Raw genomic sequence first — 228,851 nt, 5'->3', positions numbered from 1 at the left:
GAATCCGCAAAGCCGGAGCATGGCAACCGCCTCAACCGCCGCGACCTGACGACCACAAGCTCCCCAGATTGCGGTATCAAGGTCTGTTGAAGAACTCACAATCCGCCGAAACAGCAACAGGAAAAAGACCGAAAAACCGTCGCGGCAGCAGGCACCTTCCTCATCCGAATGTGCAAAGTACCTCAGAGCAGACCCATCCGCAATGAGTGACCAACCGCACCGGCATTGCCGTCCGCATCCGACGACGGGGTGCAGTGAAGTCGGAAGGCCTCGTCATGGGATGGCCAAAGACAAGACGAGCGGCAATTCCATTCCGAGCTGCCGGCTGCGCCAGATTGTCGAGGAAAACTCTCAAGCCATGCCGGCAGGCAGCGAGTGATACGGGATTCTAATATCAATCCATCGCTGCTGGTTCACCCGCCTAGTTGCACGTCATTGTACGCCAAAGCGCGACACGATTCTAAGGGCGCTTTACATCAATGCCTAGCACGTTCAGCGTTCAGCTTTACCGCCATCTTTTGGGAAGGCGCCTGATACTGGAGGAATGGGTAAAAGCGCAGGCTACAATGCCCAACACGCACTATCGCCGCTGTTCCCCTACTCGCACTCGATTGTTTCTAGCCCAACAATCTCATTGATCTAGTTGGGTTTTTCTTGCCTCGCGGCTTCCACCATCAGCTCCTCGTCATCAAGAACGATAGGGCCGTCAGCGTCAATCGCGAGTTCCTGGCCGGCGCGTTCGAACTCCCATCGGTAAAGCTTGCCGCTAGGCATCCGGTGGCCAATGCAACGATGGCGCTGCAATTCCTCCGGGGTTTCCGGCTTGCCCAAGCGATCGAAATAGGCGGGCGAGGCTACGCATGTGAACGTCAGCGGGCGTGCGAGCGGCACCGCGATCATGTCCTTGGGGACCGAGCCGAAGAGACGGACGCCGGCATCAAACCCGCCGGACACGATGTCAATTACGACCCTCGACGACGATGTCCACGGTCACGCTTGGATGGCGCTGCGCCATTTGGGGAAGAACCCAGCGAACGAGAAGCCCAGCCACCACTCGAGGTGCGTTGATCCGGAGCATTCCCGCAACATTGCCCCGGAACCGCGCGATGCTGTCGAGCGCGTCGTCAAGTGATGCGAGTGCCGGCTGAAGGCGGCCAAGCAGTTGGAAATCGGCCTCCGTCGGCGAGACGCTGCGTGTGGTTCGATGCAGCAGGCGCACGCCCACACGATCCTCGAGCGCTCGTATCGCATGACTCAACGAGGAAGGCGCCATGCCGATCTCGTCCGCTGCGCGGCGGAAGCTACGGTGGGTGGCAACGGCCACGAAGGCGGTCAGATCGTTGAGCGACGGGCGGGACATTGCTGGGGATTTTGCAGCATCCCACGCCGATTTCAATGGCTAATACGCGTAATGCGATTGCCCTATCTCCGCTCGTATCACTGAGATCCTACGGTTCCGGCGCGCCGCCGGTCCGCTCTCATCACCAACACAGAAAGGAACACGAATGCCTGCACGTGACGCCATATTTCCGGCCAAACGCCACGCGTTATACGATATTCATCAATACTCAGCGGCCATTCCGGCGATCTTCTCTTCGTATCGGGTCAGGTCGGCAGCCGCGAGGACGGGTCTCCTGAGCCCTCATTCGAGGATCAGGTTCGGCGGGCCTTTGCCAATCTGCGCTCCCGTGTTAGCGGCCGCCGGGTGTAGCTTCGATGACGTTGTCGACGTCACCACCTTCCACACTAAACCGGACGAACAGATCGAGATGGTGCTGGCCGTCCGGGCCGAAGAGATCGGCGCACCACCCTATCCGAACTGGACGGCCGTAGGTGTCAACTGGCTTGCCGGCTTTGATTTCGAGATCAAGGTCGTCGCCCGCATCCCTTTGGCGACCAGCGGCCGGTCATCGGATGATCTCTGATCCTTCGCCCAGCTTTTCTGTCAATCGCGATCGTTCCCAATCACGCCGGAGCCGCAGGTGAGCAGAAGGTGAGTGAAACACTCTTTAGCACCAGCACGTGGTCAGTTCGGCCGATCAGGTCCCGGGGACATGCGGCGCACAGACCCCATCTCCCCTTCGAGCCGAGCGGATAGTCCTCCGTCAGGAGTTCGAAAAGTTCACGAAACAGGCGCATTCTGTTGGGATTCCTCGTACGAAAGCGCCGTCACGAGCTTGATGGCTTCGTTCCAGTGTCGCGCCACGTCAGCACGGGTGATGGTGCGGTCCGGTCGGTAGGCTGCCAGATCGCCCGCAAATGCCTTCAGGTCGCGCAACACAGACGCAATGTGCGGCCATGGGAAATCCGTCGGATCGCCGATGTCCCGGTCGGCGCCAACAATCATCTCCAGCTTTGCGATGATCCCAGCGAGCGACAGAGCTGCAACGCTGGGGATAGCATCCTGAAATTTGAGTGCCTCGGTCATGGCAAACACCTCTGCCTCGCGAGCCACCGGATATTCGGCGCTCGCATCCGGCGCGGCCACCGACATCCGCCAAGACACGAATTTGCCTGAGGTCAATACCGGAATTCCGGTATTGGCCATCATTCGTTTCTCTAAACGTTGCTGCACCCGACACAACAGCAATGAGGCATATCGAGCTTGGCGCCACTCGCTCCAGAGACCTAGAGCCGGGTCTACTGCTTGCCGTTCGGGACCCTTCGGCTTATCACCTTGCCGGTCGATGACGAAAGGCAAAGTCGTGGTATTGTCGGAATCAGCCATGATCCGAGCTCCAGACAGCTTTGGCGTGGTCAGGCTAGGCACGGTGCGTCAACACTGCGTCTAGCCGCACCCCCGACAACCGGCCAAGGGTATCCACTGATACCTTTGGACCATAGCGCAATGATCTAAAGGGATCAATAGAAATTGGTGACAGCAGCACAAATGCGGGCGGCCCGAGCTTTGATTGGCCTATCACAATCGGGGCTTGCCAAGCGGGCCGGCGTTTCAATTCCTACTGTAAAACGCTGTGAGAGCGACAGTGAGCGCGTCGCCGCAGTCTCTGCTGAAACCCAAGACAAAATCCGTCTCGTTCTTGAGGCAGAGGGTGTGGAATTCACTAACGGCAATCATCCGGGCGTCCGATTGCGGCGGCCCTGACCGACGAAGCAGCGGGAATAGAGTTCATCCCAGAGAACAGCGGCGACCCAGGTGTTCGTCTGTCTCGCAATCAGAACTGACGCTCTTTTCGCCATGAGACAGGATCAGCGACCCACCGATTGATATCGGATTCCCGCCAGCCCGCCCCGTTGAGGCTTATCTTGAACTGGGCAGGGAACGTGCCTTCGGCGATCTTGCGATAGATGGTTGAACGGGACAGGCCGGTCCGGGCAAGGACGGTTTTGAGGCGTATGATACGATCCGGCTCGGACATTGCCTGCACCTCACTTGTTCTTGCTGATTTCTGCAGGGACAGACAGGACGAACCCATGCCGCAAGCAATCAGGGTTGTCGCTTCCGCCGGCTGCGGAGTGGAAACGGCGGCAAATCGGATGCCTTAGATTCCAATGCCCCGGCCCTTACCGATGCCATGGCTGAAGGCCAGTTCCGCGCCCAAGCGACGACCCGAATCCACGTTGATGCCAAGCTCGTGTTTGCGGTTTGCCAGCAGGGATTCAAGTTGCGGGTCGCGTTCGAGGCTCTTGGCCATATCGGACATGGCCAAGCGGGTCGACTTGTACCCGGACATGTCGCCGGCCTGATATTGCTCCCGTCCCGTCCGGTCGAGCTTTTGCCAGCGTTCCACGAAACGGTCGGCGCGGCGGCCGGGATCGGTGTCCATCCCGGTGCGGATTTCGGTTTCAAGCTGGAGAGCAAGCACGATGCGGTTGACGCGGCCGGCCCCCGCTTCGCGAACCAGCTCGGGATTTTTCACATAAGCCGCTTCGGCATCGCGCCAGCCATGCGGCCGCACCTTCTCGAAAGCGCTACGGGCTTCTTTTAGTTCGCGCATCTGGTCGGGACTGCCCTGCCCGTCCGCGTTTGCGTTGTGCAACATCGCGTCGAGCGCGCGCGCGTGACGCACAAGCGCTTTCGTGCGAGCGCTGCGCACCGCCGCTTCCGCGACCACCGGCAGATTCGCGTCGCGCGGCACTCCCCTGGCAGAAGGATCTTTTTCGGGCGCCCGGACTGCATCTCCGATCCGCGCCCCAACATATTCCCTTCCCGGACTACGCCGACTGTCCTGGCCAAGATCGGAAGAGCACACGNCGCCATGTCCTTGGCACGGTCCCGTGACAGCGTCCGGACGAGGCGTTCTCTAGTGGCAAAGTCATCGCCGCCGTAATGCAGCTCCATGCTGTCTCGATGTCGCGACAGGGCGACGTAGCTGCCATGCGCATCCATTCCCGGCGTTGCGAGCACGTGGGACCGCTCGACGGTCATGCCCTGAGCCTTGTGAATGGTCGCGGCGTAGCCGTGGTCGATGTGCGCGTAGTCTTTCAGGTCGAAGCGAACCGATCTGTCCTCATCGGTGCGAACCGTCATGCTCTGTGTGCTGACCTCCTCCACGATGCCCAGCGTGCCGTTCTTGACGCCGAGCCCGCGCTCGTTGCGCAAGAACATGACCCGGTCGCCGCTGGCGAAAGCCCTTGCACCGCGCTCCACATTCACCTGAACCTCGTCGCCCAGATCGCCGACAGCGCGCATGCGCTCGCGCGCTGCCTGATTGAGCGCGCGAACCTCGTCGTTTGTATGAGTGAGAATGATCCGGCTTGCTTCTGGCTCAGCCTGTCTGTCGCGATCCCAGCGATCGACCAGATTACTGCGCGCCTCGTCGCGCGTCGCGGCCTGGTGCACCATGCCTTGCACGTCATAGGCGCTGATCGCGGCGCCGATCCTGCCGGTTGCCAGATCGCGCGTGGCAGCGCGTTGCCAGTCCTCGCGCTGCCGACGCACCTGGCCGATTTCGACGCCGCCATGTCGCTCGTGGATAGAGCGGAATGCAGCGCCGGCTTCGATCGCCTGCAACTGCTGCGGATCGCCGACGAGGACGACTTTCGCGCCAACGCCGGCCGCATGGGAAAGCACGCGCTCCAACTGGCGCGTGCCGACCATGCCGGCCTCATCGATNTTTCGCGCCAACGCCGGCCGCATGGGAAAGCACGCGCTCCAACTGGCGCGTGCCGACCATGCCGGCCTCATCGATCACCAGCACATCGCGGGCGGTGAGAAGATCCCTGCCGTGTCCCCAGCTATGCTCCATACTGGCGATGGTGCGTGACGGGATGCCTGATCCGCCTTCCAGATTCTCGGCCGCAATGCCGGAGAGTGCGGCGCCTCGAACCTCGTAGCCGGCCGCTGCCCATGCCTGGCGCGCAACGCCCAGCATGGCGCTCTTGCCCGTTCCGGCAAAGCCAACGACGATACCAAGACCGCCACCATCGGTGATATGCGCAAGCGCATCGGTCTGCTCGCCTGAAAGGACAAGCCCGTGTTGCGCAGCCCGCGCCAGTGCTGCCTCGCGATGTACATCACTCACCGCGTGGCGCTCGTCCAAATCGATACGCTCTGCCGCGCGGTGAAGGCGCTGTTCGGTCTCGATCATCTGCCTTGTGGTGAAACGGTCTTCGCCGCGTCCGTCCTTGCCGAGTTCGACCAGATCGGGCGCGTTGCCGATGGCTGCCACGACCTCGTTGAACTGCTCCACTCCGTCGCTGTGGCGATGCGCAAACTTCGCAATGTCCTTTCGGGTGAAGGTCGACTGCTGATGGGTGATGGCATCGAGCGCCACGGATGGATCGGCAATGATGCGCGCGCCATTGTTGCGTGCGATCTCGCGATGCAGTTCGGCGCGATCGGCTTCACTGTCGCCAGCAGCAAGGCCGCTGCCCTCGATGCGCTGGGCCGGTGCACCAATCTGCGTCTGCGGTTCCAATGAAATGCCCTGCGCTTCCAGACTGCGATGATCGATGCGGGCGTCGATGTCGAGTTCGGCCAGGCGTTCATTGGCCAGTTCCGCCCACCGCTCGCGCCAGCGTTCGACCAGTTCGGTGCGGTTCCAGTCGCGGACCTTGGCACCAAAACCATTCTCGTCCACGGACCGCATGGTGAGCATGACATGAGCGTGCGGCTTGGGGCTGCCATCCTCCGCCCTGTCCCAGTGCACATTGAGATCGGCGACCATGCCCTTGCTGACAAACTCGGTCTGAACNCTGCCATCCTCCGCCCTGTCCCAGTGCACATTGAGATCGGCGACCATGCCCTTGCTGACAAACTCGGTCTGAACAAAGTCGCGCGCCAGTTCGATGCCCTGCGCCTGGCTGAGTTCGCGCGGCAGAGCAAACTCCACCTCGCGGGCAAGCTGGGCATCCTTGCGCACCTCGAACGCCTCGACNATAGATCGCCATCGCGACCAGATCATTTGCACGGTCTATGCCACGTCGGCACGACGTATAAGCGCGCCCTCCCTCGAAAAAATCTCGGGATGGACCAGCCCGTCCCGGGCTGTCTCGGCAACCCTGAAGCCTTCCGGCAGGCGCTCCCCTATCATCCTCCGATCGACAACCGATGGAGACAGCCATGCGGAAACCACGGGACTTCGACGCCGAACTGAAGGCGCTGGAAGACAAGGCGCGAGAACTCAAAACGCGAAAGGTGCAGCAGCTTGGCGAATTGGTCATCGCCACCGGCGCTGACCAACTCAGCAGCGAGGAACTGGCCGGTGCGCTGGTCGCAATCACTGAGACGAAAGATGCCGCAAAGCGTGAGGCATGGGCTAAGCGTGGGGTGATGTTTTTCGAAAACACGTCCCGGCGAACTGCTCCGGCATCTCAGCACGACCTGCGCGGCGCTCCAGCGCAACAGGGCGGCCCACAATCGCCGGCAGGCGGTACAGGCTCGCAATGACATGCGCACCTGGCAGGTCGACCGCCGCAAGCGCACCCGGCATCTGATCGAACTCGGCGGTCTCATCGTCAAGGCAGGCATTGTCGAGCTCACCAATGACGATCGCGCTACCATCTACGGCGCGCTGCTTTGGATCGCCGACAAGCTGCAAAGGGATGAAGGCGGTCATGCGCGGCACTTATGGGCCGCGAAGGGAAAGGCGGCGTTCAATGCGGAACGGCATGAAGAGCGGATGGGACGGCGAACTTAGCCACAGTTGGCGCGAGCAGCGGCCGGCACGAAGCCCTAACAGCAGACTTCCGCCGGTGCGCCATCGCCGACGCCGCAGTCAAGAGCTTGCGCAGGAAGCTTTCGCGGTCTTCGTCGCTACCGGCGACAATCTTCTCTCGCGAGCCGTGCCAATGTCGGCTGTCCTGAACCAGCGTTGAAAAATCTTCCGCGAACGGGTTACGTGGATCTTTCAAAGCAATATTTATTATGACCGCAAGATCAGCAGTTGAGTTTGCCATTGAAGTGCCGTCTGGCGACTATGGCTACCACAATCCGCGATCAATATCTGGATTCCCCTGTTCCTAGCGAATTCGAGGTGAAAGATTCCCAGCTGATGTCACATTCGCCGATCCTGAATCGTCATGTCATTGGGAAACGAAGGAAGGACCCCAACATGACTGTCAGACTCGATCCTATTGCCGCTGCACCCTCCCTCATCAGGGAATGGCAACGCAGTTCAGTTGTCCTTATGTCAGGCTTTGATTCAAGTATAGCGGAGCTCGTAAAGATCCGAGCATCGCAGCTCAACGGTTGCGCGAACTGCATCAATATCCACACCTATATGGCTCGTCAAAATGGAGAATCTGAGGAGCGGATCAACCTGATCGCAGCATGGCGGGACGCGCCTTGTTACAGCGATCGAGAGCGCGCTGCGTTGAGCTGGACAGAGTCTTTGACTCGGCTCTCCGAGGATCACACGCATGTGAACGCTTACGAAGAGCTCAAAGCTCACTTTACGGAGGAAGAGCAGGTCGCGCTCACCATGACGATAATCGTTATCAACGGCTATAACCGCATTGCTGTCGGGTTCGGCGGCTGGGTCGATCCGGCCACAATCAAGGCACAGGCGGCCGCAGCAGCTTGAGCGGGAATCAGGACATGGCGGATGCGGCAGCGACATTCAAGCTGCTGCATCCGAAACTCATACGCGTCGCTTACCGCATGCTCGGTTCTGTCCATGATGCTCAGGACATCGTTCAAGAGGCCTTTGTCCGATGGATGACAAGCGACCGCCGCGAGGTGCGTGAGCCTGAGGCGTTCATGCGTCGGACAGTGATACGTCTGTGTCTGGACGTGCTTAAATCAGCGCGTCACCGGCGCGAAACATACCTCGGACCGTGGCTCCCCGATCCAATTGTCGATGAGCGCGAAGAAGATGATGTGACATTGCCGCTCATGTTGGCCCTCGAGCGCCTGACGCCTCTCGAGCGCGCGGCCTTCTTGCTGCACGACGTGTTCGGCCTTGGCTTTGATGAGATCGCCTTGACCATCGAGCGGGACGCTGCGGCCTGTCGTCAGCTCGCGGCCCGTGCTCGTGCCCACGTCCGCGGAGCGACACCACGATTTCAAATCGAAAAACAGCGCGGCCTCGATATTGCGCAAGCATTTTACGCCGCGTCGCGCAGCGGCGATTTGACAGCGCTGGGTGAAATGCTCGCTGCAGATGTTAGTGTTCATGCCGACGGTGGCGGCAAGCGCCCGGCGGCAATCGCGCCCGTCGTCGGGTTTGAGGCCGTTATGAGACTTCAGGCTCAGCTTGCCAGCATGTTCGGCCCGGACGAATCCCGACTTATTCGCCTCGCATTCATTAGTGGACTACCTGGATTCATCACCCAAGAAGCCGATGGCGAATTCTCGACGACCGCGCTCGATATCGAAGACGGAAAGATCTCCGCGATTTACGTCATTCGTAACCCAGACAAGCTCAAACACCTGCATTGAGCCACTCTGACGGAACGTTTGGTGAGACCGGTCCTGAGGTTGCAGCTGCTGGTGCCATGAATCAAACAGTGATCATAAGGCCGAGCGATCAAGCGCACCAGCAAAGGCCAAAGTCGCAATTCAACTCGGTCCGCGAGTCCGATTCAAATCCTGAATATTTTGCGCGGCCGCATCTGCACCGCCAGCTCGGCTATGTTAGAGAACTTTGGAGCAAGCCCTGAGAACAGAGGTCGTCATTCGAGACGGTCAATTCTGCGACGCCGAACTCCTCTGGGACTTTCTCGCGATCGCTGCCGACGAGGCGAATGCGGTGGCGGCCAAGAATGTCCCCGTAGTCGCCTGCCATCTTGAGGAATGGCTACGGCCAGGCGACTTCGGAGTCATCGCCGAGCACGAAGGCGTACCTATCGGCGCCGCATGGGCTCGGCAATTCTCACTTTCCGAGAACCCAGTCTGCTATGCCAGCGATCGCACGCCTGAGGTTTCCATTGGCGTGATCTCCGAATTGAGAGGCCTCGGTGTCGGCCTCAAGCTTTTACAATGCCTGGAAGTAAAGGCGCGTCGGCTTCGTCTCGACGGCCTCTGCCTTAACGTTCGCGACACAAACCCGGCGCTTAAATTGTATGAACGGGCCGGCTACCGGCGGATCGATGGCGCACGCTTCGCAAATCGCATTGGAGGACTGTCAATTTGGATGCTGCTCCAGTTACGGTGAGGCTTATCGGGACGGCTTCACCCACAATGCTGATCCGTAGCCAAGCGGGGCAACTCAATTGCTACTTGGGCCGATCATGCAGCGGCCAAAAAAGAGGGTCCGGCAATGCTTAAACCAAGATATGGCCGGCACAGACGAACGTGTTGCGAGCCTCCTCCAAATCGCTTGACTTCACCAGCCCACGCAAACTCGCAGAAAGCGTCATCCCGACACGATCAGCGCTGAAAGATAAAGCCCGACACCGAATGAGGCATGCGCTGCAAAACTGCGAAACCGCGATGTCCAGGGCCTGGGCGTGCGTGACCCGGCGATTCCAACGCCCATGCCTGGCTGCATAATGTAGAACGGGGCGACGATGCTGCCGATGCCGACGACTAGCGCCGGACCCAGTGTCGGATGCCGCAGCCATCCGGTGCCCCAAATCGCGGCCAGACAGGCCGCAAAAACGACGCCGATGGCGTAGTGTGCGACCCAACCCAAGGGCGCTTCTCCCGGGACTGGCTCCGCCTTTCCAATGCTCTCATGGGAAAAGCGACCCTTGGGGAAATGGCCGATCCAGCGCCCGACAAGGCGATAGTCAAGCGACGAAACGCCGAACAAGCGCTTCTGGACAAAAGACCAAATATCCATGACCGCCGTCGCGCCAAAACCGACTACGACGACAGCGGTGAGAGTCCGAATAAGCTCGCCTTGCATGCGGCCTCCAGAAAGTTGAGCGGTGGTATCACGTCAATCAATAATTTGCTTGAATGATTGCGTGATGATAGAGTTACGTCAATGCCAAATCCTGCGATCACCCTTCATCTGTTCACCGAGCTGGCCGAGATCTCTCGCACGCTGGGTCATGCTCATCGCCTCATGCTGCTCGAGCACATTGCGCAAGGCGAACGACCTGTGGAACGGCTGGCGGAGTTAACGGGACTTACCGTCGCCAACACCTCGCAGCACCTCCAGCACTTGCGGCGCACCGGCTTCGTCGAGAGCCGCAGGGATGGAAAGAAGGTTCTCTACCGGCTGGGGGCTGGCCCCTTGGAGGCCGTTCTGGCGTCGCTACACGGCTATGCAGAGCACCAACGGAACGAGGTGCGCGAACTTGTCGCCGACCCGATGAACCTGAGCGGTCGTCTTGAGTCCATCTCCAATGAAGATCTGCTCGAACGCCTTGCGTCAGGCAGCGTGACCTTGCTCGATGTACGGACCGGCGAAGAGTATGCCTTTGGCCATCTTCCCGGCGCCCTCAATATTCCGACCGAGGAGCTGGAGCGCCGGTTGTCCGAGCTGCCATCCGATCGGGAAATCGTCGCCTATTGCCGAGGACCCTATTGCGTGCTCTCGACAACGGCTGCGGAACTGCTCACCGCGAAAGGCTACCGGGTCCGCCGGCTTGCCGCCGGCTATCCCGAGTGGAAAGCCGCAGGGCTGGGCGTCGAGGTCTAAGCCCCGACGCCCTCCGATCTCAGGCCCGGCTCAGACCTCTGTCGAGAAGCGCCGTCCCGAAAGCGGCCGCCGCGATAATGGCGCCGACCCAACCTATCGACGGCAGGCCGTAGCCCGCGCCAATAGCCATCCCAGCGAGGAGCGGTGCAAGCGTCAGCCCGAACTGGAAGGCGGATGAGTTGGTCGCACCGACCAGCGTAGGCGCGTCTGGCGCTATCATATAGACCCGCCCCCAGACGGCAGGGTTGAGCAGGAAACCCGCGACGCCAAGCAGGAAGACGAGCGCGATGATTGGCCAGAGATGCGCGGCTCCAAAGACGATGGCGATCGAGACCACGACCAGTCCCAGGATTCCAGCCGCAAGCGTGGCAAACGGATGACGGTCGGCAGTTTGTCCTCCTATTGTGAGGCCGACGAGAGCGCCAACACCGAACAGCGACAAAACGAACGGTAGCCATTCGATTGGCAGGCGGCTCACATCGAGCAGTAGCGCACCGAGATATCCGAAAGTGCCCATATAGGCCGCCGTCGTCAGCGCCGTCGTTGCGTAAGCTGCCCATAGCGCTGGTCGCATCATCGCGCGCAGTTCCGCTCTCGCGACGGGTGCGGGACCCTCGCCCGCCTTTGCCTCGGGCACGGTGAACGACACAGCAATCGCTGCGATCACTGTTGCGGCCACCACCGCCCAGAAGCCGATGCGCCATCCGGCCAGGTCGCTCAAGAATGTGCCGATCGGGCCCCCCACGATCATCGCGACCGTTAGGCCGCTGACGACGATCGACAGGGCTTTTGCCTGTCGGCCCGCCGGAGCAAGTTGAACCGCGGTCGCGGCGGCCATGGCCCAGAAGCAGGCATAAGCCAGCCCCATGATGACGCGCGTGATGAGCAGCGGCCAGTAACCGTCGAGCAACAAACCCGCGCTCGTCGCAAGGACGAATACCAACTGGCTGGCAAACAGCGTGCGGCGCCGCGACCAGTGCAACGTCATGAGTGCCAGGGGCGGCGCGCCAACCAGCGCACCGATCGCAAAAGCAGAAATGAGAGTGCCTGCTGTGGGGAGAGAAATCCGCAGGTCGGCGGCAATCCTCGAAAGGATTCCACCCATCAGGAACTCGGCACTTCCCATCGCAAACAGGCTGAGGGCCAGAAAGTAGACTCCCGCCGGGATATGCCTCACCGTCGACGAAGCAGATACTTCCTTATCCAAAGCGGGGTTGTCGACTGCTTGTGCCATGCGAGGTCTCCGAATGTGCAGGATCGAAAGACCGTAGGCTGGCACAAATCATTCAATAGATCAATTGAATGATTTGTGCCATATGCACCCAGCGCTCCCCTGTGTTGGCGCAAGGGCGACGCGGCCGGTTACGGGGCTGCTCGGCGACCAGCCCGCGTCCATGGACAAGTGAAGCCCCAAAAGCCTTGCGCAGTGCACCGCAAGCGTCGGCCAGCGCCTTCTTGCTCGTGTCAAACGGCCAGCGTAGGTGCGCGCGTGGTCCATCCAGCCAACTAACGACTGTTGGCCGTCAACACGCCCACGCCATGTCGATAAACGACCTCGCCACCCTTCCACCCGGTGGTGCCAAGTGGCAGGAGCGCCAGCACGACCACCAAGGCGAACACGACTTTGAATTGTGCGGGCCTGCGGCTCCGCCAAATCTCCCAGATCGCGATCAGCCACCAAATAACGGCTGTGATAATGGCCCAGTTGCGGTGGTCAGCGATCGCTGCAGCCTGAGACGCATGTTTCGAAACGGTCAAGAACGCTTCGATTCCAGCTGCGACCGTGAGCACAGAGATAGCGGCGCGATATCAGGGCGCAAAAGTCGATAAGACGCATGACCGTGCCTCCGACCACTCGCAAAGCCTACCTGGTGTCGCGGCTAGCGAACGCTCCTGGCCCTCGCAGTAAAATCGCCTGCCAGTGTGTTCTTGATGATCCGGTTAATCCTTTCGAGCTGGCCGCCCGTCCATGGATGTTTAGCCTTTGTCGTGCGATGCGCCGCGACTGGAAGCGTTCACGGTTGGCGATACCCTCCTCTGATAAGCGGGACGGCCGAACCGCCAGCACTTGGCGTCACTCATGCCGCTGTTGGTGCACAGTGTGGATCTTGTGGGGGGACAGCTTCGATCAGGCGCAACACATATTTTTTTGGGACATGTCACATTCGATGTGGCTGACTCGTCATGGACAGGAGAGTTTGCATGTAACGGTGCAACGGCCCTCGGACGCGCCCGACGAACGAATACGGGATCACTTGGAACAGCGATTGCGCTCAGTGCCAAACGGTAGCTTTCTCAATCGTATAACTCTGGAGGACCAGCATATGGTCGGCTGGACTACATTGCTTACCTACATAGCAATCGTTCTCGGCTTTGTTTTCATTCCTGGCCCTGCAACCCTGCTCACCGTCGCGCGGGCGAGCAGTTCAGGCACTAAGGTCGGAATCGCGACCGGAGCGGGGATTGCCGCCGGAGACGTCATTCATACCTTCATGGCCATCGTCGGCGTTTCCGCCATCATCGGTGCCTCGGCCACCCTGTTTAACATCGTGAAGTATTTCGGCGGCGCCTATCTGATCTATCTCGGTATACAGGCAATTCTGGCCAAAACACCTTCTGAACCGATGGATGCCCGAACGCTCCCTATCACGGCGTTAAAGGCATTCCAGCAGGCTATTGTAGCCGAGGTGCTCAATCCAAAGACCGCGCTTTTCTTCCTCGCCTTCCTGCCTCAGTTCGTCCGCCGTGAGAATGGCTCGATCGCGCTACAACTGGCGGGCCTGGGAATAATCTTTGTTTTGCTCGGCTTGCTGAGTACCGTGGTCTTTGCAGTCTCTGCAGGGAGCCTCGGCAAATTCCTTCGCCGCAAGCCGACCGTGCTGAAATGGCAAGGCAAGGTCGTCGGCAGCATCTATTGTGCAATCGGGGTGCGGCTGGCTTTCCAGGCAAGATGATAATCAAGCAAAAACTCCCACGTTTTTATGGAGAAATTCACGCATGCGGGGGGTCAAATAATAGGAGGCCGCTATGGCACGCGTTCTTGTCATGGGTGCGACTGGCTATCTCGGGTCGCACATGGTTAGTGAGCTTAAGAAGGCGGGCCACTGGGTACGTGCTCTTTCGCGCCGCAAGGGCGCCTTCGCCAAGGCGGCGTACACTCCTGACGATATCTTTGTGGGCGAAGCCACTCGCCCTGAGACGCTAGAAGGGCTCTGCGAGGGAATCGACTACGTCTTCTCAGCGCTTGGCCGGACCCGACAGAAGGACAAGGCGAGCTTCTGGGACGTGGACTACGGCGCGAACAGGACCGTACTTGACCTCGCCGTCAAGGCCCGCGTTCGGCAGTTCCTGTTCATTTCCGTCGTGCGGCCCGATCTGACAGCCGACCTCGATATCGTGGCCGCGCGGGAGGCGCTGGTGCGTGACATGGCGGCCTCGGGCATCGCAAACACCGTGGTGCGGGCGACCGGCTTCTTTTCCGACATGGATGGATTCCTCGATATGGCGGAGGCTGGGCGCGTCTGGCTGCTGGGGGTGGGAGATAGCCGTATCAACCCCGTTCACGGCGCGGATGTGGCTGAGGCTGCGATCGCCGCCTTCGGCAAGGAGATCAATGAAATCGAGGTCGGCGGCCCCGAGGTTTTGTCTTACGAGGAAATTGGAAAACTCGCCTTCGAAGTGCTCGGCAGCAAGCCTCGGACGACCCACATTCCCCTTTGGATCGTCAATGTCGCCCTGGCGGTGCTGCGGAGACTGAACCGCCGCCAATACGCCACGGTGGCCTTCCTCGCCCGCATGATGCAGCACGATATTCTCGGCCCGCAAGTCGGAAAACGGCATCTGCGCGACGACTTCTGGGCGCGGATCAGCTCTTGACCGAGCTGCCGGATATCCGCGCTGGTCGGCCGCACAGGCCGCCAACGCGGAAAGCTGGATCAAAGCTTTCGGCACCGCCGCAGTCCCAGAAGCATCGACGTTCATTGCCCGTCTATCAATTCCGCTTGCGCTGCTTCCCTGGTGCTCAACGGAGATAGATCGGCGAGCTAGTCGGCAAGATCCACCCACCGGTTGGCATTCGAAGAGGCCTTGGCGGTGAACGGAACGTCGGCACCGGATCAATTCGATCCATCACTGAACCTAAAGCCAGATAGTCGCAAATTCAGCGAAATCGGAAAGGAAAAACATGCCGAAAATCAACATTGTCATCCCGTATCTGAATGTTAGCGATGGCTGGAAAGCCATCGACTTCTACAAGCGCGCTTTTGGCGCACAGGTGAGCAATACCATCGAGAGAGAAGGAGGAAAGCTGGCGCATGCGGATGTCGTTGTAGCTGGTGCACGCTTCATGATGCGGGAGGAATATCCGGCTTTCAACTTTCGCAGCCCCACTGCGATAGGCGGTACCGCGGTCAATCTCTTCGTCTATGTCGATGACGTCGTCAGCTTTACAGATCGGGCCATTGCCGAGGGCGCAACCGTTATCCGTCCAGTCCAAGAACAGTTTCATGGAGACCTTATGGCCGAGCTTGAAGATCCGTTCGGCCACTCATGGTTCTTTGCCATGCACATCTCCGACATGACTGAGGAGGAGCTCACTAATCGCGCAAGGGAAGCCGGTTTGTAATCAGCAACAAACACCCGCGGTCCTGCTATTCGCTTGCTTGCTCGGGCTACGCCTCGTCCGCTGCGCGGCAACCAAGATCCTCGCCCCCATCGCTTCGACGGCTCCTGAGGCGACGAGATTTGCTGCATGGATCGGCCATGAGCCTCGTAAAGCTCGGCGCCAGCACGATGGGGCGCGGACGCCGAAGATGCATTGGCTCGTACTATGGTCCCTTCACCGAGGAGTTTTGGACCGGCAACCTCCTGCAGGCCCGCGCCATCATGAGGTCAGAGGCGGCAGAATGATCTGCGGTTCCAGAAACCGGCGCTGACCTACCTGCCTATCGCTCTCAACCCTTTGCGTGCCGAAGGCCAGATCACGACAAAGGAAAGCAGTGCCGCGCCCAGGCTCACTGTCGCCATGGCCGGTTGCATGTTCGCCTCGCCGCCGAAGACATGTTCGGCCACCAATGGCACCAGTGTCGGCCCGAGCCCGATGCCGAGCAGCGCCGTGATGGTGAGAGACAGCGCAATCGTTGTGGCGCGCATCTCGTTCGGCACGTTTTCCTGCATCACGACGTGCCCAATCACATAGCCACTTATCGAACCAAAGGCCCAGATGGCGAAGGAGAGCGTCATCTGCTGCCCAGTAGCGGCGAAGAACGTCGTTGAGGCTCCTGACATAGACAACAGGCAGCATCCAAGAAGCGGGACGATGCGGGTAGCCACGCCCCAGCGCTGCACCATCCAGTCCGAGAGCGCGCCGCCGGCAAGCGATGCAAGGACCCCGCTGGTCGTGATCGACAACGCGATAAGGCCGCCCGCCTCAAGTGGTGTCATACCATGCGCCCTCTGCAGGAGTGTCGGCAACCAGGAGAGGAAAGCGTAGTTGCCAATCCCGAGGGCCCCCTTGCTCAGGCACAGCCTGAGCACTGCGCCGTTGTCGGCACCAAGTCGGCGGAGTACCCCCGCGAGTGGCAGCAGACCCGAATTGTGCCGCCGCTGCGGCTCGCGGATGAGCAGAAGCAGCGGCAGCAGCAACAGACCCGGCATCCCCACCAGCATGAACATCTGTCGCCACGGCGCCAGCGGCCCGATCAACGCCATCGGCTCCAGCGAGGCGAAAGCCAGGACTACACCCCCAACTAACATTGCGACGCCAGTGCCGAACGTCGCGCCGAGCGAAAATATGCCGAGTGCAATGCCGCGCCGTCGGGAAGAAAAGCTGTCGAAAATCAGGGCCGAAGCTGCCGGGATCAGCGCCGCCTCGCCGAGGCCCACCGCGACCCTCGCTGCAAGAAAGCTCCAGAAGTCGCCAGCCACCCCGCAGGCAATCGTCGCTACAGACCACAGCGCGATGCCGATCATGATGACATTGCGGCGGTTAGCCCAATCGGCGAGCCGGCCGCACGGTAAACCTGCCAGGGCGAAAATCACGGCAAATCCGGCGCCCTGCAGCAGGCTAACCTGAAAGTCCGTCAGAACCAGATCTGCGCGGATGGGATCGACCACGAGATTGATGACGAGTCGGTCGGTGAAGGAAATCAGCAAGGCAAGGCATAGAACGATGACCGTGTACCAACTGGCAGCGGTAGAAATATTCTGTTCCGCATTGGGCCTGTCATCGTCCAATAGAGTGTTCCCCGCGGCACCGTCGCCCATCCTCAAACCCTCGCGCAAAAAGCAACCGGTGGCAAATGGATCGCAAGCCGCGAACGGATCGGCACAAATCAGCTCGGCGACTTCAACGCCTTCAACCTCCGTCACGTGGGCGCAGCCCTCGTACTTGGATTCCTGGTGCGATTTCGAGCAACCGTGCAGCTTGCTCCACGTTCAGCACATCGGGCAGCTTGCGCTGATAGCTCATGGTCACCAGCCCACGCGGGCGGGCACCCAAGGAACACAACGAGCGCTGCGGAAGCGGACAGATTGGTGCATCCGTTGGTGTAGCCATGGCGAGTTCCTCTCGCTCGATATCTCGACGCGCTCCTTCGGAGCGGCAGGATAATCCAGTTCTAGGACTTCTAAATTAGCCCTGTCCGGAGAATGCTGTATCATGAGGATGTTTGCCGATCTGCCGGACCGGACAGCATGCTTTTGTTACTCAACAAAGCCGGGTCTGATAACAAGGGTCACCAGACGCGATATTGCCCTCTCCTGGTGGAAGAGGCTCATCCGTAGGGTGATGGCAGAGCATGGCAGAAAATCGTCACTTGCAGGGTGGAGAGGGAGACAAGAAATGGAAATATCTGCAAGGATAATGATGGCGGCGGCCGTTATCGGCGCATCGGCTTTGACAGCACAAGCGGAGCAGGTGAAGGTCGGAATCTCAGCGGAGCCCTACCCTCCTTTCTCGTCCCCGGACGCATCCGGGAAATGGGTAGGTTGGGAGATCGACTTCATTGATGCGATCTGTGCCGAGGCAAAACTCGACTGTGTCATCACTCCGGTTTCTTGGGACGGGATCATTCCATCGCTGTTGACCGGGAAGATCGATGTCATCATGAGTTCGATGGCGATTACCGACGAGCGCAAGAAAAGAATCGATTTCTCGGACAAGTACGAAGGGGATAGCGGGTATGCGATTGCCGGTCCCAAAGGCGTTTCCATGGATCCGACCCCTGAGGGCCTCAGGGCCAAGGTCCTCGGCGTTCAAGTCGCGACGATCGGGGTGAACTATGCCAGCAAGCACTTCAAAGACAGCTTGGCCGAGATCAAAACGTACCAGACACAAGATGAGGTCAACCAAGACCTGGTCGGCGGCCGGATCGACGCGTTTCTGGCCAATTCGATCGCCGTCGGAGAATTCTTGAAAACTGAGCAGGGCAAAGCCTGCTGCTCGTTCAAGGGCAAGGTGGCCAATGATCCCGATGTCATGGCGCCGGGCGTGGGCGCAGGCTTGCGCAAGGGAGACGTCGAACTCAAGAAGAAAATCAACGCCGCTATCAACGCAATTCGTGCGAATGGCAAATACGTCGATATAACCAGGAAGTATTTCGACTTCGACATTTACGGAGACTGAAGGCACGTTTTGCCTTGATTGGCTCTCCTGCCTGCGCGAGGCGCCATCCGTTGTGACATCCGCGTCCAGCGAGCACAAAGCACTCTTGAGACCGGTTGTTCGTGCCGGCGGTTGCCAGCCGCCAGCAATGCGATCCAGAAATTCAGATAGAAGCAGTCAATCGCCGTCTAGACGCGCGATCGCATGGAGAGGCCAAAGGCGATAAACCCGCCGCCTTGGAATAGAAGGTCAAACGTCAGGATCGCGCCAAGCAGGGAGAGACTTATTGCCGGCCATGCCGCGACCACGACACCGCCGACGATCACGGTGACGAGACCGCTCGCGACCATCCAGCCCCAGCCGTGATGACGAGAGGCCTGTATGCCTGTCACGATTCGCACCGCGCCCGTTGCTATGAGCAAAATCCCTACGACGAGTGAAACACTCACTGCCGACAACAGCGGATTAAGAACCGCGATAGCGCCTGCGGCCGCGTAGAGCAGGCCTGCCAGCAGATAGACGATCCTGTTTCGCCAACCATGGGTCGTGAATGCATGAACAATTTGCATCACGCCGCCGGCCAACATGGTGGCAGCGATGTAGAACACCGAGACGAGGGTCGCAACATACAGGTTCAAACCGGCAATGATGCCACCGATCAGCAAGCCGATACCAAGGACAACAAACCAGCCCCAATTGCGGCGAAGCGTCTTGATGGATGCTCCAAGGGAGCGGTCAGCAGTGACGCCAGACATCCTAATGGTCTCCTTTCCGGCAGAAATCCGATGGGCCTTATGGTTCCATTTTGATTGGGAGATGTATTTCGGCATCGCACGATGCATGCCAATCCCGCACGATCGCGCTTATTCCGCGCCAGCGATAAACGGATCTATTGGACAGCGCTCTCCACCGTGGTCTTGATCCACTGCTCGACGGTCAAGCCCTTCTTCTTCGCAGCGTCAGCTGCCAGCTGTGCGACGGTCGGGTCGAGTGGCACGTTGTAGATGATGTCTTGGACATTGTCGGAGGCGAATACCTGCCGTCTGGCGTTCTGGGCGAACGCCTGAACACGCTCTACCATCTGATCATGGCTTAAGCCGGCATCGGCGGAAACAGCGGGACAGTAGTAGGCGAGGAGATGATTGATCGTGTCACCGATGGACATGCCATGCTCGCGGAGCAGCCAGATTGCTGATTGCAGCTGACTGGGGTGCTCCAGCGAATACCCCTTGGGCACCAGGTGCTCGACGTCGGCCTCCAATGGCGATGTGCCAAGATCGCCCGGGTTCGGGCATTGAAGCCCCTGAGCATGAACTTTATCGACGGCTGCGGTATTTGCGAGAAAGCCAAGAGCACACACACATGCGAGAATATTTCTTCTCATGATCGTCTCTCCATGAAGGGAATCCGGTCGGCCTGCGCGGCTGATCGAAGTCCGAACTGCAGCCCCTCGCCTCGTGCAGGTGCAAGACGACCTCATCCGCGGAGCGTCAACTTCCCGAGCCAGCATAATAAGCACTGACGAGGGCTGCGAGTACAACTAGGAAATGATCTGAAAATACTTACATTTTCCGTTTTTTTCGATTCTTTACTACTGATGCTTGCAGCACTCGCCTATGTTGGCGGAGCAACCCGCTGGAAATGAGTCCAGCGGTCGCGAACGCAGGAGCCGATGATGCAACCCCAAAGGAAAATTGCGCTCGTAACGGGCGGAAGCCGCGGCCTCGGCCGCAACACTGTTGTCAGTCTTGCGCATCGCGGTGTGGACACGATCTTCACTTACAATTCGGCGCGCCGGGAAGCCGAAGCTGTCGCGGCGGAAGTTGCCACGACGGGTTGCAAGGCCATCGCTCTCCAACTGGATGTCGGACAGGCCTCGACCTTTCCAGTATTCGTGCAAAATGTTCGCGACAAGCTTGCCGAATTGGATGCCGAGCGCTTCGACTTTCTTGTCAACAACGCCGGCATCTCGCATCACAATTCGTTCGAGAAAACGACGCAAGACGAACTCGACACGCTCTATCGGGTCAACTTCAAAGGCGTGTTTTTTCTCACGCAACAACTGTTGCCGCTGATAAACGACGGCGGTCGGATCATTAACCTGTCGAGCGGCCTGGCGCGCATAATCGTCCCCGGCAGCGCCCCCTATGGCGCGCTGAAAGGGGCGATCGAGGTCCTCACCCGTTATCAGGCCAAGGAGCTGGGTTCGCGACGGATCACCGTGAACGCGGTCGCTCCGGGAGCTATTCAAACGGATTTCAGCGGAGGCATGGTCCGGGACAATCCGGAACTCAACAAGCAGGTTTCGGAGATGACCGCGCTCGGGCGAGCTGGTGTCCCCGATGACATCGGGCCGATGATAGCATCGCTCCTGTCGGAAGACAGCCGCTGGGTCAATGCGCAGCGCATCGAGGTCTCGGGCGGCATGGCGATCTAATGACAGGCGTGAACGCGCGGCATTTCAGGGACGCAAAGAGGCCGATATGGAACTTCACCTCAAAGGCAGGACGGCGCTGGTTACGGGCGCAACGGCAGGGATCGGACTTGCTGCCGCCAGCATACTGGCTCGTGAGGGAGCCAAGGTGATCATTGCCGGGCGCGACCGCGCCAGGCTCGATGCTGCCGTCAGCGAAATCCGCTCGGGCGCCAGTGGCGAGGTGATCGGGATCGTCGCGAATGCCGCCACCAAGGAAGGCGCGGATACGATTACCTCCCGGGTTCGGGAAATCGACATCCTCATCAACAATCTCGGCTTCCATGAGCTTAAAGCGTTTACGGCCATTGCCGATGAAGACTGGCTTCGTTTGTTCGAGACCAACGTGCTCTCGGGCATCCGTTTGGCGCGCTGTTTTCTCCCGCTCATGCTGGAGAGGAATTGGGGGCGGATCATATTTGTCTCCAGCACCACGGGTATCACGACCCCAGGCATGATGGTTCACTACGGCATGACAAAGACCGCGGAGCTTGCGGTCTCGCGCGGCCTTGCCGAACAGACGAAGGGCACAGCCGTCACCGTCAACGCCGTCCTGCCAGGTCCGATACGCGGCATGTTGAGCGACATCCGAACAATGCTTGGAGGTTCGGAAGCGTCCGATGCGGACGTGGAGAAATCATTCTTCAAGACCCACTACACGACGTCGCTCCTACAACGATTGATCGAGCCTGCCGAAGTGGCCGACCTGATCGCATTCCTGGTCAGCCCGAGAGCCGCGGCGATCAATGGTGCCGCCCTGCGCATCGATGGTGGTGCAACACCCACCGTCCTGTGACGAAAGCGATATTGAAGATTGGATCTGCTGCTGACGGGATTATCGACCTTGCACAAGACAGGACCGATCGCGCTTTTTCCCGACCACCCTTTTTTATGACGCCACACAGGAGGGCGCCACGAGATCGGATCTCGCTGATCGGAACGGGATTTTCTATTTCAGGGATGCCAGAATGCGCCCGGCATCCTCGAGATCCCGGGTACCAGTTCTCTCCGAATATGTCTCGAGGATTGGTTGCAGCGTCTCGAACGCCTCCGCGCTCCGTCCGCTGCCTATCAACAACCGGGCCAAAGGAACGGCAGCTTTCAACTGCCAACCGATGGCTGCCTGGGCTGCCGCAAGTTCGATGGATCTTCGGAAGGCCGACTCCGCCGCATCGATATCGGGAAAGTGCACTTTGAGGATAATTTCTCCTTGCGTTCGATGAAGAGAAGGTAGCCACAGTTTCTGACCCATGCCCTCGGCCGAAGAAATTGCTTCGTCTATCGTCGTGCGAGCTTCGTCATGCTCGCCACAATAGACAAGTGCCTCAGCCAACGCCCGGGATACGGCGGGAATGGTAAGACCAAACCGCTCTCGATGAAGTATGTCGAGCGCCGGTCGCAGCACCTCCACCGCAGCCGAAGCCTCTCCCGTCAACAGGAGCCACTCCCCCTTCAGCGACCACGCCACGGCCACGGCGCCCCTGAGCGAATGTCTTTCGGTGTGTGCAATCACGCGTTCAATGTGTTCTCGTGAATTTTCCGTGTGACCACCCCACAGCAGGATGGGAATGGAGGCAGCGGCGGCAAGGCTGTAATTGCCAGGAAGACTTGACCGCTCTGCTTCATTCATCAATCTCAGTGCCATTCCGTTGGCACTCTCGGGAAACCCTCTGAGCCAGAGGCCGCGTGCCAGCGCGATTTCGGCACGCAAATGTTGGTCGTATCCAAAGATATTCACGTCGATACCCCCGACGGTGGCTTCGAGTTCGAACCCACGCTGGCAGTGATCAACAGCCGCGGCCTGGTGACCTGCAAGATGAGAGGCGGCACCAACCATCCATTCAGAGATCACCCTTTCGGCAAGCGATCCACTGCGCTCTGCAACAACCTTGCATCTTCTGGCGGCGTCCAGACTGCCTTCGAAATCGCCGAGCCTCGTCAGGAAGACGCTGAGAGCGGCCAGAAGACGAACTTGCGGCACCCCGCTTTCATCCGTCTCGGAAAGATCCAGTCCGCGTTCTATGGCGTTACGGACTTCCTGGGGATAGCCCCGGGTGTGCATCGAGGACATCGCCAAAGCTTCCTGCAGGCGCAATTCCTGCCAGGATCCCTGGCCATGACCTTCGATTATGCCCAACGCCAGACGGGACCAATGCCGGCATTCCGCGAGCAGCCAGAGACCAATAAACAAGGGAGACGACTCGGCGGCAAGTTCAATGCCGATTGCATGAGAATCCTTGTCGGATAGGCTCCACTCAAGCGCCTTTCGCACATTGCCGATATGCAACGCATGACGCCCCATATCCGTGTAAGAACCTGGCTTGAGGGCAATCGCCTTGAACAGATCCGCAAAATAGCGGGCGTGGCGCCGGGCAATCTGCTGGGGGTCGCCAGTCTCGGCTAGCTTGGTCGCCGCATAGGCCTGCGTCGTGTGAGGAAGCCGATAGAAGACAGTCTTGTCCACCGGATGAACCCAAACCAGGCTCTTGTCGACCAGGCTCGCCACTGTCGCTGGCACACCTGCCCTGTCGCCGTCATCCGCGACCGAGCGCGCCGCGTCCATCGTAAACAAACCCACGAAAGCGGAAAGACGAGACAGAACGCGCTGTTCGTCATCGGTGAGCAGATTGAAGCTCCAGTCGAGCATCGCCTCGAGCGTTTGATGCCGCGCAGGGACGTTGCGCCGACCAGGCAAATGCATCGCAGCGCTGCTCGCCAGCAGATCGGCCACGCCACGGATGCCGTAGGTGCCGACACGGCTGCCGGCCATTTCGATCGCCAGCGCAATGCCGTCGGTGCGCCGGCATATCTCGGCCACGACCGGTGCGTCGATGTCTGTCAGGCCGCCTTCAAATCCACTCGCGATTGCCCGATCCATGAAGAGTTGCACGGCCGCCGTCGATAACGCCTCCGCCGCGGTCGGGACCTCGTTGTCGGGAACCAAAAGGGGGCTTAGCAGGTGAACCGTCTCTCCCTCCGCGCGCAACGATTCGCGCGAGGTCGCCAGCAGATGAAGACCCGCGGCACGGCGAACGAGTTGGCCCGCCAAAAGCGCCGTTGCATCGATAAGGTGCTCGCAATTGTCCAGGACAATCAGCATGCGCTTGTCGGAGACGAAGGACAGAAGCTCCTCGACGAGGTCGGGACCTTCAAGCTTACAGCCCAGCGCCGAGATGACGGCTCCCGGCACCACGCCGGCTTCAGAGACCGCCCCAAGATCGACAAAAGCAATGTTCTCGTCGCCGAATTCTGACCGCATGCGCAGCGCGATCGCTGCTGCTACCGTTGTTTTGCCGATGCCCGCGGATCCAACAATGCTGACAAAACGGCGGCCCAGAAGGAGTTCGCTCAGACTGTCGATCACAGCCTCGCGGCCAATGAGCGAACGAGGCAGCGGTGGCGCTCGGCCAAGGGATCTGGACTCTTGAACTAGAGCAGTGACAGCCCCGGCTTGCCCATCGTCTTGCATGACCGGAGCGACAAAGCTGTAACCCCGCCCGGCGACATTGACGATATAGCGCGCCCCATCACGACCATCGTCCAGGACGCGGCGCAGCGACGCCATTTGCACCCTCACCCCCGCCTCGTCGACAACAACGCCTTGCCATACCAGATCAAGCAATTCGTACCGGCTGACGATGTCACCGGCACGCTCGACCAAGACGATCAGCAGATCCAGCGCACGAGATCCGATCCGCACAGGCTCGCCGTTTCGCAACAACAGCCGGCGAGCAATATCCAGGCGGAAGCTGCCGAACGACACAATGGCGCCCGATGAACGCGAACCAGACCCGCGGTTGAGGTTTCGTGAGGTGGGCGTCATATCGTTTGACATAGGTCACACGTTTTCTGGCAGCAAGCGTTCCTCCCTCACTGTGTTTTCCAGCTATATTATTATGCGAGATTGCCAATAAGCAATGCCATAAAAAGCATCCAGGCTCAACAAGGATAAGACTAGAACCAAATAGATATTTCTCATATATATATTTTGAAAATACACCGTATAGTCGCCAAATTTAGGGAAAAATACTTAAATTGCCTCAATTGCATCGCAAATATTTGGGAACACACTATACGAAAATCTCATTTTCACATAAATGCATTGTTCATTTATAAATGAGAACGCCGACATCGCAAAGCATGGCATTGTTCTGAACAGCGGGTGCCGAGTGGAATTGGGGACGCTCTTCGTCTGCGTGGAAAAGCCAGTGAATTGGCGAGCAAATTTATACTTGCCATCCGATAACTAGTGAGGCGAAACTCGACGTCTTTTTGAAGCAATTTACGGAAGACTTGGGCCCATCCGACATGAGGCAGCGAGACTGTCTTCAAGACCTGCACAACGCGCGGCAGCGGCCGGCGCCAAGCCAACCGTAGCTACAGGTAAAGCCCTTATACCGCGTTCTCGCTGGCAGGCGTGTTCCGTCGGTCATGCCGCGACGAAATGGTCGAATAGAAACTTCTATTTCAGGGAAGCCATAATTCGCTGGGCCTCCGCGAGATCCGCGGAGCCCGATCTTTCGGAATGCGCCTCATAGAGGGGGGCGACAAGCGTCAGAGCATTGGCAAGGCGCCCGCGTTTCATCATCAAATGCGCCAGCGGGATGGCAGCCTTCAACTCCCAAGCCGTGGCCGACTGTTCCCTGGCGTGCTCGATCGACCTTCGCAACGCAACCTCAGCGGCATCAATACCCGGAGAAGGTCCTCTCAAATTTATCTCGCCTTGCGTGCGATACAGATCGGGAAGCCAAAATTTTTGGTTCGTCTCCAGAGCGGCCGAAATCGCCCCGTCTATGGCCGTGCTTGCTTCGCTGTGCCTGCCGCACAGGCTAAGTCCGTTGGCAAGCGCCCTTGAGGCAGATGACGTAACGATCCGGTGGTTCTCAAGATGGAGAACCTTGAGTGCGTGACGTAGGGTGTCCACGCCGGCCGACAGTTCTCCGGCCATTATGAGCCAGTCTCCCTTCAACGCCAGGATCAATCCCGTGTAAGCGAGGGAGTAGCGTTCAGCACAGGCGAGCGCGCGCTCGATATGCTCGTACGACGCTTCAAAATCGCCACTCCAGTGCAGGATTGGAACGCAATAACTTACGGCGACGCAATAGTTGGCCGGGAAACGCCCGCGCGCGCCTTCGTCCATCGCCTCGAAAGCAAGCTTGCGCCCCTTTTGAGGTGCACCTGTGAGCCAAGCGACGCGTGCCAGGGAGAGTGTAGCCCGCAGCCTGTGGTTGTGGCCGAAATGATCCACATCCAAACCCTCAGTCTCGGCCGAAAGCTGGAAGCCCCGTTCTAGATGGCCTGCCGCCGCCGCTTGATCCGCCGCCAGATGATAACCTGCACCCAGCATCCATTCTGCAAGCACGTGGTCATGTCTTGAGTCGCCACGCTCTGCAACAGCGGCAAATCTCCTGGCGGCGTCTAACGCGCCTTCAAAGTCGCCGCGTCTGGTCAGGACGATATTCATCCCGGCGATAAGACGAAGTTGCCGCCATGCGTTCCCTTCGGCATCGGAGAGTGACAGCGCGCGCGCACAAGCATCCCACACCTCTTGTGTCGGCCCTTGTACGTACATCGAGGACAGCGCAAGCGCTTCCTGCAAGCGCACTTCCTGCTCCGGACCGTTGCTTCTGGGCTTCTTCACGCCCAGTGCTAAAATTGACCAGTTGCGGCATTCATCAAACAGCCAAAGGCCGAGGAACAACGGTGCGGCGACCGCCATCAGTTCGACGCCGATCGCATGGCGATCCTCGCAGGAAAAGCTCCACTCGAGAGCTTTGCGGACATCGCCAAGATGCAATGCGTGATGGGCAATGTCAGCATATGCACCGTGCTCGATCGCAGCAGCTTTGAACCGTGTCACGAAATAACGGGCGTGCCGCTCCGCCATTGGTCCGGTCTCTTCGATTTCCGTTAGCTTGGCAAATGCATAAGCGCGCGTTGTATCGGGAAGGCGATACAACGCGGCATCCCCGGCCGGATGGACCCATACGAGCGACTTGTCGACCAGACTTGACATCGTTACTGCAACCATCCAGGCGTCGTGTTCTCCTTCGGCCGCGATTGAGCACGCACCTTCAAGCGTGAAAGGACCGGCAAACACAGACAGGCGTGCCAATACGCGCCTTTCGTGGTCGGCAAGCAGATTGAAGCTCCAGTCGAGCATGGCTTCGAGCGTCTGGTGCCGTGGGGCAACGTTGCGCCTGCCAGTCAAACCGAGCTCCATGTTGCCCGCGAGCAGGTCGGCGACACCGCAGATGCCATACTTTCCCGCGCGGCTGGCTGCCAACTCGATCGCCAAGGCGATGCCGTCCGTACGGCGACATATTTCAGAGACCAATGGTGCATCGATATCGCTCAGTTCCTCATGAAACCCGCCGGCGGCCGCCCGGTCCATGAAGAGCCGCACCGCCGGCGTCGCCAGTGCCTCCAATGCGGTAGGAAGTTCTTCGTCCGGACAAGCGAGCGGGCTCAGCGGATGGACGGTCTCTCCGTCGATACGCAGCGCTTCACGCGAGGTGACCAGCAAACGAACATCTGGCGCTAGCTGAAAGAGCTGGCCGGCCAACACAGATATCGGGTCAACCAGGTGCTCGCAACCGTCGAAGACGATCAGCATGCGTCTGTCGGCGAGGAAGCTCAACAATTCGAGTGCTGGATCGGTACCCCCGATTGTACAGCCAACCGCCGAAACAACGGCCCCCGGCACTAGACCGCCTTCCAAAACAGCACCGAAATCGACGAAAGCAATGTTCTCTTCGTTGAACTCAGTTCGCAACCTCTGGACAATGGCGACCGCTACCGTCGTCTTGCCGATGCCTCCAGATCCGACAATACTGACGAACCGGCGCGCCAGGATAAGTTCGCTCAGGCTGTCGACGACAGCCTCCCGTCCGATCAGCGAACGCGGTGGCGGCACTCGTCCTCTGGATCGGGCTGAGTGAAACACAGCCGGCGGAGGCGGCGGCCGGGGCTGCGAGGTGGCCTCGCGCGTTATGGGAGCGACAAAACTGTAACCTCGGCCGGCAATATTGATGATGTATCGCGCTCCATCGAGATCATCTCCCAAGGTCCGGCGCAGCGCAGCCATGTGCACCCGCACACCTGCTTCGTCGACGACGGTGTCTCGCCATACGAGCTTCAACAGCTCATACTTGCTGATGACGTCGCCGGCATGGTCGACGAGCACGATCAACAGATCCAGGGCTCGAGATCCGATCCGCACAGGCTCGCCATCCCGCAGCAGTAGCCGCTGTGCCCGATCCAGGCGAAAGCTGCCGAACGATATCGGAGCTTGCGCGCCAGCTTCGACATGCGGTGGGGCAAGCAAGACCTCGTCCGTCCGAGCCATCGCTTGATCTGTCATAGCTTCCCGCCCCTGCGGCTGCAGGTTGACGAGAATGTTGGAGGGAATGACAGACCTGTCTTCCGAAAACTCAATGCAGATTGTGAAAATATGTCACTGCTGACACCTGCAGGAGAGCTTGTTGCCGCCGCTGATTGAAGCGGCAATGCGGCCAGCGCCACCGCCGCGGCTGTTGCCTGAAGCGCTTCCCGACGCGAAATTATTGGACCAGTCGAATACATTTCCGACGAATTTCTCGGCCATGAAGGAACACCCTCTTCAACTCGGATGATCGCGAAGAGGATAGTTCCTGTGCCGCCGCGCCACTGTCGCGATATTTCGGGAATTGTCTGAATCTTGCGGCCATCGACGGACAGCGAGACGGCTCAGCGCAAATGCTTAGTGCGGACCCCGTTCAGCGCATTCGATGGCAGGACGCTCGCCCTGTTCGACGGCTGGGATCTGGGGTGACACGCAATTTCATAGTCGGCGCCGGAACTCCCTCGGCGTGAGGCCAACCACCTTGTGGAAATTCGCCGAGAAAGATGAGGGTGTTTGGTACCCTACCACGAGAGCGATGTCGGTGATGCGCAACGTCCGGTCTTTCAGGAGCTTCTTCGCATAGGCGATCCGCTGCCGGGTCAGCCATTCATGAGGCGTACACCCGGTCGCCACGCGGAAGGCCGTGCAAAAATGGAAGCGGCTCAAATTGACCAGATCGGCTAATTCCTGGACCCGGATATCCTGCGCAAAATTTGCCCGCACATAGGCGGTGACGCGCTTGACCTGCCAGCCCGCCAGCCCGCGCCGCGGCCCAGACGAGATCGGCATTGAAGTTGCCGAGTGGGCTCTGAGGAGCTGAAGGCACACAAGATCGAGGAGTTGCTCAACGAACAGGTGCGACATCGCGTCTCCCGAACTGATCTCGTCGTTGATCAACGACATGATCGTGAAAAGTTTGGGATCGCTAAAATTTACGCGGTCGAGCAGCTCGGGCTCGCGGCCATTGCCTACCTGATCGGCACACGACAGCAGGCGACTATGTCCCAAGAAGATATTCGAGACCTCGACGGCACCGTCCGCCCGCCACCGACCATCATGCCCTCTCGGTGCGAATGTTATCGTCCCGGCCACCGCGGGAGCGCGAATAACCTGGCGGCCGATCTTCACCGAGGCCATACCATGCCCGGCGTACTTCGCAGCGATGACATGATCTTTCAGGGGCGGTAAATTGTATTCGAACGGCTCATTCCGCCATCGGCCAACTAGCCGGGTATCGCCTGAAAATGCCTCTGGAAACACGGGTGCCGTAATGCGCCGTTGCAAACGACTTATATGAACCGTCGTGTCCGCAAGCGCTTGTTGTCGCCCCATCTGGGATTTCTCGTGTCGAGCTACAAGAGCCTAGGCCATTGCGAAACACTAGCATTCGTCGTTTCGCCCGAAAACATCATTCAAACAGCTAAACCTACTGTCTTGCGCGAATTGGAGCTTCGAATCGTGGCTGCTTTTCTGCCTGTCGGCAGGTCCTCGGCGTGCCTTACACCGCTTGGTTGAACGTCCTGGGCGGGCCCCGGACGCGCTCTGTTAGCTATGATCGCCATAGGCGCGGCTCTCCTGCTTTTCATTGGACGGCATGTCTCCCATTGCGACATCTCCAACTCGCACCGGCCAGTTAGTACTAAATGAGCAAATCATAAAACAAGGCCCCATTCAACGGGGACTCGCGGACCAAAATATCGCGGAACGGAGCTTCCTGGAGCTCTCTTAGGGTTGCCTGTTGGAAGCTGATGCGCAGAGGCCTGCGATCAGCCTCTCACCAAGCCGCCGTCCACATAGACAGTCTGGCCGGTGAACACATCAGACTCCTCGCTGGCCAGATAAGACAGCATGCCAACCAGATCCCGAGGCACCAAAGTCCGCCTGATCGCCTGGGCCTGCGCCAATTGCTGGAACTCTTCGTCTTGCGATCGACCATTGCTGCCCACGCCGCGCGCAAGCACGCCCGGGGTTCTGGTCAGTCCAGGCGCAAGCGCATTGACGGTAATGCCATGGATTCCCAGGTCGCTTGCGAGCCCGCGCGTGAAGCCGATGATGCCGCCCTTACTGGCGATGTAGTGCGACAGTCCGCTGACGCTCAGGCCGAACGTGTTGGAGGCAAGGTTGACGATGCGACCCCAGCCATTGGCGACCATGGTGGGAACAAATGCCTTGGACATCAAAAATGGGGCATCTAGGTTCAACGCCAGAAGCGTGCGCCAGTCTTCCCAACTGATGTCGGAGAAGTCCTTTATCGGATAGATGCCAGCATTGTTGATCAAGATGTCGACCTTGCCGAACTCGGCTAGCGCCTTGAGCCGGATCATTTCCACCTGCACGGGGTCGGTGACGTCGCCGGTAAGAGCGAGGGCCCGTTGCCCCTGCGCCTCGACCAGGCGCCGCGTTTCGTCGCCGACCTTCAGATCGACGGCCACGATGTCGGCGCCGTCTTTCGCCAACCGTTCGGCAAACGCCTGTCCGATCCCTCCCGCGGCTCCGGTGATCACCGCTACGCGAGGCTTGCTCATTTTGGTCATGACGCAATCTTCCTTTCGTCATCATTGAGATGGTCAAGGGTTGGCCGATGGTGCCGAGGGCGCTCAAAGCAGATCGAACTCCGAAACGGTCGAACTATTCAAAGGACTCGACGATCAGCTTGTATTCAATGAAATCTTCGACACCGGCGAGCCCGTTCAACCGCCCGACGCCGCTCTGTTTGTATCCGCCAATCTCCAGTTGATTGGGCAGCTGTGCCCAGTCATTGATCCAGACCATGCCGCTTTGCACCTTTCTGGACACTCGATCGGCGCGCGCTGAATCGCGCGTCCAGATGCTGGCACCAAGGCCGAATTCGGTATCGTTTGCGAGCCGGATCGCCTCGTCCTCGGAGCGAAAGGTCTCGATGGTCTGCACGGGACCAAAGGTCTCCTCGTGCACGATCGCCATCGCACTGTCGGAAATCTCCAGCAAAGTCGGACGGTAAAAGGCGCCCTTTGCGTGCCGGCCTTCGGTGATCGGACCGCCTCGGACCAAAGGGATGGCGTTCTTGGCTATGGCGTCCTCGACGATTGCATTCACCCGCCGCACGCTTTGGTTATCAATCAGCGCACCCATGTCATTGCCGCGATCCAGGGCCGGGCCGACCCTCAGGTTTCGATAACGCTCCGCCAACCCCGCTTTGAGCCTTTTGGCAATCGCCTCGTGCACCAGGATACGGCCCGCCGTGATACAGAACTGGCCGGTGAAAGACGGTCAGCGATTTCTCGATCACCGGCAAAGCCCTGGAGAGGTCGACGTCGTCGAAGACGATGTGCGGCGTCTTGCCGCCGAGTTCGAGACCGACGCGCTTTATCGTCTTGGCCGCGGCGGCGCCTATAATCCGCCCAACCGGCGTGCTGCCGGTAAAGCTCACGACAGCAACATCGGAGCTCTCGGTGATCCATCGGGCGCCATCGCTGCCGCTCTCGGTAAAGATGTTGATCACGCCCGGAGGAATTTCCTCGACTTTAGCAATGAGCCTCGAGAGCAAGTAATTTACTTGCGCTGTCTGCGCCGGCATCTTCACCACCACGGTGGTCCCGGCTGCAAGCGCCGGACCCAAGGCCCGCACCAGCAAGGCGGTTGGCGAATTCCACGGAACAATGATCGCGGTGACGCCGGCGGCTTCGCGCACCACCATCGCGCGCTTGCCCGGTATGTCAAAGACCCGACCATAGCTTGTCTGCGTAAGTGCCGCGGAATAGCGCAGGCCGCCGGGCGTGACGCCGACCTCGAACTCGGCCTCGGCGATCGCCTTCCCGTTCTCTCGGCTGGTCATCTCCGCCAGTTCGGCGGTTCGGGTCTCCAGCAGATCGGCAAGCTTCAGGAGCGCTCGCATGCGTAGGTCGGTATCCCTGGACCAGCGTATATTGATAAAAGCCCGGCGAGCGGCCAGGACGGATTTCTTGGCGTCCTCCAAGCCTGCATCGGCATAGTGTCCGATCACGTCGCCCGACGCAGGATCGATGCTGTCCCTGACTGATGCCGAGCCGACCCACACGCCACCGATCCAGTTCTTGGCAATCGACATGACAGCTCCTTCGCGCTCGCTGAAGCGGGTGAAAACTCGGTCAAGGATTGTCCGCCTGAAAGCCGACGAAGACTGCAGCAGCGAACGGGCTAGCTGGCAAGTGATCGCCCTTGCCAATGCATCCATACGCGTCAGACCGGGACGGCGGGGTACGCCGGGAATGCCATGTTGATCCACCCGTCGTCGGCGTAATAATGGGACGCCTTCGTCTCGGGGATGGCGGGCAGTCAGCCACGCCATCTCCACCTTTGCGTAACCGTCCGATCCTAGTTATGGCCGCCAAGGGTATTCACGTTGGCGCAGAAGGCCGTGAATGGCTGCTGGACCTGACGGGCACACGCATCCTTCATTGCCCCCTGCTTTTCAGCCGGGAGCGAAAAGAATGCGGCCTTGAATTCCTCCATCGGCTTGAGGGTCGTCATGCTCGCATCCGTGTAGAGCGGCTCCATGCTCCTGCGCTCATGCAGAACTTCCTCATTCGCCAGACAGCTGAAAGCCGTAAGGACGAAGGCTGCGCCGAGATAGATGACCTTGCGATTCATGATGTAGTCCTTCTCTGTTAGCGGTTGTCCCAGTGAGAACCGCTTAGCGACAAAGAAATAGCCCCCGCGCGAACTTCTGGATTTCTCAAAGCACTGGTTTTTGTCTATCCGGATAAGCGTCGAGCGCCTTTAACTTCACCGTCAGCGCCAACGTGATCCTGCGATTGGGATTGCCAGAAAGCTCATTTCGCCACGGGGGAGGAGCAGTGGATCGGGCTTGCAACGCCTACGGACACTCTTGTCGCCGGTGCGAGCCGATCCCCCTGGAGATCAATCGCCCGCGTGGTGTTCCAGCCACGAACAGACGCCCGAAATCGTCTTGAATTCATCGAGCGACCGTGCCGAGACGTCGGGATAAGTGCTAGCCACCATCCGGCTCAACGCTGAACCCGGGCCTAGCTCCAGATAGGCTGTTGCTCCGCCCTCGATGCAGCCTTGAAGACAGTCACCCCACTGCACGGTTCGCGATATCTGCATTGCCAGCTTTTCGAAGCCTTCTGCAGTGTTCTCAACGGGAGTGCCGTCAATCCCGCTAAGCAGCCGCACGCCCCGAGACAGAGAGTTCACCATTGGAGCTTGGCGCAGGCTCTGTCGAAAGGCTACCGTCGCCTGACTGAGACGCTTGGTGTGCGAGGCGACTTGTACCGGGATCTCGACCAACCTCGTGGCACCCATCGCTTTTGCGTCGCCGGCGAGAGCTCCAAGTGCAGTACGGCTTCCTCCTAGAACGAAAGAGTCACCTGGGTTGACGATGGCAACGGCGACGCCGCGCAGTTCGCACAATCGGTTGATTTGGTCACGGGGAAGTCCGCGCACGAAAAGCAATCCATCACCTACGCGGGACGCGGTGTCCATGGCCTTCGCCCGACAGGCAACGAGATCCAGTGTTTCCGTGATGCTGAACACACCGGCGACGCCCCAGGCCGCCACCTCGCCGACACTGTAGCCGGCAACGATCACCCGATCAGGCAGTGCGTCGCGCAGCACTGCTCCCGCGGCCAGCGCTTGCAGGGAGCACAGAATCTGGCCGATGAGATTCTGGTGCAGGAAGTCGCTGGCTCCCGTGCGCACAATCTGGCGGGGATCGTGTCCGCCGAGCAATGTCGCGGCATGCTTGAACAAACCTTCGGTCTGCGATGCATGGCCGGTCAAGGCGAACATATCGGCATGCTGGCGTCCTTGTCCCGAGCAGAGAATTGCGAGGGACATGGTGGTCGTCTCACTTGGGAAAGAGCATGGCAATTGCGACTGCCAGCGTCACGATGCTGACCACCGTGCTTGCGGCCACCATCGATCCTATGGTTGCAGAGTCGAGCCGATAGTTCACGGCGAAAAGAATACCAAAGAACCCCGACGGCACCGCTGCCAGCAGGATGATGATGTTGGCTGTTTCCGCAGGCACGGGCACGACGGAGACAACGGCGACCGCGAGCGAGGGCCGAACGATGTCGGCCGCGCCGGTTGCGCAAACAACTGTCCAGTTCAGCCGGAATGGTTGGGCCGACAGAACCAGTCCGGTCAGGAAGAGCGCGACGCCGGGAGCGGCATGCCCGATCAGCAGCAGGCACGCGTCTGTGATGGCGTCCGTCTTGAGACCGCTTAGTGAAAAGACGATGCCGAATGCTGGAGCTAGCACGACGGGTTTCGTCAACGCGCGCCACAGCGAACCAACTATCCGCGTCGTGAACGCGCTGGCAACTCCATCCTGCTGTCGGCTGAGTTCGACAATGATGAGCGAGACGGGGCTGACAATGATGGAGCCGCTCGCCAATGCAACTGCCAAAGGGACGGTTCCAGCGGAGCCGAGCACGTCGGCTAGAATGGGCAGTCCGACGCCTGCAAGATTTGGAAATGCGATCGTCAGACCTTGCAGAGATGCGTCTGCCTTGGTGGCATTGCCGAGCCTGACCTGAACAAAGAACCAGGCCAAAAAAACCAACAGCATGACCGCGCCGAGGATTATGAACAGTGGAGCCTGGGCGACCAGCTCCAAGCGCGGGGCCGAAGCGGTGGCGGCGAACAATGATGCCGGCAATGCAATTTCCATGACAAGCGCATTGAAGCTGTCAACGTGACCATTATCGACGATGCGCAGTCGGCCTGCTCCATAGCCGAGCGCCAACACAAAGAAGATGGGCGTCAACGCGACGATGAGCGTGTTGGCCATCACCGCGATGCCCTTTCCATGGCTGCAACGAAAAGCGTCATGGCGAGAAGGTCGGCGGAACCGCCCGGGCTGAGCCGGCGGGCGACGAAGCTATTGTGCACCGACCGGGCACGCTGCCGCCAGTCGGACCTTCCTACCCCGCCTGACTGGAGGAACCCCAGCGCCGCGCTGCGCGCAAAATCAAGGCCCTCATATCCGCCACGGTGCAGCAGATTGGTGTCCTCCACGGTTGCTATCAGGGCAAAGCATGTTTCGACCCGCTGGGCCTCTGCCTCGTCGGGCGCCTTGAGTCTTGCCCTTTCGAGGGCAGGCAGGCCACAATTGTAAATGCTGGGAAATCCCAGGGCGGCTTCCATGCGAGCGCCGCCTGCGCCAAATCGACGACGCACACGGCCACCATGGCTGTTTGGTGGAATTGCCCCCTCGACGATGCCGCGCCCCCAAAGACGGACCACTCTCGTCCCCAGCGACAGTTCGTGATCGCCCCGGTCTCCCGATTTGGCACCAGCGGCCGCACAAAGCAAACCCAGGCCGAATATGGCCCCACGATGGGTGTTGATTCCCGATGTCGCCGCAAGCATCGCCGCTTCGGCATCAAGACCAATCGTTCTCAGCACGGACATGTTGCGGCCGCTGGCGCCGGCCTCGGCCAGATCCTGGAAATATGGTTCGATGGCATTGACGCTGGCACGGAACATGTCGGCGTCCATGTCCTCGTGACTGCCGCGATCGACGTGACTTACAAGGCCAGGCTTGGGCCAGGTCTCCAATTCCTCCAGCAAGCAATCGCCTGCGATGGTCGCGATAAGCTGCGCTTCGATCGGGACCGGCGCAACCTGGCACGCCCATCTTTCTCTGCGGGTTAGAACATCCGTCATGACGCTGAACCGCTGTTGAAGAAAAGCATCCTGTCCAGCAGGGTGACGTCTGCCATTGTCTTGACCAGGATCTGACGTGAGCCGGAGTGGAATTCCCGCCAGCTGGTTGCAACGCCATCGCTGCGAATGAGCTCCCCGTCCACCCGCATCGGCGCCGCATCGTCAATGGATGCGAGTTCGGCGGTCAGCCCAACGAGGTCTGTGTCGCGCTGAACAGGAAGCAGAAGGTCAAGATCCGAACTCTCGGTCAGATAGTCCAATCCCGTAACGGCGGCCCATGCAAGGCTGCCGAACACCCTTGCTTCGAGAGCGTACCGCGTTGCGAAATCGGTCAGGGCATTCAGGGTGGGTCGCCATGCATATGGAGCAACCCGAACGGCATGCTTCAGCACAGGCGGTGAACAGGTGGAGACAATATCTTGGCGCCGGACGAGAAACGAATGTCGATGTTTGCCCGCGAAGGGCGGCAACGGCAGGCCCACAGGCACACCCTGCCCTTCCCCATGGACCGCACGTCGGCCGATCAGTGGCCACCCCCGGTCTACCCAGCGCGCCACCAGCGGATTGGCGCCCAGGTCCGAGCGTCCCTCAAGCAGGGAGCGCCAGGCCAACGGGCTCACGAAGATCATATCGTGACGGTGCATCGGATGCTCACCGGACCAGGAGCGCAAGGCTGCGGACACGCTCGGCGATGTCCTCGGCCTTGAGCCGGCCGTGTCTCTCCTTGCCGAGGAGACCTCTTCGATCATGCGTATCGGGGATGTCCCGAAGAAGCACTTCCATCTGTTTGGCCAGCGGCACCGCGTCGTCCCAGATAAGGTGTACCGCTCCGGTTTGCGCTAGGTTCTGCAGTCCAGGAGCAAACACTGGCGTGGACGTTGCCTTTTCCTTCAGCACTTCGACGGGCAGCTTCGTCACCTTGGACATTGACGGCAAATCCATCACCGCCGGGCTGGCGCCCGGCAGGCCAATCAGCACTCGGGTCGCCAGTGCGGTCGCCAGGAAAGCCCCGGCGGCCGAGTGGCCGTAGAGAAGGCTTATGGTGGCTCGACCATGAATGTCGGCGTAGATGAGGCACTTGGCGAGGTGTGCCAAAAATTCGTTCAGCCCCAGCAATTCGTCGCGCTTGCTCATGCGCTGGCTGTCGCTGTCGACAAGAACAAGGACTGGACCAATTCCATTCTCAAGGGTGCTCAGGACATAGCTTGAAAGGCGAATGGCCTCGTCGACGCCAAGTGCCGTGCGGTCCGCGACTCCGATGACGAGAGCTTGCCCACCGGACCGAAATTTGCCCCAGCCGGACAGCACGCCATTGTCGTTCTCCACATGATGGCCATTGGGAAACAATGAGGATAAAAGCTCATCGAGCGTCACGACTGGTCCCTCCGATCGTTTCGGCCAGGGAAATGAACCGGTCGGCTGGCAAAGCCGGAACGGAATTGGGGTCGGAAATGCCCTGGGCTTTCCAAATCTCGGTAGCATCTAGGCACGCGCCAAAATGCTTCAGCCGATCTTCCAGGCGATTTTGCTCGGCCTTCAAAGTGTCAATGCCAAAATCCGCGACCGAGCCAAGCAGGTCGAGCGTGGCGCGGCGGAAATCGTCTGCGGTGTCGTCGCAGAAGATTTCGGCGCCGCCGAGAAGCCGTCGGCTCTTGCCGCCCATCGTGCGCCAGACCAAGGCACGGTCGCGCGAATCGAACTCGTCTACACCACGATTGGTCTCGATCACCTCGGGGCCGGATACCGCAATGCGGCCCTGTTCGGATACCGCCAGCGCTGAACAGCAGCCGGCGATCAATCCACCGCCGCCATAGCATCCGGCGCGGCCGCCGATCAGCCCAATGACCTTCACGCGAGCGGTTCGAGCCTCGATGACGGCGCGCATGATCTCAGCGACGGCCAGTTCACCAGCATTGGCTTCCTGCAGGCGCACGCCACCTGTATCGAACAGGATCAGCACGGGAATGGACTTCATGTCGCGTGCAGCGCGCAGCAGGCCCGTGAGCTTGGCGCCATGGACCTCTCCAAAGGCACCGCCCATGAAGCGGCCTTCCTGTGCGGCGACAAATACCGGCGAACCAGCCAGATTTGCCTGCCCGACGACGATCCCGTCATCGAACTGCTCGGGCAAGTCGAAAACTTTCAGATGCGGACTGACTTCGCGCATCTCAGGCCCGATGAATTCGATGAAGCTTCCGGCATCGACCAGCAGTTGGATACGAGTCCGCGCCGACGCTTCATACCAACTCGCTTTTGCCTCTGGATTCGCGGTCGCCCTGGCAGCGTCTGTGCGAGATGCGTTCATTGGTCGTCCTCCATCAGTCGTGCCGCCTGTGCCAGCCGAAGCGATACGGTGTCTGGTCGCGCGCCGCCGTCGTTGATGGAGAATTTGAGCCCGCCAGGCGAATAGCGTTCGACAAAATCGGCGATCACCCTGTCCCAGACTTCACCGAAGCCTTCGGCCGGGGTCTTGATCTCGACCACACACTCGATTTCGGCCAGAACACGCTCCGCCAACACTTCGAGGTTGCCGGAGGCCACCACGCCGATGATGGCCATTGTCTTGTTTCCGGTTGCGCGTCGCGGAGTGTGGTGTCGAAAGGTCAGGTCTTCCATCGTGGTTGCCTCCTTCACCAGTTCCGGAATTTTGAAGGCGGCACATAGAGCCCGCCGGACCATCGAACGAGATCCTTGATCGATCGCGCCGCCAGCATGTTTCGATCGGCATCAAGCGGATCAATGCCGAGGTCTTCTGGCCGGCGGATCACCCCACGCCCGCGCAGCCTCTCGACGATTTTTGCATCCCGGCCGCGACCGACTTCGGTGTAGCCGGCCACGCCGCGGATCGCCTGCTCACGCTCGCCCGCGTCGCGGCAGAGCAGCAGATTGGCGATACCCTCCTCGGTGACAATGTGGGTGACGTCGTCACCGTAGATCATCACTGGCGCCAGCTCGAGGTTCAGCTTCTCGGCAAGCTCCAGGGCTTCGAGCTTTTCCACGAATAAAGGCACATTCTTGTCGCCGAAGGTCTCACCGATCTGCACAACCAGCTTGCGGCCGCGACGCATCAGCGCCGACCCGTCGGGGTCGGCCTCGCGACCGGCCTGCAACCACGGCTGGCTCGGATGGCGTCGCCCGCGAGCATCGGCGCCCATATTCGGCGCTCCGCCAAAGCCGGCGACGCGCGAAGTGGTGATCGTCGATGAATTCCCCTGCAGGTCGATCTGGAGGGTAGAGCCTATGAACATGTCGCAGGCATAGAGACCGGCTGTTTGGCAGAGCGCCCGGTTTGAACGCAGCGAGCCATCGGGCCCGGTGAAATAAACGTCCGGCCGCGCACGGATGTAGTCCTCCATTCCCACTTCGGAGCCGAAGGAATGGATCTGCTCTACCCAGCCGGATTCGATGGCCGGGATGAGTGCAGGATGTGGGTTGAGCGCGAAATGCGTTGCGACCTTGCCCTTCAAGCCCAGTTTCTCGCCATAGGTCGGCAGCAGAAGCTCTATCGCCGCGGTGCTGAAGCCGATGCCGTGGTTCAGTCGCCGCACCCCATAGGGGGCATAAACCCCCTTGATCGCCAACATGGCCGTCAGGATCTGAGCCTCGGTGATCAGGGCCGGATCGCGCGTGAACAACGGCTCGACGAAGAACGGCTTGTCTGCCGCGACGATGAAATGCACACAGTCTGCGGGAACATCGACGCGCGGCACCTTGTCGAGGATCTCGTTCACCTGGGCGATGACGATGCCGTCCTTGAAAGCCGTGGCTTCCACAATGGTTGGCGTGTCCTCGGTGTTGGGACCGGTGTAAAGGTTGCCGTCTCGGTCGGCGCTGACAGCCGCGATCAGCGCCACATTTGGCGTGAGATCGATAAAGTAGCGGGCGAACAGCTCAAGATAGGTGTGGATCGCCCCGAGCTCGATCTTGCCGCCGAACAACATCCTGGCGATGCGGGCGGATTGGGGGCCGGAATAGGCGAAGTCCAGCCGCTTCGCCACGCCGCGGTCGAACAGGTCCAGATGCTCAGGCAGTACGACCCCGGATTGCACCATGTGCAGGTCTTTGACCTTGGCGAAATCAACCGAGAGAAGTGCCGTGCTGAGCAAGTTCGCCTGCTTCTGGTTGTCGCCCTCCAGGCAAACGCGGTCGCCTGGACGAATAACGGCTTCTAGCAGTGCGGTCGCATCACTCGCGGCAACGATCTTGCCCTTGGCCAGCTTGGCTCCCGCTTCAAGGCGGGCATCTTTCGACTGCCGGCCCTTCCGCCAATCGGTCATGTCGAAGCTCCTTGCATGGCGGGAAGCATGGTTTTGCATGCCGACGGCGAATGAGGACATACCGTCGACGCCGTTGGCTCAAACGGGCATGAAACGGGGGTCAAAAAGAAGCGCTTGCGGATGCCGGCTCACTTCGTTGAACCGGCACCAGGATTTTGCCGTCCTATTTCTGCGTGACTTCCCGGCTCTCGGCGGTACGCGCCGCCTCGGCGATCACCGCCGCCACTTCCTTGGGATGGGATTCATAAACAGAGTGGCTGGCGCCGGGAATGACCGTGATCGGCGCCTTGGCGCGCTCGTAATACCACCGCTCGAGGTTAGGATTGATGATCTGATCATCGCCTGCCACGATGCCCCAGCTTGGCTTCGTCGTCCAAGCCGCTGCCGTCAACGGCGTGTTGAAGACCTTGCTTGCGGCAAGCACCTGCGCGCGCGATGCGAATTCCGTCACCTCACGCGGTAGATCAGGCGCGAACAATTTCAGAAAATCGGGCTGGTAGAGATAGGTGAATTCATCCGGCGTCACCTTGATCGCGCCTTCGGTCTTGGCCAGCACGCTTGGCATCTTTTTGCCGAGCGTTCCTTCATCTTCTCCGACGTCAGGGGCATGCGCTGCGACGTATACCAGGCCGACGACGTTGGGATGCACACCTGCCTCGGTTATGATTGAACCGCCGTAGCTGTGGCCGACCAGAATTGTCGGACCATCCTGAAGATCGAGAATCCGCTTGGTTGCGGCAACATCGTCCGGGAACGAGGTTTCTGGCTCCTGGACGATGCTGACGTGGAACCCATCCTTGGCGAGGATCTCGTAGACGGGCTTCCAGCCCGATCCATCTACCCACGCACCGTGGACCAGGACGATATTCTTGATGGACTCGGCGCTCGCCGGAATGGCGGTCGAGGCGAGGAAAAGGCCGGCCGCGATGGCCAGGTTGGATTTGATGTTGTTCATTTGAATGGCTCCTGATTGCCCCTTCAAAATAATCAGGGAGTTCCTCGGCGTATTTTCTCAAAACAGCATCGCTTTCGACTTCGCACTTCACCCAAAGCCACGGGAAAAGGACGCCGTGAATGTCTGTGCCCAACCGCGCCGAGAGCCATATCGGTCGCGGCTGCTCGTTGGGACAGATGAATTCGGCTGGGGTGGGCCTGCCCAATCAGCAAGTATGGCCTTTGCTCATCGCGTGACGGATCCAGAGCTCTCGTCTCGATCAGTCGCCGTGAATGCCAAGGCTTGCCGCCATGCGAACCAAATGCGCTAGCGACGTGGCGCCCATTTTGCGCATCAGATTGCCGCGATGTATCTTAACCGTGATCTCTGCGAGACTCATCTCGGCCGCGATCTGTTTGTTGAGCAGCCCTTTGCTGACATGTGTCATCACCTCCGCTTCGCGCGGGGTCAACGCATTGTAGCGATCGCGCAGCAAAGCGACGGTCTTTTGCAGGACCCTCCGCTCGCGATCCCGTTCGATTGCAAGCGCGACCGCATCCAACATGTCCTGGTCGCGGAACGGCTTGCCCAGGAAGTCGACAGCGCCCGCCTTCATGGCGCGCACCGACATCGGGATATCGCCGTGCCCGGTCATGAACACGATCGGAAGATCTATTCCGGCCTTGAGGAGTTGGTTTTGGAAATCGAGACCACTCATGCCCGGCAGCCGGATATCAAGCACAAGACAGCATGGTACCTCCGGGAGCTTCGCCTGAAGAAATTCCGACCCTGAGCCGAACAGCAACACCTCCAACCCAACAGACCGGAAGAGATTGGCGAGCGCGTCCCGCAGTTGCACATCGTCGTCTATGACGATCACGCACGGCTCGACAGGCCTGGTGGCCTTCAGGGCGCGCTGGGATCCAACCATCAGGCAACTCCTGCCACGCACGACAGCCGCATCCTGAAGGTCGCACTGGCTCTCTTCTTGTCAGACAAGGAGAGCTGCCTTTCCGACATCTCAAGGGCGGTGGGGACCTTGATGCGTCGCAGCAGCGCGTCGGCAAGGACTAGACCCTGGATCGACATGTACGTTGTCCCGCGGGTTGCATTCATCCGGACGCAAGTATCGTCAGATTGTGCAGCGTTGCCAAGCCTTCGAGCGCATCCGTGAAATCTATCGCGATCGCGTCCTCGTCCGTGGCCCGGCGGTTCGGTCAAGCGTCACCCAACGCACCTGTGCTCCATACGAACGTATGGGCTGGCCAGCACTACAGGATATTCGGCGATCCGCCCGTATAATTGAGAGATTCCTGCCCGGAAATACTCTGGCACGGCAAATCATTTGATGGGGTTCAGAAGATAGGTGCCGATAGCGAGAGCCAGATTCTCTTGCTTTTCACGCTTGGGCATGACCTGCCGCGGGCCGACCTTAGTCTTCAAAGGCCCTTGAAAACAGGGATCCATCACGATGTCCGTCCACACTCTCGCTCGTCCTGTTGCAGGCGTCGTATCGTCTGCGCCCTTTGGCCTGCTTGCAGCAAAAGCCGCGCACGTGTTGCACGCGGGTGCGGGTGCTCCAGTCCGCGTGGTTAGACCCCCGCCACCGGCGATCGCGGAATCGACCTTCATGATAGGTCTGCCGCACATGGGTGTGGTGCTGTCACTGTCCGCGGAAGTTGCCGCTAGAGCTCCGGCCGACGCCGGTCTGCCGTTTTCAACGGCCTGCGATGCTGTGGCAGCCGACCCGGTGATGCAGCGGCTGCTTAGCCAGCTCGACATGTCGAAGTGCGACGAGAGTGACCATGGGGTCTATTGCGACGCCATCCGGCTCGCATTGGTCGCGCGATGGCTCAGGCTGCGGTCGAATGACCAGGAAGAGCCGACAGATGCGCTTCAGAAATGGCGGTTGAACCGGGTGACAGCCTGGATAGAGGAGCACCTCGACGAACCGATCTCGCTCGCTGACATGGCGAAGGCCGCCGGCCTTAGCCGCATGTATTTCGCAGCTCGGTTTCGGATTGCAACCGGCCTTCGTCCACACGATTACATTCTTCGGCGACGTGTTGAGCGGTCGAAGGAGCTGCTGATGCAGACCAGAAACAGCCTTGTCGATATCGCCTTTGATGTCGGGTTCCAGACACAGGCTCATTTCACCACTGTGTTCAAGAGATTTGCCGGCACGACCCCGGGTCGCTGGCGCGCGATCAATAAACACTTCGCATGAAGAACAACGAGCTTCGGTGACGGGCTACGCTCGCCACCGCGCGGGCTCAGGTGGCCCGCATTTCAGACAGAGTCAGGCCATGCGAGGCGTCTGGCTCTCCTCCTCTCCCATGGCGGCATGCCCCTTGATCATCCACCCGCCCGGTTCTGCAATCTGCCAGGCCGGGCTGGAACCGTTCACGCCGTCTTCGGTGATCACGCTGAATGGACCTGGCAAGGCTCTGGTGACACATTCGAACGTCCTCGACGAACGACACCTTCGCGAGCCTTCGGCTTTCTCATTGCCGACAGCGAAGCCGAAGAAACTGGAAGACGTTCCTCGTTGTCCGGGGTTCAGTTGGCATGATTGCCGCTGATTGTCCGACCTTGTGGATCCCGCCCCTGACTACAGCTGCTGGCCAGCCAAATCCTTCTGGCACAATTTTGTCGGCAAACATCGGATGTGGCGCAAAAATAAGAGCGATTACCAAGGAGCTGACAGACGGGCGGTCGCTTTGAGCAGGCATCGCCAGCAACGTGCAATGCCATACCTCCCCATCCAGGACCCACGTCGCCCGATTCAATGCCGGCGAACGGGAAGACAACGCTCGCACGCATACGCGTCGAAGATGGCTGCGGCTTGGCTGCGAAAGTGTCGACAGCCGATCACCGCAACGGTCACCGCCGCAGAGCAAGCTCATCGCTTGGCCCCATCGCACGAAAAGGAAATCATCGCCATTTTCGAGCACGGCGGCCTTGGCGAGATAGGGCGAGAGCAAACCGAAGCGCTCCGGTTCAAGATTCTCAGCCGGTCCAACGCAGTTCGATCTCGTGAACCAATCCGTGACCAAGCAACGCGTTGCGGCCTGGATATCACTGTCGCGAAGACAGATGGCCGCTGCCTGGTGCTGAACCGCATTCAAGTCATCCATCTTGTTTTCTCCTGCAGGTGCCAGATCCCATCCTGCCTAGACTGTGGAATACGAGGCGTATTCCACTCAGGAGAATGGATTTTCGAGAAAGCACCGGCCGGATGGCTGCTGCGAACTTCTCGCTAGCCACCGGGTTACGATCCACAGCTTTTGGATGGATATGCCGCACTGAATTTGCCCGGCCGTGGCCGGCGATGTCGCCGCCCTGGCTGAATGCACCGCAGCGCCCTCCCGACAGGCGCAGTAAGCGATGGGCGTGTGCTTTGAAAAAAGCACACGGGATTTCTGAAAGATCGCTGCGCGACGCTGAAGCATTATCCGCACAAACAGACCTTGCGTCGGGAGCATTCATGAGCGCTGTCAGCCACGCCGCATCGACGATGGAAAATTCGTCGCCAGCGCCGGAAACGCCGAAGCCGCGACGACTTCCCAGGCTGATTTTGCTCAGCACGGTCGGGATACTCGCGCTCGGCGGTGCCGCCTATGTAGGCTGGCAATACTGGACCGTATGGCGGTTCGAACAATCGACCGACGACGCTTACGTACAGGCAAACGTGGTGACAATCGCGCCTCAGGTCGCCGGTCATTTGGCGACGATCCGAGTGCGTGACAATCAGCATGTGAAGGCAGGCGACGTGCTGGCGACGATCGACCAGCGCGAGTACCAGGCGGCTGTGGATCAGGCAACGGCGGATGTGGCCGAGGCACAGGCCACGATCGCCACCATCAAGGCAGAATTGATCGAGCAGCAGGCACTTATCGATGAAGCGAACGCTGCCGTCAGGGCGGATCAGGCCGCCCAGCTCTATGCGGACCAGAACAAAACGCGCTTCGGTACCTTGGCAAAGTCAGGGTTCGGGACGGTACAGGATGCACAAGAGGCCACGTCGCAAAGCGGGTCGGCGGATGCGGTCGTGGCCAAGGACAAGGCAGCTTTAGAGGCGGCACAGAAGCAGGTCGGCACGCTCAATGCGCAGCAGGCGGAAGCCAATGCGACCTTGCTGCACAATCAGGCCGTCCTCGAGCAGGCCAGGGTCAACCTTGGTTATACGGTCATAACCGCTCCGGTCGATGGCGTCGTCGGGATGCGCGAGATCAGGCTTGGGCTCTACGTTCAACCGGGCATGCAACTCCTTGCGATCGTGCCGACGGCAAAGGCCTACATCATCGCCAACTATGAGGAGACGCAGCTTGCCGACGTCAGACCTGGCCAGCCGGTGAGAATCGACGTCGATGCGTTTGCGGGCCAGCCGGTGCGTGGAACCGTCAACAGCATCGCTCCGGCCAGCGGCCAGGAATTCGCACTGCTGCCGCCAGACAACGCCACCGGCAACTTCACCAAGATCGTCCAGCGCATTCCGGTGAAAATCTCGATCGACAACACGGACCCTCTAGCAGGATCACTGCTCCCCGGCATGTCCGTTACGACAACGATCGACATCCGCGAGGCCACCGCCACCACGACCGAGAATTAGCGGCGGACGCCACGATGGTTTTGCAAGATCGAAATACTTTCGCCGGCGATCAGCAGGCTGCCAGCCTGCGTGCATGGATCTCGGTGTTCGGGTGCATGGTAGGCGCCCTCATGGCCGTATTGGACATCCAGATCACCAACTCCTCGCTCCCTCAGATAGAGGGCGGAATCGGCACCGGCGTCGACAACGGGACGTGGATCTCGACTTCCTACCTGATCGGCGAGATCATCATGATCCCGCTGACGGACTTCCTGAGCCGTGTCTTTTCCTTTCGCCGGTTCCTGCTCGGCTGCACGTGCCTGTTCCTGGTGTTCTCGGTCGGCTGCGCGTTTGCCGGCAATCTCGATCAAATGATCATCCTGCGCGGGTTCCAGGGCCTCACAGGCGGCGTAATGATACCGATGGCATTTACGCGCGCCCTCACAACACTGCCCCCACGACAACAGCCGGCCGGACTGGCCGCATTCGCGATGACGGCAACTTTCGGACCGGCCATAGGGCCAACGATCGGCGGCTATCTCACCGACAACTTCGGATGGCAGTACATCTTCTTCGTAAACGTCATTCCGGGCGGGCTGATGATTTGCCTGCTATATCCCACGCTCGAACGGCAGAAAATGAACCTGAGCCTGCTTCGGGAGGGCGATTGGTGGGGCATAGGCTTCATGGCCGTCGGGCTTGCTTGTCTCCAGACTGTGCTTGACGAAGGCAACCAGCGTGGCTGGTTCGATGCGCCGTCGATCGTGCATCTGTCGGTCGTCGCTGTGGTGGCCGTGGCGATTTTCGTGGCGATCGAACTGACCGTCGAGAAACCGGCCGTGCAGCTTCGCATCCTTGCCAATCGCAACTTCGCGCTCGGCACGCTGGCCAATATCGGTGTCGGCGCCGCGCTGTTCGGCTCACTCTATGTCCTCCCGAGCTTTCTGCAGGAAGTGCAGGGGTACGATGCCGGCCAGGTTGGTCTGGTCCTTGCTTGGGCTGGCCTCCCCCAACTTCTGATCATCCCGTTTGTACCCTTGCTGCAAAAGCATTTTGATTCGCGCCTCATCGTCGGCATTGGGCTCGCGATCTTTGCCGCCAGCTGTTTCCTGAACTCACATCTCAGCTTCAATGACAGCGGCCATCAATTGATGAACGCCAACATCATTCGCGCCATAGGCCAGGCCGTCGTGATTGCACCGCTGGTCGGCATTGCAATGATGGGCATTCCAAGGGAACTGTCGAGCGCCGCTTCAGGTGTCTTCAATATGATGCGCAGTCTTGGCGGAGCTGTCGGAACCGCTGCCCTGGCTACGGTCATCAGCAAGCGCGAGCAGTTCCATTCCAACATAATCGGGCAATCGGTGACACCGTATGGCACCAGCACTCAGCAGTTCCTGTCCGGAATGCAGCAATACTTTCTGGCTCACGATACCTCCGACAGCGATCTTGCGCGTCATCAGGCCGAGGTCGTGCTGGGAGAGCTCGTGGCGCGGCAATCATTGATCCTCGCCTTTTCCGACGCCTTCTATGTCATCGGCTGCATCCTTCTGGCGTGCGCATTGGCGGTTGCGCTGACCAGCAAGAAGTCGGCCTCCTAGAGGTGGGACTGACACCTGGGGCACCTTCCGTCATGGGCGGCGTGCCGGGATAGGCATCTTGCCGGATCAGCGGTGCGCGACGGGCGATCCTGAAATCGCCGCGGCATTTGGAAAAGAATATCTTGTTCGCATCGGCAACATTGATGATGGCCCAGGCATCCGGGCGTCGCGCCGGAAAAGCCATAACCTCCGCCGTCGTCCCCCACGGCATGAGGATTTCTGCTCGCGAGCTCGCATCGCCCTCCCGTGCGAGATCCGTTCCGAGCGGCGACACCGATGCCTGGGCCACTTGCTTTTAGATCGCGATGGAATTGGCTTCCGGGCGCGTTCCCACGCCTGGCAACGACAGCTCCCGGCGGCTGCGGCGATCTCCGCCAATCGACCCCGTGTCCAGAACCCCAAAGGCGACAGCCAGCCACTGCCGTGATCCTGCGAACCCGGTCGAACGATGATGCCCCGACGGTCTTTCTCGATATGCTAGGCGTTTCTTGCAAGTTCGGGGAATTACACGTCCGGCAACCGAAGCATCCCGCCTGACGGACCACCCGACCAGGCAATCGGGACGAGCGCACCAGCACTTCAGCGCACCGCCAAGCTGAATGACGAATAAGGCCGTCAGAGACTTGACGGCCGTTTGGCGCCCGGTGAACCGGTGTCAGTCTCTTTTAGGGCGGCGGGCTCCTGGGAGTTTATGGTCGAATCTCCGGTACCGTGCGCGCCGGCGCCTGCCAGTTTTCTGCCATCGACGATCTGATATTCCGCACGGATGGGTCGGCCTTTGGACCAACACTCCAGGATCTCCCGAACGCCAGCTGCATAGGGAGCTTGCGCAGAAGGTCCGCCGATCGAGTCTCCTAGGTGAATGACCGCTGACCAGTCGAAGGGATCATCACAGTTTCCTGTCGACACAAGCGCTGCGAGCCGTTACGAGCGCCGCGCCAAGAATGATCGCGATCGCTAGCCCCAGGCCGCCCAGGCCCACGGCTCTGAACACCACGGCACCGGTCGCCACGCCGAGCAGGAAGCCTAGCATGATAGCCGCCGTCTGCAGCAGTCTCGGGGGAACACGGCCGGTGAGCAGACTGTCCGCCAGATCGATCGACAGTTGGGTCGTGTTGGAAGTCATCACGTTGGTCGATCCGTAACCGGAGAGCAGGAGGCGCGCGGCGGCGCTCTGTATCCCCATGGCCGCCAGACCCAACAAAGCCGGTGCAACCCCCAAGTTTTTCGGGTCTCCGAATAGAGCGGTAGCTGCCAAGCCCGTCAGCAACAACGCCTCCAGGACGAGTGCCACAACCAGAGCCCAATGCCCCTCGCCCGCAACCTTCCTGACGACACCGGTCACTATCATCCCGGCAAGAACGAACACCGGTATTGCCAATGTCTTCAGACCAACGCCAGCGCTGGGGTCGACCAGCTCGGAACCGGCGACGACGAAGCTGCCGGTCGCCTGGGCGACGAAGAATCCCGCGAAAGCCAGGAAGGTAAAAGCATCGACATAACCGGCGACGAATGCCAGCGTAACGGGAAGCCCTGGGCCGGGGGTGAAGGCATGGGTGGTTTTCACGGAGCCAGCCCTGTTTGCTGCGGTTACACGGTACTCCGACGCTAAGGGGTTGGGATCTGGCGAGAAATAATCCGTCTGGAGCACGGCTTAGCCAAACCGTATTGGTTGCCACATATGGATGTATGAGCCGACCAAACCAGCATCCGATATTGCCGGAGCAACGTTCGTTCTAGCTTCCTGTCGATCGACTTACCGATGATGGGAAGCACAATGGCTAGCACCGATTCCAGATCCCGCCACGTTGTATCGCTCGCAAAGCGACCGCCAAGATCCAGTGGTTCCCATGGCTTCATCACACATATGGACGGAGCCGATTTGCCCATGCTTCGCGGCCTTTCAATGCGCCACCTGCTGTTGCGCCCGCAAGGCTTGCGAGAGCCTCATTGGCACGCCAATGCGCACGAGCTTGGATATTGCCTCCGCGGCAAGGCGCTGATCACGATCGCTGGCAATCACGCGGAGCGGGAATGCTTCACAGTCGCACCCGGCGAAATGTTTTTCGTGCCGTCAGGTGCCATGCACAGCATCGAAAACATCGGCGACGGCAACGCCGAGTTCGTGCTTGCCTTCTCGCACGAGAAACCCGAGGATTTCGGCATCAAGGCGGCGTTCGGCGCCATGACCGATGCTGTGCTTGGCAACACCTACGATCTGCCGGCATCGGCCTTTGCACGGCTCGAGCGGTTGACGCCAAGCGGCAACATTGTTGCGGTTGCACGTCAGCCGATCGTCGAAGAGCAGGCACGTCACGTCAATCGGTATAAATACAGCGTGGAAGCAACGCCGCCCCAGATCGATTTCCCGGCGGGCACCGCGCACACCACCAAAGCCGCGCTCTGGCCAGTCCTGCAAGACATCGCAATGTTCTCCGTGACCATAAGCCAGAAGGGAATGCGCGAGCCGCATTGGCACCCGCGAACCGCCGAGATGGGTTATGTGGCCGCCGGCCACGCGCGTATGACCATCCTGGATCCCGACGGACGAGCCGACACCTATCTCATCGGTCCCGGCGACGCATACTTCATCCCGCGGGCTTATCCTCACCATATCGAGAATGTCGGCGAGGGAATGCTCCATCTCTTGATCTTTTTTGATCAGGTCTCCCCCGGAGACGTCGGCTTTCGCTCGCTGATCAATGCTTATCCGCGCGATGTCCTCACGGCCGCTTTCGGCGTCGCCGAGTCCGACTTGCCTCCCTTCCCCTTCACTGAAATCGATCCCTTGCTGGTGTCGCGCATCAACACCATCGATCCTGTTCAATAGCTGACATCAACCCGACCAACCTGGAAGAGGTCATGACCATGACTATGCGCACAGCACCACTTCGAACACCCACCGATCTCGGCGCGAATGCCACCAAGGATATCGCAGCAGCGCTCACCACCCTGCTTGCCGATACTTTCGCGCTTTATCTGAAGACCAAGAATTTCCACTGGCATATGTCGGGCCCGCATTTCCGTGATTACCACCTTCTGCTGGACGAACAGGGCGCCGAGATCTTCGCGATGACCGACACCATCGCCGAACGCGCCCGCAAGCTGGGAGGAACCACGCTCAGATCTGTCGGCCATATCGGCCGCGTTCAGCGGATTCCGGACAACGACGCCGAGTTCGTCACACCTGCAGACATGATGGCCGAGCTGGCAAGCGACAACCGGCAACTGGTCGCGTTTCTGCGCTCGGCCCATGCGACGGCGGAAGAACACAGTGATGTCGCCACGACCAGTCTTATCGAGGTGTGGATTGACGAGGCCGAGCGCAGGATCTGGTTCCTCTTCGAGACAGGCCGTACGGCCCACGGCACGTGAACTCTCAATGGCTGAGGAAGTGCCTTAGGCTAATACTCAGCCATCCCGTCAAACACGTCAGGGGCGAAAACCCGGCCACAGGCCGCCGCTATGTGCGAGATCATTGCCGCGGCCCAATTGGGTGATCTTGCAGCCCGCGAATACGGCCATCGCGTCGAGAACATCTTCGGGTCGCGCCCGACGCTGCCGGCGCTGGGGTCCGACGGCGGATCAGATCGTGTTTGAACCGCTGCCCAAAGCCTGTAATCGGCGCCAATGCCCTGGGCTGACGCCGGCATTTTGTCTGAAGGCGGTCGAAAAATGACTTTGGCTCGAGAACCCGCACGCGAGTGCGATCTCGGCGATCGAATGAACTGAATCGGCGAGCAGTGTCTTGGCGCGCCTCGTACGGCGCTCAAGCTGCCATTGATGCGGCGCCATTCCGGTTGATCGCTTGAAAGCTCGACCGAAATGCTCCACCGACAGCCCGCACTCCTGCGCCAGCTGCGCCAAGGAGACATCCAGGCACGTGTCGATCAATTCCTTTGCACGACGCTCCTGCCACGGCGCCAAACCACATGACCGTGGGCGAGTGGCCCTCCTTGAAGTGCCATATCTGCCCATGACACTGAAGCAGGCAGCGTCAAGTATGGTGTCGATGAGCAGGTCTCCTGTCATCGCCGGGCGATCGAATGCAGCGACGGCCGCCGCGCCCAGGTGACGTATCACTGGGTCATCGAAGCCGACTGTTGGGGAATGCGTAAGCTCCACGAATGCCGGCATGTCGTTGCGTTCCGCGTATGCCTTCATGCTTGAAATCGGCATATGGAAATGCACGGTATGGCCGGCATCGTTTTGAACGACGCGAGGATCCTGCCTCAGATCGATGACATAGGTATTGCCCGCCTCGGCAGGATTGCCCGATGCAAATCGATCGTTGAGCCAGAACTCTTGCCGAACGTGCTGCAGATGAAGCACGATCTGGTACGCCTCGTCGCAGCCAAGTGAAGCACTGAGGCCGGATGGGGCCGTGACGGACTGGATTTCCGAGACGGAGAGAAACCCGCTCTTCAGTCTGCTGTGAAAATGGCTACGGGCCGCCGACGAGCCAACGAATTCAGTCAGTTTCCGGCTATAGTCGCCGCCCGGTTCTTTTTCCAACGTTTCCATGAGGACGGACCCGCTCGGTGAAATCCACGTAACCTATCCTGATGAGATACAAAGTGACATCAACGGAGTAAAATTCAATAGAAAAATTTGAGACGACGCATAACCGGCAAATAGGCTAGAAATTTAGCATTGGTATCCGAAATATATAACAATATACAACTTTATAGCCACCGTATCCGTGAAAATGTCAGTTCTGATTTTGCCAATAACCGTCACAAATATTTAATTGTTTTCTTTATCTATTCCGCAAGTTATCGGTTTTTCCAAAGAGCTAGACCCGAAATGAGTATCCGCATATCGCAGATGTGCCAAATTCATTCACGTGCGATTGCCTACGCGTGAATGGGGAGCCGGATCGTGAAAGTGGAACCGCATTTGTTACCGGCCGAGGCCGTGATCTCACCGTTGTGCGCCTCGACGATCGAGCGACAGATCGAAAGCCCCATGCCCATGCCTTCGGTCTTGGTGCTGTAGAAGGCGTTGAAGAGCTTCAAGGAATTAGCAGGGGCGAAGCCTTGCCCATTGTCCATAACTTCTATGACGACGCGGCCCTCCGCACTTTGGCTGGCGATCTGGAGCACACGGCCGTCGACAGCGTCCATGGCCTGAATTGCATTAATAACCAGATTGATGATCACCTGTTGCAATTGGACCCGGTCACCAAGCACCCGCGGTAAAATCGGATCTAGCGACAGGCTGACCTCGATCCGATGCTCGACAAGTTCGCGCTGCAGGAGAAGCAGTGTCTCGTCGATAATATCATTGACGCTGAGCGGAAAATGCTCGGCATCGGCGTTTCGCGCCAGCGCGCGCAAACGGTCGATGACGTCACTTGCCCGCCTCGCATTGCTCACGACCCTTTCGAGTGAGGTACGGGCTGCCTCAATGTTCGGTAGGCCGCGACCTAGCCAACGGATGCCGGCTTCGCCGTTGGTGATAACCGCGGCAAGCGGCTGGTTGGTCTCGTGTGCCACGGAAGCGGCAAATTCCACGAGTGAGGTAACGTGAGATGGACGGGAGAAATCTCCCAGCTTCTCGTGCCCAGCATTCTCAGTGTCACGACGGCCAATAGTCCCGGTGTTGAATTCCATGGTTTCCTCCGACTTACAAATCCTGGCCAGCACCGAGTCATTGCCGGCGCGTCAACGAAGCTATTCAGCCAAAGCGCCTGATGGCGTTATCGATGGTGAAGTCCACCTAGCCTGCGGCATGGTTTCAATGCGGTTGCCGCTCCACCCTCGAGCTCGCGAATGCACCGGGGTGAAGACAAGTCGGCCACCTCCCAGCGCGACGTTGGAAAAACTGCGCTTGCATTGCTGCCTCACGCTGGTCCGCCGCCGCTGACCAACAGATGCTGGCCGCTAACGAACCCAGCCAGATCGCCGGCGAGATATTCGGCAGCGTCGGCAACGTCCTCTACCGATCCCATCCTTTGCATCGGTCTGAACGATTTCACGAACTCGCGTACTTCCGAACGCACACCATCAGTGAATATCCCCGCCCCCTCGATGGCGGTGGGCAGTATCGAATTTACGGCAACTCCACGGTGGCCGATCTCCTTGGCCAGAACCTGGACCAGAAACTGAGCGGCAATCTTGCTCCCTCCGTAGAGCCCCCGACCAGGCAGCGGAAAAGCCGTATTGCTCGTACCGACATAGATGATCCTCCCATTGTCAGCCACGCAGCGAGCAGCTTGCTGGAGGGTAAAGAAGGTGCCTTTGGCGTTGACCGCGAACAGTCGGTCAAAATCCGGCTCCGTGAAATCATCCACGGGTTTGGCGACCAGTTCTATGCCCGCGTTGGCGACTACGATGTCGAGCCGACCGTACGTTTGAAGCGCTGTATCAAACAGTCGCCTAATGTCGCTTACGCGGGCGATGTCCGCCTGGATCGCAGTCGCGTGACCGCCGCTGCGAACGATATCCGCCGCGGCCTGTTCGGCCAGAGCACTGTTGCTTGCATAGTTCAGGACAACCTTGGCGCCTCGGGCAGCGTAACGCTCCGCGATTGCACGGCCTATCCCTCGACTGGAGCCAGTTACCAGCGCCACTTTTCCATCAAAACCCATGATTCATCCCTAGATAAAATACGGTTTCACCGCATCAACACTAGGAGATACCAGGCGCACCTACGAGTATATCTTGGAAAATATGTGAAATACCGAATTTTTCGGATATTTTCAGCTCTTTACCCATCACTGATCGCTCCGAACAAGCGGCGCAGTGCGATCGAGGGCCCCTTCCGCGAGAAACTGCATTGCAAACTCTTGTTGGATCATTGATGCGGCGGTTTGCCGGGAGGCGTGGCACCATTGCGCAAGAAATGCTGCCTGAACCTCGCGCCGAAGGCACGGGTGTAGAAGCTCGCCGGCACCGCAGATGCGGCTGCCTCCTCTGAGGAAGAAACGGCGTATAAACCGCAGTCCTGCGCGCGTCCGCAACAGGGACGTTGTCGCGCGCAGGACGGAGGAAATTCGCCCCCGCCGCGGGCGGTTAACGGGACAGCCGTAAAAGCGTCAGCATAGCGCCGGCCGCAGGACGCGACGCGGGGACCGACTGTCCCCGTCCGCTAGGCGGCGAGGCGGTCGGCTAGTCCGGCCTGCGAGCATAGCCAGACGAGCAGGCTGGTTAGCTCTGGCCGCGTCTCACCTTCGTGCAGCAGCGCGAAATGCCAATGTGGATCGCCGATCACATGGTCGAACGGGGCAACGAGGCGTCCCTCGTTAAGCATGGGCTTGAATAGTTGGCGCGGAAGCAGCGCCACGCCATTGCCGGCAACCGCGGCGTCCGCGTTTAGGTCGTGGCTTGGATACTCGATACCGGTATACTGAAACCGAACGTCCTCAGCAGCACCTGCCTCCCGCAACCATCGCGCCCAGTCGGGGTGCGGCAGCAGCACGCAGTTGGCCAAATCCGAGACGTGTCGAAGGCAGTGACGACTTGCCAAATCCGCAGACAGCATCGGCGTAAGGTCGACCGGAAAAAGAGCATGTGCCTGCCACCCCGGCCAGCGGCCAGTCTTTCCAGTGCGAATCGCGATGTCGAAGCTGTCCTTCGATCGGAGGTCAGCCGAGACATCCAGTTCAATGGCTCCATCGGGATTATCCCTTTGATATCGCTCGACCCGGGAAGCAAGCCAGCGCGACACAAAGGTGGGTGGGGCTGTAATTCGGATGATCGGGCGCGCGCAACGAAATTCCTCAAGCGCGAGATCAATCTCACCCAAAGCTCCGTCCACGCGTCTCGCCAGAGCCATCGCATCCGGCGTCGGCACGACCCGCGGCCCCCGTCGCACGAACAGCGTTTTTCCGAGCTCCTGTTCGAGCGTGCGTATGCGCAGACTGACGGCGGCAGGCGTCAGGAAGAGTGTCTCTGCGGCCGCAGCAAAGCTCCCCGACCTTACGCATTCGCCGAGAACCCGCAGTGACTCCACGGACGGACGCTTCATAAGTTTTCCTTGTTTTGATCGAAAGGAACGAGCGTTTTGTCAGTGCAGGCGAAGGTGTCAAGAGAGTTCTCCGGAATAGGAGTTGCCAAATGTCGCTGCAATCGCGCCTGTTGTTCGATCTGTCCATCACCCTTCACCCGATGATCGATCTTGGCCGGACGCCAGCAGGCAGCCGTCGCATTTACCCCGTATCCGGCGGCTCGTTTGCAGGCGATCGGCTGAATGGCAGCGTCTCGCCCCTCATCGGATCGGATCTGCTTCTTGTCAGAGCCGACGGCGCGTTTCAGCAAGACGTGCGCCTTCTGCTTGTCACCAACGATGATGCCCACATCCTGATGACTTACCGCGGCATTCGCAGGGCTTCCGCCGAAGTCGACCACCGACTTTCTCGCGGGGATATTGTCGGTCGATCGGAATACTATCTGCGAACGACCCCCTATTTTGAGACCTCCTCGGAAAAGTATGGGTGGCTAAACAGCATCGTCGCCGTTGCACAGGGCGGTCGTATCCCGGGGGGCGTAAGTTACGAAATACACGAAATCCTTTGACCTTCGCGACGAACACCAAGGAGAACGCAATGGCCGCGACCTACACCTTCGATATCTACTCCACCCTTGATGGCTATGGTGCGTTCGGCCCAGATGCAGACTGGGGTGGCTATTGGGGAAAGCAAGGACCCGAATTTCTCGACAATCGCCGCGCCATCTACAGCCAAAAGCAGCGGATGGTCCTTGGGGCCAACACATTTCGGCAATGGGTGCGGTTCATGGGCCCGAGCACCGGGACCATGAAGGTGCTTGATCCTTTAAACGCACAACTGCGCGCACTGCCGACAACAGTAGTGTCGAGCACCGTTGAGGGCTCCCTCGACTGGCCGGACGCAACGGTCGTCCGCGGCAACGCCGTCGACGTCGTCGCGCGGCTGAAGGCAGAATCGCCGGTGCCCTTGCGCTCGCATGGCAGTCTGTCGCTGAACCGCGCACTGATGGCCTCGGGTCTCGTCGATCGCATTCAGGTGACCATCTTTCCTGTGATCACCGGGAAGACTGGAACTGACCCGGTCCTTGTCGTCGGAGCCGACTTTGACCTAGAACTGATCGAGAGCCGGACGTTTGACGGCCTTACCCAAGAGCTGATCTATCGGCCTACGCTGCACGGTTGAGGTCGTTCCGCGCTGTCGGAGATCGATGCGTGCATTCCGCCGTCCGATCGTTTTGCGTCAGATATACACGAGTGGAACATTACAACCCAAGTGAGGACGGGTCTCCTTGTGGCGCAAAGCCGCCGTTCAAAGGTAGCACGCGCGGAACTTCGTGCTGACGCGCAATCTGGCGCATTGTGCAAGAAGTCGATGCCTTCAAAGCTATCCAAAAACCGAATCTAGTGTCCCACTTTGTCCAAAAGCAACCGCAATTCGGACTGAGGCGCCACCCAGAAAGTTCGAAAAGCTTCCATGAACCCCAGGCGAATTGGACGCGCTCTGTGGCCTGGGTCTCGGTAACCATCTAATATTATCCGATGGTGGAATTTCTCTCGGCATCGCTCACAATTTCGGTATAGGACAGACGCGTGGGGCGAGCTTGATCCCTATCGTAGGAGCTGATACTTGAGCGATCAAAACGAAGCCCAGACGGCCGATCTCGTGGAGCTAACTGCAGACATTGTCTCTGCCTATGTAAGCCAAAATCCACTACCCGTTGCTGGGTTGCCAGATCTGATCGCGGCGATTCATTCGTCACTGACAGGTCTTGGCCAGCCGAATGTGGCCGAGCTGCCTAAACAGGAGCCAGCCATCAATCCAAAACGGTCGGTAGCGCCGGACTACATCATCTGCCTCGAAGACGGGAAGAAATTCAAATCGCTAAAGCGCCATCTCTCGGTACACTACGGACTCGCTCCGGACGAATATCGCGAGAAATGGGGATTGAAGCCGGATTACCCGATGGTTGCGCCGAACTACGCGGCTCAAAGATCAACGCTTGCGAAGGCGGCGGGGCTAGGACGCAAACCGCAGCCGGTCTCTGCTAAAAAAGTTCCTGCCAAGCGCAAGCCCAAGGCCTAGTACAGACAAGATTCTGGAGCGTCCCACCTCGGGCGCTCTGGTTTCGAGCAAAACGACCCACCGGCCACGTGCCGGGGCGCACTCCAGAAGGCGGACACTATTGCGAGCAAGCTGCAACGTGGTCAGAAGCTGGATAGGAAGGACCGCTATATCACCATCCTGTCGCGCGAGGATTCGCAACACTCGCGCTACGAGTGGTTTATATTATGGGTAGCCTAGGCGGAAAAAATCAGCCCTATCGTCAGTGCCCCCGCGGCGTAAACAGCCGGTAAAATCTGACGATTCACACCAATCCGAAGCAAGGTGTGACCAAGGTGGTCCGTGCCGCCCATCCAAGGCCTTCGCCCCTGTAGCAAGCGGCGAGAGGTTACGAATATGGCATCAATCAGCGGGACAGCAATCCACGCTAGCGAGGCGTCAAAACCTCTTTTCGAAGCAAGAAGCACGATTGCTGCGCCGAGGAGAAGACTGCCGCTATCGCCCATAAAAACGCGGGCGGGCGGATAGTTGAAGCAAAGAAACCCGACACACGCGCCCGCACCGGCCATCCCGATATCGCCGCCCAGCCCCAGGAAGGCAGCCGCGACCGCGCTCGCGGCAAGACCATCGGCATGATCGAGCATGTTGACCGCGTTGCAAGCTATCCAAATGACGATCGGAACCCACCACACGCCTGTGATGATCCCAGCTGATACAGCCGCAGCGGCCAATGCCGCTGCCTTGGCACCGGCGGAAAGGGATCGGACGTCATCCAGCGCGCCGATCAAGCAGAAAACAGCCAGCAGAAGAATATGCTCTACCGGAAGCCACGGAGATATCGCGATCAGCATGGCGGGGCCTGCCAGTCGAGGGATCTCCCCCGATGTGTGCCATCGATCGCTCTTGACCTTTGAGACCGCTCCGATGCGGGTCGCCAGACGCGCAAACAGCCACACACCAATAACCGCTAAGAGCAGGGCCCCGATGAACGGTACAAATGGGCCAAGCGTCAAGCCATCACTCGTTGGGTGCGCATGTGCTCGATGCTGTCGGTGATTGTCTGGTTTGTGCTTCGCAGCGGGCGCCACCCTGTCATGGTGGTCAAAAGACTGGTGTCCGGTACGCGATCATACGTTACGGCAAACCTCTCGCCATACACCGCGGTGGAAGGCTTCGTGACGATCGGGGCGCCGGACTTGGCGGCCTCAACCACCATCTTTGCAAGATTGCCGATCTGCACCGCCTCGCTGCCGCCCAGATTGACTGGTCGTCCCCGCAAGGATCGACATTGGATGATCAGGAGTAACCCTTCGGCGGCGTCGGCAACGTGAAGAAATGCCCGCCTCTGTTCGCCGTCGTCGTGAACAACGAGCGGCTCGCCTCGCAAGGCTGCGTTGACAAAAACCGGCAAGACCAAGCCGGTCACCGGTCGCTGCCGTGGACCAGCCATGTTGAATGGCCTGACGATCCAGGTGGGGATACCGAAATCGAAAAACAGTCCGGCAACCAGATGCTCGACCGCCGCCTTGGCGGCAGCATAGCCCCACCGCGGCCGGAGATCCGTCATCACGGGATCGGACTCTGTGATTGGCCGGTCCCGGCCGGAGCCATAGACTTCGGAGCTTGAGGTATAAAGAAGCGGGCGCTGGTGCAGTCGGCATGCCTCGACAATCGCACAGCCTGACTCGAGAATGCCGCTGGTAACGGCAAAGCGTTCCTTATGGGCCAGTTGAACCCCGATCGGGCTCGCCAGATGGAACACGGCGTCCGCCTGGCGAACCTCATCGTGAACCGCCGCACTGTATGCTGGATCACCAACCCTGAAGGTCCGGATCGTTAGGCGGGGATCACTGGCAGGAAGATTGTGAAGCGAGCCGTTCGAAAGGTCATCGATAACGGTCACGCTGCAATTGCGCGCCAGCAACAGATCAACCAGTGCCGACCCAACGAAGCCTGCGCCACCGGTAACCAGTAGGTGAGTTCGCGGGCCGAATTCAACCATGTCCGCGCTATGGTTGTCCACAGTTGCCACCCTCCAGAACGACCCGTGGCCTCGCAACGCACGGGACAGTCTTTCTATACAATCATAGACAGGGCAAACAATCCCGTTTTTTCACCAAGGCGATCGAGTTTTCGCCATCTTGATATCGCCAATGAACGAGTACCCATCCGAAATGTTGCCAGTAGTCCGACGCCGTGGCTCACGAGAGCAGAACTGATTCTGGCACATGCCTACCAATGTGTAGGTTTTCGTCGCTCCAGCGTGAAACAAATTGTGAGGGTATCCCCACGTTTCTCGCAATGCGGCTTGTAAATCGAACCGCGAGTGCCCCACTGCGGATGTCCCGTCATCGACTCATGTGGCGCAACCAGGCTATGAAACTGGTCGGCACTGCGGGAGGCGCTTTGAAACCCGACTATCGGCCAGATATCGACGGCTTGCGCGCAATCGCAGTGATCGCCGTCATTCTTTTCCATTTTGAGGTGCCCGGTTTCCCGGGCGGGTTCGTCGGCGTCGATATCTTCTTTGTCATTTCTGGTTACTTGATCACGCGCCTTCTGGTGGCGGAAGGCGGTGGACCATCCCTTGTCGAATTCTACGGCAGGCGGATGCGCCGAATACTGCCGGCGATGCTGGTAATGATCAGCCTCTCACTCGTCGCAGGGTGGTTTCTGTTGCTCCCGGGGGATTATGCCGCTCTAGGACGTAGCGCGGCGTATTCCACGTTCGGGCTGGGTAATTACTACTTTCTCTGGAACACAGGCTACTTCGACCGCGAGTCGACGCTTCTGCCGTTGCTCCATCTCTGGTCGCTCGGCGTCGAAGAGCAGTTCTATCTCGTATGGCCGGTGCTGCTTCTGATTGCCAACCGGCTGGCACGCGGCCGCCACCTACCGGTTGTCGTGCTGATCTGCATCGTCACGCTAGCCAGCTTCTCGATCTCCCTCCATCTGGTAGCGGTCGATCCGAAACAGGCGTTCTATGTTGCTTTCAGCCGAGCCTGGGAATTGGCCCTCGGCGGCCTACTCGTCTTTGCACCGCCGATCGGCCGCCGGCGTACATCCGAAGCGTTCGGGCTGATCGGCCTTGGCGCGGTAGCCGCCAGCACCCTCTGGCTATCGCCGAGCCAGCCGTTTCCGGGCCTTGGCGCGCTCGTTCCGGTGATCGGCGCTGTCCTGCTCGTTTGGCCGCGGTCGCAGTCAACGATCTCGGCGCTGCTTGCGAGCGCGCCTTTGCGATCGACGGGCAAGATTTCCTATAGTCTCTACCTCTGGCATTGGCCGATGCTAGTCTTCTTCCGTCACTACGCCGGCACCGCATTGCCGTCAGCGGTCGAATCGTCCGTGCTTATAGCGATGGCCTGGTTGGCGGCGTATCTATCCTGGCGGTTCGTCGAGGAACCCGTTCGCCGCTTGCGGGCTCCGCCGTCGAGGGCACTTATCGCTGGTACCACCGCCCTGGCGATGGTTTGCCTGAGCGCCAATGCGATCTTCGAAGCCGGCGGGTTCAGCAGCAGGATTTCGAAGGAAGCCGAGGCAATGCGCAGCCTTGATGTGATGTGGGATTGGTCATGCCCGCAAATGGTCAGCATTCCTGAGCTGGGCAGCACCTTTTGCGCGTTCGGTACGCCTTGGGAAAAAGCGGCGCGGCACGCTGTGCTGTGGGGCGACAGCCATGCCGAACATCTCGCCCCGCTATTCGACAGCGCAGGCAAAGGAGAAAATACGGCTTTCTTTCTTTATCGCCCCTGCCCCGCCGCCTTCGGGGAGGGTGTCCACCGCGACTTTCCCGATTTCCCCGGCTATCGGGAAAGTTGCTCATTGTCACGAAAGGCTGCGGTCGGCATGCTGAGACAGCGGACAGACATCGACCTCGTGGTGTTGTCCTCCGCCTGGACAAGTCTTGCCACCACCGATGTCGTTGCTGATGATGGACAGCGGACGGATAAAGTCCTGTTGTTGCGTGATGGCCTGCGCAGCCTTGTCGAGGAAATCAGCAACCCGGATCGACGCATCGCAATCATTGGCCAAGTGCCCGGTCCAGGCATTGACCTGACTTCGTGCGCGGCGATGCGCGAAAGCGGTATGCTTAGGCGTTGTTCGACCGAGATGAACAGCGAGCAAGTCTTCCGTACCTGGTCGCCGATGGTGACCGCGCTCGGATCGCTCGTTCAGGATAATGCCGTGGTCTTTATCAATCCGGTCAAAGGCATGTGTCTGGACAGACATTGCCCGACCTACATCAATGGCGAGTTCATCTATCGCGATGGCTCGCATATACGCAGAAACCTGAGGCCCGAGACCGACGATGCCATTGCTCGAATGATGGGTCTCTATTCGGCCTTGCCGGACCAGGAGCAGACCCGGATATCGGCTGCGAATGCCGCGCCGTCTCCAACAGCCGGCAAAAGCAATTGAGTGAGATGCGAAGCGGCGAAGCTCTACCTTCGACGGCGACTGGAGCGGCCTGCCGCGAAAGCAGCAACGCGCTGCCCGATGGAGGGCAGGCCGGCTCCCTGTCATCTACGGCTTCTGCCGCAATTGGCCGTCATCGCACAGACATAGACGGGCTTAGAGCTGTCGCCGTTCTGGCGGCAGTATTTTTTCATTTGAGAATTTCAGGTTTCTCCGGCGGCTTTGTCGGCGTCGATGTGTTTTTCGTAATTAGTGGTTTTTTGATCACCCGCATTGTGGCGACCGATATCGACGCAGGGCGTTTCAGTCTGGCGCAGTTCTATTCGCGTCGGGCGCGCCGCCTCTTGCCGGCTTTCTTCACGACGCTGTCGCTTTCATGCGTCGCTGCGTTTCTGTTGTTTACGCCTCAGCATCTTGAGACCTTCGGGAAATCTCTGGCAGCAGCGGTTTTAGGCGTATCCAACATTTTTTTCTGGCGCGAGTCCGGTTATTTTGATCTCGCCGCGCGGATGAAGCCGCTCCTTCATACGTGGTCGCTGGGCGTGGAGTGGCAGTTCTACCTCGTTTGGCCATTGCTGCTTTCAGTTTTGCTGGCCCTATTCCCACGGCGAATGGTTTGGCCGATCATGGCCATTGCCATTTTTAGCTACTGTCTCATTTTTGAATTCCAGGACGGATCAGTTTGGCTGCTTTCTCGAACGGGGGCCGCCGAGTGGATCGCCGACGGACGTGCCACCGTCTTCTACAACACGCCTTTTCGCGTGTTCGAGTTCGCTTGCGGCGCTGCGCTGGTATGGCTTCCGGGACCGCGGTCCATCATTGTCCACGAGTTGCTCGCCCTGCTCGGGCTGACACTCATCTTGAGCGCCATCTTCGTTCTCGGAAGTGGTTCGGGCAATCCCGCCTGGAACGTCCTTCCGCCTGCAATCGGCGCCGCGATGGTGCTGCATGCTGACCGTTCGCGATGGACAGGCCTTATCTTGCGCAACGGTCCTGTCTCTTATGTCGGACGCATCAGTTACTCGCTCTACCTCGTCCATTGGCCGCTGATCGTGTTCTGCGAATATGGGCTCCTTCGGCCACTGCTGCCGGCAGAAGCCATTGTCGTCGGGCTGCTGTCCTTCGCCCTGGCCATCTTGATGTTTCATTTCATCGAACAGCCTTATCGCAGCCGCCGTGGCCTAGCCGGACTTTCAAGACTTGCCTTGATAGGTGTGGTCACATTCTCGGTGGTCAGCTACGCGATGTCGGGCGGAATGTCCTGGCGACTTCAGTTATCGGTTGCGGGAACCGAACTGGCTGATAGCACAGCGTTGAAGGCAATCAGCGGCTCGCTGGGGTGCGAGGATTTCTGTGAGTTCGGAAATCTTAGCAGCCCAAACAAGATCCTGGTGGTTGGCGACTCCCATGTCGACCATTACACGCGTGCTCTCGAGGAGCTTGGGGGTAAGGAGTTCCATTTCCTGCTGGCGCAGGCTGGCAACTGCTATTTCGGTGCGGATCTCCAGACCCGGACAACCGGCGCCGTCACACAGCACTGCCGGAAAGCGAACGACCAGGCCGCGCGTTGGCTAACGGCCGGCGGCATCGTGGCCATCGTCCAGGCGCAGCGCTGGCCCGGATATCGCAACATGCTTGAGAGCAAGGCCGACGTCACGCCTGTCGACATGCCAGACGTTGCAAGGTTGTTTCCGACCATGCTCGGAGATATCGCGAAGCTCTATGCCGGGTTTCACGGCCCGGTCATTCTGGTCGGGCATGCTCCCAACACCAATCTGATATGCAATACAAGACCGGCCTATTTCTCCCTGCCTTGCCCTGTTCCATCGCGCGCCGAGCATGTCGCCTTCGAGGCGGCGTTTGCAATTTTCGCACCTGCGCATCCCGGCTTCGAACTGGTTGATCCCATCGCAACGATCTGCTCGTCAACAGCGTGCCAGGCGACCGACGAAGCCGGACATAGCCTCTACGTGGATGACCATCATTTCTCGATATTCGGGGCAAGGCTGATCGTGCCGATGATCATCTACCGACTTCGGAGCGATCTGTCGGTGGCATCGCGATAGACGAATAGGCACTGGGCGACAGCGGACCCCTACCGGTGATCAAGTCGACGGGACCGGCGCAGCGAAGCCAGCATCGCGAGAGACCACGCTACCGTCATACATAGGAGAAGATTACAGAGCGGATTGATCGAGAGCGGGATACCGACTTCGTAGTCGCGTCCATTCTGGCGGGGGTCGCTGCCATCCGAGGCAGCGAACAGCAACGTGTCGCGCCGGCGGAACGTGTATTCGCTGGGCCGGACCGCCGGCCTTGCCTGTGGAGACCATTCGACCCGTTGGAGCGATGCCGTGTCCTCGCGCATATAGGAAGCTGCTGAAGAAGACAACCCGGGGCCAAGGTCGCTGAACCGGAACAGGCCGGGAAATTGCGGCGGCGCAAGAAGGGTCTCGTATCCACCCCTGGCAGCGTAGATGGTGTCGGCCTGCAGGCGTTTCACAGCGAATGGCGGCGTTAGCAACAGGATCGCGATGCAGCCGGCGACGAAGAACGCAACGCCACCCACCGTTCCGAAGGCAAAGCTCCGGCGTGTTTCATCGTTGTCCACTGGCGCCATCCGCCCGGCAATCATGCCGCCGACGCCGAGAGCTACAGGCAGGAAAAGGCTCGGCGTGAGCAGAAGGTCATGCGATGTCAGCATGACGCCGACCAATGCGACACCCAAAGGAAGATCGCCCGCATCCCGCACGAACCAGAAGGTGAAGGCGACGACCCCGAGCGGGATCAGCCAGCCGAAATGGCCAAAGGCGATGGCGAACAGGACGAAGGTGTTGTGGGGGGCAAGCGGCTGGGCCACCTCAAGCCCGCGGCCAAAGAACCCGCCCTCTCGATAGGCGAGCAGGCCACGCTCGAGAAAGAGAGCCCGGGCCGAGATCGAATTTCTGCCGCCTTCGCCTGTCAGGCGCTCACCGAGTGCCTCGATCTTGGCGACATTGCCGGTCGGGCTGGCTTTGGGCGATGTCGGCGGGACCGCAGCGGCCGGTGCGGAGGACAATGGAGAGGGCGCGGCTGTAAAGCTGGGGCTGGTTTTGGGCGTGGGCGACGAGAGCGCGGAAGTTGGTGCTCCCGACGATGGGGGGGGCGCTGGGACTGATGACGGCGTAGCAATAGCAGGCGCCTGATCAACCGATGCGTCGACGGCCCTCGCCGCCGCATCAAGTGCATCGGCCAGGGACACTATTCCGGTAACCGACCCATCGATGGCGGCGCGGAAATAAGCGTTCACGGTTAGAGCGGCGCCGATCGTCCCGAGTAGCACAAGACCGACGGCACAGGCACGCGCCCTGCCCTTCGGGTCAAGCTGGAAGCGCCGGCCGTCGCGGTATCGCGGCCAGATGCGGACGGCAATCGGCACCGCGACCGTGGCGACGGCTGCAAGAATGGTCGAGCGCGAGAGAGTGACCAACAATGCTGTACCGACAAGGATGAGGTAACTCGCGCGCCATGTTTTCGATACGGCGCGGTAGCTCGCCGCGGCGCCGAGCAGCAGCCCCGCTGCGGCGACGTTCGGGTTGATCGCCAGACCCGCGGCCCGGCCGGGGGTACTGGTAAAGCCGTCGGCAAAAAACAGGTCAATGAGGCAAATCACGGCGTTAAGAGCTGTGACCGACGCCGACAGCCGTAACGCCACCAGAGGTGCCGAGGCAAGCATGAGAACGATCGCGGTGCCGCCGAGAAAGAGCGTGACCAGATAGCTCTTGGCAACGATCCCGATGGAATGCAGCGCCGTCGCGGCAACCGCAATCGCGGCGGCGATCGCAAGCGGCAGGATCCTGGCGCGCACGTCCCGGCGCGTAGCAAGAATGGCGATTGCAGCGATGAGGACGCCGCCGTAGATCGCGTAAATGACAGACCTTGCGAGGTCGTCCCTGCCCATGAAGAATGGCAGAAAGAACGGCATGAACCAGGATTGGTAGACGACGACCACGAACGCGCAGAGCCCTGCGGCAGGCTTCACGAAGAACGACCGCGGCGGAGCCGTCGCCTTCGAGGGATTAGCAAGGGCGTCAGCGTTCCCGCTCATTCATCTGCCCGCGAGGTAGAGGCGTTCATAAGCGTCGACCATTGTCCCGATCGAGTAGCGCAGCCGCATCCTCCGCTGTCGGAATTCGCGGTCAGCTGCCGGCTCCGGCAACCGGCCGACAACGGCAAGCAATCCACGCGCCAGATCGACAGGAGCCCCGGGCTCCACCAACTCACATCCGGGCAGGCCGGAGATCGCCTCCGGATTGCCACCGACATTTGTGGCGACGACCGGAAGACCGGCAGCCAGCTTCTCCATCAAGGCGTTGCAAAAGCCCTCTTCGTGAGAAGCGATCACCCCGACATCCATGCCGGCAAGCAGACCGGGGATATCGTTCTGCGCGCCCAAGACATGCACCTTCGATCCAACGCCGAGCCGCTGGGCCTGCTCCGCCAGAGCCGGTCCGATGCCCCGGTCCTGCCCGACCACGAACAGTTTCAGATTCGACCGCTTCTGGCATGCAAGAGCGAAGCCCTCGATCAGATCGCGATGCCCCTTATAGGGGATCAGATTGGCGACTATGACGATGCCGAGCTCTTCCGGATCGAGGCCGAATCGGCGCCGAGTTTCCTCCCGGCGATTGCCGATATCATCGAAGCGACCCAGATCCAGCCCGTTCGGGATCACGCGGATGCGGTCGATGTCGTAGTCGTCGCGGGCCGCCATGTCGGCCGCGACCGCATGGGAATTGGCGATCACGACATGAGAAAGCCGGTTGGCGATCCGATCCATCCGTTTTAGCCGGGGCCAACGATCCTGATGGTAGCCCAGGCCGCGTCGCGAGGTGATGATGAGCGGCGCAGACGCGATCCTACCGGTCACCGCGCCGATGAAGTTGGTTAGGGGCAGAAAGGCATGAACGACGCTTGGCCGTGTCAGGGCAACGCGCCCAGCGAGCCACACGGCAGCCGCCGCGAGAACCGTTATCGACTTCAAGGTTGGCCGCTTGTTCGGAGCGACGCGCTTTTTGACGTCCATCTCGACTGATGATAGCGACGCGGGCGTCGGGTTCTGCCGATTAAGGCCACTGAATACCGGGATGCCGGCCCGACTCAGGGCCTCAGCCAGCACGCCCCCCCCGGAAAGCGCAAAGACCTCAACCCTCCAGCCGCGCTGCTTCAGTCCCTTGGCGAGCAACACGAGTTGGCTCTCCGTCCCACCGAGATCGAGTGTCCCGATGACAAAAAGAACGCCGCGGCGACGCTTTCGGGCGATCGCTACAGAGGGTACAACAACGTACCCCTCTTCCTGGGCGTCATCCATGGGAACTTCTTCTCGCAGCGCCATCAGCCCGCCGCCGAGCATATCGCTTGGCCTTCGCTTGCCACAGACCTATGCCGCACGCAAGCGCATGGCACGTCCTTAGCGACCGGAATTGGACTGGTTATCACGAGCGAACAATATCGAAAAAAGAACATATCGACGGGCCGTCGCGATCGCTCGTTTTGTGAACCGGGTGACTCTTTCGCGGCGATTGAGGAGCGCGCCACCAGCAGCGAACAGCACCCCCATGGCCAACAACATCAGCGGCGGAAACCACTTCAAATTTTCGAACTTCGCCTCATATGCACGCACCTCACGAAAGCCTTCAGCGGTTCCGAGCGGTTGCCAGGATTGGCCATACGCGTCGCGCAGCACAGGAAGCATCGGCTCGAAACCCGCATAATAGGAATCGATTATTGACGGATTCTGCTCGATCGACGCGAGAGAATAGGGGACGAAGACGCCGTAATCCGAATCGAGAATGTTGCCATTCGATTCGACGACAGTGTGGTGGGGCACGCTGTATATCGTTGCTTCGATCGCTTGATCGGCAAGAATGGAATAGACAATTTTCGAGACTTGGGAGCAGAAGCCATAGCCGCGATCGATCGCCTTCTGCGGCGTCACGAATTCATAGTTCTGAAGGTTTTCTCCATATTGGGGAAGAAAACTCTGCATCCAGAGCAGGTAGTTGTCGAAGATGCTGATCCGTGTATAGCGGGCATCGGATGCCGTCCAGATATCGCCTTCCGTCCAATGGTGCACCATTCCGCCCGCCACGGTCCTTGTCAGGCGCCCGAGATAGGCTTGCATCGGCTCATCCGCCCTGCGGGAGAGAGCGGCGAGGTGTTCAATCTTCCGCTCGAACCCGAGCGGACCTTTGATTGCCGCAGCGGGAGGCGCCGGATAGGCACTGACCAAACCGAGCGGATAGGCGGCGACAAAAAGCAGGAAAACCGCTCCAACTCCGGCCAGAAAGAATCCCAGCGATTGCAGCCGCCGCCCGGGGGAGGAATTCGCATGTGGCCTCAACCCTGGAACCGCTTCGTCATCGTTCATGAATACAGCATATCTCAAAGCCGTGTTGGCGGACTGTACTTAATAGCCGTAATGGCCAGAATTGTGAATCGCCGCCAAGCCGATCTTATGTGAGAAATTGTCGGTAGGCACCAGTAGCGCCTTGTCGCCGGGCACTGAACGTGCGCATTGGGCGTTCCTTTAATGTGGACATCGATTTGGCATTGAACGGAAATCGGACCCCGGACAGCACGGTCGACGCACTTCGACGCTTGTGGCGACAGCTGTCGACGCGCCGGCAGCACCAGTTTTTCGGCCTTCTGGTGCTGATGCTCTTCGGCGCGATCGCCGAGGCCGCGACGCTGGGTGCCCTGCTGCCATTTCTCGCCCTGATTGCTAATCCCGATGCGATCGGCGATCAGTCCTTCGTCGCACGTCAACTGACAGGTTTAGGTCTTGCCGGTCTCAACAAAAGCCTTCTCACTTTGACGGTCCTCTTTTCGGCGGTGGCCGTCTTTGCCGGAGCCGTGCGCATTCTTCTCACCTGGGCCACCAATTCCTATGTCTTCTCGCTCGGGCACGAACTGGGCATAAGGGTCTACGAGCGCGTACTCTATCAGCCTTACAGCTATCACGTATCACGCAACTCCAGCTCCGTGCTGGCCGCGCTACATCAGGTCCAGACGATCACCGCGGGCATACTTCTTCCCCTGCTGCAGTCGATTGGCGGCGTGATCATCGGCGTTTTCATCGTCGCTGCTTTATTTGCTCTCAGTTCCTTCATGACTTTCGTGATCTTCACTGGTCTAGGGGCGATCTATCTCGTGATGTCGCTCGTCATCCGCAGGCATCTCAAGAGGAATGCCCGGATCATCGCGCGCGTGCAGTCAGAAGGCATCCGTTCAGTGCAAGAGGGTCTGGGTGGTATTCGCGACGTGATCATCAACGACACCCAGCCTTATTTTCTATCACGCTTCGGCGAACTCGATAGGCACTTCCAGCGCGCCAATGCCACGAACGCGCTAGCGGCCGGAACGCCTCGCTTCGCCATTGAAGCCGCTGGCATGGTCATCATCGCGGCGCTCGCCTATTTCCTGATTACCCGGACCAACAATGCCGGTCTGGTGATGCCGATGCTTGGGACCTTCGTACTTGGCGCGCAACGCCTGCTGCCATCCATGCAACTGGTTTACGGAAACTGGGCGCTTATGCTCAGCAATCTTGCCGGCGTGGAACTTGTGCTCACTACGCTGGAGACACCGCTTCCTCTGGACTGGGGTCAGTACTCCCGCACTCGGGTGCCATTCGATCGGACGATTGTGCTGAAAGATGTGTCATACCGCTACGCCCCCGATCAGCAGCCGATACTTGAACGGTTCAATCTCACCATCCACAAGGGAGCCAAGGTCGGCTTTGTCGGCAAGACCGGAAGCGGGAAAAGCACGACGGTCGATCTGGTGATGGGCCTGCTCGAACCGACCGGCGGAGCGATCGAGATCGACGGACATCGCCTGGACGGCACCACGCGGCGTGCCTGGCAGAGGCAGATTGCGCATGTGCCGCAGAGTATCTTCCTTGCCGACGCCTCGATAGCCGAGAACATCGCTTTTGGCATTGAGCCGGCGAGGATCGATCGCGATCGCGTGCGCGGCGCAGCGCGGCAGGCCGCCCTCGCGGACTTCATCGAGAGCTTGCCGCAGGGCTACGAGACGCGGGTCGGTGAGCGCGGCGTCCGGCTGTCGGGCGGCCAGCGTCAGCGAATCGGCATTGCCCGGGCGCTCTACAAACAGGCAACCGTGCTCGTCTTCGACGAAGCCACGAGCGCGCTCGATATGGAGACCGAGGCGGCCGTCATGGAGGCGATCCGGGAGTTGCCGGCCGACTTGACGGTGCTGATCATTGCCCATCGCCTGACGACGGTCGAATATTGCGACGAGATCATCACGATCGAGAACGGCCGGCCGGCGATCTGGACGAGGGCCGGAGGGCAGATTGCTTAGGGCAGTTTAGGGCGCGGCCTATCGGCCCTTCGGATTGCGGAAGAGAAATTCCGTGCAAGCTTCACCGGTGGATATCCTGACGAGCTCGAAATCGAACCGTTCCTTCAGGAAATCGATCACGGCGTTGTCGTCGGCAAACTCCATCGGCCAGCCGCCCAGCCAATCGCGGACGTCGGTCATGTAGCTCATGCCCCGCCCTTTTTTCTTCTCGTAGATTTGCTTTAAAAGATGCGGCAGTCGAAGTGGATTGCGGCCAAGGCCGAAGCGCCAGATGTACCAGTATTCCATCCTCCACCTTTGCCGAGGGTTGGCGGCATTGTATTGCCGCTTCACGTCGAGCCAGAATTGCGCGGAAGGCTTCACGACATTCGACGAATAGAGAGAGATGAAGAATAGGCCGCCGGGCGCTACCTTGCCCGCCGCATTCTCGATCGCTTCCCACATGGCGCCGGTGTGGTGGAGCACCCCCCACGAATAGACAAGGCTCCAGGTGCCGAGGGTCTCCAGATAGTCGGCGTCGAGTACGTCGCCTCTTTCGACGACCCAGTTTGGCGGATTCCCGGCCAACTTGCGCAGCTTGCCGGTTGTATCTACCGAAAGCGAATCAAAATCGAAGGAATGTATCCGATCCGCTTTCGCGTCGAAGGCGGCAAGCGAGTGCAACCCGCTGCCGCTTCCGATATCGAGAAAATCCATCCCTTCGAGGCTCTGTTTGCCCAAGAAGGACAAAAGCTTGTCGGCAGCTAGCTGCCGGCGTTCAGCCGAGTAGTGCTTGTCGACGAACGACGCCCAATTGGCTCCGAACTCGTACCGGTTCGACGATGGATTCCCTGCAAATGTCATTCTGCGGCTCGGTGCCCGATTTCGATGATTTCCATCATGTGAGCAGTAACTTTCTGAACATCGTAGCGCTGTTCGGCAATCGACCGGCTGTTCTTGGCCATGGATTCGGTTTCATCTGGGTTGTCAATCAGGCGGATCATGGCTTCAGCCAAGGGGGTAGTGCCGCCAACCGGCACCAGCAGGCCGTTAAACCCGGGTACGATCGGCGCGCGGCAACCCGGCGCATCCGTTGTGATCACCGGGCGCCCCATCGCCATGGCCTCCAAGACCGAGCGCGACGTCCCCTCGCGATAGGATGGAAGCACGAATATGCGCGAATCGGCGATCACTCGACGGACGTCTTCGACCGGCCCGTGATATCGGATGGTTCCGTCGGCGACCGCTGCCTCAACCTCCGACACTGGAAAGCCCGAAGGATTCGGATCTCTATCTCCGACCAAGTCGAAGCGAGCGTCAGGTCTGACTGCCTTAACCTGCTTTGCCGCACCAAGATACTCCGCGAGGCCTTTGTCACGAAGCAGGCGTGCAATCATAAGAAATCGTGGCTGCTCGGGTAATGGCGCGACTTTGAATCGGTCTAGATCGACTCCCGAACCGTTGACGACATTGGCTGGTGTGCGCCCGAGCAGGCCCTGGCGACGAAAGTCATCCCGGTCGTCGTCGTTCTGGAAGGTGACCGAGGTCGCAACCCGCAGGCTCGCGCCATAAAGAAGCCGAGCCACGGCATTGATCATCCTCCATCGGAGCGATTTGTGCCGGTCGGTGAACGCATAGCCGAGCCCGGTAATTAGCGCGTGCCGGCGGGGTATCCCCGCAATCAGGGCCGCGGGTATGCCATAGACGATCGGCTTGATCGCACAGCTCAGCACGATCCGAGGTTTGATTTGTCGCAGTTTGTTGTAAAGACGAAAGGCCAACAGCGTGTCGCCGAATGGAGCAATCGCGGCACGCTCCATCGGCAGCGGATGAAAACGGATGCCATTTTCGGTCAACCACCGAACGGTCATCGCGTCGACCGGCGCCAAGGCATGAACTTCGTATCCGGCATCGCGCAGCGCAACAAGAAAATGCCCCCGAGTGGTTGCCAGGGACTTGGGTTCGCTCACGACGACGACGATACGATTCATGCGGTCGATTTCTCGGGCCGATTGCTTCAAGCCAGTCGCCTGTTGTAAGTTTTTGAAGCTCGAAACCCAATCCTGCCGGATGTTATCCACAACATCGATCGTCATCGGCGGATGGAACACGAAATTGGTCTTGGGCATTTTTGAGTGGACACTTCTCTCTCCGCGGGCCCCTATCGTTGAATTGGCCCATGGCCTGCCATACAAGCACGTGGACTCGTAATCGATCTGAGGAATCCGCGGATGTCCGAGCGCGTTGCTGTTATCGGCTTGGGATATGTCGGGCTGCCCGTAGCCGTCGCGTTTGGCGAGGTTTTCCCCGACACGATAGCTTTCGACATCAGCGAACGGCGGATCCAGGAACTGCGTGGCGGCGTCGACCGCACTGGCGAGGTCGACCCGTTTGCGCTGAAGGAATCGTCGATCGTGCTTACGACCGACCGGGAGACGTTGAAAGGCGCGACGTTCTTCATCATTGCCGTGCCGACACCTATCGATGTCAACCGCGCTCCCGATCTTGCTGCTCTGAAACTGGCATCGGAGCTTGTCGGTGAAGTGGTGAGCAAAGGCGCGGTCATCGTGTTCGAATCGACGGTCTATCCAGGCGTGACCGAGGATTTCTGCGGGCCGATCATCGAGCGTGTTTCCGGCCTGCGTCATCCTCACGACTTCGCGCTCGGCTATTCGCCTGAACGGGCCAATCCCGGCGATCGGGAGCACTCGCTGCGACGGATCGTCAAAGTCGTATCCGGCGAGAACCCCGAAACGCTGGAGCGCGTGGCAAGCGTCTATGGCAGCATCATTGATGCAGGCGTCTACCGCGCCCCGTCGATAAAGGTCGCTGAAGCTGCGAAGGTGATCGAGAACACCCAGCGTGATCTGAACATCGCGCTGATGAATGAACTGGCCATGATCTTCGAGCGCCTTGATATCCGCACGCAGGACGTTCTTGATGCAGCAGCGACCAAATGGAACTTTCTCCCCTTCAAGCCAGGCTTCGTCGGCGGCCACTGCATCAGCGTCGATCCGTATTATCTGACCGCCAAGGCCGAAGCCGAGGGCTACCACCCGCAGATCATCCTCGCTGGCCGTCGCATCAATGATGGCATGGGGGCCTTTGTTGCCCAGCAGGTCGTCAAGCAGCTGATCCGCTCAGACATACCGGTCAAAGGAGCGTCTGTCGGCGTTCTCGGACTGACGTTTAAGGAGGACGTGCCGGATCTGCGCAACAGCCGCGTTTTCGACATGGTCAAGGAACTGAGGCAGTTCGGAATTGTCCCCAAAGTCCACGATCCTCTAGCCGATGCCGAAGCCGCCCGACGCGATCATGGCGAAACTATCCTGCCGCTCGCCGAAATAAGTGATTTGCAGGCGCTTGTTCTGGCGGTACCTCACAAGCATTATCTCGCTAGCGAAAGAGCGGATCTTTTTCAGATGATCAGGCCTGGTGGAACGTTGTTCGACATCAAGTCTGCCATCAAACCGAATGAAATTCCTGGCAACATAAAATATTGGAGCCTGTAAGGCTCCGCCTGAATTGACGCTAGGATATGCCGTGACATCAAGCAGGCCTGTTCTGATCACCGGCGCGGCCGGTTTCATCGGATTTCACTTTAGCCAGAGGCTGCTTGCCGAAGGCCGGCGGGTTATTGGCCTCGATTCCATGAATGAGTACTATGACGTCACCTTTGAAGCAGGCGAGACTTGAGCGGCTGAAAGGGTTCCCGGATTTTCATTTCGAGCATGTCGATCTCACCGACGGCAACCGCATCTCGACGCTGTTTGCGTCAACCGCTCCGGAGATCGTCGTTAATCTCTCGGCGCAAGCGGGTGTGCGCTATTCTCTCACCAATCCGCATGCGTATGTGGAAAGTAACCTCAGTGGCTTTCTCAACATCCTGGAGGGATGCCGGCACGCCTCGGTCGAGCATCTCGTCTACGCGTCATCGAGTTCGATCTATGGCGGCAGCACGCGCATGCCGTTTTCCGTGCATGATTCGGCTGACCATCCGCTCAGCCTCTATGCGGCCAGTAAGCCTCTATGCGGCCAGTAAGAAGGCAAACGAGCTGATGGCCCATACCTACAGCCATCTGTTTGCCCTGCCGACGACAGGATTGCGCTTCTTCACCGTCTATGGTCCGTGGGGACGGCCCGACATGGCCTTGTTCATTTTCGCCAAGGACATCCTCGCCGGCGAACCGATCGACGTCTTCAACCATAGCAACATGCAGCGGGACTTCACTTATATCGACGACATTGTCGAAGGCATTGCCCGCGTTATGCGCCTGCCCGCGACAGCCAATCCGGAGTGGAAAAGCGCCGCGCCGGATCCGGCGACCAGCAACGCGCCGTTCAGGATCTACAACATCGGCGGCAATTCGCCGGTTCAACTGATCCGGTTGATCGAGGTGCTGGAGGACGCGCTTGGCCGCAAGGCAAAACGCAACCTCATGCCGCTGCAGCCGGGCGAGGTGCCTGCAACTTTCGCCGATGTCAGCTCGCTTGAGGAGGCGACCGGTTTCAGGCCGGAGATTCCCATCGAGATCGGGGTTCCGCGCTTTGTCGAATGGTATCGGCAGTTCTATCGGGTATGATCCGCAGAGTCGACGCCTCGCAAAAAGGACGACAGGGGGAGGCTCATGAACGCACGCTATGATTTCGGCCGCAACTGGTCCGAGCTTGCCGCGCGTTTCGAGAACGAACACCTCAACCGGGCTTGCGAGGATCTTCGCCGCCTGCTGGGTGATCTTGAGGGCAAGACATTTCTCGACATTGGCTGCGGATCGGGGCTGCATTCAGCGGCAGCGTTCCGACTGGGCGCGGCGAAAGTCACGGCCCTCGACTATGACGCGGACTGCGTCGAAACGACCAAGGCCGTCCTGTCCCGGTTCGCGCCGGAAGCCGATTGGAGTGTCAAGCGGGCCGATGTCCTTGACAGGACCTCGCTTCCAGCCGGGACGTTCGACGTCGTCTATTCATGGGGCGTCCTGCACCATACCGGAGACATGTGGACAGCGATCGGCAACGCCGCCGGCTTTGTCGGCCGCGGTGGGCGATTGGGCATTGCGATCTACCTGAAGACACCGCTGTGCGGATTGTGGGCGGTCGAAAAGAGACTCTATGCCTCGCATAGATGGCTGAGGCCCCCGGTCAAGGCGCTGTTTGTCTCGGCCTACATGGCGGCAAGGACGCTGCGCCACCGTGACCCGTTCTCGTTTGTAAAGAACTACCGCGCGCGCCGAGGCATGGAATTCCTGGCGGACGTCGACGACTGGCTTGGCGGCTATCCCTATCAATCCACCTCGTCCAGCGAGTTGGAGATGACCGTGGAGAACCTTGGGTTTCGCACGAAACGACGTTTTAATGTAATGCCTGGAATTGGCCTGTTCGGCACCGGCTGTGGTGAATGGTGTTTCGAGCGAGCGGATTTATAGCAACGGGGTTCTTCTCACTTCGAGTTCGCGCCATAGAGGGGAAGAAACCTGAGCAAGCCAAATATGGAGCAGTAAGCGCCAGATGTGCGGTATCGTCGGTATTGTGGGTGGAGCGGCCGCGACGAGCAGCGGCAGCCTCACCGTGCGTCGCATGGCGGACAGGATCCGGCATCGCGGACCGGACGGCGACGGCGTCTGGACCGACGCGGAGGCCGGTATCGCCCTAAGCCAGCGCCGGCTGGCTATCATCGACCTATCGTCGGCTGGCGCGCAGCCGATGATCTCCCACAGTGGCCGCTACGTCATCGTCTTCAACGGGGAGATCTACAATCAGGGCGAGATGCGGGCGCATCTCGACCAGCAATTTGGCGTCCATGCCTGGCGCGGGCATTCGGACACTGAGGTCTTCCTGGCCGCTATCGAAGAGCTTGGAACCAACAAAGCGCTTGAATTGGCAGTCGGCATGTTTGCGTTTGGCGTTTGGGACCGGCGCGAGAGAACGCTGGTTCTCGGGCGCGATCGCCTGGGGGAGAAGCCGCTCTATTACGGCCGGGTCGGCAAGGCCTTCGCGTTTGCCTCGGAACTCAAGGCCTTTCAGCCGCTGCCGGACTGGTGCCCGGAGATAGACCGCAATGCGCTGGCGCTGATGATGCGCCACAACTACATCCCCGCGCCCTACAGCATTTACCAAGGCATCCGAAAGTTGAGGCCCGGCCATTTTCTCGTCCTTTCCGGTCCTATGCATGAGCCGCACGTCGAGAATTATTGGAGTACCCGCGATGTCGCAGAGCAAGGTCGGCGCGACCCTTTCGAGGGCAGCCCCGAAGAGGCGGTCGACGAGGTCGAGCGTCATCTTCGCCGCGCGCTCGAAGGACAGATGATCGCCGACGTGCCGCTCGGCGCCTTCCTGTCGGGCGGCATCGATTCTTCCGCAGTCGTTTCGGTCATGCAGTCGATCAGCGCGCGGCCGGTGCGCACCTTTACGATCGGCTTCAATGAAGCGGGCTACAACGAGGCGGACCATGCCAAGCAGGTGGCGCACCACCTCGGCACCGATCATACCGAGCTCTATGTCAGCCAGCGCGACGCGCTTGATGTCGTACCGCAACTGCCCGGCATATATTGCGAGCCGTTCTCCGACTCCTCGCAAATCCCGACTTTCCTCGTCTCGAAACTGGCACGTGGCAGCGTTACCGTGGCGTTGTCGGGCGACGGCGGCGACGAGCTGTTCTCCGGCTACACCCGCTACGCGCTCGCCGATGCATTCTGGAACAAGCTGTCGCGCATCCCGGTCGGCCTGCGCCGCGCGTCGGCCAGCCTGGCGACGCTGCCGTCACCCGAGCTCTACAACAACGTCGCGGGCGGCATCATGCCGATCTTGCCGCAACGCCTGCGCCGCGAACGCGTCGGCGACAAGATCCATAAGGCCGCGTCCGTGTTTTCGCTGGCAAGCATGGACGATGTCTACCGTCGCCTCTGCTCGCACTGGGAACCGACCCAGATCATCCCGGGTGCCGTCGAGCCGCCGACCATGCTGACGGGTCTGGAAGCGCTTCCGGACTTGCCGGGCAATGTCGAGCGGATGATGTACCTCGATATCATGAGCTATCTGCCGGATGACATCCTGGTGAAAGTCGACCGCGCCGCCATGGCCGTCAGCCTCGAGGCCCGCGTGCCGCTGCTCGACCACCGCCTCATAAGCTTCGCACTGTCGCTGCCGCTTTCCATTCTGCGCGCCGGCGGCCAGACGAAGTGGCCGCTCAGGCAGCTGCTTTACCGGCATGTTCCCAAAGCCCTTGTCGAACGTCCCAAGATGGGCTTTGGCGTGCCTATCGACGCCTGGCTGCGCGGCGCGCTGCGCGAATGGGCCGAGGCGTTGCTCGACGAGCGCCGGTTGCGCGAAGACGGGTTCTTCCGGCCCGAAGCGATCCGGCGCGCCTGGTCCGAACACCTCTCCGGACACCGCAACAACCAGTACCTGCTTTGGGACGTGCTAATGTTCCAGTCCTGGCGGGAGGTAACCCAGGGCGCTTCGGCGGCGGTGGCGGCCTGAGCAAGCGTCGCGGCCGGGCCGGTTTGGTTTTGCCGCATCCGCTCACGCAACCGGGTAAAAGAAGCGACAGTTCCACACTACCGAACCCCAAAGCGAGCAGCTATACGAAGGTGGGGCAGTGGGGCGAGGTAAGCGAGGATCGTTCGGAAGATTCTCGCGCGACCTCGATGATCGCGAAGCAAAGGCATTGAACCTGTTTACATCGCTCCGGCTCCGGCGCCCGCTCACGGCGGCACAGGTCAACCGCTACTTCTCGATCGCCTGCTTCTTTTCGCCACCGGTGCTCGGATCCGTAGTGGCCTTTGTCTTTCATGGCGGCGCGTTCTGGTCGCTGGTGCTGCTCTTTTCCGGGCGCCGCCGCTTGAACATCGACCGGCCAATGCTTGCCATGACCATCGCGATCTATGCCTATTGTGCGGCGCAGGTGCTGGCGTCGACCGTCAACGGCACGCTGCGCGCCGACGTCACACATTTCCTGCCTCTGGTCACCTTGTTGTTGTTTCCGGTCTCGTATTCGACCTGGAGCATTACCGACAAGGCGATCTTGGCGCGCATCGCTGTGCGCGCCAGCGCGGCGGCATGCGTCGGAGCGCTGGTGTTGGCAATCGTCCAATATCACTGGTTCGGAATGCCGAGGGTAGAAGGAGGAGCCGGAAATCCGATCGTGTTTGCGACGGTCACCTGCCTTGCCGTGATGATGTGCCTTGCGGGCGTCCTGTCAGGCCTTGAGAAAGCCTGGAAGCCGCTCACCGCCGCAGCGCTCGCCGGCATCGTGGCGACCATCTACTCGGGCTCGCGAATGATTTGGGTGGCCTTGCTCATCGCGGTTGTAGCCGTCCTTGTGATCAATCGCCAAAGGGTCTGCCGATCAGATATGAGACAGTTGCTCGTGATTGCCGGCGCCTCGACGCTGCTCATCGCGGCAATTATGTCTCCAATCATCGTCGATCGCACACATGTCCTGTACGATAACTGGAATGCCCTCGCCACCAAAGGCGACTATACCACCCCGCTCGGGTTGAGGGTTGGGTTGTGGGACATCGGGCTCGACGCCTTTCGCCAAGCGCCTGTTTTTGGTCATGGAATGGCCGCCAGCCGGGTGCTTTCAAGGCAGGGATTCAAACAGCACTTTGGGGCGAACGAAGGCTTCAACCACTTTCACAATGGCTTTCTGACGGCGTTGGTGCAGGCCGGGCTCGCAGGTGCGCTAACACTGGCTGCAATCTTCGCCGTGGCGGTATGGAATGCGACAAGGGTCCTGCGTATCAATCCCGATCCGTTGGAGCGCTTCGGCGCCACCATGATTGTGGTCACCGTCATAATATACATTGGTGGTGGCCTGACAGGCATCCTTGTCGGCCACGATATTCTTGACACGACGCTGATGGTCTTGCTGGTTTCCGGAACATACCTGGCTTGCGGGCAGACAATTTCGCCGATCCGCAAGAGTCGGCCAACGAATCAACCGTCTGCTTTTAGGAGGCACCAAGATGGGAGCGAATGACCTACTTGCTGAAGGGTTTCGGGTGCCGTCAGGCGTACGAAAGCCTCTCATGCAGGAACCCGCGATCAGTAGGCGGTGAGCTATGGGGATTTGTGTTTCGAGGTGTGGCGGCGTCTGTCGTGAACGTCCGCGCGCGGTGCTGTCAGGGCGGCATCGCCTCGGGACCGGCGAAGGGCGGCTTGGCATAGACCACCCAGCGCTTCTTCTTGAAGGGGGCCAGGTGGCGTAGGAAGGCCCGTCGCTCGGCGAGGTGCGCCATCGATCCGAAGAAAGCGAGCCGTCCGGCATCGTGCAGTGCGATCAGCCGGGCGAGGAACAGGCGGCGGAACAGCTTGCCGAGCACGCGTACCGGAAGGAGCAAGGCCGGGCGCGAGGAGACCCAGCGGGTCCCGTCGAGCGCGATGCCACCGCCCGGCACGATCATGTGCACGTGCGGATGGTGCGTCATTGCCGAGCCCCATGTGTGGAGCACGGCGGTGATGCCGATGCGCGCGCCGAGATGCTTGGGATCAGCCGCGATCGTCACCATCGTCTCCGACGCCGCGCGGAACAGCAGGTCGTAGACCATCGCCTTGTTGTGGAAGGCGATGTCGGTGACTTCGGCCGGCAGCGTGAACACGACATGGAAGCAGCCGACCGGCAGCAGGTCGGCTTCGCGCTCGGCGAGCCATGTCCGCGCGGCCGCGCCCTGGCACTTGGGACAGTGCCGGTTGCGGCAGCTGTTGTAGGCGATCCGCCATTGGCCGCAGTCCTCGCAGGCCTCGACGTGACCGCCAAGGGCTGAGGCGCAAGGCAGAAAATTTTGAAATGCTTCCAAGAACCCGGGGGAATTGGAGGCCAGATCGGATGTTGCGGCCAATGGATATCGTCGCGAACGTCCGCAATGAAGCGGCAATTCTCGGCGGCGAAAGAGGGTCCGAATCGGACTGTCAGCGGCTCTGTCGTGGGAACGAAAAAGGAAGAGAAGCAGAACTTTCGTGTGCGATTTTTGCACACGGTATCCCGCAACTATTTGATATTACTTACCTATCCGCCCCATCCATCATCGGGGCAATGGCAAGCTCTTGATTGTTCAGCATTTGAAAACTTTTGGCCAACTCATGGACCTTCATATCGACGACATGTGCGATGTAGGCAAGTCCCCTTGCCGCTCCAAGGCCGCAGCCTTCGATGTGCTCCAAAGACATCTTGGAAATGCAATATCGCGGCCCTCGATCGTCGAGCCTGTTGATCTCGCGCGTATCGCCTAAGAGGCTTGGCCTTGTGTTGGCAAAGATTCGGGCCACCCTGGTGTGGTTGGACGGATCGGCCGGCATGAGTGGATTCCTGCGCCTCGCCGCCGCATGTTTCGGCAGAGCGCAAAATGGGCCGGAACAACCGGCCCATCCTCAATCATTCCTCCTCAACGGGTGCCGGGATCTCATCCGGTAGGTTTTGCGGTCCGACCCGGTCGGCGACGAGCATCGAAAGCATCATCTCCACAAGGCCATTGGCAGACCCCTTATCGCCACCGGTAGCGCCCATCTGGATCTGCGGCACCAGCGGGATCCTGCCATTCTCGATCGCCTCGGCGAAGCGCATGAGAACCTGCGAGTTGAGCTGATAGTCCGGGCCGCCGAAGGCTGCGACCTTCTTCTCGGTGGCCTCGGCCTCCGCCAGACCGATGGCACGCACCCTCTCGGCGTCCGCGAAACCGGTCGCCTTGATGCGTTCGGCATCTGCAAGCGCGATGGCCTTGATCATGTCGGCCTCGCCTTGGCCGCCGAGGCGCACCTTCTCGGCCTCTGCCTTGGCGGTGACCTGAATGGTTTCCGCCTGCTGGCGGGTGCGGGCGAGTTGCGCCTTGCCCTCGTTCTCACTGATCTCGATGGTAAGTGCCGACGTCGTGATCTTGGCTTGCTGTTCGGCGAGCGCCTCCTTCTCGCGCAACGTGCGTTCCTGGATGGCCGCCGCCTCCTGCAATTTATAAGTCTCGACCTTTTCGACCGCGATCTGGCGCTCGCGGAGCTGGATCAGTATCTGCTCTATGCTGTTCTGGCCATTGGCGGCACGGGGCGTACCAATCAACACTTCTTGCAGCTCGAGACTGTAGGAATTGAATTTTTCGCGCATCTCCTCGCCCGATTTGCGCTGGATATCGCTACGCTCCTGCAAAAGCTGGATCAGCGTCTTTGTCTGGGCGATATTCTTGAAGTAAGCAGAAACCATCGGATCGAGCGTTTGTTCGACCAGCCGCTTGATATCACCGAAACGCTGCACCACCAGTGGCGCCTTCATATAGTCGATATGCACGACGACGGAGAGCGGCAGCACAGGCTCGAACGCATCCTTGGTGATCAATGACACTTCGGACAGGTTCTCGTCCAGCCTGTGTTCGCCAAACTGCTCCTTCGTCCATTTGAGCACGAAGTTGGTGGTCGGCACGATGATGATATTGCCGGCATAGGTATTGAACGCATATTTGCCTGGCAGTAGCGGCGTTGACCAGACACCGCGTGAGCCGATTTCGACCAGCTCGCCGTGACGGTATGCCTGCCCTGAAATATCCGTGCCATGGCGGCCGTTATAGGAGACGACGACACCAACCGTGCCAACATCAATGATCGTCTTCTCGACCAGTTCGACGGTCGCGAAAATGCGATTGAGGAAGTAGCTGCCGTCGGCCAGCACCTGCAACTGCCGGCCACGGTAGCCACCGGCATTGAGAAACTTCTCAGGGTCCTGAAAATTGTTGTGGAAGTTCGGGTCGTTCGGATCATTGGCAACGGTCGGTGCGATGATCTCGCCGTCCGGTAGGGCCGGACCGTCATGGATGGTGACGATGCCGATCATGTCCTCGGCATTGTGGATGACGACTGGCTCAAAGCCGCCCCGCTCCGAGATCATGCTGGACATATTGGTAAAAAGGTTTTGTTCCGACGAACTCAGATTAACAGAATAGATCGACTGGGCGGTCAGCACGATGAATTGTGCGAGATTGATAGCATAGGTGCCTTCACGCAAGATCTTGCGTTGCGGTCCTTTCTGTCCGCCTTTTTCGAGAAAGCCGCGCACATCCTGGAAATCATCGGCTTCGGTATTGGAAGCAAGTGTCTGCGTCGGAGGCAGCGGCTTGCCATCACGGGCAAAGACATAGCCGATCTGACCCTGCGGAATGGTGACAAGGTTGGCGCGATGCATCGAATATTGGAACGGCATGAAGAAATGCAGGCCACCGCGCACGACCTCCGGCTGGTAGCCGGCCTCACGGTTGAGCGCGATGAAGCCATTACTTACGGAGCCCCGGAAACTCCATAGTTTTTCCAAGATGCCGAGCCTGTCGTTTGAGATGTAGCGGACCACGCCGCTGCACCAGAACAGGATTGCCAGCACGATGGCCAGCACGGCTATCTCGATCGCCATCCATTCCATCGGGCCGACATATTGTAGGGCTTCCATCTGCTGTCTCCTATGGGCGCGCGGGTTCGTTCACCCGCCGGCCACCCGGTTGGTGTTGATTGATGAAGCGGGGAGATTGCGCAGCGACATGCTCGGCGCACTAAGGGCGTCGAATGTTTGGGCTGCTCTTTGGATGAGAAAATAACCGCGCATCCCGAGTCCCCAGTGAGGGGAAGCGCGTGGTCGTGAGCTATGTCACATCGGTGTTGCCTTGACAGACATTACAGCAAATGACGTAGGGATCGCGACAACAGGTTTAAAGATGCTCCGCGTAGAAATCGTATAAGTATTTCCAAACGTTTTTATTTCGAAAGCGTGGTGATTGGCTTCTATAAATTGGCAAGAGCGCGAAATGGCGCTCTCGACGTCTTAGAACCGTCGGCCCTCCGATCCGACCGCCTGGGAAGATGGCACGCTCAGCCGGGCCGCCTTCAGCGCCCGATGAATCTGTGTCGGGCTTCGTGGCGCTTGGCAACTCCAGATCGCTATTCCGCGACGTGGGGAACATGGCCGCCGCGCGCCAACGCATCCCCGCGCGCTATCACGACGCGAAGGCTACGCCTGTGAAGCCATGGCTCCTAACGCCGCAGCGCGTATATGTCCGCCCTGTTTTCGCCGGCTACGGGCAACGCCATGTCATCGTCCAGAAGCCGCGTGATCCGGGCAAAGCCGGTGAACGCCTTCCTTGCTTCTTCGGCTGACATCTGGCCCGACAACGCGGCCGCGCAGCAATTCAACGCGCACTGATACACAGGCCCGCGCCGGCCCGTCGGCCATTTGCGCAAGAAAACCATCGCCTCGGCGACATTATCCACTTCTTCTACAGGATGCCCCTGCCCGCGCGAAATCCGCACGGGCGAAAAGAAATGCAGGTAGTCCATTGGTTCCTCCCGGTCGATCGCAATGCGTGCGATCGAACCGATTGAAACGCGCGGCTTGGCGGTTGGTTCCACGCAGAAGATGGAATTTTCGGAAATCTGTCGGCCATCGTGCGCCGATGGGCTGCGGGCTATACCGTCGGAAAGTGGCAGGCCACCTTGCGGCCCGGTCGATATTCCCTCAACTCCGGCCGCTCGGTGCGGCAGCGCTCCGCCGCGATCGGGCATCGTGGGTGGAAACGGCACCCGGATGGCGGCTTGAGCGGGCTCGGCACGTCGCCGGTCAGGATGATGCGCTTGCGCGTCCCGCTGGGCGTCGTCTCCACGACGGGAACCGCCGAGATCAGCGCCTGGCTGTAGGGATGGGCAGGCGTTGCGAACACCTCTTCCGCCGGACCTTCCTCGACGATCGAGCCGAGATACATGACCGCGATGCGGGTCGACACCTGGCGCACCACCGACAGGTCATGGGCGATGAAGATATAGGTGAGGTTGAGCTTTTCCTGCAGGTCGGCAAGCAGGTTGACGATCTGCGCCTGCACCGACACGTCGAGCGCGGAGACGGGTTCGTCCAGCACGACCAGATCGGGGTTGAGGGCAATCGCCCGTGCAATGCCGACACGCTGGCGCTGCCCGCCGGAAAATTCGTGCGGGAACCGCATGACGTGATCCGGCAACAGCCCGACGAGGTCGAACAGTTCGGCAACACGCGCGGTGATCTCGCGAGACGAAAGCTTGCCGTGGATGCGCAGCGGCTCGGCCACCAGGTCGCCGACACGACGGCGCGGATTGAGCGAGGCCGACGGGTCCTGGAAGACCATTTGCAGGCGCCGCCGCAGCGGCCTGAGTTCGGAGAGCGACTTCGAGGTGATGTCGTCACCTTCGAACAGAAGCGTGCCGTCCGTGATGTCGTAGAGCCTTACCAGGCAGCGCGCCAGCGTGGACTTTCCGCATCCGGATTCGCCGACCAGCCCGACAGTCTCGCCGCGCCGAACCGTCAGCGAAACATTGTCGACCGCATGGACGGTTCGCCTGCCTTCCGCCGAAAACCGGGTGCCGATCGAGAAGCGCTTTCCCAGCGAACGCGTCTCGAGGATTGGCTGATCCCTGTCGGTCATCGGTTCCTTGTCGGCCATCGATTCTTTGTCGATCATCGATCCGCTCATGCCTGCACCGCCCGGAAGCATGCGGCGGCGTGGGCTCCAGCCCCGAGGTCGGGCTTGCCGGTCACGCAGGGTTCGTAGTGGACCGGGCAACGCGGACCGAAAGCGCAGCCCTGCGGCAAGCGCAGCAGCGACGGCGGCGAGCCGGGAATGGCCGGCAGGCGGCGCGGTTTTTCACCGGTCAGCGGCGGGATCGAACCGAGCAGCGCACGCGTATAGGGATGTCGCGGGTCGGAAAACAGTTCCATGCGGCTGCCGCGTTCCACCACGCGGCCCGCATACATGACCATGACGCGGTCGGCGAGTTCGGAGACCACGCCCATGTCATGGGTGATGAAGACGACCGCCGACTTGTGCGTTGCGCGCAGCTTGCGCACGAGATCGAGAATGCCGGCCTGCACCGTCACGTCGAGCGCGGTGGTCGGCTCGTCCGCCACCAGCAGGGCCGGATTGCACGACAGCGCCATTGCGATCACCGCCCGCTGGCGCATGCCGCCGGAAAGCTGGTGCGGGTAGCGCGACATCGCCTCGTGCGGGTTGGGAAAGTTCACCTCGGCCAGCAGTTCCTCGACGCGCTCCATTGCTTTGGATTTGCTGATATTTCGATGTGCGCGGATCTGCTCGGCGATCTGCCAGCCGATCGTGTAGACCGGCGTCAGTGCCGTCATCGGGTCCTGGAAGATCATCGCGATCTCGTTGCCGCGCAGGCGCCGGAGTTCACGCGCCGGCAGTCCCACCAACTCGCGGCCCTTGTAACGGATCGAGCCCTCGATGACGGCATTGGGGTCGGTGATGAGGCCCATCACGGCCAGCAGCGATACGGTCTTGCCGGAACCGGATTCGCCGACGACGCCGAGAATCTCGCTTTCCCCAAGATCGAAGGAAACGCCGTCGATGGCCCGTACCAGGCCGTCATCGGTCCGGAAGGATACTCTGAGGTCACGCACCGACAGTATCATGACGTCCTCAGGCGGGGATCGAGGAGGATGTAGACGAAATCGACCACCGCATTGGCGATGACCACGAACATGGAAGCATACATCACCGTTGCCATGATCATCGGCAGATCGAGATTCTGCAGCGCGTCATAGGTGAGCTTGCCGATGCCGTGCAGCCCGAACACCACCTCCGTCAGTAAGGCGGAGCCACCCACCAGCGCGCCGAAATCGAGACCGAACAGCGTGACGAATGCGATGAGCGACGTGCGCAGCGCGTGGCGCAGCAGGATGCGGGTTTCCGACAGGCCCTTGGCGCGGGCCGTGCGGATATAGTCTTCCTGCAGGGATTCGATGATCGCCGCGCGCAGCACGCGCCCATAGATGCCGATGTAGAGAATGGCCAGCGTGATCCACGGAATGACCAGCGTCAGGAACCAGCCCTTGGGATCGTCCGAGAAATTCTTGTAGCCGAGCGGCGGTACCCAGGAGAACAGCCAACTGTCGTGGTAACGGCTCTGGGTGATCAGGTTCATCACCTCGCCCAGCCAATAGACCGGCATGGAAATGCCGAGCAGTCCAACCGCCATCAGAACCTTGTCCAGCCAGCTGTCGCGCGTGGCCGCGGCGATGATGCCGATGATGATGGACACCACCACCCACAAGATCGCCGCGCCGAACACCAGCGACAGCGTGACCGGGATCGAATCCAGCACGGCCGGCACCACCTTCCAGCCGCGGTTGACGAAGGAGGTCAGATCGCCGGTGACGAAGATCTTCTCCATCATCGTCACGTACTGGACGTAGAGCGGCCGGTCGAAGCCGAAGCTGTGGCGCACCGCCTCCAGCACTTCGGGCGACGCGTTGCGGCCGGCGATGCGCGCCGCCGGATCGGCGCCCGGCGTCGCGAAGAAGATCAGGAAGACGATGACCGAGATGCCGAACATCACGAACAGCATCTGACCGAAGCGGCGCAGGATCGCGTAGATCATCAGTCGCGCCCCAGCCGAACCTTGGAGCGTGGGTCGAGCGCGTCGCGCAGGCCGTCACCGAAGACGTTGAGCGCCATGACGGACACGGCGATCGCCAGGCCCGGCGCCAGCGCCACCAGTGGCCGCGTATAGAGCAATGCCTGTCCGTCCTGGATGATGGTGCCCCAGCTCGCCGCCGGCGGCTGCACGCCGATCGACAGGAAGGAGAGCGCCGATTCCGTCAGCATGTTCAGCGCCATCATCAGCGGCACGAAGACGATGAGCGTGGTGGTGATGTTGGGCAGGATATCGCGCCACAGGATGCGCCATCCCGGCACGCCCAGATTGACCGCGGCGTGCACGAATTCGCTGTGGCGCAGCGACAGGACCTGCCCGCGTATCGGACGCGCCACATAAGGCACGTAGACGATGCCGATGATGATGACCGGCAGCCACAGGCTGCCGGACTCGATCTCGATCGGCCCGATCGAAATACCCTGCGCGATGGTGACGATGGAAAGCGAAATCGCCAGAAGATAGATCGGAAAGGCCCACAGCACATCCAGCAAGCGCGACAGCACCGTATCGGTGATGCCGCCGAAATAGCCGGCGATCAGTCCCGCCGACGTGCCGAGGATCAAGGTGAAGATGGTCGCGGCGCCGGAAATCAGCAACGAGATCAGTCCGCCATAGAGCATTCTTGCCATGACGTCGCGTCCCTGGCTGTCGGCGCCGAGGAAGTAGTTGCCGAGCCGCCAGGTCGGGCCGAGCGGCGTGTAGCCAAGCCCGAGCCCCTCCGTCGACGGCTCCATCACCGCGACGTCGGCGCCGTCGATCTGGATGACGGCGTCGAGCGTCGAGGCGAAAGGGTCGACTTGCGCCCAGTGCGCATAGAGAGGCGCACTGACGCAAGCCAGGACAATGAGAAGGAACACGGCCAAGGACGCCATGGCAGCCCTGTTCCTTGCCAACTTCGCAAACGCGACGGCCCAGGGCCCTCGCGTTTTGCGCGGCATGGCAGCGACTTGGTTCGACACGGACGCGCCCCTCCGCGGTTCGTTACTGCACCCAGGCCATCACTGCACCCAGGATTGGGTGATCATCCAGTTGAACTGCCGGTTGAACTTGAAATTGCCCACGCGCTTGCTGACGAAGTCAAGCCGCTTCGGCGTGAACAGGCCCACCGCCGGCGCCTTGTCCGTGACCTGCCTGTCGATCTCGGCCCACATCTTGTCTGCGGCTTTCTGGTCGGTCACGCCGAGATCGAGCGCCTTCTGCATCTTGGCGTCGATATCCTTGTCGCAGAAGCCGGCGATGTTGATCGAAGCGTCCGACCCTTCACGGAAGGAAGCGCAGGAGAACAGGATGTTGAGGAAGTCGGAAGCCGCAGGATAGTCCTTGTACCACTGGGTGATGGACATCTGCACTTTGTTGTTGGTGTTCTGGATGTAGGTGAACTGGATATTGGACGAGATCGGCTTGACGTCGGCGACATAGCCGATGCTGGTCAGCACGCTCTGCAGATAGACGCCGATGGAGCGTGAAATGGCAGTGTCCTCGGCGATGATGGTCACCTTCTGGCCCTTGGTGCCGGATTCCTCGACGAGCTGCTTTGCCTTGTCGAGATCGGGCGCCGACCATTTGGCGCCAGGGTTCTTGGTGAAGGGGCAGTAATCTTCATGGCCGGGGAAGTCCGGCGGCAGGACCTGGCAGACCGGCGAGGCCAGCACCTTGCCGCCGAACAGCTTGACCAGCGTGTTGCGGTCGATCGCATAGGCAACGGCTTGGCGCGCCTTTTCGTTGTCGAACGGAGCGAGACGGTTGTTCAGCGGCGCATACCACCACGCTGAAAGCGGCGAGATGTGAAGCTGGTCCATGGACTTGCTGCCAAGTTCGCCCAGACGATCGCTCGGCAGCGCATCGAACATCCAGTCCGCTTCGCCGTTCTGGATCGCCGAGACGGCCGCTTCCTCGGACAGGCCGAAATCATATTGGACGACATCCGGATAGCCGTCCGGCTGCGCGTCCTCGCTCCACTGCTTGAAATTGGGGTTGCGCGACACCGTCATGCCCTTGTTGGGGTCGAAGGCGGAGATCATGTAAGCGCCGGTGCTGGGAATCGGCTTGGAGCCCATGTCTTCTGCGGGGGTGTCCGCCGGCAGCACCACGGCGTGCGGCAAGGCGAGCTTGTAGAGGATCTCGGCGTCAGGCTTGGTGAGGTTGAGGGTGACTGTGCCGGCGGCCTCATCCCCGACAACGCCGCCTTCCAGCGTGCAGCTCTTGGTGTCGGCCAGGCATTTGTCGGCGCCGACGATGCCGGCATAGAAAGTACCGGAGGTCGGCCCGGAAACCTTGAAGATGCGCTGGAAGGAGGCGACGACGTCCTTGACGCTGAGATCATGGCCGTCGGAGAACTTGATGCCCTTGCGCAGCTTGAAGGTGAAGGTCTTGCCGTCATTGCTGACCTGCGGCAGCGCCTCGGCGAGGTCAGGCACGATGGTGAAGCCGTCCATGCCCTCGGCTTTGCGGAAAGCGACCAGTCCGTCATAGATCGGCTGGTACATCTGCCAGCCCTGGTCGGTGTAGTTGATGTGCGGATCGAGCGTTCCCGCCGCTGAGCGGGCTAGAAGGCGAATGGTGCCGCCTCGGTGCTCTTTGAGATATTCGGCCTGCGCCGGGGCCAGCCAGGTGCCGGCCAGCAATGCCACGGCTGACGCCGCCAGAAGCAGTTTCTTCATGCTTAGTTCCCCTTTTCTCTGTTGTCGTTGTCGTCCAGGAAGTCTCCCACCACCCGCATGCACAGGTCCTGCTCTTCGACATGCGGCATATGGCTGGAATGCTCGAATATCTCCCAGCGCGATCCCTTGATGCCGTCCTTGTAGGGCTGCACGGTCGCGGGCGTGGCCTCGTCATGGCGTCCGGAGATGATCAGCGTCGGAACATCGACGGCTGGCAGGCGATCGATGATGCTCCAGTTCTTCAGCGTTCCGATGACATGGAACTCGTTGGGCCCGTTCATCACATGATAGACCGTCGGATTGCGCTCGACCTGGGCGAAGGTCTCGGTTACCTCGGGCGGAAAAGGCACCACGCGGCAGACATGCCGTTCGTAGAAAACCATCGTCGCCGCCTGATAGGCCGGATCGTCCGTCGTGCCGGCCTGCTCGTGGCGGGTCAGTGTTTCCTGGACATCCCCAGGCAGGTCGGCGCGCAACCGGTTGGCCTCTTCAACCCACAGCTTCATGGAAGCCGGCGAGTTGGCGATGGTCAGCGACTTCAGACCCTTCGGCCGCGTCACCGCATATTCGGCGCCCAGCATGCCGCCCCAGCTCTGGCCAAGGACATGGAAGCCGGCGCGAATGCCGAGATGGTCGACCAGGTTTTCAAGCTCGTCGATGAAAAGCCGGGGCGTCCAGAAGTCGGCGCCCTTCTCGGGCAGCAAAGTCGAATTGCCGCAACCCAATTGGTCGTAGTGGATGACGGCGCGATCTCTTCGGGCAAGAAGCTTGTAGGCATCGACATAATTGTGGGCGACACCCGGACCGCCGTGCAGGACCACGATTGGGGCCTTGTCGGCATCCAGTTCGCCGGAGATTCGATACCAGGTTTCGTAGCTGCCGAAGGCGGCCCGCCCTTCCCTACTACTGATCTCAGACGACATCCCGGCTCCTTGCACGTTTGAAGGCATCTTGTCGTTGTCCGTGGGCGCCTAGTTCACCTTGCGGTTGGCCTGGACCCATTCTTCCAGCATCTGCACGCCGAACGCCGTGGCGCCTTCCCGGCCGAGCGGTTGATCCTTGTCGGCCATTTCCTTGCCGGCTATGTCGAGATGCACCCAGGGCCGATCCTCGGTGAAGTGGCGCAGGAACGCCGCCGCATAGGGCGCGTCGCCATCTTCCATGTCCTTGGCGTGGTGCCGGAGATCGGCGAATGGCGACTGCAGGCCCTCATCGTAGGCCCGGTCGAGCGGCAACCGCCAGAAGCGCTCGCCGACCGATTCTCCGGCCGCGATCATCTGCGTCGCGATGGCATTGTCGGTGCTGAACAGACCGGCGAATATCGATCCGAGGCCGCGCATCACCGAATAGGTCAGCGTCGCCAGATCGACGATCACCGAGGGGTTGAAGCGCGAAGCCGCATAGTAAAGGCAGTCGGCCAGGATCAGGCGCCCTTCCGCATCCGTGTCGAACACTTCCACGGTCTGTCCTGAAGCCGTCGTGATGATGTCGCGCGGCTTCAGCGCGGTGCCGGACGGCATGTTCTCGGCAATGCCCAGAATGCCGACAGCATGCACAGGGCTGCCTTGCCGGGCCAGCGCTATCAGCAGGCCGACAACGGCGGCCGCGCCACCCATATCGGCCTTCATGTCGAACATCTGCTCGCCGCGCTTGATGCAGAGCCCGCCGGAGTCGAAGCATACGCCCTTGCCGACGAAAGCCATGGGCTGCGCAGGAGCACCCTTGCCGCGATAGCGCAGGACAGCAACGCGCGGCGGCCGTACCGACCCTGACCCGACAGCCAGGATCGCATTCATGCCGAGTTCCCCGAGCTTTGTCGTATCGAGGATCTCGACGTCGATGCCGGCTTCGCGCAGCGGCTCCAGGTGATCGTGGAAATTGTCGGGATGGAGATGGTTCGGCGGCAGATTGACCAGCGTGCGCGCATATTCGACGCCGTCGGCAATGGCGTTGATCCGTGCCAGCGCCGGGGCTAGCTCGGCGCCACTTGCGCCGACCAATTGCACACGCAGGGTTCTATCCGCGCCGGCACCCTGGCGTTGGTTGCGCATGTCGAAGCGATAGCGCCGCAGCCGCATGCCGAGCGCCACGCGCGCCAGGATGTCCGTGCCCGGCAGGTCGACACCGGCGATCGGGTCCAGGAGCAAGGTAGCCGCGCACTCGCTCTTGCCTTCGAGATGCGCGGCCAGCAAACCGCCGGCACGCGCCAGTGACAGCGCGGTTAAAGCCTCAGCCTTGCCCAAAGCGAGAACGATGACGCGCCGGGCCGATACAGTCTGGGGAGCGATCACATCGATGCAGGTGCCAGACTCGGCCAAAGCGTCCGGGTCGGAGCAGGCACGGGACAAAATCCCGCTTAACTCGACATCCAGCGCCGCTGCCCGTGGACCAAAGCCTGTCTTGGCCGTTTGCAGGATCACGACGACAGCGGCTTCAGCCGAAATCTCGTCGGCCGCTTCAAAGACCGGCACTGGCGATTGAGGCATAAGCAGTCATTCTCCCATTTTGGCCCGGCCTCCGCGCCCCTTTGCGCAAAGCTTCGCCTGCCAGCGGTGGAAACCGATCAGGCCGGTCTCTGCCACTGGTGGAATGGTGCCGGAGGCCCCAAATAATCGTTTTCTGATGGCGACTTGGTCGCTCTTGCCTTCTGGGTATCCCCGAAGGACCCTGGTGATCAAACGCCAATTTTGTCCATGTCGATTGACAAAAACTCAACTGACAATTCATGATCGGGCAATGGCCTTACCTTCACTCAATGGCATGCGCGCCTTCGAGGCCGCCGCACGTCTCGGCAGCGTCAAGGACGCAGCCGAAGAACTGCACCTGACGCCCTCTGCCGTCAGCCGCCACATCCGTGCACTTGAAAGGAATCTTGGCCAGGATCTGTTCGAACGCGGCTTTCGCCAGATCACGCCGACCATCAGGGGCTCCTACTATGCGCGCAGCCTCTCGGAAGCATTCGAGGCCATCTGGCGCGCCACCGACGATGTCAGCTTCTCCGATGGCCCGAGCCACGGCCGGACCCAGCGTGTCCGGGTCTTGTGCGTGCCGGCTGTTCTCAATCTTTGGCTGGCGGACCGGCTGCCGAATTTTCGCCGGCTGCATCCGTCCGTCGATCTGGAGATTTCGAGTTCGGGCAAGCGGGCCAACTTCGATTTGGCCATCGTCGACGAATTCGTCTACAAGGCCGGCCCGGCCTTGACGCTGCTGATCCCGCTGCTGCTGACGCCGGTCTGCGCGCCCTCGCTGCTCGAAGGGCCGGTGCCGCTGCGATCACCCGCCGACCTGGTCAATCACCATCTGATCCATGAATGCGAGACCATGAGGTGGAAGCGTTGGCTGGAGCAGGAAGGCGTTTTGGAGACATCACCGAAATCCAGCACGACCCTGGATGATTGCACGCTGATCATGCGCGAGGCGGTCAACGGCGCTGGCATCGCGCTTGCCGACACGATGATGGCGCAGGATTTTCTGCAGCAAGGCAAGCTTGTCGCCCCGTTTCGCGCCCGTCACACCTATCCGGCCGGCATCTACCTGCACCAACGTCGCAGCATCGGCAACAAGCCGGGCACCGGCCTGTTTCAGGATTGGCTGCTTTCCGAAGTCGAGGACCACAAGCGCGCGATGGCCATCACCTAAGCGCGTCGCGCATGCATGTCGTTCTCCCAAAGCCGGCGACATGCATTGGACAGTCGAATCACCCATCGTTAGGGTTCAACAGCGACCCACCTTTACGATCCCTCGATAATCGCGGTTCGCATTGAATATCTTTAAGGCCAAAGCCGGCAAATTGGTTGCTTGTCGGTTCCCCTGCGTCAGGCGTAACCTCTGCGGTCAACGCGTGAGGGCGCGTTTTTGCAAAAGGGGAACATTGCAATGACGATACAGGGCGCATCGCCTGACCTATACAATGAGGACCTCGCTCCGGCCACGGTTCGAAACTGGGGACCATTCTCGATCTTCAACGTCTGGACGTCGGACGTTCACAGCCTGTGGGGTTATTATCTCGCCGCCAGCCTGTTTTTGTTCTGCGGCGGCTTCGTCAACTTCATCATCGCCATCGGCATCGGGTCGTTGATCATCTACGTGCTGATGAACATGGTCGGCTATGCCGGCGTCAAGACTGGCGTGCCCTACCCCGTGCTGGCCCGCGCCTCCTTCGGCATCTGGGGCGCCAACATACCGGCACTTGTGCGCGCCATCGTCGCCTGCTTCTGGTACGGCGCGCAAACGGCCGCCGCCTCCGGCGCGATCGTGGCGCTGCTGATCCGCTCGCAATGGTTCGCCGATTTCAATGCCAACACGCATTTCCTCGGCCATTCCGGCCTGGAAGTGATCTGCTTCGTCGTCATCTGGGCGCTGCAGCTGCTGATCATCCAGCGCGGCATGGAGACGGTGCGCCGTTTCCAGGATTGGGCGGGGCCTGCGGTCTGGGTGATGATGCTGATCCTGGCGATCTATCTCTGCGTCAAATCCGGAACCTTCGCCTTCACCAGCGACATCCCGATGGATGTGCTGAAGGAGAAGACCAAGGACGCCGGCGTGCCCGGTGAGCCGGGCTCGTGGACCTCGCTGTTCGCGGTCGCCGCGATCTGGGTGACCTACTTCTCGGCGCTCTATCTCAACTTCTGCGATTTCGCACGCTACGCGCCGGACAAGGCTGCACTGCGCAAGGGCAACATCTGGGGCCTGCCGGTCAATCTCATCCTGTTCTCGCTGGTCGCCGGCGTTACCACCATTGCCGCCTACGACGTCTATCACGAGGTGCTGCTGCACCCCGACCAGATCTCGGCCAAGTTCGATAGCTGGTTCCTGGCTGCTCTCGCCGCTCTGACTTTCGCGGTGGCGACGCTCGGCATCAATGTCGTGGCCAACTTCGTCTCGCCGGCCTTCGACTTCTCCAACGTCTTTCCCAGGCAGATCGACTTCAAGAAGGGCGGCTATATCGCAGCACTGATCGCGCTTGTGCTCTACCCCTTCGCGCCGTGGGAAGGCAGTGCCGCCTCCTTCGTCAACGTCATCGGCGCGACGATGGGGCCGATCTTCGGCGTCATGATGGTCGACTATTACCTGATCCGCAAAGGCGAGGTCGATGTCGAGGCGCTCTATCGCGAAGATGGCGAGTTCCGCTTCCAGGGCGGCTGGCACGTCAACGCCTTCATCGCCGCCGGCATCGGCGCGTTCTTCTCGTCGATCCTGCCCAACTTCACCAACTGGCTGCCGTCCTGGTGGGGTGTCTATGGCTGGTTCTTCGGCGTGGCGATCGCCGGCGTCATCTACTACGTGCTGCGCACCGCAGCCGTGAGTGCCGGCGCCAAGATGGCGAAGGCTTGAAATTAGGCAGTAGGCAGTAGGGGCTAGGGAAGACAGACCGCTTCCCTACTGCCTACTGCCTACTGCCTACTGCCTACCGCCTACTGCCTACCGCCTACTGCCTACCGCCTACTGCCAACCATCTCGGCCAGCTTGCGCACCGTGTTCCAGTTGCGCGACGTGCCGATGCCCATGCGCTTGTGACTGGCGGCGGCAAGCAGCCGCGAGCTTGGCCGCTCCCGCGAGAACACCAGCCATATGTCGCCGCCGACCAGGAGCACCTTCTCGTCCTCCCCGGCATGGGCTTGAAGCCCCGATAGGGCATCTTCGGCCACGGGCTTGCGCATCACGCGCACCGCGACCTGATCGCCGGCTTCCACCGATTCTCTCGGGAATGGATTGCGGCTTGCCAGTTTCAGCCAATCTCCAGCGCGGCGGACAATGATGTCGACGTGGCGGCCGAAGGCCTGTTCGAACGCCGCCTCCAACCGCTTTTCAAGTGCGGAGATCGAAGTCTTTTCGCACTCGAAGACAAGGTTGCCGGTCGCCACCAAAGTCCGAACGTTCTTCAGGCCAAGGTTTTCCGCCATTGCCTTGAGGTCCGACATGACGACACGGCGCCCCTCGCCCAGAATGATGCTGTAGAGGAGCGCGACATAGGTCTGCATCAGGCGCGTCTCGCTTGACGGCGCCTACACGAGGCGCGACTGCTCGACCGCCGCCTCGATGAAGCTGGCGAACAGCGGATGCGGATCGAGCGGCCGGCTCTTCAGCTCGGGGTGATACTGGACGCCGATGAACCAGGGATGGTCGGGATACTCGACCGTTTCCGGCAGCACGCCGTCCGGCGACATGCCGGCAAACACCAGGCCGCAATCCTCGAGCCGTTCCTTGTAGTCGACATTGACCTCGTAGCGATGGCGGTGGCGCTCGGAAATCTGGGTATCGCCATAGATGTCGGCGATCTTCGAGCCCTTGGCGAGTTCGGCCTGATAGGCGCCGAGCCGCATCGTGCCGCCGAGATCGCCGGTCTCCCGGCGCTTCTCCAGCATGTTGCCTTTCAGCCATTCGGTCATCAGGCCGACGACCGGTTCCTCGGTCGGGCCAAACTCGGTCGAGGATGCATGTTCGACGCCGGCCAGCGAACGCGCCGCCTCTATGCAGGCCATCTGCATGCCGAAGCAGATGCCGAAATACGGCACCTTGCGCTCGCGCGCGAACTTCGCCGCCAGGATCTTGCCTTCCGAACCGCGCTCGCCAAAACCGCCGGGAACCAGGATGCCATGCACCTTTTCCAGCCACGGCGTCGGATCTTCCTTTTCGAAGATCTCGCTCTCGATCCAGTCGAGCTTGACCTTGACATGGTTGGCCAGGCCGCCATGCGAGAGTGCCTCGATCAGCGATTTGTAGGCGTCCTTGAGGCCGGTGTATTTGCCGACGATGGCGATGGTCACCTCGCCTTCCGGATTGTGGATGCGGTCGGACACCTTCTGCCAGGGTTCCATGCGCGGCTTCGGCGCCGGATCGATGCCGAAAGCGGCTAGGACTTCCGAATCGAGCCCTTCCTTGTGATAGGCCATCGGCACGTCGTAGATATGCGGCACGTCGAGTGCCTGGATGACGGCGCTTTCCCTGACATTGCAGAACAGCGACAGCTTGCGGCGCTCTTCCTTGGGAATGGCGCGGTCGGCGCGCACCAGCAGGATGTCGGGCGCGATGCCGATGCCGCGCAGTTCCTTGACCGAATGCTGGGTCGGCTTTGTCTTCAGCTCGCCGGCCGTCGGAATATAGGGCATCAAGGTCAGGTGCACGTAGACGGCATTGTTGCGCGGCAGGTCGTTGCCGAGCTGGCGGATCGCCTCAAGGAACGGCATCGCCTCGATGTCGCCGACCGTGCCGCCGATCTCGCACAGCACGAAATCATAGTCGTCATTGCCGTTGAGGACGAAATTCTTGATCTCATCGGTCACATGCGGAATGACCTGCACGGTTGCGCCGAGATAATCGCCGCGCCGCTCGCGCTCGATGATGTTCTTGTAGATGCGGCCGGTGGTGATGTTGTCCTGCTGGTTGGCCGAGCGGCCGGTGAAGCGTTCGTAGTGGCCAAGATCGAGATCGGTCTCGGCACCGTCATCGGTGACGAACACCTCGCCATGCTGGTACGGCGACATCGTGCCGGGATCGACATTGAGGTATGGGTCGAGTTTTTTGATGCGTGCGCGATAGCCTCGCGCCTGCAGGAGAGCCCCAAGGGCCGCTGCGGCTATGCCTTTTCCAAGTGAGGAAACCACGCCGCCTGTGATGAATACATATCGCGCCATGGGAGTCATCGCTTAACGCGGCCGGATTGATTCCGCCAGAGAAAAAACCGCCGCGAAGGCTTTTTCCCAAAAAGGCGCTCGGACCATGATCCCGAAAAGTGGAATCCGGTTTTCTCGGACAAACGGGTTTCGGTTTGTCCGGACAAACGGTTTCGGTTTGTCCAGGGATCACGACCGAACAGGCTTGGTCGTGAGCAAGGCAAAACAAAAGGGCCGGCTGAGCCGGCCCTTTCGCCATGATGGTGGAAACGTCAGATGATGACGACTCTGGTACCGACCCTGACGCGGCTGTAAAGGTCCATGACGTGCTCGTTCATCATGCGGAAGCAGCCATTGGAGGCGCTGGTTCCGATCGACTGCGGCGCGATGGTGCCGTGGATACGCAGATGCGTGTCCTTCTTGCCGTCATAGAGATAGATGGCGCGTGCGCCGAGCGGGTTCTGGCCGCCGCCGGGCATGCCGTCCTTGTACTGGGCGTAGTGCTTCGGCTCGCGCTTCTGCATGTCCAGCGTCGGGATCCAGCGCGGCCACTCCTGCTTGTCGCCGACGGCGACCGTGCCCTTGAACTGCAGGCCTTCACGGCCGACCGCGATGGCGTAGCGACGCGCGGTGCTCGATGATTCGACGAGATAGAGCCGGCGCGCACTGGTGTCGATGACGATGGTGCCGGCATCGTAGCCCGTGAATTCGACGTCCTGAGGCACGAATTCCGGCTTCACCTTGAACGGCTTCTTGGCGTTCTTCTGGGCAAGCGCCGAGTCGAGCGCGCGCGTCTCGGGCAGATAGCTGATCGAGGAGCCGGATGACGAGATCCCGCCGAACAGGCCGGCGAACAGACCACCGCTCGGCTGCTTCTGGCCGCCGAGGACCTCGCTGCGCAACTCGCCATTGTTGCCGGTCAATGCGACGTTCATGGCCTCGGCCGGGAGCGGCTCGGCCGACTGGATCGGCGCGATCGGTTCCATCGGCTCGATGACCTTGACGGTCTTCTTGGCCGGATTGGCTTCGGCCACTTCAGTGGCAGAGGCACTTTGGCCCCTTTTTGCCAGGAAGTCCTGGCGTGCGGCCTCGGCCCGGGCCTTGGCCGCTTCGCGCATCGCCAGTTTCCTGGCTTCAAGCGCCTTGGCCTTGGCGTCTTCCTTGTCGGCAACGATCTTGGCTTCGATCTTCTTGATCTGGGCGAGATCGTCCGGCGTCGGGTTTTTCTTCTTCTTGAGAAGCCTCAACTGCGCCGCATCGCTCTTGACTGCGATGTTGATGGCGTCGGTCCTGTCGACCGACTGATTGGCGGCCATATTGGCCGGCATGCCGGCGAAAGCCGGGGAACTGAGGCCGAGTGCGGCGCAAAGTCCCAGGAAAATGAAGCTGCGAAGCTGCATGGCGAAGATCCGATCGTTTAATGCTTGTTGCCCACGGCGTCGCCCGGCGTCCCCCAAGGACACCGAAAATGCCGCATGCAATCTATAGTCGAATAAATGCGGATGCCTCAAGCGCGAGGCAGCACCACTACCCGTCGAATCTTCGTGATGGCGCAGCATTTGCCGCGACTGTGTTCAAACGATCACAGATCGCGGTTTGGAGCGAGCGGAAGCTACTGGTTCGGGACCTGGGGGGCGGCCGGCGCGGTGTTGGTAGTGCCGTTGCTTGCAGGCGGCGTCGAACCGGCGGCCGGCGCGGTGGCCGGAGCCTTTGCCGGAGGCGTCGTCGCGGCATCGTTGCCGGATGGCGGCGTCGGCGTGGCGTTGCCGGCGGGTGCCGGGGNGGTCGTGCCGGGCAATTGGTTGAGCACGCCCTTGCCGGCTTCACCCGATGTCGCGGGAACGCGGTCGAGGATGTCGATCGGCTTCTCGCCGTAGCGGGCAATGATCGACAAGGTCAGCGATGTGACAAAGAACGCGGCCGCCAGGATCGCCGTCGCGCGGGTCAGCGCGTTGGCAGCGCCACGCGCGGTCATGAAGCCCGATCCGCCACCAATGCCAAGGCCGCCGCCTTCGGAGCGCTGCAGCAGCACCACCCCGACAAGGGCGAGCACGACCATGAGATGGATGACGATCAGTACGGTTTGCATAGTTTATCCTGGCAAGGCCTTGCCCGGCCGCGAACACGACCGGTGAATTGGAGGCGGCTCAATACAATGCTTTCACGGCATTTCCAAGCCCGTGGCCGGAATATGGGAAGCAACGCCACCTTTGCAACGAATTTGGACGCGCCGCGACGCGTCCATCATCGCAAATCTCATCCGGAAATGCTGCGATAGGCTTCCGCGATAGCAAGGAAATCCGCTGCTTTCAGACTGGCGCCACCGACCAGTGCGCCATCGACATTCCTGACACCCAGCAATTCAACGGCGTTGGACGGCTTGACCGAGCCGCCATAGAGAATGCGCATTTTGGCGGCTACGGCGCCGAGCTTTTCCGCCAGTTTTTCGCGGATATGCGCATGCGCTTCGGCAACGTCGGCCGCGGTCGGCGTCAGGCCGGTGCCGATCGCCCATACTGGCTCATAGGCAATGACGGTGTTGGACGCGGTGGCGCTTGGCGGCACCGAGCCGGCGACCTGGCGCGACAGCACCTCCAGCGTGGCTCCAGCCTCGCGTTCCTGCTGTGTCTCGCCGATGCAAACGATGGCCACGAGCCCGGCGCGCCATGCGGCGGTCGCCTTGGCCTGGACCGTCGCATCGTCCTCGCCGCGTTGTTCACGGCATTCGGAATGGCCGACGATGACATGGCTCGCCCCGGCATCCTTCAGCATCTCCGCCGAGATGCAGCCGGTATAGGCGCCGCTTTCCTTGGCGTGGCAGTCCTCGCCGCCGGCGTGGACCGGCGTGCGCGACAGAATCTCCGCGGCATGGGAAAGCAGCGTCGCGGGAACGCAGACCAGGGCTTCGGTTTCCGCGTCGAGCCCGCTCATGAACCCGTTGCCGATCATCCTCAGTTCGTTCAGCGATGCACTGGTGCCGTTCATTTTCCAGTTGCCGGCGACGAGCGGGCGAATTCCTGGCGTCATGGTCTGCTTCTCCGGGCAATATCTGGCTCTGGCCCTCACTACCAAAATCAGGCCACAAAGCAATCGACAGTGGACCGGAAGGGCGCTATTGCGCTTGTTTCAGACTCGGCGCATGCGAAAATGCGCATAAATCGGAAGTAACCATGCTTGGTACATTGAGAAGCGCGGCGGGCACCTGGGTCGCGAAGACACTGCTTTCGCTCCTGGTGGTCAGTTTCGCCGCCTGGGGCATTTCTGGGCGCCTGATGGGCGGCTTTGCCGGCCACGATTCGGTGATAACCGCCGGCGGCACCAAGGTGTCGATCAACGAATATCGCCTCGCCTACGATCGCCAGCTGGCCGTCATGTCGCAGCAGTTCGGACAGCGCCTGACCCACGAACAGGCCAAGGGGCTCGGCATCGACAACCAGATCCTGGCTCAGCTCGTTTCCGGCGCCGTTCTCGACGAACAAGCAAGGAAACTGGGACTGGGCTTGTCCAAGGACAGGCTGGCGGAACTGACACGCGAGGATCCGGCCTTCAAAGGCCCAGGCGGCCAGTTCGACAGAAGGACGTTCGAATACATGCTGCACGAGGTCGGCATGCGGCCCGAGGATTATCTGAAGAACCGCGCCCAGGTGGCGGTGCGCCAGCAGATCGTCGAGGCGGTTTCGGACGGTCTCAAGGCGCCGGACACTTTCTTCAAGGCGGTCGCGCTCTATCGCGGCGAGGACCGCACGGTCGACTATCTGACATTGCCAAAGGCGCTCGTCGAGCCGGTCGAGGCGCCGAGTGACAGCGTGCTTCAGGCCTATTTCGAGGCCAACAAGAAAACCTACGCCGCGCCTGAATACCGCAAATTCTCCTATGTCCGCCTGGAGCCGGTGGACATCATGGATACGACCGCGGTCACCGACCAACAGGTCAGCGACGACTACAACAAGAACAAGGCGCGCTACACGACGCCCGAAATGCGCACCATCGAGCAACTCGTGTTCAAGACGCCGGACGCGGCCAAGGCCGCGCTTGATTCGCTCAAGGCGGGCGCCACCTTCGACAAGCTCGTCGCGGCCGAAGGCAAGACGCCGGCCGACACGTTGCTCGGCACGCTCGCCAAGGACAAGATCGCCGACAAGGCGGTCGCCGACGCGGCCTTTGCGCTCAACGCGAACGAGGTCAGCCCGGTCGTCCAGGGCGCCTTCGGTCCGGTGCTGCTGCGCGTCACCGAGATCAAGCCCGAAGTGGTGAAGCCGCTGGCCGAAGTGTCGGACCAGATCCGCAAGGACCTGGCGCTGGGTGAGGCAAGCCGCATCCTTTTGGATGTGCACGACAATTACGAGGACACTCGCGCCTCCGGCAGTTCGCTGGCCGACGCGGCGGCCAAGCTGAAGCTCAAGGACATCACGATCGACGCCATCGATCGCTCAGGCCTCAGGCCGGACGGTTCGATCGTCAAGGACCTGCCGGAATCGCCGGAGCTGATCAAGGCCGTCTTCGATGCCGAACCCAACACTGAAAACGACGGGCTGACCACGGCGGACAATGGCTTCGTCTTCTATGAGGTCAGTTCGGTCACGCCGGCTCGCGACCGGACGCTGGATGAGGTCCGCAAGAAAGTCGTCGCCGACTGGACGGCCGCCGAGACCACCAAGCGCCTCGCCGCCAAGGCGGACGAACTCGAAAAGCGGCTCAAGGCCGGCGCCACGCTGGACGTCATCGCAGGTGAGCTCAAGCTGGAGAAGCAGACCAAGCGCGGTCTGAAGCGTGAAGCCGACGATGCGGACTTCGGCAAGGAAGGCGCTGCCGTGATGTTCGGCGTCGGCGAAGGCGGCACCGGCTTGATCCCCTCGCCCACCGGCGACGGACAGATCCTGTTCAAGGTCGCCGAAGTGTTCGAACCAGCGGGGGCCGATGCCAGCTCGGTACCGGAAGACGCGCAGAAATCCTTCACCTCCGGCATGTCGGACGATCTGCTCGACCAATTGGTGGCGCAGTTGCAGACGCAGTACGACGTCCGCGTGGACCAGGCGGCCGTCGCCCAAGCCTCGACAAGATGAGCGCGCTGAAAACCCATATCGCCAAGGTCGCGACCGGCAGCGCGCTTTCCTTCGAGGAAGCGCGCGAGGCCTTCGACATCATCATGTCGGGCGACGCGACCCCGGGGCAGATCGGCGGGTTCCTGATGGCGCTGCGCGTGCGCGGCGAGACGGTGAGTGAGATCTCCGGTGCCGTCGCCACCATGCGCGCCAAGATGCTTCGCGTCGAGGCGCCGCCAGGCGCGATCGATATCGTCGGCACCGGCGGCGACAATTCCCATAGCGTCAACATTTCGACAGCCTCGGCCTTCGTCATTGCCGCCAGCGGCGTCCCAGTCGCCAAGCACGGCAATCGCGGCCTGTCCTCGCTGACCGGCGCCGCCGATGTCCTGGTCGCGCTCGGCGTCAAGATCGACCTCTCGCCGGAGCTCATCGGCCGTTGCATCCATGAGGCGGGCGTCGGCTTCATGTTCGCCCCCGCGCACCATCCGGCGATGAAGCATGTCGGCCCGACCCGCGTCGAGCTCGGCACCCGCACCATCTTCAACCTGCTCGGGCCCCTCTCCAATCCGGCCAGCGTCAAGCGGCAGATGGTCGGCGTGTTCCTGCCGGAATGGATCGTGCCGGTGGCCGAGACGCTGAAGGCGCTGGGTACCGAACATGCCTGGGTCGCCCATGGCGATGGCTATGACGAGATCACCACCACCGGTGAGACGCAGGTTGCCGAACTGATTGGCGGCGAAATCCGCAGCTTCACGCTGACCCCCGAAGAGGTCGGGCTGAAGCGCCATACCAAGGACGATCTCCGGGGCGGCGACGCCGCCTACAACGCCAGCGCGTTGCGCGATATGCTGGGTGGCGCTGCCGGCGCCTATCGCGACACCGTGCTGATGAATGCCGGCGCCGGGCTGGTGATTGCGGGCAAGGCGACGACGCTTGGCGACGGCATCGCGCTCGCCGCGCAGGCCATCGACAGCGGCCGCGCTTTGCAGGTGCTTGATCGGCTGGTCGAAATCTCGAACGGGTGAACCGTGTCTGACATACTGCGCAAGATCGAAGCCTACAAGCGCGACGAGATCGCCGCCGCCAAGGCGCGCGCACCACTGGCGGAGATCAAGGCACGAGCCAAGGATGCCGACGCACCGCGTGGTTTTCTCGCCGCACTCGAGGCGAAGCGCAGATCCGGCAACTTCGCCCTGATCGCCGAGATCAAGAAAGCGAGCCCGTCCAAGGGGCTGATCCGGGCCGACTTCGATCCACCGGCATTGGCACAGGCTTATGAAAAAGGCGGCGCTGCCTGCCTTTCCGTGCTGACCGATGCACCATCCTTCCAGGGCGCGCCGGAATTCCTCACCCGGGCACGGGCAGCCACCGCCCTGCCCGCGCTGCGCAAGGATTTCCTGTTCGATCCCTACCAGGTCTATGAGGCCCGCGCCTGGGGCGCGGACGCCATCCTGATCATCATGGCCAGCGTCGACGATGCCTTGGCGAGCGAATTGGAAGCGACCGCATCCGAACTCGGCATGGATGCTTTGATCGAGGTGCATGATGAGGCCGAGACGCAGCGTGCGGTAAAACTGTCATCGCGGCTGATCGGCATCAACAACCGCAATCTGAGAACATTCGAAACCAGCCTTAAGACCTCGGAGCGGCTGGCGCCGATGGTGCCGGGCGACCGGCTGCTGGTCAGCGAGAGCGGTATCTTCACGCATGACGATTGCCTCAGGATGCAAAAGACCGGCATCGGCACCTTCCTCGTCGGCGAAAGCCTGATGCGACGAGAGGATGTCACCGCGGCGACGCGCCTGCTTTTGACGGGCAAGGCGTTGACTGAGGCAGTCTGACGATGGCGGCCGCCCTCACCCATCTCGGCGCGCAAGGCGAGGCCAACATGGTCGATGTCGGCGACAAGCAAGAGACGACCCGCACCGCGATCGCCGAGGGTTTCGTCTCGATGCAGCCCGAAACGCTGAAGACCATCCTCGCCGGCAACGCCAAGAAGGGTGACGTGCTCGGCACAGCGCGTATCGCCGGCATCATGGCGGCGAAGAGGACGCATGAGCTTGTCCCGCTCTGCCATCCGCTGCTCTTGACCAAGGTTTCCGTCGACATCGAGCCGGACCATGCCCTGCCTGGGCTGAAAGTCACCGCTCTGGCGCGCGTCACCGGCAAGACAGGCGTCGAGATGGAAGCGCTGACCGCCGCTTCCGTGGCCTGCCTGACCATTTACGACATGGCGAAAGCTGTCGACCGCGCCATGGTCATTTCCGGCATCAGGCTGGTCGAAAAGACCGGCGGCAAGTCCGGCGACTACAAGGCGGGCGCCTGATGGCGCTGCTTCCGGTCGCCGAGGCGCTCGAGCGCCTGCTGGACGGCGCAGCACCCTTGGCCGGCGAAAGCGTTTCTCTTTTCGAGGCGATCGATCGCGTGCTGGCGGAGCCGGTCGTGGCGCTTCGCACCCAACCGCCTTTCAACTCCTCGGCCATGGACGGTTATGCAGTGCGCGCCGCCGACATGGCCTCGGTGCCATCGAAACTCTCCGTGATCGGCATGGCGCCGGCGGGGCGCGGCTTTGACGGTGCGGTCGGCAAGCGCCAGGCGGTACGCATCTTCACCGGCGCGCCGCTGCCTGATGGCGCCGACACCATCGTCATCCAGGAAAATGTCCGCGATCTCGGTGGCGGCGATATCGAAGTGATCGAACCCACCGCCGAGGGACGCAACATCCGCCGCACCGGCCTCGACTTCTCGACAGGCGATGTGCTGCTGCAAAGAGGCCGGGTGCTGGATCCGGCGGCGCTTTCCCTGACCGCATCGGCCAATCATCCCCGGGTGAGCGTGGTGAAGAGGCCGCTGGTCGCCATCATCGCCACCGGGGACGAGTTGCTGCCGCCCGGCAGCGAGCTCGGGCCGGACCAGATCATCTCGTCCAACGCCTATGGCGTCGCCGCGGCGGCGCAATCGGTCGGCGCCCGCGCGCTCGATCTCGGCATTGCCGCCGACCGCAAGGACGCAATCGCGGCGCTGGTCAGGAAGGCTGTCGCCGCTGGCGCCGATGTCATCGTCACGCTGGGTGGCGCCTCGGTCGGCGACCACGATTTGACCCATGACGTACTGACCGGCGAAGGCATGACGCTCGGTTTCTGGAAGATCGCCATGCGCCCCGGCAAGCCGCTGATGTTCGGCCGGCTCGGCGACATCAGATGCATCGGCCTGCCCGGCAACCCGGTGGCAAGCCTGGTCTGTTCGCAATTGTTCCTGAAGCCGCTTCTGGCAAGGCTTGGCGGCCGCGATCATCGCCAGGACATCCGCCAGGCCCGGCTGGGCGCCGCAATGGCCGCCAATGATCTGCGCCAGGATTATGTGCGGGCGGTGGTCAGGGAAGACGACAGCGGGCTGGTGGCAACCCCATTCAGCATCCAGGATTCTTCGATGCTGCGGATGCTGGCCGACGCCAACGGGCTTGTCGTGCGCGCGCCCTTCGCCCCCGCATGCACTGCCGGTGACACCTGCAACGTGCTGATGCTACGCTGAAGAATAGCCATATAAGCTGCTGATATAGGTCCAAAAAGATCTCGGCTATTCCGAGATCAAGAGCCGCGTCAGCGGATGCGCCGGATCGGCAAGCCCATCGACGATATCGAAATGATGCCGATCTGGTTCGACCACGGCGCTGGTCGTGGCGCCAAGGCCGGTCCAGATGTTGGCCAGCAACGCATTCTGGCGCAGGAATTCGGAACGCTCGCCGCCGCCGGCCCAGCAGGTGATGCGAGCGCCATCCATGGGCCGCAGCAGCGCCGGGCTTTCAGTCAGCGCCTCGCGCTCGTCGATTGCCAGCGCCTCGTTCATGCCGGTACGCATCAGCGGACGCAAATCATGCAGGCCCGAAATCGAAACGACATGGCGTACGCGCCTTGCCACATCGGCGGCCAGCGGCGTGGTCGTGGTCACCATTCGGGTGGCAAGATGGCCGCCGGCCGAATGGCCGGTCAGCATCAGCGGTCCTTCGACCATTGCCGCTGCCTTGCCGATCGCCGCGCCGATCTCGCTGACGATGCCGGCGATGCGTATGTCCGGGCACAGCGTGTAGGACGGCATCGCCACGGCGAAGCCGCTGCTGACCGCGCCCTTGGCGAGGTGCGACCAGCCGCTCTTGTCGGACTCCAGCCAGTAACCGCCATGGATGAACACCACGAGCCCCCTGGGAGCGGCATCGGGAAGGAAAAGATCGAACCGGTTGCGCGGTCTATTGCCATAGGCGATATCGAACCTTGCGCGACCCTGCGCCGACAGCGCATCGCGAAACGCCTGCGCCGGCTCCGCCCACGCGGCGGGCCACCGGTCGCTACCGGCGATATTCGCGCCGTTGGCATAGGCATTGTTCCAATCGGCAATGCGATGTTCGATCATCGGCACCCTCCCCCGAAGCGGCATCGTTTCAGCGCTAGCAATGGCGGCCACCATGCCACGCGTCAATGCTCCAGGGCAAAACATTTTAGGCTTGAAACAAATTTCGACTGGTGCGATCCTGCCTCCGGAACAGTCGGCAAAATGGGAGGTCTGCTGTGCTGCCCATCTGCGGATGTTCATCCTTTCTGGATGGCATGATCGAGCAATCGGCGGCACGAAACCTCCACGAAAGACAGGAACGACGGATTAACCGCCTTCGGCCTCATGCCTCGCGCATTGGCCAGGCAGCACATAGGATAGCGGCGAGATGCTTGGGCCTTCAGCGCATATCGACACGTTCACACGCGACCACCTGCCGCCGCCGGAACAATGGCCCGATATCCTGCTCGACGGTTTTGATTATCCTGAACACCTCAACGCCGGTGTCGAACTGACCGACAGGCTGGTGCAGAAGGGGCTTGGTGACCACACCGCCCTGATCGGCAACGGCCGCCGCCGCACCTACAAGGAACTGTCCGACTGGACGAACAGGCTCGCCCATGCGCTGGTCGAGAATTATGGCGTCAAGCCGGGCAATCGGGTGCTGATCCGCTCCGCCAACAATCCCGCCATGGTCGCCTGCTGGCTGGCGGCCACCAAGGTCGGCGCCGTGGTCGTCAACACCATGCCGATGCTGCGCGCCGGCGAGCTCTCCAAGATCGTCGACAAGGCCGAGGTCACCACCGCGCTCTGCGACACCAGGCTGATGGACGAGATGACCGCCTGCGCCAAGGACAGCGCGTTCCTGAAACAGGTCATCGGCTTCGACGGCACCGCCAACCATGATGCCGAACTCGATCGCGCCGCGCTCGACAAGCCGGTGACCTTCACCGCCGTCAACACCGGCCGCGACGATGTCGCCCTGCTCGGCTTCACCTCGGGCACGACAGGCGTGCCGAAGGCGACGATGCATTTCCACCGCGATCTCCTGATCATCGCCGACGCCTATGCCCGCGAAATCCTGCAGGTGACGCCGGACGATATTTTTGTCGGCTCGCCGCCGCTTGCCTTCACCTTCGGCCTTGGCGGGCTTGCCATCTTTCCCCTGCGCTTCGGCGCGGCGGCGACGCTGCTGGAGCAGGCGACGCCGCCCAACATGATCCACATCATCGAGACCTACAAAGCGACCATCTCCTTCACCGCGCCGACCGCCTACCGCGCGATGCTGAAGGCCATGGACGAAGGCGCGGACCTGTCGTCGCTGCGTGTCGCCGTTTCGGCCGGCGAGACATTGCCGGCTCCGGTCTTCGAGGAGTGGACGAAGAAGACCGGCAAGCCGATCCTCGACGGCATCGGCGCCACCGAAATGCTGCACATCTTCATCTCCAACCGCTTCGACGACATGAAGCCTGCATCGACCGGCAAACCTGTCGGCGGCTACGAGGCCCGCATCGTCGACGACGAGATGCGTGAAGTGCCGCGCGGAACGACCGGACGGTTGGCGGTGCGTGGACCGACCGGCTGCCGCTACATGGCCGATGACAGGCAGAAGGATTATGTCCGCGACGGCTGGAACCTTACCGGCGATACCTTCACGCAGGACGAAGACGGTTTCTTCCATTTCTCCGCCCGCTCCGACGACATGATCGTTAGCGCCGGCTACAACATCGCCGGACCGGAGGTCGAGGCGGCGCTGCTGTCGCATCCCGATGTCGCCGAATGCGCTGTCATTGGCGCCGGCGATGCCGAGCGCGGCCAGATCGTCGAGGCGCATGTCGTGCTGGTGCAAGGCGTGGCGCCGGACGCGTTGACCGTCAAGCGCCTGCAGGACCACGTCAAGGCCACCATCGCACCTTACAAATACCCGCGATCGGTGAAATTCATCACCGCGCTGCCCAAGACCCAGACCGGGAAGATCCAGCGCTTCCGGCTGCGCACGGAGACCGTCAATTGAGCGAGCCCTACGATCCAGCGTCCGAAGGCGCCCAGATGTCGTTCAAGGAACGCATGTCCTACAGCGACTATCTGCATCTGGAGAAAGTGCTGGAGGCGCAGACGCCCCTGTCGTCGGCGCATGACGAGATGCTGTTCATCATCCAGCACCAGACATCCGAACTCTGGATGAAGCTCGCTTTGCACGAGATCAGTGCCGCCATCCGTTCCATCCGTGCCGACCGGCTTGAGCCCAGCTTCAAGATGCTGTCGCGCGTCGCACGCATCTTCGAGCAGTTGAACAATGCCTGGGACGTGCTGCGCACGATGACACCCAGCGAATACACCGAGTTCCGCGATGCGCTCGGCCAGTCCTCGGGCTTTCAGTCCTGGCAATATCGCGCCATCGAGTTCATGGCCGGCAACCGAAACCTCGCAATGCTCGGCCCCCACAAGCACCGGCCGGACCTCAGCGGCAAGCTGGAGGCGATCCTGGCGGAGCCATCGCTCTACGATGAAGCCCTGCTGCTTCTGGCCCGCAACGGTTTCGACATCGGCGCCGACGCCGGGCGGACCGACTGGCGCGAAACCCGGACCGAGAATGAGGCGGTCCTGGTCGCATGGCAGACCGTCTATCGCGACCCGCAGCGCTACTGGATGTTTTACGAACTGGCCGAAAAGCTGGTCGATTTCGAGGACTATTTCCGCCGCTGGCGCTTCAACCATGTCACCACGGTCGAGCGCATCATCGGCCTGAAACGCGGCACCGGCGGCACATCGGGCGCCTCCTATCTCAAGAAGATGCTGGAGGTCGTGCTGTTCCCGGAACTCTGGACGGTCCGCACCCGGCTCTAGTTTCTCAAGTCACCGCCGTCTTGACCGCAAATCGCGCATCTTTCCAAGCTTCAGAGCGCAAGATGTCCTCCAGCACTTCGACCGCCTGCCAGACGTCTCTGTAGCCGACATAGAGCGGCGTGAAGCCGAAGCGGATAGTCGACGGCGCGCGGAAGTCTCCGATCACGCCGCGCTCGATCAAGGCCCGCATCACCTGGTAGCCATGCGGATGCATGAAGGAAATCTGGCTGCCGCGCTGATTGCCGTCCCGCGGGCTCTCCAGTTCGAGGCCATAGGCACCGCATCTTGCTTCGACGAGCTGGATGAAAAGATCGGTCAGCGCAATGCTCTTCGTGCGCACCGCTGTCATGTCGACATCGTCCCAGATATCCAGCGCCCCTTTCAGCGCCCGCATCGAAAGCACGGGCTGCGTGCCGCACAGGAAGCGCCGGATGCCGCTGCCGGCGGCAAAACCCTGTTCGAAGGCAAACGGCCGCGCATGGCCCCACCAGCCGCTCAGCGGCTGGTGGACATCGCCGTGATGACGCTTTGCGGCATAGATGAAGGCCGGAGCGCCCGGACCGCCATTGAGATATTTGTAGGTGCAGCCGATGGCGAAATCGGCATTGGCGCTGTCGAGCTCGACCGGCAAGGCGCCGGCGGTGTGGCAGAGATCCCAGACGATCAGCGCGCCGGCTTGATGGGCCTTACGTGTCAGCGCGGCCATGTCACGCAACTGGCCGGATTTGTAATTGACGTGGTTGACCAGGATGACCGCGACGCGCTCGTCGATCAGCTCTTCGATATCAGGCGCATCGACGCCTTCGAGCCGCAGCACGGTACCCGGCCGAGTCGAGGCGACGCCTTCGGCCATATAAAGATCGGTCGGAAAGCTGTCGCCCTCTGCGACGATGACCGATCGGTCCGGCCGCATCCCGAGTGCGGCATGCAGTACCTTGTAGATGTTGATCGAGGTCGTGTCGCAGACCACGGTCTGGCCGGCCGCCGCGCCGATCAGGCGGCCGAGCTGGTCGCCAAGCGCGACCGGCATGTCGAACCAGCCCGCGGTGTTCCAAGCACGAATGAGGTCCTGCGCCCACTCTTGCGTCGCGGCCTTCTGCAGCTCGTTGAAAACCGCAGGCGCCGCTGCTCCCAGCGAATTGCCGTCGAGGTAGATCACACCCTCCGGCAATGTGAACCGGTCGCGCATGGCGCGTAGCGGATCCGCCGCATCCATGGCTTCGACGGCCTTGAGGTCGAGCGTTGCGTTCATGATTGGTGATGTCCTCGATTATTCACGAATGGCTTCGCGAGCCGGCGCGGGGCCTCGGCCGCGCTTGAGGCTTGGCAAAGCAAGCATGGCGAGCACGAACAGGCCCGTGGCAAGCTTCAAATCGGGAGGCGGCATGCCGGCGGCAAGGCAGAACGACACCAGTTGGTAGTAGATGATCGCGCCGGCAAAGGGCGCCAGCAGCTGGCGCCAGACCGTCTGCTTGCCGACAACCGCCTCGCCGATCATCAGCGCGGCCAATCCGTTGATGAGGATGCCCAGCCCCATATTGACGTCGGCGAAACCCTGCGACTGCACCATCAGCGCGCCGCTTGACGCCGAAAACGCGCTCGCCAGCCCGACGCCGCCGATGGTCGCCGCCCAGACATTGATGCCTTGCGCCTCGGCCATATCAGGATTGGCGCCCACGGCGCGCACCGCGGTCCCTTTCTCGGTCCTGAAGAACATGTAGAGCGCCACGAAGACGACGAGCGCCAGAAGACCGGCAACGACGATCTTGCTGGCCGGAAAACCCGGCCGCGCGAACGGTACCCAGTCGAACACCGCGGGCGAACCGAAGACGGAGAGATTGGACTTCCCCATGATGCGAAGATTGATGCTGTAGAGCATCGTCATCATCAGGATACCGGCAAGCAGCGTGTGGATACGGAAGCGCAGATGGATGAAGGCGGTGCAGCAGCCCGCCGCGAAACCCACGATGAATGCGACCAGGATGCCGGTCACCGGCGCTGCTCCGGCAGCCAAAAGCACGCCGCAGACGCAGCCGCCCAGCGGAAACGCGCCTTCGCTGGTGAGATCGGGAAAATTCAACATGCGAAACGGGATCATGATGCCGAGCACGACAAAGGCCAGGATCAGGCTCTGCGCCAGGGTGACCGGCATGATCGCGATGAAGCTGGAGAGAACTTCCTGAATAAAGCCCATGGGGATCAGCTCGCCAGCAGCATGCGGTCGGTTTTGACGGAAAAATGGCCGATCAGATCGATAACCGTGACCCTCGCCTTTTCCTCGCCGGTGACTTCCAGCAGGACCCGGCCGGCGTCGAGCATGATCACCCGGCTGCCATAGTCGACGGCGTGCTGCATGTTGTGGGTGACCATCAGCGTGGTCAGCTTCAGCGCGCTGACGGCACGCACCGTGGCCTGCATGACGATCTCGGCCGTACGCGGGTCGAGCGCCGCGGTATGTTCGTCGAGCAGTAATAAATCAGGTGATCCGCCGACCGCCATGATCAGCGACAGGGACTGCCTCTGTCCGCCCGAGAGCAGGTCGACGCGCGTGTCGAGGCGATTTTCAAGGCCGAGGCCCAATATCGACAGCCGCTCCTTGTAGGAGGCGAGCCGTGTGGCGTTCAACCCTTGCCGCAAGGTGCGCTTTTGGCTGCGCAGATCGGCAAGCAGCATGTTCTCCGCCACCGTCATGCTGGCGGCGGTGCCGCGCATCGGATCCTGGAAGACCCGCGCCAATTTGGCGGCGCGCTTGTGCACCGGCATATTTGTCACATCGGCGCCATTGATCAGGATCTTGCCGGAATCGAGGATCAGCGCTCCGGAAATGGCGTTGAGCATGCTGCTCTTGCCGGCTCCGTTGGAGCCGATGACGATGCCGAACTCGCCAGTCGCCAATGACAGGCTGAGGCTGTCCAGCGCGATCTTCTCGTCGGCCTGGCCCCTGTAGAATACTTTGCGCGCGGATCGGATCTCGAGCATCGTTCCTCCCTGACCTGACGGGTGACGGCGCCCCCGCCGTCACCCCCCCTCAGTCCCGATATCAGTCGACGATGCAGCCGCAATCGGCCATCGACGCCGGTATCTCGATGCCGAACGCAGCCATCGCCTTGCGGGAGATTTGCGGCATGTGGTCCTTGTAGGCCGGGCGCGATGGCGCGATCGTTTTCGTATCCTTGCCCTTGAGGATCTCGGCGGCGATGTTGCCGGCGTTGACGCCGACCTGCGTGTAGTTGACCGCGAAACTTGCCGGTACGGTGCCGTTGCGGACCGCGCTGTCGTCGGAGTTGACGACCGGGATGCCGGCCTGGCGAGCGGCCGCGGAGACGGCGGCGATCGCCGGCTGGATCAGGTTCGAAGCCGGGCCGTAGATGACGTCGGCCTTGCCGGCGAGCGAGGCGATGCGTTGCTGGATGTCATTGACGTTGTCGATGCCGACCTCCACGACCTCGAAGCCGGCCGCGGGCGCCGCCGCCTTGATCTTTTCGACGAGGGCAACGTCATTGGCCTCGCCTGGATTGTAAGGCACGCCGAAGCGCTTGGCGTTCGGCAACAGCTTCTTGGTGAAGGCCATCACCGCGGCGACATCCTGCAGATCGCTGGCGCCGGTCATACCTTCATCTCCCGCGTCCCACGACGGCACCAGCTTGGCCGCCACCGGATCGGTGACCGCGGCAAAGACGATCGGAATGCCGGAGCCCGCGAGTGCCTTCTTGGCGATCTGCGAGACCGGCGTGGTGATGGTGTAGATCAGCTTGGGCTGCTCGGCCTGCAGCTTGGCGATCATCTGCGGCACCAGCGATGCATCGAAATTGGTATGGCTCTCCGTGTAGACGACGTCCTTGCCCTCTACGAAGCCATTGTCCGTCAGCGCCTTCTTGAAGCCGGCTATGGCGGCGTTCAATTGCGGATGCTCGCCGAAATTGGCGATGCCGATACGGATCTGATCGGCCGCGGCGCTGCCGGCGCTGACCATCAATGCACCTGCCAGGGCCAATCCCGACAGCCATGCGGATTTCGACTTCAACATCATTTCCTCCCAGATTTGATCAGCGCCGCCTTCGGGGCACCTCCAGCGATCATGGTCAGTCCCTCGGCGCATGTCAAACATTATATATAACTCTTGCCATCACTCACCATCATATATAATTTCTCCAATGGCAGAGAACGAATGGATCGCGATGCAGGACCAGAAGAACTCCACCAAGACGGAAGCCGCCTACCAGCTTCTGCGGCGCGATATCCTCACCACCCGTCTCATGCCGGGTGCCCCGCTCAAGCTCAGCGCCTTGCGCGGCACCTATGGAGTTGGCTGGACGCCGCTGCGCGAAGCGTTGTCGCGCCTCGAAGCCGAACGCCTGGTCACCGCCATCAGCAATCGCGGCTTCGCGGTCGCCCCCGTGTCCCGCGCCGAACTTGAGGATCTGGCGCGCGCGAGGATGGTCGTCGAGATACCGCTCTTCCAGGAATCGATGGAGAAAGGCGGCCGGCAGTGGGAAGACGCGGTCGTCACCGCGCACTACCGGCTCGCCCGCTGCAAGACCGCGGTGGATGACCCATCGGATGCCGCCGTCGACCAATGGGACGAGAACCACGAGGCTTTTCACGCGGCGCTGCTGAGTGCGGCGACGTCCAGCTGGCTGTTGCGGTTTCGCTCGACGATCTCGGACCAGCTGCGCCGGCACCATCGCTTTCTTGGGCTGGCGCCGACATTGCGGGCCGCGGCCGGCCTCAAGGCTGGCTACGAGGAGGCCATGGACGCGCTGCGCGAGGCGATGGCGATCGAGCACCACACCGCAATCATGGAAGCCGCCCTGGACCGCGACGTCGAGCGGGCAAAAGCGCTGATGACGGCCCACATCGGTTATACGCTGCACGTCTATGTCCACACCGAGGACGGCGACGCGAACAAGGACGTCGGGCGCGCCGGCAGCTTGAAAGCGGTTGCCGGATGATTTCGGCACCTCCGCATCGTCCGACGCTTGGCGAGATTGCCGAAGCCCGCGATCGGTACCTGCTTCCGAACAGCTATTGTTGGCGTTTTGATTTCGTTTCGTTCACGGCAGGCAAGCCGATCGCAGGCGCGGAAATCGGCATCGCCGGGCTCTGCCGTCGGCTGATGCCGAGCCATGTCGCAAGACAGGCCACAGGCTATTAACCAAGACATTTCAATGCGGGCGACGGGCGGCAACGGGCGAAAATCCCCGATTTCCGGCCTGTCCGGCTCTGCAAATGATTACGGCCCTCTTACCAAATTCACTAAACTTTAAACGGTTGCAGAACACAACTGGAACAGATAGTGTTTGTTCTGGGTTTGTTTTTTCGATTCTGGATCAGAACCATTCTGGATCAAAACCTTGTCCAGATGCCTTGGGGGCCGCCATGCTGACACGCAAGCAACATGAACTCTTGATGTTCATTCATGAACGGCTCAAGGAAAGCGGTATTCCGCCCTCCTTCGACGAGATGAAAGAGGCGCTCGACCTCGCCTCCAAATCAGGGATCCATCGCTTGATCACGGCGCTGGAGGAACGCGGCTTCATTCGCCGGCTGCCCAACCGAGCGCGTGCGCTGGAAGTGCTGCGGCTGCCCGATTCGATCGCGCCGGGCCTCAACGCGGCGAAGAAATTCTCGCCAAGTGTCATCCAGGGAAGTCTCGGCCAAGGCGGTTTCGGTCAGGGCAGCCTCGGCCGCCAGATCAAGCCGGCACCGTCGCGCTTTGCCGCTGCCGGCAACGACGACGATGCGGTACCAGCGGTGTCCATCCCGGTTATGGGTCGCATCGCTGCCGGTGTGCCCATCGATGCCATCCAGCATCAGACGCATACCATCTCGGTGCCGCCGGACATGATCATGGGCGGCGAGCACTATGCGCTGGAGGTCAAGGGCGACTCGATGATCGAGGCCGGCATCTTCGATGGCGACACGGTCATTATCCGCAACGCCGATACGGCGAGTCCGGGCGAGATCGTCGTGGCGCTGGTCGACGAGGAGGAAGCGACCCTGAAGCGGTTCCGCCGCAAGGGTGCCTCGATTGCGCTTGAAGCCGCCAATCCGGCCTACGAGACGCGCATCTTCGGGCCGGACAGGGTCAAGGTGCAGGGCAAGCTCGTCGGGCTGATCAGGCGCTACTGAGCCGGCACGGCACTTGGCTTGTCAGGTTTGCGATAGGGCTGCAGGCCCCTCGCCTCGCGCGAAAATTTTCGCTGCGCGTGCCAGGGCCGATACGGGCTGTCCACCGCGAAGCTGATGGTTGGCGGACCGGTGGCCGATTGGCGGTCGAAGAAGATGGCCGCGCTGCCCTTGCGGGCGAGCTGCCGTTTGGTGACGACGAGAACCAGCGGATTGTGGCAGGCGTCGTAGGCCGTTGCGTCATTGACGATGATCAGGTCGGCGAAGCCACAGGCCTTCCAGGTATCCTTGCGGTCTTCGACATGCGCTATGATCGCACCGGACGGGTGCCTGGCGAGACAGACACCGTCGGTGCAATAGAACGGCGCTCCCGGCGGCAGGCTGACGGCATCAGCAATATCGAATTGTCCATCCGCCTTGTCGAACATCTCCGGCAGGATGATGGTTTCGGATCTCAGCGCGCGTTTCCAGTTGTCGACGGTGAATTCGTTCGGCCGGGCCCGGCTGACCGCGAGTTCGCCACCGCCGATCGGCAGCGCGACCAGCCGCGCGTCTTCCGAGACCAGCACATCCGGCGTGCGCGTGTCGGACACCACCAGCAAGCCGGCGAGCGCGAATGGAAGCGCTGCAAGCCGCAGCCACGTCGTCGCCATCGTCGCGATGACCAGGGCAATTGCCACCAGCAGAACGGATTGCTGTGAGATGAGCCCGACCGCATCGACCGGAGAGCGTTCTGATATCCACGCCGAAATGGCGATCATCGCGGTCAGGCCCTTGCCCATCAGGTAAAGGGATGGCGCGTCCAGGCCGAACGGCATCAGCAGCGCGCTGGCAACGGCCAGGAACATCACGAGTGAGACGATCGGCATGACGGCCAGATTGGCGAACAGGCTGAGCGGCGACACCCGCTGGAAATGCCAGATGGCAAACAGCGCCGTGGCGCTGCCGGCGATGATCGACGTCATGGCCAGCCCGCCTGTCGCCAGCAGGAATTTGCGCGTCAGGAAACCCGGCAAGGAGCGCTTCGGCGGCGGCGGTCTGGTCTTTCCCGCCCGGTGATCCGCCCAGCCGGCATAGGCGCCAACCAGGGCCGCGGTCGCGGCGAACGACATCTGGAAGCTCGGGCCGACCACCTCATGCGGCGAGACCAGGATGACGGCGATCGCCGAGATCGCCAGATTGCGCATGGTCAGCGCCGCGCGATCGAACAGGACGGCAATCAGCATCACCGCCAGCATGATGAAGCTGCGCTCGGCGGCGACGACGACGCCGGAGATGACGAGATAGGCGGCGATCGAGAAAAGTGCTGCCGCGGCCGCGTATTTCTTCACCGGCCGGCGCGCGGAAAAGTCCGGGAACAGCGCGAAGGCGCCGCGCAGCAGTCCCATGATGGTGCCGGCGACCAGCGCCATGTGCAGTCCCGAAATGGAGATGATGTGATAGATGCCGGTGCGCCGCATCGCTTCGTTGATTTCGTCGGGGATGCCGGCGCGCACGCCGACGATCAACGCCGCCGCGATCTCGCCTTCTGCGCCGCCGACGCTGCCCCTGATATGGTCGGCAATGGCTTCGCGGGCGTTCTCTATCGCTGATGAAAGGCGGGCCGACAGCGGCATGCCAGCGTCGTCGGCTGCAACGACTTTTGGATTGCCGAGAAAGAACCCGCTGCCACCGATGCCGGCGAAATAGCTGTCGAAGGAGAAATCATAGCTGTCCGGCCGCACCGGACCGGTCGGCGGCAACAGCTTGGCATAGCCGGTAATAAGGGAGCCGGCGGTCATTTCCGGCGGTATCTTGCGTGTCGAAAGCCGGACCCTTTCCGGCGCGTAGCGCAGTTTCGGCCGGGCGGTCGACGTCACGTCGATGGTAAGCCGGATGCGGCCGGTCTCCATCTCATCGATCGAGACGACGCGGCCGCTCAGTTGCGTCGAGATTTCCGAGCCCAGCATCTGGGTTCCCGTGCGCCACGTCTCGACCTTGGCGGCGAGCAAGCCAAGCGCGCACAGCAATGCCGCCGTCAGGAACAGATGGGTTTTCGGCCACGAGCGCGAGACAATCGCCAGGAAGCCCATGAGGGCCACCACCGCGACAGGCCTGGCGAAGTCCGGTTCGGCTGCCAGGGAAAAATAGCCGATCGCGCCGATTGCAAGGCAAACCGGCACCAGCAGGAAGCCAATGCCGCGGTCAAGCTCCAGCTCCGCCGCCGCAGTGATGCCGTTGCGCAGGCGCGGCAATGACAGCCGGCCGAGTTGCCGGCGCACACGTACGATCCTGCCGGCCGGCGACGGAATTGGCGCGGGGATATCCGGTGCGGGCTGGTTGCCGGAACCCGGCACGAGAGGCGATTGCGTCGGCAGCGAGGCCGGCAGCGGCATCGCAAACAGGGACCGCTCGCTGACGCCAACAATGGCGTCCTCGCCCTGATCCGAGCCCCGGCTTCGTCCAGCCATCGGGTCTGCCCCTTGCACCCCTGACGCCCTATGCTACATGAACGCGCGACGCGCGAAAGTCCGCGCACCCACACCCGCCCCAGACGCTTCCCGAGAGTTCCATGTCCGACAAGGTCGTCACCCGTTTTGCCCCCTCGCCCACCGGCTACCTGCACATAGGCGGCGCGCGCACGGCGCTGTTCAACTGGCTGTACGCAAAGCACACCGCCGGCACGATGCTGCTGCGCATCGAGGACACCGATCGCGAGCGTTCGACCGAGGCGGCGACGGCGGCGATCCTGGACGGCCTCACCTGGCTCGGTCTGGGCTGGGATGGCGAGGCGGTTTCGCAGTTCGAGCGCGCGCCGCGCCACCGCGAGGTGGCCGAGGAGCTGGTGCGCCTGGGCAAGGCCTATTACAGCTACGAGACTCCCGCCGAGCTCGAGGCGATGCGCGAGGCGGCGCGCGCCAAGGGCCTGCCGCCGCGCTACAACGGCCAGTGGCGCGATCGTGATCCGTCCGAGGCACCGCCCGGCGTCAAGGGCGCCATCCGTGTCAAGGCGCCGACCGAGGGCGAGACCGTGGTACACGACCGCGTGCAGGGCGAGGTGCGCTTCCCCAACAAGGATCTCGACGACTTCATCATCCTGCGCTCCGACGGCAACCCGACCTACATGCATGCCGTCGTCGTTGACGACCACGACATGGGCATCACCCACATCATCCGTGGCGACGACCACCTGACCAATGCCGCCCGCCAGACCGTGATCTACAACGCCATGGGTTGGGATGTGCCGTCGATGTCGCACATCCCGCTGATCCATGGCGCCGACGGTGCCAAGCTGTCGAAGCGGCACGGCGCGCTTGGCGTCGAAGCCTACCGCGCCATGGGCTACCTGCCAGAGGCGCTGCTCAACTACCTGGCGCGCCTGGGCTGGAGCCATGGCGACGACGAGATCATGTCGATCAAGGACATGGTGTCCTGGTTCGACATAGGCGACGTCAACAAGGGCGCGGCCCGTTTCGATTTCGCCAAGCTGGAGGCGATCAACGGCGCCCATATGCGCCGCATGGCCGATGCCGAACTTTTGGACATCTTCATCGCCACCTTGCCCTACCTCGAGGGTGGCCCGGCGATGGCCGCGCGCCTCGACGACCGCAACAAGGCGCAACTGCTGGCAGCGCTTCCCGGCTTGAAGGAGCGCGCCAAGACGCTGGTCGAGCTCGTCGACGGCGCCGCCTTCCTGTTTGCCACGCGGCCGCTGCCGATCGACGAAAAGGCGGCACTCCTGCTCAACGACGATGCCCGCAAGATCCTGCGCGGCGCTCACGAAGCTTTGAACGCGCTGTCGGGCGACTGGACGGCCGCGGCCGCGGAGGCCGCGATCCGCGACTACGCGCTGGCCGGTGGCCACAAGCTTGGCGCCGTGGCGCAGCCTCTGCGGGCCGCCCTGACGGGCAAAAGCACCTCGCCAGGCGTGTTCGACGTGCTTGCCGTGCTGGGGCGCGAAGAGAGCCTGGCGCGCATAGCCGATCAAATCGATTAGGAGCAAACTGGCCCAAGAAGATTGGCATTGAAAGGCGGGTTTCGCAGTGCAACATTAGGCCCTGGCCCAATCTGGCACGCACCCTCCTGAAATGCGGTGGCGAATACGCGCATTGCGGTGATTTCGACGTGTCGCTCTGCAGAAATTTGCCTTTGCCGGCATGAGGAAACGAGAAGGAGTTTGCAATGACCGAAGCTGCGACAAAACTGGAATTTGGCGGCAAGACCCAAGAGGCCACGGCAAAGCTGGAATTCGGCGGCAAGACTCATGAGTTCAAGGTGCGAAGCGGTTCCGTCGGGCCCGACGTCATCGACATCGCTTCGCTCTACAGCACCACCGGTGCCTTCACCTACGATCCGGGCTTCACCTCCACAGCGAGCTGCGAGTCTGAGATCACTTTCATCGATGGCGATGCCGGCATCCTCCTGCACCGCGGCTATCCGATCGACCAGTTGGCCGAACACGGCGATTTCCTCGAAGTCTGCTATCTCCTGCTCTACGGCGAACTGCCGACCAAGGCGCAGAAGGACGATTTCGATTACCGTGTAACGCGCCACACCATGGTGCACGAGCAGATGTCGCGCTTCTTCACCGGCTTCCGCCGCGATGCGCACCCGATGGCGGTGATGTGCGGTGTGGTCGGCGCGCTGTCGGCCTTCTATCACGATTCCACCGACATCTCCGACCCGTACCAGCGCATGGTCGCCTCCATGCGGCTGATCGCCAAGATGCCGACGATCGCGGCCATGGCCTACAAGTACCACATCGGCCAGCCCTTCATTTACCCGAAGAACGATCTCGGTTTCGCGGCCAACTTCCTGCATATGTGCTTCGCCGTGCCGTGCGAGGAATACAAGATCAACCCGGTGCTGGCACGCGCCATGGAGCGCATCTTCATCCTGCATGCCGATCACGAGCAGAACGCCTCGACCTCGACCGTTCGCCTCGCCGGCTCTTCGGGCGCCAACCCGTTCGCCTGCATCGCCGCCGGCATCGCTTGCCTGTGGGGTCCGGCCCATGGCGGCGCCAACGAAGCGGCGCTCAACATGCTGGGCGAGATCGGCCATGTCGATCACATCCCGGAATTCATCGCCCGCGCCAAGGACAAGGACGATCCGTTCCGGCTGATGGGCTTCGGCCACCGCGTCTACAAGAACTACGATCCGCGCGCCAAGATCATGCAGAAGACGGCGCATGAGGTTCTGGGCGAACTCGGCATCAAGGACGATCCGCTGCTCGACATCGCCATGGAGCTTGAAAAGATCGCGCTGACCGATTCCTACTTCATCGAGAAGAAGCTCTACCCGAACGTCGACTTCTACTCCGGCATCACGCTGAAGGCGCTGGGCTTCCCCACCACCATGTTCACCGTGCTGTTCGCTGTCGCCCGCACCGTCGGCTGGATCGCGCAGTGGAAGGAAATGATCGAGGATCCGCGCCAGAAGATCGGCCGCCCGCGCCAGCTCTACACCGGTGCACCGGAGCGCGACTACGTGCCGATCGCGAAAAGGTAGGGAATAGAATAGGGAGTAGGGAGTAGGGAGTAGGGAGTGGGGAATAAGAGGCCTACTGCCTACTGCCTACTGCCTACTGCCTACTGCCTTCTTCATGCACCCCATCACCACCTCCGCGGCGATCTCGCCTGAGGGCCTGTCCGTGGCCATGCGCCTGACAACTTCAGCAAAGCCGTCCTTTTGCCAGGCACGATAGGCGGTGTCCAAAAACAGCGCCTCCAGCTGCCGCGCCAGATAGCGTGGCCGCACATACTGGTTGTAGTGCTCCGGCACGATCGCCTGGTCGGCGATGAGATTGGGCAAGGCGGCACTCCACACCCTGACCAGGCCCTGGACCATGCGCATCACCGGATCGAGCCGGTAACACGAGATCGTCGGCACGCCCGACAACGCGAGTTCCAGCGACACCGTTCCAGACGCGATCAGCGCGGCATCGGCCTTGCCGAAGGCCTGCCATTTGCGCTCGGGATCGAGAATGATTTCCGGCTCCTGGTCCCAGCGCGCCACCGAGGCCCTGACCAAGTCGGCGACATGCGGCACTGTCGGCAACAGCAGACGCAGTTGATGTCCGCGCTGCCGCAGGATCGAGACCGTCTCGCCGAACGGTTCGATCAGCCGGCTCACCTCACCGCGCCGCGAACCGGGCAAGACGAGCAGCGTCTTGATGCGATCTCCCGAGAGGTCGCGCGGCTGGGTTTGCGCTCTCGCAGCGCTGAGTACGCCCGGATCATGCGCAAGGCGATGTCCGACATAGGTGCCCTGCGGGCCGCCGAGGCGGCTGAGCTCCTTCACCTCGAACGGCAGGATGCACAATATGTGGTCGACATAGGGCTTCATCGCCGGCGCCCTGCCCGGTCGCCACGCCCAGACGCTTGGGCAGACATAATGGACGATCGGAATCGACGGATCGGCGGCGCGGACCTTTTTGGCGACGCGCAGCGAGAAATCAGGGCTGTCGATGGTGATCAGGCAGTCGGGGGTTTCAGCAGCGACCGCGCCCGCCGTCTGGCTGATCCGCCGCATCAGGCGCGGCAGGTCACGCAGAATGGCGCTGAGACCCATCAGAGCGATCTCGGCACCATCGAACAACGGCACCAGCCCAAGCGCCTGCAGATGCCGTCCGCCAATGCCGACGAGCCGTACCTCGCGTCCGGTCATTCGTTTCAACGCCTGCACGATGTCGGCGCCCAACAAGTCGCCGGACTCTTCGCCGGCGACGATGGCGATCTTCAGCGGCTTCTCAGTTGCCATGGCCAGGCTCCGCGGCCGGCAGGCCGAACACGAACAGGCCAAGCGCATTGGCGCGCGCGAGAACGATGGGACCTTCGAGAATCAGCGAATGGCCGGCTTCCACGGCAATGCCGGCAAGCCCGGCGGCGTGTGCCGCCTCGACCGTACGGGGGCCAATGGATGGCAGATCGGCACGCAACTCCTGGCCGGGCTTGGCGCATTTGACCAGTACACCGCGGGTCTTGCCGGCAAGTCTGCCATGGCCGCGCAGCTGCTGCGTCCGCTCGAGCAGTCCGTGGGTGCCCTCGACGCCTTCCAAAGCGATGGCGCGGCCACCGATGGCAATGGCCGCCTGACCAATGTCGAGCGCGCCGATGGCCTTTGCCGCCGTGCGTGCCGCCTCGATATCGCGCCAGTCGGACTTTCTCGGCACTGCCTTGGTCAGAGGCCCTTCGGCAGCGACAAGCCGGGGTACGACCTCATGCGCACCGACGACTTTAACGCCGCGCGCCTCCAGGCCGCGGGTCAATATCTTCAACAGCCCGTCATCGCCGCGCGCAAGCGCCATGGCGACCGAGGGTATCAGCGCCAGCAAGCCAAGGCTCGGCCGCATGTCGACCAGCCGCGGCCTGCGCCTGATCTCGCCGGCAAGGACCAGATGGGTGATCCGCCGGCGCCTCAGCAACGCAGCCAGCGAGCCGATGTCTTCCAGCGCGAGGCTTTCATGCTCGTAGATTGTGAGGTCGGACTGACGGTCGGCCTGACCGTCGACCAGGATGATGATGGGCGGATGTCCGGCCTCTGCCAGGCCGGCCGCCACTTCGACCGGAAGGCTGCCGCCGCCGGCGATGATGCCGACCTTGGCATCAGACGGGAGATCAAGAGCAGTTCCCGCCGTCTCAGTCTTCATCATCGGTGTCGTCGCCATCACCGCCCTTGAGCGACGGCACGGCATAGTGCCGCTTGCCGCGAATGGTGATGAAATCGATGATCTTCATGGCGGTCGGGGAAGAGGCGAACTCCGCCTTGGCGATCTCGATGTTCTCTCCAACGGTGCGGGAGCGATCGAAGATCGTCTTGTAGGCGCTGCGCAGCAGATAGATTTCGGAACGCGGCAGGCCGGCACGCTTGAGGCCGATGATGTTCAAGCCGCGCAAGCTGGCGCGGTTGCCGACGGCAATGGCATAGGGAATGACGTCACCCACAAAAGCCGAGCACCCGCCAAGAAAGGCGTTGTCGCCAACACGCACGAATTGATGCACGGCGCTGAGGCCGCCGATATAGACGTTGTCGCCGATCTCGCAGTGTCCCCCCAGCGTAGCGCCATTGGCGAAGGTGGCGTTCTTGCCGACAACGCAATCATGGGCGATGTGGGCGTAAGCAAGGAAATTGCCGTTGTCGCCCACCGTCGTTTCGCCCCGGCTGGTGTCGGTGCCGACATGCATGGTCACGCCTTCGCGGATGGTGCAGTTGGCGCCGATGACCAGGGTGGTGCGGCCGCCCTTGTGCTTGGTGTTCTGCGGCGGCGCACCCAGTGTCGCCATCGGATAGACCTTGGTAGACGCTCCGATAGTGGTCGCGCCCATCACCGAGACATGGCTGACCAGTTCGACACCGTCGCCGATCACGGCATCGGCGCTGACATGGCAGAACGGCCCTATGCGCACACCTTGGCCGATTTGAGCGCCTCCTTCCACGACGGAAGAAGGATGGATTGAAGTCTTGATTTTCATAGGCACTCGATCGTCAGTCGCCGGTGACCATCATGGCTGAAATCTCGGCCTCGGCCGCCTTGGTACCGTCGACCAGGGCTTCGCAGGCGAATTTGAGCAGGTTGCCGCGCTTCTTGATTTTCTTGACATGGATCTTCAACTGGTCGCCGGGAACGACCGGTTTGCGGAATTTGGCATTGTCGATGGTGAGGAAATAGACCAGCGACGGCTTCGATGCTCCAAGGCTGCGGATACAGATGGCGCCCGCCGTCTGCGCCATGGCCTCGACGATCAGCACGCCCGGCATCACCGGCTGGTCGGGAAAATGCCCCTGAAAATGTGGCTCGTTTATGGTCACGTTCTTGATGCCGATGGCGGAGTTGTCGCCATCGATCTCGACGATGCGATCGATCATCAGGAAGGGATAGCGGTGCGGCAGGAGCTTCATCAGCCCCATTATGTCGACCGCTTCCAGCGTCGTCGCCGTCACCATGTCAGCCATTGTCCTTGCCTTGCTTGCGTGCCCTGGCCATCGTGCGCAACATGGCTATCTCTCGCATGGCTTCCGCCATTGGCTGCGCCGGATAACCGCCCCAGATCTCGCCGGCAGGAACATTGCTCATAAATCCACTTCTGGCGGCAAGCTTGGCTCCTGTGCCGATGGTCAGGTGATCCGCCAGCCCGACGCCGCCGCCCATGGTGACATTGTCACCCACGACCACGGAACCGGAAATACCGGAAAGCCCGGCCACTATGCAATTGCGGCCGATGCGGACGTTATGAGCGATCTGTACGAGATTGTCGATCTTGGTGCCCTGGCCGATGATCGTATCGGACATGGCGCCGCGATCGACGGTGGAATTGGAGCCGATCTCGACATCGTCCTGGATGACGACCCGTCCGATCTGTGGAACGCGTTCCGGCCCCTTGGCGCCGCCGACGAATCCAAAGCCGTCCTGGCCGATCCTGGCGCCGCCATGGATGATGACCCGATTGCCGATCAGCGCATACTGGATGCTGGCGCCCGGCCCGACATAACCGTCGCGGCCGATCTGGCAGGACTGTCCAATGACGGCGTTGGGCGCGATGACGGTGCCGCTGCCGATCGAGACGCCCGGCCCGATGACCACCCCGGCCTCGATGATCGCGCCAGCTTCGACATGGGCGGTCGGGTCGACATGAGCGTGCGGGGAGATACCGGTTTCACTGGTCATTGGCCCCGGCGTCGCGGCGGTCGGGAACAGCAATCGGCCAACCAGCGCGAATGCCTGTTGCGGACGCGGGTGGATCAGGACAGCGACGCCCTCCGGCGCCTTGTTGGCGAATTCGGCCGGGCACAGGACGGCCGCGGCCCGCAGCGACGGCATCAGCGCTGAATTACGCTTGCCGTCGACGAAGACGAGCGCATTGGCGCCGCCCTCGCTGGCCGGAGCCAGAGCAGAGATAGAAACGTCGGATTGGCCGGAATCGACAAGCACCGAGCCGGTCAGATTCGCGACTTCGGCCGCCGTATACCGGCGTGATGGCGCGAAGAACACCGGATCGGTCATTCCAGAAGCTATATCCAGCTAGGTCGGAACATTTCTCCCGGATCCAGAAAATCCGGGAGCATCGTTGGCCGCCGATCAGAAGCGGGTCGATATGCCGAAGTTGAATTCCTGCACGTCGTCGGTCGCTTCCTTCCTGACCGGGATCGCATAGTCGATACGGATCGGGCCGAAGGGCGAGGCCCACATCAGGCCGATACCGACCGAAGCACGCAATTTCATGTCAAGCGAACTCTGGTTCACGCTGGTATCGATCTTGCTGCCGTACAACGTTGCAGCATCCGCAAACACAGCGCCGCGCAGACCGAAGCTCTCCGGAACAACCGGCAACGGGAACTGCGCTTCGGCCGAGGCGTTGAAATAGGTCACACCCCCGAGATGGTCACCCGTGGTCGGATCGACCGGGCCGATACCGGCATAGGCAAAGCCACGGATCATGCGGTCAGTGCTTTGGAATTGATCGAATATCCGCAGAGATCCATCGCCGCCGTAAGCCTCCACGTGACCCGCACCGCCTGAAATCAATCCGACCAGGTCAAGCTGCTCGGATAGAGTCTGGTAGACGCTGCCGCGTCCGGTGACCTTCACGAACTTGGCATCGCCACCGAGACCGGCCACTTCGACCGTCGTGTTGGCGTAGATACCCTCGTGCGGGTTCTTCATGTCGTCGATGGTGTTGTAGACCAGCCCCAAGCTGACCGACGACTTGATCCAAGGGCTTTGAGCGATGCCATCCAGGATGGCCGGAGAAATCGTGCAGGTGCCGTCTGGATTTCCGACGGTGGTAGGACCGCAACTATCGTCGACCTTATATTTCTCTTGCGAGATGTTGTAGGCCAGCTGGGTCGTGATGCTGTTGGTGATCGGCAGTCCGAAGCGGATCGTCGCGCCCGTCGTGTCGCTGTCGTAATTGTTGTTGTATTCCCGCGTCGACTTATAGATGTCGAAGCCGGCGGCGATGCGACGCCCGAGGAAATACGGCTCGGTGAAGGACAGGCTGTAGTCGCGTGAATTCTTGCCGCCGCCCGCCGACACCTTGATGAACTGGCCGCGGCCAAGGAAGTTACGCTCGGTGATCGATCCTTCGACCGACGGGCCCGCCGTGTCGCCACCGGTCGAATAGCCAGCGCCGACCGAGAATTCACCCGTCGACTTCTCGACCACGTCGACCACCAGCACGACCTGATCGGGCTGCGAGCCAGGCACCGTCGAGATATCAACTTTGTCAAAATAATTCAGGTCTTCCAGCCGCTTCTTCGCGCGCTGGATGAGCACCTGGTTGAACGCGTCGCCTTCGCTGACGTCGAATTCGCGGCGAATGACGTAGTCGCGCGTGCGATCGTTGCCACGGATCTCGATGCGCTCGATATAGGCCTTGGTGCCCTGATCGATGGTGTAGACGACCGAAATCGTATGGTTCTCGAAATTGCGGTCGCCACGTGGCGTCACCTGCGCGAAGGCATAGCCGGAACCGGCCACCTTCTCGGTCAGGGCAATGATCGAATCCTCGACGTTCTTGGCGTTGTAGACGTCGCCCTTTTGGGTCTCGACCACCGATTGCAGCGACTTGGCGTCGACTTCCGGGATCGTGCTTTCGACGCTGATATCGCCGAAATTGTACCGCTCGCCTTCCTGTACGGTGATGGTGACGGTGTATTTGTTCGTCGCATTGTCGAGTTCGCCGACAGCCGACACGACCTGGAAATCGGCGTAGCCGTGATTGTAATAGAAGCGGCGCAGCAGCTCCTGGTCGGCGCGCAGCTTGTCTTCGTCATAGACGTCATCGCGCAGGATGAACGAAACCCAGGACGAGCGCTTGGTGTTGATCACGTCCGACAGGCGGCGGCTGGAATAGGCGCTGTTGCCGACAAAATTGATCGCCGCGATCTGCGTGCGGTCGCCTTCAGTGACCTTGAAGACCACGTTCACGCGGTTGTCACCGAGATCCATGATCTGGGTGGTCACGCCGGCGTCGTCACGGCCGATACGGCGGTACGCGGCCTTGACCGCCTCGACGTCCGAATCGAGCGTGGCCTGCGAGAACGTGCTGCGCGGCTTCAACTGAACCGCGGCCTGAAGCGCGTTGTCCTTGAGCTTCTTGTTGCCCTGGAACAGCACCTGGTTGACGACCTTGTATTCGGAAACCTTGACCACCAAGGTCGAGCCGACCTGGTTGATCTGGACATCCGAGAACAGGCCGGTGCCGAACAGCGCCTTGACCGCGCTGTCGATGTCCGAACTGGAGAAGGCCTTGCCCGGCTTGATGGTGATATAGTTGCGGATGGTCTCGGCGTCGACACGCTGGTTGCCGCTCACTTCCACCCGGCTGACGACAGCGGCTTCAGCCGCCGATGTGGCAACGAATTGCACTGCGAGCGCACCTGGTACGACCAGAGCGGCGGACAGTGCCGCCGCGGACGCGGCGTTCAGAAACTTGGATGCTGCCTTCATCGGGCTTAATAACCTTTTCTCGTAGTCCCCACGGCGAGAAAACCGGACGTGCGGTAATTTCCCCTACCGTATTAACCGGATTTTCCCTACACGCAAGGCTTCTGGTTAATTTGTATTTACTTAACCGAGTTGCGTGGCTTTCGCGTCACTCATATCCCCGGGCATGGTAAACGACGTCTCAACATCGACCATGCCCAGGCCAAATTCCTTCATGATTTCAGCACCCAAACAGATCGTTCCAGAAAACGAAGCCCATGAAGCACAGCACCAGAAGCAGACCGGCCCGATAGGCCATTTCCATCATCCATTCCGACACCGGACGGCGGATGACTGCCTCCACCCCGTAGAACAAGAGATGGCCCCCGTCGAGGGGGGGAATCGGCAAAAGGTTTAGAATGCCTATCCCTACGGACAGCAATGCAACGAGCTGAACCAGCCACTCGAAACCCAGTTTGGCCGCCTTGCCGGCCATGTCGGCGATCTTGACCGGGCCACCCAACTGGCACTTGTCCTCGCGCCCGACGGCGAAACGCTGCATGAACTGGCCGGTGCGCTGGATGACATGGCCGGTTTCCTCGACCGCCGCGGCAACGGCCCCGACCGGCGTGTAGGTGACGAGACGGGGCTGGCCGAACTCCTTGTTGTTGACGACGCCGATCACCGCGACCTTGACCTTGTTGCCGAGTGCGTCTTGCTGCTCCATCAACTGCGGTGTCGCCGTCACGGTGACTTCCTTGCCACCGCGCAGCATGACGAAGGTGATGGTGTCACCGGCACGGCCCGAAACCAGGCGCTGCACGTCACCGAAGGTCTCGACCTTGCTGCCGTCGACGCTGACGAATCGGTCTCCGGGTAGGATGCCGGCCTTGGCTGCCGGACTGTCAGCGGTAACCTGCGCCACCATGGGCTCGGCGACATAACGCCCATAGGTGGTGAACAGCACGGAGAAGACGACGATCGTCAGCAGGAAATTGAACAGCGGCCCGGCCGCCACGGTCGCCGCGCGCTTCCATATCGCCTGGGTGTGGAAGGCAATCTTGCGTTCCTCATCGGTCAGCGTCTCGAGCTCTCCAGCCGTAGGTTTGCTGGAGGTGGCGCTCATGTCGCCGACAAATTTGACATAGCCGCCTAGCGGTATGGCGCAGAGCTTCCAGCGCGTGCCATGACTGTCGTTGAAGCCGATAAGTTCCGGACCGAAGCCGATCGAGAACGCCCTGACCCCGATGCCGCACCAGCGGCCGACGAGGTAGTGGCCCATTTCGTGGACGAACACCACCACGGTGAGCACGAAGAGAAACGGCACCAGCGTGCCTAGAAAGAGACCGTCCGTGCTGAAAATCGCGTGAAGAATCTCGTTCAACTCAGGCCCTCAATTCTTCCGCGGTTGCGCCGTGACTGTGACATCAATCCAGGCAAATCCAAGGCATGCCCGCATCGGATCGCGAAACGACACCATTCAAATGGGAAACAGCCCCCGTGCCGGATGATCGGCCCCCGCCGAAATCCAGCCGATGACGTACAGGGCAAGAGCCGCCGCGACAAGCCCATCGACACGATCCATGACGCCGCCATGGCCTGGAATGAGCACGCCCGAATCCTTGCAGCCATGCCGCCGCTTGACCCATGATTCGAAAAGGTCGCCAGCCTGGGCGACAATCGAAAGCGCGAGCGCCACGAGACCGAGCAACGCCAGGTTGCCGACGCCGGCGATGGCAGCCAGGATGAGACCGGCGACAACGCCGCCAACCGCGCCGCCGAGCGCGCCGCTGCGCGTCTTGCCGGGCGAAATCGACGGCGCCAGTTTGGGGCCGCCGACGGCGCGGCCGACAAAATAGGCAAAAATGTCGGTCGCCCAGACCACCGCGAACAGAAACAGGATTGCGACCAGCCCCGAATGGTCGCCATCACGCAGCAGGGCAAGCGACAAGCCAGACACGCAAGCATAGGCAAGACCGCTCGCGTCCCACTGCCCGCTCTTGCCGACCCGGGCGGCAATCGCCGCCACGGCAACCAGCGCCACGACGAGCGGCAGCAGCCAGAATGAGGAAAGGCCGGCAATCAGGGCGACGATGAAAACGGCGGCCAGCGCTTCCGGCAGGAAGCCAAGCCCGCTGGCCGCGGCGGGCCGCGACATACGTGTCCATTCGTAAAAGATCATCGCCGACATCGCCGCGCACAGCAGCCGGAAGGGCAGACCGCCAAGCCAGGTCAGGCCAAGGGCGACGATGGCCAGCACGACCGCCGAAATGACGCGGAGCTGAAGGTTGCTCATCCCGCGGCCGGTCGCGAAGCGACGTCTGGCGGGCCCAGGCCGCCGAAGCGGCGCTCGCGGCCGGCGAATTCGCGCAAGGCCTCTGCGAGGTGCTCGCGGTTGAAGTCCGGCCAATAGCACGGCAAGAAGACGAGTTCGCTGTAGGCGGCCTGCCACAAGAGGAAGTTGGACAGGCGGAGCTCGCCGCTGGTGCGTATGACCAGTTCCGGATCGGGGATGCCTTGCGTGTCGAGCAAGCCGGCAAAGCTTTCGGCGGTGATTGCCTCGCTGTCGATCTCGCCGCGCGCCACGGCCGAGGCAAGCTTACGCGCCGTGCGGACGATCTCGTCGCGCCCGCCATAGTTGAAGGCGATGACCAGCGTCAGCGCTTCGTTGTTGGCGGTGAGTGATTCGGCTTCGTCGAGCAGCCCCCTGATGTCGGCCTGCAGCCCTGTCCTGTCGCCGATGATCCTGACCCGCACGCCGCTCTGGTGCAGATCGGCAAGGTCACGGCGGATGAACAGCTTCAACAGCCCCATCAGGTCGCTGACCTCGGACTTCGGCCGCGACCAGTTCTCCGACGAGAAAGCATAGACGGTCAGGAAGGAGATGCCGAGATCGGGAGCCGCCCGCACCGTCTTTCGCAGCGCCTCCACCCCGGCGCGATGACCCGCAAGCCTCGGCATGCCACGCGCCTTGGCCCAGCGTCCATTTCCATCCATGATGATCGCGACGTGCGCGGGCGTTGTCATGATCTCGCTTTCGGATCAGCCCAAGGCCAACCTAAACCTGCATGATTTCAGCTTCCTTGTCGGAAAGCAGATGATCGATGGTGCTGATCGTTTCGTCGGTGAGCTTCTGCACCTGGTCCGAACGCTTGCGATGATCGTCCTCGCTGATGTCGCCGTCCTTCTCAGCCTTTTTCAGGAAGTCCATGCCGTCGCGGCGCACGTGGCGCGCTGCGACGCGGGCGTTCTCGGCGTAGCCATGCGAGATCTTGACCAGTTCCTTGCGGCGCTGTTCGTTGAGCTCCGGAAGCGGAATCCTCAGATTGGTACCGTCGACGATCGGATTGAAGCCCAGATTGGATTCGCGGATGGCGCGATCGACGGCGCCGANCGGCGCCGACCATCGACTTGTCCCAGACCGACACCGAGATCATGCGCGGCTCCGGCACCGTGACGTTGGCGACCTGGTTGATCGGCATGGTGGTGCCATAGGCCTGCACCTGGATCGCATCGAGCAGATTGCTGGAAGCACGACCGGTCCGCAGCGAAGCCAGGTCATGCTTGAACGCGGCGATTGCCCCATCCATGCGCCGCTTGAGATCGTCGTACTCACCACTCATCTTAGTCTCCTCGACCCGTCTGCCGCGGGTTCACTGCTTCGGGGGCGTTCGGGTCCGATTGTCGAAAACCGGCTTCCCTCTTCGGGATCAGGTTCCGGATCAATCGTCCGCGACGACCGTGCAGCGGCCGCCGCCCCTCAGAATATCGCCGAAACCACCTTTTTCGTGGATCGAATAAACGATTATCGGAATGTTGTTTTCACGCGCAAGTGCAATCGCAGCCGTATCCATGATGGAAAGGCCGCGTTTTATGACTTCACCATGGCTGATGCGTTCGAAACGCGTCGCATCCGGGTCCTTTTTCGGATCAGCCGAGTAGACGCCGTCCACCTGCGTGCCCTTGAACAGCGCGTCGGCGCCGATTTCGGCCGCGCGAAGCGCGGCGGCCGAATCGGTCGTGAAGAACGGATTGCCGGTGCCGCCGGCAAAGATCACCACCTTGCCCTGGTTCATGTAGGCGGTCGCCTGGCGTTGCGAAAAGCTTTCGCAGAGTTCGGGCATGGCAATCGCGGACAGCACGACGGCGTCGACGCCGATCTTGTTCAGCGATGTGCGCAGCGCCAGCGAGTTGATGACCGTGGCCAGCATGCCCATGTGGTCGCCGGTGACACGGTCTCCGCCCTTGGAGGCGACGGCCACGCCGCGAAAGATGTTGCCGCCGCCGATGACGACGCCAACCTCGATGCCCAGCGCGCGGGCTTCGGCGATGTCGGCGGCAATGCGGTCCACGACCGAGACATCGATGCCGAAATGCTGTTCGCCCATCAACGCTTCACCCGACGCTTTCAGCAAGACACGTCGGTAGAGGGGCTTCACCGTCATATGGTCCTCGTCATTTGCATGTGGCGCGCCTGGGCTGGCCGCCCTCGCGCAGGCGCCCGAACATTGGCACGATGCCGAGTTCCGATACACGAAGGGCGCCGCGATGTCACGCGGCGCCCAAACGGCAATTTCATGGGCACCCTGCCCGATCGATCAACTGGTGGAGACGCTGGTCGGCAGACCTTCGACGAGCACCGGCGACGCGTATCCGGAAGGCTTGTCGCCGGTCGCGGCACCGCCGGTAACGCGCGCCTGTATTTGCGGACCGAAAAAGGAATAGGGAAACGGCGCCGGAGTCCTGCTGACCTCGTCCAGCCGGTCGCGAAGCCTTGCGGGAATCTCGAAATCCAGCGCGCCAAGATTGTCCTGCATCTGGGCAAGCTTCGTCGCGCCGAGGATGACGGCGGCAATCCCCGGCTGCGTCGCCGCCCAGTTGAGCGCGACCTGGGACATGGAGCGGCCAAGCTCGGATGCGACCTTCTCGAGTTCGGCGACGATGGCCCAGTTGTGCTCGGTGAACTTCTGAAAGCCCGGATGCGTCGAGTCGCGAAATCCGTCGAGCCGACCGGCGTTTCCGGCCTGAGCCGGCCGATACTTGCCGCTCAGCAGCCCGCTGGCCAGCGGGCTCCAGACCATGATGCCGGCGCCATGGCGCATGCCGAACGGCACGAACTCGTTCTCGATCGCGCGTTCGGCCAGGGAGTATTCGAGCTGTAGCGCCGAGACCGGCTCATATCCACGCAGTTCGGCGATCGCCTGGGCCCGGCCCGCATACCAGGCCGGCACATCGGACAGGCCGACATGGCGAATTTTGCCCGCGCGCACGAGATCGTCGAGGGTGCGCATGACCTCTTCGGCCGGCGTCAGCCTGTCCCAGACATGCATGAGATAGAGATCGATATAATCGGTGCCCAACCGCTTCAGCGAGGCATCGACGGCCCGCATGATGTTCTTGCGGCCATTGCCGCCGGCATTCGGATTGCCAGGCTGCATGTTCATGGCGAACTTGCTGGCGATCACCGCCATGTCGCGCAAGCCGCGCTCGGCGATGAATTCGCCAAGCCAGGCTTCGGCGGTGCCGCCGGTGTAGAGGTCCGCGGTGTCGAAGAAATTGCCGCCCGCCTCGACATAGGTGTCGAACATCGCCCGCGCGGTGTTCCTGTCGGCTCCCCAACCCCATTCCGTGCCGAAAGTCATCGTGCCCAGCGCCAGACGGCTGACCCTGAGGCCGCTGTTGCCGAGCGTGTAATAGGTCATGCTCATGATCGTTCTCCAATGCTTGGTAGCTACTGCGTCACTGGCCCGCAGTGTCACTGTCCCGGCGTCGTCTTGACCCAGGGATTGCCGCGCTCATGCGTCATGCGGAACGTGAAGCCGTCGACCTTCCAGCCGGCGGCGGAGCGCGTCAGGTGGTGCTCATAGGTGCCCCAGACTTCCCAAAGCGGGTCGCCATTGCCTTCCATCCGGTTCCAGGCATAGCCGTTGGAACGAACGGTCGCCGCATCGGCCTCAAGGACGACCTGGTGGTTGGTGCGCAAATGCAGGCTTGTCTTGCTGCCCTTGAGGTTGCCCGCCCAGGCGCCGATCAGGTCGTCGGAGGCGGTGTTGGCCGCCGGCTGTCCGGAAAGGCTGCTGAAATCGGCAGTGACCCGATCCGCGAAATAGCTGCGTGCAAGCTTCCAGTCCTGGGCGTCGACGGCGCGGTCGATGGCATCGGCGATGCGGATCACCGCGCGCTCGTCAGCGAACGCCCGCCAGTCGGATGGCTCCGCCCCGGCATCGATCGGCGCCAACGCCATGCCTGCCGCGAAAGTTACATGCTTCAATGCATTCATGTCTTTTCTCCTCGATGCCATCAGCCCATCGCCGACGTGTTGGCGACAATGTGGACCGGCACGCTAATAGCGATAAGATTGCATTGTTCGTACAGACTATGCGATATCATGCATGAATGGATCGGGACCTGCTCACCCACCTGCCTGTGATCGTCGCCGTTGCCCGGCGCGGCGGCTTCGCGCTTGCCGCTGCCGAACTCGGCATGAGCCCTTCGGCGGTCAGCCATGCGGTGCGCCTTGTCGAAGAGCGGATCGGCCAGCCCTTGTTCGCACGCACGACGCGCAGTGTTTCGCTCACCGAGGCCGGCAAGGCGCTGGTGGAAACGGCGGCCCCTGCCCTGCAAGACATTGCCGAGCGGATGGACCGTATCCGCAGCGTCAAAGGCAGGCCGTCAGGCCTGCTCAGGATCAACGCCTCCAACATCGCGATCCCATTGGCGGTGACGCCGGTCGTCGCAGCGATGGCCGAGCGCTATCCGGAGGTTACGGTCGAGATTTTCGCCGACCAGGGTCTGGTTGATATCGTCGGCGAAGGCTTCGATGCCGGCATCCGGCTTGGCGAGATGATCGCGCAGGATATGGTGGCGGTCCGGCTGACGCCGCCATTCTCCGTGGTCATCGTCGCCTCGCCCGCCTATGTCGGGCGGCACGGCCGTCCCGGCAGCGTTGCCGACCTGGCGAATCACAATTGCATTGGCTACCGGCTCGTCCGTTCCGGAGCACTCTATCGCTGGGATCTGGTCGAGGATGGCAAGGACATCGCCATGGAGACACGGGGCAGCGTTGTGGTGACGGATTCGCTTGCGGCAATCGATCTTGCGCTTGCAGGCGTCGGGCTCGCCTATATGTTCGAGCCGCTGGCGCGCGCGGATCTTGCCGCCGGCCGCCTCGTCCAGGTCCTGCCGCAATCGGCGATCGAGGAACCTGGGCTGTTTCTCTACTTCCCACGCCGGGCCGCGATGGCGCCGAAGCTGAGGGCCTTCATCGATACCGCAAACGAAATCGGCCGGGCGCCCTTGCGGACACCCGGCCGAGTTGCCTGAGGTCGTTGGAGCAATTCCAGGAAAAGTGTGAAGCGGTTTTCCCGGGAAAAGCGCGTAGCGCTTTCCCTTGGGAATTGCGTCAAAACAAAGAGTTAGCCCTGGAAAAGGCTATTTCTTGACCGCCGCCGCGACTTCCGCCGCGAAATCGGTCTCTTCCCTCTCGATGCCTTCGCCGAGCGCGAAGCGCAGATAGGCCGTGATCTTGGCCGGTGCGCCGATCTCCTTTTCGGCATCCTTGAGCGCCTTCTCGACGGTGATGTCGGGATTGAGCACGAAGGCCTGCTTCAGGAGCACGACTTCCTCATAGAACTTGCGCATGCGGCCCTCGACCATCTTCTCGATGATCGCTTCCGGCTTACCGGACTGGCGCGCCTGGTCGGAGAAGATCGCCTTCTCGCGCTCGACCGCTGCCGGATCGATCTGCTCCGCGGTCAGCGCCATCGGGTTGGTGGCGGCGACATGCATGGCGACCTGACGGCCGAAGGCGTTGGCGGCATGCTCATTGCCCGTGGTCTCGATCGCGACCAGCACGCCGAGCTTGCCAAGGCCGTCGGCAACGGCGTTGTGGACGTAGGTAGCGACCGCGCCGTGCGGAACGGTCAGCTTGGCCGAGCGGCGGAAACCCATATTTTCGCCAATGGTGCCGACTGCGTCCTTGATGGTGTCGGAAACCGACTTGTCCGAGCCCGGATACTTCGCGGCAGCCACTGCTTCGGTCGTGCCGTAGGCGAGCGCCACCTTGGCGACATTGGCAACGATTTCCTGGAACGCGGCGTTGCGGGCGACGAAGTCGGTCTCGGAATTGACCTCGACGACGGCAGCTTCGCGCACGCCATTGTCGACGCCGATCAGACCTTCAGCCGCGGTACGGCCAGCCTTCTTGTCGGCCTTCGAGATGCCCTTCTTGCGCAGCCAGTCGACGGCCTCTTCCATGTTGCCGTTGGTCTCGGTCAACGCCGCCTTGCAGTCCATCATGCCCGCGCCGGTCAAGTCGCGGAGTTCTTTGACCTGTGCAGCCGAAATGCTCATTGTCGCCTCTTTGATTTAAATGCACCGACGCACCATCGGTATTCGATGATGCGTCTGTCTAGCGTGCCAAAATATGAGAAAGATGAAGGCCGCGGGCGGCCTTCGATTGTCAAGCCTCGGGGGCTTCCGAAGCCGGAGCCGGATCGAGCGCAGGCTCGACGGGAGCTTCGACCGAAGCGCCGATGTCGACACCGAGCGCGCCCTGCTGACGGGCGATGCCGTCGATCGCAGCCTTGGCGATCAAGTCGCAATAGAGCTGGATGGCGCGGGCCGCGTCGTCATTGCCGGGGATCGGGAAGTCGATCTTGTCCGGATCGCAGTTCGAATCGATGATGGCCACGACCGGAATGCCGAGACGCTTGGCCTCGAGGATGGCGATCGCTTCCTTGTTGGTGTCGATCACGAACATCAGGTCGGGCGTCGAGCCCATGTCCTTGATGCCGCCGAGTGCCTTGTCGAGCTTCTCGCGCTCACGGTCGAGGTTGAGGCGCTCCTTCTTGGTGAGGCCCTGGGCCTCGCCGGCCAGCATCTCGTCGAGCTTGCGCAGGCGTTGGATCGAGTTCGAGATCGTCTTCCAGTTGGTCAGCATGCCGCCGAGCCAACGCGAGTTGACGTAATACTGGGCCGAACGCTGTGCCGCGTCGGCGACGATGTCCGACGCCTGGCGCTTGGTGCCGACGAACAGCACGCGGCCGCCCTTGGCAACGGTGTCGGAAACCTGCTTCAGCGCCTGGTGCAGCAAAGGCACCGTCTGCGAGAGGTCGATGATGTGGATGTTGTTGCGGGCGCCATAGATGTAGGGCGCCATCTTCGGGTTCCAGCGATGGGTCTGGTGGCCGAAGTGAATGCCAGCTTCCAAAAGCTGGCGCATGCTGAAATCAGGCAGTGCCATTCTCATTTCCTTTCCGGTTAGCCTCCACGGACACCGGCATTTTTGGACGAAGTCCTCGAACGCCACCGGAGGTTTCAGCCGGATTTCTCCCGGGCAGACACCAAAGTCCGTGTGTGGAATGAGCGCGCATATAGAGGGGATGCGCGACAAACGCAAGCGACGAGGCGCTTCACCGCTCAGCGTGCGGCAATCAGCGCTCCGGTGCCGATCATGGCGCTGCCGGCAAACCTGTTCATCAGCCGCATGCGCTTCGGCGTCCTGAACCAGCCTGAGGCCCTGCCCGCCAGCGCGGCATAGAGCCCCATGGTCAGGACGTTCACACTGATCACGACCGCAACCACCAGCAAGCCATCGGTGAAGGTCATGGTGTCGAGATTGAGGATCAGCGGCATGATCGAGGCATGGAACAGGATAGCCTTCGGATTCCCCAGCGCTATGGACGCGCCAAGGAGGAAGGACCGGGATAATCTCGCCTCGGCCATCTGCGCCTTATTTGATTGCGTCGCCGAGGCCCGCCACATCCTGACGCCGAGAAAGATCAGATAGGCGGCGCCTGCATATTTCAGCAGGAGAAAGATCCATTCGAAGGTCTGGGCGAGCGCCACCAGTCGAGCAGCGCCAGAGTGACCAGCACGGCATCGCCGGCGGCGACTCCGACGCCGGCTATGAAGGCGCGAAGAAACCCACGCGACACGCCATTGGTGATGACCGCGAACATCGCTGGTCCGGGCGTTGCGGCGGCAAGGGTGACGGCGGCGCAATATGCGAGAAAAGCCGTAGGTGTCATCGCCTGACCTTTCCGTTGGGCACCCGCACGCGTCGGAAGATGGCGACGATCTGCTCGCGGCTGCATTCGATGGCGCCGAGCCGCACCGCGCGGTCGCGCTCGAAGCCGGTTATGTCATAATGCGGCGCCGATGTCTTGGGCGGTCCCTGGTAGGACGAGCGCTTGACGCCGAGTTCGGCGGCAAAGCGATGCAACTCGTCGGTATCGTCGGCCAGGAGATGGCACCAGAGATGGCCCGCCCACTTCCAGATCGCCGCGTCGACGTAGACCGCCATCAACCCCGCCGTGGCCCGCTCAATTGCACATTCCCGCTATTTCGATACCGCGCCGGTTATTTCGATACCGCGCCAGTTATTTCGATACTGGGCCAATTATTTCGATACTGGGCAAGGCTTTGTCTGGTCGAACAGCGAAAGATTGACCAGCTTGCCGGTCATCGAGAAGTCGCCATAGTCCATGGTGAGATCTCTGGTGATGCCGTTCTCATGCAGCTTGAAGCTGATCCGGTATTCCGGCACTTCTTCGCCATTCTGGGCGCTGTCGTCGAAATAGGCGATGTCGACCGGCCAGTATTTGTCGGTGGCAAGCTTCGCCAACGCCGGCGCTTCCGGATCAGCCTTCTGGCCATCGGTCTTCTTGCCGACGACGACGGTGGTCGCCATCACCTTATTGGCGTCTTCCGAACCGTCGAACAGGTTTGTCTGGTAGAAGTTCTCGCCCTCCTCGGCCTTGCCGATCAGTTCAACCAGATGCTGGGTCGGGAACTGGGTGGCGGCGAGTTCGAGGCTGTTCTTCTCGGGCTTGTCGATGTCGACCTTGAGCCCCTTCGCGTCTTTCGTGGCAATGCCCTTGACCTCCTTGTCGAGGTTTTGGTCGACGAAGGATTTGGTCACGAACGAAAACGTCTTGCCTTCGGCATCCTCGAACGTGGTCGTCTGCTGGTCGGTCACCCTTGTATTGTCGTTGGTGACGATCTGGGTGACGAAACGGAATTTCACCGTATAGCCTTCGCAGGCGGAGCCGTTGAACTCGTAGACCATACGGCCCGATATGCCGGTTATGCCGGAGCGGTCGGACGCCTTGTTGAGGGTGAGATCGTACACGGCGCGATGCGCCTGCAGCGCCGGCACGGCGAAAGCGGGCCCTATCGAGAAGACCGCAGACAACAGGACGGCATGGAATGCGAGGCGCGTTGCGCGCATGTGGGGCTCCGATCGTCGCGGCTGATGGCAGGGCCGCAGGGAAAGATGGTCCAGCTTAAAAAAAGTCATGGCGGAAGCGAGGCAAAAATAGCAATTTCGGCCCGGCCAGCGCGGCGCCTTCCAGCAATAGGGAAAAGCAATGAGTGAAACAATCGAAAAGCGGCTAAGCGATCTGGGCGTGACGCTTCCAGTCGCTGCCGCGCCTGCCGCCAACTACGTGCCTTACTGCAGGACCGGCAACCTGCTGTTCACCGCCGGGCAATTGCCTCTCAAGGACGGCAAGCTGCAGGCCGTCGGTCTGCTCGGCCGCGACGTCGATACGGCAAGCGGCAAGGACGCCGCGAAATACTGCGCCATCAACATTCTGGCACAGGCCAAGGCAGCGCTCGGCGATCTCGAGAAAATCCGCCGCCTGGTGAAGATCACCGTCTTCGTCGCCTCCGCCACCGACTTCGTCGAGCAGCACCTGGTTGCCAATGGCGCCTCCGATTTCCTGGTCGCCGCTCTTGGCGAGCGCGGCAAGCATGCCCGCTCCGCCGTCGGCACCGCCTCCCTGCCGCTTAATGCCGCAGTGGAAATCGAAGCGATCTTCGAAGTCGAATGAGCGAAGGCCCGACATGACCGACCTTTCCTGGCTGATTGCCCGGCCCGTTGCCCATCGCGGCTTTCACGACATGAACAAGACGCGCTGGGAAAACACGCTTTCCGCCTTCACTGCCGCGGCCGAACGTGGCTACGCCATCGAATGCGACGTGCATCTGTCGTCGGATGGCGTTCCCGTCATCATCCACGATGGCGACCTGAAAAGGCTGACCGGGCAGGACGGTTTCGTCTGGCAGCGCACCGCGGCTGAACTTGCGACGCTCAAGGTTGGCGGGACATCGGATCACGTGCCGACGCTGCAGGAAGCGCTCGACCTGGTCGATGGCCGCGTGCCCATGGTCGTCGAGCTGAAAGGGACTCCCGGCCGCGACGAAGGCCTGGTGGCGCGCGTCGGCAAGATGCTCAAGCGCTACAAGGGCAAGGCGGCGATCATGTCGTTCGATCACTGGCTGATCCGCGATTTCGCGAAACACGCGCAGGGCATTCCGGGTGGACTGACCGCCTACGGCAAGGACCTCAAGCTGATCGAGGCGCATTTCGCCATGCTGGCGCACGAGATTTCCTTCACCTCCTACGCTGCCGGCGACCTGCCGAATCCGTTTGTCAGCTTTGTGCGTGAAAAGCTCAAAATGCCCGTCATTACCTGGACGGTGCATGATCAGCCCGCGGTCGACCTGACCTTCAGATACGCCGACCAGATGACCTTCGAAGGGTTCGAACCCGACCTCGTCGAAGTCGCCTGAGCGGAGTGCCTGAAACGTGACTTGTAGCAGCCCGGATGGAGCTTAAATAAGCCTCATGGATCAGGGCGACGATGGCGACAGGCAAACGGCAAATGCGGACTATTCGATCCGCATCGCCGCAGGCATCGGAGCCTTCACCTGCGATGAATGGAACGGATTTGCCGGCACCACGCGCAACGACGCGGAAAACGGCTACAACCCGCTGGTTTCCTACGCTTTTTTGAGTGCACTCGAGGATTCCGGGTGTGCCGTTCGGCGCACCGGCTGGCAAGGACATCACCTGCGGCTGGAGACAGCGCAAGGCAGGCTGCTCGGTGCCGTCCCCTGCTATCTCAAGTCGCACAGCCAGGGCGAATATGTGTTCGATCACGGCTGGTCGGATGCCTTCGAGCGCGCCGGCGGCCGCTATTATCCAAAACTGCAAAGTGCTGTGCCGTTCACCCCGGTCACCGGCCCTCGCCTGCTGGTCGGCAAAGGCGAGGACCAGGATGCGGTGAAGGCCGGGCTGGCCGCCGGCCTCAAAATGGTGACCGATAAGCTCGGCGTGTCCTCCGCGCATGTGACCTTCGCGCAGGAGAGCGACGTCGCGACGCTGGAGGCGGCAGGCTTCCTGCATCGCACCGACCAGCAATTCCACTTCTTCAACGAAGGCTTTTCCTCCTATGACGACTTCCTGGCCACGCTTGCCTCGCGCAAGCGCAAGGCAATGAAGAAAGAAAGGCGCGAGGCGCTTGCCGATGGCATCTCGATCGACTGGCTGACCGGCAAGGACCTGACGGAAAAAGCCTGGGACGACTTCTTCGCCTTCTACATGGACACTGGCAGCCGCAAATGGGGCCGTCCCTATCTGAACCGTCAGTTCTTCTCGCTGATCGGCGAACGCATGGCTGACGACATCCTTCTGGTGATGGCCAGGCGAAACGGGCGCTACATAGCCGGCGCCATCAACTTCATCGGCTCCGACGCGCTGTATGGCCGCAACTGGGGCTGCATCGAGGATCATCCCTTCCTGCATTTCGAGGTCTGCTACCACCAGGCGATCGACTTCGCCATCGAACGCAAGCTCAAGGTGGTCGAGGCAGGCGCCCAGGGAGAGCACAAGCTGGCACGCGGCTACCGGCCGGTGACCATGCATTCCGCCCATTACATTTCTCATCCCGGCCTGCGCAATGCGGTGGCCGATTATCTTCGGCGCGAGCGTCGCGAAGTCGAACGGATGGGCGAATATCTGGAAGACCACACGCCATTCCGCAAGGACCTGGAGGAATAGCGGGCGCCTTTTGCGCGGCAGCCACCTGATCGTCCCACGACATCGTCTTGCCGCTCCGGGGCAGCTTCGCTACACGAGATGGCGAGGCACAATCCGGAGCGCTCACCATGGCCGAAACCGCCTACGACACCGAAAACATCTTCGCCAAGATCCTGCGCGGAGAAATTCCCTCGCACCGCGTCTACGAAGACGAAGCGGTCGTGGCCTTCATGGACGTGATGCCGCAGGGGCCCGGCCATACGCTGGTCGTGCCGAAGGCGCCGTCGCGCAACCTGCTCGACGCCGACCCCTCGACCTTCGGTCCGCTTTTCACGGTCGTCCAGAAAATGGCGGCGGCGGTCAAACAAGCCTTCGACGCCGACGGCGTCACCGTCATGCAGTTCAACGAGCCCGCTTCAGGGCAGACTGTCTACCATCTGCATGTCCATGTCATTCCGCGCTTCGACGGCATCCCCCTGAAGCCCCACACGGGTGGGATGGAGAAGCCCGAAGTGCTGGCACAGAACGCCGAAATGATCCGAACCGTCCTGCGTGCGCGATTTTAAGTCTTTGTAAACCGAGCGATCATCTCGGCACCCACGCCACCGTCGGCGATTGCTTTTTTAATAGTCTTTCAAACCCTCTTGAGGCATTTGTCTTGCGAGGGGCATTCGATGCAAGATACTTCCGAAGCTATAGGCAGGCGGTTTGATGCTGGGGTCGATGACGCCTTCTCAAACCTTTTGGTCGATGCATTTTTCCGGCACCGCACTGTTCATGCGGTAGCACTATTTACGCTCGGATTGAGTTTTGTGGTCGGCGGCAGAGTTGGCAACCTGCCGGATTTTGGATTACTTTACGAATACGCTTTCTATCTGGTGGTTTACTTCTGGATTGCCGGATGCGCATACGCGACCCTCCGGCTGTTCTGGCTGGCGTTTGTCGATCGTGCCAGGTCGCCGCTCCGCATGTTGTTGCGCCCGCTCCAGCAGATGCTGACCGATCGAAATCGCATTGCCAACGGCATCAACGGCCTTGCCGCGATGCTGGTTTTTATGTCGGGCTTCGTGGTGCTGAAGGGAGCGATCGCGGTGCTGGTGCCTTTCTCCTGGGACCAGACCCTCGCGCATTTCGGCGCCGGCCTGCATTTCGGCCGCACTCCCTATCAATGGCTCTGGTGGATCGTTGAAAGTCCGCTGGCCGTTCACCTTCTCAATTTCTGCTACAATTTCTGGTTCGCAGTGCTGGTCGCAATGGTCTTTTCAAGCGTCACCGCCGCCCGCGACTCACTGCTGCGCCATCAGTTTCTGCTCAGCTTCATGCTGGTCTGGCTGGTTGGCGGCTTCTTCATCGCCATGGCATTCTCATCCGCGGGCCCGTGCTTTTATGCAAGGCTCGACCTTGGCGATCAGTATCAGCCGTTGATGGATGCGCTTGCGTCCGCGAACCGCCAGTATCCGATCTGGGCATTGTCCACGCAGGACAGGTTGTGGAGCGGCTACACGGGTTCGCCTTCGGGAACCATGGGCATATCGGCATTCCCCTCCATCCACGTCGCGACGTCGGTGCTCTTCGCTCTCTACCTGACGCGGTTGTCGACCAGGCTCGGCATCGTGATGTGGATATTCGCAGCCATCATCATGCTCGGTTCGGTGGTGCTTGGCTGGCACTATGCCGTCGACGGCTACGCGGGCGCGCTTATTGCCGTCGCGATCTGGAAAATCACGGGCGGAGCATTGTCCCGGGTGCACGCCTAGTTTGCCACTTGGACGCTCTTGAGATGCTGCCGAATTGCATCCGCGCACTGCACCGAGCTCAGAAGCGAGGTGTCGACTTCCAGATCGTAAACGCCCGGCCGGTGCACCGCCTCCTGCCACAGACGCACCGGCAAAGGCACGGGATCGTCTGAAGAGCCGGTGACATAGCCCCTGCCCGTCTCGCTGGCGGCTCGCCTTTCCATAATGATCTCAATCGGACAGCGAACGCCGACAAACAGCACCGGCAGGCCGGCGAGCCGGTGTGCGCAATCGGCCAGGATGTCGAGCGGTTTCGAATAGCCATCGTGATGACCGACATCCGCCACGACGTTCAGATCCAGCCGGCTATGGACCGCGATCGATTCGTAGAGGGCGGCATAAAATCGCGGCACGAAGACTTCGAGGTCAGGGCGCTCGCCGCCGGGTCGCAGGCCTATTCCCGGACGATATCGCGGCGGCGTGATCTGCGCATAGCTGTCGACCCCCAGGTTCATCCACGGACCTTCAAAACGTTCCTGGATGGCCTGAGCGATGCTCGACTTGCCCGATCGCGGCGCGCCGTTGAGGATGATGATCTGGCCAGCCATATGCCACCTCCGCACCTTACGATGCCAATGAAAAAAGCCCCGTTTCCGGGGCTTTTCGACTTTCATCAGGATCAGCCCTTGCGGGGCAGTTGTGGTACCAGGCTGCGCTTGCCACCATCTTTGCCCTTGGGCTCCGGCTTCTGCGCCACCACCTTCTTCGCGGCGGGCTTCTTGGCCACGGCCTTGTGCGGCTTCGGCGCTTCTTCCGGCTCTTCCTTCTTCGGCTTCACCGGCGCCTCGTCGGCCAGCGATTCGAGCTTCAGGCCGGTCTCGCCGGTTTCCTTCTTCTCGACGGTGACACGCACCGTGCCGCCCTTCTTGAGCTTGCCGAACAGCACCTCGTCGGCCAACGGCTTCTTGATGTGCTCCTGGATGACACGGCCGAGCGGCCGTGCGCCCATGCGCTCGTCATAGCCCTTGTCGGCGAGCCATGCGATGGCGTCCGGCGACAGGTCGAAGGTAACGCCACGCTCTGAGAGCTGGGCCTCGAGCTGCATGACGAACTTCTGCACCACCTGATGGATGACCGGCACCGGCAGCGAGCCGAACGGGATGATCGCATCGAGACGGTTGCGGAATTCCGGCGTGAACAGCCGGTTGATCGCCTCGACATCGTCGCCTTCACGCTTGGTCGATCCGAAACCGATCGCCGCGCGCTGCGCATCGGAGGCGCCCGCATTGGTGGTCATGATCAGGATGACATTGCGGAAGTCGATCTGCTTGCCGTTATGGTCGGTCAGCTTGCCGTGGTCCATGACCTGCAACAGGATGTTGAACAGGTCCGGATGCGCCTTCTCGACCTCGTCGAGCAGCAGTACGCAGTGCGGATGCTGGTCGACGCCGTCGGTCAAAAGACCGCCCTGGTCGAAGCCGACATAGCCGGGAGGCGCGCCGATCAGCCGCGAAACGGTGTGGCGTTCCATATATTCCGACATGTCGAAGCGGATCAGCTCGACACCGAGCGAGGCGGCCAACTGCTTGGCCACTTCGGTCTTGCCGACGCCGGTCGGCCCTGAGAACAGGTAGGAGCCGATCGGCTTTTCCGGTTCGCGCAGGCCGGCACGGGCCAGCTTGATCGCCGAGGTCAGCGCGGTGATGGCGGTGTCCTGGCCGTAGACGACGCGCTTCAGCTCGATGTCGAGGCCCTGCAGCACCTTCTCGTCATCGGCCGAGACCGTCTTCGGCGGGATGCGGGCCATGGTGGCGATCGTTGCCTCGATCTCCTTGATGCCGATCGTCTTCTTGCGCTTGGCTTCCGGCACCAGCATCTGCGAAGCGCCGGTCTCGTCGATCACATCGATCGCCTTGTCCGGCAGCTTGCGGTCGTTGATGTAGCGCGCCGACAGCTCGACCGAGGCCTTGATGGCTTCGCTCGTGTAGCGGACCTTGTGGAACTCCTCGAAATAGGGCTTCAAGCCCTTCATGATCTCGATGGCATCCTCGATGGTCGGCTCGTTGACGTCGATCTTCTGGAAGCGCCGCACCAGGGCACGGTCCTTTTCGAAGAACTGGCGGAACTCCTTGTAGGTGGTCGAGCCGATGCAACGGATCGCACCCGACGACAGCGCCGGCTTCAACAGGTTCGACGCGTCCATGGCGCCGCCCGAAGTGGCGCCGGCACCGATCACGGTGTGGATCTCGTCGATGAACAGCACGGCACCCGGATAATCCTCGAGCTCCTTGACGACCTGCTTCAGCCGTTCCTCGAAATCGCCGCGATAGCGCGTGCCGGCCAGAAGCGTGCCCATGTCGAGCGCGAAAATGGTGGCATTGTGCAGCACCTCGGGAACATCGCCTTCGACGATGCGCTTGGCGAGGCCTTCGGCGATCGCCGTCTTGCCGACGCCGGGGTCGCCGACATAGAGCGGATTGTTCTTCGAGCGGCGGCACAGCACCTGGATGGTGCGGTTGATCTCCGACTCGCGGCCGATCAGCGGATCGATCTTGCCGGCCTTGGCCTTGTTGTTGAGATTGACGCAATAAGCGGTCAGCGCGTCCTGCTGCTGCTTCTTCTTGCCGCCTTCCTCTTGCGGCTCGGCGCCGTTCTGGCCGCCCTGCTCGTCATCGGCGCCGCGCGGCGAACGCGTCTCGGAAGCGCCCGGCCGCTTGGCGATGCCGTGCGAGATGTAGTTGACCGCGTCGTAGCGGGTCATCTGCTGTTCCTGCAGGAAATAGGCGGCATGGCTCTCGCGCTCGGCGAAGATGGCAACGAGCACGTTGGCGCCCGACACTTCCTCGCGGCCCGACGACTGCACGTGGATCACCGCGCGCTGGATGACGCGCTGGAAGCCGGCGGTCGGCTTGGAATCCTCGTCGTAACCGGTGACCAGATTGTCGAGCTCAGTATCGATATAGGTGAGAACGGTGTGCTTGAGTTCGTCGAGATCGACGTTGCAGGCGCGCATGACGGCGGCCGCCTCGGTGTCGTCGATCAACGCGAGCAGCAGGTGTTCAAGGGTTGCATATTCATGGTGCCGCTCATTGGCGAGCGTCAGCGCTTGGTGAAGCGCCTTTTCCAGGCCTTGGGAGAAAGCCGGCATGTTACCTCACTTCTTCTCCATCACGCATTGCAGCGGATGCTGATTCTGTCGGGCGAAATCCATGACCTGAGACACTTTGGTCTCGGCCACCTCGAATGTATAGACCCCGCACTCGCCCACCCCATGATTGTGAACATGAAGCATGATGCGTGTGGCAGCTTCGCGGTCCTTCTGGAAAAAACGCTCCAGCACGTGAACCACGAACTCCATCGGAGTGTAGTCGTCGTTAAGAATGAGGACCCGGTAGAGGCTAGGCTTCTTGGTCTTGGTTTTTGTGCGCGTGATGACGGCCGTCCCGCGGCCGGCCTCATTGCCGTCGCCGCCGCCGTTTTGCATCCGCGCCACCTGTCTCGTGGCAGTCAAACCGATCGTCACGTAATCCTGCCTCTTTCGAATCCTCATGCGAGCTCAACATGTAGGTGTTCGATGGACGATTTTAAGCCCTTCTGGTTAGCTGACAATATGGCTAGGTGACCAAACTTCGCGGATTTTCGCAATCGTGAAGGGGCGCGAGGCACTGGATAGCAAATCGACATGAAAAAACCCGGCCGCGCTCGCGCAACCGGGTCTTGTCCCGACCCAAAGGGCCGGATCTCGCTGTCGTCGTGAGGCGAAGCTACTTCGCCCGGGCGAAATTACTTCGCCTTGGCGACGATCGATTCGAACGGCTTATAGGCTTCCTTGGCGAGTTCGGCATAGAGGTCGCCGATCTTGGTGGCCTCGGCGACGAATGCCTCGTAGGACTGCTTGGCATAGTCGGACTGGATTTCGATGGCCTTGTCGAGCGACTTGGCAGAGAGCAGCTTCTCGGCAGCGGCACTGCCGGCTTCGAAACTCTTCTTGGTGTATTCGCCGGCCTCGGTTGCGATCGCCTGAGCGCCCTTGGAGAGCGAAGCGAAGCTCTTCAATCCGGTGTCGGCAAACTCTTTGCCGTATTTGCTGAAGTCCTCATAGGTCTGGGTCATTTCGCGATTCCCTTGACGGTTGAGGCGTCCTTCTTCGGGGCGCCCTTGTGCAATGCACTAGAGTATATTGTGCGCCGCACAAAAGTCAATATTTCGCCTGCGTTCAGAGGCCGCCTGCGCAGGCAATGCCTAAAAATCAAATAAAGTGAGTTTCAAGCCCGAAGAAAATGGTGAACGCGGCGGTTACCATAAACGGATTGGTAACGCTGGCCCGCTAGCTTGGCTGAAAGTGCGGCAGGACCCTTTGCCGCCTTCAGCGCAACGAAGAATTCAAGGTAAACATCAGTGCGTAAGGCGTTGTTGGGCATCGTTTCCAGATCCACCTCCCCCCTCAAAGCGATCATGGTCCTCGCCTTGGCGTTGACATTCGTTTGCGCCGACGTTGCCTCGTCGCTGGCGGCGCGGCAGGCAGCCATTGTCGTGGACGCCAAGACCGGCAAGGTGCTGTACTCCGCAGACGCCAATGGCAGGCGCTATCCGGCATCGCTGACCAAGATGATGACGCTTTACCTGACCTTCGAAGCTCTGGCGAAGGGCAAGATCAGCAGGAACACGCCTGTCGTGTTTTCGGCCAAGGCATCCGCCGAGGCGCCGACGAAACTCGGCGTGAAGCCGGGCGGTTCGGTCACGGTCGACACCGCCATCCTGTCGATAGTCACCAAGTCGGCCAACGACTCGGCGACCGCGCTCGGCGAAATGATTGGCGGCAACGAAACCAATTTTGCCCGCATGATGACGGCCAAGGCGCGCCAGCTCGGCATGAACGGTACCGTGTTCCGCAATGCCAACGGCCTGCCCGACCCCGGCCAGTTCACCACCGCGCGCGACATGGCGACGCTCGGCATCGCGCTGCGTGAGCATTTCCCCCAATATTACGGCTATTTCTCGCAGCGGTCCTTCCTCTATGGCCGCCAGCGCATCAACGGTCACAACCGCCTGCTCGGGCGCATCAAGGGCGTCGACGGCATCAAGACCGGCTACACGCGCGCCTCCGGCTTCAATCTCGTCTCCTCCGTGTCAGACGGCAATCGCCGCCTTGTTGCCGTCGTCATGGGCGGCACGTCGGGCGGCAGCCGCGACAACCAGATGGCGGCTCTGATCAACACCTATATGCCGCGGGCTTCGACCCGCGGCGGCGGCGATCTGGTCGCCAAGGCTGATAGCAATCCGATCAGGGCGCTTGCCAAGGTCCTGCTGCCCAAGCACGACGCGCCGACGCCGGACGAAAAGCCGGTGGCTGTTGCAAGCGACGATACTGCCGTCGCCGAAGACGCTACCGTCGCGCAGGGCGACAGCAATGCCGAGGACAGCAGCGCGGAGGACGACGCCGCGGTCGAAGAACCCAAGCTGGTCGTTCCGGCCAAGAAGGTGAAGACGGTCATCGTCTCCGCCCCCAAAGTCGCCACCGCGCAGGTCGTGGCTGCCTATGCCGAGCCGACGCCCGCGCCTGCACCTGCTGTCGATCCGGTCAACACCGCGTCGGTGCCCTCGGGCTGGGCCATCCAGGTCGCTTCCTCGCCCAAGCAGTCCGAAGCCCAGGCTTTCCTCGACAAGGCCAGCAAGCAGGCGCCCAGGGTGCTGGCCGATGCCGCCGGCTTCACCGTCGCCTTCGACAAGGATGGCGTCACCTACTATCGCGCGCGCTTCGGCGGCTTCGGTTCGAAGACCGCTGCCTGGAAGGCCTGCACCGCTTTGAAGAAGAAGAGCATCGAGTGCTACGCCGTCCAGCAATAGGACGGCGTGCACACAATCTCCCGGAAAATTTTTGCGTCGAAGGAGACTAGTTGTGATTGGAGAGCAAGACGTCCTTGGCTTCGTTGATTCGCGCCGCCAGGAAAGACGTGCCGCCGATGTCGGGGTGCAGGCGCTGCATCAGGCGGCGGTGCGCCTTGCGGACATCCGCCGCGGCGGCCCCCGCTTCAAGACCAAGGACCTTGTAGGCCTCCTCCTTAGTCATGGCGCCAGGACCTGGCGCAACACCCAGCCCTTCGCCACCGTTCGTCTCAGCGTTTTTGCGCCAGACGGGAAATCTGCCGTCAAGATACGCCTCTAGCAACTGCCGGCTCTCCGGATCGCCGGAGAGTTCGCGGTAGAGATGCTGCAATTCCGAAAGACCCATGGCGCCAAGCATCTTGCCGTCATGGCGGCCGGCCAGGACCAGTCCTTCGAGACCGCCCGAATTGTGATCCAGTTCCATCTCGAGTGCCGCTGTCCGCACTGTCGAGCGTTTTCCAGGCGTCGGCTTGGCATTTGGCCGGCCTGCGCGCGTCACGCCATACCAGCCGATCGCCGCGAACAGGATGATGCCGCCGATCCCGCTGCGCCCGACCAGCAGCACGGCGCCGCCCACCAGGGCCAGCAGGATCGGCCCCAATGTTCTCGTCGAACTGGCGAGCCTGGCCGGATCGGCGCGAAGAAACGCCGTCGTTGCGATCAGCAGCACCAGCAGCAATGCGACCAGGACGATAATTACGCCTAACATTTCCCACCGCCCCACGGATTCCCTGCCCGCCTGGACAGCCGCGTCACTTCCTTCAACACTTTTTCTGCGCCGGAATCATGGCCTCCCTCCGATCGGAAGAGGGCGTTGGCCCAGCCAACGCGGCGGCCCTTGTCGACTTCGACAGCTTTTCATCGCGCATGAATTTCAAGATGTGGCGTTGTCTCGCCGCTTGCAAGTCCAGTACGGAGCAAGATGGAGGGCCAGCGGAGCATGTCGCCCAAAAGCGAACTCAGACCCGAAGCGCGCCGCGTGAACCCGTTTCAGCGCGAAGCGCTTTAGCAGGCTGTTGAAGAAGTAGTGGCGCGGGTGTTTGGAGCGTGATTCACTGTTCCCCGAATGATTTGGGGATTTGTGGTGCGCGGCTCAGACGAACGGACAGGCTCGCTGTTTTCGTATGTCGACCTCGAGGCTCGCGTTCGGCGAGACCATCCGCTGCGGGTGATACGGGAGATCGTGAACGCGGCTCTTGAGGTGATGGACGGGGATTTTGCGGTGCTTTATCCGCCTGGGCTCGGCCGCCCGTCGATCGCACCGGAACGGTTGCTGCGTGCGATGCTTTTGCAGGCCTTCTATGGCATCCGCTCGGAGCGTCAATTGATGGAGCGGATGGAGTTCGATCTTCTGTTCCGCTGGTTCGTGGGGCTTGGTGTTGACGAACCGGCCTGGGATCATTCGAGCTTCACCAAGAACCGGGATCGGCTGTTGGAGGGCGAGATCGCGGCAAAGTTTCTGCGCGCGGTGCTTGCTCAGCCAAGGGTAAAGCGGCTTTTGTCGTCGGATCACTTCTCGGTGGACGGGACGCTGATCGAGGCCTGGGCTTCAATCAAGAGCTTCCGCCGCAAGGACGGGAGCGACAATGACCCGGATGGAGCGGGGCGTAACGCCGAGCGCGGCTTTCATAAGGAGAAGCGCTCCAACGACACACACCAGAGCACGAGCGATCCGCAGNGCGGGGCGTAACGCCGAGCGCGGCTTTCATAAGGAGAAGCGCTCCAACGACACACACCAGAGCACGAGCGATCCGCAAGCGCGGCTCTACAAGAAGGGCGACGGGCAGCCGGCGAAGCTCTGCTAATGGGCCATGCGCTGATGGAGAACCGTCATGGGCTTGCAGTGGATGGCGGCATTACCCAGGCCACGGGCACGGGCGAGCGTGATGCCGCGCTCGCCATGTTGGACCGCAGACCGTCGCGGCGGCGCATCACGCTGGGCGCCGACAAGGCCTATGACGTGCGCCAGTTCATCAAGGATCTGCGCGAGCGCAAGGTCACGCCGCATATCGCCGTCGACGGCCATCTGAGCAAAACCGGCAAGCCTCGCGTGACGGCGATCGATGACCGCACGAAGCGCCATCCGGGCTATGATGTCAGCCAACGCTGCCGCAAGCGGATCGAGGAGGTGTTCGGATGGATCAAGGCTTCGGCCGGCATGGCCAAGGTCAAGCTGCGAGGATGCGCCCGTGTGGGCGCGGCCTTCACCTTGAACCTGGCGGCCTACAATCTGATCCGCTTACCCAAACTGCTGGCAGCGCCGGCATGAGCCTCACCGGCCGTTGGCGGATCGTCGCGATGCCCGACTATGTCGAGGATTATCGCGACACGATGGAACCCGCCTACATTGAGTTCGCGGCCGATGGCTCCGGCGAATTCGCCTTCGGCTGCGTCACCGGGCAGATCTTCGGCGCGGGCCGAATTGCCTTTGTCGAAGNTTCGGCCGGCATGGCCAAGGTCAAGCTGCGAGGATGCGCCCGTGTGGGCGCGGCCTTCACCTTGAACCTGGCGGCTTACAATCTGATCCGCTTGCCCAAGCTGCTGGCGACGCCGATATGAGCGTCACCGGTCGCTGGCGGATCGTCGAGATGCCCGACTATGTCGGGGACTATCGCGACATGATGGAGCCTGCCTACATTGAGTTCGCGGCCGATGGCTCCGGCGAATTCGCCTTCGGCTGCGTCACCGGGCAGATCTTCGGCGCGNGCCTACATTGAGTTCGCGGCCGATGGCTCCGGCGAATTCGCCTTCGGCTGCGTCACCGGGCAGATCTTCGGCGCGGGCGACGGCAACAATGTCGCCTTCTCCTGGCAAGGCAATGACGAAATGGACGAAGCCCAAGGCAATGGTTGGGCTGAAATCCAACCCGACGGCTCTATCAGCGGACAAATCTGCTTCCATGGCGGCGATGAAGCAGACTTCATCGCCCGCAAGTGGACTTCTTCAACAGCCTGTTAGAGCAAACCGAGATCGGCAAGCTCACGCCTGAGCTTCGGCGGCATCTCCACCAGCCCGGCCTTGCCTTTGCCGAGATCGGCCGGCGCGTCCGACGGCTTCAGATAGCGCCAGCCTTGAAAAGCCCGGCGCGGCTGCCAGTCGGTGCGAATGACCCGCGGGTCGAGCATCAAATGGCAGCGGCCGATACCTTCGTCATCGGTGAACGGCCGGATCTCCGTGATCAGCTGGCGGCACTGCACATTGCCCTTGATCACCCAGTAGAGCGAACCACCATCGGTGACCTCTTGCCCACGCGTCGGCACCATGCGGGTCGTGTGCCAGTGTTCGACCGGATCACCGGCCCGGCGCCGTTCGTCGAGACGGAACTCGATCCATTCCTCGAGGTCCTCGACGCTGTCGCAGCCGACGCACAGTTTTAGGAGATTGAGAGCCATCCGCCAAGGTTAGTCCGGAGCGCCGGGACGTCAACGGCCTGACAGACTTCTCCACAGTGCCGGTTTAGGCCAGAACCTCAGCACTCCACGACATTGACGGCGAGACCGCCAAGGCTGGTTTCCTTGTACTTCTCGTTCATGTCGAGGCCAGTCTGGCGCATGGTCTCGATCGCGGCGTCGAGCGGCACGAAATGCACGCCGTCGCCCTTGATCGCCAGCGACGCGGCGGTCACGGCCTTGACCGCGCCCAGCGCATTGCGCTCGATGCATGGCACCTGCACCAGCCCGCCGACCGGATCGCAGGTCATGCCGAGATGATGTTCGAGCGCGATCTCGGCGGCATTCTCGACCTGCTCGGGCGTGCCGCCCATGACGGCGCACAGGCCGGCCGCGGCCATTGCCGAGGCAGAGCCCACCTCGCCCTGGCAGCCGACCTCGGCGCCCGAGATCGACGCGTTGGTCTTGATGATGCCGCCGACGGCTGCCGCCGTCAGCAGGAAGTCGCGGATGCTAGGCTGGTCGGCCTCGGGGTGGAAATGCAGCCAGTAGCGCAGCACTGCCGGCAGCGTGCCCGCGGCCCCATTGGTCGGCGCGGTGACGACGCGGCCGCCGGCCGCATTCTCCTCATTGACCGCCATCGCGTAGATCGACAGCCAATCGTTGGCGAGCAGAGGGTTCGGCCGGTTCTGCTGCCATTGTTCCTGCAGCTTGTCGTGCAACATGCGCGCGCGGCGCCGCACCTTCAGCCCGCCAGGCATGATGCCGTCCTGCGAAAGGCCACGGTCGATGCAACCCTTCATGGCGCTCCAGATGGCGTCGAGGCCGGCGTCGAGTTCCTCGCGCGTCATTTGCGTTTCCTCGTTGACGCGCTTCAGTTCGGCGATGGAGAGCCCGCTCTTGGCCGCCATCTTCAGCATCTCGACGGCGTTCTTGAAGGGATAGGGCACCTTCTTGCCCTCGGTCGTCACCGACCCCTTGGCCTTCGTCCTCTGCAACTCTTCTTCCGAAACGACGAAGCCGCCGCCGATCGAATAGTAGATGCGCTTGAGCAGCAGGCGGCCGCCGGCGTCATAGGCGTAGAACGCCACGCCATTGGCATGTCCCGTGAGCGGTGTCTTGCGGTCGAGCACAAGATCGGTGGCCGGATCGAAACGGTAGGAGGGGTGACCGGGCGGTGAAATCAATCTGTCGGCGGTGATGCGGCTGACGATCTCGTCGGCCCGGTCCGGATCGACCGTTTGCGGGGTCTGGCCGGCAAGTCCCAGGATGACGGCGCGGTCGCTGCCATGGCCGATGCCGGTATAGGCGAGCGAACCATGCAGGCTGGCGCCGATGCGGTCGACCTTGGCGCCGGCGGGGCGCGGCCAGTCGTCCCCCGCGACCTCGTCGAGAAACCGCCGCGCGGCGGTCATCGGCCCCATCGTGTGGGAGCTCGAGGGGCCGATGCCGATCTTGAACAAGTCGAAAACCGAAAGGAACACGCTGTCTCCTGGATCACGTCGAGGATTACATATAGGAATTCCCAGGATGTTTCCGCTCTTTTGACAATCGCGGCGCGGCACCTGCCGACCTTGTTTGCTCCGGCAGCGACATCCGTTGCTTATCGCTCGATCCCGATGATCGAAGCGGTCACGCCGAATGTGATAAATTCAGCTCATGCGTGATTCCCTCGATCTTTCGACGGCCGATCTCGCGGCGCTGGGCCTCTTCCTCGCCGCGTGGCTGCTGCACACGCTCGCCTCCGACGGCCGGCTGGTCAGCCGCGTGTCGCTGACCACCGCGATGAACGCGCAACGCGAGACCTGGATGCGCACCATGGCCGAGCGCGAGATCCGCATCGTCGACACCGCCATCATGAGCGGCTTGCAGCAGGGAACCGCCTTCTTCGCCTCCAGTTCGCTGATCGCGCTCGGCGGCTGCTTTGCTCTGCTCGGTGCGTCCGACCGGGTACTCGAAGTGCTGAGCGACCTGCCTTTGGGCGGTGCGCCGTCACGCTCGGCCTTTCAGATAAAGGTGCTGGGACTGGTGCTGATCCTGGCCTTTTCCTTCTTCAAATTCGGCTGGGCCTACCGGCTGTTCAACTATTGCACGATCCTGATCGGCGCGGTGCCGATCCCGCATGGTGAAGCCTCGCGCAACCCGGTCACCGAAACGGCGGTTTGGCGCGCCGCGCAGATGAACATGCTGGCCGGCAAGCATTTCAACTCCGGCCTGCGCGGCGTGTTCTTCTCGATCGGCTATCTCGGCTGGTTCGTCGATCCGGTGGTGTTCGTGCTGTCGACGCTTCTGCTGCTGGCCGTGCTGGTGCGGCGCCAGTTCTTCTCGGCGGCGCGCCGCGCCGTCATCGGTCAGCCGCCAGGCGCCGGAAAGGGCCGGTCGATGCGGCCGGACAGCCAATAGGCGAACAATCCGATCCATTCGCGGGTCGCCATGGTCGTGGTCTCCAGTGAATCGGCCGCATTGTCGCGAAACAGGCCGACACCTTCCTTGCCCGAGGTGCGATAGTCGACCGGCCATGGAACGGTTGGAAAACCAGCCTTGTCGAACAGCGCCTTGGCCCGTGGCATGTGGAAGGCGGAGGTCACCAGCAGCCAGGTCTCGCCCGGCTTCGGTTCGACGAGTTCGCGGCTGAAGACCGCGTTTTCGTAGGTGTTGCGGGACTTGTCCTCAAGGACAAGACGATCGGTCGATACACCCAGTGGGCCGAGCAGGCGGGGCGCGGTGTCGGCGTCGCCCTCGCCATCAAGGAAAAGCGAACCGTTTCCGCCGGATACGACCACCTTGGCCTGCGGGAAGCGCCGGGCGAGGATTGCAGTCTCGACCATGCGATCGCCGCTGCTGCTCAATTCATAGCCGCCGCGCGCGAGGTTGATGGCGCCCTCGAACCCACCGCCGAGCACGATGATGCCGTCGACCTCTTGCGGCAGCGGCGGCCGTGGAAAGCGTTCCTCCAGCGGATTGAGCATCATGGCGCCGAGCGAAGTCCAGGCCGACAGCGCCAAAATCAGGAAGGCGAGCACGCTGCCGGTGACGGCCAGCCGCCGCCGGCCGATCATCCCGGCGATCAGCCCCGCCAGAAGCAGGAAGATCGTCAGGTTGAGCGGCTGGATGAAGAACCACAGGATCTTGGAAAGATAGTAGAACACGCTTTCCCCTACGATCTGCCCCTACGATCTGCTCGAAGTGCGGCGGGCGGCAAAGCGCCTGACGGCTTCCGCAACAGCCTCAGCCTCCGAACGATCGAGTTCCCGCCCGAACGAGATTGGCCCGCTTGCCGTGGCCAGGCGAACCACTTCCTTCAGTCCGGTGTCGTCGGTCGGATAGGTGTGTTCCAGGACCTCGGCAGTGAGCTGCCCGTTATATGTGAGGAAGGCGCGATCACGGAACGGACTGCCCCTGATTTCGCGGACGATCGTGTCTTTCGCGATCCGCAGCGTTTCGCCTCCCGATACAAGCCAGATGAACTCCTTGCCGAGAAAATACGCGAGAAACCCGGCAATCGCCAGAAATGACATCAGGCCGAACAGGCCGCTCGCGACCGTTACCGGCGATTTGTCGAACAGCCCCATTTTGGTGGTGACGGCGACGATTGCGATCGAGAGAAGAAGAAAGCCGACCCTGATGGCTGAACGCCTGGGCGGGTTTGTGATCAGCAGTTCATGTCCCGTCTCGATGATGGAAATGCGAGACGGGGGCGACATGTTACCACCACTTCTCCGGCTGGAACGTGCCTGCCGCCTGTTCGATGACGGCGGCTGTCTGAAACAGCGTCTCTTCCTCGAACGGCCTGCCGATCAGCTGCAGGCCAAGCGGCAGCCCCTTGGGATCGAGGCCGGCCGGCACTGCGATGCCGGGCAGGCCGGCCATGTTCACGGTGACCGTGAAAATGTCGTTGAGGTACATCTTGACCGGATCGGCGGCCATGTCCTCGTCGGCGATGCCGAAGGCTGCGGACGGCGTCGCGGGGGTCAGGACGACGTCGATGCCGGCAGCGAAGACGTTCTCGAAGTCGCGCTTGATCAGGCTGCGCACCTTCTGCGCCTGCAGATAATAGGCATCGTAATAGCCGGCCGACAGCACATAGGTGCCGATCATGATGCGGCGCTTGACCTCGCGGCCGAAGCCGGCGGCACGGGTCTTCTCGTACATCTCGACGATGTCCTTGCCCGGCACGCGCAGGCCGTAGCGGACGCCGTCATAGCGCGCCAGGTTGGACGACGCCTCGGCCGGCGCCACGATGTAATAGGCCGGCAGCGCGTATTTGGTGTGCGGCAGGGAAATATCGACGATCTCGGCGCCGGCGTCCCTGAGCCACGCAATGCCCTTCTGCCACAACGCCTCGATCTCCGCGGGCATGCCGTCGACGCGGTATTCCTTGGGAATGCCGACCTTCATGCCCTTGATCGGCTTGCCGATCGCCGCTTCATAGTCGGGCACCGGCCGGTCGACCGAAGTGGTGTCCTTCGGATCGACGGAGGCCATGGATTTGAGCAGGATCGCGGCATCGCGCACGTCGCGAGCGATCGGTCCGGCCTGGTCGAGCGACGAGGCGAAGGCGACGATGCCCCAGCGCGAGCAACGTCCATAGGTCGGCTTGATGCCGACCGTACCGGTGAAGGCGGCCGGCTGGCGGATCGAGCCGCCAGTGTCCGTCGCCGTCGCGCCGGCGCACAGGAACGCCGAGACGGCGGTCGCCGAGCCGCCGGAAGAGCCGCCCGGCACCAGCTGCGCATTGTCCAGGCTACGCTGCGTTTTCGTGCCGCCGGCCGATACGAAGCCGCCGTCGCCCTGATGCGTCGTCGGCATCACCACCGTGTCGAGGCGCGAACGCCGCCACGGATTGATGACCGGGCCGTAATAAGAAGTCTCGTTGGACGAGCCCATGGCGAACTCGTCCATGTTGAGCTTGCCCAGCATGACCGCGCCGTCGGCCCACAGATTGGCGGTGACGGTCGATTCATAGCGCGGCTTGAAGCCGTCGAGCACATGGCTGCAGGCCTGGGTGTGCACACCGTCGGTGCCGAACAGATCCTTAATCCCCAGCGGAATGCCTTCCAGCGCGCCGCCCTCGCCCTTGGCCAGCCTGGCGTCGGACGCCTTGGCCATGTCGCGCGCCTTGTCGCCGGTCACCGCCACATAGGCATTGAGCGCCGGATTGGCGCGATCGATCGCCGAGAGATAGGCGTCGGTGATCTCGGTCGCGGTGATTTCCTTGCCGCGCAGCTTGGCGCGGGCCTGCGAAATCGTCAGTCGGGTGAGGTCGCTCATCAAAGGCTCTTTTCGTAAAACACCGACCATTGGGAATCGGGATAATCCAGCACCGGGCCGCAGCGCGAGAACCCGGCGCGTTCGTAAACGGTCCATGCCGCGGGATGACGATCGCCCGTCTCCAGCACCAGCCGCTTCAGTCCCTCCTGCCGCGCCAACGCCACGACCCGCTCGACGATGCCGGCGCCGATCTTGCGGCCGCGATGCGAAGGCCGCGTGTACATGCGCTTGACCTCGCCGATGGCATCGCCATGGCGCTTCAGCGCGCCACAGCCAATGGCGACACCGTTGTCGCGGGCGATAAAAACGGTCGTGTCCTGGCCGGCCATCTGCTCGACCGTCATGTGGTAGCAGTGCTCCGGCGGCGTCAGTTCGAGCAAGGTCTCGTTGAGTTCCTTGACCAGGCCGCGCACGTCGTCCTGCAGCGGCGTCTCGATGGCGATCTCGATTGCCATCGGCCCCTACTCCACGACCTTCGGCACGAGGAAGAAATTCTCTTCGGTCGCCGGCGCGTTGGCGACGATGTCGGCCGCCTTATTGCCGTCGGTGACGACATCGCCGCGCTTCTTCATTTCCATCGGCGTCACCGAGGTCATCGGCTCGACACCTGAAACATCGACTTCATTGAGCTGTTCGACAAAACCAAGAATGGCGTTCAGCTCGCCGGTCATGCGTTCTGCATCCTCTTCGCTCACCGCGATGCGGGCGAGACGCGCGACGCGCTTCACTGTCTGAAGATCAACGGACATGTATTTGCCTCGGGGAAAAACCAGTCCGGGCTATAGCGGCGCGGCGCGCGGCACGCAACATGCATCGTATCGGAAGCAATGCTAGGCTACGGCAGCGCTGGCCCGATCCTTGGGGCGGCGCAACGGATTGGGCAATTCGAAAAAGCGCTGCTTTGCCGGGCACATGCCGCAAGCAGCCTCATCCTCCAGTGCGGCGAACGCCTGCAGTTCGGCATTGGAGCAACCGGGATCGAGCGGCCGGTAGGCGAGATACGGGTCCCACTTCTCGGACAGCCGGTACTTTCCCTTCTGCATCGGCAGATAGGCGAGCGGCGCGCATTTCCAGATCTGGCCGTCATACAATTGCTTGCAGTGGCGAGCCGGGCAGATTTCCCAGCTGGAACGAGGATCGCCATCCTCGAAAGGCGCCATCGCATTGCCGAAGCCTTCGTAGCGCCGGGTCCAGTTCTTGTCCGACGGACGCAGCTCGATCAGGACCTTGTGGTCCCGCCGCCACGCCTCCAGCAGATCGAAAACCGGTTTCAGCCTCTCCCGATATTCTTCGGAATCGTGATGGACCGAGACGATCAGCCGCGCGTCGGGATCGGCGGCCAGGATGGCTGGCAATGTCGGGTGGCGATGCAGGAAGAAGCCGTTGCTGACGATCTCCATGCTGGCGCGCGGCCAGTGCCGCCGCACCAGCCCGACGAAACCCGGCAGTTGCGGATGGATGCTGGGTTCGCCGCCCAGCAAGGTGAACCGCTTGACCGAGACGCGCCGGCTCCATAGCCCCATCCAGCGGTCCGCCTCATCGAGCGAGACGGTGCCGGAATGCGCATGATTGGAAAAGTGCGAGCAGCTTTCGCACGACAGGTTGCAGCCATGCGCGACATGCAGTTCCAGTCTTCGGAATACAGGCCGCTCGCCGCCAAGAAGCGATCTTACACGGCTCAGTATCGTCATGGCAGGGCAACGCCCTCGCACAGATAATAGCTGCCGCTGTTGCCGCTCGCCTCGCTTTCGTCGTCGATGGGCCGGACCGACACGAGGTCGATCTGCGTCGGGCTGGTCTGCGTCACCGACAGGACATCTGGAAAGACATAACCCGGTTCCTGGCAGATCGCCGTCACCGCCCAGCTTGGAGAGCGCGTCGCCTTGCTGACCTGCAGGAACTCGCAATTGTATTCGACGCCTTGCAGGCCGTGCGCCGAAAGCACGATGTTGCCGGTGTCGATCAGTGTCTGCAGCGTGTCCTTCTTTGCCTGTGCGCAAAGTTCTTCCGACCGGAGATAAACCCCTTCGATGAAATCATCCGCGGCAAGCGTGGGGGATGCCGCGACAAACATCGACACGCAAAGAGATCGCCCCAACGCCATGGATTTGTTCCGCTTTGGCTGTTTCTAGATCGCAATCGTCTCGCCGATTTTCGGCAACGCAACCTTCACCCCGGACCCTTCCAGGCCGGCCTCGAATTTCTCGGCCGTCGGATCGATCATCGGAAAGGTGCCGAAGTGGCAAGGAACAACGGTGTCGAACTTGAAGAAACGGCGGCAGGCAAGTGCCGCGACCGCACCGCCCATGGTGAAGCGGTCGCCGATCGGCACGATGCCGATCTTCGGCTCATGCAGCTCATTGATCAGCGCCATGTCGGAAAAGATGTCGGTGTCGCCCATATGGTAGAGCGTGCTGTCTTCCGGGAAATGAAGAACCAGCCCACCCGGATTGCCGAGGTACACGTTCCTGCCACCATCTTCTCCAAAAGAGGAGGAGTGCAGCGCCTGGACGAATGTCGTGGTGAAGCCGCCGCAATCGACCGTGCCGCCGATGTTGCCGGGATTGATCTTCTTGTCGCTGACGCCTTTGCCGATCAGATACATGCAGATCTCGAAATTCGCGACCAACTGGGCGCCGCTTTTGCCGAGCACTTCCAGCGCACCGCTGATGTGGTCGCTATGCCCGTGGGTCAGCAGCACATGCGTGATCCCTTCCGCCGGCTCTTCCCAGCCCCCCGTCCATGACGGATTTCCGATCAGATAGGGGTCGATGAGGATCTTGGCGTCGCCGGTTTCGATGCGGAAGGCCGAATGGCCGTACCAGGTCAATTTCATGAATGCATTCCTCGATCTTTACCGTGCCAGAGGATAGAAGGCCGATGGCCCTGAGATCAACTCGAGATCAAAGGGTATAGTGTCCGCCGGGCATCCGGAAGAACACGCGGCGCTGAAAAAGACAAAGGAAAACCGTTGGCTATCATCACGATTGAGCAACTGCCGGCACGGCTCGCCGATGGCAGGACGCTGGCCGGGCTCGATCTCGGCGACAAGACGATCGGCGTCGCGGTTTCGGACCGGGGGTTCTCCTTCGCGCATCCGCGCCCGGTCATCATCCGGAGGAAATTCTCACTCGATGCCGCCGTCCTTCTGGCCTTGCTGAAGAAGGAGAACGCCGGTGCGGTGGTGATCGGGCTGCCGATCAACATGGACGGGTCGGAAGGTCCCCGCGCCCAGAAATCGCGCGCCTTCGTGCGCAACATGGCACAGCTCAGCGATCTGCCCTTCGTGTTCTGGGATGAGAGGCTGTCGACGGTCGCGGCCGAAAGGACATTGATCGAGATGGATTTCTCGCGCGCCAAACGCGCCGGCAAGATCGATTCGGCGGCGGCCGCCTTTATTCTGCAGGGAGTTTTGGACCGGCTTCAGTCGCTCGCTGCATCCGATCGAACGGAACCGGACCCGTCCAGCGCCGCCTGACCCAGTCCAGGATTTCGCGACGGCGGCGAAACGCCCATATCGCCATCAGCAGAAACCCGTCGAAGATGCAGGCCTTTGCCACCATGCCGGGGATGATTGCCGGATCGATGCCGAGCATCTGGCCATAGAGCTGAAACACGAAATCGTGCAGCTGCCGGGTGAGCATGACATAGCCGAAATTCATGTCATTGAGCGACAGGTAGAACCAGCCCCAGAACAGCGCCATCGGACCCGCCCACAATGCGAAGATGTAGCGCATCAGCGGCCACCCTTCCCTTTGGCCCCGGTCTGGTTGCGGCCCGATATCAGGGAGAGCAGCGAATTGTGCGCCGCTGCCTTCGCCATGCTGTGCGCCGTGGCGCGGAAGTCGGCGTCGTCCGACACGGCCGCCGAGCGCCGCTCGGCGAGCATTGCGACATAGGAGGCCAGAAGTGCCGCCAGTTGTACGGCGACTACCATGAACAGGCCGTTGATGCCTTGCGCCGCGCCGCCGATCAGGATGATCGACAGGACACCGGACGCGGAGATGAAGGCGATGCGCACCACACTGTCGACACCCTGGCTGATCCCGTCGTTGATCAGCGTATCGACGAAGGCCCAGAAAAACAGCACCGACACGACCAGTAATGCGGTCGCCAGCGGCGCGACCACGACGATGTTCTTCAGGTCGACGAAACGCGCACTTTCGATCGTCACGCCGAGCACGCCAAGAGCCGCCGCCACGCCGCGGTCCCCATCCATGCAGATCAACGCGAGCAGGGCGAAAACGATCGCCCAGTGCACGGACAAAAACGAGGTCAATACGTGTCGCATCGTGATTCCTGCTTCGACAGGAATGACAGTGGGCTTTGCCGTCCGTCGCCGCAACGGAAACCATTTGTTAAGGTTAACGGCGGTCCACAGGCTCGCGATCGGCACTCCCGGACCCGGCGATGCGCCGCTTGCCGCTCAGTTCACCGGCGGATAGAGCGTATCGATGATCATGCGCGCGTCGTGGCGCGCATCGAGCATGCCATAGGTGTTGCGCCACTGGCCGGCCAGGCGCGTCTCGACGAAGGCATCGGCAATCCGCCCTGCCCCCAGCCGGCGCAGTTCCGCCGCCGCGGCCGACAGCGCCAGTTGCTCCGTGAGCAGCCGGGCCGATCCCTCGTCGGTCGACGCGACCTGCATGGCCGCCTTCAGCACGCCGATCGTGCCGCGCCCGCCTGCGCCGAGGTCGCGGTCGATGCCGGCCAGCACTTCCTCGAACAGGCCGGGCGCGCGGCCGAGCACGCGCAGCACGTCGAGCGCCATGACATTGCCCGACCCTTCCCAGATCGCGTTGACCGGCGCCTCGCGGTAATAGCGGGCGAGCGGCGCCTCCTCGACATAGCCATTGCCGCCAAGGCACTCCATCGCCTCGTAAAGCAGCGGCGGCGCGATCTTGCAGACCCAGTATTTGACGACAGGCGTCATGGCGCGGGCGAATGCCGCCTCGCCGCGGTCGCTCGCCGCCTCGTCGAAGGAGCGCGCCAGCCGAAACGACAGCGCGGTGGCGGCGGCAACATCGAGCGCCATGTCGGCCAGCACGCGCTGCATCAGCGGCTGCTCGATCAAGGGTGAGCCGAACACCTGGCGATGACGGGCGTGATGGACCGCCTCTGCCAAGCCAGCCCGCATGACCGCCGACGATGCCACCGCGCAGTCGAGCCGCGTCAAGGTGACCATATCCATGATCGTCTTCACGCCGGCGCCGGGCTCGCCGACCATCTCGCCGATGGCGTTGACGAATTCCACCTCGGAGGACGCGTTGGAGCGGTTGCCGAGCTTGTCCTTCAACCGCTGGAAGCGGAAGCCGTTGCCCGACCCGTCGCCGAGGACGCGCGGCACCAGGAAGCAGGACAGGCCTTCCGGCGCCTGCGCCAGCACCAGGAAGGCGTCCGACATCGGCGCCGACATGAACCATTTGTGGCCGGTAAGGCGATAAAAACCGCTGCCGGCGCGCTCGGCCCTGGTCACATTGGCACGCACATCGGTGCCGCCCTGTTTCTCGGTCATGCCCATGCCGAGCGTCAGCCCGGTCTTCTCGACCGGCGGCTTCTGGCTCTGGTCGTATTTGCGCGTCGTCACGCGCGGCGCCCATTCGCGGAACAGCTTTGGACTGGCCATCAGGGCCGCAAGCGAGGCGCTGGTCATGGTGATGGGGCAAAGGTGCCCGGTCTCGAGCTCGGCGGTCAGGTAAAAACGCGCGGCACGCACCTGATGGCGGCGGCCGATCTCGGCATCGCCATTTTCCCAGACCGAGGAGTGCAGCCCGTTTGCCACCGAGCGGCGCATGAGGGCATGGTAGGCCGGATGGAACTCGACAAGATCGATGCGCCGTCCCTGGCGGTCATGCGTCCTGAGCTTCGGCGTCTCGACATTGGCGAGGCGCGCCAGTTCCTGTGCCTCCTGCGTCAGGACGAAACGGCCCAGCCCATCCAAATCCTTGCGGACCGGATCGGAAAAGCGCTCGGCAAGCTGGATCAGCAACGGATCGCCTCGCCAGGCGTTGCCGCCCGCAAGCGGCGGCGGCTGGTTCGTTACGTCGTCGGTCACGCCCAATCCTTTTTTCGGCAGCCAATCCTTCTTTCGGCAGAAAGGCCCTTATCGTCGAAAAGCCACGAATCCGAGGCCATCGGCTAGATATAGCCAAGCCGTGCAACCCGCGCGACGAAAATACCGGGGAGAAAGGCTTCAATCGAAAGCTGACGCTTGCGGGCGCAAAATCCGCACCCTATAGCAGCCCCTTGAGATGACCGACGCTTCGTCCCTGCCACTCTACCCTCACCGCCATCTTCTGGGCATCAGCGACCTTTCGCCCGCCGACATCGAGCTTTTGCTCGACCGGGCGGATCGCGCGGTCGCGATCTCCAGGCAATCCGAGAAAAAGACCTCGACGCTGCGCGGCCGCACCCAGATCAACCTCTTCTATGAGGCCTCGACGCGTACGCAGTCGTCGTTCGAGTTGGCCGGAAAACGGCTCGGCGCCGACGTCATGAACATGTCGGTGGCAAGCTCTTCGGTGAAAAAGGGCGAGACGCTCATCGACACGGCCATGACGCTGAACGCCATGCGGCCCGATATATTGATCATCCGCCACCAGTCGGCGGGCGCTGCTGCCCTTCTGGCGCAGAAGGTCGGCTGCTCGGTGGTCAACGCCGGCGACGGCGCGCATGAGCATCCGACACAGGCGCTGCTCGACGCGCTGACCATCCGCCGCGCCAAGGGCCCGCTGTCGAAGCTGATCGTGGCGATCTGCGGCGACATCCTGCATTCGCGCGTGGCGCGCTCCAACATCATGCTGCTCAACACGCTCGGCGCGCAGGTGCGGGTCGTCGCGCCTTCGACGCTGCTGCCTTCCGGCATCGACAAGATGGGCGTCATCGTCACCCGCTCCATGGCGGAAGGCTTGAAGGACGCCGACGTGGTGATGATGCTGCGCCTGCAGCGCGAACGCATGGAAGGCGCCTTCGTGCCTTCGGTGCGCGAATATTTCCGCTATTTCGGCCTCGACGCCGAAAAGCTGAAGGCGGCCAAGGACGATGCGCTGGTCATGCATCCCGGGCCGATGAACCGCGGCGTCGAGATCGCCTCGGAAATCGCCGATGGTCCGCAAAGCGTCATCCAGGAACAGGTGGAGATGGGCGTCGCCGTGCGCATGGCGGTGATGGAAGCGCTGCTCGACCCCCGCCGCAATCAAGAAGGGCGTAATCAAGAGGGGCGCAATCAAGAGGGCCGCGGCGCATGAGCACGACCGTCTTTGAACGCGCCCGCATCGTCGACCCGTCGCGCGGCATCGACGAGCTCGGCTCCGTGATCGTCGATGGCCGCAAGATCGCGGCCGCAGGCAAGACGGCGCTGAACCAGGGCGCGCCCGAGGGCGCTACCGTTGTCGACTGCGCCGGCAAGACGATCATTCCGGGCCTTGTCGACGGCCGCGTCTTCATCGGAGAGCCGGGCGGCGAGCATCGCGAAACCATCGCTTCGGCAAGCCTCGCCGCGGCGGCCGGCGGCGTCACCTCCGTCGTCATGATGCCCGACACCGACCCGGTGATCGACAATGTTGCGCTGGTCGAGTTCGTGCTGCGCACCGCCAAGGACACGGCCGTCGTCAACATCTTTCCGGCGGCGGCGATCACCAAAGGCCTCGATGGCCGCGAGATGACCGAATTCGGCCTGTTGCGCGAGGCCGGCGCCGTCGCTTTCACCGACGGCCGCCACACCATATCAAGCGCGCTGGTGATGCGCCGCGCGCTGACTTATGCGCGCGATTTCGGGGCCACCATCGTGCATGAGACGCAGGATGCCGACCTCGCTTCGGCCGGCGTGATGAACGAGGGCCTCTACGCGAGCTGGCTTGGCCTTTCCGGCATACCGCGTGAAGCCGAGTCCATTCCGCTCGAGCGCGATCTTGCCCTGGCGCGCCTGACGCGCGGTTCCTACCACGCGGCGAAGATCTCGACAGCGATGGCAGCGGCAGCCGTGACCCGGGCGAAGGCCGATGGCGCCGATGTGACGTCGGGCGTGTCGATCCACAATCTGTCGCTCAATGAAAACGACGTCGGCGAATACCGCACCTTTTTCCGCCTGACGCCGCCGTTGCGCGCCGAGGAAGACCGGCTGGCGATGATCGAGGCGGTCAGGGACGGCACGGTCGACATCATCGTCTCCTCGCACGATCCGCAGGATGTCGACACCAAGCGCCTGCCCTTCGCCGACGCAGCCGCCGGCGCCATTGGGCTGGAGACGCTGCTCGGCGCGGCCCTGCGGCTCTATCACAATGGCGACGTGCCATTGCCGCGGCTGATCGAGACGCTCTCCACCGCGCCAGCAAGGCTGTTTGGGTTATCCGGCGGCACGCTGAAGCCGGGCGCAATGGCCGATCTCGTGCTGGTCGACCTCGACGAGCCGTGGATCGTCAGCGAGGGCGGCATTCGTTCGCGCTCGAAAAACACCTGTTTCGAAGGCGCGCGCCTGCAGGGCAAGGTCTTGCAAACGCTGGTCGCGGGCCGCACAGTGTTCTCGATCTGAGCCAGCCGCCGCGCATCGCGCCGGCCTGGCCGGCTAAGCGAAGTTGCGGGGGGAAACAATGACTTACGGTCCAATCCTGGCGTTGGTGTTCGGCTATCTCTTGGGTTCGATCCCCTTCGGCCTGTTGTTGACACGCGCCGCCGGCTTCGGCGACGTTCGCAAGATCGGTTCGGGCAATATCGGCGCCACCAATGTCCTGCGCACAGGCAACAAGGGACTTGCCGCGGCGACATTGCTGCTCGATGCGCTGAAAGGCACGGCCGCCGTGCTGATAGCAGCCCACTTTGCGCCTGAAACCGCGGTCTGGGCTGGTTTTGGCGCCTTTCTCGGCCATCTCTTCCCAGCCTGGCTGGGTTTCAAGGGCGGCAAGGGTGTCGCCACCTATCTGGGCGTGCTGATCGGGCTTGCCTGGCAGGTGGCGCTGATCTTCGCCGTCGTCTGGCTGGTGATGGCATTCCTGCTCCGCTTCTCCTCGCTTGCCGCATTGACGGCGGCCGTCGTCGTGCCGATCGCGCTTTATGTCCTGAGCACGCCGCAGGTTGCCCTGCTGTTCGTCGTGATGAGCATCATCGTCTTCATCAAGCACCGGGAGAACATTTCGCGCCTGCTTGCCGGGACCGAGGGCAAGATCGGAGCCAAGGGGTGAGCGAGCACGCCACCGCGGTGAGCGAGCCGGCCGCCGGGCCGCGCCTCAGCGACCGGCAGCGGCTGAGCTGGCTGCGGCTGATCCGCACCCAAAATGTCGGTCCTGCCTCCTTCCGCGACCTGATCAACCGCTTCGGTTCGGCCGAGGTCGCGCTGGAAGTGCTGCCGGAACTGATGATTTCGGGCGGCGCCAGTCGGATCGCCCGCATTCCTTCGATTGCCGAAGCCGAGGCCGAGATGGAGGCCGCCCGGCGGGCCGGCGCCCGCTTCGTCGGCATTGGCGAAGCCGACTATCCGCCGCTGCTGCGCGGCATGGACCACCCGCCGCCTCTGCTGGCGGTCAAGGGCAATGCCAGCGTGTTCCGGCTGCCGGGGATCGCCATCGTCGGCGCCCGCAACGCATCGCTCGCCGGCATCAAGATGGCACGCATGCTGGCGGCTGATCTTGGCCGCGACGGCTATGCGATCGTCTCTGGCCTGGCGCGCGGCATCGACACCGCGGCGCATCAGGGCAGTCTTGCAACCGGCACGATCGGTGTCCTGGCGGGAGGCCTCGACCAGCCCTACCCGCCTGAAAATGCCGGCCTGTGCGACGAAATCGCCGAGCGTGGCGCCGTCATCTCGGAAATGCCGTTCGGCTGGCAGCCGCGCGCCCAGGATTTCCCGCGCCGCAACCGCCTTGTCGCGGGTGCTGCCCTCGGGCTGGCGGTGATCGAGGCGGCGCAGCGCTCGGGTTCCTTGATCAGCGCCAGGCTTGCCGGCGAGATGGGGCGGCTGGTTTTCGCGGTGCCGGGGTCGCCACTTGACCCTCGCGCGGCGGGCACCAACGGCTTGCTCAAGGACGGCGCCACGCTGGTCACCGAGGCTTCGGACATTTCCAGGGCAATCGCGCCGCTGACCGGCATGCGAGCGCCTGAGGTGCCGCCGTTCGAAGATCCGCCCGACTTCTCGGCCACACCCCCACCCGGCGAGAGCGACCGTTCCAAGGTGATCCAGGCTCTGGGACCCACTCCGGTGCCGGTCGACGAGATCATTCGCCATACCGGCCTGCATCCGGCCCAGGTTTTCATGGTGTTGCTGGAACTCGATCTCGCCGGCCGGCTCGAACGCCATGCCGGCGGCAATGTTTCACTGCTCTTCGAGAACTAACCGACCGTTCAGTGGCGATTGGTTTTTTTCTCCAGGGTTTCCGCATAGTCCGGCGTGTTGGCTCCAAAGAGATCCTTTTCGACGATGCCGCGCCAGACCATGTCGGCATCCTCCGGCCGCGACGGATCGAAGCCTGGCTGGCTCTCTTGCGCGTTCCGGCGCGAGCGCCGGCGTAGCCAGCTGGGCATGATCTCGCGGATGAGGCTGGTGAATTGGGTCATTGCCGGCTCCTCCGATTTTCATGTCGCGACCAGACCGGCCGATTTCTCCGCATTGCTGTGGTTCGCGGCATCGAGCCAGACCAGCGCCTCCTCGACACCGGTTAGCGCATGGCGCGCGGCGGTCGGTCCGCCTGGTTTGATGCGCACCGACACGCCGTCCATTTCATTGACGACTTCGAAGCCGTTTTCATCTGAAGTGTCGTCGCCAAGGAATACCGGGCGCCGTCCGCTGAAAGCCGGCTCTTCCATGAAGCGCCTTATAGCCGCTCCCTTCGCCGCCTCCAGCGGCATCAGTTCGACCCCGGCGTTGCCGGCAAGCACCCTATATCCCGCGGGCAGTCTGCCCAGCGCCTGTTCGACCAACTGTGTCGCGCGCCGCAGCAAATGCGGCGCCGCGCGGGTGTGAATGGCCAGGATCGGCCCTTTGCGCTCGATATAGACATCAGCGTTGTCCAGTTCGGCCTCGATTTCCTGGGCAAGTGCGGCAATGTCGGCCGGCTCGCCGGCGGCCTCGACCGGGCCGTCCCGCGCCAGCCTGTGTTCGAGGCCATAGAGACCGGCGGCGCGCAATCTGAGCGGCTGGAAGAGATTGTCGACGGCGGCGATCGATCGACCCGTGATAAACGCCAACGCTCCATCCAATCGGGCTTCGAGGCTTGCCAGCAGCGCGCGTAGCTCATCGCCGACGACCACCGCGTCGGGATGCGCGGCATGTTCGAGAAGCGTGCCGTCGATATCCAGGAACAGGGCCCATGGCCCTTGCGGAAGAGCCGGTGCCGGCAGGTTTGGCGAGACCGGCATCACAGCGCCGCCACCCGTTTGCGATCGAGCAACGATATCACGTTGCCAGGCGCCGCGGGAGCCGCGCCGACGGCACGATCGACCGCAACGCGCTTGCGCAGGCGCGCTGCATCGAGGAGCATGCTGCCCGCCCATCGATAGACATTGTTGTCGCGAACGATCTCGCGCATGCGCTGCATGCGTTGGCGCTGCTCCTCCTGCGGCATGGTCAGGGCCTGCAGCAAGGCGTCGCCCATCGTCGCAGCGTCATAGGGGTTGACGATCAGCGCCTCGAGCAGCTCCTTGGAAGCGCCTGCGAACATGCTGAGCAACAGGACGCCCTGTTCGTCGTCACGCGCCGCGACAAACTCCTTGGCGACCAGGTTCATGCCGTCATGCAGGCTTGTGACCATGCAGACATCGGCGGCGCGGTAGATCTCGTAGACCTGCACCTGCGAGTAATGCTCCGTCACCATCAGGACGGGTGTGTAGCCTTCGCGCCCATAGCGCTGGTTGATTTCATCGGCACGATGCAGGCACTCCTCATACAATTGTTGATAGGCGGGCAACGTGCCGCGGCTGGGCGCTGCGATCTGCAGTAACGCCACCTTGCCGATCCATTCCGGATGGAGCTTCAGCAGTTCATCGAGCGCGTCGAAGCGATCGAGGATGCCCTTGGTGTAGTCGAGACGTTCAACGCCCACACAAAGCTTGACATCTTCGGCCAGACCGAACTTCTCGCGAATGCGCCGGCGGCATTGCGCCACGTCAGGCAGTTTGCCCAGTTGCGCCGGCGGCCATTCGATTGAGATCGGATAGGCGTGAACCAGGCTGATCTGGCCGCCGTAGGAGATGGCCGAATCCTCGCGCTCGATTCTGCTTTCCAGGAAACGGTCGACGCTATCGATGAAGTTATTGCAATGGAACTGGGTGTGAAAGCCGACAATCGAGCTGCCGAGCAGGCCTTCGAGAATCTTCTCGCGCCACGGGCAGATGCTGAACACTTCCGAATTCGGCCATGGAATGTGCCAGAAGGTGATGATGATCGCCTCCGGCAGGCGTTCACGGATCATTCTAGGGAGCAGCGCGAAATGGTAGTCCTGGACCAGCACGATCGGCCGCTCGTTGCGGGCTTCCGCAACAACGGTGTCGGCGAACTTACGGTTGACCGCCTCGTAGCTTTCCCAGTCGGAAGCACGAAATATCGGCCTGGTGAAGGCTATGTGACAAAGCGGCCAGAGGCCTTCATTTGCAAAGCCGAGATAATAACCTTGCTGTTCTTCCTCGCTGAGCCAGACACGCCGCAGCGTGTAGGAAGGACTATCGGGCGGTACTTCCACGCGGTCGTTTTCGTCGACAACGAGCCTGTCGGCCGAACCACCGCCGTAGGCGATCCACGTGCCCGCGCAGGCGCGGGTGATCGGTTCCAAGGCGGAGACAAGGCCACTGGCGGGTACGACCAGTTGGATGTCGTCGCCCTTGCGGTTGTGGATATACGGCTCACGATTTGAAACCACGATCACCTGGGCGTCCGGAAGTTCCTTTGCCAAGATGTGACGTAGCGTTTCCGGCGACCATTGGACGAGCGAAGCGGCCGCGGATTGCCCATTCTTCTCGAATTCCGGCAACAGGCTGCCAGTGGGCTCGGTTGCCCCAGCAGCGTGCATGCCGCTCCTCAATCGGCGTGCCCGCAGAACCATCGTCGCGATGATGAGGATCGAGATACTGACAACTGCAAAACCGAGGAGCCACAATACGGACGAAGGAACGACCAGGTACGAACTGTCAGGCATTTGAAATCGACTTACCCTTCAATGAGATAGTGCGGCGGGCTCGCCATCCCGGCAACCCGCGTGATGGTCAAACGCTCACCCCGCGCGATGGTTCCGATTTTTCAGCTCCTGACCACGAGCGGCACCAGCCCCTCATGGCGATCGGCCAGAAAGGCGCCGACGCGGTCGCCGACCCGTTGAAATGTCAGGTCGACAGAGGCGCCCGCCACGGCCAGATGGCGGACCACCAGATTGTCGATGCCGATCGGCAGGCGCGGTCTCGTCACCTGAATTTCGCCGGTCCAGCCGTCGATCTGAAGGCCCAGGCACGCCTGCATGAGCATGAAGGCGGAGCCGGCCGACCAGGCCTGCGGCAAGCAGGCAACCGGATACGCGATGGGCGCCTCGCCCGGGGCGCGGGTGAAGCCACAGAACAGTTCGGGCAGGCGCATGTTGAAATGAACAGCGGATTCGAACGTTCCGCTCATCAGCCGCACCACATTGTCCCTGATGCCGTACCGCGCCAGTCCGGCAGCGCAGATCGCGGTGTCGTGCGGCCAGATGGAACCGTTGTGGTAGGACATCGGATTGAAGAAGATGGCGTCGTCCGCCAGCGTCCGCAGGCCCCAGCCGGAGGAGAATGAGGCCGACAGCAACTGGTCGGCGACGATGCGCGCGCGATCCGGGTCGGGAAGGCCGACATAAAGCAGATGGCCGGCATTGGAGGTGCGCACCTTGCAAGGTTCACCGTCGCCGTCCAAGGCAAGCGCATAGTAGCCGAGTTCCTCGATCCAGAACTGGCTTTCGACCCGTTGGCGGATTTCTTCGGCGCGCTTCTCCCAGGCTTCGGCCTTTTCGGTTTCGTCGCGCAGCCGAGCCAGTTTAGCCAATCCCCGGAACGCTGCAAAGACGTAGCCTTGCACCTCGACCAGTGCGATCGGGCCTTTCGGAATGCGGCCGTCGGCATGAAAAACCGAATCGAAACTGTCCTTCCATCCCTGGTTGGCAAGACCCGATTCCGCCGCGCGCCGATAAGTGACGAACCCCGTCGGCTGGCTCGCCGTCTCGATCCATTCGGCGGCGGCACACAGTGACGGCCACAAGGCGTCGACTGACTCCATATCGCCGGTGCGGTCGGCATAGGCGCATGCGAGATGGACATAGAGCGGGGTCGTGTCGACCCCCCCATAGTAACGGCCGAACGGCAGTTCGCTGAGCGCCGTCATCTCGCCCTTGCGCGTCTCATGCATGATCTTGCCGGGCTGGGAGTCGCTGAAGGGCGAGGTTTCGGTTGCCTGGTGCTGTGCCAGAAAGCCGAGCACGCCCCGCGCCAGGCCGGGATTGAGCCAAAGCATTTGCAGGGCCGAGATCACCCCATCCCTGCCGAAGGCCGTCGAGAACCACGGGATGCCGGCGTAAGGATAGGGACCTGTCGCCAGTTCCGTGGTCAGCAGCGCCACGTCGGCGCGCGCCCGCTCGATCCAGTCGTTGAACACCCGGCCCGAACTGTGCAGCGTTGCACCGTGGCGGCGCTTGGCCCGCATGCCGAAGCGCGCGCGGGCGGCGGCCGCACGAAATCGTTCGCGTTCGGGAGCATCCGCAATCTCGGTGCCGACCTCGACATAGAGCGTCTTGCGGCTGCGCTTGGTGACGGCGATGAAGAAGTCCGCCCGCTCCGAGGTCAATTCGTCCGGCACCTGCGAAAACGAGATCGCCGACGTGCGCTCCACCTTGTCCAGGCCCTCGTAGCGGAGCATCACCGTGTTCTTGCCGATTTCGGCCGTGCGCGCGGTGCCGCGTTTGGGCCGTGTCGAGCCGCGCACTTCGAACATGTCGCGGAAATCCGCGGCAAAGCGCAGCGAAAGCCGGAGGCTCGAATGTTCCTGGCTGTAATTGGAAAGCGTCAGCCGTTCGTAAAGCCGGTCCTGCCAGATCAGCCTGACGCGCTCGATGTGGATCGCGCCTTGCGGAATGGGCCGGCCGCCGATGCTCTCGATCGGCAGGTTGGTCAGATTGGTGGTGAACAGCACGTTGTCCTGGCTGAGCGATGCGCCGAGCAAGGACGTAGACCGCCCGCCGACGGTCAGCCGGAATTCAGAAAGCACGCGCGTGTCGTCGCGGAAAAAGCCGTCGCCGACACCGCGTATGTCGCCATAGGCATCGGCCACGGCGAAGGAGTCGCCATGCTTGAGGGCGAAAAGCCGGTGCGGTTCCCTTGGCGCTGTCTCGTCCAGGGAGGCCAGCGCTATTGCCGGATCAAGCTTGCGCTCGTCGAGTTGGGTGATGGTCAAGAAGATTGTCCCGTGCTGGTTTTTCGAGCGGGTGAAGCGCTCTATGAGGCCCTGATTTCCTCATGGCTGCCCTCATGGCTGCCAGTCAGCCGAGAGTAGGCCGCGATATAGTCGCTTGCCATCCTGTCGGCTGAAAACCGCTTTTCGAAGGCCCCCCTTATTCGTCGCCTGTCGAGTTGCAGGAGAGCCGGCATCGTGGCGACGGCATCTTCAATGGTCTCGACGACGAAACCGGTCACGCCGTGATCGACGATCTCGGGCATGGCGCCGCAACTCCATGCCATGACCGGTGTTCCACAAGCCATGGCCTCGACCACGGCAAGGCCGAACGGCTCCGGCCAGTCAATGGGGAACAGCAAGGCGGCGGCGTTGCCAAGAAACCGGCTCTTCTGGTCCTCGCTGATCTCGCCGACATATTCGACCCGGTCGCCATCGATCATCGGCTGGACGACTTCCTCGAAATAGGCGCGATCGCCATCGCCGATCTTGGCCGCGAGCTTGAGTCTCAGGCCGGTACGGCGGGCAATCTCGATCGCCCGGTCCGGCCGTTTGTCGCGCGACATCCTGCCGAGGAAGGCAAGATAGACGCCATCCGAACCCGCCTCGAAGTCAGGTTCATAGAGCTTGAGCGGCAGTCCATGGTGGATCGTCGCCAGCCAGTTCGCCGATGCGAACCGCGCCCGCTGGCTGCGGGATATCGAAATCATCGGAAACCGTGGAAACCGATCATAGGCTTGCGCGAGATCCACGTAATCCAGCCTGCCATGCGGCGTCGTCACCGTGCGTTGCGGCATATCGCGAAAAAACGGGAAATGCAGGAAGTGGCTGAGATGGAAATGGATGACGTCAAAATCGTCGGCCCGTTTCCTCACCTCGTCTAGCATCGACAGATGCGCCGCGATCTCCGATTTCAACGGACGGGGGTCGAGACGAAGCGCCCGTTCGCGGCATGGCACCAGCCTGGCGGAGGTCTTCGTATCGCCGCTGGCGAACAACGTCACGTCGTGGCCAAGCTCGACGAGCGCTTCGGTAAGGTAGGAGATGATGCGCTCGGTCCCGCCATAGAGTCTCGGCGGCACGGATTCGTAAAGCGGTGCGACATGGGCAATCTTCATGGCCCGGCGTTCCCTCAATGAGCTGGTCATGGAGCAAAATGCATCAGCTGCGGGATCGTTCCCCAAATCCCCAGTCAAGGAAGGGGGCGACGATTGATCTTCGCCCTGCCCGCGCTAATTCACACTCGGTACCCTTGTTTCCTGCATGTCGCGGTCACGACAGCACAAGGAGGTTGCGTTGCAGCGATTCGACGATATTGCCGCCCGGCGTGTGGCAATGATCATTGAGCAATATGTCGAGGCGAGGAAGCGGCACTTCGGCTATGTCTCGACGGACCAGGCCGCCAGGGCGGTACAGCGCGTGCTGAAACCTGGGATTTCGGCCCACGAACTCGACGACATGGTCGCGGCCCTTGCTGTCAAGAACGGATTGGCGGTGGTTTTCGACCGCGGCGCCAGAGGATCGGTCGGCGGCGCCGAAGCCGATCTGGACAGAAAGGATCAGACCATGCGCGCACCAGCAGAGACCACGGATGTCGCCGGCGCGGCAGATGCCATTCTGGGCAGTCACCGAGAGAATGCCTCGCTGTCGATGAAGGCAGCGATCGCCCTATTGCGCGAGCGCACCGGCACCAAGCGATCAGACGCCGACCTGGAGGGCCTGCTGGCAAAGAAAGCCACGGTTCTCGGCGTACATTTCTCGCGGGATAACTGAGCCGCAGCTGATACGGTACTTAGGCCGCTTCGGCAGGAAGCATTTATTTACGCTGGGGTAGCGTGTCCGATGATTCCGGATGTACCTTGAGGCAATGGTGAGCGCGATGGGATTCGAACCCATGACCTACTGATTAAAAGTCAGTTGCTCTACCGGCTGAGCTACGCGCTCCCGCGGGCTCGAAAAGGCCGCCCTCGAAATTGCGCGGAACATAGGGAGAGTGCTTCGGCCGGTCAACCGGAAAAAGCGGGCCTGCGAACCTGTCAAGCGCTGCCAGTTGCGGCACCGTGGGGGCGCTCCTGACCTCTGCCCGCCAGCGGCTGCCGATGCGGGGGAACAAATCCCCTGCGCCGACCGTTTTCGGCCTACAGGGACGTCCGCCAATCCTTCGAGGAGAAGACCGATGAACAGAATCCTATCCGGCGTGATTGCAGCTACCCTTTCGGCCACATTTGTTGCGGCGGAAGTGGTGCCGGTCAACGCTGCAACTGCCTATGTACCCCTATCCCAGACCGCAGCGCCCGATGTGCAGACAGTGCAGTACCGCGAGTGGAGGAGAAACCGCTCCTTTGACCGCAATTTCTCGCGCAACCGCAGCTTCAGCCGCAATGGCGGCATGTATTGGAATGGCCATCGCGGATATCGCGAATACCGTCGCGGCTATCGGCGTCACGGCGACTACTGGTTCCCGCTCGCGGCTTTTGCCACCGGAGCGCTGATCACCGGCGCGATCGTCAACAGCGAGAACAACCGCGTCTATGAAGGCAATGCCCATGTGCAGTGGTGCTACGACCGCTATCGCAGCTACCGCGCTTCGGACAACACGTTCCAGCCGAACTACGGTCCGCGTCGGCAGTGCCGTTCGCCCTATTGATTTGCGGGTGATTAGGTAGCTGACGAGCAGGCCCGTGCCAGAACTGGCGCGGGTCTTGTCACTAGGGCGAGCCGGAATCAGCCGGCCCACCTGATGGCCTTGATGATGTAAAAACGTGCATCGCCTTCCCCAGAAGGTGAACGATACGCTCCAAGGGCGTCGCAAATTCGAACCGCCACGGCGCTCAGTTCCCAACCAAGCACTTCCAGGTCATCATCCACATCTGTGACGTAAGACTGGGCCAGTTCGTCGACGCTGTTCGTCTCGCCGAAGGATCGAACCAGCTTTGCGTCGACCATAACGTCGTCAGGCCAATTTGAATTTGCCCAGGCCCAGAGCCAACTCTGTGATTTAATGCTCGTGGAACCGGCAATCTGGACCTCCGCGGTCACTTTGATTTCGTCGCCTTTGGAAAACAAAAGCCTTCTGGTCTCTATGTCATAATCGTAGCGAGACCAGTGGCCGAGCTGGAAGTCTTTCTCCAAGCGGTCATTCTTGGCATTCAGTTGTTCGATAGCCTCGTCGCGCCAAGCAGGATACCAGTCTGGCTTCATTTCCCCTCGCCCCATTAGACAATCGGTTATGGCACACTCAGCGTCCTGCGCACAGCGTCGCGCCAACCTGCGAGTTTGGCCGAGCGTATGGAGCTATCCATGTCCGGCTGGAAGCGCCGCTCGAGCGCCCATCTTTTCCCAAACTCCTTGGCATCCGGCCACACGCCCGCCTTCGAGCCGGCGAGCCAGGCCGCCCCCAACGCCGTCGTCTCCAGAATGGTCGGGCGGTCGACCGGCGCATCGAGGATGTCGGCCAGGCGCTGCATGGTCCAGTCCGACGCCACCATGCCGCCATCGACCCTGAGCACCGTCTTGGCCGAGGTCGCCTTCCAGTCCTTGCGCATGGCGTCGAGCAGGTCGCGCGTCTGATAGGCAACCGATTCAAGTGCGGCCCGCGCAAACTCCGCCGGACCGGAATTGCGGGTCAGGCCGAAGATGGCGCCGCGCGCTTCGGCGTCCCAGTACGGCGCGCCGAGCCCGACGAAGGCCGGCACCAGATAGACGTTCTGCGAGGGATCGGCCTCAGCCGCCAATTTGCCGCTCTGCTCGGCCTTGCCGATCACCTTGATGCCGTCACGCAGCCATTGCACGGCCGCACCGGCAATGAAGATGGAGCCTTCCAGCGCATAGGTCGTCTTGCCGTCCAGCCGGTAGGCGATGGTGGTCAACAGCCGGTTCTTCGAACGGACCAGGTCGCTGCCGGTGTTGAGCAGCGCGAAGCAGCCGGTGCCATAGGTCGACTTCATCATGCCCGGCTCGAAGCAGGCCTGGCCGATGGTCGCGGCGTGCTGGTCGCCGGCAACGCCGAGGATCTTTATCTCGGCGCCGAACAGCCCTTTCTCGGTAGCGCCGTAGTCGTCGGCGCAATCCTTCACCTCGGGCAGCATCGCGGCAGGGATGCGCAGGATCGAAAGCAGTTCCTCGTCCCAGACATTCTCGGCGATGTTGTAGACCAGAGTGCGCGAGGCGTTGGTGGCATCGGTGGCATGGACCTTGCCGCCGGTCAGCCGCCAGATCAGGAAACTGTCGATGGTGCCGGCCAGCAACTCGCTCTTCTCCGCGCGTCGCCTCGCCCCTTTCACCTTATCGAGCATCCAGGCGATCTTGGTGCCCGAGAAATAAGGATCGAGCAGCAGGCCGGTCTTGCGGGTGAATTTCTTCTCCAGCCCCTGCTTCTTGAGCTTGTGGCAGAGCGGCGCGGTGCGGCGATCCTGCCAGACGATCGCATTGTGGATCGGCTTGCCCGTCGCCCTGTCCCAGATGACGACGGTCTCTCGCTGGTTGGTGATGCCGATGGCCGCGACATCCGAAGCAGCGCGGCCGGCCTTTTTCAGCGCGGCCTTTACCGTTGCCACGACACTGCTCCAGATTTCCTCGGGATCGTGTTCGACCCAGCCGGAGGCCGGATAGTGCTGAGTGAATTCCTTCTGCCCGGAGCCGGCGACTTTCATCTGGCCGTCGAACAGGATTGCCCTGGTCGACGTCGTACCCTGGTCGATCGCCAGCACAAAACCACTCATCCCAACGTCCTCCGCCTTGATACAAAGAAGGGAGACGGCAACGCGCCGCCTCCCCTAATTTCACACGGGCGCGAGCGCCCGCATAGACAGTTTACTTCTGCCAGCTCTTCACCAGTTCATCGTAGTTGATGGTGATCGGCTTTTCCTTCTCGTTCTCGATCTTCAGCTGAGGCGCGAGATTGCCCTTCTTGACCGCGTCGGCATTCCAGTAGGCGAGATCATGCTCTTCGGCCATCTTCGGGCCGATATCGCCCTGGACGCCCGACTTCTCGATGCGGCTCATGACCTTTTCTTGCTCGCCGCAAAGCGAGTCCATCGCTTCCTGCGCCGTCTTGGCGCCTGACGACGCGTCGCCGATCGCCTGCCACCAGAGTTGAGCCAGCTTCGGATAGTCAGGCACGTTGGTGCCGGTCGGCGACCACTGGACACGGGCCGGCGAACGGTAGAACTCGATCAGACCGCCGAGCTTGGGCGCGCGTTCGGTGAAGCTCTTGTCGTGGATCGTGCTCTCGCGGATGAAGGTCAGGCCGACATGGCTCTTCTTCACGTCGACGGTCTTCGAGGTGACGAACTGCGCGTACAGCCAGGCGGCCTTGGCGCGGTCGGTCGGCGTCGACTTCATCAGCGTCCAGGAACCGACGTCCTGATAGCCGAGCTTCATGCCGTCCTTCCAGTAGACGCCATGCGGCGACGGCGCCATGCGCCACTTCGGCGTGCCGTCATCGTTCAGCACCGCCTTGGCGCCGGCATCGACCATCGAAGCGGTGAAGGCGGTGTACCAGAAGATCTGCTGCGCAACCGCGCCCTGCGCCGGGACCGGTCCCGATTCAGAGAAGGTCATGCCCTGGGCTTCGGCCGGAGCGTAGGCCTTCAGCCAGTCGAGATATTTCTGGATCGAGTAGACGGCGGCAGGACCATTGGTGTCGCCGCCGCGCGCCGTGCAGGAACCGACCGGACGCGAATTCTCGTCGACCTTGATGCCCCATTCGTCGACTGGCAGGCCGTTCGGGATGCCCTTGTCGCCATTACCGGCCATCGACAGCCAGGCGTCGGTGAACCGCCAGCCGAGCGACGGGTCCTTCTTGCCGTAGTCCATGTGGCCATAGACCTTCTTGCCGTCGATCTCGCGGCCGGTGAAGAACGCGGCGATGTCTTCATAGGCCGACCAGTTGACCGGCACGCCGAGGTCGTAGCCGTACTTGGCCTTGAAGTCGGCCTTGTTCTTTTCGTCGTTGAACCAATCGTAGCGGAACCAGTAGAGGTTCGCGAACTGCTGGTCGGGAAGCTGATAGAGCTTCTTGTCGGGCGCAGTCGTGAACGATGTGCCGATAAAGTCCTTCAGATCGAGGTTCGGGTTGGTGACATCCTTGCCCTCACCCGCCATCCAGTCGGTCAAATTGCGCACCTGCTGGTAGCGCCAGTGGGTGCCGATCAGGTCGGAATCGTTGACCCAGCCGTCATAGAGGTTCTGGCCGGTCTGCATCTGGGTCTGGATCTTCTCGACGACGTCGCCTTCCTGGATGACGTCATGCGTGATCTTGATGCCGGTGATGGCGGTAAAGGCCGGCGCCAGCACCTGCGATTCATACTGGTGCGTGGCGATAGTTTCGGAGACGACCTTGATGTCCATGCCGGCGAACGGCTTGGCTGCGTCGATAAACCACTGCATTTCGGCTTCCTGATCGGCGCGCGAGAGCGTCGAAAGTGGGCCAATCTCTTTGTCCAAAAAGGCTTTTGCCTCATCCATCCCGGCGTAGGCATTGCCCGCACCGAGCAATAGGACAAGCGCAGTCGTCGATGTTAGAAATTGCCGTCGCATTGTGTTTCCTCCATATTTTGAAAAGATTTCAAGTGCGATCTGAAGCGGCCGCCGGTACGCGGCCGCTTCAACAGTTTCCCCCTCTATACGTAGCGGAACACGCCGACGGCGTAGACCACGGAGAGAGCGAGAGCCCACCACAGGTTGGGTCCGACAAGACCCAGCCAAGCGAGATGGATAAAGGCGCTGCCAAGCAGCGACAGGAAAAGACGGTCGCCGCGCGTCGTCTCGAAGCGCAGCACGCCGACGCGCGGATTGCCGCCCGGCGAGGCGTATTCCCACGCCGCCATGCCGCAAAGCAGCAGCAGAATGGTTGCGAAGAACGCCGCCGTCGGCCACGTCCACGCCATCCAGGTGAGGTCGAAATTCATGATCATACCCTCCCCAGGGCAAAGCCCTTGGCGATATAATTTCGGACAAACCAGATCACCAGCGCGCCGGGGATCAGCGTCAGCACGCCAGCAGCGGCGAGCAGGCCCCAATCCATCCCGGCGGCCGAAACCGTACGCGTCATGGTGGCGGCGATCGGCTTGGCATCGGTGGTCGTCAGCGTGCGCGCGATCAGCAATTCGACCCACGAGAACATGAAGCAGAAGAAGCAGGCGACACCGATGCCGCTGGCGATCAGCGGCATGAAGATCTTTACGAAGAAGCGCGGGAACGAATAGCCGTCGATATAGGCGGTCTCGTCGATCTCCTTCGGCACGCCCGACATGAAGCCCTCGAGGATCCACACCGCCAGCGGCACATTGAACAGGCAGTGCGCCAGCGCGACCGCGATATGCGTGTCGATCAGCCCGAAGGCCGAGTAGAGCTGGAAGAACGGCAGCGCGAACACCGCCGGCGGCGCCATGCGGTTGGTCAAAAGCCAGAAGAACAGATGCTTGTCGCCAAGGAAGCGGTAGCGCGAAAAGGCGTAGGCCGCCGGCAATGCTGCCGCCACCGAAATCACCATGTTCATCACCACATAGGTGATCGAGTTGATGTAGCCGGAATACCAGGACGCATCGGTGAAGATGGTGACGTAGTTGGCGAGTGTCGGCGCGTGCGGGTAGAGCGTCAGCGACGAGACGATCTCTGCATTGGTCTTGAAGCTCATATTGATGAGCCAGTAGATCGGCAGCAAAAGCACGATGATGTAGAGCGTCGGCACGATCCACCACCAGCGCGACTCCTCCCCGCGCCGGCGCATGCGCCGATCGATTTCGCTCTGCGACAGCGCGCTTGAGAGCCCTTCCGAAACCTGGCTCACCCGATCACGCTCCGTCGTCGTCTCGTTGGCGCGGCCCATCTCAGCGCTCCGCGTCGTAGTTGGTCATCACGGTGTAGAACACCCATGACAACAACAGGATGATCAGGAAGTAGACCAGCGACATGGCCGCCGCCGGCCCAAGATCGAATTGGCCAAGCGCCGTTTTGACAAGGTCGATCGACAGGAACGTCGTCGAATTGCCCGGCCCGCCGCCGGTGACGACAAAGGGTTCGGTGTAGATCATGAAACTGTCCATGAAGCGCAGCAGCACGGCGATCAGAAGCACGCGCTGCATCTTCGGCAACTGGATGTAGCGGAACACCGCCCAGCGCGAGGCGCCGTCGATCTTGGCGGCCTGATAGAAGGCATCCGGGATCGACACCAGCCCGGCGTAGCAGAGCAGCACGACGAGGCTGGTCCAGTGCCAGACATCCATGATGATGATGGTGACCCAGGCGTCATAAGGATCCTGCACATAATTATAGTCGATGCCGAGCGCGTTGACGTAGTAGCCGAGCAGGCCGATGTCGTTGCGCCCGAACACTTGCCAGATGGTGCCGACGACATTCCACGGGATCAGCAGCGGCAGTGCCATCAGCACCAGGCAAACCGGCACGCCCCAGCCCTTCTTCGGCATGTTGAGCGCGATGAAGATGCCGAGCGGCACTTCGATGGCCAGGATGATGAAGGAGAAGATCAGGTTGCGGCTCATTGCCTCCCAGAAGCGGCTCGACGAGAGCAACTCCTCGAACCACTCCGTTCCGGCCCAGAAGAAGACGTTGTTGCCGAACGTGTCCTGCACCGAATAGTTGACGACGGTCATCAGCGGGATGACGGCCGAGAATGCCACCAGCACCAGCACCGGCAGCACCAGGAACCAGGCCTTGTTGTTCCAGGTCTTGTCCATCTATGCCCCCATCTCGACGCGCCGCATCTCAACCAGCCAGGAATCGGCGTAGATGTTGATGCCGGCCGGATCGAACCGCACTTTCGGTTCTGCCGGCACGGTCTCGTCCTCGCCGATGACCGCCGCGATGTCGCGGCCTTCCAGCTTGGCGCGCACCACCTTGTGGCGACCAAGATCCTCCACCTTGCTGATGGAAACGGCCATTCCGTCGCGGCCGAGCCTGACATATTCGGGACGAATGCCGAGCTCGACACCACCGCTGGCTGTCTTGGGTATCCCCGGCAATTCGATGCGCTGCGAGCCGAGCGTCGCCGTCTTGCCATCGATCGCCACCGGCATGACGTTCATCCCGGGCGAGCCGATGAAATAGCCCACGAAGGTGTGGCGCGGCCGCTCGAACAGTTCCGCCGGCGTGCCGATCTGGACGATGCCGCCGTCAAACATGACCACCACCTGGTCGGCGAAGGTCAGTGCCTCGGTCTGGTCGTGCGTGACATAGACCATGGTGTAGCCGAAGCGGCGGTGAAGCTGCTTGAGCTGCGAACGCAGCACCCACTTCATGTGCGGATCGATGACGGTCAGCGGCTCGTCGAACAGGATGGCGTTGACGTCCGAGCGCACCAGCCCGCGGCCGAGCGATATCTTCTGCTTCTGGTCGGCGGTCAGGCCCCTCGCCTTCTTCTTGGCCCATGACGCCAGGTCGATCATCTCCAGCGTCTCGCGCACCTTGCGGTCGACATCGGCCTCCGGCACGCCGCGATTGCGCAGCGGGAAGGCCAGATTGTCGTAGACGGTCATGGTGTCGTAGATGACTGGGAACTGGAACACCTGCGCGATGTTGCGCTCCTGCGTCGACAGGGTGGTCACGTCCCTGCCGTTGAACAGCAACTGGCCGTGCGAGGGATGCAGCAGGCCCGAAATGATGTTGAGCAGCGTGGTCTTGCCGCAGCCGGAAGGCCCGAGCAGCGCATAGGCGCCGCCGTCCTCGAAGGTGTGGTGCACTTCGCGCAGCGCGAAATCGGCATCGGTGCGCGGGTTCGGCAGGTAGGAATGCCTGATGTGGTTGACGTCGATGCGCGCCATATCGCCCCCCTATGCCGCCAGCTTCGGTGCGGTCACGGCGCGGCCGTGCTCGTCGAAAACCATGATGTGACGCGGATCGATGAACACCTCGACCACCTCGTCGGTCTCGAAATCGCGGATGCCGTGGGCCAGCATCACCCACCGCGCATCGGCGAAATCGAGATGGACGAAGCTTTCGGAACCGGTGATCTCGGTAATGGTGACCTTTGCTCGCACCGGCACGGCAACGGCATTGGGCCGTTCGAGCGACAGATGGTGCGGTTGGAAGCCGATCGTGTAATTGCCGTCGGCAATGCCGACGAGTTCGGCAGGCACCGGCAGCTTCACCCCGCCCTCGAGCAGGAAATCGGCACCTTTCTTGGCCAGCACGATGGTGTTGAGCGGCGGATCGGCGAAAGTCCTGGCCGTCACCAAGTCGACCGGCTTGCGGAACACATCGATGGTCGGCCCGAACTGGGTGATCTGGCCTTCCGACAGCGTCGCGGTGTTGCCGCCGAGCAGCAACGCCTCGTGCGGCTCGGTCGTGGCGTAGACGAAGATAGTGCCGGCGGCGGCAAATATCCTCGGCAGTTCGGCGCGCAATTCCTCGCGCAGCTTGTAGTCGAGATTGGCGAGCGGCTCATCGAGCAGCACCAGGCTGGCATTCTTGACGATGGCACGCGCCAATGCGGTGCGCTGCTGCTGCCCGCCCGACAGGTTGAGCGGCGTGCGATCGAGATAGGGCGTCAGCTTCAGCAGTGCGGCGGCTTCCCGCACCTGGCTGTCGATCCTGGCCTGCTCGATGCCGGCCACCCGCAGCGGCGAGGCGATGTTCTCATAGACCGTCATCGCCGGATAATTGATGAACTGCTGGTAGACCATGGCGATCTTGCGCTTCTGGACCGGCATGCCGGTGACATTCTGGCCGTCGAACCAGACCGAGCCGGAAGTCGGCACATCCAGGCCCGCCATCAGCCGCATCAGGCTGGTCTTGCCTGAAAGCGTTGGGCCGAGCAGGACGTTGAGCGAGCCGTGCTGAAGCGTCAGCGACACATCGTGGATGTGCTCGATCGCACCGACTGTCTTGGTGACGTTCCTCAGTTCCAGCATGACGCCTCCTCCCAGGCTTTCCGCATCAGCTCAAAAACCTCTTCATTCAGCGGCCGCGACGTGCCGCCGGCTTATGCCACGCATGAATTCATCGAGTGCGGAAACCTGCTCGCGGCCAAGATGCAGGCCCCGCTTGGTCCGCCGCCACAGCACGTCTTCCGCCGTGATAGCCCATTCGTTTTCAACGAGATAGCGCACTTCGGCCTCGTAGAGGTCGCCGCCGAAATTGCGGCCGAGATCGGCATTCGATTTGGCAAGGCCGAGCAGGATCTGTGCACGCGTCCCGTAAAGCCGGGTCAGCCGGCGGGCAAGACGCGCGTCGAGGAACGCGTAGGCCACCTTCAACTTCGCCACCTGCGCGTCGAAACCGGTGGCGGGGAAGTCGCCTCCCGGCAGCGGCGCGTTGGCGGTCCATGGCTTGCCGCGCTTGCCGAGAAAACCCTCGATCTTTTCCAGCATCGATTCCGACAGCCGGCGATAGGTGGTGATCTTGCCGCCGAAAGCATTGACGATCGGGGCCGCGCCGTCGCCGCCATCGGCCTTCAGCACATAGTCGCGTGTTGCTTCCTGCGCCTTGGAGGCGCCGTCGTCGTAGAGCGGGCGAACCGCCGAATAGGTCCAGACGATGTCCGAGCGCTTGACCGGTTGCGCGAAATACTCGCTGGCCGCGGCGCAGAGATAGTCGATCTCGGTGTCGCTGATCTTCACGTCGTGCGGATCGCCGGGATAATCCCGGTCGGTGGTGCCGATCAGCGTGAACTCTTCCTCGTAGGGAATGGCGAAGATGATGCGCCCATCCCTGTTCTGGAAGAAATAGGCACGCGGATCGTCGAATTTCTTGGCGATGACGATGTGGCTGCCCTGCACGAGGCGGACATTGTGGACATCGTTCTGGCCGACGACGCCGGACAGGACGTGATCGACCCATGGACCGGCGGCATTGACCAGCAGCCTTGCCTTGATCTCCTCGGTCTCGCCCGTCTGCAGGTTCTCGATCTTGATCGACCAGGTGCCGCCTTCGCGGCGCGCCCCGATCACCTTGGTGCGGGTCCGGATCGTCGCTCCGCGGTCGGCGGCGTCAAGCGCATTGAGCGCCACCAGGCGTGCGTCATTGACCCAGCCATCCGAATATTCGAAGGCCTTCTTGAACAAGGGCTTCAAAGGCTTGCCTGCCGGATCGCTCGCCATGTCGAGCGTCCTGGTCGCCGGCAGCAATTTGCGCCCGCCAATATGGTCGTAGAGGAAAAGGCCGAGCCGGATCAGCCAGGCCGGGCGCAGGCCCTTGGCATAGGGCAGCACGAAGCGCATCGGCCAGATGATGTGCGGGGCGTTCTTCCACAGAACCTCGCGTTCCATGAGCGCCTCGCGCACCAGGCGAAATTCGTAGAATTCGAGGTAGCGCAGCCCGCCATGGATCAGCTTGGTCGAACCGGAGGATGTTCCGCTGGCGAGATCGTTCATCTCGGCGAGAAAAACCGAAAAGCCACGACCGACGGCATCGCGGGCGATGCCGCAGCCGTTGATTCCGCCACCTATGACGAAAATGTCACGGATTGAAGATGCGTCCACTTAGTTCCTCCACGATTTCGCATTGCACCATTTTGGGTCTTTTGCGAAACCGTGGTGGAATTATTTCGAACTGATAACGAATGTCAAACGAAATATCACGAGCCTGTGAGACGGCTGTGAAACCTCTTAGCCGAGCGACGTCTCGATCAGCTGAACCTCTGCCTCCTGGCAGATCTTGCGCACCGAAGGGATGTCGCAGCGATCGGTGATGAAGGTGTTGACCTGCGACAGATGGCCAATGCGCACAGGCGCGGTGCGTTCGAATTTGGTCTGATCGGAAACCAGGATGACATGCCTTGCGTTGGCGATAATCGCCTGCGCCACCTTCACCTCGCGAAAATCGAAATCGAGCAAGGCGCCGTCATGGTCGATCGCCGAGGCGCCAATCACCGCATAGTCGACCTTGAACTGCTTGATGAAATCGACCGCCGCTTCACCCACGACACCGCCATCGGAGCCGCGCACCACCCCGCCGGCAATCACCACCTCAATCGAAGGATATATGCGCATCCTATTGGCAACATTTATGTTATTGGTGATCACCATGAGACCGTTGTGGTCGAGCAAAGCCTTGCTGACCGACTCGGTCGTGGTGCCGATGTTGATGAACAGCGAAGCGTTGTCGGGGATCAGCTTGGCCGCCGCGCGTCCGATCGCTTCCTTCTCTTCGGCGGCAATCTTGCGCCGCGCCTCGTACTCCATGTTCTCTATGCCCGAGGGAAACAACGCGCCGCCATGGATGCGCGAAAGCAGCCGCTGGTCGCAGAGGTCGTTGAGATCCTTGCGGATGGTCTGCGGCGTCACGTTGAAATGGGTTGCCAGGTCGTCGACCAGCACGCGCCCATTATCCTTGGCCATCTGGACGATTTCGGCATGGCGCGGCGACAAATACATTTAGGCAAGCTCCCGTTTTCGTTTTTCTTGAGCATAGTTGAAAACGAAACCGATGAAAAGGCACAAGCCGGCTAACGAAAATCATATGATCGCAAAGGCAAACTCCTGCGCAATCAAGAACAGCCTTGATTAGGATATGGCGCGCGCGACTTCGGTGATGACCGCGAAAGCCGCATCGACGTCGCCAGCCGTCGCCTCGAACTGACCCACCTGGAAGCGGATCGCCACCCGCCCGTCGACCCTCGTCTGCGTCAGGTAGATGCGGCCGTCGTCGTTGATCGCATTGACCAGCCGCAGATTGTGTTCGTCGGAATCGACGCCCGGGGCCGCCTTGTGCCGGAACGAGAACAGCGAGAGCATCGGCTGGCTGACGATCTCGAAATCCGCCTCTGTCGCCAGCCGCGCTGCGAGGCCTTCGCTCCAGGCGACATGGTTGCGGATCATCGTGCGCAGGTTTTCCAGCCCGTGGGCTCGCAGCAGGAACCACAATTTCAGCGCGCGGAAGCGCCGGCCGAGCGGCACCGACCATTCGGAGTAATTGATGATGCCGTCGTGACCATGGGTCTTCAGATAGTCCGGCTTGATGGCCAGCGTCCTGACATGGCTTTCGGGATCGCGCAGGAACTGGATGGAACAGTCGAATTGCGCGCCCAGCCATTTGTGCGGATTGAAGACGATCGAATCGGCGCCTTCGACGCCGGTCCAGAAATGCCGGTACTCGGGACAGATCATTGCCGACCCCGCCCATGCCGCATCGACATGGAGATAAAGCCCGTGCCGCCGCGCCACCTCGGCGACCGCGGCAATATCATCGGTACCGCCGGTGCTGGTGCCGCCAACGCAAGCGATGATCCCCGCCGGCAGCATGCCGGCTTGCCGGTCCGCGATAATCGCCGCTTCGAGAGCCGAAGTATCCATGGCGCGAAAACGGCCGGCGACCGGAATGCGCACCAGATTGTCCTCGCCGATACCCGACACCCAGATCGCCCGGTCGATGGAGGTGTGTACCTGGTCGGAGGAATAGATGCGCAACCGCGCCTGCCCGGTCAGCCCCTTTTTGTTGCCTTGCCAGTCCAGCGCCCGTTCGCGCATGGTCAGCACCGCGTTCAGTGTCGCCGACGAGGCCGAATCCTGGATCACGCCGGAAAAACCCTGCGGCAGGCCGAGCGCCTGGCGCATCCAGTCGACGGTGCGCGTTTCGAGTTCGGTCGCCGCCGGCGAGGTCTGCCAGAGCATGCATTGCGCGGCCATCGCCGACACCAGGTACTCCGCCACCACCGAGACCGGCGCGGCGTTGGCCGGGAAATAGGCGAAGAAACGCGGATGCTGCCAATGCGTCATCCCCGGCACGATCTTCTCCTCGAAATCGGCGAAGATCCTGTCCATCGGTTCCGCGTCTTCGGGCGGCGAGGCTTCTATGCTCCTGAAGATGTCGCCCGGCTCGACCAGCGGCCGCACCGGCCGCTCGCGCAAATTGTCGCGATAGTCGGCGCCCCACTCGGCGGCGCGTTGCGACCATCGCCGGAAATCATTGTTGTTCATCCTGTCCTCCCGACACGATCGCAATGCCGGCACCCTTCGTCCGGCTTTCAAAACCCATTACTAATTAACATGTGAAGCATATGCAACGGCTGATGCCCGCCGCACGCGCCCTAGCCAGGAAAATCCGGCAGGCTGGCAAAGGCCGTCTTCAACGCATTCGACCAGCCATCGGAGATCGTGCGATAATACTGGTCGTCCTGGCCGATCCGCTTCCTCAAGCCGACCTTGAAGGCATCATTCTCCAGGAAAAGCAGGTCGAGCGGCAGGCCGACCGACAGGTTCGACTTCAGCGTCGAATCGAAGGAAACCAGCAGCAGCTTCACCGTCTCGGCGAGGCTCATCGTCCGCTCATAGGCGCGGATGATGATCGGCTTGCCGTATTTGGTCTCCCCGATCTGGAAGAACGGCGTGTCGTCGGTGGACTCGATGAAATTGCCCTCGGGATAGATCATGAACAGCCTGGGCGGGCTGCCCTTGATCTGGCCGCCCAGGATGAAGGAGGCGTTGAAATAGGAATCAGCCTTCTCGCCCGCTGGCGAAGAGTGCGCGATCACTTCCTTGACGGTGTCGCCGACCAGCCGCACCGTCTGGTACATGGACGGCGTTTCGAGCAGCGTCGCATGGCGGTCCGCCACGGCCTTGGTGCGCTCGTCCAGCAGGCTGACCACGGCCTGCGTCGTCGCCAGATTGCCGGCCGACATCAAGACGATGACGCGCTCGCCGGGCTCTTCCCAGACATGCATCTTCTTGAAGGTCGAGATCGAATCCATGCCTGCATTGGTGCGCGTGTCCGACATGAACACGAGCCCGCGATCGATCTTGAGGCCGACGCAATAGGTCATGGAATCTCTTCTGGCACCAATCCTTGCGGGATTACTGCTCTACCGTGACGGTGACCGCAAGCAGTTCTTCCGCCTGTCCCAGGCGAATTCCCGACACCGGCGAGGCGTCGCGGTAGTCGCGACCGGTGGCCACCTTCACATAGCGCTCGTCGGGAGAGATACCGTTGGCTGGGTCGAAGGCAACCCAGCCGAGGCCCGGAACATGGGCCTCGGCCCAGGCGTGGCTTGCCGCCTGCTCGACAGCCGCGTCCATCATCAGATAGCCGCTGACATAGCGGGCCGGAAATCCCATGGCACGCGCGGCGGCGGCGAAGATATGGCCATGGTCCTGGCAGACCCCGGTCTTAAGCGCCAGGGCTTCTTCCGCCGACGTCGTCGCGTTGGTGGTCCCCGGCGTATAGGCGACGCGTTCGCAGATGATGGCCATCAGCCGATGCAGCCTTTCGATGTCGGTCCCCTTGCCGACGGTCTCGGCAAGATCGCGAATGCCGTTGCCGATCGTGGTCAAGGACGTCTCCTGCGCGAACAGCCAGAGCGGCGCGAAGCCCTGGTGTGGTCCGCATACGCCTGATGTATCGCGCGTCACCACCTCGCCGGACGCCTCGACAGTGATGAAGTCGCGGTCACCCTCGACGCTCAGCAGCCTGGTATCGTTGCCGTAGTGATCGGTAAATCGCACTTCCTCGCGCGCGCCTTCGATCTTCAGCGCCCAGGACAGCACCGTCTGCGTCGGCCCGCTCACCGGAAGCAGCCGCAGCCTCTGGAGCAGATATTGCACCGGCGCATCGTAGCGGTATTCCGTCCGGTGAGTGATCTTGAGCCGCATGGGGTCATTTTCCGTTTGTAAGCATGATCTTGTCCGCAAACCGGTTTCCACTTTGCGGGATCATGCTCAATAAAACCGGTAATCCTGCGCGATCTCGTCGCCGAGCCTGGTGTTGTCGCGAATGAACCCCGCCAGGAACTCGTGCAGGCCGGTGTCGAATATATCCTTGATGGATCCGGCCCTCAGCATCGCCTGTGTTTTGTCCGCCGTGGCATGGCAGGCATGCCGCTCGCCATAGTCGTCGCCAAGAAATTTCAGATGCTCCGACAGGAAGCGATAGCAGAAGGTCAGCGAACGCGGCATGCGCACATTGAGGATCAGGTAATCGGCGATGTTGGTCGGCTTGTAGTCGGCGTCGTAGACCCAGCGGTAGGAGCGATGCGCCGACACCGAGCGCAGGATCGATTCCCACTGGTAGTTGTCGAGTGTCGAGCCGACCCAGGAAATCGACGGCAACAGCACGTAATATTTCACGTCGAGGATGCGCGCCGTGTTGTCGGCGCGCTCGACATAGGTGCCGAGCTGCGAAAAATCGAAGATCTCGTTGCGCAGCATGGTGCCGTAGAACGAGCCGCGGATCAGCGCCGTCTCGCGCTTGATCGCGTCTAGGACGGTCGGCAGGTCGCGCTCGTCGATCGGTCTTGCCAGCATCCGCTTCAGCGCCATCCAGGCTTCGTTGATGCTTTCCCATGTTTCGCGCGTCAGCGCGGTGCGCACCATGCGCGCATTGTTGCGGGCCGTCTCGATCGACGACATCGTGCTCGAAGGGTTCGACGTGTCGCGAAGCAGGAAATCGGAGACGTTGGCGGCCGTATAGTCCTGGTATTTCTGAGTGAAGGTGACATCCGAGCCGGCGCTGAGCAGCACCGAATTCCACTCTTCCGACGCGCTCTGTGTGCGGGTCAGCGCCATGCGCAACCCGGCATCGACCAGCCGCGCCATGTTTTCAGCCCGCTCGATGTAGCGGTTCATCCAGTAGAGCCCGTTGGCGGTGCGGCCGAGAAGCATGGGAGGCCCTTCGGGCTAGTGAGTAGGGAATAGTGAGTAGAGAATAGTAAGCGCTTGAATCTCAATGGAATATGGCATTTCCCGGTCCCCTCTTCTACTCACTACTGGCTATTCCCTACTGCCTACTGCCTATTCGCTCTCTCAATCATCCAGCACCCAGGTGTCCTTCGTGCCGCCGCCTTGCGAGGAATTGACCACCAGCGAGCCTTCCTTGAGCGCGACGCGGGTCAGCCCGCCGGGCACGATCTGGATGCGGTCGGACACCAGCACGTAAGGTCGGAGATCGACGTGGCGCGGCGCCAGGCCCTTGTCGGTCAGGATCGGACAGGTCGACAGCGCCAGAGTGGGCTGCGCGATGTAGTTGGAAGGTTTTGCCGCCAGTTTCTTGGCGAAATCCTGGCATTCCTTTTTCGTCGCCGCCGGCCCCACCAGCATGCCATAGCCGCCCGAGCCGTGCACTTCCTTGATCACCAGTTCGTGGATATGCTCGAGCACGTATTTCAGGCTGTCCGCTTCCGAACAGCGCCAAGTCGGGATGTTGCCGAGGATCGCCTTGCGGCCGGTGTAGAATTCGACGATCTCGGGCATGTAGGAATAGATCGCCTTGTCGTCGGCGATGCCGGTGCCCGGCGCATTGGCGATGGTGATGTTGCCGGCACGATAGACATCCATGATGCCTGGCACGCCAAGCGCCGAATCCGGCCGGAAGGTCAGCGGGTCGAGAAAGGAATCGTCGACACGGCGGTAGAGCACGTCGATCTGCTTGTAGCCCTCGGTCGTGCGCATCGCGACATGGCCGTCGACCACGCGCAGATCCTGCCCCTCGACCAGCTGCACGCCCATCTGGTCGGCGAGAAAAGCGTGTTCGAAATAGGCGGAATTGAAACTGCCGGGCGTCAGCACCGCGATGGTCGGCGCACCCTTGGTGCCTTGCGGGCGAACCGCCTCCAGGGACTGGCGCAGAAGCTGCGGATAGTTCTCCACCGGCCGCACCTTGATCTTCTGGAACAGCTCGGGAAACAGCTGCATCATCGTTTCGCGGTTCTCCAGCATGTAGGAGACGCCGGAGGGTGTGCGCGCATTGTCCTCCAGCACGTAGAATTCGTCCTCACTGATGCGGACGATGTCGACGCCGATAATGTGGGTGTAGACGCCGGCCGGCGGCCGAACGCCGATCATTTCCGGCAAAAACGCCTCGTTCTTGGCGATCAATTCCCTGGGAACGCGGCCGGCTCGGAGGATTTCCTGCCGATGGTAGATATCGTCGAGAAAGGCGTTCAGCGCCTGCACGCGTTGTTCGATGCCTTGCGTGAGGCGGCGCCACTCATTGCCTGAAATGATGCGTGGGACGATATCGAAAGGGATCAGCCGTTCGGAAGCTTCCTGCTCGCCATAGACTGCGAAGGTTATGCCGGTCTTGCGGAAGACGCGTTCGGCGTCCTGCATCTTCTCGGTAAGTCTGGCTGGATCCTGCTCCTTCAGCCAGCGATCGTAAGCCGAATACGGTCTTCTCAATCCGGAGACTTCCGGAAGCATTTCATCGAACGCTGGCAATCGCGTACTCCCCTGTGACACCATTTCACTGGCGTCGCTGGAGAAAATCAAGCGCAATCGGTGATTTGGGGGAAGCGGGCGATCAGTATCTTGCGGCTGCCTAAAATTGAGGCAGCCTAAATATGACCTTGATCAGCCTTTGCCTCCTGCCCGGGCAACAGCGTTTGGCGGCTAGAATGCGCGGAAGGTGACGACGGTGAAGGTATCCTTGATGCCGGGGAGAATCTGCACCTTCTCGTTGACGAAATGGCCGACGTCTTCCTCATCGTCGACATAGAACTTGGCGAGCAGATCGTAGTTGCCGGCGGTGGAGTAGATCTCCGAGGCGATCTCGGCATCGGCAAGCGCGCTGGCAACCTCATAGGATTTGCCCAGCTCGCATTTGATCTGCACGAAAAACGCCTTCATGGCTTCGTCCCGCTAAACNTTCAGACGTGTGCTCTTCCGATCTGCTCGCATTTGATCTGCACGAAAAACGCCTTCATGGCTTCGTCCCGCTAAACGTCCAAGTCCAAGCGGCCCTTCTGGCAGACTGGAGGCGGGCTTTCAAGCGTTGGAATCCAACCTTAGCCGGCCCGAGCCTTGGCCGCAGCTTCCGGTAGCTCGGTTATCGTCTTTGCGAATATTCGCAATCGCTGAAACCGCGATATGCCGCGGAGCGTATATTATGATGCGTCTTCGGACAGCGATTTTGAGGGAAGCCCTTTTCGAGGGACAACGGAGACAGGCCATGCGCCGCGCCTTTTTCGCATTCGCAGTCATTCCATTCATCTTCGTGTCGTCCATCTTCATGTCACCCATCTTCATATCACCCATCTTCATATCAGGAGCCTTTGCCGGCGATGCCGAGATCAAGGCCGGCCAGGCTGTCATCGACGGTCAGTTGAAAGCCCTCATAGCCAATGACGGCGCCAGGGCCTACAGCTTCGCCGCGCCAAACGTGAAGCAGGTCTTCCCGACCGTCGACGCCTTCATGAACATGGTGACCAACGGCTACCCGCCGGTGCGCAGGCCACAATCCTATGCCTTCGGCAAGGTCGAGCAGACGGGCCCGGGTTCGATTATCCAGCAGGTGCTGATCGTCGGACCCGACGGCAAGAACTACGAGGCGGTCTATACGCTGCAGCAGCAGCCCGACGGCACGTTCCAAATCACCGGCTGCAGCTTGCGGGCGTCGAATTCGCTGAGCACCTGAGCAGAGAGCGCTTAATAGCGCGCCCTGCCTCCCGACATATCGAACACCGCTCCAGTGTTGAACGCGCTGGCATCGGAGCATAGCCAAAGCACCAATGCCGCGACCTCATCCGCGGAGCCGAGACGCCTGAGCGGACTGGCGTTGATCATCTCGTCGACGACATCGTTGCCAAGGCGCCTGATGAGTTCGGTGTCGATCGGCCCCGGCGCGACACAATTGACGCGGATTTCGGTGTCACTGACCTCACGCGACAATGCCTTCGTGAAGGCAATGATACCCGCACTTGCCGCGGAATAGGCTGCTAGGTTCGGCAGTCCCTCCTTGCCCGCCAGCGAACCCATGTTGACGATACGACCATTCCCGGCTTTGCGCATGATCGGGAGAACCTGGTGGGTGACTTCGAAAACGCCCATCAGGTTGACGCCGATGATGCGTTGCCACTCTATCGGATCGAAGGCCTCGAACCCGCGATAACTGCCAAGGTAGCCTGCATTGTTAATGACGATATCGATCCGCCTGCCATTGGCTATGATCCCGGCCAAGGCGTCCTTTATCTGGTGTGCCTTGGTCACATCGACAGTCTGGCAATGGGCGCCATCGAGAGGCAAGGGATCTGCATCCCATATCCAGACATCGGCACCGGACTGTATCAACTGTGTGGCAACGGCTTTGCCGATGCCTCTTGAGCCGCCGGTCACGATCGCGGTCTTGCCACCGAAGTCATAAGTCACGGTCATGGTTTAACCCCGACCGGACTCTGCGTCCGGACAATCGACCAGTCAATCGTTGTCAGGTAGATGCACGCTCGTTCAAAGGACGGGAATATCGCCTCTCGCCCAACCCTCGGTGATTTCTGCACCGCGCGCCTCGAAGGTCTGCGCCTCGATCGCGGCGCGGATATCCTGCATAAGCTTTTGATAATACGAGAGATTATTCCAGGTCAGCAGCATCGCACCAAGTGCTTCCTGCGAGCGCACCAGATGGTGCAGATAGGCGCGCGAATAATCCCGCGCCGCCGGGCAGTCGCTTTCCTCGTCGAGCGGGCGCGGATCGTCGGCGTGGCGGGCATTGCGCAGATTGACCTTGCCGCGCCTGGTGTAGGCAAGGCCGTGGCGGCCGGCCCGCGTCGGCATCACGCAATCGAACATGTCGACGCCGCGCGCCACCGATTTCAGGATGTCGTCGGGCGTGCCGACGCCCATGAGATAGCGCGGCTTGTCGTCAGGCAGTTCCGGACAGGTGATGTCAAGCATCTCCAGCATCACCGCTTGCGGTTCGCCGACTGCGAGCCCGCCGACCGCATAGCCTTTCAAATTCATCGCGCTCAACGCCTGCGCCGAGCGCACCCTCAGTGCCGCGTTGTCGCCGCCTTGCACGATGCCGAACATCGCCTTGCCCGGCTGGTCGCCGAACGCCGTCTTGCAGCGCTCGGCCCAGCGCAGCGACAGTTCCATGGCGCGCTCGATTTCCTTGATCTCGGCCGGCAGCGCCGTGCATTCGTCGAGCTGCATCTGGATGTCGGAATCGAGCAGACCCTGGATCTCGATCGAGCGCTCCGGCGACATCTCGTAGGCAGCGCCGTCGATATGCGAGCGGAAGGTGACGCCCTTTTCGGTCAGCTTCCGCAGCTTCGACAGCGACATCACCTGAAAACCGCCGCTGTCGGTCAGGATCGGCTGCGGCCAGCGGGCAAACTCGTGCAAGCCGCCAAGCCGCGCCACGCGCTCGGCTCCGGGCCGCAGCATCAGATGATAGGTGTTGCCAAGGATGATGTCGGCGCCGACGCCGCGCACCTGGTCCATGTACATGGCCTTGACCGTGCCGCCAGTGCCGACCGGCATGAAGGCCGGCGTGCGGATTTCGCCGCGTGGCATGTCGATCAGGCCACGCCGTGCCTTGCCGTCGGTCGCCAGAACCTTGAAAGAGAACGGCTTAGCCATTGAATTCCTTGTCATGAACCGGCGCGTCCGGCGCTTGGCTGTCGAGCGACTGGCGATATTGGATGCAGCCGCGCATGAATTTGGGCCAAGGCGGCACCGCAATGGATGGCTCGGTCTTCTCCGGCAGCAGATGCCAGAGGTCGGGATGATGCCAGCACAGATCATGCCCGGAAGCATCGCGGTGTGCGCGAATGCCGGCGCGCAATTTTTTCACCTCCGCGATCAGGCTTTCGCGATCGAGGGCTTGCAGATCATCGTCCATCGCTCGTCTCCGCTCGATAAAGCAGGCTTGCGTCTCCATACGAATAGAACCTGTAGCGCTCGGCGATGGCATGCGCATAGGCGGTACGCATCGTCTCCAGGCCACTGAAGGCCGACACCAGCATGAACAGGGTCGAGCGCGGCAGATGGAAATTGGTCATCAGCATGTCGGCGGTGCGAAAGCGATAGCCGGGCGTGATGAAGATGTCGGTCGGTCCGGACCATTCAGCCAATGTGCCGTCGTCACGCGCGGCACTTTCCAGCAAGCGCAGCGACGTCGTGCCGACGGCGATGATGCGCCCGCCCCTCGCCTTCGCATCGTTGAGCGCCTCGGCGGTCGCCGCGCTGACCGAACCGATCTCGGCATGCATTTTGTGGTCGGTGGTGTCGTCCGCCTTCACCGGCAGGAACGTGCCGGCGCCGACATGAAGCGTCACGAACCGCCGTTCGACGCCCTTGGCGTCGAGCGCGGCAAACAGCTCCGGGGTGAAATGCAGGCCAGCGGTGGGCGCCGCAACGGCTCCTTCCTCCCGGGCATAGATGGTCTGGTAGTCGGCCCGGTCGCGCTCGTCGTCATCACGCTTCGAGGCGATATAGGGCGGCAGCGGTATGTGGCCGACGGCATGCAGCGCCTCGTCCAGGAATGGCCCCGAAAGGTCGAAGCCGAGCAGCGCCTCGCCGCCCTCGCCCTTTTCGATCACCGTCGCGTCGAGCTGGCCGAGGAAACAGGAATTGCCGTCATGGCCGAAATGGATGCGGTCGCCGGCGGCAACGCGCTTGCCCGGGCGCATGAAGGCGAGCCAGCGATCCGGCGCCATGCGCATGTGCAGCGTGGCCTCGACCTGCGCCTGCGCCTCGCCGCGTCGCCTTATGCCTTTGAGCTGCGCCGGGATGACCTTGGTGTCGTTGAACACCAGCACGTCGCCGGCCCTGAGCAAGGACGGCAGATCGCGAACCCTGCGATCGTCGAGCGCCTCGCCCGGTCTGACCACCAGCATCCCAGCGCTGTCGCGCGGCTCCGCCGGTCGAAGCGCGATGCGCTCCTCCGGCAGGTCGAAATCGAAGAGATCGACACGCATCAGAAGAGCCGGACGAGCAGCGCTCCGGCCAAGAGCAGCACCGCGCCGGCAACGCGGCCGAGCGAGATTTCACGCACCGCGACACCGAGGAAGCCTATGCGGTCGATGAGCATGCCGGCCAGCAGTTGCCCTGCAACCAGGAACGCCATCAGTGCGGCGGCACCGATGCGGGGCGTGAGGATCGTCGACAGCGTGACGTAAAAGCCGCCGAGCATGCCCCCGGCGACGAACAGCCAGGGCGCCGGCGCCTTCCAGTCGAGCGAGATGCCCTGCAGCTTGACCACGATGACGGCGATGATGCCGAGCACCACCGCGCCTGACAGGAACGAGAACGCGGCCGCCGCGACCGGCAGCCCCAGGCCGCGCGCCAGCTGCGAGTTGATCGGCGCCTGAATGGCAATGAAGGCGCCTGACAGGATGCCGAGAAGCGACCAGACGACGCCCATCATTGTCGTATTACCTTACTTGACGTCGGCCGCGACCTTCAGCGACACGATCTTGTCGGGATCCTGCACCGGCTCGCCGCGCTTGATCTTGTCGACATTGTCCATGCCCTCGATGACCTGGCCCCAGACCGTGTACTGGCGGTTGAGGAAGGCGGCATCGTCGAAGCAGATGAAGAACTGCGAATTGGCCGAGTTCGGGTTCTGCGAACGCGCCATCGAACAGGTGCCGCGGCCGTGGTTGGCATTGGAGAATTCGGCCTTCAGGTCCGGCTTGTCGGAGCCGCCCATGCCGGCACGGGAAGGAGCAAAGGTCGGCTTGCTCGAATTGCCGAACTTGACATCCCCGGTCTGCGCCATGAAGCCTTCGATGACGCGGTGGAAGACCACGCCGTCATAGGCGCCTTCCCGAGCCAGTTCCTTGATGCGGGCGACATGGCCAGGTGCCAGGTCGGGGAGAAGTTCGATGACGACCTTGCCCTTGGTCGTTTCCATGATGAGCGCGTTCTCGCGGTCCTTGATCTCGGCCATGTCAGTTATCCTTTTGATAAAACAGATTGATTTGACAATTTTATTTGTCTGCGGCGATGCGCACTTTGATCATCCGGTCGGGATCTGCGACCGTACCGTTGTCCGCCTCGTCGCCCTTCTTGATCTTGTCCACCAGGTCCATGCCGCTGACTACATTGCCGACGATGGTGTACTGCCCGTCGAGCGGCGGCGCCGGCGCGAACATGATGAAGAACTGCGAGTTTGCGGAGTTCGGGTCCTGCGAGCGGGCCATGCCGACCACGCCGCGCTTGTAGTGTTCGGTCTGCGAGAACTCGGCCGGCAGGTCGGGCAGGTCGGAACCGCCAGTGCCGACGGCCTGGGCGTTGAAACCCTTCTCCATGTTGCCGAATTTGACGTCGCCGGTCTGCGCCATGAAGCCGTCGATGACACGGTGGAAGGCGACGTTGTCGTAGGCATGATCACGCACAAGCTTCTTGATCTGCGCGACATGCTTGGGCGCCAGGTCGGGCCGCAGCGCGATGGTCACGTCGCCGCCCTTCAGTGTGATGATCATGGTGTTTTCGGGATCGGCGGCATGGGCCGAGACCGATGCGGTCACGAGACCGGCAAGCACGACGAGGAACGAGGCGAGCTTTTTCAGCTGCATGGTCTTCTCCGAGAAACTTATTTTGCGAATTTGGCGGTGAGCGCACCGGCGACGGCCGCCGGCACGAAGGGGCGGATGTCGCCTCCCATCGAGGCTATCTGGCGCACAAGTGTGGCGGTAATGGTGCGTACCGACGGGCTGGCGGGCAGAAAAACCGTCTGCAATTCCGGCGCCATGGTCTCGTTCATGCCGGCCATCTGCATTTCGTAGTCGAGATCGGTGCCGTCGCGCAGGCCGCGGATCATGATCGAGGCGCCTTCTCTCCTGGCGGCGTCGATGACCAGCCCGTCAAAGGCGACCACCTTGATGCGGCCGCCCTCCCTGCCGAATTCGGCCTTGGTGGCGGCTTCGATGAGCTGCACCCGCTCCTCGAAGGAGAACAGCGGCTTCTTGCCCGGATGAATGCCGATCGCGGCATAGACGATGTCGGCCACGGCCAGCGATGCTTTCAGCACATCGAGATGGCCGTTGGTCAGCGGGTCGAAAGAGCCGGCATAGAGGGCAATTCGTTCAGTCATGGCTGGTGCTTCTAGCGAGCCTCCGCCGCAAAGGCAAATCCGATCGGCGCTGAAGCCGTGAACCTTTTCCGCCGTATGAACGACAAATGAACGCGCTGATCACGAAGCCTTCACGCAGCGTTCACTAGGTTGCACCTTAATAAGATGAAACCAAAATCCCATCTATCCGTTGTAAGGCGCAGGAGAACACGCACATGCTGATCTACATGCTCGCCACCGCAATGACCGTCGCCATGCTGATCGCCACAGTATTCGGGCTGCATCAGGAGGCGCAACGGGTCCGCGTCAAGGCCACCACCAAGCGCTTCGAAGGCTTCGGCCCCCGCAAGCCCTACCGTCACTACTAAGTCAGTCCAGACTTGCTGCCGCGCCGGCCAATAGGCCGGCGTTGCTATGTCCAGAACCTGCCGCGGCAGTTATTCCGCGCCATCCGTGCCGGCGTCCGGCGCCAGATTGGTCTCGGAACCGCCCTCGACGGCTTCTTCGATTTCCTCGTCCGCTTGCGGTTCGGAAATTCGCTCGACCGAAACCACCTTTTCACCCTCAGCCGTGTTGAAGATGGTCACGCCCTTGGTGGCGCGGCTGGCGAAACGGATGCCGTTGACCGGTACCCGGATGACGGTGCCGCCGTCCGACACCAGCATGATCTGGTCGTCATTGCCGACCGGGAAGGTCGCCACCAGCTGGCCGATCTCGGCGGTTTTCGACACGTCGGTAGCGCGGATGCCCTTGCCGCCGCGGCCGGTCAGGCGGAAATCGTAGGACGAGGAGCGCTTGCCGTAGCCATATTCGGTCACCGTCAGCACGTACTGCTCATGCGCCTTGAGCTCTTCGTAACGGCTGTCGGAAAGCTCCGTCTCCTCGCCGATCTCCTCATTGGTCAGCGCGATCTCTTCTTCCTCTCCCGCCGTCTCGGCGGCAAGCCGCCGCTCCGACGCCGCCCGCTTGAGGTAAGCGGCACGCTCCGCCGGAGAAGCATCGACATGCTCGATCACCGACATGGAGATGATGCGGTCGGTCGCAGCCATGGTGATGCCGCGCACGCCGACGGAATTGCGGCTCTGGAAGACGCGCACGTCGCCGACGGAGAAGCGGATGCACTGACCCGAATTCGCCGTCAGAAGCACATCGTCATTGTCGGTGCAGGTCTCGACGCCGAGGATCTCGTCGCCCTCCTCCTCCAGCTTCATCGCAATCTTGCCGTTGCGGTTGACCTGGACGAAGTCGGACAGCTTGTTACGGCGCACGGTGCCGCGCGTCGTGGCGAACATCACGTCGAGCTCGCCCCAGCTCGTCTCGTCCTCCGGCAGCGGCATGATGGTGGTGATGCGCTCGCCCTGCTCCAGCGGCAGCATGTTGATCAGCGCCTTGCCGCGTGATTGCGGATTGCCGATCGGCAGCCGCCAGACCTTTTCCTTGTAGACGATGCCGCGCGAGGAGAAGAACAGCACCGGCGTGTGCGTGTTGGCCACGAACAGCCGGGTCACGAAATCCTCTTCCTTGGTCGACATGCCGGAGCGGCCCTTGCCGCCACGGCGCTGCGCCCGGTAGAGCGAAAGCGGCACGCGCTTGATGTAGCCGGAATGGCTCACCGTCACGACCATGTCCTCGCGTTGGATCAGGTCCTCGTCTTCCATGTCCGCGCCGCCGTCGGTGAGTTCGGTGCGGCGTGGCGTGCCGAACTCGTCGCGCACGGCGGCAAGCTCGTCCTTGACGATCTGCTGGACCCGCGCGCGGGACGACAAAATGTCCAGATAATCAATGATTTCGGTGCCGATCGAGTTCAATTCGTCGGCGATTTCGTCGCGGCCAAGTGCCGTCAGGCGCTGCAGGCGCAGTTCGAGGATGGCGCGCGCCTGTTCCTCGGACAGATTGTAAGTGCCGTCCTCGTTGATGCGATGGCGCGGATCGTCGATCAAAAGGATCAGCGACTCGACATCGCCCGACGGCCAGCGCCGCTCCATCAACTGCTCACGCGCCGTCTGCGGATCCGGCGCGGTGCGGATCAGCTTGATCACTTCGTCGATGTTGGCGACGGCGATGGCCAGACCCACCAGCACATGGGCGCGGTCGCGCGCCTTGCGCAGCAGGAATTTCGTGCGCCTCGTGATCACCTCTTCGCGGAAGGAGACGAACGCCCTCAGCATATCGGTCAGGTTCATCACTTCCGGCTTGCCGCCGTTCAGCGCCACCATATTGGCGCCGAACGAGGTCTGCAGCGGCGTGAAGCGGTAAAGCTGGTTGAGGATGACGTCGGCAACGGCGTCGCGCTTCAGCTCGATGACGACGCGGTAGCCCTGGCGGTCGCTTTCGTCACGGATGTCGGAAATTCCCTCGATGCGCTTGTCGCGCACCAGTTCGGCCATCTTCTCGATCATCGAGGCCTTGTTCACCTGGTAGGGAACCTCGGTGATGATGATCGATTCACGGTCGTTGCCGCGCTGTTCGATGTTGACCTTGCCGCGCATGACGATGGAACCGCGGCCGGTCGCATAGGCGCTGTAGATGCCGGAACGGCCAAGCACGATGCCGCCGGTGGGGAAATCCGGCCCCGGAATGATCTCCATCAGCGCCGGCAAGTCGATCGCCGGATTGTCGATGATGGCGATCGCGCCGTTGCAGACTTCGCTCAGATTGTGCGGCGGAATGTTGGTGGCCATGCCGACCGCAATGCCGCCGGAACCGTTGACCAGAAGGTTGGGGAAGCGCGCCGGCAGCACCTTCGGCTCGGTGTCAGACGCATCATACGTGTCCTGGAAATCGACGGTGTCCTTGTCGATGTCCTCCAGCAATTCATGCGCGACCTTGGTCAGGCGCGATTCGGTGTAGCGCATCGCCGCCGGCGGATCGCCGTCGATCGAGCCGAAATTGCCCTGCCCGTCGATCAGCGGCACGCGCAGCGACCAATCCTGCGCCATGCGCACCAAGGCGTCATAGATCGAGGCATCGCCATGCGGATGGTATTTACCCATCACATCGGCGACCGGGCGTGCCGACTTCACGTATTTGCGGTTCCAGTGGTAGCCGCTCTCATGCGCCGCATAGAGAATGCGGCGATGCACCGGCTTGAGACCATCGCGCACATCGGGCAGCGCACGGCTGACGATCACGCTCATGGCGTAAGACAGGTAGGAGCTCTGCATCTCCTCGATGATGGAGATCGGCTCGATGCCGGTAGGGCCGCCGTCGGCGCCGCGCGGTGTTTTTTGGTCGGTCAAATCGGATCACAATCTAATCAGGAATCACTTGACGCTTATATAGGAAGCACGGCCGAAACTCCAATATTCGCGGCACTTTTCCAGTGTCATTTTTGGTGGTAATTTCAAAAGGATACCGCTAATTGCGACGATATGGCCACAACGCTTTTGGCCGCCAAGGCAAAAGCCGACAAGGTACCAACTTCGCCGCACGAAAGCCGCGGACGCGCTGAATTTGGAGCCCGTGGCTGCCTTGCGAGCGCTGAGCGGGTGGCTGCGCCGCGATCTCGACGGCGACTGATCGCAGGTTGGCGGTACGTGCCGACGTCGGACTGAGCCCGCTTCAGCCGAGACGCCCGCTTGCCAGGGCGCTTGATCGGCGACCGCGATAGTTGCCCGGCGTCTCGCCCATGATGCGCCGGAAACGGCGGTTGAAAGTCGACAGATCGTTGAAGCCAGCCTCGAAGGCGATCGCCGAGATCGTATCGTTCGACATGCGCAGCCGCACCGCCGCGCGGTGCAGCCGGGTCTTGAGCAGGAACTGATAGGGCGTCATGCCGGCGATCTGCCGGAAGGTGCGCAGGAAATGATAGGGACTGGTCGCCGTTTCATCGGCCAACACTGAAAGCGAAACCGGCCCGTCGGCATCCAGCTCGATGCGCCGCACCGCCTCGGCCACCCGCTTCTGGTCGCGGCGGCTCGGGGCGCGCCTGGCAGGCGTGGCGCTGGAAACCGTGGCGACTGCGGCAGCGGCAATGCGCACGGACAATTCCTCGAAGGCGTCCTTGTCGGCCATTTCGCGCGCGGCTTCCGCCTCGGCCAACAATGGTGCCAACGCCGGCAAAGGCGGCAGGCGTGGCGCGTCGAAGGCAGGTTTCCTGGCGCCTGGCACATCGGCCACGATCCGTTCCATGTAGTCCGGCCTGAAATGGAACGAGAGGCAACGGTCGCCGCCGACATGTTCGTGACCGCATTCGTAGCAGGTGCCGGGATTGCCGAGCAGCAGCGCGCCGGGTGCCAGCATCGCGGTGCCTTGCTGCGCGCGGTAGCGGAACGTGCCGCTGGTCACCGCCGCGACACAAAAATCCCGATGCGCCTCCTCAAACGGCCGGTCGCCGGCGCCGGCCGTGCAGATCACATCCGCCACCAGCCAGGTCCAAATGCGAGCGTATGCGTTGTGGCCATCATGGGCCGAAATATAGCAATTTTTCCCAAGCCCAGAACCCCGTCACCGGCTAATCCTCACGGTCTCCTGACAAAAAGAGACCACGGCCATGTTCGACCCCTTTGCCGAAGCACTGCACAGCCCCGGACCGATCGGCGGGCTTGCCGAAAAACTCAATCTTTACGGCCGCTTCGTCGGTGCCTGGACATTCGACGCCTCGCGCCACCTCGAGGACGGCACGGTGCTGACCGGGCGTGGCGAGGTGCATTTCGGCTGGGTGCTGGAAGGCCGCGCCATCCAGGACGTCTGGATCCTGCCCGCACGGAACATTGGCTCCCAGCCTTCGCTCGGCAAATGGACGTTCTATGGCACGACGCTGCGGGTCTATGATCCCGCCGCGGACGCCTGGCACATCTTCTGGAGCGATCCGCGCAACCAGTACTTCAGCCGCCAGCTTGGCCGCGCCGAGGGCGACACGATCGTGCAGGTCGGCGCCGACGGCACCGGCTCCTCGGTGCGCTGGAGTTTTTCGCGCATCACCGAAGACAGCTTCCGCTGGCTTGGCGAGCGTTCGCACGACGATGGCACGACATGGCGGCTCGAAGTCGAATTCCTGGCCCGCCGCGCGAACGAAGTTCGAAATGAAAGGTAGCGGTCCCTCACGCCCCCTCTGGCCTGCCAGCATTTCACGCCACAGCCTGTTTTCAGTACCCCTGCTTTGCTCTACCAATTGCAGGCACGGGCTCGGCCCGGCGGGAGGGGTCAGAGATGCCGAGCTTCGACAGCTTGTTCAACGCCTTCGTCACCATTCTGGTGACCATCGACCCGCCCGGCCTGGCGCCGCTGTTCCTCGCCGTGACGCGCGGCATGAACCGCGAGGAGCGCCAGCAGGTCTCGATCCGCGCCTCAGTCATCGGCTTCCTAGTGATGGCGCTGTTCGCCGTCGCCGGCGCCTCCATCCTGTCGGTGTTCGGCATCACGCTGCCAGCCTTCCGTGTCGCCGGCGGTTTTCTGCTGTTCTTCATCGCCTTTGAAATGGTGTTCGAGCGCCGGCAGGACCGCAAGGAGAAGATCGGCGACGTCGCCATCACCAAGGACATGATCCACAACATCGCCGCTTTCCCGCTGGCGATCCCGCTGATTGCCGGCCCCGGCGCCATTTCGGCGACGGTGCTGCTCTCCGGCTCGTTTCAGGGTTTTGCGGCGCAAGCCGCGCTGGTCGGCATCATCTTCGTCTGCCTCGCCATCACCTATCTGGTGTTCGTGCTGTCGGAGCGCATCGACCGCATCCTCGGCCAGACCGGGCGTTCGATCCTGACCCGCCTGCTCGGCGTTATCCTGGCGGCGCTCGCAGTGCAGTTCGTGGCGGATGGCATCAAGGCGCTGATGGCGAGTTGAACAGTAATCCCTACTGCCTACTGCCTACTGCCTACTGCCTACTGCCTACTGCCTACTGCGTCGTATCGATCACTTCGAAATCATGCGTGATCGTCGCCGTCTTGGCCAGCATTGCCGAGGCAGAGCAGTATTTCTCGATCGACAGGTCGATCGCCCGCTTGACCTTGTCCGGCGAGAGGCCTCTGCCCTTGACGATAAAATGCATGTGGATGCGGGTAAATACCCTGGGCTCGGTTTCGGCCCGGTCGGAATCGAGTTCGACGACGCAGTCCTCGACCGCCTCGCGGCCCTTTTCAAGGATGTGAACGACATCATAGGCCGAACAGCCGCCAGTGCCGATCAGTACCAACTCCATCGGGCTCGGCCCCGGCGTCTTGCCTTCCGGGCCGGACGCGGTTCCCAGCACGACCTTGTGACCGCTGCCGGACTCACCGATGAAGGTGCGTTCCTCCACCCATTTCACGCGTGCTTTCATCGAAGTCGTCCTTCACCGTGTTCCTTGACCGCCCGGTCGGCGCTCAATTCGACAACGCAAAACCCCGAAAGTCCATTGGGACTCCCGGGGCACAATGCTTGATCCAAGCTTGATCCAAAACTGGGCTTGGCCAAAAACTGGCGGCCGCCGTTTCGATCAGAGCCCGTCGTGATCAGAACGGGATTTCGTCGTCCAGCTCGCGCGACGAACCGCCGCCACCGCCGCCCCTGGGAGCGCTGCCGCCGCCGCGATTGAAGCTCTCGTTCGGGCTGGACTGGCCGAAATCGGAACCACGGCTGTTGCCGCCGGAATAGCCACCGACCTGGCCACCCTCGCCCTGACCGCGCGCGTCGAGCATCTGCAGCTCGCCACGGAATTTCTGCAGCACGACTTCCGTCGTGTATTTGTCGGCGCCGGTCTGGTCCTGCCATTTGCGCGTCTGCAGCTGGCCCTCGACATAGACCTTCATGCCCTTCTTCAGGTACTGCTCGGCGACCTTGGCTATGCCCTCATTGAAGATGACGACGTTGTGCCACTCGGTCTTTTCCTTGCGCTCGCCCGAATTCTTGTCGCGCCAGCTTTCCGACGTGGCGATGCGAATGTTGACGACCGGCTCGCCCGAGTTCAGGCGGCGGATTTCAGGGTCCGCACCGAGATTGCCGACCAGAATGACCTTGTTGACGCTACCCGCCATGATATTTCTCCGCGCTCATCCGAAACAAATTTTTGTCGCAGCACCTTACAGGCTGCGAATGTCAGCCGCCTGCTAAGGCTGGCTTTTCCCACAAGGTTTTTGTTCCCTTTTCGTTCCTATATGCACCGCCGCTGATTGTCAAGGAATGGCAGCAATGCCCGAGCCCCGCATATGGGTTTCAAAACGCCACTTGCCAAATCAATAAGTATCGACTTATGCTTTCGCCATGATCGAAGCAGAGATTTTCCGCGCCCTGGCCGACCCGACGCGCCGCGCCGTCTTCGAGCGTCTCGCCACGGCAGAGATGAGCGTGTCGGAACTGCGCAGCGGCCTGACGGTGTCACAGCCGGCCGTGTCGCAGCATCTGGCGGTGCTGCGCAGCGCCGGCCTCGTGGTCGAGCGGCGGGCCGGCCGCAATGCCTACTACCGCGCCGATCCGCAGGGGCTTGCCCCCCTGCTCTCCTGGATCGAGCGCTACCGGACCTTCTGGCCGGAGCGTATCGAAAGGTTGAAGACGGTTTTGAAGGATATGGATCAGTGAAGGGTTTGGGCCAGTGAAGGATTGGGATCGATGAACGCCAAAAACCAAAACGAAGTCGCCCAGGATGCGCTGGAGTTCGAATACGATCTTGCCGAGCCGCCCGAAAAGGTGTGGCGGGCGCTGACGGTGCCGGAATTGCTGGCCGCCTGGATGATGCCGAACGACATCAGGCCGCAGGCCGGCAGCCGTTTTGCCTTCGCGGGACCGGAGGCTCCGATCGAATGCGAAATCCTCGACGCCGAGCCCGAACGCCTGCTGCGCTATTCCTGGCGCGAGCACCCGGGCGATGCGACACGGCAGGACCCGCTCGACAGCACCGTCACCTTCACGCTTGCCCGCACCGTTTCCGGCGGCACGCATCTGCGCATCGTCCATGACGGCTTTGCCCGCAAAGCCATGCCCGCCGTCGCCATGGCGGGCGCCGGCTGCCGGCTTTCGCTGGGGTTGGGCCGGGCCGGAATGCCCCTCGCCGCGAACACACCGCGCCTGCTGCTGCGCGCGGCCTGAACATGGAAAATCGGAGAAGCAAAATGAGCGGTGTTGCCAATCTGGTGCCGATGGTGATCGAGCAATCGAGCCGCGGCGAACGCGCCTTCGACATTTTCTCGCGGCTGCTGCGCGAGCGGATCATCTTCATCAATGGCGAGATCAACGACGACATCTCGGCGCTGGTCTGCGCACAGCTTTTGTCGCTGGAGTCGGACAACCCCGACAAGGAGATCTCGCTCTACATCAACTCGCCGGGCGGCGTGGTGACCAGCGGCTTCGCCATCTACGACACCATGCAGTACATCAGTTGCCCGGTGTCGACCGTGTGCATGGGATTTGCCGCGTCGATGGGGTCGTTCCTGCTGATGGCAGGCACGCCGGGCCGTCGTATCTCGTTGCCGAACGCCACCATCCTGCTGCATCAGCCGCTGGGCGGCTTCCAGGGCCAGGCGTCCGATATCCAGCGCCATGCCGAGCGCATCGTCCAGACCAAACGGCATATGGCGGAACTCTACGCGCAGCATTGCGGCCGCAGCTATGAAGAGGTCGAACGCACGCTGGACCGCGACCATTTCATGACCGCCCGCGAAGCACAGGCATGGGGCATTGTCGACCACGTCTTCGACACCCGCAAAAAGGCGGCGTAAGGCGAAGCCAGATCGGATATTCTTCCGCCGGATCGGATTTTCTTCGGCTTGCCGAAGATTTGACGAGACCGGTCTGGTTCCGGTGGCGGCACCTCCCTATAATCGGGAGATGACCGACACGCATCCGTCCAGACCATCGCATCGTGTGATCGCCGCCGCCGTGCTCGCCATTGCTGGCCTCGTCTCCGGCATGGCTGTCGCGGAGGATGGCTCGCCGCCGCAGAAGGCCCTGCCCGGCGTGACCGGCGACTATCGCATTGCCAAGCCGGCCCCACAGCCCGAGCCCGACGACGCGTTCCCCAGCAGCGGCAACGGCCAGTTCAAGATCGGCAACACCGATGTCAGGATTTCCGGCAGCATCACCGTCGATGTCGCCACGGGCGGAATGAAACCTCCAAGGTAGGTAACCGCGGCCGGCCCGAGCCCGCACAAAAGAACAGCCCCGCCGTGCCCTAGGGCAAACGGACGGGGCTTTTCTGGATCTCAAATCCAATCTTGCCGGGAGTGTACTGCCGGCGTTTGATTTCGGATGCTTCGCGGCATTCAACCGACGATCCGACTAGTAGTCTCTGATTTTGTGGGATACGGCCGGTCATGGTTTGTCGGGCAGCGTTGAAGCCGACCCTCACACTTGCGCCTGCCGCGGCTCCAGCTAGATGCGGAGCCCTTGGGGACTATCAGGTGGCGTCATGCTCCGCTCCTCTGTCCGTTGCGACATTCGTCTCGAAGCGCAAATCGCAGATGCCTGCGGCGTCTCGCAGGCCGCCTTGGGGCGGCGAGGCCATCGAAAGACGGCCGGCTTCGTTGACATCGGGAGACTGCTCCCGTGAGCCGGCTGCGTCAACCGCCAATAGCCGGTTACGGAAAAATGTGATCTCCGGGAGGTTACGTTCAGGTCAGTTTTTGCACAGCTTTGTCAGGAGCGTGTTCGGCCTTTGTTCTTTCCACTTGCCCGTTCGCGCGAAAGACGGTTAAACGACTTCTGTCGGGAGTTGTGGCGTCTCTCGACGTGGCGGCAAAAACACCTACATAAGGGATGGCCGGGAAAAGCCCGCCAATCCCATGAATTCCAGATCTGAGGCGGCGACCGGCGATGGCCGACCATAAATTCCTTTCCATTCGCGGGGCGCGCGAACACAATCTGAAGAACGTCGATCTCGACCTGCCGCGTGACAGCCTGATCGTCATGACCGGCCTGTCGGGCTCCGGCAAGTCGTCGCTTGCCTTCGACACCATCTATGCCGAAGGCCAGCGCCGCTATGTCGAAAGCCTGTCGGCCTATGCGCGGCAATTCCTCGAAATGATGCAGAAGCCTGACGTCGACCAGATCGACGGCCTGTCGCCGGCCATCTCCATCGAGCAAAAGACCACATCGAAGAACCCACGTTCGACGGTCGGCACCGTCACCGAGATCTACGACTACATGCGCCTGCTGTTCGCGCGCGTCGGCGTTCCCTATTCGCCGGCCACCGGCCTGCCGATCGAGAGCCAGACGGTCAGCCAGATGGTCGACCGCGTGCTGGCGCTCGAGGAAGGCACCCGACTGTTCCTGCTGGCGCCCATCGTGCGCGGCCGCAAGGGCGAATACCGCAAGGAGCTGCTCGAACTGCAGAAGAAGGGCTTCCAGCGCGTCAAGGTCGATGGCGTCTTCTATGAAATCGCCGACGTCCCGGCGCTGGACAAGAAATACAAGCATGACATCGACGTCGTCGTCGACCGCATCGTCGTGCGCGGCGATCTTGCCACGCGGCTTGCCGACTCCATCGAGACGGCGCTGAAGCTCGCCGAGGGGCTTGCGGTGGCCGAGTTCGCCGACAAGCCACTCGACGCCAGCCAAACCGGCGAGGATTCGGTCAACAAGTCGAAGAACGAGACGCATGAGCGCATCCTGTTCTCGGAAAAATTCGCCTGTCCGGTGTCCGGTTTCACCATTCCCGAGATCGAGCCGCGCCTGTTCTCGTTCAACAACCCGTTCGGCGCCTGCCCGACTTGCGACGGTCTCGGCAGCCAGCGTGCCATCGACCCCAACCTTGTCGTGCCCGACGAGAACGTATCGCTGCGCGACGGCGCCGTCAGCCCGTGGGCTAAATCGACCTCGCCCTACTACTCGCAGACGCTCGAAGCGCTGGGCAAGGCTTACAACTTCAAGCTCGGCGACAAGTTCAAGGATCTGACCACTGAGGCCCAGGAGGCGATCCTGCGCGGCACCGGCGAGCGCGAGATCACCTTTCAGTACGATGACGGCTTGCGCTCCTACAAGACGACCAAGACCTTCGAAGGCGTCATCCCCAATCTCGAACGGCGCTGGAAGGAGACCGAATCCGCCTGGATGCGCGAGGAGATCGAGCGCTTCATGTCGGCGACGCCTTGCCCGGTCTGCAAGGGCTACCGGCTGAAGCCGGAAGCTCTGGCGGTGAAGATCGGGGGCAAACACATCGGCGAGGTCACCGAGCAGTCGATCCGAAATGCCGACAAATGGTTCACCGACCTGCCCGCCCAGCTCAACGACAAGCAGAACGAGATCGCGGTGCGGGTGCTGAAGGAGATCCGCGAGCGGCTACGCTTCCTCAACGATGTCGGTCTCGACTACCTGACATTGTCGCGCAATTCCGGCACCCTGTCGGGCGGCGAGAGCCAGCGCATCCGGCTGGCCTCGCAGATCGGCTCGGGCCTTACCGGCGTGCTCTACGTGCTGGACGAGCCGTCGATCGGCTTGCATCAGCGCGACAACACGCGGCTGCTCGACACGCTGAAGCACCTGCGCGACATCGGCAACACGGTGATCGTCGTCGAGCATGACGAGGACGCCATCCTGCATGCCGACTATGTCGTCGACATGGGACCGGCCGCCGGCATCCATGGCGGCGAGATCATCGCCCAGGGCACGCCCCAGCAGGTGATGGCCAACCCCAATTCGATCACCGGCCAATATCTGTCGGGCGCGCTGGAAGTCGCCACCCCTGGTGTTCGGCGTGAGGCGAAAAAGAATCGCCGCCTGAAAATCGTCGGCGCGCGCGGCAACAATCTGAAGAACGTCACCGCCGAAATCCCGCTCGGCACCTTCACCGCCGTCACCGGCGTGTCGGGCGGCGGCAAGTCGACCTTCCTTATCGAGACGCTGTTCAAGGCGGCCTCGCGCCGGATCATGGGCTCGCGCGAGCATCCGGCCGAGCATGACCGCATCGAGGGGCTCGAATTCCTCGACAAGGTCATCGACATCGACCAGTCGCCGATCGGCCGTACGCCGCGTTCGAACCCCGCCACCTATACCGGCGCCTTCACGCCGATCCGCGACTGGTTCGCCGGCCTGCCGGAAGCCAAGGCGCGCGGCTACCAGCCCGGCCGCTTCTCCTTCAATGTCAAGGGCGGCCGCTGCGAGGCCTGCCAGGGCGACGGTGTCATCAAGATCGAGATGCACTTCCTGCCCGACGTCTATGTCACCTGCGATGTCTGCCACGGCAAGCGCTACAACCGCGAGACGCTCGATGTGCTGTTCAAGGGCAAGTCGATCGCCGACGTGCTCGACATGACGGTGGAGGAAGGCGTTGATTTCTTCGCCGCCGTGCCCGGCGTGCGCGACAAGCTCGACACGCTGAAGCAGGTCGGCCTCGGCTACATCCATATCGGCCAGCAGGCGACGACACTGTCCGGCGGCGAGGCGCAGCGGATAAAACTCGCCAAGGAACTGTCGCGCAAGGCGACCGGCAAGACGCTCTACATCCTCGACGAGCCGACCACCGGCCTGCATTTCCACGACGTCGCCAAACTGTTGGAAGTGCTGCACGAACTGGTCGACCAGGGCAACACGGTGGTGGTCATCGAGCACAATCTCGAAGTGATCAAGACCGCCGACTGGGTGCTCGACCTCGGCCCCGAAGGCGGCGACGGCGGCGGCGAGCTTGTCGCGTCCGGCACGCCGGAAGCGATCGTGCGCGAAAAGCGCAGCTACACCGGCCAGTTCCTCAAGGAGCTTCTGGAGCGGCGCCCCGGAGGCAAGCGCGAAGCGGCGGAGTGAGTATGAACCTCAGAGCGGCCCGCCCAGAGGATCTCGCCGCAATCGTTTCGCTGACGCAAGCGGCGTACGCGCCCTATACCGCGCTGTTCGGCGGGCCGCCGATCCCGATCACCGAAGACTATGCGCCGCGCATCGGGCGCGGCGAGGTCTGGCTGCTGGAGAGCAGCGGCGAACTGGCGGGCGTGCTCACACTGGAGCGGCATGAGGACCACGCGATGATCTTCTCCGTCGCGGTGTCGCCCGCCTTCCAGGGCAAGGGTTTTGGCATAAAGCTGCTCAATCACGCGGATCGACAGACGCGTTTGTGGGGCCTGCCGGAGACACGGCTCTACACCAATGCGAAAATGGAACGGAACATCGCGCTCTATCTCGCTTACGGCTATCGCGAAACGGGTCGCCGGCCCAATCCGTACCGGCCAGGATGGGTGCTCGTCGACATGGCAAAGCGGGTAGCCGAGGCCACGACGACGGCCTGATTTTCTAAAACTGGGAGGACGAAAATGAGCAAATCGGGAACAATCCGCTCCGGCATGGGCGGCTGGACCTTCGAGCCGTGGGATAAGTCCTTCTATCCGGACAAGCTTCCGAAGGCCAAGCAGCTGCAATATGCCAGCCGCCAGGTGCCGAGCATCGAGGTCAACGGCACCTATTATTCCAGCTTCAAGGAACCGACCTTCGTCAAATGGGCCAACGAGGCACCGGATGGGTTTGTCTACTCGCTGAAAGGCAATCGCTTCGTCACCAACCGGCGCGTGCTGGGCGAGGCCGGCGAATCGATGATGCGCTTCCTCGGCTCCGGCGTTGCGGCACTTGGCGACAAGCTCGGGCCGATCCTGTGGCAGTTCGCGCCGACCAAGAAATTCGATCCGGACGATTTCGAGGCCTTTCTGAAACTCTTGCCTGAAAAGCAGGATGGCGTTGCGCTGCGCCACGCGCTCGAAGTGCGCAACGACAGTTTCGTGGTGCCGGAGTTCGCGGCCCTGGCGCGCAAATACAAGGCGGCGATCGTCTATGCCGATCATGCCAAATATCCTGACATCGCCGACGTCACCAGTGATTTCGTCTATGCGCGGCTGCAAACCGGCTCGGACGACAATCCCGATTGCTACACGCCAAAGGGCCTCGACGAGTGGGCGGCGCGGGCAAAGACCTGGGCGCAGGGCAAGCAGCCGGAAGACCTGCGGCGTGCCGATCCCAAGACCGATGCGCCGGTCCAGCCGCGCGACGTGTTCGTCTACTTCATCACCGAGGGCAAGGTGCGCGCGCCGTTCGGGGCGATGGCGCTGATGAAGCGAGTGGCTGGCTGACGAGCTTCAGTCGTATCCGGCCACATGCTTAAAGCGCGTCATCTATGCTTTGTACGCGTAGCAAAGCGCCTATTCGTGGCATCTTCGCCACGATCGTAACCTTATCGACACTTCCTTGCCGCATGAATGCGACGACGCCAAGCCGCAGAGCTGGAACCGCCGTCGGCAGGGAAAGAGGGGCATGTCGCTCGACTACACTTCACTTCTGCTGGCTGTCGGTTTTTCCGCTGCTTGCCTGGGCCTGACATTGTTCGGCATGTGGCTGACCGCCCGGTCGGAGCGATTCCTGCTGACATGGGCGACCAGCCTGGTGTTCGTTGTCGGCGATATCTTTGTCTATGACGCCTATATCGACATGCCCGGCCGCCTGCTGGGCATCGCCGCGCTGGCCTTCCTGCTGATTGGTTTTTCGACCATGCTGGGCGCCGCCTACCAGTTCAGGACCGGCGGTTCGCCGATGCCGCGAGCTTTGTTGGGCTGCGTTTCACTGGCGGTGGCGCTGCCGCCCATGGCTCTGGGCTATGACGGCCTTGGCTTCATGTTCGAGAACCTGTTCGCGGCCTTGCTTCTGTTCGCGACGGCGTTCGAGTACTGGAGAGGTCGCGATGAAGCCCCTGCCCTGACGATCGGCATCACCGCGCTCTATTCGGCCACAGCCACGTCCTTTGTACTGTGCGCCATGGTTCTCGCCTGGGATGGAAGACTGGTCCTGGGGCATGCGCCGAGCAACTGGGCCGAGGAACTGAGCCTGATCGTGGTCATCGCCAGCATGACCGGCATCGGCGCATTGTCGCTTGCCCTCAACCAGGGGCGTCTGGCCAGGCATCACCGCCGCGATGCATTGACCGATCCCTTGACCGGCCTGCTCAACCGGCGCGCGCTGTTCGACATGCATGGCAATGCGCCGGTCGGAGCCTTTACCGCGGTCGTCGTCTTCGACCTCGACAACTTCAAGACCATCAACGATGAATTCGGCCACGCGGCGGGCGACGAGGTGCTGAGAGTGTTTGCGAGCGAACTCGCAGGCAACCTTCGCCAGACCGATGTCGCCGCGCGCATGGGCGGCGAGGAATTCGCGCTGGTGCTGAAACGCACCCTGCCGGAGACCGTGGAGGCAGCGGCAGAGCGCATCCGGACCGCTTTCGCGGCGCGCCGGATAGAAACCGAGATGGGCTCGCTGACATGCACGGTCAGCGCCGGGTTTGCCTTCGGCGCCAAGGACGGCCCCAGCTTCGACAAGGTGCTCAGCGCCGCCGACAAGGCGCTCTACGACGCCAAACGCGGCGGCCGCAACCGCGTCGTCATCGCTTCTCCGTTCCGGCGCGCGAGCTGATCACGCCTATCAATACCAGCCTCTGATCGCGGGTGGACGAACGCGGCTCTATGCCGCCATGACGATCTCATTGAAGGTATCGAGATCGACATAGAAGACCTTGGTGATCTCCTCGATCAGATCGTCGTAGTCGCAGCCCTGTGATCTCAAGATGTTGATGGCAGCGATGATGTCGACGCGTTCGGTAAGCCGCCGCTTCTGGTAATCCTCGACGTAACGTTCCATGGCTGTCCCTTAGCCTGTGTGCCCAAACGCGTTTGAACGACAGAGATCGCAGGAGGGAAGCTAGGCAGCCTTGCTTGCGTGAAACTTGCTCGGCATTGGCCGTCCTCCTCGATCCGCGATAACCAGACTGATACGGAAGCGGCCGACTCACAAAGCCAAGGAAAAGACTAGCACGCGATGTTCGGCGTGCCAGAGACGTACAGTGATCTTTGAAGAAAGATTGAGCGCCCGCAGCGCACCTCGCGACTTCGTCATCCTTGGGCGTAGCGAACGCGAAGCGGAGCGAAGACCCAAGGATCCATGCCGTGACTTTAAAAGCGCCGCCACGGTGCAGTATCTGGGATCGATCAGTGCGCCGAAGAGGGTTTCTATTCTACGCCGATGCACTCTTCGGCGGATCTCACGGCATGGATCCCGGGGTCTGCACCGCGTCGCTTCGCTCCTTGCTACGCCCCAGGATGACGACGAGACGATTCTAGACGGTAAGGAACTTCCGCACATCAGCCCGGTCTAGATCTTCAGCCGGGCCGGTATGGACGATCTGGCCGCGGTCCATGATGTTGACCTCGTCGGCGAGCTCGCGGCAGAAGTCGAGATACTGCTCGACCAGCAGCACCGCGATGCCGGCCTGGTCGCGCAGATAGCGAATGGCGCGACCGATATCCTTGATGATCGAAGGCTGGATGCCTTCCGTCGGCTCGTCGAGCACCAGGAGTTTCGGCCGCATCACCAGCGCCCGACCGATGGCGAGCTGCTGCTGCTGGCCGCCGGACAGGTCACCGCCGCGGCGGCCGAGCATCTGCTTGAGCACCGGAAACAACTCGAAGACATGGGCCGGCACGTTGCGGTCGGCCCGCTTCAACGGCGCGAAGCCGGATTCGAGATTTTCCCGCACCGTGAGCAGGGGAAAGATCTCCCTGCCCTGCGGCACGAATGCGATGCCCGACCGGGCGCGGTCATACGCCGCGCTCCGGTCGAGCGCCTTCCCCTCGAAGGCAACGCTTCCGCTCGTCAGCCGGTGGTGGCCGACGATCGATCTCATCAAACTGGTCTTGCCGACACCATTGCGGCCGAGCACGCAGGTGATCTTGCCGGCGCCCGCCTTCAGCGACACGCCGCGCAGCGCCTGGGCGGCGCCGTAGTGGAGCGTGGCATTGGAAACTTCGAGCATGTCAGCGCCTTTTCCAGAAGCGGAGGAACGACAGATCGAAGCGATGGAATTGCACCCGCCACACCATGCTCATCTCCCCAGATAGACTTCGACGACGCGCTCGTCGGCCGAGACGAAGTCGAGTGTGCCTTCGGAGAGCACCGAGCCCTCGTGCAGGCAGGTGACCTTGACGCCAAGCTCCCGCACGAAATGCATGTCGTGCTCGACGACGATGACCGAATGATCGCGTGCGATATCCCTGAGCAGCCGCGCGGTTTCCTCGGTCTCGGCATCTGTCATGCCGGCGACCGGCTCGTCGACCAGCAACAGCTTCGGATCCTGTGCCAAGAGCATGCCGATCTCCAGCCACTGCTTCTGGCCGTGGCTGAGATTGGCTGCGATTTCGCCACGTTTGTCACCCAGCCGGATGATGCCGAGAATGTCATCGATCTGCCGCGCCTCGGCCGCGGAGCGGCGATGGAACAGCGCCGGGAAGATCGAGCGCGGTCCCTTCAGCGCCAGCATCAGATTGTCCTCGATCGTGTGGCTTTCGAAGACCGTCGGCTTCTGGAACTTGCGGCCGATGCCCATCATGGCGATCTCGGCCTCGTCATGCCGGGTCAGATCGACCTGGCCGTCGAAGAACACTTCGCCCTCGTCGGGCCGCGTCTTGCCGGTGACGATGTCCATCATCGTCGTCTTGCCGGCGCCGTTGGGGCCGATGATGGCCCGCATCTCGCCCTTGTCGAGCACCAGCGACAGATTGTTGATGGCGCGAAACCCGTCGAAGGAGACCGAGACGCCGTCGAGGTAGAGGATGGTGTTCGACTTGCTCATGGTCGCCTACTCCGCCGCCTGCGGTTCAGGGTCGGACAAGGACCATTCGCCTGGATTCCTTGCCGGCGAGCGCACGGGCTTCGATGTCGCGGGCGCCATTCCAACCCTGGCGCCGGTTTTTTCAGCAGCGGCGGCCGCGCGCAACGCCCTGGCATTGCCGCGCCAGCTATCCCACATGCCGACGATGCCCTTCGGCAGGAGCAGCGTGACGGCGACGAACAGGCCGCCGAGCGCGAACAGCCACAATTCCGGCAGCACGCCGGTGAACCAGGATTTCCCGGCATTGACGAGCAACGCACCGATGATCGGCCCGACGATGGTGCCGCGGCCGCCAACGGCTGCCCAGATCACCACCTCGATCGAGTTGGACGGCTCGAACTCGCCGGGATTGATGATGCCGACCTGCGGCACGTAGAGCGCGCCGGCAATGCCGGCCATCACGGCAGAGACCGTGAAGGCGAACAGTTTTACGTTCTCCGCCCGCCAGCCGAGGAAGCGCGTGCGGCTCTCGGCGTCGCGCACGGCCATCAGGAGCTTGCCGTATTTCGAGCCGACGATCGCCCAGGTCAGGAACACGGCAAGCGCCAGCATCACGGCGCTGGCCGCGAACAGTGCCGAGCGGGTCGCGTCGGCCTGCACGTTGAAGCCCAGAATATCCTTGAAATCGGTCAGCCCGTTATTGCCGCCGAAACCCATGTCGTTGCGGAAGAAGGCAAGCAGCAGCGCATAGGTCATCGCCTGGGTGATGATGGACAGATAGACGCCGGTGACGCGGCTGCGGAAGGCGAACCAGCCGAAGACGAAGGCAAGCAGGCCGGGCACCGCGAGCACCATGATCGCCGCGAACCAGAAATGGTCGAAACCGGTCCAGAACCAGGGCAATTCCTTGTAGTTCAGGAACACCATGAAATCCGGCAGGATCGGGTTGCCATAGACGCCGCGCGAGCCGATCTGGCGCATCAGATACATGCCCATCGCATAGCCGCCGAGCGCGAAAAAGGCGCCGTGGCCGAGCGAGAGGATGCCGCAATAGCCCCAGACCAGGTCGAGCGAAAGCGCCAGCAGCGCGTAGCAGAGATACTTGCCGGTCAGCGCCACGATATAGGACGGAATGTAGAACGCGCTCGCCGGGGACACTGCGAGATTGAGCAGCGGCACGATGATGGCGACAGCCAACAGGATGAAGATGGTGATGGCGATGCGGCGGTCCGCGCCGGCGGCGAAGAAGCGCCCGGTGATCATGCTTCCACCGCCCTGCCCTTGAGCGCGAACAGGCCGCGCGGGCGCTTCTGGATGAACAGGATGATCAGCACCAGCACGACGATCTTGCCGAGCACGGCGCCCGCGTAAGGCTCGAGGAACTTGTTCACGATACCGAGCGAAAACGCCCCGACCAGCGTGCCCCACAGATTGCCGACGCCGCCGAAGACGACGACCATGAAACTGTCGATGATGTAGCCGCGGCCGAGATTGGGCGAGACGTTGTCGATCTGGCTGAGCGCGACGCCGGCAATGCCGGCAATGCCGGAGCCGAGCGCGAAGGTCAGCGCGTCGACCCATGGCGTCCTGATGCCCATCGAGGCGGCCATGCGCCGGTTGGCGGTGACGGCGCGCATCTGCAACCCCCAGGACGTACGCTTCATCACGTAGAGCAGCACGCCGAAGACGGTGAGCGCGAAGACCAGGATCCAAAGCCGGTTCCAGGTGATCGCAAGCTGTCCGACATTGAACGAACCCGACATCCAGGAGGGGTTGCCGACCTCCTGGTTGGTCGGTCCGAAGATCGAGCGTACGGCCTGCTGCAGGATCAGCGACACGCCCCATGTCGCCAGCAGTGTTTCCAGCGGCCGTCCGTAGAGGAAGCGGATGACGCCGCGCTCGATGGCGAGACCGACGATCGCGGCAACCAGGAAGGCAAGCGGCAGCGCGATCACCAGCGACCAGTCGAACAGGCCGGGAAAGGATGTGCGGATCACCTGCTGGACGACGAAGGTGGTGTAGGCGCCGAGCATGACCATCTCGCCATGCGCCATGTTGATGACGCCCATGACGCCGAAGGTGATGGCAAGGCCGATGGCGGCAAGCAACAGCACCGACCCCAGGGAAATGCCGTACCAGATGTTCTGGCCGGCATCCCAGAAGGCCAGCGTCGAATTGATGTTGGCGATCGCTGCGGTCGCGGCTTCCTTCACGGCTCCCGAAGCATTCGCCTCGACCGAAGTCAGCAGTGAAACCGCGTCGCGATCGCCCCGCGCCCCGATCAGCGCCACGGCTGCAAGCTTGTCGGCCTCCGGCCGATCCGAGACCAGGACCGATGCGGCGCGGGCCTGTTCGAGCAGAGCCTTGACGCTGGCGACGGTCTCATTGGCGATCGCCGCGTCGAGCGGCTCGATGTTGGCCGCGTCGGGTGTCTTGAACATTGTGTCGGCGGCACTGATGCGCACTGCCGGATCCTTGGCGCCAAGCGTCAGCGTGCCCAGCGCGTCGCGGATGGTGCGGCGCAGCGTGTTGTTGACAGTGATCTTGGTTATGTCGTCCTCGGAGGCCTCGCCAGCTGCCTCACCGCTTAGCGGGTCAAAAAGCTGGACGCTTTCATCGCCTTCCTTGCCGATAAACACCATCGAGTCGGCGGTGCGAATGTAAAGATTGCCGTCAGCCAATGCAGCAAGCGCCGGTTCGGTGGCGGGATCGCCTGTGGCGGTCAATTCGTGAACGACGGCTCCCGTCTCGGAAAAGTCCGTTACCGTCGCGAACTTGGCAATAATTGCACGCAGATCGGCTTCCGCGGCGCCCGAAGACGACAGCGTCGTCAGCAGGAACAAAAGCGTCAGGCCCATCGCATGGAAAATCTTCATCGGGTCTTGGTGATCCTTGAAGGTTGAATGGGCGTCCGGACAGTGGAGGAAACCGTCCGGACGCGCGCGGTCTTGGGCATGGACCGCAAGGTCCAGCCCGGGAGGATCAGTTCGTGCCCTTGCCGCCGCACTTGCCCGTAGCGACGTTGAAGTTGCCGCAGGACAGAGGCTTGCGCCAATCGGAGATCAAATCTTTGGAGTCCGGCAAATAGTCGGACCATTCGTCGCCCATCACGAGACCAGGTGTCTTCGAAACCGTTTCGAATTGGCCATTGGCCTGGATCTCACCGATCAGCACCGGCTTGGTGATGTGGTGGTTCGGCATCATCGTCGAATAGCCGCCGGTCAGGTTCGGCACCGAAACGCCGATCATGGCATCGATGACCTTGTCCGGATCGGTGGTGCCGGCCTTCTGGACCGCCTTCACCCACATGTTGAAGCCGATATAGTGGGCTTCCATCGGATCGTTGGTGGTGCGCTTGTTGTTCTTGATGAACTTGTGCCAGTCGGCGATGAACTTCTTGTTCTCGGGCGTGTTGACGCTCTCGAAATAGTTCCAGGCGGCGAGATGGCCGACCAGCGGCTTGGTGTCGAGACCGGCAAGTTCTTCCTCGCCGACCGAGAAGGCCATGACCGGGATGTCCTCGGCCTTGATGCCCTGGTTGCCGAGTTCCTTGTAGAACGGCACATTGGCGTCGCCGTTGACGGTCGAGACGACAGCGGTCTTCTTGCCGGCCGAACCGAACTTCTTGATCGCCGAAACTTCCGTCTGCCAGTCGGAGAAACCGAACGGCGTATAGTTGGTCATGATGTCCTCGGCCGCGACGCCCTTCGCCTTCAGATAGGCTTCGAGAATCTTGTTGGTGGTGCGCGGATAGACGTAGTCGGTGCCTTCAAGCACCCAGCGCTTCACCGAGCCGCCATCTTCGCTCATCAGGTAGTCGACCGCCGGGATCGCCTGCTGGTTTGGCGCGGCGCCCGTGTAGAACACGTTGCGCTCGCTTTCCTCGCCTTCATACTGGACGGGATAGAACAGGATGTTGTCGAGCTCGGAGAATACCGGCAGCACAGATTTGCGTGATACCGAGGTCCAGCAGCCGAACACCGCGGCGACCTTGTCCTTGGAGATCAGCTCGCGCGCTTTTTCGGCGAACAGCGGCCAGTTTGAAGCCGGATCGACGACAACGGCCTCGAGCTTCTTGCCGAGCAGGCCGCCCTTGGCGTTCTGCTCGGCGATGAGCATCAACATAGCATCCTTCAGCGTCGTCTCCGAAATCGCCATGGTCCCCGACAGCGAATGCAGGATGCCGACCTTGATCGTATCGTCGGCCGCCCTGGCGGGCGCCGACATCAGCAGGCCGGCGGCGACCGCACCTGCCGAGAATATTTTTGTTATTGTCGAGAAATTACCCCTCATAGCGAAGACTCCCAAGCTGGTTGATTGCACCGCAACAATGCAATGCAACCCCCATGCCAACCGCCTCCTGGGCATAGAAAATCGGCAAATAGACGAACATTATCAGGCAGTTATTATATTAGATTGAGCAAATCAAAGAGAGCCGGTTAAAAATTGGTTGAGGGAATTTTGCGCAGCGCATACGGCATCTGCCTAAATTTTGCCCATTTTCGGCAAATGCCTAGATTTTGGCCTAAACGCACAGGTCGCGAATTACAAATTTGCGGCACAGCGCAAAAATAGGGCAAGCTCGCTGCTCAACCGAGCGACGTCATGGCATCCCTGATTTCACGCATTTTCATCGGCATGGTGTTTCTGGCGACAGCAACCGGGGCCGCGCGGGCCGACTTCAGCGACGGCAAGATGCCCGACGGCACTTATCACTGCGAAGTCTATCTGCTCGGCATGTTCCTCAGCCTCGGCGACATCACCATCAAGGGAAATGTCTATACGGGCCCTGTCACCTTCGGCACCGCCCAACAGGGTTACAATTATCAGATGGATGCCAACGGCGTCATCACCTGGCTGGGGCCATTGGGCGGCTACACCACCGGCGGCAACGCGCTGTCGATGACCCAGGCGACGCTGGACGGCCAGGACCCGCCCTCCTTCGACATCATCATGAAGCAGCCCGACGGCGCCTTCACCGCCTCGACCTGCACCAAGAACTAAAACGAAAAAAAGGCGCGGAACCCTGTCGGGCCCCGCGCCAGCAGGCAGTCGGGAGGTTAGATCGTCTTGGCCGACATCTGGGCGGCGATGTAGTCGGCCTGGCGGATCGCCAGCGACACGATGGTGAGTGTCGGGTTTTCCGCGGCACCCGTGGTGAACTGGCTGCCGTCCGACACGAACAGGTTCTTGATGTCGTGCGTCTGGCCATGCTTGTTGACGACGCCGTCTTGCGCCTTCTCGCTCATCCGGTTGGTGCCGAGATTGTGGGTCGAGGGATAGGGCGGCGTCGGAAAAGTGCGTGTGGCGCCGACCGCTGCGTAGAGCGCCGAAGCCTGCTTGTAGGCATGGTTGCGCATCGCGGTGTCGTTGGGATGGTCGTCGAAATGCACATCGGCGATAGGCATGCCGTGCTCGTCCTTCTCGTCGGCATGCAGCGTGATGCGGTTTTCCGCGCGCGGCATGTCCTCGCCGACGATCCACAGGCCCGCCATACGGTCGTAATGGTCGAGCGCCGTGGTGAAGGAGCGGCCCCAACTGCCCGGATCGAGGAACGCCGCCATGAACGGCAGGCCGAGCGACAGCGTCTCGAACTCGTAGCCGCCGACGAAGCCGCGCGATGGATCGTGGCGCGCCTCGTCGCGGATGATGCCGGCCATGGTAGTGCCGCGATACATATGCACGGGCTTGTCAAAGATGGCATAGACCGAGCCCGTGGTGTGGCGCATGTAGTTCTTGCCCACCTGCCCCGACGAATTGGCGAGGCCATGCGGGAACTTGGCTGATTGCGAGTTAAGCAGCAGCCGCGGGCTTTCGATGGAGTTGCCAGCAACGGCGACGATGCGGGCCTTCTGCTCCTGCAGTTTGCCGTCCTTGTCAGCATAGACCACGCCGGTCACCTTGCCCGAGGCGTCATGATTGATCTTGACCGCCATGGCGTTCGGCCGGACTTCGAGATGGCCGGTCGCCTCCCCCTTAGGGATTTCGGTGTAGAGCGTCGACCATTTGGCGCCCCACTTGCAGCCCTGGAAGCAGAAGCCGGTCTGCTGGCATGAATTGCGGTCGTCGCGCTCGACCGAATTGATCGCCATGTTGCCGGTGTGGCATTCCTTGTAGCCGAGCTTGTCGGCGCCGGCCTTCAGCACCTTGAAGTTGTTGTTGCCGGGCAGCCGCGGCCAGTCATTGGTGCCGGTCACCCCCATCTTGGCTTCCGCCTTGGCGTAATAGGGCTCCATCTCGGCCAATGTGACCGGCCAGTCCAGAAGGTTGGCGCCTTCCAGCCTGCCGTAGGTCGACAGCGTCTTGAACTCATGTTCCTGGAAGCGCAGCGACGCTCCGGCCCAGTGCGTGGTCGAACCGCCGACCGACTTGACGATCCACGCCGGCAGGTTCGGAAAATCCTTGGCCACACGCCAGTCGCCTGAGGTCGTGCGCTTGTCCTTCCAGGCGAGTTGGGCAAAGGAATCCCACTCGTCGTTGATGAAATCCTCATATTCGTGTCGCGCGCCGGCCTCGAGGATAACGACGTCGATGCCTTTCTGCGCAAGTTCGTTGCCGAGCGTACCGCCACCGGCGCCCGAGCCGATGATGACGACCACGTCATCGTTCTTCAGATCAAATGCTGCTGCCATGGTTTCCTCCCATGAAATCAATTGGATGCGGTTGAGCCAGGCAGCTCAGAGCCACTCGATGTCGTTGAAGCCTCGCGCGATGTAGCCGCCCTTGGAATAGGCCTCGCCCTCGTAGCCGAAGATCGGCCAGACCTCCTTCTGGTTGTAGAGGCTTACGACGAGGCCGCTGCGAACCGCCTGGAAGAAGGGTGAGCTCTCGATGTCCTTGAGCAGTGCGACCCGCTGCTCTTCCCAGCCAAGCCCGCGGTAGCCGTCCTTGCCGGCCTTCTTGTCGAGGTCGGCGATCCCGTTTTCGATCAGCGCCTTGTGGGCCGCATCCTTGCCGGCCATCTCGTCATGGCCCTTGACGGCGACAGCGTAATATTTGTCCGGAACCTGATCGTGCGGATAGATGTCGCGCGCCACCTGGATCAGCGTCGCCATCGTCTCGGGTTTCAGCGCCGATGTCTCAAGCCCCCAGGCATGTTCGGGGCTGATCACGGCGCTGCCGGAAATGACGAGCATCGCGCCGATGCCGCCGCGTTTGAGAAGCTCGCGCCGTGACAGGCCAGGCTTCCTTTCGTAGCCAGGCTTACTCTCATAGATCGTGACCATACTTTCCTCCCTGCTTGCTGTTCGCACCCTGAGGTGCCGTTGCTGGCGTCGCGCCGGTTCGCGCGGCGGGTTATCTCCTATTGGAAGCGCCCCCCACGCTGCAGGACCTCGATCTTGTAGCCGTCGGGGTCCTCGATGAAGAAAAAGCGGGCGATGAGTGAACCGTCGCGATCGAACTCTACGATCTTCTTCGGGTTAAGGCCGAGGGCGCCAAGCCGGTCGTGTTCGCTGTCGAGATCGGCGACCGAAACCGCGAGATGACCATAGCCATCGCCGAGCGCATAAGGCTCCTGCCGACCCTTGTTGACGGTCAACTCGACTTCGAAAGGTGTATCGGCGTTGCTGAGGTAAACGAGCGTGAAAGTCTCGAAATCCAGCCGTTGGGCGACATCGAGGCCGAAGGCCTTGTTGTAGAAATCGATGGACCGGATCTCGTCGAGAACCCGGATCATGGTGTGGATCGCCTTCGCCAAATCAGTCTCCGCAGCTTTCATGCTTCGAAGATGATTATGCGCGCCGGCCAGGAAAGGTGGTGGCAGCCGATTACCACGCCTGGGACAGGAAAACGGCTAGTCTCATGCCGTCTCAAGGACGAAAGTCTGATTGCCGTTGTCGGCGGTCCGACCGAAGATGCAATCGCAGGCAGTGTTCAAAAGGCGCCGGCGGCTCCGTCGGCACCCAAGACCAACAAAAACGGGAGGTAACAATGTGCCGAGTCTTTGCCGCGCAGGATCCGGAAGGCTATCGCCAGATCAACCGGTCGATCCGCATCGACGGACATTCGACCAGCATCCAGCTCGAGGCGACGTTCTGGGCCCTGCTCGATGAAATCGCCGAAAGCCAGAACCTGACGACGCCCAAATTCATCTCGAAGCTGTACGACGAGGCCATCGAGATCAACGGCGAAATCCCGAACTTCGCCTCCATGCTGCGGACGACCTGCGCGCTCTATCTGCGCGGCCATCGGCCCGACATGGATGAGCGAATGGCGTTGAAGCGGGAAGCGGCCTAGAGAAATTTCAGGAAAAGAGTGAAACAGTTTTCCTGGGAAAAGCGCGTGGCGCTTTCCCTTGGGAATTGCGACAAAACAAAGAGTTAGGGCGGTTTTCGGTGAAACCGTGGACCGCTCTAGCGCCCTTCCGCAGCGATTTCGAGCGCCAGCCGGCCCATATCGGCAAAGAGTTCCTGGCGTTCGGAATAGTCGGTCAGTTCGCCGGTAACCAGATTGTCGACGACGGTCAGCAGCGATAACGCCCTCGCTCCGAAATGCGCCGCGATGCGGTAGAGCGCGCTGGTTTCCATGTCCACGGCCAGCGCTCCAAGCGCTCTTGCTTCGGCATAGCGGGCATGCGCTTCAGGATGGTAGAATATGTCGGTACAGGCCGTCAGACCGGCGTGGTGTTCGATGCCGAGTTCGGCTGCCTTGGCCAATGCGCAAGCGAGAAGGCCCGCATCCGGGCCGGCGTCGGCGTCGTAAAGGCCAAAGACCTGACCGTTCTCGGTATTTTCCGGCCGAGCCCATCGCGAGATCACCAGACTACGCAGTTTGACCTCCGCGCTCAGCCCGCCGCAGGTGCCGGTGCGGATCAATGTTCGGACGCCATAATAGCCAAGCAATTCATGGGCATAGATCAGGAACGATGAAACACCGATACCCGTCGCCTGAATGCTGACCGGCTGGCCCCGAAACAGACCGGTAAACCCGAGCGAACCCCGCCGGCGGTTGACGCAGCGCGGGGCTTCCAGGAATGTCCGCGCCATCCATTCGGCGCGCTGCGGGTCACCCGGCAGCAATACCGTATCGGCGTAGTCGCCCCTGTTTGCTTCGATGTGCGGCGTCAACAGCTGCTCCCGAACTCGCCTGCCCTTCACCCGCAATCATGGCGTTGTCAGCGCGTTGCGCAAGGGCAGAGCAGCAGGAGCACCTAATTTACGATTCGAGCACGTCCTTGACGATCGTCGCCAGTTGCTTGAGCGAGAACGGCTTCGGCAGGAACCCGAATTGCGCGTCCGCCGGTAGGTTCCTGGCGAATGCGTCCTCGGCATAGCCGGACACGAAGACGAACTTGATGTCCGGCTGACGCTTGCGCAATTCGCCAAGCAGGGTCGGCCCGTCCATTTCCGGCATCACCACGTCCGAAACGACGATGTCGACCTTGCCGCCAAGCGCTTCGAACACTTCCAGTGCCTCGACCCCCGAGGACGCCTCGTGCACCGTATACCCGCGCGAGGTCAGCGCCCGCATGCCGCCCATGCGCACGGCATCCTCGTCCTCGACCAGCAGCACCGTGGCGGAACCGGACAGGTCCTTGGTGCTGTCGGCCGGCTTGGCCGGCGCCGCGCTCGGCGCTTCACCGGGCTCGGCCGCCGCCTTTGCTTCTGCGATGTGACGCGGCAGGAAGATGCGGAAGATCGATCCCTTGCCGACTTCGGAATCACAGAAAATGAAGCCGCCGGTCTGCTTGATGATGCCGTAGACCATGGACAGGCCAAGGCCCGTGCCCTTGCCGACTTCCTTGGTGGTGAAGAACGGCTCGAAGATCTTCTTCAGCACGTCCGGCGCGATGCCGCTGCCGGTGTCCTCGACTTCGACCACGACATAGTCGGCCGCGGTGAGTTCGCGGTAGGGGAAGGTCTTGCATTCCTCGGTGGTGACATTGCGGGTGCGCACCGTGAGATCGCCGCCGGCCGGCATTGCATCGCGCGCGTTGACCGCCAGGTTGACCACCACCTGCTCGAACTGGCCGATATCGACCTTGACCGGCCACAGGTCGCGGCCGTGGTCGACCTTCAGCTTGATGTCGTTGCCGACCAGGCGGGCAAGCAGCATCCTGAGATCGGCGAGCACGTCCGTCAGGTTCAGCACTTCCGGCCGCAGCGTCTGCTTGCGCGAGAAGGCCAGCAGCTGCCTGACCAGCGAAGCCGCCCGGTTGGCATTCTGCTTGATGTTCATGATGTCGGGGAAGGACGGATCCGACGGCCGGTGATTGGTCAAAAGCAGGTCCGACGCCATGATGATGGCGGTCAGCACGTTGTTGAAATCGTGCGCGATGCCGCCGGCAAGCTGCCCGACCGCCTGCATCTTCTGGCTTTGCGCCATCTGGCCTTCGAGCGCCTTCTGCTCGGTCGTGTCGACGGCGTAGACGATGGCCGATTCCTCGGCGCCCTCGCCGCCGGTTCCGTCGGCGACGGCATTGACGTAGAAACGGATATGCCGGTCTTCGTTGCCGGGCAGCACGGTGTCGATGGGATCGATGTCGGCCTGCCGTTGCCTGGCCTTTTCGAAGGCGGCGGCAAAGGCCGGCCGGTCGCGCCCGTGGATCACCGTATCGAGCCGCACCCGGCGATCCACGGCATCCCGATCGACGACCGAGGAAAACAGCGACAGGAACGGCGCATTGGTGCGCAGGATGCGCCCGCTGGCATCGACGCCGGCGATCGCCATCGGCGTCGAATTGAAGAACCGGGTGAAGCGCACTTCCGAAGCGCGCAGATCGGCGGAAGCATCCTCGCCCTGCGTGCGGTTGAGCACGATCGTGCGCGTCGGGCCGCCGATACCTTCCCGGCTGGCCGAAACGCGATGCATGAAGCGCACCGGCAGCGCTTCGCCCGTCATCGTCGTCAGGTCGAGATCGATGACGGCGTTGCGTGTCGTGCCGGGATCGGCCTTGACCGAGCGCACCAGCGCCATGCCGTCACCCGCGACGATATCGGGCAAGCTCACCGCGCCAGGCGTGAAGCTGGCGAGATCGATGCCCAGCCATTCGGCGAGCGTGGCGTTGATGTAGGTGACGCGGCCGTCCTGATCGGCGGAGAAGAAGCCGGCCGGGGCGTGGTCGAGATGGTCGATGGCCTTCTGCAGGTCGAGGAAGAAACGCTCCTGCTCGGCCCGCTCCTGGGAAATATCGGCGAGTTGCCAGGCCAGCATCGGCAGCCGCTGGCCCGGAACGCTGAAGGCGCGCGCACGGGCGCGGTACCAGCGGGCGCCCGGTTCGGCGCCGGGCCGGATCGATTGCGCCAGCCGGAATTCCCCGTCGCCGGGCTGGCCGTCACGCAGGCCGGAGGCCAGCCGGTAAATGGTCACCGAGGCCTCGGGGACATCCGAAAGCAGCCCTTCTACCGTCTTCAGGTCGGCGGCCGAAGAGGCTCCGGTCATGTCGGCATAAGCCCGGTTGGCGTAGACGACGCGGCCCTTGGTGTCCGTGACCAGGAGCCCCTGCGACATCGAATCGACGAAGGCCTTCGAGAGTTCGTCGCCGGTCGAGCGAGGCGTGATCTGGACGAAGCCGATCGCGGTCGCGAACAGGAAGCCGACGCCGATCATCGCCAGCACGCCGAGCATGCCGAGCAGGAAGGGATCGCCAAGGCGCTCGCGGAACAGGCCGAAGACGATCGCGGCCCCCGTCAGAACGACGATGAAGATGATGAGCCGGGTGACCGCGCCGGGTCGCGTGTTCTGGTCGACGATCGGTACCGGATAGAAATCGGCTCGCGCTTCCTTGGCCATATGCCCCCTGCTCGTGAAGTCCGATGTTCCGACACCCGCCCCCTAATGCATGTCGCCCAAAAATGATTTCGGTTTTGGGAAAACGACCTGCATGAAAACAAGGACCTAAGGCGCGTCGCATGAATCGGCTTCAGCGCGACGCGCTTTAGCCGGTTGAATCACATTCTCCTAGTCCGGAAAAGGCCCGGGCGGCAAATGTCAGATAAAAATGATGCCGACCGGCCCTCCTAGTGTTTCAAGCTGTTCACGATGCGTGAAAGGTAACTTGCGGTGGCCAGCCGCAACGGTCTAGTGTCGCCTCACTTTCCAAAACCGACCAGGGGAAACCAATGCAGTGGCTGGATAGCGTGGCGGGCCCCGGTTATGCGGCAGCACTCCTGTGGACCTTCGCCGCGCTGATCCTGCTGGTCATCGTGCTTGTCATCATCAGGCTAGTCCGCAACCTGACCTTCGGCACCTTTGTCGCCGGCGGCCGCAACCGCAAGACGCGGCTGGCCGTCATGGACGCCACCGCCGTCGACAGCCATCGCCGGCTGGTGCTGGTGCGCCGCGACGATATCGAGCACCTGCTTCTGATCGGCGGCCCGACCGATGTCGTCGTCGAACGCGATATTCGCCTTGCCGCGCCGCGCCGTCCGGCGCTGACCGGAGATGGCGGCCTGCAGCCTGTCCCGGCCACCGCGGCCCCGGCAAAGCCGCGGTCGCCCCAGCCCG

General features: G+C 61.6%; 215 protein-coding genes, 1 tRNA gene and 9 pseudogenes (1 of these 225 running past the window's edge). 76 read left to right on the top strand and 149 right to left on the bottom strand.

Features of this window, described 5'->3' with window-relative positions; translation table 11 throughout:
- The 3 genes from X743_RS159315 to X743_RS1000000173250 all read right to left on the bottom strand — a co-directional run.
- Positions 1-21, bottom strand: partial view of a caspase family protein gene (locus X743_RS159315; RefSeq protein ID WP_023765031.1) — the beginning only. The gene continues 2,529 nt to the left of window position 1, outside the view; 21 of the gene's 2,550 nt are visible here — the first part of the coding sequence; the start codon lies at positions 19-21; its stop codon lies off the left edge, out of view.
- A 618-nt stretch (positions 22-639) separates the two neighbouring features.
- On the bottom strand, positions 640-954 hold the full coding sequence (locus X743_RS1000000173255; protein ID WP_245264195.1) for a LysR substrate-binding domain-containing protein: 315 nt from the start codon (positions 952-954) through the stop codon (positions 640-642).
- Between the two features lie 4 nt (positions 955-958).
- Positions 959-1,360, bottom strand: a complete 402-nt coding sequence (locus X743_RS1000000173250) for a LysR family transcriptional regulator (protein WP_245264194.1) — start codon at positions 1,358-1,360, stop codon at positions 959-961.
- 145 nt (positions 1,361-1,505) lie between these two features.
- Here X743_RS1000000173250 and X743_RS01000000168830 point away from each other — a divergent pair.
- Positions 1,506-1,925, top strand: a pseudogene (locus X743_RS01000000168830) (RidA family protein).
- A gap of 197 nt (positions 1,926-2,122) precedes the next feature.
- Here X743_RS01000000168830 and X743_RS159320 read toward each other — a convergent pair.
- The 3 genes and pseudogenes from X743_RS159320 to X743_RS01000000168820 all read right to left on the bottom strand — a co-directional run bounded on the left by X743_RS159320 (position 2,123) and on the right by X743_RS01000000168820 (position 6,374).
- The gene (locus X743_RS159320) at positions 2,123-2,728 is read right to left on the bottom strand and encodes a hypothetical protein (protein WP_245264193.1); all 606 of its coding nucleotides are present in this window, start codon (positions 2,726-2,728) and stop codon (positions 2,123-2,125) included.
- Positions 2,729-3,176: 448 nt separating this feature from the next.
- Positions 3,177-3,380 (bottom strand): AlpA family phage regulatory protein, encoded by a 204-nt coding sequence (locus tag X743_RS159325; RefSeq protein WP_023765026.1) that lies wholly within the window; start codon positions 3,378-3,380, stop codon positions 3,177-3,179.
- A 123-nt stretch (positions 3,381-3,503) separates the two neighbouring features.
- Positions 3,504-6,374: pseudogene (locus X743_RS01000000168820) on the bottom strand (Ti-type conjugative transfer relaxase TraA).
- 152 nt (positions 6,375-6,526) lie between these two features.
- Here X743_RS01000000168820 and X743_RS0135760 point away from each other — a divergent pair.
- The 5 genes from X743_RS0135760 to X743_RS21860 all read left to right on the top strand — a co-directional run bounded on the left by X743_RS0135760 (position 6,527) and on the right by X743_RS21860 (position 9,560).
- Positions 6,527-6,853: a conjugal transfer protein TraD gene (locus X743_RS0135760; RefSeq protein WP_031257611.1), complete on the top strand. Its 327-nt coding sequence runs from the start codon at positions 6,527-6,529 to the stop codon at positions 6,851-6,853.
- Between the two features lies 1 nt (position 6,854).
- On the top strand, positions 6,855-7,103 hold the full coding sequence (locus X743_RS159330; protein WP_023765025.1) for a conjugal transfer protein TraD: 249 nt from the start codon (positions 6,855-6,857) through the stop codon (positions 7,101-7,103).
- Positions 7,104-7,517: 414 nt separating this feature from the next.
- On the top strand, positions 7,518-7,988 hold the full coding sequence (locus X743_RS159335; RefSeq protein WP_023765024.1) for a carboxymuconolactone decarboxylase family protein: 471 nt from the start codon (positions 7,518-7,520) through the stop codon (positions 7,986-7,988).
- Between the two features lie 14 nt (positions 7,989-8,002).
- Positions 8,003-8,845, top strand: a complete 843-nt coding sequence (locus X743_RS159340; RefSeq protein WP_031257608.1) for a sigma-70 family RNA polymerase sigma factor — start codon at positions 8,003-8,005, stop codon at positions 8,843-8,845.
- A 205-nt stretch (positions 8,846-9,050) separates the two neighbouring features.
- Positions 9,051-9,560: a GNAT family N-acetyltransferase gene (locus tag X743_RS21860; protein ID WP_023765022.1), complete on the top strand. Its 510-nt coding sequence runs from the start codon at positions 9,051-9,053 to the stop codon at positions 9,558-9,560.
- Between the two features lie 201 nt (positions 9,561-9,761).
- On the opposite strand, the gene X743_RS0135750 is transcribed toward X743_RS21860, so the two are convergent.
- Positions 9,762-10,256: a DUF2938 domain-containing protein gene (locus X743_RS0135750; RefSeq protein ID WP_031257606.1), complete on the bottom strand. Its 495-nt coding sequence runs from the start codon at positions 10,254-10,256 to the stop codon at positions 9,762-9,764.
- 81 nt (positions 10,257-10,337) lie between these two features.
- Between X743_RS0135750 and X743_RS159345 the strand changes: the two genes are divergently transcribed.
- Positions 10,338-10,997: a metalloregulator ArsR/SmtB family transcription factor gene (locus tag X743_RS159345; RefSeq protein ID WP_023765021.1), complete on the top strand. Its 660-nt coding sequence runs from the start codon at positions 10,338-10,340 to the stop codon at positions 10,995-10,997.
- Between the two features lie 19 nt (positions 10,998-11,016).
- Here X743_RS159345 and X743_RS159350 read toward each other — a convergent pair whose 3' ends face one another.
- A complete protein-coding gene (locus X743_RS159350) occupies positions 11,017-12,231 on the bottom strand; it encodes an MFS transporter (RefSeq protein WP_051508523.1) in 1,215 nt (404 codons plus the stop codon).
- 272 nt (positions 12,232-12,503) lie between these two features.
- Entirely contained in the window at positions 12,504-12,788 is a 285-nt protein-coding gene (locus tag X743_RS159355) for a DUF2231 domain-containing protein (protein WP_023765019.1), read from the bottom strand.
- A 533-nt stretch (positions 12,789-13,321) separates the two neighbouring features.
- On the opposite strand from X743_RS159355, the gene X743_RS159360 reads away from it, so the two are divergent.
- The 3 genes from X743_RS159360 to X743_RS159370 all read left to right on the top strand — a co-directional run bounded on the left by X743_RS159360 (position 13,322) and on the right by X743_RS159370 (position 15,621).
- Entirely contained in the window at positions 13,322-13,951 is a 630-nt protein-coding gene (locus X743_RS159360; RefSeq protein ID WP_023765018.1) for a LysE family translocator, read from the top strand.
- 73 nt (positions 13,952-14,024) lie between these two features.
- Positions 14,025-14,873, top strand: coding sequence for an NAD(P)H-binding protein (locus tag X743_RS159365; protein ID WP_023765017.1), 849 nt, complete (start codon positions 14,025-14,027; stop codon positions 14,871-14,873).
- 307 nt (positions 14,874-15,180) lie between these two features.
- A complete protein-coding gene (locus X743_RS159370) occupies positions 15,181-15,621 on the top strand; it encodes a VOC family protein (RefSeq protein WP_023765016.1) in 441 nt (146 codons plus the stop codon).
- 311 nt (positions 15,622-15,932) lie between these two features.
- Here X743_RS159370 and X743_RS159375 read toward each other — a convergent pair whose 3' ends face one another.
- Entirely contained in the window at positions 15,933-17,366 is a 1,434-nt protein-coding gene (locus X743_RS159375; protein WP_023765014.1) for an MFS transporter, read from the bottom strand.
- 472 nt (positions 17,367-17,838) lie between these two features.
- Between X743_RS159375 and X743_RS159380 the strand changes: the two genes are divergently transcribed.
- On the top strand, positions 17,839-18,621 hold the full coding sequence (locus tag X743_RS159380) for a transporter substrate-binding domain-containing protein (RefSeq protein ID WP_023765013.1): 783 nt from the start codon (positions 17,839-17,841) through the stop codon (positions 18,619-18,621).
- A gap of 167 nt (positions 18,622-18,788) precedes the next feature.
- Here X743_RS159380 and X743_RS159385 read toward each other — a convergent pair whose 3' ends face one another.
- Both X743_RS159385 and X743_RS159390 read right to left on the bottom strand, forming a co-directional pair.
- Positions 18,789-19,355: a DUF308 domain-containing protein gene (locus X743_RS159385; protein WP_023765012.1), complete on the bottom strand. Its 567-nt coding sequence runs from the start codon at positions 19,353-19,355 to the stop codon at positions 18,789-18,791.
- 134 nt (positions 19,356-19,489) lie between these two features.
- Entirely contained in the window at positions 19,490-19,984 is a 495-nt protein-coding gene (locus X743_RS159390) for a hypothetical protein (RefSeq protein ID WP_156934405.1), read from the bottom strand.
- Positions 19,985-20,272: 288 nt separating this feature from the next.
- Here X743_RS159390 and X743_RS159395 point away from each other — a divergent pair, with 288 nt between their 5' ends.
- Both X743_RS159395 and X743_RS159400 read left to right on the top strand, forming a co-directional pair.
- Positions 20,273-21,037, top strand: coding sequence for an SDR family oxidoreductase (locus X743_RS159395; protein ID WP_023765010.1), 765 nt, complete (start codon positions 20,273-20,275; stop codon positions 21,035-21,037).
- Between the two features lie 46 nt (positions 21,038-21,083).
- Entirely contained in the window at positions 21,084-21,869 is a 786-nt protein-coding gene (locus X743_RS159400) for an SDR family oxidoreductase (protein WP_023765009.1), read from the top strand.
- 153 nt (positions 21,870-22,022) lie between these two features.
- Here X743_RS159400 and X743_RS159405 read toward each other — a convergent pair whose 3' ends face one another.
- From X743_RS159405 to X743_RS0135740, 18 genes are all read right to left on the bottom strand, one after another.
- Entirely contained in the window at positions 22,023-24,908 is a 2,886-nt protein-coding gene (locus tag X743_RS159405; RefSeq protein WP_023765008.1) for a winged helix-turn-helix domain-containing protein, read from the bottom strand.
- Between the two features lie 627 nt (positions 24,909-25,535).
- Positions 25,536-28,436 carry a winged helix-turn-helix domain-containing protein gene (locus X743_RS159410; protein ID WP_023765007.1) on the bottom strand — a complete coding sequence of 967 codons (2,901 nt, stop codon included), beginning with the start codon at positions 28,434-28,436 and terminating at the stop codon, positions 25,536-25,538.
- Complete coding sequence (locus X743_RS1000000171985) at positions 28,433-28,657, bottom strand: twin-arginine translocation signal domain-containing protein (protein WP_156934404.1); 225 nt, start codon at positions 28,655-28,657, stop codon at positions 28,433-28,435. Before X743_RS1000000171985 ends, X743_RS159410 begins: the two co-directional genes overlap by 4 nt.
- Positions 28,658-28,895: 238 nt before the next feature.
- A complete protein-coding gene (locus X743_RS159415) occupies positions 28,896-29,789 on the bottom strand; it encodes an AraC family transcriptional regulator (protein WP_023765005.1) in 894 nt (297 codons plus the stop codon).
- 434 nt (positions 29,790-30,223) lie between these two features.
- A complete protein-coding gene (locus tag X743_RS159420; protein WP_023765004.1) occupies positions 30,224-30,991 on the bottom strand; it encodes an SDR family oxidoreductase in 768 nt (255 codons plus the stop codon).
- Between the two features lie 94 nt (positions 30,992-31,085).
- Positions 31,086-31,661: an aldehyde dehydrogenase family protein gene (locus X743_RS1000000173925; protein ID WP_280801289.1), complete on the bottom strand. Its 576-nt coding sequence runs from the start codon at positions 31,659-31,661 to the stop codon at positions 31,086-31,088.
- Entirely contained in the window at positions 31,570-32,763 is a 1,194-nt protein-coding gene (locus X743_RS1000000173920) for an aldehyde dehydrogenase family protein (RefSeq protein WP_280801288.1), read from the bottom strand. Before X743_RS1000000173920 ends, X743_RS1000000173925 begins: the two co-directional genes overlap by 92 nt.
- 26 nt (positions 32,764-32,789) lie before the next feature.
- Positions 32,790-33,065, bottom strand: a complete 276-nt coding sequence (locus X743_RS159425; protein WP_023765003.1) for a hypothetical protein — start codon at positions 33,063-33,065, stop codon at positions 32,790-32,792.
- A gap of 270 nt (positions 33,066-33,335) precedes the next feature.
- On the bottom strand, positions 33,336-34,274 hold the full coding sequence (locus X743_RS159430; protein ID WP_023765002.1) for an acyltransferase domain-containing protein: 939 nt from the start codon (positions 34,272-34,274) through the stop codon (positions 33,336-33,338).
- A gap of 10 nt (positions 34,275-34,284) precedes the next feature.
- A complete protein-coding gene (locus tag X743_RS159435; RefSeq protein WP_348625896.1) occupies positions 34,285-35,232 on the bottom strand; it encodes an AEC family transporter in 948 nt (315 codons plus the stop codon).
- On the bottom strand, positions 35,232-36,110 hold the full coding sequence (mdcB, locus tag X743_RS159440) for a triphosphoribosyl-dephospho-CoA synthase MdcB (RefSeq protein WP_023765000.1): 879 nt from the start codon (positions 36,108-36,110) through the stop codon (positions 35,232-35,234). The genes X743_RS159435 and mdcB overlap by 1 nt, the downstream gene beginning before the upstream one ends.
- A complete protein-coding gene (gene mdcG, locus X743_RS159445) occupies positions 36,107-36,754 on the bottom strand; it encodes a malonate decarboxylase holo-[acyl-carrier-protein] synthase (protein WP_031257600.1) in 648 nt (215 codons plus the stop codon). The genes mdcB and mdcG overlap by 4 nt, the downstream gene beginning before the upstream one ends.
- 7 nt (positions 36,755-36,761) lie before the next feature.
- Positions 36,762-37,484 (bottom strand): biotin-independent malonate decarboxylase subunit gamma, encoded by a 723-nt coding sequence (locus X743_RS159450; RefSeq protein ID WP_023764998.1) that lies wholly within the window; start codon positions 37,482-37,484, stop codon positions 36,762-36,764.
- Complete coding sequence (locus X743_RS159455; RefSeq protein ID WP_023764997.1) at positions 37,471-38,415, bottom strand: biotin-independent malonate decarboxylase subunit beta; 945 nt, start codon at positions 38,413-38,415, stop codon at positions 37,471-37,473. The genes X743_RS159450 and X743_RS159455 overlap by 14 nt, the downstream gene beginning before the upstream one ends.
- Positions 38,412-38,726: a malonate decarboxylase acyl carrier protein gene (gene mdcC, locus X743_RS159460; protein WP_023764996.1), complete on the bottom strand. Its 315-nt coding sequence runs from the start codon at positions 38,724-38,726 to the stop codon at positions 38,412-38,414. The genes X743_RS159455 and mdcC overlap by 4 nt, the downstream gene beginning before the upstream one ends.
- Before the next feature lie 14 nt (positions 38,727-38,740).
- Positions 38,741-40,387: a malonate decarboxylase subunit alpha gene (gene mdcA / locus X743_RS159465; RefSeq protein ID WP_023764995.1), complete on the bottom strand. Its 1,647-nt coding sequence runs from the start codon at positions 40,385-40,387 to the stop codon at positions 38,741-38,743.
- A 163-nt stretch (positions 40,388-40,550) separates the two neighbouring features.
- Positions 40,551-41,342, bottom strand: coding sequence for an alpha/beta hydrolase (locus X743_RS159470; RefSeq protein ID WP_023764994.1), 792 nt, complete (start codon positions 41,340-41,342; stop codon positions 40,551-40,553).
- 259 nt (positions 41,343-41,601) lie between these two features.
- Positions 41,602-42,252, bottom strand: coding sequence for a response regulator transcription factor (locus tag X743_RS0135740; RefSeq protein ID WP_051508520.1), 651 nt, complete (start codon positions 42,250-42,252; stop codon positions 41,602-41,604).
- A gap of 699 nt (positions 42,253-42,951) precedes the next feature.
- Here X743_RS0135740 and X743_RS159480 point away from each other — a divergent pair.
- The gene (locus tag X743_RS159480) at positions 42,952-43,548 is read left to right on the top strand and encodes an AraC family transcriptional regulator (protein WP_051508519.1); all 597 of its coding nucleotides are present in this window, start codon (positions 42,952-42,954) and stop codon (positions 43,546-43,548) included.
- A gap of 72 nt (positions 43,549-43,620) precedes the next feature.
- On the opposite strand, the gene X743_RS1000000173915 is transcribed toward X743_RS159480, so the two are convergent.
- Entirely contained in the window at positions 43,621-43,746 is a 126-nt protein-coding gene (locus X743_RS1000000173915) for a hypothetical protein (protein ID WP_023764990.1), read from the bottom strand.
- Between the two features lie 79 nt (positions 43,747-43,825).
- A complete protein-coding gene (locus X743_RS1000000171980) occupies positions 43,826-44,458 on the bottom strand; it encodes a hypothetical protein (protein ID WP_156934403.1) in 633 nt (210 codons plus the stop codon).
- A gap of 74 nt (positions 44,459-44,532) precedes the next feature.
- On the opposite strand from X743_RS1000000171980, the gene X743_RS159485 reads away from it, so the two are divergent.
- Together X743_RS159485 and X743_RS159490 are read left to right on the top strand one after the other, a co-directional pair.
- Positions 44,533-45,933, top strand: coding sequence for an HlyD family secretion protein (locus X743_RS159485; protein ID WP_280801287.1), 1,401 nt, complete (start codon positions 44,533-44,535; stop codon positions 45,931-45,933).
- Positions 45,934-45,947: 14 nt separating this feature from the next.
- Complete coding sequence (locus X743_RS159490) at positions 45,948-47,513, top strand: MDR family MFS transporter (RefSeq protein WP_032922938.1); 1,566 nt, start codon at positions 45,948-45,950, stop codon at positions 47,511-47,513.
- A gap of 889 nt (positions 47,514-48,402) precedes the next feature.
- Here X743_RS159490 and X743_RS1000000169805 read toward each other — a convergent pair.
- Positions 48,403-49,080: a YoaK family protein gene (locus X743_RS1000000169805; protein WP_198028428.1), complete on the bottom strand. Its 678-nt coding sequence runs from the start codon at positions 49,078-49,080 to the stop codon at positions 48,403-48,405.
- Positions 49,081-49,275: 195 nt separating this feature from the next.
- Here X743_RS1000000169805 and X743_RS159495 point away from each other — a divergent pair, with 195 nt between their 5' ends.
- The 3 genes from X743_RS159495 to X743_RS1000000173910 all read left to right on the top strand — a co-directional run bounded on the left by X743_RS159495 (position 49,276) and on the right by X743_RS1000000173910 (position 51,113).
- Entirely contained in the window at positions 49,276-50,343 is a 1,068-nt protein-coding gene (locus X743_RS159495) for a cupin domain-containing protein (protein ID WP_156934402.1), read from the top strand.
- Positions 50,344-50,375: 32 nt separating this feature from the next.
- On the top strand, positions 50,376-50,888 hold the full coding sequence (locus X743_RS159500) for a DNA starvation/stationary phase protection protein (protein ID WP_031257595.1): 513 nt from the start codon (positions 50,376-50,378) through the stop codon (positions 50,886-50,888).
- Between the two features lie 90 nt (positions 50,889-50,978).
- Entirely contained in the window at positions 50,979-51,113 is a 135-nt protein-coding gene (locus X743_RS1000000173910) for a hypothetical protein (RefSeq protein ID WP_280801286.1), read from the top strand.
- Here X743_RS1000000173910 and X743_RS0135730 read toward each other — a convergent pair.
- The 4 genes from X743_RS0135730 to X743_RS159515 all read right to left on the bottom strand — a co-directional run bounded on the left by X743_RS0135730 (position 51,099) and on the right by X743_RS159515 (position 55,484).
- Positions 51,099-52,037 carry an AraC family transcriptional regulator gene (locus X743_RS0135730; RefSeq protein WP_051508517.1) on the bottom strand — a complete coding sequence of 313 codons (939 nt, stop codon included), beginning with the start codon at positions 52,035-52,037 and terminating at the stop codon, positions 51,099-51,101. The two genes, X743_RS1000000173910 and X743_RS0135730, sit on opposite strands and share 15 nt — an antisense overlap.
- A 332-nt stretch (positions 52,038-52,369) precedes the next feature.
- On the bottom strand, positions 52,370-53,128 hold the full coding sequence (locus X743_RS159505) for an ATP-binding protein (RefSeq protein WP_023764982.1): 759 nt from the start codon (positions 53,126-53,128) through the stop codon (positions 52,370-52,372).
- A 230-nt stretch (positions 53,129-53,358) separates the two neighbouring features.
- Positions 53,359-54,105, bottom strand: a complete 747-nt coding sequence (locus X743_RS159510; protein ID WP_023764981.1) for an SDR family oxidoreductase — start codon at positions 54,103-54,105, stop codon at positions 53,359-53,361.
- A gap of 500 nt (positions 54,106-54,605) precedes the next feature.
- Positions 54,606-55,484 (bottom strand): LysR substrate-binding domain-containing protein, encoded by an 879-nt coding sequence (locus tag X743_RS159515; protein WP_023764980.1) that lies wholly within the window; start codon positions 55,482-55,484, stop codon positions 54,606-54,608.
- Between the two features lie 89 nt (positions 55,485-55,573).
- Here X743_RS159515 and X743_RS159520 point away from each other — a divergent pair, with 89 nt between their 5' ends.
- The 3 genes from X743_RS159520 (at position 55,574) to X743_RS159530 (ending at position 57,546) form a co-directional block, all read left to right on the top strand.
- The gene (locus tag X743_RS159520; RefSeq protein WP_023764979.1) at positions 55,574-56,032 is read left to right on the top strand and encodes a DUF3237 domain-containing protein; all 459 of its coding nucleotides are present in this window, start codon (positions 55,574-55,576) and stop codon (positions 56,030-56,032) included.
- Positions 56,033-56,061: 29 nt separating this feature from the next.
- The gene (locus X743_RS159525) at positions 56,062-56,646 is read left to right on the top strand and encodes a dihydrofolate reductase family protein (protein WP_023764978.1); all 585 of its coding nucleotides are present in this window, start codon (positions 56,062-56,064) and stop codon (positions 56,644-56,646) included.
- Between the two features lie 444 nt (positions 56,647-57,090).
- On the top strand, positions 57,091-57,546 hold the full coding sequence (locus X743_RS159530) for a MucR family transcriptional regulator (RefSeq protein ID WP_023764977.1): 456 nt from the start codon (positions 57,091-57,093) through the stop codon (positions 57,544-57,546).
- A gap of 215 nt (positions 57,547-57,761) precedes the next feature.
- On the opposite strand, the gene X743_RS159535 is transcribed toward X743_RS159530, so the two are convergent.
- Positions 57,762-58,376: an undecaprenyl/decaprenyl-phosphate alpha-N-acetylglucosaminyl 1-phosphate transferase gene (locus tag X743_RS159535; RefSeq protein WP_245264190.1), complete on the bottom strand. Its 615-nt coding sequence runs from the start codon at positions 58,374-58,376 to the stop codon at positions 57,762-57,764.
- Between the two features lie 158 nt (positions 58,377-58,534).
- Positions 58,535-59,548: an NAD-dependent epimerase/dehydratase family protein gene (locus tag X743_RS0135725; protein ID WP_023764975.1), complete on the bottom strand. Its 1,014-nt coding sequence runs from the start codon at positions 59,546-59,548 to the stop codon at positions 58,535-58,537.
- Between the two features lie 353 nt (positions 59,549-59,901).
- Here X743_RS0135725 and X743_RS1000000169800 point away from each other — a divergent pair, with 353 nt between their 5' ends.
- Both X743_RS1000000169800 and X743_RS159540 read left to right on the top strand, forming a co-directional pair.
- Entirely contained in the window at positions 59,902-61,944 is a 2,043-nt protein-coding gene (locus tag X743_RS1000000169800; protein ID WP_198028427.1) for an acyltransferase family protein, read from the top strand.
- 5 nt (positions 61,945-61,949) lie between these two features.
- Complete coding sequence (locus tag X743_RS159540; protein ID WP_084555467.1) at positions 61,950-64,007, top strand: acyltransferase family protein; 2,058 nt, start codon at positions 61,950-61,952, stop codon at positions 64,005-64,007.
- 29 nt (positions 64,008-64,036) lie between these two features.
- Here the strand turns inward: X743_RS159540 and X743_RS159545 are convergent, their stop codons facing one another.
- The 3 genes from X743_RS159545 to X743_RS159555 all read right to left on the bottom strand — a co-directional run bounded on the left by X743_RS159545 (position 64,037) and on the right by X743_RS159555 (position 68,350).
- On the bottom strand, positions 64,037-65,932 hold the full coding sequence (locus tag X743_RS159545) for a hypothetical protein (RefSeq protein WP_198028426.1): 1,896 nt from the start codon (positions 65,930-65,932) through the stop codon (positions 64,037-64,039).
- 96 nt (positions 65,933-66,028) lie between these two features.
- Complete coding sequence (locus tag X743_RS159550; RefSeq protein WP_198028425.1) at positions 66,029-67,291, bottom strand: glycosyltransferase; 1,263 nt, start codon at positions 67,289-67,291, stop codon at positions 66,029-66,031.
- 99 nt (positions 67,292-67,390) lie between these two features.
- Positions 67,391-68,350: a hypothetical protein gene (locus tag X743_RS159555; protein ID WP_023764970.1), complete on the bottom strand. Its 960-nt coding sequence runs from the start codon at positions 68,348-68,350 to the stop codon at positions 67,391-67,393.
- A 164-nt stretch (positions 68,351-68,514) separates the two neighbouring features.
- On the opposite strand from X743_RS159555, the gene X743_RS159560 reads away from it, so the two are divergent.
- On the top strand, positions 68,515-70,308 hold the full coding sequence (locus tag X743_RS159560) for an ABC transporter ATP-binding protein (RefSeq protein WP_245264189.1): 1,794 nt from the start codon (positions 68,515-68,517) through the stop codon (positions 70,306-70,308).
- Between the two features lie 18 nt (positions 70,309-70,326).
- Here the strand turns inward: X743_RS159560 and X743_RS159565 are convergent, their stop codons facing one another.
- Positions 70,327-71,151, bottom strand: a complete 825-nt coding sequence (locus tag X743_RS159565; RefSeq protein WP_023764968.1) for a class I SAM-dependent methyltransferase — start codon at positions 71,149-71,151, stop codon at positions 70,327-70,329.
- Complete coding sequence (locus X743_RS159570; protein WP_084555465.1) at positions 71,148-72,416, bottom strand: glycosyltransferase family 4 protein; 1,269 nt, start codon at positions 72,414-72,416, stop codon at positions 71,148-71,150. The genes X743_RS159565 and X743_RS159570 overlap by 4 nt, the downstream gene beginning before the upstream one ends.
- A 102-nt stretch (positions 72,417-72,518) precedes the next feature.
- On the opposite strand from X743_RS159570, the gene X743_RS159575 reads away from it, so the two are divergent.
- The 5 genes and pseudogenes from X743_RS159575 (at position 72,519) to X743_RS159585 (ending at position 79,267) form a co-directional block, all read left to right on the top strand.
- Complete coding sequence (locus tag X743_RS159575; protein WP_023764966.1) at positions 72,519-73,799, top strand: nucleotide sugar dehydrogenase; 1,281 nt, start codon at positions 72,519-72,521, stop codon at positions 73,797-73,799.
- A gap of 31 nt (positions 73,800-73,830) precedes the next feature.
- A pseudogene (locus tag X743_RS01000000168805) lies at positions 73,831-74,870 on the top strand (NAD-dependent epimerase).
- A 45-nt stretch (positions 74,871-74,915) separates the two neighbouring features.
- Positions 74,916-75,710 (top strand): class I SAM-dependent methyltransferase, encoded by a 795-nt coding sequence (locus X743_RS0135710; protein WP_023764965.1) that lies wholly within the window; start codon positions 74,916-74,918, stop codon positions 75,708-75,710.
- 82 nt (positions 75,711-75,792) lie between these two features.
- A complete protein-coding gene (asnB, locus tag X743_RS159580) occupies positions 75,793-77,763 on the top strand; it encodes an asparagine synthase (glutamine-hydrolyzing) (protein ID WP_023764964.1) in 1,971 nt (656 codons plus the stop codon).
- Positions 77,764-77,950: 187 nt separating this feature from the next.
- Positions 77,951-79,267 carry an O-antigen ligase gene (locus X743_RS159585; protein WP_023764963.1) on the top strand — a complete coding sequence of 439 codons (1,317 nt, stop codon included), beginning with the start codon at positions 77,951-77,953 and terminating at the stop codon, positions 79,265-79,267.
- Between the two features lie 151 nt (positions 79,268-79,418).
- Here the strand turns inward: X743_RS159585 and X743_RS159590 are convergent.
- The 11 genes and pseudogenes from X743_RS159590 to X743_RS159640 all read right to left on the bottom strand — a co-directional run.
- Positions 79,419-80,108: pseudogene (locus tag X743_RS159590) on the bottom strand (transposase); the annotation flags it as partial.
- A gap of 181 nt (positions 80,109-80,289) precedes the next feature.
- Complete coding sequence (locus X743_RS159595; RefSeq protein WP_023764961.1) at positions 80,290-80,583, bottom strand: hypothetical protein; 294 nt, start codon at positions 80,581-80,583, stop codon at positions 80,290-80,292.
- Positions 80,584-80,659: 76 nt separating this feature from the next.
- Positions 80,660-82,705, bottom strand: coding sequence for a flotillin family protein (locus X743_RS159600; protein ID WP_023764960.1), 2,046 nt, complete (start codon positions 82,703-82,705; stop codon positions 80,660-80,662).
- 578 nt (positions 82,706-83,283) lie between these two features.
- Positions 83,284-83,586 (bottom strand): DUF982 domain-containing protein, encoded by a 303-nt coding sequence (locus X743_RS159605; protein WP_023764959.1) that lies wholly within the window; start codon positions 83,584-83,586, stop codon positions 83,284-83,286.
- A 128-nt stretch (positions 83,587-83,714) separates the two neighbouring features.
- The gene (locus X743_RS159610; protein ID WP_023764958.1) at positions 83,715-84,701 is read right to left on the bottom strand and encodes a dipeptide ABC transporter ATP-binding protein; all 987 of its coding nucleotides are present in this window, start codon (positions 84,699-84,701) and stop codon (positions 83,715-83,717) included.
- A 44-nt stretch (positions 84,702-84,745) separates the two neighbouring features.
- Positions 84,746-85,705 carry an ABC transporter ATP-binding protein gene (locus tag X743_RS159615; protein WP_023764957.1) on the bottom strand — a complete coding sequence of 320 codons (960 nt, stop codon included), beginning with the start codon at positions 85,703-85,705 and terminating at the stop codon, positions 84,746-84,748.
- On the bottom strand, positions 85,702-86,673 hold the full coding sequence (locus tag X743_RS159620) for an ABC transporter permease (RefSeq protein WP_023764956.1): 972 nt from the start codon (positions 86,671-86,673) through the stop codon (positions 85,702-85,704). Before X743_RS159620 ends, X743_RS159615 begins: the two co-directional genes overlap by 4 nt.
- Positions 86,673-87,689: an ABC transporter permease gene (locus X743_RS159625; RefSeq protein ID WP_023764955.1), complete on the bottom strand. Its 1,017-nt coding sequence runs from the start codon at positions 87,687-87,689 to the stop codon at positions 86,673-86,675. The genes X743_RS159620 and X743_RS159625 overlap by 1 nt, the downstream gene beginning before the upstream one ends.
- Positions 87,690-87,728: 39 nt before the next feature.
- Positions 87,729-89,390: an ABC transporter substrate-binding protein gene (locus tag X743_RS159630; RefSeq protein WP_023764954.1), complete on the bottom strand. Its 1,662-nt coding sequence runs from the start codon at positions 89,388-89,390 to the stop codon at positions 87,729-87,731.
- 2 nt (positions 89,391-89,392) lie between these two features.
- Positions 89,393-90,313, bottom strand: coding sequence for a proline iminopeptidase-family hydrolase (locus X743_RS159635; protein WP_023764953.1), 921 nt, complete (start codon positions 90,311-90,313; stop codon positions 89,393-89,395).
- Between the two features lie 48 nt (positions 90,314-90,361).
- A complete protein-coding gene (locus tag X743_RS159640; protein WP_023764952.1) occupies positions 90,362-91,876 on the bottom strand; it encodes a leucyl aminopeptidase in 1,515 nt (504 codons plus the stop codon).
- A gap of 250 nt (positions 91,877-92,126) precedes the next feature.
- On the opposite strand from X743_RS159640, the gene X743_RS159645 reads away from it, so the two are divergent.
- Together X743_RS159645 and X743_RS159650 are read left to right on the top strand one after the other, a co-directional pair.
- A complete protein-coding gene (locus X743_RS159645; protein WP_023764951.1) occupies positions 92,127-93,029 on the top strand; it encodes a LysR substrate-binding domain-containing protein in 903 nt (300 codons plus the stop codon).
- A gap of 237 nt (positions 93,030-93,266) precedes the next feature.
- Positions 93,267-94,724 carry an NCS1 family nucleobase:cation symporter-1 gene (locus X743_RS159650; RefSeq protein ID WP_013895399.1) on the top strand — a complete coding sequence of 486 codons (1,458 nt, stop codon included), beginning with the start codon at positions 93,267-93,269 and terminating at the stop codon, positions 94,722-94,724.
- A 101-nt stretch (positions 94,725-94,825) separates the two neighbouring features.
- Here X743_RS159650 and X743_RS159655 read toward each other — a convergent pair whose 3' ends face one another.
- The 5 genes from X743_RS159655 to tpiA all read right to left on the bottom strand — a co-directional run bounded on the left by X743_RS159655 (position 94,826) and on the right by tpiA (position 100,030).
- Complete coding sequence (locus tag X743_RS159655) at positions 94,826-95,371, bottom strand: DUF1697 domain-containing protein (RefSeq protein ID WP_023764950.1); 546 nt, start codon at positions 95,369-95,371, stop codon at positions 94,826-94,828.
- 24 nt (positions 95,372-95,395) lie between these two features.
- A complete protein-coding gene (locus X743_RS159660) occupies positions 95,396-97,033 on the bottom strand; it encodes a CTP synthase (RefSeq protein ID WP_013895397.1) in 1,638 nt (545 codons plus the stop codon).
- Between the two features lie 242 nt (positions 97,034-97,275).
- Entirely contained in the window at positions 97,276-98,403 is a 1,128-nt protein-coding gene (locus X743_RS159665; protein ID WP_023764948.1) for a L,D-transpeptidase, read from the bottom strand.
- Between the two features lie 212 nt (positions 98,404-98,615).
- On the bottom strand, positions 98,616-99,092 hold the full coding sequence (secG, locus tag X743_RS159670) for a preprotein translocase subunit SecG (RefSeq protein ID WP_023764947.1): 477 nt from the start codon (positions 99,090-99,092) through the stop codon (positions 98,616-98,618).
- 167 nt (positions 99,093-99,259) lie between these two features.
- The gene (gene tpiA, locus X743_RS159675; RefSeq protein ID WP_023764946.1) at positions 99,260-100,030 is read right to left on the bottom strand and encodes a triose-phosphate isomerase; all 771 of its coding nucleotides are present in this window, start codon (positions 100,028-100,030) and stop codon (positions 99,260-99,262) included.
- Between the two features lie 143 nt (positions 100,031-100,173).
- Between tpiA and X743_RS159680 the strand changes: the two genes are divergently transcribed.
- From X743_RS159680 to glp, 5 genes are read left to right on the top strand one after another with little or no spacing between them, the layout of a single operon-like run.
- On the top strand, positions 100,174-102,066 hold the full coding sequence (locus X743_RS159680; RefSeq protein WP_023764945.1) for a peptidyl-prolyl cis-trans isomerase: 1,893 nt from the start codon (positions 100,174-100,176) through the stop codon (positions 102,064-102,066).
- Complete coding sequence (gene trpD, locus X743_RS159685; protein WP_023764944.1) at positions 102,063-103,073, top strand: anthranilate phosphoribosyltransferase; 1,011 nt, start codon at positions 102,063-102,065, stop codon at positions 103,071-103,073. Before X743_RS159680 ends, trpD begins: the two co-directional genes overlap by 4 nt.
- A gap of 3 nt (positions 103,074-103,076) precedes the next feature.
- A complete protein-coding gene (trpC, locus tag X743_RS159690; RefSeq protein WP_023764943.1) occupies positions 103,077-103,889 on the top strand; it encodes an indole-3-glycerol phosphate synthase TrpC in 813 nt (270 codons plus the stop codon).
- A 2-nt stretch (positions 103,890-103,891) separates the two neighbouring features.
- Positions 103,892-104,374, top strand: coding sequence for a cyclic pyranopterin monophosphate synthase MoaC (gene moaC, locus X743_RS159695; RefSeq protein WP_023764942.1), 483 nt, complete (start codon positions 103,892-103,894; stop codon positions 104,372-104,374).
- On the top strand, positions 104,374-105,579 hold the full coding sequence (gene glp / locus X743_RS159700) for a gephyrin-like molybdotransferase Glp (RefSeq protein WP_023764941.1): 1,206 nt from the start codon (positions 104,374-104,376) through the stop codon (positions 105,577-105,579). The genes moaC and glp overlap by 1 nt, the downstream gene beginning before the upstream one ends.
- A gap of 45 nt (positions 105,580-105,624) precedes the next feature.
- On the opposite strand, the gene X743_RS159705 is transcribed toward glp, so the two are convergent.
- Complete coding sequence (locus tag X743_RS159705) at positions 105,625-106,455, bottom strand: alpha/beta hydrolase (RefSeq protein ID WP_023764940.1); 831 nt, start codon at positions 106,453-106,455, stop codon at positions 105,625-105,627.
- A 307-nt stretch (positions 106,456-106,762) separates the two neighbouring features.
- Between X743_RS159705 and X743_RS159710 the strand changes: the two genes are divergently transcribed.
- Positions 106,763-108,388: an AMP-binding protein gene (locus tag X743_RS159710; protein WP_023764939.1), complete on the top strand. Its 1,626-nt coding sequence runs from the start codon at positions 106,763-106,765 to the stop codon at positions 108,386-108,388.
- Positions 108,385-109,221: a tryptophan 2,3-dioxygenase gene (kynA, locus tag X743_RS159715; RefSeq protein WP_031249963.1), complete on the top strand. Its 837-nt coding sequence runs from the start codon at positions 108,385-108,387 to the stop codon at positions 109,219-109,221. The genes X743_RS159710 and kynA overlap by 4 nt, the downstream gene beginning before the upstream one ends.
- A gap of 4 nt (positions 109,222-109,225) precedes the next feature.
- Here kynA and kynU read toward each other — a convergent pair whose 3' ends face one another.
- From kynU to X743_RS159735, 4 genes are all read right to left on the bottom strand, one after another.
- On the bottom strand, positions 109,226-110,473 hold the full coding sequence (kynU, locus tag X743_RS159720; protein WP_023764937.1) for a kynureninase: 1,248 nt from the start codon (positions 110,471-110,473) through the stop codon (positions 109,226-109,228).
- An 18-nt stretch (positions 110,474-110,491) separates the two neighbouring features.
- The gene (locus tag X743_RS159725; RefSeq protein ID WP_023764936.1) at positions 110,492-111,415 is read right to left on the bottom strand and encodes an ABC transporter permease; all 924 of its coding nucleotides are present in this window, start codon (positions 111,413-111,415) and stop codon (positions 110,492-110,494) included.
- 5 nt (positions 111,416-111,420) lie between these two features.
- Positions 111,421-112,200 (bottom strand): ABC transporter ATP-binding protein, encoded by a 780-nt coding sequence (locus X743_RS159730; RefSeq protein ID WP_023764935.1) that lies wholly within the window; start codon positions 112,198-112,200, stop codon positions 111,421-111,423.
- A gap of 61 nt (positions 112,201-112,261) precedes the next feature.
- Entirely contained in the window at positions 112,262-113,248 is a 987-nt protein-coding gene (locus X743_RS159735; protein ID WP_023764934.1) for an ABC transporter substrate-binding protein, read from the bottom strand.
- Positions 113,249-113,399: 151 nt separating this feature from the next.
- On the opposite strand from X743_RS159735, the gene X743_RS159740 reads away from it, so the two are divergent.
- Together X743_RS159740 and lexA are read left to right on the top strand one after the other, a co-directional pair.
- Positions 113,400-114,173 carry a GntR family transcriptional regulator gene (locus tag X743_RS159740; protein WP_032922947.1) on the top strand — a complete coding sequence of 258 codons (774 nt, stop codon included), beginning with the start codon at positions 113,400-113,402 and terminating at the stop codon, positions 114,171-114,173.
- Between the two features lie 427 nt (positions 114,174-114,600).
- Positions 114,601-115,353: a transcriptional repressor LexA gene (lexA, locus tag X743_RS159750; protein ID WP_023764931.1), complete on the top strand. Its 753-nt coding sequence runs from the start codon at positions 114,601-114,603 to the stop codon at positions 115,351-115,353.
- Here the strand turns inward: lexA and X743_RS159755 are convergent.
- A complete protein-coding gene (locus tag X743_RS159755) occupies positions 115,347-117,800 on the bottom strand; it encodes a ComEC/Rec2 family competence protein (protein ID WP_023764930.1) in 2,454 nt (817 codons plus the stop codon). The two genes, lexA and X743_RS159755, sit on opposite strands and share 7 nt — an antisense overlap.
- 101 nt (positions 117,801-117,901) lie before the next feature.
- On the opposite strand from X743_RS159755, the gene gltX reads away from it, so the two are divergent.
- Together gltX and gltA are read left to right on the top strand one after the other, a co-directional pair.
- Positions 117,902-119,326 (top strand): glutamate--tRNA ligase, encoded by a 1,425-nt coding sequence (gene gltX, locus X743_RS159760; RefSeq protein WP_023764929.1) that lies wholly within the window; start codon positions 117,902-117,904, stop codon positions 119,324-119,326.
- Between the two features lie 185 nt (positions 119,327-119,511).
- A complete protein-coding gene (gene gltA, locus X743_RS159765) occupies positions 119,512-120,840 on the top strand; it encodes a citrate synthase (RefSeq protein WP_013895376.1) in 1,329 nt (442 codons plus the stop codon).
- A gap of 66 nt (positions 120,841-120,906) precedes the next feature.
- Here gltA and lpxB read toward each other — a convergent pair whose 3' ends face one another.
- The 13 genes and pseudogenes from lpxB to X743_RS159825 all read right to left on the bottom strand — a co-directional run bounded on the left by lpxB (position 120,907) and on the right by X743_RS159825 (position 134,036).
- Complete coding sequence (gene lpxB, locus X743_RS159770; RefSeq protein ID WP_023764928.1) at positions 120,907-122,091, bottom strand: lipid-A-disaccharide synthase; 1,185 nt, start codon at positions 122,089-122,091, stop codon at positions 120,907-120,909.
- Entirely contained in the window at positions 122,081-122,983 is a 903-nt protein-coding gene (lpxI, locus tag X743_RS159775; RefSeq protein WP_245264187.1) for a UDP-2,3-diacylglucosamine diphosphatase LpxI, read from the bottom strand. The genes lpxB and lpxI overlap by 11 nt, the downstream gene beginning before the upstream one ends.
- On the bottom strand, positions 122,970-123,803 hold the full coding sequence (gene lpxA / locus X743_RS159780; protein WP_023764926.1) for an acyl-ACP--UDP-N-acetylglucosamine O-acyltransferase: 834 nt from the start codon (positions 123,801-123,803) through the stop codon (positions 122,970-122,972). Before lpxA ends, lpxI begins: the two co-directional genes overlap by 14 nt.
- Positions 123,804-123,816: 13 nt before the next feature.
- Positions 123,817-124,284, bottom strand: a complete 468-nt coding sequence (fabZ, locus tag X743_RS159785) for a 3-hydroxyacyl-ACP dehydratase FabZ (protein WP_023764925.1) — start codon at positions 124,282-124,284, stop codon at positions 123,817-123,819.
- The gene (gene lpxD, locus X743_RS159790; RefSeq protein ID WP_023764924.1) at positions 124,277-125,332 is read right to left on the bottom strand and encodes a UDP-3-O-(3-hydroxymyristoyl)glucosamine N-acyltransferase; all 1,056 of its coding nucleotides are present in this window, start codon (positions 125,330-125,332) and stop codon (positions 124,277-124,279) included. The genes fabZ and lpxD overlap by 8 nt, the downstream gene beginning before the upstream one ends.
- Before the next feature lie 75 nt (positions 125,333-125,407).
- Positions 125,408-127,780, bottom strand: coding sequence for an outer membrane protein assembly factor BamA (bamA, locus tag X743_RS159795; protein WP_023764923.1), 2,373 nt, complete (start codon positions 127,778-127,780; stop codon positions 125,408-125,410).
- 217 nt (positions 127,781-127,997) lie between these two features.
- A complete protein-coding gene (rseP, locus tag X743_RS159800; RefSeq protein WP_023764921.1) occupies positions 127,998-129,140 on the bottom strand; it encodes an RIP metalloprotease RseP in 1,143 nt (380 codons plus the stop codon).
- 96 nt (positions 129,141-129,236) lie between these two features.
- On the bottom strand, positions 129,237-130,052 hold the full coding sequence (locus tag X743_RS159805) for a phosphatidate cytidylyltransferase (RefSeq protein WP_023764920.1): 816 nt from the start codon (positions 130,050-130,052) through the stop codon (positions 129,237-129,239).
- On the bottom strand, positions 130,049-130,783 hold the full coding sequence (locus tag X743_RS159810; RefSeq protein WP_023764919.1) for an isoprenyl transferase: 735 nt from the start codon (positions 130,781-130,783) through the stop codon (positions 130,049-130,051). The genes X743_RS159805 and X743_RS159810 overlap by 4 nt, the downstream gene beginning before the upstream one ends.
- Positions 130,784-130,814: 31 nt before the next feature.
- Positions 130,815-131,379 (bottom strand): annotated as a pseudogene (gene frr, locus X743_RS01000000168800) (ribosome recycling factor).
- 99 nt (positions 131,380-131,478) lie between these two features.
- A complete protein-coding gene (gene pyrH, locus X743_RS159815) occupies positions 131,479-132,201 on the bottom strand; it encodes a UMP kinase (protein ID WP_013895365.1) in 723 nt (240 codons plus the stop codon).
- 153 nt (positions 132,202-132,354) lie between these two features.
- Positions 132,355-133,464, bottom strand: a complete 1,110-nt coding sequence (locus X743_RS159820; RefSeq protein WP_023764917.1) for an aldo/keto reductase — start codon at positions 133,462-133,464, stop codon at positions 132,355-132,357.
- Positions 133,465-133,511: 47 nt separating this feature from the next.
- Positions 133,512-134,036, bottom strand: coding sequence for a nuclear transport factor 2 family protein (locus X743_RS159825; RefSeq protein WP_023764916.1), 525 nt, complete (start codon positions 134,034-134,036; stop codon positions 133,512-133,514).
- 116 nt (positions 134,037-134,152) lie between these two features.
- Between X743_RS159825 and X743_RS159830 the strand changes: the two genes are divergently transcribed.
- On the top strand, positions 134,153-135,079 hold the full coding sequence (locus X743_RS159830; protein WP_023764915.1) for a LysR family transcriptional regulator: 927 nt from the start codon (positions 134,153-134,155) through the stop codon (positions 135,077-135,079).
- A 108-nt stretch (positions 135,080-135,187) separates the two neighbouring features.
- Here the strand turns inward: X743_RS159830 and tsf are convergent, their stop codons facing one another.
- From tsf to X743_RS159850, 6 genes are all read right to left on the bottom strand, one after another.
- On the bottom strand, positions 135,188-136,108 hold the full coding sequence (tsf, locus tag X743_RS159835) for a translation elongation factor Ts (protein WP_023764914.1): 921 nt from the start codon (positions 136,106-136,108) through the stop codon (positions 135,188-135,190).
- A gap of 109 nt (positions 136,109-136,217) precedes the next feature.
- Positions 136,218-137,000 carry a 30S ribosomal protein S2 gene (gene rpsB, locus X743_RS159840; RefSeq protein WP_023777441.1) on the bottom strand — a complete coding sequence of 261 codons (783 nt, stop codon included), beginning with the start codon at positions 136,998-137,000 and terminating at the stop codon, positions 136,218-136,220.
- A 176-nt stretch (positions 137,001-137,176) separates the two neighbouring features.
- Positions 137,177-137,605, bottom strand: coding sequence for a LysE family translocator (locus X743_RS01000000168795; protein ID WP_280801285.1), 429 nt, complete (start codon positions 137,603-137,605; stop codon positions 137,177-137,179).
- Positions 137,563-137,787, bottom strand: coding sequence for a LysE family transporter (locus X743_RS1000000173905; protein ID WP_280801284.1), 225 nt, complete (start codon positions 137,785-137,787; stop codon positions 137,563-137,565). Before X743_RS1000000173905 ends, X743_RS01000000168795 begins: the two co-directional genes overlap by 43 nt.
- On the bottom strand, positions 137,784-138,062 hold the full coding sequence (locus tag X743_RS159845; RefSeq protein WP_023764912.1) for a DUF4031 domain-containing protein: 279 nt from the start codon (positions 138,060-138,062) through the stop codon (positions 137,784-137,786). Before X743_RS159845 ends, X743_RS1000000173905 begins: the two co-directional genes overlap by 4 nt.
- A 96-nt stretch (positions 138,063-138,158) precedes the next feature.
- Positions 138,159-138,989 carry a cell envelope integrity EipB family protein gene (locus X743_RS159850; protein ID WP_023764911.1) on the bottom strand — a complete coding sequence of 277 codons (831 nt, stop codon included), beginning with the start codon at positions 138,987-138,989 and terminating at the stop codon, positions 138,159-138,161.
- 139 nt (positions 138,990-139,128) lie between these two features.
- Here X743_RS159850 and X743_RS159855 point away from each other — a divergent pair, with 139 nt between their 5' ends.
- The 5 genes from X743_RS159855 to X743_RS159875 all read left to right on the top strand — a co-directional run bounded on the left by X743_RS159855 (position 139,129) and on the right by X743_RS159875 (position 143,341).
- On the top strand, positions 139,129-139,593 hold the full coding sequence (locus tag X743_RS159855) for a RidA family protein (RefSeq protein ID WP_023764910.1): 465 nt from the start codon (positions 139,129-139,131) through the stop codon (positions 139,591-139,593).
- Positions 139,594-139,606: 13 nt separating this feature from the next.
- The gene (locus X743_RS159860) at positions 139,607-140,335 is read left to right on the top strand and encodes a glycerophosphodiester phosphodiesterase (protein WP_023764909.1); all 729 of its coding nucleotides are present in this window, start codon (positions 139,607-139,609) and stop codon (positions 140,333-140,335) included.
- Positions 140,336-140,390: 55 nt separating this feature from the next.
- Positions 140,391-141,605: a GNAT family N-acetyltransferase gene (locus tag X743_RS159865; RefSeq protein WP_023764908.1), complete on the top strand. Its 1,215-nt coding sequence runs from the start codon at positions 140,391-140,393 to the stop codon at positions 141,603-141,605.
- A 107-nt stretch (positions 141,606-141,712) separates the two neighbouring features.
- Positions 141,713-142,150, top strand: a complete 438-nt coding sequence (locus tag X743_RS159870) for an HIT family protein (RefSeq protein WP_013895353.1) — start codon at positions 141,713-141,715, stop codon at positions 142,148-142,150.
- 108 nt (positions 142,151-142,258) lie between these two features.
- The gene (locus X743_RS159875) at positions 142,259-143,341 is read left to right on the top strand and encodes a phosphatase PAP2 family protein (protein WP_023764907.1); all 1,083 of its coding nucleotides are present in this window, start codon (positions 142,259-142,261) and stop codon (positions 143,339-143,341) included.
- On the opposite strand, the gene X743_RS159880 is transcribed toward X743_RS159875, so the two are convergent.
- The 5 genes from X743_RS159880 to X743_RS1000000172750 all read right to left on the bottom strand — a co-directional run bounded on the left by X743_RS159880 (position 143,338) and on the right by X743_RS1000000172750 (position 147,777).
- Positions 143,338-143,928, bottom strand: a complete 591-nt coding sequence (locus X743_RS159880) for a chloramphenicol phosphotransferase (protein WP_031257584.1) — start codon at positions 143,926-143,928, stop codon at positions 143,338-143,340. The two genes, X743_RS159875 and X743_RS159880, sit on opposite strands and share 4 nt — an antisense overlap.
- Before the next feature lie 71 nt (positions 143,929-143,999).
- Positions 144,000-146,468: an ATP-dependent Clp protease ATP-binding subunit ClpA gene (gene clpA / locus X743_RS159885; protein ID WP_023764905.1), complete on the bottom strand. Its 2,469-nt coding sequence runs from the start codon at positions 146,466-146,468 to the stop codon at positions 144,000-144,002.
- 6 nt (positions 146,469-146,474) lie between these two features.
- Positions 146,475-146,804 (bottom strand): ATP-dependent Clp protease adapter ClpS, encoded by a 330-nt coding sequence (gene clpS / locus X743_RS159890; RefSeq protein ID WP_010909565.1) that lies wholly within the window; start codon positions 146,802-146,804, stop codon positions 146,475-146,477.
- Positions 146,805-147,103: 299 nt separating this feature from the next.
- Positions 147,104-147,433 (bottom strand): phasin family protein, encoded by a 330-nt coding sequence (locus tag X743_RS159895; RefSeq protein ID WP_023764904.1) that lies wholly within the window; start codon positions 147,431-147,433, stop codon positions 147,104-147,106.
- Positions 147,434-147,585: 152 nt separating this feature from the next.
- On the bottom strand, positions 147,586-147,777 hold the full coding sequence (locus tag X743_RS1000000172750; protein ID WP_198028429.1) for a hypothetical protein: 192 nt from the start codon (positions 147,775-147,777) through the stop codon (positions 147,586-147,588).
- Between X743_RS1000000172750 and X743_RS159900 the strand changes: the two genes are divergently transcribed.
- Positions 147,719-149,167: a D-alanyl-D-alanine carboxypeptidase family protein gene (locus X743_RS159900; RefSeq protein ID WP_023764903.1), complete on the top strand. Its 1,449-nt coding sequence runs from the start codon at positions 147,719-147,721 to the stop codon at positions 149,165-149,167. The two genes, X743_RS1000000172750 and X743_RS159900, sit on opposite strands and share 59 nt — an antisense overlap.
- A gap of 46 nt (positions 149,168-149,213) precedes the next feature.
- On the opposite strand, the gene X743_RS159905 is transcribed toward X743_RS159900, so the two are convergent.
- Positions 149,214-149,915: a DnaJ domain-containing protein gene (locus tag X743_RS159905; RefSeq protein ID WP_023764902.1), complete on the bottom strand. Its 702-nt coding sequence runs from the start codon at positions 149,913-149,915 to the stop codon at positions 149,214-149,216.
- A 375-nt stretch (positions 149,916-150,290) separates the two neighbouring features.
- Between X743_RS159905 and X743_RS01000000168790 the strand changes: the two are divergent.
- The 3 genes and pseudogenes from X743_RS01000000168790 (at position 150,291) to X743_RS1000000173900 (ending at position 152,164) form a co-directional block, all read left to right on the top strand.
- Positions 150,291-151,475, top strand: a pseudogene (locus tag X743_RS01000000168790) (IS5 family transposase).
- Positions 151,476-151,633: 158 nt separating this feature from the next.
- Positions 151,634-151,765 (top strand): annotated as a pseudogene (locus X743_RS1000000171975) (IS5/IS1182 family transposase); the annotation flags it as partial.
- Between the two features lie 267 nt (positions 151,766-152,032).
- Positions 152,033-152,164 (top strand): hypothetical protein, encoded by a 132-nt coding sequence (locus tag X743_RS1000000173900; RefSeq protein ID WP_280801283.1) that lies wholly within the window; start codon positions 152,033-152,035, stop codon positions 152,162-152,164.
- Here the strand turns inward: X743_RS1000000173900 and X743_RS159910 are convergent.
- Both X743_RS159910 and X743_RS159915 read right to left on the bottom strand, forming a co-directional pair.
- Entirely contained in the window at positions 152,161-152,598 is a 438-nt protein-coding gene (locus X743_RS159910; RefSeq protein WP_013895345.1) for a DUF1489 family protein, read from the bottom strand. The two genes, X743_RS1000000173900 and X743_RS159910, sit on opposite strands and share 4 nt — an antisense overlap.
- Before the next feature lie 77 nt (positions 152,599-152,675).
- Positions 152,676-154,079, bottom strand: a complete 1,404-nt coding sequence (locus X743_RS159915) for an L-serine ammonia-lyase (RefSeq protein ID WP_023764898.1) — start codon at positions 154,077-154,079, stop codon at positions 152,676-152,678.
- A gap of 175 nt (positions 154,080-154,254) precedes the next feature.
- Here X743_RS159915 and X743_RS159920 point away from each other — a divergent pair, with 175 nt between their 5' ends.
- Positions 154,255-154,998 carry a DUF599 domain-containing protein gene (locus tag X743_RS159920; RefSeq protein WP_023764897.1) on the top strand — a complete coding sequence of 248 codons (744 nt, stop codon included), beginning with the start codon at positions 154,255-154,257 and terminating at the stop codon, positions 154,996-154,998.
- Here the strand turns inward: X743_RS159920 and X743_RS159925 are convergent.
- The 8 genes from X743_RS159925 to X743_RS159960 all read right to left on the bottom strand — a co-directional run bounded on the left by X743_RS159925 (position 154,947) and on the right by X743_RS159960 (position 160,702).
- Positions 154,947-155,744, bottom strand: coding sequence for a YdcF family protein (locus X743_RS159925; protein ID WP_023764896.1), 798 nt, complete (start codon positions 155,742-155,744; stop codon positions 154,947-154,949). The two genes, X743_RS159920 and X743_RS159925, sit on opposite strands and share 52 nt — an antisense overlap.
- Positions 155,745-155,765: 21 nt before the next feature.
- Positions 155,766-156,299, bottom strand: coding sequence for a hypothetical protein (locus X743_RS159930; protein WP_023764895.1), 534 nt, complete (start codon positions 156,297-156,299; stop codon positions 155,766-155,768).
- A 1-nt stretch (position 156,300) separates the two neighbouring features.
- Entirely contained in the window at positions 156,301-157,866 is a 1,566-nt protein-coding gene (locus X743_RS159935; RefSeq protein ID WP_023764894.1) for an amidase family protein, read from the bottom strand.
- Positions 157,866-158,321 (bottom strand): GNAT family N-acetyltransferase, encoded by a 456-nt coding sequence (locus X743_RS159940; protein ID WP_023764893.1) that lies wholly within the window; start codon positions 158,319-158,321, stop codon positions 157,866-157,868. The genes X743_RS159935 and X743_RS159940 overlap by 1 nt, the downstream gene beginning before the upstream one ends.
- Before the next feature lie 6 nt (positions 158,322-158,327).
- A complete protein-coding gene (gene gatC, locus X743_RS159945; RefSeq protein ID WP_013895338.1) occupies positions 158,328-158,615 on the bottom strand; it encodes an Asp-tRNA(Asn)/Glu-tRNA(Gln) amidotransferase subunit GatC in 288 nt (95 codons plus the stop codon).
- An 81-nt stretch (positions 158,616-158,696) separates the two neighbouring features.
- Complete coding sequence (locus X743_RS159950; protein WP_023764892.1) at positions 158,697-159,557, bottom strand: radical SAM protein; 861 nt, start codon at positions 159,555-159,557, stop codon at positions 158,697-158,699.
- Positions 159,554-159,970, bottom strand: a complete 417-nt coding sequence (locus tag X743_RS159955; RefSeq protein WP_023764891.1) for a hypothetical protein — start codon at positions 159,968-159,970, stop codon at positions 159,554-159,556. Before X743_RS159955 ends, X743_RS159950 begins: the two co-directional genes overlap by 4 nt.
- A 24-nt stretch (positions 159,971-159,994) precedes the next feature.
- Complete coding sequence (locus X743_RS159960; protein ID WP_023764890.1) at positions 159,995-160,702, bottom strand: metal-dependent hydrolase; 708 nt, start codon at positions 160,700-160,702, stop codon at positions 159,995-159,997.
- 135 nt (positions 160,703-160,837) lie between these two features.
- Here X743_RS159960 and ruvX point away from each other — a divergent pair, with 135 nt between their 5' ends.
- Entirely contained in the window at positions 160,838-161,344 is a 507-nt protein-coding gene (gene ruvX / locus X743_RS159965; protein WP_023764889.1) for a Holliday junction resolvase RuvX, read from the top strand.
- On the opposite strand, the gene X743_RS159970 is transcribed toward ruvX, so the two are convergent.
- The 3 genes from X743_RS159970 to X743_RS159980 form a co-directional block, all read right to left on the bottom strand.
- Positions 161,262-161,603, bottom strand: coding sequence for a DUF6105 family protein (locus X743_RS159970; RefSeq protein ID WP_023777463.1), 342 nt, complete (start codon positions 161,601-161,603; stop codon positions 161,262-161,264). The two genes, ruvX and X743_RS159970, sit on opposite strands and share 83 nt — an antisense overlap.
- Positions 161,603-162,157, bottom strand: coding sequence for a hypothetical protein (locus tag X743_RS159975; protein WP_023764887.1), 555 nt, complete (start codon positions 162,155-162,157; stop codon positions 161,603-161,605). Before X743_RS159975 ends, X743_RS159970 begins: the two co-directional genes overlap by 1 nt.
- Positions 162,158-162,292: 135 nt before the next feature.
- Positions 162,293-163,921, bottom strand: a complete 1,629-nt coding sequence (locus tag X743_RS159980) for a DNA alkylation response protein (protein ID WP_023764886.1) — start codon at positions 163,919-163,921, stop codon at positions 162,293-162,295.
- 196 nt (positions 163,922-164,117) lie between these two features.
- Here X743_RS159980 and X743_RS159985 point away from each other — a divergent pair, with 196 nt between their 5' ends.
- Genes X743_RS159985 through dprA form a run of 4 tightly spaced genes read left to right on the top strand, consistent with a single transcriptional unit; the run spans position 164,118 to position 168,190 of the window.
- A complete protein-coding gene (locus tag X743_RS159985; RefSeq protein WP_023764885.1) occupies positions 164,118-165,113 on the top strand; it encodes an aspartate carbamoyltransferase catalytic subunit in 996 nt (331 codons plus the stop codon).
- Positions 165,110-166,396: a dihydroorotase gene (locus X743_RS159990; RefSeq protein ID WP_023764884.1), complete on the top strand. Its 1,287-nt coding sequence runs from the start codon at positions 165,110-165,112 to the stop codon at positions 166,394-166,396. The genes X743_RS159985 and X743_RS159990 overlap by 4 nt, the downstream gene beginning before the upstream one ends.
- Before the next feature lie 58 nt (positions 166,397-166,454).
- Entirely contained in the window at positions 166,455-167,042 is a 588-nt protein-coding gene (gene plsY / locus X743_RS159995) for a glycerol-3-phosphate 1-O-acyltransferase PlsY (RefSeq protein WP_023764883.1), read from the top strand.
- Positions 167,043-167,059: 17 nt separating this feature from the next.
- Positions 167,060-168,190, top strand: coding sequence for a DNA-processing protein DprA (dprA, locus tag X743_RS160000; RefSeq protein ID WP_023764882.1), 1,131 nt, complete (start codon positions 167,060-167,062; stop codon positions 168,188-168,190).
- 8 nt (positions 168,191-168,198) lie between these two features.
- On the opposite strand, the gene X743_RS160005 is transcribed toward dprA, so the two are convergent.
- From X743_RS160005 to X743_RS160025, 5 genes are all read right to left on the bottom strand, one after another.
- Positions 168,199-168,411 carry a hypothetical protein gene (locus tag X743_RS160005; RefSeq protein WP_023764881.1) on the bottom strand — a complete coding sequence of 71 codons (213 nt, stop codon included), beginning with the start codon at positions 168,409-168,411 and terminating at the stop codon, positions 168,199-168,201.
- A gap of 18 nt (positions 168,412-168,429) precedes the next feature.
- Positions 168,430-169,212, bottom strand: a complete 783-nt coding sequence (gene otsB, locus X743_RS160010; RefSeq protein ID WP_023764880.1) for a trehalose-phosphatase — start codon at positions 169,210-169,212, stop codon at positions 168,430-168,432.
- Positions 169,212-170,984 (bottom strand): trehalose-6-phosphate synthase, encoded by a 1,773-nt coding sequence (locus tag X743_RS160015; RefSeq protein WP_023764879.1) that lies wholly within the window; start codon positions 170,982-170,984, stop codon positions 169,212-169,214. Before X743_RS160015 ends, otsB begins: the two co-directional genes overlap by 1 nt.
- A 101-nt stretch (positions 170,985-171,085) precedes the next feature.
- Positions 171,086-173,248 (bottom strand): amylo-alpha-1,6-glucosidase, encoded by a 2,163-nt coding sequence (locus X743_RS160020; protein ID WP_023764878.1) that lies wholly within the window; start codon positions 173,246-173,248, stop codon positions 171,086-171,088.
- 47 nt (positions 173,249-173,295) lie between these two features.
- Entirely contained in the window at positions 173,296-174,369 is a 1,074-nt protein-coding gene (locus X743_RS160025; RefSeq protein WP_023764877.1) for a glycosyltransferase family 4 protein, read from the bottom strand.
- 178 nt (positions 174,370-174,547) lie between these two features.
- On the opposite strand from X743_RS160025, the gene X743_RS1000000170450 reads away from it, so the two are divergent.
- Positions 174,548-175,024 (top strand): hypothetical protein, encoded by a 477-nt coding sequence (locus X743_RS1000000170450; protein ID WP_023764876.1) that lies wholly within the window; start codon positions 174,548-174,550, stop codon positions 175,022-175,024.
- A gap of 95 nt (positions 175,025-175,119) precedes the next feature.
- On the opposite strand, the gene X743_RS160030 is transcribed toward X743_RS1000000170450, so the two are convergent.
- Positions 175,120-175,195: transfer RNA gene (locus tag X743_RS160030), tRNA-Lys, on the bottom strand.
- Positions 175,196-175,427: 232 nt separating this feature from the next.
- Here X743_RS160030 and X743_RS160035 point away from each other — a divergent pair.
- Positions 175,428-175,898 carry a BA14K family protein gene (locus X743_RS160035; RefSeq protein ID WP_023764875.1) on the top strand — a complete coding sequence of 157 codons (471 nt, stop codon included), beginning with the start codon at positions 175,428-175,430 and terminating at the stop codon, positions 175,896-175,898.
- Positions 175,899-175,975: 77 nt separating this feature from the next.
- Here the strand turns inward: X743_RS160035 and X743_RS160040 are convergent, their stop codons facing one another.
- The 16 genes from X743_RS160040 to X743_RS160115 all read right to left on the bottom strand — a co-directional run bounded on the left by X743_RS160040 (position 175,976) and on the right by X743_RS160115 (position 192,765).
- Complete coding sequence (locus tag X743_RS160040) at positions 175,976-176,452, bottom strand: DUF6882 domain-containing protein (protein ID WP_031257576.1); 477 nt, start codon at positions 176,450-176,452, stop codon at positions 175,976-175,978.
- A gap of 26 nt (positions 176,453-176,478) precedes the next feature.
- Positions 176,479-177,972: a glycerol kinase GlpK gene (gene glpK, locus X743_RS160045; RefSeq protein WP_023764873.1), complete on the bottom strand. Its 1,494-nt coding sequence runs from the start codon at positions 177,970-177,972 to the stop codon at positions 176,479-176,481.
- A gap of 91 nt (positions 177,973-178,063) precedes the next feature.
- Positions 178,064-179,791: an ABC transporter substrate-binding protein gene (locus X743_RS160050; RefSeq protein ID WP_023764872.1), complete on the bottom strand. Its 1,728-nt coding sequence runs from the start codon at positions 179,789-179,791 to the stop codon at positions 178,064-178,066.
- Positions 179,792-179,874: 83 nt separating this feature from the next.
- Positions 179,875-180,168 carry a DUF2160 domain-containing protein gene (locus X743_RS160055; RefSeq protein ID WP_198028424.1) on the bottom strand — a complete coding sequence of 98 codons (294 nt, stop codon included), beginning with the start codon at positions 180,166-180,168 and terminating at the stop codon, positions 179,875-179,877.
- A complete protein-coding gene (locus X743_RS160060; RefSeq protein ID WP_023764870.1) occupies positions 180,165-181,082 on the bottom strand; it encodes a carbohydrate ABC transporter permease in 918 nt (305 codons plus the stop codon). The genes X743_RS160055 and X743_RS160060 overlap by 4 nt, the downstream gene beginning before the upstream one ends.
- Before the next feature lies 1 nt (position 181,083).
- Positions 181,084-181,950 (bottom strand): sugar ABC transporter permease, encoded by an 867-nt coding sequence (locus X743_RS160065; RefSeq protein ID WP_023764869.1) that lies wholly within the window; start codon positions 181,948-181,950, stop codon positions 181,084-181,086.
- Complete coding sequence (locus X743_RS160070; protein ID WP_023764868.1) at positions 181,951-183,033, bottom strand: ABC transporter ATP-binding protein; 1,083 nt, start codon at positions 183,031-183,033, stop codon at positions 181,951-181,953.
- Positions 183,034-183,042: 9 nt separating this feature from the next.
- Positions 183,043-184,122, bottom strand: coding sequence for an ABC transporter ATP-binding protein (locus tag X743_RS160075; protein WP_023764867.1), 1,080 nt, complete (start codon positions 184,120-184,122; stop codon positions 183,043-183,045).
- A gap of 42 nt (positions 184,123-184,164) precedes the next feature.
- Positions 184,165-185,691: a glycerol-3-phosphate dehydrogenase gene (gene glpD, locus X743_RS160080; protein ID WP_023764866.1), complete on the bottom strand. Its 1,527-nt coding sequence runs from the start codon at positions 185,689-185,691 to the stop codon at positions 184,165-184,167.
- Between the two features lie 126 nt (positions 185,692-185,817).
- On the bottom strand, positions 185,818-186,585 hold the full coding sequence (locus X743_RS160085) for a DeoR/GlpR family DNA-binding transcription regulator (protein WP_023764865.1): 768 nt from the start codon (positions 186,583-186,585) through the stop codon (positions 185,818-185,820).
- Positions 186,586-186,714: 129 nt separating this feature from the next.
- Entirely contained in the window at positions 186,715-188,127 is a 1,413-nt protein-coding gene (locus X743_RS160090; protein WP_023764864.1) for an aspartate aminotransferase family protein, read from the bottom strand.
- A gap of 110 nt (positions 188,128-188,237) precedes the next feature.
- Positions 188,238-188,969, bottom strand: a complete 732-nt coding sequence (locus X743_RS160095; protein ID WP_013895309.1) for a peptidase — start codon at positions 188,967-188,969, stop codon at positions 188,238-188,240.
- 31 nt (positions 188,970-189,000) lie between these two features.
- The gene (locus tag X743_RS160100; protein WP_023764863.1) at positions 189,001-189,795 is read right to left on the bottom strand and encodes a transglutaminase family protein; all 795 of its coding nucleotides are present in this window, start codon (positions 189,793-189,795) and stop codon (positions 189,001-189,003) included.
- A gap of 66 nt (positions 189,796-189,861) precedes the next feature.
- Complete coding sequence (locus X743_RS160105; protein WP_013895307.1) at positions 189,862-190,803, bottom strand: alpha-E domain-containing protein; 942 nt, start codon at positions 190,801-190,803, stop codon at positions 189,862-189,864.
- A 141-nt stretch (positions 190,804-190,944) separates the two neighbouring features.
- Entirely contained in the window at positions 190,945-192,357 is a 1,413-nt protein-coding gene (locus tag X743_RS160110) for a circularly permuted type 2 ATP-grasp protein (protein WP_023764862.1), read from the bottom strand.
- 171 nt (positions 192,358-192,528) lie between these two features.
- Positions 192,529-192,765 carry an Lrp/AsnC family transcriptional regulator gene (locus tag X743_RS160115; protein WP_010909609.1) on the bottom strand — a complete coding sequence of 79 codons (237 nt, stop codon included), beginning with the start codon at positions 192,763-192,765 and terminating at the stop codon, positions 192,529-192,531.
- Between the two features lie 322 nt (positions 192,766-193,087).
- Here X743_RS160115 and X743_RS160120 point away from each other — a divergent pair, with 322 nt between their 5' ends.
- Positions 193,088-193,552: a DUF4864 domain-containing protein gene (locus X743_RS160120; RefSeq protein ID WP_023764861.1), complete on the top strand. Its 465-nt coding sequence runs from the start codon at positions 193,088-193,090 to the stop codon at positions 193,550-193,552.
- A gap of 11 nt (positions 193,553-193,563) precedes the next feature.
- Here X743_RS160120 and X743_RS160125 read toward each other — a convergent pair whose 3' ends face one another.
- The 8 genes from X743_RS160125 to coaD form a co-directional block, all read right to left on the bottom strand.
- On the bottom strand, positions 193,564-194,289 hold the full coding sequence (locus X743_RS160125) for an SDR family NAD(P)-dependent oxidoreductase (RefSeq protein WP_023764860.1): 726 nt from the start codon (positions 194,287-194,289) through the stop codon (positions 193,564-193,566).
- A gap of 72 nt (positions 194,290-194,361) precedes the next feature.
- Positions 194,362-195,492, bottom strand: a complete 1,131-nt coding sequence (tgt, locus tag X743_RS160130; protein ID WP_023764859.1) for a tRNA guanosine(34) transglycosylase Tgt — start codon at positions 195,490-195,492, stop codon at positions 194,362-194,364.
- The gene (locus X743_RS160135; RefSeq protein WP_023764858.1) at positions 195,485-195,754 is read right to left on the bottom strand and encodes a hypothetical protein; all 270 of its coding nucleotides are present in this window, start codon (positions 195,752-195,754) and stop codon (positions 195,485-195,487) included. The genes tgt and X743_RS160135 overlap by 8 nt, the downstream gene beginning before the upstream one ends.
- Entirely contained in the window at positions 195,744-196,832 is a 1,089-nt protein-coding gene (queA, locus tag X743_RS160140) for a tRNA preQ1(34) S-adenosylmethionine ribosyltransferase-isomerase QueA (RefSeq protein WP_023764857.1), read from the bottom strand. The genes X743_RS160135 and queA overlap by 11 nt, the downstream gene beginning before the upstream one ends.
- On the bottom strand, positions 196,832-197,281 hold the full coding sequence (locus X743_RS160145) for a DMT family transporter (protein ID WP_023764856.1): 450 nt from the start codon (positions 197,279-197,281) through the stop codon (positions 196,832-196,834). The genes queA and X743_RS160145 overlap by 1 nt, the downstream gene beginning before the upstream one ends.
- A gap of 12 nt (positions 197,282-197,293) precedes the next feature.
- Positions 197,294-197,806 (bottom strand): peptidylprolyl isomerase, encoded by a 513-nt coding sequence (locus X743_RS160150; protein ID WP_013895300.1) that lies wholly within the window; start codon positions 197,804-197,806, stop codon positions 197,294-197,296.
- Between the two features lie 40 nt (positions 197,807-197,846).
- A complete protein-coding gene (locus tag X743_RS160155; protein ID WP_224688010.1) occupies positions 197,847-198,341 on the bottom strand; it encodes a peptidylprolyl isomerase in 495 nt (164 codons plus the stop codon).
- Between the two features lie 110 nt (positions 198,342-198,451).
- Complete coding sequence (gene coaD / locus X743_RS160160) at positions 198,452-198,952, bottom strand: pantetheine-phosphate adenylyltransferase (protein ID WP_023764854.1); 501 nt, start codon at positions 198,950-198,952, stop codon at positions 198,452-198,454.
- 194 nt (positions 198,953-199,146) lie between these two features.
- Here coaD and X743_RS1000000170445 point away from each other — a divergent pair, with 194 nt between their 5' ends.
- Entirely contained in the window at positions 199,147-199,299 is a 153-nt protein-coding gene (locus X743_RS1000000170445; protein WP_023764853.1) for a hypothetical protein, read from the top strand.
- Positions 199,300-199,368: 69 nt separating this feature from the next.
- Here the strand turns inward: X743_RS1000000170445 and gyrA are convergent, their stop codons facing one another.
- Entirely contained in the window at positions 199,369-202,170 is a 2,802-nt protein-coding gene (gene gyrA / locus X743_RS160165; protein WP_023764852.1) for a DNA gyrase subunit A, read from the bottom strand.
- 322 nt (positions 202,171-202,492) lie between these two features.
- Positions 202,493-203,337, bottom strand: a pseudogene (locus tag X743_RS01000000168775) (AraC family transcriptional regulator).
- A gap of 86 nt (positions 203,338-203,423) precedes the next feature.
- Here X743_RS01000000168775 and X743_RS160170 point away from each other — a divergent pair.
- Positions 203,424-203,966, top strand: coding sequence for a hypothetical protein (locus X743_RS160170; protein ID WP_023764851.1), 543 nt, complete (start codon positions 203,424-203,426; stop codon positions 203,964-203,966).
- Between the two features lie 116 nt (positions 203,967-204,082).
- Positions 204,083-204,712 (top strand): MarC family protein, encoded by a 630-nt coding sequence (locus X743_RS160175; protein ID WP_023764850.1) that lies wholly within the window; start codon positions 204,083-204,085, stop codon positions 204,710-204,712.
- Positions 204,713-204,764: 52 nt separating this feature from the next.
- Here the strand turns inward: X743_RS160175 and X743_RS160180 are convergent, their stop codons facing one another.
- A complete protein-coding gene (locus X743_RS160180) occupies positions 204,765-205,187 on the bottom strand; it encodes an OsmC family protein (RefSeq protein ID WP_023764849.1) in 423 nt (140 codons plus the stop codon).
- Positions 205,188-205,359: 172 nt separating this feature from the next.
- On the bottom strand, positions 205,360-205,881 hold the full coding sequence (locus tag X743_RS160185) for a single-stranded DNA-binding protein (RefSeq protein ID WP_013895291.1): 522 nt from the start codon (positions 205,879-205,881) through the stop codon (positions 205,360-205,362).
- Positions 205,882-206,107: 226 nt separating this feature from the next.
- Between X743_RS160185 and X743_RS160190 the strand changes: the two genes are divergently transcribed.
- The 8 genes from X743_RS160190 (at position 206,108) to X743_RS160225 (ending at position 214,213) form a co-directional block, all read left to right on the top strand.
- The gene (locus X743_RS160190; protein ID WP_013895290.1) at positions 206,108-206,422 is read left to right on the top strand and encodes a metalloregulator ArsR/SmtB family transcription factor; all 315 of its coding nucleotides are present in this window, start codon (positions 206,108-206,110) and stop codon (positions 206,420-206,422) included.
- A 30-nt stretch (positions 206,423-206,452) separates the two neighbouring features.
- Positions 206,453-206,929 (top strand): SRPBCC domain-containing protein, encoded by a 477-nt coding sequence (locus X743_RS160195; protein WP_023764848.1) that lies wholly within the window; start codon positions 206,453-206,455, stop codon positions 206,927-206,929.
- 23 nt (positions 206,930-206,952) lie between these two features.
- Positions 206,953-207,558: an ATP-dependent Clp protease proteolytic subunit gene (locus X743_RS160200; protein ID WP_023764847.1), complete on the top strand. Its 606-nt coding sequence runs from the start codon at positions 206,953-206,955 to the stop codon at positions 207,556-207,558.
- A 109-nt stretch (positions 207,559-207,667) separates the two neighbouring features.
- On the top strand, positions 207,668-207,961 hold the full coding sequence (locus X743_RS160205; protein WP_023764846.1) for a hypothetical protein: 294 nt from the start codon (positions 207,668-207,670) through the stop codon (positions 207,959-207,961).
- Between the two features lie 690 nt (positions 207,962-208,651).
- Positions 208,652-211,573 (top strand): excinuclease ABC subunit UvrA, encoded by a 2,922-nt coding sequence (gene uvrA, locus X743_RS160210; protein WP_023764844.1) that lies wholly within the window; start codon positions 208,652-208,654, stop codon positions 211,571-211,573.
- A 2-nt stretch (positions 211,574-211,575) separates the two neighbouring features.
- Positions 211,576-212,049, top strand: a complete 474-nt coding sequence (locus X743_RS160215; RefSeq protein WP_023764843.1) for a GNAT family N-acetyltransferase — start codon at positions 211,576-211,578, stop codon at positions 212,047-212,049.
- Between the two features lie 24 nt (positions 212,050-212,073).
- Complete coding sequence (locus X743_RS160220; protein WP_023764842.1) at positions 212,074-212,880, top strand: DUF72 domain-containing protein; 807 nt, start codon at positions 212,074-212,076, stop codon at positions 212,878-212,880.
- A 181-nt stretch (positions 212,881-213,061) separates the two neighbouring features.
- Entirely contained in the window at positions 213,062-214,213 is a 1,152-nt protein-coding gene (locus X743_RS160225) for a GGDEF domain-containing protein (protein ID WP_023764841.1), read from the top strand.
- 48 nt (positions 214,214-214,261) lie between these two features.
- On the opposite strand, the gene X743_RS1000000170440 is transcribed toward X743_RS160225, so the two are convergent.
- The 6 genes from X743_RS1000000170440 to urtA form a co-directional block, all read right to left on the bottom strand.
- A complete protein-coding gene (locus X743_RS1000000170440; protein ID WP_013531844.1) occupies positions 214,262-214,438 on the bottom strand; it encodes a hypothetical protein in 177 nt (58 codons plus the stop codon).
- Between the two features lie 475 nt (positions 214,439-214,913).
- A complete protein-coding gene (gene urtE, locus X743_RS160230) occupies positions 214,914-215,609 on the bottom strand; it encodes an urea ABC transporter ATP-binding subunit UrtE (protein WP_013895283.1) in 696 nt (231 codons plus the stop codon).
- Positions 215,610-215,678: 69 nt separating this feature from the next.
- Positions 215,679-216,425 carry an urea ABC transporter ATP-binding protein UrtD gene (gene urtD, locus X743_RS160235; RefSeq protein WP_023764840.1) on the bottom strand — a complete coding sequence of 249 codons (747 nt, stop codon included), beginning with the start codon at positions 216,423-216,425 and terminating at the stop codon, positions 215,679-215,681.
- Positions 216,426-216,431: 6 nt separating this feature from the next.
- Entirely contained in the window at positions 216,432-217,667 is a 1,236-nt protein-coding gene (gene urtC / locus X743_RS160240; protein WP_023764839.1) for an urea ABC transporter permease subunit UrtC, read from the bottom strand.
- Positions 217,664-219,280 (bottom strand): urea ABC transporter permease subunit UrtB, encoded by a 1,617-nt coding sequence (gene urtB / locus X743_RS160245; RefSeq protein ID WP_023764838.1) that lies wholly within the window; start codon positions 219,278-219,280, stop codon positions 217,664-217,666. Before urtB ends, urtC begins: the two co-directional genes overlap by 4 nt.
- Before the next feature lie 106 nt (positions 219,281-219,386).
- Positions 219,387-220,697, bottom strand: a complete 1,311-nt coding sequence (gene urtA / locus X743_RS160250; protein WP_023764837.1) for an urea ABC transporter substrate-binding protein — start codon at positions 220,695-220,697, stop codon at positions 219,387-219,389.
- Positions 220,698-221,009: 312 nt separating this feature from the next.
- Between urtA and X743_RS160255 the strand changes: the two genes are divergently transcribed.
- Positions 221,010-221,408, top strand: a complete 399-nt coding sequence (locus X743_RS160255; protein WP_023764836.1) for a hypothetical protein — start codon at positions 221,010-221,012, stop codon at positions 221,406-221,408.
- 56 nt (positions 221,409-221,464) lie between these two features.
- On the opposite strand, the gene X743_RS160260 is transcribed toward X743_RS160255, so the two are convergent.
- The 3 genes from X743_RS160260 to X743_RS160270 all read right to left on the bottom strand — a co-directional run bounded on the left by X743_RS160260 (position 221,465) and on the right by X743_RS160270 (position 224,103).
- Positions 221,465-223,036, bottom strand: a complete 1,572-nt coding sequence (locus tag X743_RS160260) for a GMC family oxidoreductase (protein WP_023764835.1) — start codon at positions 223,034-223,036, stop codon at positions 221,465-221,467.
- 45 nt (positions 223,037-223,081) lie between these two features.
- Positions 223,082-223,630 (bottom strand): twin-arginine translocation pathway signal, encoded by a 549-nt coding sequence (locus tag X743_RS160265; RefSeq protein ID WP_023764834.1) that lies wholly within the window; start codon positions 223,628-223,630, stop codon positions 223,082-223,084.
- Positions 223,631-223,707: 77 nt separating this feature from the next.
- Positions 223,708-224,103, bottom strand: coding sequence for a VOC family protein (locus X743_RS160270; protein ID WP_023764833.1), 396 nt, complete (start codon positions 224,101-224,103; stop codon positions 223,708-223,710).
- Between the two features lie 233 nt (positions 224,104-224,336).
- Between X743_RS160270 and X743_RS160275 the strand changes: the two genes are divergently transcribed.
- Positions 224,337-224,642, top strand: a complete 306-nt coding sequence (locus X743_RS160275) for a ribbon-helix-helix domain-containing protein (protein WP_013895274.1) — start codon at positions 224,337-224,339, stop codon at positions 224,640-224,642.
- A 116-nt stretch (positions 224,643-224,758) separates the two neighbouring features.
- Here the strand turns inward: X743_RS160275 and X743_RS160280 are convergent, their stop codons facing one another.
- Both X743_RS160280 and X743_RS160285 read right to left on the bottom strand, forming a co-directional pair.
- Positions 224,759-225,472 carry a DeoD-type purine-nucleoside phosphorylase gene (locus tag X743_RS160280; RefSeq protein WP_023764832.1) on the bottom strand — a complete coding sequence of 238 codons (714 nt, stop codon included), beginning with the start codon at positions 225,470-225,472 and terminating at the stop codon, positions 224,759-224,761.
- An 88-nt stretch (positions 225,473-225,560) separates the two neighbouring features.
- Complete coding sequence (locus X743_RS160285; protein WP_023764831.1) at positions 225,561-228,137, bottom strand: PAS domain-containing sensor histidine kinase; 2,577 nt, start codon at positions 228,135-228,137, stop codon at positions 225,561-225,563.
- 329 nt (positions 228,138-228,466) lie between these two features.
- Here X743_RS160285 and X743_RS160290 point away from each other — a divergent pair.
- A pseudogene (locus tag X743_RS160290) lies at positions 228,467-228,851 on the top strand (flagellar biosynthetic protein FliO); the annotation flags it as partial.

It is taken from the genome of Mesorhizobium sp. LNHC232B00, from assembly GCF_000502435.1.
Taxonomy (GTDB): domain Bacteria; phylum Pseudomonadota; class Alphaproteobacteria; order Rhizobiales; family Rhizobiaceae; genus Mesorhizobium; species Mesorhizobium opportunistum.
This window is presented reverse-complemented; position numbering and strand designations above follow the sequence as displayed.

Bases quoted from the DNA above. Each gene is read 5' to 3' on its own strand.
- urtB (WP_023764838.1), bottom strand. From the start codon at position 219,280: ATGAAGATTTTCCATGCGATGGGCCTGACGCTTTTGTTCCTGCTGACG.
- X743_RS159380 (WP_023765013.1), top strand. From the start codon at position 17,839: ATGGAAATATCTGCAAGGATAATGATGGCGGCGGCCGTTATCGGCGCA.
- X743_RS160215 (WP_023764843.1), top strand. From the start codon at position 211,576: ATGAACCTCAGAGCGGCCCGCCCAGAGGATCTCGCCGCAATCGTTTCG.
- X743_RS159850 (WP_023764911.1), bottom strand. From the start codon at position 138,989: ATGCGCGCAACGCGCCTCGCATTCCATGCCGTCCTGTTGTCTGCGGTC.
- X743_RS1000000169800 (WP_198028427.1), top strand. From the start codon at position 59,902: ATGAAACTGGTCGGCACTGCGGGAGGCGCTTTGAAACCCGACTATCGG.
- X743_RS160175 (WP_023764850.1), top strand. From the start codon at position 204,083: ATGCCGAGCTTCGACAGCTTGTTCAACGCCTTCGTCACCATTCTGGTG.
- X743_RS159735 (WP_023764934.1), bottom strand. From the start codon at position 113,248: ATGTTGAAGTCGAAATCCGCATGGCTGTCGGGATTGGCCCTGGCAGGT.
- X743_RS160195 (WP_023764848.1), top strand. From the start codon at position 206,453: ATGAACGCCAAAAACCAAAACGAAGTCGCCCAGGATGCGCTGGAGTTC.
- X743_RS160170 (WP_023764851.1), top strand. From the start codon at position 203,424: ATGTTCGACCCCTTTGCCGAAGCACTGCACAGCCCCGGACCGATCGGC.
- X743_RS159595 (WP_023764961.1), bottom strand. From the start codon at position 80,583: ATGCCGGCCGATCCGTCCAACCACACCAGGGTGGCCCGAATCTTTGCC.
- X743_RS160005 (WP_023764881.1), bottom strand. From the start codon at position 168,411: ATGACCCAATTCACCAGCCTCATCCGCGAGATCATGCCCAGCTGGCTA.
- X743_RS159710 (WP_023764939.1), top strand. From the start codon at position 106,763: ATGCTTGGGCCTTCAGCGCATATCGACACGTTCACACGCGACCACCTG.
- X743_RS159870 (WP_013895353.1), top strand. From the start codon at position 141,713: ATGGCCGAAACCGCCTACGACACCGAAAACATCTTCGCCAAGATCCTG.
- X743_RS159990 (WP_023764884.1), top strand. From the start codon at position 165,110: ATGAGCACGACCGTCTTTGAACGCGCCCGCATCGTCGACCCGTCGCGC.
- X743_RS159865 (WP_023764908.1), top strand. From the start codon at position 140,391: ATGGATCAGGGCGACGATGGCGACAGGCAAACGGCAAATGCGGACTAT.
- X743_RS159540 (WP_084555467.1), top strand. From the start codon at position 61,950: ATGCGAAGCGGCGAAGCTCTACCTTCGACGGCGACTGGAGCGGCCTGC.
- X743_RS159525 (WP_023764978.1), top strand. From the start codon at position 56,062: ATGGCCGCGACCTACACCTTCGATATCTACTCCACCCTTGATGGCTAT.
- X743_RS159825 (WP_023764916.1), bottom strand. From the start codon at position 134,036: ATGAATGCATTGAAGCATGTAACTTTCGCGGCAGGCATGGCGTTGGCG.
- urtC (WP_023764839.1), bottom strand. From the start codon at position 217,667: ATGATCACCGGGCGCTTCTTCGCCGCCGGCGCGGACCGCCGCATCGCC.
- X743_RS160265 (WP_023764834.1), bottom strand. From the start codon at position 223,630: ATGGTCACGATCTATGAGAGTAAGCCTGGCTACGAAAGGAAGCCTGGC.
- X743_RS160120 (WP_023764861.1), top strand. From the start codon at position 193,088: ATGCGCCGCGCCTTTTTCGCATTCGCAGTCATTCCATTCATCTTCGTG.
- X743_RS159935 (WP_023764894.1), bottom strand. From the start codon at position 157,866: ATGAGCGACCTCACCCGACTGACGATTTCGCAGGCCCGCGCCAAGCTG.
- X743_RS159520 (WP_023764979.1), top strand. From the start codon at position 55,574: ATGTCGCTGCAATCGCGCCTGTTGTTCGATCTGTCCATCACCCTTCAC.
- X743_RS160225 (WP_023764841.1), top strand. From the start codon at position 213,062: ATGTCGCTCGACTACACTTCACTTCTGCTGGCTGTCGGTTTTTCCGCT.
- lpxD (WP_023764924.1), bottom strand. From the start codon at position 125,332: ATGACCGATCCGGTGTTCTTCGCGCCATCACGCCGGTATACGGCGGCC.
- X743_RS160060 (WP_023764870.1), bottom strand. From the start codon at position 181,082: ATGGGCCGCGCCAACGAGACGACGACGGAGCGTGATCGGGTGAGCCAG.
- X743_RS159950 (WP_023764892.1), bottom strand. From the start codon at position 159,557: ATGACGATACTGAGCCGTGTAAGATCGCTTCTTGGCGGCGAGCGGCCT.
- asnB (WP_023764964.1), top strand. From the start codon at position 75,793: ATGTGCGGTATCGTCGGTATTGTGGGTGGAGCGGCCGCGACGAGCAGC.
- X743_RS159940 (WP_023764893.1), bottom strand. From the start codon at position 158,321: ATGGCAATCGAGATCGCCATCGAGACGCCGCTGCAGGACGACGTGCGC.
- X743_RS160220 (WP_023764842.1), top strand. From the start codon at position 212,074: ATGAGCAAATCGGGAACAATCCGCTCCGGCATGGGCGGCTGGACCTTC.
- tgt (WP_023764859.1), bottom strand. From the start codon at position 195,492: ATGGCTAAGCCGTTCTCTTTCAAGGTTCTGGCGACCGACGGCAAGGCA.
- kynU (WP_023764937.1), bottom strand. From the start codon at position 110,473: ATGAACGCAACGCTCGACCTCAAGGCCGTCGAAGCCATGGATGCGGCG.
- X743_RS159880 (WP_031257584.1), bottom strand. From the start codon at position 143,928: ATGGCTGGCCAGATCATCATCCTCAACGGCGCGCCGCGATCGGGCAAG.
- X743_RS159550 (WP_198028425.1), bottom strand. From the start codon at position 67,291: ATGGATGACGCCCAGGAAGAGGGGTACGTTGTTGTACCCTCTGTAGCG.
- X743_RS0135760 (WP_031257611.1), top strand. From the start codon at position 6,527: ATGCGGAAACCACGGGACTTCGACGCCGAACTGAAGGCGCTGGAAGAC.
- gltX (WP_023764929.1), top strand. From the start codon at position 117,902: ATGTCCGACAAGGTCGTCACCCGTTTTGCCCCCTCGCCCACCGGCTAC.
- X743_RS159730 (WP_023764935.1), bottom strand. From the start codon at position 112,200: ATGCTCGAGATCCGATCCGCGCGCAAAGTATTCTACAGGGGCCAGGCC.
- X743_RS159895 (WP_023764904.1), bottom strand. From the start codon at position 147,433: ATGACCCAGACCTATGAGGACTTCAGCAAATACGGCAAAGAGTTTGCC.
- X743_RS160035 (WP_023764875.1), top strand. From the start codon at position 175,428: ATGAACAGAATCCTATCCGGCGTGATTGCAGCTACCCTTTCGGCCACA.
- X743_RS159725 (WP_023764936.1), bottom strand. From the start codon at position 111,415: ATGGGCTTTATTCAGGAAGTTCTCTCCAGCTTCATCGCGATCATGCCG.
- X743_RS159970 (WP_023777463.1), bottom strand. From the start codon at position 161,603: ATGCGCTACATCTTCGCATTGTGGGCGGGTCCGATGGCGCTGTTCTGG.
- X743_RS159370 (WP_023765016.1), top strand. From the start codon at position 15,181: ATGCCGAAAATCAACATTGTCATCCCGTATCTGAATGTTAGCGATGGC.
- X743_RS159400 (WP_023765009.1), top strand. From the start codon at position 21,084: ATGGAACTTCACCTCAAAGGCAGGACGGCGCTGGTTACGGGCGCAACG.
- X743_RS160185 (WP_013895291.1), bottom strand. From the start codon at position 205,881: ATGGCGGGTAGCGTCAACAAGGTCATTCTGGTCGGCAATCTCGGTGCG.
- mdcG (WP_031257600.1), bottom strand. From the start codon at position 36,754: ATGCACCGTCACGATATGATCTTCGTGAGCCCGTTGGCCTGGCGCTCC.
- X743_RS0135750 (WP_031257606.1), bottom strand. From the start codon at position 10,256: ATGCAAGGCGAGCTTATTCGGACTCTCACCGCTGTCGTCGTAGTCGGT.
- X743_RS159875 (WP_023764907.1), top strand. From the start codon at position 142,259: ATGCAAGATACTTCCGAAGCTATAGGCAGGCGGTTTGATGCTGGGGTC.
- X743_RS159740 (WP_032922947.1), top strand. From the start codon at position 113,400: ATGCAGGACCAGAAGAACTCCACCAAGACGGAAGCCGCCTACCAGCTT.
- X743_RS0135710 (WP_023764965.1), top strand. From the start codon at position 74,916: ATGAACGCACGCTATGATTTCGGCCGCAACTGGTCCGAGCTTGCCGCG.
- X743_RS159555 (WP_023764970.1), bottom strand. From the start codon at position 68,350: ATGAACGATGACGAAGCGGTTCCAGGGTTGAGGCCACATGCGAATTCC.
- X743_RS159505 (WP_023764982.1), bottom strand. From the start codon at position 53,128: ATGGAATTCAACACCGGGACTATTGGCCGTCGTGACACTGAGAATGCT.
- X743_RS159640 (WP_023764952.1), bottom strand. From the start codon at position 91,876: ATGCCTCAATCGCCAGTGCCGGTCTTTGAAGCGGCCGACGAGATTTCG.
- X743_RS160050 (WP_023764872.1), bottom strand. From the start codon at position 179,791: ATGCGACGGCAATTTCTAACATCGACGACTGCGCTTGTCCTATTGCTC.
- X743_RS160075 (WP_023764867.1), bottom strand. From the start codon at position 184,122: ATGCTGGAACTGAGGAACGTCACCAAGACAGTCGGTGCGATCGAGCAC.
- X743_RS1000000170440 (WP_013531844.1), bottom strand. From the start codon at position 214,438: ATGGAACGTTACGTCGAGGATTACCAGAAGCGGCGGCTTACCGAACGC.
- coaD (WP_023764854.1), bottom strand. From the start codon at position 198,952: ATGACTGAACGAATTGCCCTCTATGCCGGCTCTTTCGACCCGCTGACC.
- X743_RS160190 (WP_013895290.1), top strand. From the start codon at position 206,108: ATGATCGAAGCAGAGATTTTCCGCGCCCTGGCCGACCCGACGCGCCGC.
- X743_RS1000000173910 (WP_280801286.1), top strand. From the start codon at position 50,979: ATGTGCGAGATCATTGCCGCGGCCCAATTGGGTGATCTTGCAGCCCGC.
- X743_RS160200 (WP_023764847.1), top strand. From the start codon at position 206,953: ATGAGCGGTGTTGCCAATCTGGTGCCGATGGTGATCGAGCAATCGAGC.
- X743_RS160085 (WP_023764865.1), bottom strand. From the start codon at position 186,585: ATGTATTTGTCGCCGCGCCATGCCGAAATCGTCCAGATGGCCAAGGAT.
- X743_RS160255 (WP_023764836.1), top strand. From the start codon at position 221,010: ATGGCATCCCTGATTTCACGCATTTTCATCGGCATGGTGTTTCTGGCG.
- X743_RS159485 (WP_280801287.1), top strand. From the start codon at position 44,533: ATGGATTTTCGAGAAAGCACCGGCCGGATGGCTGCTGCGAACTTCTCG.
- X743_RS159860 (WP_023764909.1), top strand. From the start codon at position 139,607: ATGACCGACCTTTCCTGGCTGATTGCCCGGCCCGTTGCCCATCGCGGC.
- X743_RS159490 (WP_032922938.1), top strand. From the start codon at position 45,948: ATGGTTTTGCAAGATCGAAATACTTTCGCCGGCGATCAGCAGGCTGCC.
- X743_RS159755 (WP_023764930.1), bottom strand. From the start codon at position 117,800: ATGGCTGGACGAAGCCGGGGCTCGGATCAGGGCGAGGACGCCATTGTT.
- glp (WP_023764941.1), top strand. From the start codon at position 104,374: ATGGCGCTGCTTCCGGTCGCCGAGGCGCTCGAGCGCCTGCTGGACGGC.
- lpxA (WP_023764926.1), bottom strand. From the start codon at position 123,803: ATGAAAATCAAGACTTCAATCCATCCTTCTTCCGTCGTGGAAGGAGGC.
- X743_RS159330 (WP_023765025.1), top strand. From the start codon at position 6,855: ATGCGCACCTGGCAGGTCGACCGCCGCAAGCGCACCCGGCATCTGATC.
- fabZ (WP_023764925.1), bottom strand. From the start codon at position 124,284: ATGGCTGACATGGTGACGGCGACGACGCTGGAAGCGGTCGACATAATG.
- X743_RS0135730 (WP_051508517.1), bottom strand. From the start codon at position 52,037: ATGGAAACGTTGGAAAAAGAACCGGGCGGCGACTATAGCCGGAAACTG.
- X743_RS159455 (WP_023764997.1), bottom strand. From the start codon at position 38,415: ATGAACGCATCTCGCACAGACGCTGCCAGGGCGACCGCGAATCCAGAG.
- X743_RS159425 (WP_023765003.1), bottom strand. From the start codon at position 33,065: ATGAATCGCAAGGTCATCTATCTCGGCGCAGCCTTCGTCCTTACGGCT.
- X743_RS159570 (WP_084555465.1), bottom strand. From the start codon at position 72,416: ATGCCCAAGACCAATTTCGTGTTCCATCCGCCGATGACGATCGATGTT.
- X743_RS160125 (WP_023764860.1), bottom strand. From the start codon at position 194,289: ATGACCGTGACTTATGACTTCGGTGGCAAGACCGCGATCGTGACCGGC.
- X743_RS159395 (WP_023765010.1), top strand. From the start codon at position 20,273: ATGATGCAACCCCAAAGGAAAATTGCGCTCGTAACGGGCGGAAGCCGC.
- X743_RS1000000173250 (WP_245264194.1), bottom strand. From the start codon at position 1,360: ATGTCCCGCCCGTCGCTCAACGATCTGACCGCCTTCGTGGCCGTTGCC.
- X743_RS159680 (WP_023764945.1), top strand. From the start codon at position 100,174: ATGCTTGGTACATTGAGAAGCGCGGCGGGCACCTGGGTCGCGAAGACA.
- X743_RS0135740 (WP_051508520.1), bottom strand. From the start codon at position 42,252: ATGGTTGGATCCCAGCGCGCCCTGAAGGCCACCAGGCCTGTCGAGCCG.
- X743_RS160105 (WP_013895307.1), bottom strand. From the start codon at position 190,803: ATGCTTCTCGGCCGCACCGCCAACGGGCTCTACTGGATGAACCGCTAC.
- X743_RS159385 (WP_023765012.1), bottom strand. From the start codon at position 19,355: ATGTCTGGCGTCACTGCTGACCGCTCCCTTGGAGCATCCATCAAGACG.
- urtE (WP_013895283.1), bottom strand. From the start codon at position 215,609: ATGCTCGAAGTTTCCAATGCCACGCTCCACTACGGCGCCGCCCAGGCG.
- plsY (WP_023764883.1), top strand. From the start codon at position 166,455: ATGACTTACGGTCCAATCCTGGCGTTGGTGTTCGGCTATCTCTTGGGT.
- mdcB (WP_023765000.1), bottom strand. From the start codon at position 36,110: ATGACGGATGTTCTAACCCGCAGAGAAAGATGGGCGTGCCAGGTTGCG.
- X743_RS159605 (WP_023764959.1), bottom strand. From the start codon at position 83,586: ATGGACTACCTGCATTTCTTTTCGCCCGTGCGGATTTCGCGCGGGCAG.
- X743_RS159535 (WP_245264190.1), bottom strand. From the start codon at position 58,376: ATGCTGATCGCGATATCTCCGTGGCTTCCGGTAGAGCATATTCTTCTG.
- X743_RS159615 (WP_023764957.1), bottom strand. From the start codon at position 85,705: ATGATACTGTCGGTGCGTGACCTCAGAGTATCCTTCCGGACCGATGAC.
- X743_RS160275 (WP_013895274.1), top strand. From the start codon at position 224,337: ATGTGCCGAGTCTTTGCCGCGCAGGATCCGGAAGGCTATCGCCAGATC.
- urtD (WP_023764840.1), bottom strand. From the start codon at position 216,425: ATGAGCAAGTCGAACACCATCCTCTACCTCGACGGCGTCTCGGTCTCC.
- X743_RS1000000173900 (WP_280801283.1), top strand. From the start codon at position 152,033: ATGGACGAAGCCCAAGGCAATGGTTGGGCTGAAATCCAACCCGACGGC.
- queA (WP_023764857.1), bottom strand. From the start codon at position 196,832: ATGCGTGTCGATCTCTTCGATTTCGACCTGCCGGAGGAGCGCATCGCG.
- lexA (WP_023764931.1), top strand. From the start codon at position 114,601: ATGCTGACACGCAAGCAACATGAACTCTTGATGTTCATTCATGAACGG.
- X743_RS160090 (WP_023764864.1), bottom strand. From the start codon at position 188,127: ATGAACAACAATGATTTCCGGCGATGGTCGCAACGCGCCGCCGAGTGG.
- mdcC (WP_023764996.1), bottom strand. From the start codon at position 38,726: ATGGAAGACCTGACCTTTCGACACCACACTCCGCGACGCGCAACCGGA.
- X743_RS159410 (WP_023765007.1), bottom strand. From the start codon at position 28,436: ATGACAGATCAAGCGATGGCTCGGACGGACGAGGTCTTGCTTGCCCCA.
- X743_RS160065 (WP_023764869.1), bottom strand. From the start codon at position 181,950: ATGGACAAGACCTGGAACAACAAGGCCTGGTTCCTGGTGCTGCCGGTG.
- X743_RS159705 (WP_023764940.1), bottom strand. From the start codon at position 106,455: ATGATCGAACATCGCATTGCCGATTGGAACAATGCCTATGCCAACGGC.
- gatC (WP_013895338.1), bottom strand. From the start codon at position 158,615: ATGTCCGTTGATCTTCAGACAGTGAAGCGCGTCGCGCGTCTCGCCCGC.
- X743_RS1000000172750 (WP_198028429.1), bottom strand. From the start codon at position 147,777: ATGATCGCTTTGAGGGGGGAGGTGGATCTGGAAACGATGCCCAACAAC.
- X743_RS159635 (WP_023764953.1), bottom strand. From the start codon at position 90,313: ATGTCGTCTGAGATCAGTAGTAGGGAAGGGCGGGCCGCCTTCGGCAGC.
- X743_RS160055 (WP_198028424.1), bottom strand. From the start codon at position 180,168: ATGATCATGAATTTCGACCTCACCTGGATGGCGTGGACGTGGCCGACG.
- trpD (WP_023764944.1), top strand. From the start codon at position 102,063: ATGAGCGCGCTGAAAACCCATATCGCCAAGGTCGCGACCGGCAGCGCG.
- X743_RS159655 (WP_023764950.1), bottom strand. From the start codon at position 95,371: ATGCAGACCTATGTCGCGCTCCTCTACAGCATCATTCTGGGCGAGGGG.
- urtA (WP_023764837.1), bottom strand. From the start codon at position 220,697: ATGAGGGGTAATTTCTCGACAATAACAAAAATATTCTCGGCAGGTGCG.
- X743_RS1000000171985 (WP_156934404.1), bottom strand. From the start codon at position 28,657: ATGTATTCGACTGGTCCAATAATTTCGCGTCGGGAAGCGCTTCAGGCA.
- rpsB (WP_023777441.1), bottom strand. From the start codon at position 137,000: ATGGCACTGCCTGATTTCAGCATGCGCCAGCTTTTGGAAGCTGGCATT.
- X743_RS159830 (WP_023764915.1), top strand. From the start codon at position 134,153: ATGGATCGGGACCTGCTCACCCACCTGCCTGTGATCGTCGCCGTTGCC.
- X743_RS159660 (WP_013895397.1), bottom strand. From the start codon at position 97,033: ATGACTCCCATGGCGCGATATGTATTCATCACAGGCGGCGTGGTTTCC.
- X743_RS159430 (WP_023765002.1), bottom strand. From the start codon at position 34,274: ATGTCCCTCGCAATTCTCTGCTCGGGACAAGGACGCCAGCATGCCGAT.
- X743_RS159495 (WP_156934402.1), top strand. From the start codon at position 49,276: ATGATGGGAAGCACAATGGCTAGCACCGATTCCAGATCCCGCCACGTT.
- X743_RS160285 (WP_023764831.1), bottom strand. From the start codon at position 228,137: ATGGCCAAGGAAGCGCGAGCCGATTTCTATCCGGTACCGATCGTCGAC.
- X743_RS160070 (WP_023764868.1), bottom strand. From the start codon at position 183,033: ATGGCGCGCATCGACGTCAACCACATCAGGCATTCCTACCTGCCGAAC.
- X743_RS159365 (WP_023765017.1), top strand. From the start codon at position 14,025: ATGGCACGCGTTCTTGTCATGGGTGCGACTGGCTATCTCGGGTCGCAC.
- moaC (WP_023764942.1), top strand. From the start codon at position 103,892: ATGGCGGCCGCCCTCACCCATCTCGGCGCGCAAGGCGAGGCCAACATG.
- X743_RS159405 (WP_023765008.1), bottom strand. From the start codon at position 24,908: ATGTCAAACGATATGACGCCCACCTCACGAAACCTCAACCGCGGGTCT.
- X743_RS159975 (WP_023764887.1), bottom strand. From the start codon at position 162,157: ATGCGACACGTATTGACCTCGTTTTTGTCCGTGCACTGGGCGATCGTT.
- otsB (WP_023764880.1), bottom strand. From the start codon at position 169,212: ATGCCGGTCTCGCCAAACCTGCCGGCACCGGCTCTTCCGCAAGGGCCA.
- X743_RS159905 (WP_023764902.1), bottom strand. From the start codon at position 149,915: ATGTTAGGCGTAATTATCGTCCTGGTCGCATTGCTGCTGGTGCTGCTG.
- X743_RS159920 (WP_023764897.1), top strand. From the start codon at position 154,255: ATGCGTGATTCCCTCGATCTTTCGACGGCCGATCTCGCGGCGCTGGGC.
- X743_RS159930 (WP_023764895.1), bottom strand. From the start codon at position 156,299: ATGTCGCCCCCGTCTCGCATTTCCATCATCGAGACGGGACATGAACTG.
- X743_RS159360 (WP_023765018.1), top strand. From the start codon at position 13,322: ATGGTCGGCTGGACTACATTGCTTACCTACATAGCAATCGTTCTCGGC.
- X743_RS159575 (WP_023764966.1), top strand. From the start codon at position 72,519: ATGTCCGAGCGCGTTGCTGTTATCGGCTTGGGATATGTCGGGCTGCCC.
- X743_RS160095 (WP_013895309.1), bottom strand. From the start codon at position 188,969: ATGACCTATTGCGTCGGCCTCAAGATCGATCGCGGGCTCGTGTTCATG.
- X743_RS159960 (WP_023764890.1), bottom strand. From the start codon at position 160,702: ATGAAATTGACCTGGTACGGCCATTCGGCCTTCCGCATCGAAACCGGC.
- X743_RS159500 (WP_031257595.1), top strand. From the start codon at position 50,376: ATGACCATGACTATGCGCACAGCACCACTTCGAACACCCACCGATCTC.
- X743_RS160040 (WP_031257576.1), bottom strand. From the start codon at position 176,452: ATGAAGCCAGACTGGTATCCTGCTTGGCGCGACGAGGCTATCGAACAA.
- X743_RS159340 (WP_031257608.1), top strand. From the start codon at position 8,003: ATGGCGGATGCGGCAGCGACATTCAAGCTGCTGCATCCGAAACTCATA.
- X743_RS160150 (WP_013895300.1), bottom strand. From the start codon at position 197,806: ATGGCCGAGATCAAGGACCGCGAGAACGCGCTCATCATGGAAACGACC.
- X743_RS159345 (WP_023765021.1), top strand. From the start codon at position 10,338: ATGCCAAATCCTGCGATCACCCTTCATCTGTTCACCGAGCTGGCCGAG.
- X743_RS159565 (WP_023764968.1), bottom strand. From the start codon at position 71,151: ATGACATTTGCAGGGAATCCATCGTCGAACCGGTACGAGTTCGGAGCC.
- X743_RS160015 (WP_023764879.1), bottom strand. From the start codon at position 170,984: ATGCCTGACAGTTCGTACCTGGTCGTTCCTTCGTCCGTATTGTGGCTC.
- X743_RS159845 (WP_023764912.1), bottom strand. From the start codon at position 138,062: ATGGCGGTCTACGTCGACGCGGCGATCTGGAAGTGGGCGGGCCATCTC.
- X743_RS159810 (WP_023764919.1), bottom strand. From the start codon at position 130,783: ATGACAACGCCCGCGCACGTCGCGATCATCATGGATGGAAATGGACGC.
- X743_RS159435 (WP_348625896.1), bottom strand. From the start codon at position 35,232: ATGGCCAACACGCTCATCGTCGCGTTGACGCCCATCTTCTTTGTGTTG.
- X743_RS159985 (WP_023764885.1), top strand. From the start codon at position 164,118: ATGACCGACGCTTCGTCCCTGCCACTCTACCCTCACCGCCATCTTCTG.
- bamA (WP_023764923.1), bottom strand. From the start codon at position 127,780: ATGAAGGCAGCATCCAAGTTTCTGAACGCCGCGTCCGCGGCGGCACTG.
- X743_RS160180 (WP_023764849.1), bottom strand. From the start codon at position 205,187: ATGAAAGCACGCGTGAAATGGGTGGAGGAACGCACCTTCATCGGTGAG.
- glpK (WP_023764873.1), bottom strand. From the start codon at position 177,972: ATGAGTGGTTTTGTGCTGGCGATCGACCAGGGTACGACGTCGACCAGG.
- X743_RS159390 (WP_156934405.1), bottom strand. From the start codon at position 19,984: ATGAGAAGAAATATTCTCGCATGTGTGTGTGCTCTTGGCTTTCTCGCA.
- X743_RS159910 (WP_013895345.1), bottom strand. From the start codon at position 152,598: ATGGCTCTCAATCTCCTAAAACTGTGCGTCGGCTGCGACAGCGTCGAG.
- X743_RS159645 (WP_023764951.1), top strand. From the start codon at position 92,127: ATGGCCTTACCTTCACTCAATGGCATGCGCGCCTTCGAGGCCGCCGCA.
- X743_RS159415 (WP_023765005.1), bottom strand. From the start codon at position 29,789: ATGGGGCGACAACAAGCGCTTGCGGACACGACGGTTCATATAAGTCGT.
- X743_RS159805 (WP_023764920.1), bottom strand. From the start codon at position 130,052: ATGAGCAACCTTCAGCTCCGCGTCATTTCGGCGGTCGTGCTGGCCATC.
- lpxB (WP_023764928.1), bottom strand. From the start codon at position 122,091: ATGGCAACTGAGAAGCCGCTGAAGATCGCCATCGTCGCCGGCGAAGAG.
- X743_RS1000000171980 (WP_156934403.1), bottom strand. From the start codon at position 44,458: ATGGATGACTTGAATGCGGTTCAGCACCAGGCAGCGGCCATCTGTCTT.
- pyrH (WP_013895365.1), bottom strand. From the start codon at position 132,201: ATGACGGTGAAGCCCCTCTACCGACGTGTCTTGCTGAAAGCGTCGGGT.
- X743_RS159480 (WP_051508519.1), top strand. From the start codon at position 42,952: ATGATAGGTCTGCCGCACATGGGTGTGGTGCTGTCACTGTCCGCGGAA.
- X743_RS159510 (WP_023764981.1), bottom strand. From the start codon at position 54,105: ATGGGTTTTGATGGAAAAGTGGCGCTGGTAACTGGCTCCAGTCGAGGG.
- clpA (WP_023764905.1), bottom strand. From the start codon at position 146,468: ATGCCGGCTTTCTCCCAAGGCCTGGAAAAGGCGCTTCACCAAGCGCTG.
- X743_RS159665 (WP_023764948.1), bottom strand. From the start codon at position 98,403: ATGCAGCTTCGCAGCTTCATTTTCCTGGGACTTTGCGCCGCACTCGGC.
- tpiA (WP_023764946.1), bottom strand. From the start codon at position 100,030: ATGACGCCAGGAATTCGCCCGCTCGTCGCCGGCAACTGGAAAATGAAC.
- lpxI (WP_245264187.1), bottom strand. From the start codon at position 122,983: ATGATGAAGACTGAGACGGCGGGAACTGCTCTTGATCTCCCGTCTGAT.
- X743_RS160155 (WP_224688010.1), bottom strand. From the start codon at position 198,341: ATGATCATCACACTGAAGGGCGGCGACGTGACCATCGCGCTGCGGCCC.
- X743_RS159335 (WP_023765024.1), top strand. From the start codon at position 7,518: ATGACTGTCAGACTCGATCCTATTGCCGCTGCACCCTCCCTCATCAGG.
- X743_RS159630 (WP_023764954.1), bottom strand. From the start codon at position 89,390: ATGAAGAAACTGCTTCTGGCGGCGTCAGCCGTGGCATTGCTGGCCGGC.
- X743_RS159470 (WP_023764994.1), bottom strand. From the start codon at position 41,342: ATGAACAACATCAAATCCAACCTGGCCATCGCGGCCGGCCTTTTCCTC.
- X743_RS159350 (WP_051508523.1), bottom strand. From the start codon at position 12,231: ATGGCACAAGCAGTCGACAACCCCGCTTTGGATAAGGAAGTATCTGCT.
- X743_RS160025 (WP_023764877.1), bottom strand. From the start codon at position 174,369: ATGAAGATTGCCCATGTCGCACCGCTTTACGAATCCGTGCCGCCGAGA.
- X743_RS159855 (WP_023764910.1), top strand. From the start codon at position 139,129: ATGAGTGAAACAATCGAAAAGCGGCTAAGCGATCTGGGCGTGACGCTT.
- X743_RS160260 (WP_023764835.1), bottom strand. From the start codon at position 223,036: ATGGCAGCAGCATTTGATCTGAAGAACGATGACGTGGTCGTCATCATC.
- clpS (WP_010909565.1), bottom strand. From the start codon at position 146,804: ATGCAAAACGGCGGCGGCGACGGCAATGAGGCCGGCCGCGGGACGGCC.
- X743_RS160145 (WP_023764856.1), bottom strand. From the start codon at position 197,281: ATGATGGGCGTCGTCTGGTCGCTTCTCGGCATCCTGTCAGGCGCCTTC.
- X743_RS1000000173905 (WP_280801284.1), bottom strand. From the start codon at position 137,787: ATGACACCTACGGCTTTTCTCGCATATTGCGCCGCCGTCACCCTTGCC.
- X743_RS159955 (WP_023764891.1), bottom strand. From the start codon at position 159,970: ATGGCGTTGGGGCGATCTCTTTGCGTGTCGATGTTTGTCGCGGCATCC.
- X743_RS160115 (WP_010909609.1), bottom strand. From the start codon at position 192,765: ATGAAGGCGTTTTTCGTGCAGATCAAATGCGAGCTGGGCAAATCCTAT.
- X743_RS159325 (WP_023765026.1), bottom strand. From the start codon at position 3,380: ATGTCCGAGCCGGATCGTATCATACGCCTCAAAACCGTCCTTGCCCGG.
- X743_RS159515 (WP_023764980.1), bottom strand. From the start codon at position 55,484: ATGAAGCGTCCGTCCGTGGAGTCACTGCGGGTTCTCGGCGAATGCGTA.
- tsf (WP_023764914.1), bottom strand. From the start codon at position 136,108: ATGAGCATTTCGGCTGCACAGGTCAAAGAACTCCGCGACTTGACCGGC.
- X743_RS160100 (WP_023764863.1), bottom strand. From the start codon at position 189,795: ATGCGGCTCAAGATCACTCACCGGACGGAATACCGCTACGATGCGCCG.
- X743_RS159650 (WP_013895399.1), top strand. From the start codon at position 93,267: ATGACGATACAGGGCGCATCGCCTGACCTATACAATGAGGACCTCGCT.
- X743_RS160135 (WP_023764858.1), bottom strand. From the start codon at position 195,754: ATGGACGATGATCTGCAAGCCCTCGATCGCGAAAGCCTGATCGCGGAG.
- X743_RS1000000173920 (WP_280801288.1), bottom strand. From the start codon at position 32,763: ATGGCGTGGCTGACTGCCCGCCATCCCCGAGACGAAGGCGTCCCATTA.
- uvrA (WP_023764844.1), top strand. From the start codon at position 208,652: ATGGCCGACCATAAATTCCTTTCCATTCGCGGGGCGCGCGAACACAAT.
- X743_RS159610 (WP_023764958.1), bottom strand. From the start codon at position 84,701: ATGACCGACAGGGATCAGCCAATCCTCGAGACGCGTTCGCTGGGAAAG.
- X743_RS159820 (WP_023764917.1), bottom strand. From the start codon at position 133,464: ATGAGCATGACCTATTACACGCTCGGCAACAGCGGCCTCAGGGTCAGC.
- X743_RS159320 (WP_245264193.1), bottom strand. From the start codon at position 2,728: ATGGCTGATTCCGACAATACCACGACTTTGCCTTTCGTCATCGACCGG.
- mdcA (WP_023764995.1), bottom strand. From the start codon at position 40,387: ATGACCGATTGGCGGAAGGGCCGGCAGTCGAAAGATGCCCGCCTTGAA.
- X743_RS159600 (WP_023764960.1), bottom strand. From the start codon at position 82,705: ATGGAAGCCCTACAATATGTCGGCCCGATGGAATGGATGGCGATCGAG.
- gltA (WP_013895376.1), top strand. From the start codon at position 119,512: ATGACCGAAGCTGCGACAAAACTGGAATTTGGCGGCAAGACCCAAGAG.
- X743_RS159420 (WP_023765004.1), bottom strand. From the start codon at position 30,991: ATGACCAAAATGAGCAAGCCTCGCGTAGCGGTGATCACCGGAGCCGCG.
- X743_RS159620 (WP_023764956.1), bottom strand. From the start codon at position 86,673: ATGATCTACGCGATCCTGCGCCGCTTCGGTCAGATGCTGTTCGTGATG.
- X743_RS160205 (WP_023764846.1), top strand. From the start codon at position 207,668: ATGACCGACACGCATCCGTCCAGACCATCGCATCGTGTGATCGCCGCC.
- X743_RS1000000170445 (WP_023764853.1), top strand. From the start codon at position 199,147: ATGCTGATCTACATGCTCGCCACCGCAATGACCGTCGCCATGCTGATC.